This is a genomic window from Sphingomonas sp. GW821-FHT10F11 (genome assembly GCF_058809095.1).
Genome location: NZ_JBXASH010000004.1, coordinates 57672 through 282921, shown reverse-complemented (window position 1 = coordinate 282921; position 225250 = coordinate 57672). Strand labels below are relative to the sequence as shown.

Here is a 225250-nt window from a genome sequence, read left to right as displayed (position 1 = left end):
CTGATCCGTTCGTTCAGGCCGTGAATGCCGTTCAGATCGGCGTCGACGAAGATGCCCGGCGCGCCGTAAACCGGGATGCCGATCGCCTGAAAGAAGATGCCGTCGGTCGCGCCGGTCGACATCAGCGGCAGCATCGGCAGGCCCGGGAAATATGTCGCGGCGACCGCCTTGGCCGGGCCGACGATCTTCGGGTCGAGCGTGGGCGGGATCGCGGTCGGGCGGATCGGCTGGTTGATCGTCACCTTCACCTTCGGGCCGGCCAGTTCCTTCAATTTGGCGAAGGTCGCCTCGACCGTCTCTCCGGGGAAGATGCGGCAATTGATATTGGCGGTGGCGCGCTGCGGCAGGGCATTTTCGGCATGGCCGGCATTGACCAGGGTCGCGACGCAAGTGGTGCGCAGGGTCGAATGCATTGCCTTGTCGCGGCTGATCAGCGTATCGGCTTCCTTGTCCTCCGGATTGGCGAGCAGGCGCTTGATCGCATCGCCCACCGGCCCCGGCATCGCCGCCGCGGTCGCGCCGAAAAAGGCACGGGTGGTGTCGGTGAACTTGACCGGGAATTCATAGGTGCGCACCGCCTGCAGCGCGTCGGCCAGCTCGTAGATCGCGTTGTCGGGCGTCGGCTGCGAGCTGTGGCCGCCGGCATTGACCGTCTCGAACGTGTAGTTCTGCGCCGCCTTCTCGCCGACCTGGATGGCGAGCAGCTGCGGCTTGCCGCTCGGATCGTTGCGGCCGCCGCCGCCCTCGTTCAGCGCGAACTCGGCGGCGATCAGGTCGGGCTTGTTGGCCGCCAGCCACTGCGCGCCGTTGAAGGCGAAGGTCGTCTCCTCGCCGCAGGTCAGCGCAAGCTTGATCGTGCGCTTCGGCCTGTAGCGGCTGGTCTTGAAGCGGATCATGCTGTCCGCCCACACCGCCGCCATCGCCTTGTCGTCGACGGTGCCGCGCGCGTAATAATAGCCGTCTTCCTCGACCAGCTTGAACGGGTCGCGCACCCAGTCCTCGCGCTTGGCCTCGACCACATCCAGATGGCCGAGCAGCAGCATCGGCTTGGCCGTCTTGTCCGATCCGGCCAGCACCGCGACGATGCCGCCGTCCTTGGGGTGTTCCGGCACCGAAAAATAGGTGATGTCGTTATCGGCGAAGCCCGCCGCCTTCAGCCGTGCGCCGATCTGCGCCGCCGCCTGGGTGCAGCTGCCCGACGACAAGGTCGTGTTGGTCTCGATCAGCTCCTTGTAGAGCCCGAAAAAGGCCTGCTGGTCGGGGCGAAGCGTCTGGGCCGAGGCGCTGACGGGCAACACGGCGACCGCGGCTGCCGTGCACATGAATAGCGTTCTACGAATTGCCTTACCCCCCGCTTGGACGATGTGTCGCGAGCTTAGCGGCCAAGCGGTATCGAGTCCAAGGGCGACACGCCCGCCGTCGCGGTGCGGTTGGCGGTGACCATCAGCCGGACTTCGCGATTCGGGAAATCGATCTTCACCTTTTCGAACAGGCGCAGCGAATCCATGCCGAGCAACAGGGCGGGCTCGTCCAGCAGGCCGAAATGGCGGAAGGGTTCAGCGTCGGAAAAGGCGACGGGCAGGTGCGAGAAGGTGATGCCGGCGAAGTCTACCTTGTCGATCTGGGTATAATCGGCCACCATCGCTTCACCGGTCACGCCCCATAGGGAGATTGGCCGCACCAGCTTGCTCGTGCGGGCGACGAGGCGCTGGAGCGCCACATTGCCCATGGTCAGGCCGGATCCCGTATCGAGGATCACCTTGACCTTGCGACCGCGATACTTGGCGTCGGCCACGATCAGCTCGCCATAAAGATCCTTGCCGCGCACCACGACTTCGCCGTGCCTCGGGGCCAGGCTCCGTTTGCGTTTGGTCGAGGGGGTCAGAGTCATCACACTCTTGATGAAATCGATCGTCAGTGCATGTCCCTGCAGCGTGTCCAGCCCGAGCATGCCGGGGGCGCCGAGATTGCGCGACTCGAGCGACGGAGCCTCGACGCTCGAGCCGGCGATCGTGCTGACACTCAGCATCGGGATCACGACGGTACCGACATCCGCCGAACCGGTCATCGCGGTAAGGCGGACATTCTTGCCCGGCACCAGGCCGAGGCGGCTGGCGAGTTCGCGCGAGATCACGGTGCGCTGCGCGCCTGTGTCGACCACGAAATGATAGGGGCCGTTGCTGCCGATCGAAACCGGAACGGTCATCCGATCCTGCATGTTGGCGAAGTCCAGCACCGTCACCTTCTGGGGCGGCGGCGGAGCGTCCGGGTCCTGCGCCACTGACGCGCCCGGCGCGGTGGCGGCCAAGGCGAGCGAGAGGGCGATCAACCGCCGCATGCCGAAGGCGTATCCCTCCTTCCGGAGACCAGCAAGCGGCTCAGAAGCCATTGGAACGGTACCCCTTGGGCAGCGCGAACCGCACCTCGCGGTTCGCGAAATCGACGTCCACCTTCCGGAACAGGCGCAGCGCATCCATGCCGAGCAGCAGGGCGGGCTGATCCGTCAGGCCGAAGCGGCGGAACGGCGCGGCATCGGCAAAGGCGACGGGCAGGTGGTTGAAGGTGACCCCGCCGATGTCGAGCCGGGTTACCTGGGTATAGTCGGCGATCATCGTATCGCCCGTCACGCTGGTCAGCGTGATCGGCAGCGGCGTCTTCATCTCGCTGCGCATCCGCGACCGCAGCGCCGAATTGCCCATGCTGACCGAGGAACCGGTATCGATGATCACGCTGATCCGCCGGCCCTTGTAATAGGCCTGGGTGACGATCAGCTGGCCATAAAGGCTCCTGGCGCGGACGACGATATCGCCGTTGCTGATCACCGGGCGATTGCGCTTGGTCGACTGCCGCACGATCATGCGGTTGGTCTCGAAGTCGATCGACAGCGCATGGCCGCTCAGCGTGTCGATGCCCAGCATGCCGGGCGCGCCGAGATGCGCCGAATAGAGCGCCGGGGCCTCGATCGGCTGGCTGGCGATGCTGCTGACGTTGAGCGACGGGATCACCACCGTGCCGACATTGCTCGTGCCGGTCATCGCCGTTATCCGCACATCGGGGCCGCGCGACAGGCCGAGCGTCGCGGCGAGTTCGCGGGAGATCACCGTCCGCTCGGCGCCGGTATCGATGATGAAGGCATAGGGGCCGGTCGTGCCGATGGTGACCGGCACCGTCATCCGATCGGCCGAATCGTCGAAGGCAAGGCTGGTCTCGGTCGCGGCTGGCGGTACCTCGCCCTGACGCGCAGGCAACGCCCCGGGGGCGGCGGCCGTGATCGCGATGACAAGGGCGGTTATTCCGCGCATGAGACGAAGTTACGCCCGTTGTGGACCTTCAACAAGAGGCTATTCGACCGCAGAAAACGGACGTTCAACCGATCTGGGTCAGTCCAGCCGCATTGCCTCCGCAGCGAGCGACTCGGCCTCGATCAGCAGCGCGTCGTCCGCCAGCCCCATCGCGATCCGCTCTCGCCCGATCAGGGTCAGCACCGGCACGGCGAGCGGCGACACGCGGTCGAGATCGACATGGAGCATCGTCTCGGCGGCGCGGTCGAGCAGGCCGGCCAGGCGCCCGACATCGGTCATCTTGGCGCGCGCATCGGCCCAGGCGGCCTGGAGCAGCAGATGGCTCGGCTCATATTTGCGCAGCACGTCGTAGATCAGGTCGGTCGAGAAGGTGACCTGCCTGCCGGTCTTGCGCTTGCCCGGATGCTGGCGCTCGACCAGCCCGCCGATCACCGCGACTTCGCGAAAGGCGCGCTTGAGCAGCGCCGAGTTCTGCACCCAGTCGACGAACTCGTCCTCCAGGATGTCGGGCGAGAGCAGGGCGGCGGGATCGGTGACCGGATCGAGCGAATAACAGGCGATCGAATAGTCGGAAGCGACGAAGCCGAGCGGCCGGTAACCTTGGGTCTCCATCCGCCGGGTCAGCAGCATGCCGAGCGACTGGTGCGCGTTCCACCCTTCGAAGCTGTAGACGACCATGTAATGCCGCCCCTCGCGCGGGAAGGTCTCGACCAGCAATTGTCCCGGCGTCGGCAGCTTCGAGCGATACGACTGCACCTCGAGCCATTCGCGCACATCCGCCGGAAAGCGCGGCCACTCCTCCGGATTGGCCAGGAAGCCGCGAACCCGGTCGGCGAGGTTGGTCGAGATCGGCATGCGCGCGCCACCATAGGTCGGGATGCGCGCGGGTCGGGAGGTCGCGCGGACGATCAGGTCCTCGGTGTCGATCTTCTCCACCTCGAGGCTCATGCCGGCGAAGAAGAAGGTGTCGCCGTGGCGCATCGAGGCGGCGAAGGCTTCCTCGACCTTGCCCAGCGTCCGGCCGTTGCGGAAGCGTACCGTCAGCATCGTCGCCTCGACGATGATCCCCGCGTTCAACCGGTGCTGCGCGACGAAGCTGGGGTGGCTGACGCGCCAGGTCCCGTCCTTGTCCCGGGTCAGGCGCTTGAACTTCTCATAGGCCTTCAGCGCATAGCCGCCGTCGCGGATGAAGCCGAGCACGCGCTCGAACGTCCCGGTATCGAGCGCCGAATAGGGCAGGGCCGAGCGCACCTCGTCGAGCATCTCCTCCTGGCGGAACGGCGCGGCGCAGGCGCAGGCCATGATGTGCTGTGCCAGCACGTCGAGCGCGCCGGCGCGGAAGATGTCGGGATCGAGCTCGCCCGCCACGACGGCGTCGAGCGCGGCGCGCGCCTCGAGATATTCGAAGCGGTTGCCCGGCACGATCACCGCTTCCGACGCTTCGTCGAGCCGGTGGTTGGACCGGCCGATGCGCTGCAGCAGCCGCGACGATCCCTTGGGCGCCCCCATCTGGATCACGCAATCGACATCGCCCCAGTCGACCCCGAGATCGAGGCTGGCGGTCGCGACCAAAGCGCGCAGCTTGCCCGCCGCCATCGCGCCCTCGACCTTGCGCCGCGCCTCGAGCGAGAGGCTGCCGTGATGGATGCCGATCGGCAGCTGCATCGCGTTGACCTTCCACAAATCCTGGAAGATCAGCTCGGCCAGGCTGCGCGTGTTGCAGAATATGATCGAGGTGCGGTGAGTCTCGATCTCGGCCATCACCTGCTCGGCGGCATAGCGCCCCGAATGACCGGCCCAGGGCACCCGGCCCTCGGGCAGCAGGATGGCGATGTCGGGGTCGGCGCCGGGCTCGCCCTGCACCAGCGTCACCTGGCCGATATCGCCATCGGGCGCGAGCCAGGCGCGATAGCCGTCGGCATCGGCGACCGTGGCCGACAGCGCGACCCGGCGCAGCCCCGGCGCGAGCCGCTGCAGCCGCGCCATGCACAAGGAGAGCAGGTCGCCGCGCTTGCCCGTGGCGAAGGCGTGCACCTCGTCGACCACGATCGTCTTCAGGCCTTCGAACATCAGGAAGCTGTCGGGATAGGACAGGAGCAGGCTGAGCGATTCGGGCGTGGTCAGCAGGATCTGCGGTGGACGCACACGCTGCCGCGCCTTGCGGTCGCTCGAGGTGTCGCCGGTGCGGGTCTCGATGCGGATGTCGAGGCCCATCTCCTCGACCGGGGTCAGCAGGTTGCGCTGCACGTCGACCGCCAGCGCCTTGAGCGGCGAGACATAGAGCGTGTGCAGCCCCTCGGTCGGCGCCTCGATCAGTTCGGCCAGGGTCGGCAGGAAGCCGGCGAGCGTCTTGCCCGCGCCGGTCGTCGCGACGAGCAGGCCGTGCCGGCCCGCGCGGCCGACCTCGAGCATGTCGAGCTGGTGGCTCCGCGGTGCCCAGCCGCGCGTCGCGAACCAGTTGGCGAGCGGTGGAGGAAGCGAGGCGCTCAAGGTGCGGGCGGTGCTCCGGCAGGGCGGCTGACCAGCCCGGGCGCCGCGGCCCCAAGGCTCGACAGGCGCGCGCGTTCGCCCTGCGCGCGATCCTGCAGCGACAGCCAGGCCTCGTCGCCCTTGGTGCCGATCCGCCAGCCTTCCTCATATTTGCCGAGCGGATTGGCGTAGTTCACCGTGAAGCCGGCAAAACCGCTCTGCTCGTTCACGATCATCGACACCGCATCGCCGCCGGGGCGGTCGAGCGCGATCACGCCGCGGCCATTGTCGAGATAGTTGATTGCGCCCCGTTCGGATCCGTTCCTGTCGCTGATGATCAGGCCATAGGCGGCGGCGACGCGAGGATAGGATTTCCCGTCCAGCCTTGGGTTGGGCGCCTCGCCCATCACCACCCGGTCCTGCCCGTCCGGCCCCAGCACCACGATCGACGCGGTCTGTCCGTCCTTGCGCACGCGCCCGTCGCTCGGCGCCGGTGCGCCGATCAGGATACGGGGCTTGCCGGCCGCATCGACGATCCGGATCGCCTTCGCCTCGATCGTGTCGGGCGGCCCCGCCGCAAACCCCGTCAGCAGCGCCGCCGCACCGGCGATACCGGCCGCGACCAGCATCATGCGCTGCTGGCGCACCTGCCGCTCCAGCCGCGCCAGTCTCTCCGTAACGTCGATCATCACTGCTTCCTCTTGCCCGGTGGAACCCAAGACCCTCACCGCTCATATAGGGAGCATGGCGAAACTCGGCGACTGGATCGATCCGCAACCGCACGGCATCTATGTAAGACCCGCCGACGCGTGGATCGATCCCTCACGCCCTTCGCCGAAAGCGCTCGTCACCCATGGCCATGCCGATCATGCGCGTGGCGGCCATAGCGCGGTCTGGGCCACGGCCGAGACGCTCGCGATCATGGAGACGCGCTACGGCCCGCAGGCCGGTCATCCGGTCGGCTATGGCGAGACGATGCGCCTGGGCGATGTCGACATCCGCTTCGTTCCCGCCGGCCATGTGCTCGGCTCGGCGCAGATCGTGCTCCGTCATCGCGGCGAAACCATCGTCGTTTCGGGGGACTACAAGCGCCGCCCCGATCCGACCTGCGCGCCGTTCGAGCCGGTCGCCTGCGACGTGTTCGTCACCGAGGCGACCTTCGGCCTGCCGGTGTTCCGCCACCCCGATACGGGCGACGAGATCGACAAGCTCACCGCCGCGCTTCACGCCAATCCCGATCGCTGCGTGCTGGTCGGCGCCTATGCGCTGGGCAAGGCGCAGCGGGTGATCGCCGAACTGCGCGCGCGGGGCTTCGACGATCCGATCTATCTCCACGGCGCGCTCCAGCGGCTCTGCGATCTCTATGTCGCGCACGGTGTCGATCTCGGCGAGCTGCGCCCGGCGACGGGCGTGCCCAAGGCCGAACTCAATGGCCGGATCGTGATGGCCCCGCCCGGCGCGCTCAACGATCGCTGGTCGCGGCGGCTGCCCGATCCGATCACCGCAATGGCCTCGGGCTGGATGCGCGTCCGCCAGCGCGCGGTGCAGCGCAATGTCGAGCTGCCGCTGATCCTGTCGGACCATGCCGACTGGGACGAACTGACCGACACGCTGACCGAGATCGCGCCCCGGGAAGTCTGGGTGACGCACGGCCGGGAGGAGGCGCTGGTCCATTGGTGCATGACCCGCCAGATCAAGGCACGGGCGCTGGCGCTGCTCGGCTATGAGGACGAGGACGACTGAGCGTCGGGCCGGATCGCCGGCAGGGCAGCCCCGACCCGGACGGCGCGGGTCAGCCCGCGGGACTTGCCTCGTACATCGAGATGCTTTCGCTCGCCGCCGCGAGGCTGCGGACCGCCGCGATGAACTGGACCGAGCCGGGCTGGGCGAAGTGAGTCCTGAGCGCGTCCATGTCGCTCCAGCGCTCGAAGAAGAACAGCCGCATCGGGTCCTCGCAATCGACCTGAACCGAATGGCTGATACAGCCCGGCTCGGTGCGCGAACGATGGACATGATCGAGGCTCGCCTGGCGCAGCGCCTCGAAACTGTCGGGCCGTGCGGTGACGCTTCCCGTGACGATGATCATCAACTTACCCCTTCCAGCGCCTTTTGCCGCCGGCGCTGTACCGAGCTGCCGATGCCCAGCGCCTCGCGGTACTTCGCGACCGTGCGCCGCGCGATGTCGAAGCCCTTCGCATTGAGCAACTCGACCAGCGTGTCGTCGCTGAGGATCGCCTTGGGTTCTTCCGCCGCGATCAGCGCGCGGATCGCGCTCTTCACTGCCTGGGCCGAGACCGCGTCGCCGCCGTCCGAGGACTGGATCGCGCTGGTGAAGAAATATTTGAGTTCATACAGCCCGCGCGCGCAGCTCAGATATTTGTTGCTCGTCACCCGGCTGACGGTCGATTCGTGCATCTCGATCGCGTCGGCGACCTGGCGCAAGGTCATCGGCTTCAGCTGCGACACGCCGTGGACGAAAAAGGCCTCTTGCTGCTTCACGATCTCGGTCGCGACCTTGACGATGGTGCGCTGGCGCTGGTCCAGCGCCTTGACCAGCCAGTTGGCGCTGGCCAGACATTCGGACAGCCAGGCCTTCGACGCCTTGTCCTGCTGCCCGCCCGACAATTCGACATAATAGCCGCGATTGACCAGCAGGCGCGGCAGGGTCGCGGCGTTGATCTCGATCGCCCAGCCGGTTTTGCGCTTTGCCACGAAGATGTCGGGCACGACCGCCTGCATCGCTTCCCCGCCATAACGGCAGCCGGGCTTGGGATCGTAGTTGCGCAGCTCGCGGATCATGTCCGCCAGATCCTCGTCGTCGACGTCGCAGATCCGCTTCAGCCGCGCCATGTCGCCGCGCGCGACCAGCTCCAGATTGTCGATCAGCCGCGCCATGCACGGGTCGTAGCGGTCGGCCTCCTTCGCCTGCAGCGCGAGGCATTCGGACAGCGACCGTGCGCCGACGCCGGTCGGATCGAAGGTCTGGATGATGCCCAGAACCTCTTCCACCCGGGCGAGCGCGACGCCGAGCCGGTTCGCGACTTCGAGCAGCGGCACGGTGAGATATCCGGTCTCGTCGATCTGATCGATCAGGTGCGCGGCGATGAACTTGTCGGCGCCGTCCACCACCGGTCCGGCCTGGGCGAGCAGATGATCCGCAAGGCTCAGCCCGGTATCGGCAAAGCCGTCGAGATCGGGCCCGTCCTCACCCATCGCGCCGCCGCCGGTACCGTTCAGCCCGAGCGATCCGTCCATGCCGCCGCCATCGGCGGGACTGTCATGGTGGAAGCTCTCGGCATTGAAATCGACGTCGAGCGAGGCTTCGCCGGTGCTGTCGCCGCCCATCAGCAATTCGTCGGCACTGGCCGGTTCGTCGCGCGGCTCAGGGGCGGGCTCGCGCTCGACGGTCGGGCCGTCATCGTCGGCCGCGCCCGATTCGAGCAGGGGATTCTTCTCGATCTCCTCGGCGATGAACCCCTCGACCTCGAGGTTCGACAGCGCGAGCAGGCGGATCGCCTGCTGCAACTGCGGCGTCATCACCAGCGATTGCGACTGGCGCAGATCGAGGCGCGGGGCGAGGCTCATCGGGTTTAGAGCGAGAAGCCTTCGCCCAGGTACAGCCGGCGGACATTGGCGTCGGCGACCAGCTCGGCGGGCGAACCGGTGAACAGCACGCGGCCGTCATAGATGATGTAGGCGCGGTCGACGATCTCGAGCGTCTCGCGGACATTGTGATCGGTGATCAGCACGCCGATGCCGCGTTTCTGCAGCTCGCAGATCAGGTCGCGGATATCGGCGATGGACAGCGGGTCGATGCCGGCAAAGGGCTCGTCGAGCAGCATGATCGACGGGTCGGCGGCCAGCGCGCGGGCGATCTCGGCGCGGCGGCGCTCGCCGCCCGACAGCGCCATGGCCGGCGCGTCGCGCAGCCTGGTCAGGCCGAATTCGTCGAGCAGGGTGTCGAGCTTCTTCTGCCGCGCCGCGGGGTCGGGCTCGGACAGCTCGAGCACGGTCAGGATGTTCTTCTCGACCGTCAGGCCGCGAAAGATCGAGGTTTCCTGCGGCAGATAGCCGAGGCCAAGGATCGCGCGGCGATACATGGGCAGGCCGGTGATGTCGTCGCCGTCGAGCATGATCCGGCCCGAATCGGGTTTCACCAGCCCCATCACCGAATAGAAACAGGTCGTCTTGCCCGCGCCGTTCGGCCCGAGCAGGCCAATCACTTCGCCCGGCCCGACCGAGACCGAGACGTCGGAGAGCACGACGCGCTTGTCGTACGACTTGGCGATCGAGACGACCGACAGCCCCTTCATCACCGGCGCTTCGGTGATCGGTTCGACGGCGTCGAGGGTGGTCACATCGGTCATTCTGCGTCCCGTGCTCGCATCATATGGTTAGCAAAAGCTTACTCGAACGGCGTTTGGCAGGCTTTGTGCATGGCTGCGCGCAAAACCCTGCACCAGACGCCCGGGCAAGGGAAGGGGGCGAGCGGCGAGGTCTGCGAAAAACCGGCCGATTTTCGGCGTCTAGTTGCGCTTCGGCACCGAGAAGGTGCCCGTCACCCGCCCGCCGCGACTCGTTGTCGTGCCCGGCGCGGCGCCGGCACCACCGACCGCGGAGCCGTCGATCACGGCGCGCCCGGTGTCGAGATTGATCGTCAGCCGCCCGCCATTGACGGTGTTGCCGCCCTGGAGCAGCGACACGGCGCCGAGCATGGTGATGACGCGCCGATTGAGATCATAGACCGCGTACTGGCTGCGCGCGGTCTGTTGCGGCCGCGTCACGGTGACGCCGCCCGCCGCGTCGAGGCGCGAGACCTGGGGCGATCCGTCGACCACCTGGCCGGTATAGGCGACGGTCATGCGCGCCGAGTTCAAGGTCATCTCGGCCTGGCGGACCGAAACGTTGCCGGTCAGGATCGCGCGGTTCGCCTTGTCCTGCAGCTCGATATGATCGGCGCCGAAGTCGATCGGCGCCGCCGAATTGTGGCTCTGCGCACTCACCCCCGAGGCGAGGAACAGGGCGCCGAGCGCGACGAGGCGGGTCAGATGAGCCATGGCCGCCTATTTCGTCCTTCGCGGCACGATCCGCAAGCGGGCGTTGCCGTCAAGTTTGACGATATGGTTCTCCAGGTCGGCGGTCAGGCGCGACGCGCTGAACGTGCCCTGCGGCACCTTGCCGGTCACCGCGCCGCCGCTCTGCAGCCGCCGCGTCTTCAGGTCGACCGTCGCGTCATGCGTGTCGAGCTGATAGCCGTCGGTCGTGTTGAAGCGCACTGGGCCGTCGACCATGACCTGCTGGCTGTCCATATTGTAGCGGCCGCGATCGGCGACGAGCCGCGCGGGCCCGTCGGTCAGCCCGATCTCGGCCGAGAGCTGGCTGAGCTGGACGATCGGTTCGGCCGAGGTCTTCTGCACGGCAGAGCCGGCATTGATCGCAAAGGCCTGGCCCTTGCCGTCCTCGCCGCGATAGGTCGCCGACTGGAGGCGCAGCCGCTCCTTGGCGACCTCGACCTTGTTCTTGTCGAGCAGGAAGCTGACATCGCCTGAGCCGGCGAGCGGCATCATCACGAGGAAGGCCGAGAGAATACCGATCAACAGCGGCAGCACGATGCGCAACGTGCCGACGACCCGGTCGTGGCTGCTCCCGGGCGCTGCCCAGATCTGGCGCGCCGAGCGGACGCTGACCGCGGCCTCAGACATGCGAGTTCCCGCTGGGAGAGTCGCACCGGAGGCGGATGGCGTCAGATATGCGCAAAAATATCCACCTCGGGCCAGCCGGCGAGATCGAGATCCGCGCGCGAGGGCAGGAAGTCGAAACAGGCCTGAGCGAGCGCGGTCCGGCCCTCGCGCGCCAGGCGGCGGTCGAGTTCCTCGCGGAGCTTGTGGAGATACCGCACGTCGGACGCAGCATAGTCCTTTTGCGCGTCGGACAGAACCGGGCCGCCCCAGTCGGATGATTGCTGCGCCTTGGAAATGTCCTGCGCGAGCAGCTCGCGGACCAGCTCCTTCAGGCCGTGCCGGTCGGTATAGGTGCGCACCAGCCGCGACGCGGTCTTGGTGCAATAGGCGGGCGCCGCATCGACCTTGAGGTAATGCTTGATCGCGGCGAGATCGAACCGCGCGAAATGATAGAGCTTCACGCGATTCCGGTCGGCCAGCAGCGCGCGCAGATTGGGCGCGGCATAGTCGCTGCCGGGGGAGAAGCGCACGAGATGCTCGTCCGGCCCGCCATCGGAAAGCTGGACGACGCACAGCCGGTCGCGCGGCGTGATCAGGCCCATGGTCTCGGTATCGACGGCGATGTCCGTGCCTGGTTCGAACAGGCCGGCGGGAATGTCTTCTTCGTGCAGATGAACGGTCATGACGCTCGCCTAGACGCGAACGGGCTCATGCTCAATGCCCGCCGCCGCCCGCCTTCTTCCGGTCGCGCGCCTTGCGGGACCAGATGTTGAGCGATTCGACCCCGGCCGAGAAGGCCATCGCGCTGTAGATATAGCCCTTGGGCACGTGCACGCCGAAACCGTCGGCGATCAGCACCGCGCCGATCATCAGCAGGAAACCGAGCGCCAGCATCACCACCGTCGGGTTGCGCGCGATGAAATCGGCGAGCGGGTTGGCCGCGAACATCATCACGCCGACCGCGACGACGACGGCGATGATCATCACCGGCAGGTCGTCGGTCATGCCGATCGCGGTCAGGATCGAATCGATCGAGAAGACCATGTCGAGCAGCAGGATCTGGATGATCGCCGACCAGAAGCTCATCACCGCCCGGCCCTTCTTGTCGAGCGTCGCGCCCGATTCGTCGGGGTCCATGCTGTGGTGGATCTCCTTGGTCGCCTTCCACAACAGGAACAGACCGCCGGCGATCAGGATCAGGTCGCGGACCGAAAAGGCGGTCTCGAAGCTCGGTTCGCCGTGCGAATCGAGCCCGCCGGTCAGCCCCAGGTCGAACACCGGCACGGTCATGCTGGCGATCCAGGCGATGGTCGACAGCAGGCCGAGGCGGAGGATCAGCGCCAGGCTGATGCCGACGCGGCGGACCTTGACCCGCTGGCCCTCGGGCAGCTTGTTCGACAGGATCGAGATGAAGATGAGGTTGTCGATGCCGAGCACCACCTCCATCACGATCAGGGTGGCCAGCGCCGCCCAGGTGGCGGGGTCGGAAAAAAGCGTGATGATGGACATGGTGTGGCTCTGCCGTCTCACCTGAGCCGGCGCAAGCGACGATTCCTGCCTTGACGAAGTCGGCGCCGGCCCGCTCCCCCACCCCGCCTCCCATTCAGAATACGCTGTGGGAGGCGGGGTGGGGGAGCGGGCCGGCGCCGTTTCGATCGGCCCTGCCGCATTTCGGACGAATTTATTCGCAGCCTAGGGGGAATTACGCTACACCGACTCGGTGGCGCGATTGGTTTGGCGTCCGAACAACCGCGCTTTTCGTCCAGCGCGGGCGTGTTGATATGGCGATTTGGGCGAGCCGGGAAGACGAACAGGGCATGAGTTTCGATAAAGGACGCCGCGGGGATCGCGGTGGGCGTGGCCGCGACAAGCGCGACGGTTTCGGCGGTGACGATTTCGGCGGCGGCAGCAGCTTTGGCGGTGGTGACCGCTTTGGCGGTGGCGGCGATCGTTTCGGCGGCGGTGGTGACCGCTTCGGCGGCGGCGGCGATCGTTTCGGCGGCGGTGGCGGCGGCGGTTTCCGCAGCGGCGGCGGTGGCGGCTTCGGCGGCGGTGGTGCAGGCGGCGGTGGCCGCGGCATGCCCCCGCAGGTCGTCGGCGAAGGCACCGGCGTGGTCAAATTCTTCAATGGTCAAAAGGGCTTCGGCTTCGTCGTTCGCGACGATGGCGGCGAGGATGTGTTCGTGCACATCTCCGCGGTCGAGCAGGCCGGCCTGACCGGTCTGGCCGAAGGTCAGCCGCTCGGCTTCACCCTGGTCGATCGTGGCGGCCGCATCTCGGCGACCGACCTCAAGATCGAGGGCGAGCCCCTTCCCGTCACCGACCGCGGCCCGCCGCGTGATCGTGACGCGGGCCCGGGTGGTCCGCGCGGCGGCGCCGGCGGTGCCGGCCCGGCGCGTCAGCTGACCGGCGAGAAGGCGACGGGCACCGTCAAGTTCTTCAACGCGATGAAGGGCTTCGGCTTCATTCAGCGCGACGATGGTCAGCCCGATGCGTTCGTGCACATCTCCGCGGTCGAACGCGGCGGCATGACCAGCCTCAACGAGGGCGACCGGCTCGAATTCGAGCTCGAGGTCGATCGTCGCGGCAAATACGCGGCGGTGAACCTCACCTCTATTGCGTAAGGGGATCGCATAAGGGCCGGGGCACACCCCTGTTCCCGAGGCGAGAAGATCAAGACCCGGCATGCTTTAGGGCGTGCCGGGTTTTTCTTTGTTGTTTTCCGGAGCGAGTCGTCGTTAATTCATAGTGAATCGATATGAATTAGAGGACCGGCTCATGCGTGCACCGATTGTCGCCCTGCTTTCCCTGGCGCTGGCCGCCCCCGTCAGCGCCGCCACCGCGCCGCGCGTCGCTGTTGCCAGCTTCGAACAACTCGCCAAGCCCCTGCCGCTTCCTTATGACGAGCAGGCCAATGCGCCGGCGGTCGTCGCCGCCGCCAAGGCGCGGGCCAGGGCGCGCCACAAGCTGCTGCTGATCGATCTGGGCGGCAATTGGTGCCTCGATTGCCGGCTGCTCGCGGGCACGATGGATCTGCCCCAGCTCCGGAAATTCATCGCCGCCAACTATGAAGTCGCGGTCGTCGATGTCGGCCGCTTCAACAAGAATCTCGATATCCCGGCGCATTACGGCATCAAGGATCGTCTGGAAGGTGTGCCGAGCGTGCTGATCGTCGATCCGCGCACCGACCGGCTGATCAACCGGGGCCGCACCGCCGCCCTGGCTGACGCACGCAGCATGACGCCCCAGGCGCTGGCCGACTGGCTGGCCGGGTGGACGAAGTAAACCGGTGCCGCTGTACTTCCACCCATCCGTTCGTGCCGAGTAGAGATCGAGTAGCCGAAGGCGTATCGAGAGTTCGTATCGAGGCACAGGTGAAGTGCGTGAGGCCTGTCCCTCGATACGCCATCTCGACAAGCTCGATGGCTACTCGGGACGAACGGGATGGGTCGGTTGCAGCGCTGTTCGCAGCTCACCCGGTAAGGATCAGCGCGGCACCGCCCAGGATGCCGAACACGCCGATCGCGCGACCGATGGTCGCTCGCTCCTTCAGGAACAGGATCGAGATCAGCAGGGCGGTGACCATGCCGGTCTCGCGCAGCGCCGCGAGCGGCGCGGTCGGGCCGAGCGAGAAGGCGGTGAGCGCGAGGCCGTAGGTGACGATCGACAGGGCGCCGGCGATCGCCCCCGGCCGCCACTGCGCCCGGGCCGCGGCGAACATCGTGCCGCGCGAGAGAATGCCGAACATGGCGACCACCACCGCGCCCATCTGGACGAACACCCAGACGATATAGCTGGCGGGGCTCGGTGCCGCGCGCACCCCGATCGCATCGACCACGGTATAGCCGGCGATGCACAGGCCGGTCAGCAGCGACCAGCCGAGCGCCGCCCGGCCGAGATGCCGCCCCGCGATCATCAGGAACATCGCGGCGCCGATCAGCGCGATCCCGGCGATCTGGCCGGTCGTGGCGTGCTCGCCGAGCAGGCCGATCGTCACGCCGGCGGTGATCAGCGGGGCGGTGCCGCGCAGCACCGGATAGACCGCCGAAAGATCGCCGACCTTGTACGCCCGGACAAGGAAATAGAGGTAGAAGCCGTGGATCACCGCGCTCGCCGCGAGATATTCCCAGGCGCCGTGCGGCAGCGGCACGAACAGGGTGGCGGGCAACAGGATCAGCGCGCTCGTCCCGTCGGTGACGGCGCGGCCTGCGGCCTTGTCGCGCCCGCCCTTCACGATCGCATTGACCACCGCATGGATAGAGCCCGAGGCGATCATCAGCAGGGCGGCAAGCGTGTAGGTCGGCATCAGCGACGCATGGAGTCAGGCGCCCCCGCTGACAAGCTTGCCGTGCCCGATTCAACGGCTGGCCGCATCGGATATCATGCTGCCCCCGTCACGCGGCTTGACGATCTTGGTTTTTGCGTTCTGCAACTACAGGCGAAAGTGAATGAAGCATTACATAAGCGACTCTCACATTACGCAAGAAATTCTGAAATATCGTGACGCGATGTGTTCATGCATGTTTCCCGGATGGTGTGGCACTCTTCGGCAACGCTTGTCTGGTCGTCGCCGACCGTCAAAGTATCTCAATCCGAGAAAATACGTTAACCGACTCTCACATTCGATCGAATATTGCTCGAATTTCCGGGATTCCGCGCAAGCGACTTGCGCCTCAGGTGATCAACCGCCGCAGCGCCGCGACCGTATCGGCTTCGATCGCGGGCTTGTCGGTGCGGATTCGGGCGATACGCGGGAAGCGCATCGCGACGCCCGATTTGTGGCGTTTCGATTCGTGGATCGAATCGAACGCGATCTCCAGCACGAGCGTCTTCTCCACCTCGCGCACCGGGCCGAAGCGGTTGAGGGTGTGGCCGCGCACGAAGCCGTCGAGCATCTTCAGCTCCTCGTCGGTGATGCCCGAATAGGCCTTGCCCACGGGCAGCAGCTCGCCATCGTCGGTCCAGCAGCCAAAGGTATAGTCGGAATAGAAGGAGGAGCGGCGGCCATTGCCGCGCTGGGCGTACATCATCACGCAATCGGCGGTTAGCGGATCGCGCTTCCATTTATACCACAGGCCGACACGGCGCCCGGTGACATAGGGCGAGTCGCGCCGCTTGAGCATCACACCCTCGATCGAGGCGTCGCGCGCACCGGCGCGGATGCCCTCCAGCTCGGTGAAGTCCTTCGCGTCGATCACCTGGCTGACGTCGAAGCGTTCGGGGTCGAGCCGTCCGGCGAAACGCTCCAGCCTCGGCCGCCGCGCCGACCAGGGCAGCTCGCGCAGATCCTCCGCGCCGTCGAACAATATGTCGTAGAGCCGGACAAAGGCTGGATAGTCGGCCAGCATCTTCGCCGAGACGATCTTGCGCCCGAGCCGCTGCTGCAGCGCGTTGAAGCTGGCGGCGCCCCCGCCTTCCTCGAGCCCGCCGCCCTGGAAGGTCCCCTTCACCATCAGCTCGCCGTCGAGCACGCCGGGCGTGGCGAAGTCCCGCGCGACCTCGGGGAAGCTGCCGGTGATGTCGTCGCCGGCGCGGCTGTAGAGCCGGGTCTCGCCGCCGACATGGACGATCTGGACCCGAATGCCATCCCATTTCCACTCCGCCGCATAGTCGTCGAGGCTGACGCGGAGGTCTTCGAGCGGATGGGCGAGCATGAAGGGGCGGAACACCGGCACATCGGCGGCGGTCGGCTGCGCGCCGCGGCCCTCGGCCCAGGCGAACAGCGACGCATAGGGCGGGGCGATGCCGTGCCACACTTCCTCGACCGCCTCGACATCGAGCCCGAAGGCCTGGGCAAGCGCGGTCTTGGCGAGCCGCGCCGAGACACCGATGCGCAGCGCGCCGGTCGCCATCTTGAGCAGGGCGAAACGCTCGTCCGCGTCGAGCCGGTCGAGCATGCCGGCCAGCGCGGCCGGCGCGTCGGAACGCGACAGCGAGCCGAGCCGGTCGACGACCTGCGCGACGGTCAGCGGCGCGCCGTCCTCCAGTGGCGTGTCGGGGGCCGGCCAGAGCAGGGCGACGGTCTCGGCGCTATCGCCGACATAGTCCCGGCTCATCCGGAACAGCACGGGGTCGACGCGCTCCTCGATCAGCGCGCGGATCATCGCCGGCTTGATCGCGGGCAGGTCGAGATCGCCGGTCAGCGCCGCCATCGCCCAGCCGCGATCGGGATCGGGCGCCGCCGCCAGATAATCGGCGATGAGCTTCAGCTTGGCGTTGCGGGACCGGGTGTAGATCAGCCGGTCGAGAAGGTCGGCAAAGGCGCGCATGATCTGGGGAACATGGCGGCGGCGTCAGGGTTCCGCCAGCATCATCGCGCTGGCATCGGGCGCTGGCCGCTTTATGCTCGGGCGGTGCGCCGTTTCCTGAAGCTCCTCGCCGCGCTGATCGTCCTTGCGCTCCTGCTGTTCGGTTGGGGCTTTCTGAACGCGCGGGCCGACCCCGTCGTTCGCCGGGCGAGCCTAGCGCTGCCGGACTGGCCGGCGCGTGCGCCGCCGGTGCGCGTGGTGCTGTTCAGCGACGTGCATATCGCCAGCACGACGATGGATTCCGCCCGGCTGGCGCGCATCGTCGGACAGGTGAACGCGCTGAAGCCCGATCTCGTGCTGATCGCCGGCGATTTCGCCTCGGGCCATGATTCGGCACGCGCCGCCGCGATGGCGCGCGGGCTGTCGCCGCTCGCTGGTCTGCGCGCGCGGCTGGGCGTGATCGCGACCTTCGGCAATCATGACGAATGGACCGATCCCGCCCTGATCCGCCAGGCTCTCGAAGCGGCGGGGGTGACGGTGCTCGACAATCAGGCGGTGCAGCGCGGGCCACTTGCGATCGGCGGTGCGGGGGACGCCTATACGCATCACCAGGACATGCCAGTACTGCTCGAGGCGATGCGCACTCTCGCCGGCGCGCGGATCGTGCTGACTCACTCGCCCGATCTCGCGCCCCAGCTCCCGGCCGATATCAGGTTGCTGCTCGCCGGCCACACGCATTGCGGGCAGATCGTGCTGCCGCTGTACGGGCCGGTGACTCATGTCGCGGCAGCGCGCTATCGCTGCGGCATCATCAACGAAAAAGGCCGCACGGTCGTGGTGACCGGCGGCCTTGGCACGAGCACGGTGCCGCTTCGGTTCGGCGCGCCGCCGGACCTGTGGGTTCTCACCCTCGGCCCGGCGCCGCGACCCTGATCTAGTCGATCGCGTTCTTCACGCCCTTGCCGGCGAGCAGGCCGAGCACGAGCAGGATGACGAACACCGCGATCGCGACGAAGAACAGCAGCTTGGCGATGCCGATGAAGGTGCCGCCCAGCCCGCCAAAGCCGAGCAGCGCGAGAACGACCCCGATGATGAGGAAGATGATGGCCCAGCGAATCATGTCACTCTCCTGAAATGTGGAAGTGAAACGATGCGCCGGGCCGGCTTGTTCCGTGATCAACCCTTCCGGCTTGCCTCGAACAGGAACCAGGCGCGCTCCTCGGCTTCGTCGGTCCAGGTATCGAGAATGCCGCTGGTGGCATTGTCCTTGGCGGTGTCGACGATGTCCTTCGCCTCGCGCAGGCTCTCGACCAGCTTGAGATTGTCCTCGCGCAGTTCGGCCAGCATGTCCTCGGCCGAGACGAAGGGCGCGTCATTGTCCTTGATCGTCTGGTGCCGCGAGACGTCGCCGATCGAGCGCAAGGTGGTGTTGCCGGTCTTGCGCACGCGCTCGGCGATGGCGTCGGTCGTCGCGAAGATCTGCGCGGCCTGGGCATCGAGCATCAGATGGTAATCGTGGAAGTGCGGGCCCGACACGTGCCAGTGGAAATTCTTGGTCTTGAAATAGATCGCGAACGAATCGGCCAGGATGCCGTTCAGCGCCTCGGCCACGGTCTTCGCGGCATTGGTCTTGATGTCGGTGGGGGTCTTCAGCGGGGCGGCTGGATCGGCCATGGTGCGGTTCCTCGGTTCGGGTTCGTTGCGACAACGGTCCGATAGCGGGAACGCTCCATGGCCGCTTCCGGATTTGTACCGATCACCGCAATCGAGGCACTAGATTAGACTCAGCGCCGAGAAGCCGAGGATCGCGCCGACGACCAGGAACAGAAGGCCGATCGCGATGCGGACGCCCATGAGCGGCAGCTTCTTGCGGGCATCCTCGCCGGCAAGGATCGCCGGTATGTTGACGACGAGCGCGCCGATCGTCGCGCCGACCGCGGCAAGGGCCGGCGTTGGGCTGCGCGCGGCAAGCGCCGCGGTGATGAACTGGGTGCGGTCGCCGAACGCCAGGATCGCGACGCCGAGAAAGCTGGTCAGGAAGGCGCCGATGCGCCAGCCGGACAGGCGGTCGGGCGGCTTGATCGGGAACAGGGCCGAGCCGCCCGCGAGGACAAGCGCCATGGCTAGCAGCAAGGTCTGCGCGTTGGGCGTCATGCGCGGGCCGATGATCGCGCCGCCGATCGCGCCGATGGCGTTGATCAGCGCAAGGGCAATTGCGGTGCCGGCGATCACCGCGCCGGGCCGGGCGAATCGGGTGGAGAGGATGGCGGTCAGCCAGGGCGTCCGGTCGCTCGCCTGCGCGAGGATCGCCGCGACAAGGGCGGCCATCAGCGCATCCATCGCCTTAGCTGGAGAGGCGGACGGAGCAGGCGGCGGCGAAGGTCTCGCAGGCGGCACGGTCGTGCCGATCGGAGCCGACCGCATCGCCGAGGATCGACAGCCAGCCCTGGATCAGCGCGCCGCGCTCGCCGCGCGCCAGCGCCGATTCGAGCGCCTGGGTGACGGCGACCGCCGGGAACAGGCCATGGCGATGGGCGATCCGGCGGATCGCGTCGATCTCGGTGGCGATGTCGCCGATGCGCTGCCCGGCCGCGCGCGCGCCGATCATGCCGATTCGCGCCGCGAGTTCGGATTGTACCTGGTCGATCGAGACGTGTGTCATTCTCTTACCTCCCGCCTTGGGAGGAAAGCTGCGCCCCCTATGGTAAACAGGTGGTTAACTGCGGCCTCAGGGTTGACATATCGGCGACTCTCCGCCATCGGGCAGCGCTTGAGAGCGGCGGCTTGTTCGCCGCTTTTGCTTTTTCAGCATACAGGATTTCAGGTCATGGCAAAGCCGACCACCGTCAAGATCAAGCTGCTCAGCTCGGCAGACACTGGCTTCTTCTACGTCACGAAGAAGAACCCGCGCACCAAGACCGAGAAGCTGAGCTTCAAGAAGTACGATCCCGTCGTGCGCAAGCATGTCGAGTTCAAGGAAACCAAGATCAAGTGACCTTGCCGGCGGCGTAAGCCGCCGATCGGTCATCCCGGCGCAGGCCGGGATCCAGAGCCGCGGGCGCAAGCCTCGCGGCTTTTTTGCGTATCTACAGCAGCGCCGCCACGGCATCGACGAAGCGGACCAGCGAAATCGGCTTCGACACATAGGCGTCCGCCCCCGCCGCGCGGATTCGCTCCTCGTCCTCCCGCCCGGCATAAGCCGTGACCGCCATGATCGGGATCGCCTGGAGCGCCGGATCGGCTTTCAGCTGGCCGATCAGCTCGAACCCGCTGACATGCGGCAGCTGGATGTCCATCACGATCAGGTCGGGCATGAACTCCCTTGCGCGCTCCACCGCCTCGCGGCCGTCGCGCACCGGTTCGGCGGCATAGTCGTGCGCGCGGAGCAGGTCGCAGAAAAGCTTGAGGTTGAGTTCGTTGTCCTCGACAACGAGCACCTTCTTTGCCACGTCCACCCGTTCCCCATAGTTCCGGATCGCTGATAGGCAATGCGCGCGCCAGAGACAAATCACGATGCCGCGGCGCTTGCGCTGCAGGCGCTCGTCTGGACCTTGGGCGAACCCGCGCGCGCTGAGCGTCTCCTCGACACGACCGGGCTCGACCCCACCGAACTGCGCGCCCGGGCGACCGATCCGGCGGTGTTGGCCGCGACGCTCATTTTCCTCGAAGCCTATGAGCCCGACCTTGTCGCCTGCGCCGCGGACCTCCAGGTAAAGCCCGAAGCGCTCGTCGCCGCCCGCCGCGCCCTGGAGTCCGAATGAAGCCCTTGCTGATCTGCGATTGCGACGAAGTGCTGCTCCACATGGTCCGCCATTTCGGCGTGTGGCTGGGCGAGACTCACGATATCGAGTTCACTCCGAATGGCGGCGATTTCTCCACGAGCATGAAGCGCCGCGACGGCACCCCCGCGCCGAGCCGCGAGGAGATGTGGGGCATGCTCGACCAGTTCTTCCCGGCCGAGATGGACCGCCAGACGCTGGTGCCGCATGCCCGTGAGGCGCTGGCCAGGCTGTCCGAAACCGCTGACATCGTCATCCTGACCAATCTGGGCGAGCTGTGCCGCCAGCCACGCATCGAGCAGCTGGCGAGGTTCGGCATCGAGCACCGGGTCGAATGCAACCAGGGCGGCAAGGGCGGGCCGGTCGCGCGGCTGGTCGCCGAGCATGGCGATCCGGTCACCGTGTTCGTCGACGATCTGGGCGTGCATCACGATTCGGTCGCAAAGCATGCGCCGCAGGTTCACCGGCTGCACATGATCTCCGAACCCGCGCTGGCGCCGAACGTGCCCATGGCACCCGCCGCTCATGTCAGGATCGACGATTGGCGCGAGGCCGAGGCCTGGATCGCGGCGCGGTTCGCCGCGGGGCTGCCCGCCGGCTGATCTCCGACGCTCCCGGCTTGTGGCGAAGGCGTCTTTCCTGCATCCGCGAGGGCGACACTTCAGCATCGAAGAGGCGCTGCACATGACCGATCGAATCGACCGCAAGCTGGCGGAGCTTGGCCTCACCCTTCCCGCGCCCGCCGCGCCGGTCGCTTCCTATGTGCCCGCGGTCGAATCGGACGGCGTGCTCTATGTGTCCGGGCAGTTGCCGTTCAAGGACGGCGCGCTGATGACCGGCAGGCTCGGCGAGGATGTCGACCTGGCGTTCGGGCAGGAGGCGGCGCAGCGTTGTGCCCTGATGATCGTCGCGCAGATGAAGGCGGCGCTGGGCGGTCTTCACCGGGTCGAGCGGATCCTGAAGCTAGGCGTGTTCGTCAACTCCTCGGCCGGTTTCACCGACCAGGCCAAAGTGGCGAATGGCGCATCGGACCTGCTGTTCGCGCTGTTCGGCGAGCCCGGCCGCCATGCCCGCAGCGCGGTGGGCGTGCCGGTGCTCCCGCTCGGCGTCGCGGTGGAGATCGACGCGATCGTTCAGATCGCTTCTGCTTAGGAGGCACCTTGTATCCAGTCGGCTTCGGTTGATCGCCATGGCGAATGGATGGATCTGGATATGAAGCGGCGTCATGGACAGCCTTGGGCGCCGGCGGAAGACCAGGACCTGGAGGCGGCGTTCAGGCGCGGCGTTTCCAATGAGGATCTGGCCGCGCACCATGAACGGGGCGTCGGTGCCATCAGGGCAAGGCTGGAACGGCTGGGGCTTGCTCGAACGGAAGCCCCGCCATCCGTTTCCGAGCCGGCCCCCATGGAGCAGCGACGGCCGGAAACGCAGCTTTCGATGAGCATTGACCGGCTTGTCGCGGCGCTGCTCGATCTCAGGCAGCAGGCGGAGCTGGGACCGCTCGACCGGCGTAGCGTCGCCGCCGTGGCACGGGACTATGACCGTGTCGATGCGCTCCTGATGGCGACGATTGACGTGCCCAGGGCGCCGGACGATGCGGAGCAGGCCGGAGATCCCCTGCCCGACCGTCTGCGCGAGGCCCTGGCCGGGCTGGTAAGAGCCTGCGTCTCCAATCTTGTGGACAGATTCGTCGCGATCCGGCTGCTCGGGCTGGAAGGAGATGGCGAGCGCGTGACGCTCGCTCAGCTCGGCAGGGAGCTGGATCGAACGCGCGAGCGGATACGGCAACGGCGCAATCGGGCCTTCAGGAGCATCAACGCAGCGCTGCCGCGCCGGATCGCCAGCGCTGCCCGGTTGCGTACCGTCCTGGCCGATCTGTCGGCTGACGCCGACTGGACCGATCCGCCCGAGGCTGCTCGTGCGGTCGTCCGGTTGATCAACAGCAATGTCATGGCAGCCAGGCAGCTGACCTTGATGCTGATGATGGCATCAGGCGCGACCGGCCAGATCAGGTCGCTACGCCGCACGGCCGAACAAGCGGCGATGGACGCGTGCCGGGACCCCGAGCTGCTCGGTCATTGGCGGCTCGATCGTTGGGCGGATGCGGCGGCGAAGGCGACCCTGCGCGGCCCCTTCGCCCGCTTCGACGCGCTTCCCGAAGACATGGTCGGACTGAAACGCTCGCCCGCGGAGGGAAGCAGCGGAGAGGCCATTCCCCTGCGCAGCGACAAGCTGGACCGGATCGTCGCGTGTGAATCGGGCATGGAGCTGCGGGTCTTCACCTGGCTCGAGCGGTCGGAGGAGGTGCGCTGGTATCAGGAGCAGCCGCTCGCCATCCCCTACGCGGCGGGAGGGCGGGACAGGCTCTATTATCCGGATGCCGTGGTCTGGGACCGGGAGGGCAGGCTCGTGGTGGTCGAGGTGAAGCCGGTCTTCAACATGTTCCGCCAGCGGACACTCGAGAAAGGGCTGGCTGCGATCGGGCATCTGCAGCCGCGCGGCATCGGCTATCTCCTGGTCGATTCCTCCGGCCACACGCTCGCCGATCTCGCCAGTCATCCCTATGACCAGGCAGCGGCCGAAGAAGTGGAGGCCTTGTTCGCGGAAGGGGACACGCCCTTCCGTGTCGTCAGGAATATCCTCTCCAGGCGGGCGGGCCGGTTCGATTTTGCCGCCTTCGTCTCGATGGTGGTGAACCGGGATTGGGCCGTCACCGACGTACCGGTCACGATTTCCCGCCTGCCTCCTCCCCAGTCCTTCCGCCCATTGCTGGGGCTCGACTGACTAGGGCGATTCCGGGCGCAACGCACGAGAAAGCGCAATCTCGACTTCCGCGACGGTTCGCGGAAGAAAATGGTGCAGAAGAGTACTCTATAATTGCCGGCATCGATCTGACCCAAAAAGACAAGTCATTCTATGCCGGTAAAATGTACCCTTAAAAATACCCACTACCGCATCCCGCACAGGGGTTCGAGTCCCGATAGCTTACTTCCGCGTATCGTGTCAGATGATAGAACACATAGCCATATTCTCCATCAAGTCCAGCACGATCCCGCATAATCTGGTAGCGTTTACTTGCCGAATCCTCCGCAACTAGCCCGTTGTCCGATCAGCGTCCCGTGGAGATCAGCTTGGTCGCCAATCCGACCGAAACCCCTGGGCCGTAGCTACCTGCCAAAGAGGGGTGATGATCCGGAGATAGCGTTCGACAAAGGCATCCCGGGACAATTCGCGGAGTTCGCTCTCAGCGAGGCCAAACACTGCGACGTAATCCTCAATCTCTGAGGATTGGGGCGGTACCACCGTGACGAGTGCGAAGTGATAATTGGCGACCTCGGACAGGAGCGTTTCGGCGGGAAGGGCCTCACCCTTGCTGCGATTGGTTTTCAGGCTGGTTGGTACGAGATTCCAGAGCAAATCGTGAGCCACGAACGATCGTGGCAGCACATGATCGATTGCGTAGACACGCTTCGACGGGTCGGCGAACGCGGGGACATCATTCGCACGATGCAGCGTGAGCTCGCCGCCCGAAACTTGGCGAGAGATGGCAGCGATCGATCGGTCTTCGTTCCAACCGATGCGCACGCGACGATCGTCGGGCGGGTCGTCGGGCGCGGGCTGGCCGACGAGCATCGCGACCGGCACTACCTGCTCATCGACGGGACCGACGGTCGCGCGCACTATGTCGATATCGGCCGCGGCGATCAGCATGAACCGCTGGCGGAGGGCTCGATCGTGCAGGTCACGGCACGATTGCCGAAGATTCGGGACGTCGATCGGACCGTCGTAGAAGTCGCGGCGGCGAACGGCGCGCGCTACTCGGTCGATCTGCATCTTCGGCAGGACCGCACGGCCAGCGAGGCGTTCGCCGAGACCCATGTCCGCCGGCTCGAGGCAATCCGGCGCGGGGGCGGCGATCTCGATCGTGCGCCCGATGGCACTTGGTCTATCGCAGCGGACCATCTTTCCCAAGTTGCGCGGTACGAGGCCCGGCAGGCGCGTGATCGGCCGGTGCAGGTCGAAACGCTGTCCATGCTGCCGATCGAGCGGCTCGGCCGTTTCGATGGCGCGACCTGGCTGGATCGAGAATTGGCGTCCACGCAGCCGGTTCCGTTGCGTGATAGCGGGTTTGGGCGCGAGGTGCGCGACGCGCTTGGCGTTCGTCGCCAGTGGCTGGTCGAGCAGGATCTTGCGGACGGTACGGGGGATCGCGTGGGGCTTCGCGCGAATACGCTCGCCGTTCTTCAGCGGCGGGAATTGCTGCGGGTGGCGGAGGGGCTTTCAGATGAGTTGCGCAAGTCCTTTGTCGAAGCGCGGCCGGGAGACGCGATCGTAGGCACCCTGCGGCAACGCGTCGACCTGGCGAGCGGACGGTTCGTGTTGGTTGAGAAAAGCCGGGAATTCACGCTCGTCCCGTGGCAGGCCACTCTGGAAAGACAACTCCACAAGCCAGTCGGTGGAGTGATGCGAACGGACGGGATATCTTGGCGCTTCGGGCGCGCGCTGGCTGGGCCGCAGATCGAGTGAGTCCGATGGAGCAAGCCGCCTCTAACATAACGCCGTTCGCTCGCTCGCCGCCTGGGGCGATCGTTGAAGAGGTCGAAGCCTCGGGCACCGCGGATCGATGGCGCGTACGAATCAACTGTGCCGCGCAAGGTGACCTGTAAATGCCGGTAATTTGCATTATGCTCGTTAGATCAGTAGTTTAGATGTGTCTTTGACTCTCTTGCCAGGGACGCTGTTCCCACGATACTCATGGTAAAGAAACTATTGGGGGGAAGGCTCATGACTGACGTGCCGTCTACGCCTGCGAGCCTGCGGAGAAATATCGCAATTCTTGGAGCGGTACTGCTGACGGTGTCGGCCATTACTCCAGCATCATCTGTATTCATTATTATCCCCGGCGTGATCAACCAAGCTGGCACAGGCGTCGTCACCTGCTTGCTTATCGCTGCGTGCATCGGTGTGGTGATTGCGCTCGTCTACGGCGAGTTGGCCTCTAATTACCCAAGTGCCGGCGGCGAATATGTCATCGTAGCGAAGGTGGTAGGGCTGCCACCGGCTTATGTGACATTGGTGCTCAATGCGTCGGTAATGACTTTAATTTCTGCTGTATTGGCTTCGGGAGCGGGAGATTATTTTAAGATAATCCTACCTAATGTCCATCCGACCGTGACCGCGATTACGATAATTGTGTTCGCCACTCTCTTTGGAGTCCTAAATATCAGGCTTAATTCTTGGGTGACCGGACTATTTTTGCTCATTGAGATCGTTTGTATTGGTATCGTTGTGTGGCTTGCAGGGTCCAATCTATCTCAAGACGTCAATGTGCTGCTTAAGCCGGTATTTTTTGATCACATCGGCAGCTCGCTACAAGTGACAAGTATCGTAATGATCATGGTTGCGACCGCGACTGCTGCCTTTGCTTTCAACGGGTACGAGCAGGCAATCTACCTTACGGAAGAGATTCGGGATGTTAAGCGCAGCATCGCGACCATTGTGATTCTATCTCTCTTACTCACTTTGACGTTGGAGATTTTACCTACCGTGTTGCTCCTGCTTTCATCAGGAGATTTGAAAGAGACGCTGGCATCGCCTTCTCCATTTCTAGACATGGTAACGAAGTTTGGAGGTGCTCAAGCCACCAATCTAATCGCCGCAGGCATCGTCATCGCAGTTTTGAATGCGTGCATCGTCAACATTCTGATGACTGGCCGTTTCCTGTTCAGCACCGCTAGAGATGGCTTTTGGGGCCGCTCGATCGGCTTGCGACTTTCCCGGATTAGCGCCTCTCATGGCACTCCTTGGGTTGCTACTGCGATCGTTGGAGCGATGTCCGCTCTTGCGTGCTTGGTGCCATTGAACTTTCTGCTCGTGCTAACGGGAACAGGGTTGATCGCAATCTACCTACTCCTCTGCGTTGTGAACATAATCGCGCGCGTCTCGGGTCGAACTTCTCCGGACGCGTTTCGCGCGCCATTATTCCCTTTGCTGCCGATTGTCGGGGTCATTGCGCTGACGGGGATAATAATCGCGAATTGGCAAGACCCTATCCTGGGTCGACCGAGCTTGGAATGGACGATGGCGGTTATCGCGTTTGGCGCCATATTGTACGTGGTTGTGCGGTTCGTGCGCAGAGATGCCCCACTTGAGATTACCCTGTCATCCGAGTGAGAATCCTGTTCTTAGGAAGATGACATGAGTAATGAAAACAGCATCGCAGAAGCGGAAGTCGCTGACCTTGATATTATTGGCGATTTTCTCATCAATTTTTGGAAGTCTTATAGAGGCGAAGACGAGAGCCTGCCTTTAACTCCGAGTCATGTCGAGGAGGAGCTATCGCGCTTGGTCGAGGCGCGACTTCCTCGCAAAGGGCAGGACACGGCCGCACTTCTGAGAGAGGCGGCTGCCCTGCTCAATGGCCTTGCGGTTAGGACCGCGCATCCGGCTTTTCTGGGCTATGTGACCCCGCCCTCGTCCAATATTGGCGCTCTCGGAGACGCGCTAGCGGCGATCGTAAACCAGAACGTTTCATTTGCGACACTTTCGCCTCTCGGTACCGCGTTGGAAATGGCAGTCGTTTCATGGCTGTCACAGATCCTTGGCTTTAGCCCCGGTACCGGGGGAATTCTCACGAGTGGGGGATCAACGGCCAACTTGATGGCAATAGCCGTTGCGCGGCGATGGAAGCTGGGAGACGCATTCCATCGCGTAGGCTCTGCCTCAAGCGGCACCCGACTTCGGATTTATTGCTCTGTGGAGACCCACCACTCCATCGACAAGGCTGCTATTTTGCTCGGCATTGGGGCCGAAAACGTCGTCCGTCTCCCGGTCGATGACAACCACCGTATCATCTGCGACGACCTCCGGGAGACGATCGAGGAAGACCTGCGACGTAACGATACCGAGCCATTCATGATTGTCGCTAACGCTGGGACACGCATGTGTTGTGCTGTCGATCCCATTCGCGAGATGCGGGACATTGCGAACAGGTATGGAACTTGGCTGCATGTCGACGCTGCTTACGGTGGGTTCTTAAGGCTTGTCCGCCCGAGTAATCGTGACCTGAAAAGCATCCAACTCGCCGACTCTGCTATTATCGATCCGCACAAGCTGCTGTTTACGCCGTTTGGCTGCGGCGCGCTGATAGTGCGCCGCCAAGGTCACCTCGGCGACTGTTTTGGTGGCGCAGACGGTGAATATCTTGAACCAGTATTGGCGGGAGATCTCGTCAACTTTTCGAACTTGGGCATCGAACTCGGCAGGCCCATGCGGGCCCTCAAGGTGTGGTTGATCATCAAAAGGTACGGGATCGAAGCGTTTCGGGTGGAGATCAGGCGCCTCCTTGCCCTGGCACGTCATCTAGAGAAAATGCTCGCCAAACGAGGCACATTTGAACTGTTAGGGCCAGTGGACGGGACCGCGGTCTGTTTTCGCCGTTTGATGCCGAAGCAGGGTTTAGATCGGACGAATGCGTTCAACTCTCGATTGCGAAGTGCGATTGTCCAACAGGGACACGCGTTTCTTGATGAGGTGTCCATTAATGGGCGAGTTGGAATGCGTGTTTGCATGACCAATTTTAGAACTGGTGAGGAACATCTGACTAAATTAGTAGAGCTAATAGAACGAAAAGCTGGGGAGGGGCTATGACGGGGGAGGAAGCAGCGAAGGCGCCGGCCGTTAAGGGCAGCGCCAAGGTCGGGCCGGGCAAGATTGCCTTGAACTTATTGCCGGTTGTTGCCGCCGGCTTGATATTCATAATATTAGTCAACGCGCAGGGATCAGGCCTGTCGCTGATCGACGTCCATACCTGGCCGAGAAAAGACGTTGCCGCCTGCAGTCACTCGTCTCAAGTGGTGTGCCCGGACTTCGCCCCGTTCTATGCGCTTCTCCGGATTGTGACGATGTGTGCAGCTCTCCTGCCACTCTTGAGTTTTGTTGGGTATATTCCTGCCGTAATGAAGGTCGTTAGGTCCGGCAGAGCGGGGAAGAATCACGCCGAGATATTATTATATCTAGCGTACCTGGGCGTGCCGATAAACACCGTCTGGATATTCAATATATACTCCGGGTACAATCATCAGGTCATGGCGTCATCCTTCACGTGGAGCGACGGCTTCATTGTCGTGATGTTCCTGTTGTTTCTGGTCATAGACGTCCTGCTCATGCGGTTGCACGATGCGAATGCGGGTGGGGAGCGAGAGGCGGAGTTTGACTTCTTCTACGGCAACGCGTTTTTCATAGACATTCCCACCCTTGTGGGAGTTGGGTGCACCGTAATTTTCTCGGGGATGATTATCAGAGGCGTTGGAGGCGCTCCGCCCGAGCTAGCGGAAGCGCTTTCCGGTGGCGCCGTTGTGATGCACGTTGTCTTGTCGCAAGTCGTGTTCGCTTTCCTGCAAGTGCAGATGACGCTCAAACGAGGGGCAAGCTCTGCGAAGGCGGCGAGCAGCACCGCGTCCAGCGGCATCGCAGGTGATCAAGGGGTTGCGCTAGGGGCAAATTGATTGAGTGGGGACGCCTTTCGGTAGCGCGCGAAGAGATGTCTCCCAGTGGCGGCGCGTGGCGATGATAGGTTAGTGCCACCCAACCAGCGCACGTGAAATCCTAGCTCAATACCGCGCTCTCCCTTGCGCGGTGGAGAGCAACTTTGACCCCTACCAAGCTCCTCATCGGCCAGATATTGATCGTGTTCGCGATCGTGCTGGGCGGGATCTGGTTCGCGACGCAGTGGGCTGCGGCGGAGCTCGCCTAGCAGCCCGAGCTGGGCACGCCCTGGTTCAACCTCGATGGGTTGCCGGTCTATCGCCCCTGGGCGCTGTTCGGATGGCGGTATTCGTACGACGCCTACGCACCCCATGTCTTCGACAAAGCCGGCGGCATTGCCGGCGCGAGCGGCTTCGTCGCCTGCGCAGCGGCCGTCGCCGGGTCGCTCTGGCGTGCTCGCCAGCAGCGCAATCTCACCACCTACGGCTCCGCGCGCTGGGTATCGCAGCGCGATATAGCACGGGCGGGTCTCCTCGACGATTCTGGCGCGTTCCTTGGAAGCCACGAAGGGCGGTATCTGTGCCACGACGGCCCAGAGCATGTCATGGCCTTCGCACCTACGCGCTCGGGCAAAGGCGTCGGCCTGGTCGTGCCCACACTGCTCGGCTGGACCGGCTCGACGGTCGTCCACGACATCAAGGGGGAGAACTGGCAGCTGACCGCGGGCTGGCGATCACATTTTTCGCATTGCCTGCTGTTCGACCCGACCGACGCCCGATCGGCGCGCTACAACCCGCTGCTCGAGGTGCGGCGCGGCGCGCACGAGGTCCGCGACGTCCAGAATATCGCCGATATTCTGGTCGACCCTGAGGGTGCGCTCGAGCGCCGCAACCATTGGGAAAAGACCAGCCACTCACTGCTGGTCGGCGCCATTCTTCACATCCTCTATGCCGAGGAAGAGAAGACGCTCGCGCGTGTCGCCACCTTCCTCTCCGATCCGCAGCGCGCGTTCACCGCCACGCTCAAGCGGATGATGACCACCAACCATCTCGGCACGCCGGACGCGCCGACGGTGCATCCGGTCGTGGCGTCGGCGGCGCGCGAAGTGCTCAACAAATCGGAAAACGAGCGTTCGGGCGTGCTGTCGACCGCGATGTCGTTCCTTGGCCTCTATCGCGACCCGACCGTTGCAGACGTCACATCGCGGTGCGACTGGCGGATCGCCGACCTAGTCGAGGGTAAGCAGCCGGTTTCGCTCTATCTGGTCGTGCCGCCGTCTGACATTTCGCGGACCAAGCCGCTGATCCGCCTCGTGCTCAACCAGATCGGTCGCCGGCAACCGAGCATCTTCACGCCGAGGGCGCCGGGCATCGCCACAAGCTGCTGATGATGCTCGACGAGTTTCCGGCGCTGGGACGGCTCGACTTCTTCGAGACCAGCCTCGCCTTCATGGCCGGATACGGCGTGCGGGCCTTCCTCATCGCCCAGTCCTTGAACCAGATCGAGAAGGCGTACGGCGACCACAATTCGATCCTCGACAATTGCCACGTCCGCATTTGCTTCGCGACGAACGATGAGCGGACGGCCAAGAGGGTCTCCGATGCGCTCGGCACCGCGACCGAGCAGCGTGCGATGCGCAACTATGCCGGGCATCGGCTCGCGCCTTGGCTCGCGCATGTCACGGCCAACGCATCTTCATCTTCTCCGCCGGGATCGACCACACGTTCCTGTCAAAATCGAATTCGGCCCATTCGGCTCGACGAAGCTCACCCGGACGGACGAACACATGAGGCGTCATCCGGAGCGCAAACTTCGTGATTGCCTGTCCAGAATATTCCTCGATCGCGCGCAGAAGCTCGCCGGCCTCCTTGGGTTTCGTGATCGCGGCATAGTGCTTCGTCTTAGGCACGACGAGCGCACCGCGAAGGTCCGCTGCCACGTCGCGCTGGGCGCGCGCAGTAGCGATACCGTACCGGAAGACCCGGCTGATGACGCTACGCATGCGCCTCGCGCTTTCATATCGGCCGGTCGCCTCGAGCTTGCGAAGTGTGACCAGAACCTCCTGCACGTCGATCTGGTTGAGAGGGCGGTTCCCGATCACCGGGTAGGCCTTTCCGAGCAGCCAGCGAACCTTATCCAGCGTGCGCTCCGCCCGGCCTTCCCGTTCGCACTTGAGTAGCCACTCCTCGGCGATTGCCTTGAAGGTGATGCTGGAATCGACCTGTGAACAGATCCGGGCCAGTTTCTTCTCGGCGAGCGGATCAAGGCCGCTCTTGACCTGCTTCCGCGCGGCGTCGCGCTTCTCGCGGGCCTCGGCGAGCGTAACCTCCGGCCAGACACCCAGTGCGAGGGTCTTCTGCTTGCCGAGATGGCGGTAGTGCATCCGCCAGTATTTGGCCCCGTTGGGCATCACCAGCAGGTGGAGGGCGCGCTCATCGGTGAGCTTGTAGGGCTTGGCCTTCGGCTTGGCATTCGTGACTGCTAGGGCGGTCAGGGACATGATGGTATCTCCGTCCAAAAAACGGGCAGATCGATGACCAAAAAGTACCACAAACCGATGGTACCTGCTGGCGGATCGGCCCGAACCACGTCGGACGAGATAGCAAGAAAAGAGCTTGTTTCCGAGCCACTTGCGGGACGTTGGCGGACGTCCATGGATGGGAAAGTGGTGCCCAGAAGAGGACTCGAACCTCCACGGCCTTGCGACCGCCAGCACCTGAAGCTGGTGCGTCTACCAATTCCGCCATCTGGGCACGGGGTAGGGCGCGGGCCTTAGGGGACGCTTGTGCGGCTTGTCAACACGGGTGTCGCGCGGCATGGGGGCGGCTCACGCATGGCAAGGCACTGAGGCATGAAGAACAGGCTGGTTACGCTGATCGGTGGCGGTGGTTTTCTCGGCCGCTATGTCGCGCAGGAATTGCTCGCGGCCGGCGCACGCCTGCGAATCGCTCAGCGCGATCCGCGCGAGGCGCTGTTCCTGAAGCCGCTGGGCGGCCTCGGCCAGACCCAGTTCGTCGCGGTCGACGTGTGCAAGTCCGACAGCGTGGCGCGGGCGGTGCAGGGCGCAGATGCGGTGGTGAACCTGGCGGGCATACTCAAGGGCAATTTCCAGGCGGTGCATGTCGATGGCGCGCGCGCGGTTGCCGAAGCCGCGGCTGCGGCGGGCGTGCCGGCGCTCGTGCATATCTCAGCGATCGGCGCCGACCCCGAGAGCCCTTCGGCCTATGGCCGCTCCAAGGAAGAGGGCGAGGCGGCGGTGCGCGCGGCTTTCCCGGCAGCGACGATCCTGCGGCCCTCGCTGATGTTCGGGCGCGAGGACCAGTTCGTGAATCGATTCGCCGGCATGATCGCATTGCCGGTGGTGCCGGTGCTGCGCGCGGGCGTGAAGTTCCAGCCGGTCTATGTCGCCGATGTCGCGCAGGCTGTGGCCAAGGCGCTCGGCGATGAGCGCGCGCAGGGCAGGACCTTCGAGCTGGGCGGCCCGGACGTGCTGACGATGGGCGCGCTGATTCGCTGGATCGCGGGCGCGATCGGGCGCGAGCCGTCGATCGTCGAGATTCCGGATTTCGTCGGCGGGCTGATCGCGATGGCTGGTTTCCTGCCCGGCGCGCCAATCACGCGCGACCAGTGGCAGATGCTGCAACGGGACAATGTCGTGGCAACCGGCGCCGACGGCCTCGCCGCGTTCGGCGTGTCGCCGACGCCGATGGACGCGGTCGCGCCGGGCTGGCTCGTACAGTATCGCCGTCATGGACGGTTCGGAACGCGTGCCGCCGCGTGACCTGACTATGGCCGGGTAATCAGTCGCGGCAGGCCGCCGCAAAAGGGGGAATACGCGTGGACCTGATCATCATCATCCTGCTCGGCATCGTCGAGGGGGTGACCGAATTCCTCCCCGTCTCCTCGACCGGGCACCTCATCCTCGCCGGGCGGTTGTTCGGCCTGCCCCAGGCCGATGCGACCTTCGACATCGTGATCCAGCTCGGCGCGATCCTGGCGGTCGTGGTGCTGTTCTGGGGCCGCTTCATGGGCGTGCTGCGCGGCCTGTTGAAGCGCGATCAGGCGGCGATCCATTTCACCCGCAACGTGCTGCTCGGCTTCCTGCCGTCCGCCGTGGTGGGCGCCATCGCCTATGGCGCGATCAAGGCGGTGCTCGAGGCGCCGGTGATCGCGCCGATCGTGGTGTGCATCGCGCTGATCGTCGGCGGCGTGCTGATCCTGGCCATCGAGCGGCTGTCGAAACACGTGACCGCCGAGTCGGTCGAGGCGATGACCTGGCGCACCGCGCTCGGCATCGGCGTCATCCAGTGCGTGTCGATGATCCCCGGGATCAGCCGTTCCGGCGCGACGATCATGGGCGCGCTGCTGCTCGGCGTCGATCGGGAGACGGCCGCCGAATACAGCTTCTTCCTCGCCGTGCCGACCATGCTCGGGGCAACCACGCTCGCGCTCTACAAGGGTCGGCACGACCTGGGCGATGCGCACCTGACCGCGATCGCGATCGGCTTCGTCGTCTCGTTCATCGTCGCCTTGCTGGTGATCCGCTGGTTCGTCGCCTTTGTCGGCAAGCATGGTTTCGCGCCCTTTGCCTGGTACCGAATCATCATTGGCGGCGCGGCACTGGTGTGGCTGCTGGCATAGGACCGTATCGGGACAAATATTGGACAATACGCTTCGTGCGCGGATGAATGCAGCAACAAATACGATTAAATAGGACAGTCAAGCTTACCTATTTAGCGGATTCAGCGTGACATTCGCCACGGGAATCGCTAGCGCCACCTCGATTTCACGAGGCGGGCGACCATGGCTGACGGCAACACATTGAAGTTCGTGGACCGGGCACAGGCCTATCCGGGCAAGCGCCCGGCCAAGCCGCGCGCGGAGGATTTCCGCGAGATCGCCGATCGATATGCCCCGATCGCCGCGGAGGAACAGGCCGGGCGCTGCTCGCAATGCGGTGTGCCCTATTGCTCGGTGCATTGCCCGCTGCACAACCATATCCCGGACTGGCTGCGCCTGACCGCCGAAGGCCGGCTGCGCGAGGCCTATGAACTGAGCAATGCCACTTCGACCATGCCCGAGATCTGCGGCCGCATCTGCCCGCAGGACCGGCTGTGCGAGGGCAATTGCGTGATCGAATTCTCCGGCCACGGCGCGGTGACGATCGGATCGGTCGAGAAGTTCATCACCGACACCGCCTGGGAGGAAGGCTGGGTCGAGCCGCTGGTGCCGGGCGCGCCGCGCGGTCAGTCGGTCGGCGTGATCGGGGCTGGGCCGGCCGGGCTCTCCGCCGCCGAATATTGTCGGACCATGGGGTATGACGTGCATGTCTATGACCGGCACGACCGGGCCGGCGGATTGCTGACTTATGGCATCCCCGGCTTCAAGCTGGAGAAGCATGTCGTCACCCGCCGGGTCGATCGGCTCAAGGCGGGCGGCATCATATTCCACGAAAGCTTCGAGGTCGGCCGCGATGCCACGCTCGACGAGTTGCGCCAGCGCCACGATGCGATCCTGATCGCGACGGGTGTGTACAAGCCCCGCGCGATCAAGGCGCCGGGTGTCGGCAGCGCGGGCGTGGTCGAGGCGCTCGATTATCTCACCGCCTCCAACCGCAAGGGCTTCGGCGATACGGTGCCGGACTTCGACAATGGCAAGCTCGATGCCGCCGGCAAGAATGTCGTGGTGATCGGCGGCGGCGATACCGCCATGGACTGCGTCCGCACCGCGGTGCGCCAGGGCGCGGCCTCGGTTAAGTGTCTGTATCGCCGCGACCGCGCGAACATGCCGGGCTCGCAGCGCGAAGTCGCCAATGCCGAGGAGGAGGGCGTCGAGTTCGTCTGGCTTTCCGCGCCTCAGGCATTCGATGCGCGCGATACGGTGACCGGCGTGCACGCCACGAAGATGCGGCTCGGCGCCCCCGATGCGAGCGGCCGGCGTGCGCCCGAGGCTGAACCCGACAGCGGTTTCACCCTCCCGGCCGACCTGGTGATCAAGGCGCTCGGCTTCGATGCCGAGGAGCTGCCGGCGATGTTCGGCGCGCCGGAGTTGGGCGTGACGCGCTGGGGCACGTTGCTGGTAGACAACAAGACCCTGATGACGTCGCTCGACGGCGTGTTCGCGGCGGGCGACATCGTTCGCGGCGCGAGCTTGGTGGTCTGGGCGATCCGCGACGGCCGCGACGTGGCGACGACGATGCACAACTGGCTGAAGGCAAAGGCCAAGGCGGGGAAGAGGGCGGCATGAAGAAGTATCTTTTCCTCGCGACCGCTGCCGCCTTGTTGCCGACCCCCGTAATGGCTCGGTCGGCAGCGCCGGTCGCAGCGCCCGCCGTCGATCCGACGCGATTGGTCGAAGCGCGCGCGCTGATGAACCAGATCATGCCTCCCGCGACGCGGGAGCAGATGGTGTCCTCGATGATGGCGTCGATCATGCAGACCATGGTGCAGAGCATGAAACAGGCTCCGGGTCTTTCGGCTACGCTGGAAAAGAATCCCGATGTCCGCCCGGTGTTCGACCGTTTTATCGAACGTCAGCAGGCACTCGCGACGGAGCAGCTCAAGGCCGGTTTGCCGAGCATGCTCGAGGCGATGGCGCATGCCTATGCGCGCCGTTTCACTCTGCAGCAGCTACGGGACATGGCGACCTTTTTCGCCACGCCCACGGGCCAGGTATATCTGGCCGAGTCACCGACGATCATGAGTGATCCCGATGTCGCGGCCTGGATGGGCAATCTCATGCAGACATCAGTGGGCCGAACCAATGAAGAGCTCGCCAAGCTGATGTCTGAACTCAAGGCTCTCGACAAGAAGGGCGCTTCCCATGGCGACTGAATCCGAACGCGCCCGCCTCGCCGAGGTCGGCATGTACCGTCCCGAATTCGAATCGGATGCCTGCGGCGTCGGCCTGGTCGCCGCGACCGACGGCACGCCCTCGCGCCGCGTCGTCCAGTCGGCGATCGATGCGCTGAAGGCCGTGTGGCACCGTGGCGCGGTCGATGCCGACGGCAAGACCGGCGACGGTGCCGGTCTGCATGTCGACCTGCCGGTCAAGTTCTTCGACGATGCGATCAGCGCCTCGGGCCACAAGACCATGCCGAACCGGCTCGCGGTCGGCATGATCTTCCTGCCGCGCACCGACCTGGGCGCGCAGGAAGATTGCCGGACGATCGTCGAGAGCGCGATCATCGATGAGGGCTATACCATCTATGGCTGGCGCCAGGTGCCGGTCGACGTCTCGGTGATCGGGCAGAAGGCGCAGTCGACTCGCCCCGAGATCGAGCAGATCATGATCGCCGGGCCGCTGCCCGAGGAGCAGAGCGCCGCCGAGTTCGAGAAGAATCTCTATCTCGTCCGCCGCCGGATCGAGAAGCGCGTGATCGCGGCGCAGATCCAGGGCTTCTACATCTGCTCGCTGTCGTGCCGCTCGATCATCTACAAGGGCCTGTTCCTCGCGGAGAGCCTGTCGGTCTTCTATCCCGATCTGACCGACCAGCGCTTCGAGAGCCGGGTCGCGATCTTCCACCAGCGTTATTCGACCAACACCTTCCCGCAATGGTGGCTGGCCCAGCCGTTCCGCTGCCTCGCCCATAATGGCGAGATCAACACGATCCGTGGCAACAAGAACTGGATGCTCAGCCACGAGATCAAGATGGCGAGCCTGGCGTTCGGCGAATATTCGGAGGACATCAAGCCGGTGATCCCGGCCGGTGCGTCGGACACCGCCGCGCTCGACGCCACCTTCGAGGCGATCTGCCGCTCGGGCCGTGACGCGCCGACGGCGAAGCTGATGCTGGTGCCCGAGGCCTGGGGCCCGAAGGGCGAGATGCCCAGGGCGCATCTCGACATGTACAAATATCTCGCCAGCGTGATGGAGCCGTGGGACGGCCCCGCCGCACTGGCGATGACGGACGGCCGCTGGGCGGTCGCCGGCATGGATCGCAACGCGCTCCGCCCGTTGCGCTATACCCGCACCTCGGACGGCCTGCTGATCGTGGGTTCGGAAAGCGGCATGGTCGTCGTGCCCGAATCGACCATCGTCGAGAAGGGCCGGCTCGGGCCGGGCCAGATGATCGCGGTCGATCTCGACAAGGGCGTTCTGTTCAAGGACCGCGAGATCAAGGATCAGATCGCGGGCGAGGCCGATTACGCGACGATGATCGGCAATTTCCTCGGCGTGAACGATCTGCCGCCCGCGCCGGCCGACGCCACCGTGCGGTTCGAGCGCGCCGAGCTGACTCGCCGCCAGGTCGCGGCCGGGCAGACGCTCGAGGACATGGAGCTGATCCTGTCGCCGATGGTCGAGGGCGCGAAAGAAGCGATCGGCTCGATGGGCGACGATACGCCGCTCGCGGTCATCTCCGACAAGCCCCGGCTGATCAGCCAGTTCTTCCGGCAGAATTTCAGCCAGGTCACCAACCCGCCGATCGATTCCTTACGCGAACGCCATGTGATGTCGCTCAAGACCCGCTTCGGCAATCTCGCCAACATCCTCGATACCGAGGATCGGCGCGACGGCGTGCTGGTGCTCGAATCACCGGTGCTGACGGGTGCCGACTGGGCGCGGCTCAAGGCGTTTTTCGGGTCGAAGGTCGCCGATATCGACTGCACCTTCGAAAGCGGCGGCGGGCCGGAGACGTTGCGCGGTGCGATCGCGCGTATCCGCGCCGAGGCTGAACAGGCCGTACGCGAAGGGAAGAGCGAGATATTCCTGAGCGACATGAACATCGGCCCGGACCGGGTCGGCATCGCCGGCGTGCTCGCGGCGGCGGCGGTGCATACGCATCTCGTCCGGCGCGGCCTGCGTTCCTATGCCAGCATCAACATCCAGACCGCCGAATGCCTCGACACGCATTATTATGCGGTGTTGATCGGCGTCGGCGCGACGACGGTGCATGCCTATCTGTCCGAGGCGTCGATCGTCGACCGACACCAGCGCGGGCTGTTCGGCGACCTGAGCATAGAGAAGTGCCTCGCCAACCATCGCCATGCGGTCGATGAGGGCCTGCTCAAGATCATGTCGAAGATGGGGATCGCGGTGATCTCCAGCTATCGCGGCGGCTATAATTTCGAGGCCGTGGGGCTGTCGCGCAGCCTGGTCAACGATCTGTTCCCCGGCATGCCGGCGAAGATCTCGGGCGAGGGTTATGCCTCGCTTCATCTCAACGCCGCGCTCAGGCACGAGGCAGCGTTTGACGAAGTGGTGGTGAACTTGCCGATTGGCGGCTTCTACCGCCAGCGCCACACGGGCGAGACCCATGCCTATTCGGCGCAGCTGATGCACCTGTTGCAGACGGCGGTCGCGACTGACAGCTATTCGACCTATCTGCAATTCTCGCGCGGGGTCGAGTCGCTGCCCCCGGTCTATTTGCGCGACCTGTTCCAGTTCAATTTCCCGAACGAGGGCGTGGCCATCGACCAGGTCGAGGCGATCACCGAGATCCGCAAGCGCTTCGTGACACCGGGCATGTCACTTGGCGCCTTGAGCCCCGAGGCGCACGAGACGCTGGCGATCGCGATGAACCGCATCGGCGCCAAGGCGGTATCGGGCGAGGGCGGCGAGGACAAGGCGCGCTATGCCCCTTATCCGAACGGCGACAACGCCAATTCGGGCGTGAAGCAGATCGCGTCGGGCCGGTTCGGCGTGACGGCTGAATATCTCAACGCCTGCGATGAGATCGAGATCAAGGTCGCGCAGGGCGCCAAGCCCGGCGAGGGCGGTCAGCTGCCCGGCTTCAAGGTGACCGAGTTCATCGCCAAGCTGCGCCATGCGACGCCCGGTGTGATGCTGATCTCGCCGCCGCCGCACCACGACATCTATTCGATCGAGGATCTGGCGCAGCTCATCTACGACCTGAAGCAGATCAACCCGGTTGCGCGGGTGTGCGTGAAGCTGGTCAGTTCGGCCGGCATCGGCACCGTCGCGGCGGGCGTCGCCAAGGCGCATGCCGATGTGATCCTGGTCTCCGGCCATGTCGGCGGCACCGGCGCGAGCCCGCAGACCAGCATCAAATATGCCGGTACGCCGTGGGAAATGGGCCTGAGCGAGGTCAATCAGACCTTGACGCTCAACGGCCTGCGCGGCCGCATCAAGCTGCGCACCGATGGCGGCCTCAAGACCGGGCGCGATATCGTCATCGCCGCGATCCTCGGCGCCGAGGAATTCGGCATCGGCACCTTGAGCCTGGTGGCGATGGGCTGCATCATGGTGCGGCAATGCCATTCCAACACCTGCCCGGTGGGGGTGTGCGTTCAGGACGAGCGCCTGCGCGCCAAGTTCACCGGTACGCCGGAAAAGGTCATCAACCTGATGACCTTCATCGCCGAGGAAGTGCGCGACATCCTTGCCCGGCTTGGTTTCCGCAGCCTGGACGAGGTGATCGGCCGCACCGAGCTGCTCCGCCAGGTCAGCCGCGGTGCCGAGCATCTCGACGATCTCGATCTCAACCCGATCCTCGCCAAGGTCGATGCGGACGATGCCGATCGGCGCTTCAGCCTGTCGGCTTGGCGCAACGAAGTCCCGGACAGCCTCGATGCGCAGATGATCAAGGATGCGGCGGCGGTGTTCTCGCGCGGCGAGAAGATGCAACTCACCTATTCGGTGCGCAACACGCACCGCGCGGTCGGCACGCGGCTGTCGAGCGAGATCACCCGCAAGTTCGGCATGTCGAAGCTGGCGGACGGGCATGTCCATGTCCGGTTGCGCGGATCGGCCGGCCAGTCGCTCGGCGCTTTCCTGTGCAAGGGCATCACGCTCGAGGTGTTCGGCGACGCCAACGACTATGTCGGCAAAGGCCTGTCGGGCGGGATCATCGCGGTGCGCCCGGTGGTGAGCTCACCGCTTGCCAGCCAGGACAACACGATCATCGGCAACACCGTGCTGTACGGCGCGACCTCGGGCAGCCTGTTCGCGGCGGGCCAGGCGGGCGAGCGCTTCGCCGTGCGCAACTCGGGTGCGAGCGTTGTGGTCGAGGGCTGCGGCGCGAACGGGTGCGAATATATGACCGGCGGCACCGCCGTGGTGCTGGGCCCGGTCGGCGCGAATTTCGGTGCCGGCATGACCGGGGGCATGGCCTTTGTCTACGACTCGGACGGCAGCTTCGAGCGCCGCGCCAACCCCGAGAACATCGTGTGGCAGCGCCTGTCCTCGATGCACTGGGAGGCGGTGCTGCTCAACCTGGTGCGCGCGCACCATGCGGCGACCGACAGCAAATGGTCGGCGGCTTTGCTCGACGATTGGGGCCGGGTGATCGATCGGTTCTGGCAGGTCGTGCCGAAGGAGATGCTGACCCGCCTGGCGCATCCGCTGGACGACCGGTCGGAGATGGTGGCGGCGGAGTAGTCCTCAACCGTCATGCCGGAACAAGTCCGGGGTGACGGTGGGCATTTGAGGCTGCGCTACCCTTTATCGCCGAGAAAGAAGGTCGATCCCGTCCGTGTCGGCGGGATCGTGCCGGTCAGGAAGCAGAACAGCAGCACGATCAGCCCGTTCATCACGGCATTGTCGATCAGCCTCGGCCGCACCGCCTGCGGCCGCTCCGCCACCTCGGCCAGCAGCGTTTGAGCCTCCGCCGCAGCCCAGCCCGGCACGCGGATCAGCACGCCGCCCAGCGCGACCGTCAGGTTCGGCGCGATCTGGCTGTGGCCAAGGCCGACCGGCATCGCCGGGATGCCGTAAAAGGCGAACATCGACAGCATCACGGCCGTCTCGGGCTGGGTGTAGACGATTGCCACCGTCTCGAACGAATCGTCCGCCATCATGCCTTCCCCCGCTCGCCCGCTCGGCCTAACAGAGCCTTATGTGGCAGCTTTATCAATTCCCCCTGTGCCCCTTTTCGCGCAAAGTCCGGCTCCTGCTCGGCGAAAAGGGCGTCGGGTACGACCTCGTCCTGGAGAATCCCTGGGATCGGCGCGACGAGTTTCTCGACATGAATCCGGCCGGCCAGGTGCCGGTCATGGTCGATCCCAAACGCAACATCCTGCTCATGGATTCGATGGCGATCTGCGAATATCTCGAGGAGACGGTCGACAAGGCGGCGATGATCAACGGCACCGCGGTCAACCGTGCCGAGATCCGCCGGCTGGTCGCGTGGTTCGACAACCAGTTCTTCCAGGACGTGACCGCCCCCCTGCTCGGCGAGCGGATGATGAAGCGGATCGTGACCAGGGAGTCGCCCGACGCCAAGGTGCTGCGCGAGGCGATGAAGGCGGCCGAGCGCCATCTCGATTACACCGATTACCTGCTCGACCATCACAACTGGATGGCCGGCGCGACGATGAGCCTCGCCGATCTTGCCGCCGCTGCGCAGATCTCGGTCGCCGACTATCTCGGCGGGGTCGACTGGAAGGGGCATGAGCAGACCGCGCGCTGGTATCGCGGCTTCAAGAGCCGGCCCAGCTTTCGGCCTTTGCTGTCCGAACGGATGACGGGGATCACCCCGCCCAAGGAATATGACGATGTGGATTTCGACTTCTGATGCACAAACTTCCTGATCCGGCGGAAGGCGTGGCCGCGCAGATTGGCTTCGACGATTTCCTCGCGGTCGACATCCGTATCGGCACGATCCTGGACGCGCTGCCTTTTCCCGAGGCGCGCAAGCCGGCCTATAAGCTGACGATCGATTTCGGGCCGGTCATCGGGGTGAAGCGCTCCTCGGCGCAGATCACCGACCATTACAGGCTGGAGGAACTGCCGGGCCGTCAGGTCGCCGCGGTGGTCAATTTCCCGCCGCGCCAGATCGGGCCGATGATGTCGGAAGTGCTGACGTTGGGCTTTCCCGATGCCGAAGGCCGGGTCGTTCTGGTTGGTCCAAGCGTTACCGTCCCCAATGGCGGCAGGCTCTTCTAGGCAACGGATTCGTATCGGAACGGCGGGCTGGTCGCTGTACAAGCCGCCGGCCGGGCGCTTCCCGGACAAGGGCAGCCATCTCGAACGCTATGCCGCGACGTTCGACGCGGTCGAGATCAATTCGAGCTTCTACCGGCCGCACAAGCCCGAGACCTATGCCCGCTGGGCGGCGAGCGTGCCGGCTGGCTTCCGGTTCGCCGTGAAGCTGCCCAGGGCGATCACCCATGAGCACCGGCTGGTCGACTGCGTGAACTTGATCGGGCGCTTCGCCGGAGAGGTTGCAGGCCTTGGGGAAAAACGCGGACCCGTCCTGATCCAGTTGCCGCCCAAGCTCGGCTTCGACGCGCATGTCGCGGATCGGTTCTTCAGCCTCGCGCGTGACCTGCTGGGCGGAACGATGACATGCGAGCCACGCCATGCCGGCTGGTTCACGCCCGAGGCCGATGCGCTGCTCGTTGAGCATCGAGTAGCGCGGGTTGCGGCCGATCCGGCGCCGGTGCCCGGTGCGGCCGAGCCGGGCGGATGGCGCGGCCTCCGCTACACCCGGCTGCATGGCTCGCCGCGCATCTATTGGTCGGACTATGACGCGGCGGCGATCGAACGGCAGGCCGTAATCGCCCGCGTTGCGCACACGGAGAACTGGACGATCTACGACAATACCGCGTCGGGCGCGGCGCTCGGCAATGCGCTGGCGATGCTCGATCTGGTGACGGGTTAGCCGTCCAGGCTGCGCGTCGTCTGCTCGAACATATCCTTCGACAGGCCCGGCGTCGCCACGATCCGCTCCAGTTCCGCGCGCATCAGCGCGCCGCGCGCCTCGTCGAAGCGGCGCCAGCGGCCGAGCGGCGGGATCAGCTTCGCCGCGGTCTGCGGGTTGAGCTTGTCGAGCGCGATGAGCTGGTCGGCGACGAAGCGATAGCCCTCGCCCGAGGCCGTATTGAACGCGCGCTGGTTGACGCTGAACGCCCCGACCAGCGATCGGGCGCGGTTCGGGTTGGCAAGGGTGAAGTCGCGGTGGCGCGCCAGCTCCTTGACGCTCGCCAGGGTGTCGTCACGCGAGGACAGCGCCTGGGTCGAGAACCATTTGTCGAGCACCAGGCCATTGTCCGAATAGCGGTTGTAGAAAATGTCGAGCGCGGCGATCCGCCGGTCTGACGTGCCGTTGACCAAAGTGGTCAGCGCGCCCTGGCGATCGGTCATGTTGTCCGCCGCCTCGAACTGGGCGAAGGCCAGCGCCGCCGCCTCATCGCCGCCATTCGCCGCGATATAGCCGAGCGCGACGGTGCGCAGGCGCCGCATGCCCTTGGCCAGCGGTGAATATTCGAACGTCGTTGCACGGGCGCCCTCATATTCGGCGCGCCACTTCGCCTCGAGCGTGCGGCCGATGTCGCGGCGGAGCGCCTCGCGCGCGACATAGATCGCCTCGGGATCGACGATCTTCATCTGGTCGCCGATGAAGCTCTCCGACGGCAGCAACACTGCCTCGGCCACGAAGGCGCGGTCGAGATGGGGGTCGTCGAGCGTGTTGGCGATGGCGGCGATCACCGGCGCATGATCGGCGCGACCCTGGCTGACCGAGCTGACTAAAGTGTCGAGCATCAGTTGCTGCATCGCCTCATAACGGGCGAAGGGATCGTCGTCATGCGCCGACAGGAAGGCGAGGTCGGCGGCCGTGCGGTCGGTCTCGATGATGACGGGCGCGGTGAAGCCGCGGTTGATCGACAGGACGGGACGTTCGGTGACGGTCTCGAAGCTGATCCGTTCCTCCGCGTCGGTCAGCTGGATCAACTGCTCCGGGCCGATCGGGCGGGCGCTGTCGGCGCCGAACAGCTTCAGCTTGATCGGCAGCACCATCGGCAGCTTGTCGGGCTGGCCCGGCGTCGGAAGAGTCCGCTGCGACAGGGTCAAGGTGGCGCGGCCGCTGCCGGGTTCATGCGCCAGCGACGCGGTGACGCGCGGCGTGCCGGCCTGGCTGTACCAGCGGCGGAACTGGGTGAGGTCGATCTCGCCCCCTTCCTCCATGCACGCGACGAAATCCTCGCAGGTCGCGGCCGTGCCGTCGAAGCGATCGAAATAGAGATCGGTGGCGGTGCGGAAGCGCTGGGGGCCCAGCAGCGTCGCCATCATGCGGATAACTTCCGCGCCCTTGTTGTAGATCGTCGCGGTGTAGAAGTTCGAGATCTCCAGATATTCGTCCGGCCGGATCGGATGGGCGAGCGGGCCGGCATCCTCGGGGAATTGCGCCGCGCGCAGGCCCCGGACATCCTCGATCCGCTTGACCGCGGCCGACCCCTGGTCGGCGGAGAAGCTCTGGTCGCGAAAGACGGTGAAGCCCTCTTTCAGCGAGAGCTGGAACCAGTCGCGGCAGGTGACGCGGTTGCCCGACCAGTTGTGAAAATACTCGTGTGCCACCACAGCCGCGATCGCGTCGAAATCATAGTCGGTCGCGGTGTCGGGGTCGGCCAGGATATAGCGCGAATTGAAGATATTGAGACCCTTGTTCTCCATCGCACCGAAGTTGAAATCGTCGACCGCGACGATGTTGAACACGTCCAGGTCATACTCGCGGCCATAGACCCGCTCGTCCCAGGCCATGGCGGTCTTGAGCGCTTCCAGCGCATGGCCGGTCTTGGCGACATCGGCGGCGCGGACCCAGATGCCGAGCGCGACCTCGCGGCCCGACCCGGTGACGAAGGTGCCGCGATTGGCGACCAGGTCGCCCGCGACCATCGCGAAGAGATAGCAGGGCTTGGGGAAGGGATCGTGCCATTCGGCCCAGTGGCGCCCGTCGCCCAGATCGCCCTCACCGACCGGATCGCCATTGGCGAGCAGCACCGGGAAGCGCGCCTTGTCCGCCGTCATCCGCACCTTGTAGCGGCTGAGCACATCGGGCCGGTCGGGGAAGAAGGTGATGCGGCGGAAGCCTTCCGCCTCGCACTGGGTGCAGAGATTGCCGCCCGAAGCATAGAGCCCCATCAGCTGGGTGTTGCGGTCCGGCGCGATCTCGACCTCGGTCTCGATCGTATGAGCCGAGCCGGAGAGCGGGATGACGAGCGTGTCGTCCTCGATCGTCCAGTCGTTGATCGTCTTGCCGTCGACCTTGACCGAGAACGGGGTCTGGCCGCCGCCGTCGAGGCGGAGCGGTTCGTCATGCGCGCCATTGCGGATGATGTGCAGCACTGCCTGGACGCGCGTCGCCTCGGGCACGAGGTCGAAATCGAGCGCGATCTCCGGGACCAGCCAGTTGGGCGCCTCATAATCGTCGCGGCGCGTGACATGAGGCAGGGCGGTGGCGGTCTGGACGTCGAGCATGTCGCTGGATGTAGGGACGAGATTCCGCTCGTGCCACCGAAATCGCCGCCCGGACTGTCGCACTTGCGCGCGTGAATGGCGGTGCTAGGCCGTCTCCAGTCTCTCGATTGCACAAGGAAAAGGCATGTTTCGTTCGGTTGGCGCGATCGCGCTGATGAGTTTCGCGGGCGCCGCGCTGGCCCAGACAACCCCGGCCCCAGCTCCCACCGCCCCGGCGAAGGATGCGAAGGCCATCAACGATATCGTCAACGCGGTGCTGCCCGACGACCAGGCGGCGATGAAGGCGCATGTCATGTTCCTCGCCTCGGACGCGATGCGCGGGCGCGAGGCGGGCAGCCCGGAATTCGACATCGCGGCCGAATATGTCGCGGCGCAATTCTATGCGGCGGGCCTGCGGCCGGCGGGCGACAATGGCGGCTATCTGCAAAAGGTGCCGCTCGTCACCTATCGCGCCGCCGACAAGGGCGATCTGGTGCTGACCCGCAAGGATGCCGAGCCGCTACGCCTGGTGTTCGGCGACGATTATGTCCCCGGCGCCTATGCTGGCGCGGCCTCTACCACGGTCGACGCGCCGGTGGTGTTTGTCGGCTTCGGTATCGTCGCGCCGCAGTACAAGCGCGACGATTATGCCGGCGTCGATGTGAAGGGCAAGATCGTCGCCTATCTCGGCGGCGCGCCGTCGAGCTTCCAGAGCGAGGAGCGCGCGCATTTCTCGGGCGGCACGACCAAGGCGATCTACGCCCAGTCGCGCGGCGCGATCGGCACGATCCTGATCCAGCCGCGCCCGCTCGGCACGGCGGTGCAGGGCTGGGACCGTCCGCGCGTGACCTGGGGCAAGCCCGACGGCACCGGCGACGCGCCGGGCGCGCCGCAGCTCGCCACGATCAGCGATATCGGTGCGGCCAAGCTGTTCGCCGGCGCGAAGACGCCGTGGGAGAGCGTGTTCAAGCGCGCGACCAACAACGAGGCGAAGTTCAAGGCAGAGCAGCTGCCCGGCAGCCTCGCGATCGCGGTGAAGACTGCCTATCAGCAGGGCATGAGCAGCAACGTCGCGGGCATGATCCCGGGCAGCGACCCCAAGCTCGGCTCGGAGGTGGTCGTTTTGTCGGCCCATCTCGATCATCTCGGCGTGCGGCCCGACATGAAGGGCGACAACATCTTCAACGGGGCGGAGGACAATGCGGTCGGCATCGCCTCGCTGATCGAGGAGGCGAAGCGCTTCAAGGCGCGCGGCAAGCCGCCGCGCCGCAGTGTGATGTTCCTGGCCGTCACCGGCGAGGAGAAGGGGCTGGTCGGCTCCGATTATTTCTCCAAGCACCCGACGGTCGCGATGAACCGCATCGTCGCCGACGTGAATCTCGACATGCCGATCCTGAGCTATCGGTTCGAGGATATGACGGTGTTCGGCGCCGATCGCTCGACGCTCGGGCCGATCGTCAGCAAGGCGGTCTCGGCGCTCGGCGTGACCATGTCGCCCGATCCCGATCCGGCGCAGGGCATCTTCGTCCGCTCGGATCATTATCGCTTCGTCCAGCAGGGCGTGCCCTCGGTCTTCCTGTGGCCAGGCCAGGCCGGGCCGGGCAAGGCGGCGACGGCCGAGTTCTTCGCCAAGCGCTATCACCAGCCGACCGACGATTTGTCGCAGCCGATCGACTGGAGCCAGGGCATCCGCTTCGTCGACGCGAACTATGCGATCGCGCGCGAGATCGCTGACGGCGACCAGCGGCCGCGCTGGAACAAGGGCGATTTCTTCGGCCTGCTCTATAACGGGTACGGCGCGAAATAACCGCTTTGCTCGTCTTCGGCCTGGGCTATTCGGCCCAGGCGCTGGCGGCCCGGTTGGGTGCCAGGGGCTGGCAGGTGACCGGCACCAGCCGTGATGGCCGGCCCGGAACCATCGCGTTCGGCGACGAGGCGGCGGTGACGGCGGCGATCGCCGGGGCGGACTATATCCTGTCCTCGGTGCCGCCCACGGGTGACGAGGATCCGGTGCTGGTTGCTTATGGGCCGGCGCTTGTCGAGGCGGAGGCCTGGCTCGGTTATCTCTCCTCGACCGGCGTCTATGGCGATGCCGGCGGGGCGTGGGTGGATGAGGGCTCGCCGATCGGCACCGGACGGCGCGGGGCGCGGGCGGTAGCGGACAGGGCATGGCTGGCGATGGGCGCTCGCGTCTTTCGCCTGCCCGGCATCTATGGCCCGGGCAGGTCGCCGCTCGACCGGATCGCCGAGGGGCGGGCGCACCGCGTCGACCTGCCGGGACAGGTGTTCAGCCGGATCCATGTCGACGATCTCGTCTCGGGCGTGATTGCCGGGTTCGATGCGCCGGCGGGCGCGTATAATCTCGCCGACGACCTGCCGGCGAGCCAGAATGCGGTGATGGAGCATGCCGCGCGGCTGCTCGGATGCGACCCGCCGCCCTTCGTGCCGCTCGAGGCGCTGTCGCCCCCGGCGCGGGCCTTTTACGGCGAGAACCGCCGGGTCGCGAACGGCAAGGTGAAGCGGGTGCTCGGCTGGCGCCCGCTTTACCCCGATTATTGCGCCGGCCTGCGCGCCCTGAGCGCGATGAGCAGCCCGACGCCCGCCAGCGCGGCGCCGGCTCCTGCGAGCAGCGACCAGCGATAGCCTTCGAATATCGTCGAGAGCAGCATCGCGATCACCGGGATGATCACGCTCGAATAGGCTGCCTTGGCCGGCCCGATGATGCGCAGCACCCCGAAATAGAGGGTGAAGGCGAGCGCCGAGGCGACCACCCCGAGATAGAGCACGCCCATCAGATAGCCGAGGCGCGGCTCGATTACCGGCGGGCCCGTCAGTATCCAGGCGATCGCGGCATCCATCGCCGCGCCGACCAGCATGGCGATGCCGAGGGTCGGCGCCATCGGATAGCGCCGGGCGGTCTCGGTCCCCTGCAGCACGTTCGCGCTCGAGGCCGAGAGCACGGCGAGCAACGTGAGGCCGATTCCGGCCAATGCCGCGCCCGGCCCGTGCGGATCGGAACGCGCCTCATGGACGAACAGCAGCGCCACGCCCGCCATCGCCACCGCCGATCCGACGATCAGCTGCCTGCCCAGTTTCTGGCCGAGGAAGATGCGGCCGAACACCGCATTGGGCACGAGCAGCAGCGCGAACACCACCGCGACCAGGCCGGAGGTGATATAGGTCTCGGCCCGATAGACGAAATTGAAGTTGAGGCAGAACTGGGTGAAGGCCAGAGCCATAACGAACAGCCAGCCGCGCCGGTCGAGGCTGACCGTCTCGCGCTTCCAGGCGGCATAGGCCAGCATGGTCAGCCCGCCGACGGTGAAGCGATAGGTCACCGACCAGTTGAGCGGCACCACGCCGAGCTGATCGGTGATCACGATCCAGGTCGATCCCCAGATCAAGGTGACGATGCCGAACGGGATCAGCACCGCGAGGCGCGTCGATTGCGGGGCGGGCTGGTCGGACATTGCCCCTGCCCTAGCGCCCGCCGGGCGCCGGCGGCACCGGCGATTTCCTTGTCAGATGATAAGCAGACCCTATCAAAGCGCCGCGATCGCGTCGGCGAGGGGCTGGATATCCTCTTCGCGCTGGCTCCACGAAATGACCAGCCGCGCCTCGCCGGGCCCCCAATCATAGAAGTCGAAGCCGAGCGCGCGGAGACTCGCTGCCTCCTCAGGCGACACGCGCAGGAACACCTCGTTCGCCTCGACCGGGACGACCAGCCGGTCGCCGGCGGCGCGGGCGAGCAGCGCCGCGCCGGCATTCGCGGTGCGGGCATTGTCCAGCCACAGATCGCCGTCGAGCAGCGCGAGGATCTGCGCGGCGAGATAGCGGCCCTTGGACAGCAGCAGCCCGGCGCGCTTGCGGCGGTACAGGGTGGCGGCGGCGAGGTCGGGCTTGAAGAAGATCAGCGCCTCGGCGCTCATCCCGCCATTCTTGACGAAGCCAAAGCTGAGCGCGTCGACCCCGGCGCGCCAGGTCACGTCGCCGGGCGAGCAGCCGAGATGCGCGACGGCATTGGCGAAGCGGGCGCCGTCCATATGCAGGCCGAGGCCTTTGGCCTTCGCCAGATCGCCAATCTCCGCGACATCGTCAGGCGAATAGACCAGGCCATATTCGGTCGCGTTGGTGATCGAGATGGCGTGCGGCTGGACTCCGTGGACATCGGTCCGGGTCGTGGCGAGCACTGCCCGCACCGTCTCCGGCGTCATTTTCGCGCCAGGGCCTTCGGCGAGCAGCAGCTTGGCGCCATGCGTATAGAATTCGGGCGCGCCGCATTCGTCATTCTGGATATGCGCGTCGCGGTGGCAGACGATTGCCCCATGCGGCGGGCAGAGCGCGGCGAGCGCGAGGCAGTTCGCGGACGTGCCCGACGGCACCCACAAAGCGCGGACATCGGTTTCGAACAGGTCGGAGAACAACCCGTCGAGCTGCTTGCTCCAGGCGTCGCCGTCATAGGCGGTGTCGAGCACATTGGCCTCGGCCAGCGCGGCGAGCACGGCCGGATGGACGGGGGCGGCGTTGTCGGAGAAGAAGCGCATGCCCAGCGCCTTGCTGCGCGTCGGGCGGCGCGTCAACTCGCCTTATTGCTCCTCGTCCTCCGGGTCGCGCGGCGGGGCGCGGTCGTCGCGGCGGGAGGGAGGATCGCCATTGTCGTCGCGGTTCGATCGGTTGATCTGGATGCTGCCGTCGCGGCCGATATGGAGGTTGAGGCCAAGACCCTGGAGTTCGCCCTCGATCGGTAGCGTGACCGCATCGGGATCGATCGCATTTTCCGCGTCCGGGTCGATTTCCTCGGCTGCCGGTTCCGCCGCATGGGCCGGGCCGACGCCGAGCGCCTGCTGCATGAAGTCGCGCCACACCCGGGCCGGGATGCCGCCGCCCGACAAGCCGGGATTGGGGGTGTTGTCGTCATTGCCGACCCACACCCCGGTGACGAGCCCCCCGGCGAAGCCGAGGAACAGCGCGTCGCGATTGTCCTGGGTGGTGCCGGTCTTGCCGTACGTGTCGACCGACAGCGCCGCCTGGCGCCCGGTGCCCGATTCGGCCGATGCGGAGAGCAGGTCGAGCATGTCGTCGCGGATGCGGCCGGTCAGCGGGCGCGAGCGGGTGGTCAGCGCGGCGTACCAGCTCTGGTCGTGCACCTCTTCCAGCCCGCGGGCGGCGACCGGATAGGATTCGGCGGCGAACGCGGCATAGGCGGAGGTCAGTTCGAGCAGCGACATGCTCGACGTGCCGAGCGCGATCGTCGCTTCGCTGGGGATGGGGGTGGTGATGCCGAGGTCGCGCGCGGCCTTGATGACGTTCGCCACGCCGACCTTCTGGATCAGGCGGGCCGCCGCGACGTTGCTCGATTTGGCGAAGGCCTGGCGCAGGGTGATCGGACCGAGATAGCGGCCGTCGGCATTCTTCGGCGACCAGTCGGCGATGGTGATCGGCGAATCGTCGACCATCGAATCCGGGGTCATGCCGCTGCGCAGCGCCGCCAGATAGACGAACAGCTTGAAGGCCGAGCCGGGCTGGCGCCGAGCCTGGGTCGCGCGGTTGAACGGGCTGTCGGCATAGGATTTGCCGCCGACCATCGCGACGACCCGGCCGTCGGGGCGCATCGCGATCAACGCGATCTGGGCCTGGCGCAGGCCGGCGCGCTTGACCGAGCGTTCCGCCGCCTTTTGCAGGCGGCGGTCGAGCGTCGTCTTCACCGTCGTCTCGGTGACGATCTCGCCGGCGCGGTCGCGCGCCTCGGGCAGGACCCAGTCGGCGAAATAGGTGCCGTCGGGGAGGGGCCTGATCCGGTCGACGGCGAGGCGCGCCGGGCGGACATCCTCGGCGGTCGCCTTGTCGATGAAGCCGGCCGCGGCCATGGCGCCGACCACCAGCTTCTGCCGGTCGCGCGCGCCCTTGAGGTTGACGGTCGGGGCAAGCTTCGATGGCGCCTTGACCAGCCCGGCGAGCATCGCGGCCTGGCCGATCGAGAGTTCGTCCGGGTCGCGGTTGAAATAATGCTTTGCCGCCGCGCTCAGGCCGTAGACGTTGTCGCCGAAATAGACGTTCGAGAGATAGCGTGAAAGGATCTCGTCCTTCGACAGCCACGCCTCGAGCCAGAAGGCGATCATCACCTCGCGCACCTTGCGCGCCGCCGTCCGGTCCGAATCGAGAAAGGCGTTCTTGGCGAGTTGCTGGGTGATGGTGCTGCCGCCCTCGCGCACCCGGCCCCGGCTCATATTATGAACGAAGGCGCGGATGATGCCCTTGGGGTCGATGCCCCAATGCGAGCGGAAGCGCCGGTCCTCGATCGCGAGAAAGGCGTTGGTGACGTTCTTGGGCAGTTTCGCCGCGTCGACCGGCGGGCCGATGATCGCGCCGCGCCGTGCGATCGGCGATCCGTCGTCGGCGAGCAGGGTGATGCTCGGTGGGGTCAGCGGCTTCAGCGACTGCGACAGCGGCGCGGTGATCGCGAGCCAGCCGACCGCCAGCACGAACAACAGGATCAGCACGCCGAGCCCGCGCATGATCCAGCGCCAGTAATTGCGCCGCTGCACCACGGGCAGGTTGGTCGTGTAGGGCTGCTGGGGCGCGTCCGGATAGTCGAAGCGGCCGGAATAGGACGGCGGGGGCAAGCCCTCGGTCAGGTCCAGAGGGGATCTTCCCTGCGACGATACGGGCTCGAATGGATAAGGACGCATGGCTCCTGTCAGTCCGTCCCCGGTTACGCCGCCCGGAGGTGTATTAGCGTGATATGACAGTTGCCGCAAGCGTTTGACATGGACGTCATCCTAGCAGGCGCCGCCCGGCCATGCGAGCGCCGACCATGGGGCATTGAGGCCGTACCATGCAGCGGCTATCTGCATATCGTGCAGCACCGCACCAGCAAGGATGCCGAATGACCGATATCGCCCCCGCCGCTACGCCCCTCGTCGTGGGGATCGGCGGCACGATCGGCGGCATCTCCTCGACCGAGCGGGCGCTGCGCATCGCGCTCGACGCGGCGTGCAAGGAGGGATTCCGCACGCGCATGTTCGGCGGCGCCGACATGGCGCGGCTGCCGCTCTACGACCCGCGCGCGACCGAACGCACCGAGCATGAACGCGAGTTCGTCGACACCGTCCGCCAGGCCTCGGCGCTGATCATCGCCAGCCCCGGCTATCACGGGAGCATCTCGGGCGTGGTGAAGAACGCGCTCGACCTGCTCGAGGAGACGGCGAAGGACGAACGGCCCTATCTGGCGGACATGCCCGTCGGGCTGATCGCGACCGCCTATGGCTGGCAGGCGACGGGCAGCACGATCGCGGCGCTCCGGTCGATCGTCCATGCGCTGCGCGGCTGGCCGACGCCGTTCGCGGCGGCGATCAACACGCAGCTGACCAAGTTCGACGATGACGGCGGGAGCAGCGACCCCGCCGTGCATGAGCAGATTTGCCTGGTGGGCCGTCAGGTCGCGCGCTTCGCGCCGATTTCCCAAAGTGGGTGAGGGGATCCACTGGCCGAAAGGCTTCGCGCCCGACGCGGCGCCGATCCATGTCGTCAACCGCATCGAGACCGGGACTGCGCCGGAGATCGTGTGGCGACGGCTGATCCACGCGGCCGGCTGGCCGGCGATCTATGCCAATGCGAGCGATGTGGCGATCGAGGGCGGTGGTGCAGATCTGTTCGCTGAGGCGCGGTTCAGCTGGAAGACCTTCGGTGTCGCGCTCCGCAGCGAGGTGAAGGAGTTCGAGCCGGAGACGCGCATCGCGTGGGAGGCAGTGGGGATCGGGGTCACCGCCTATCATGCCTGGCTGATCACCCCGACCGGGAAGGGCTGCACCATCCTGACCGAGGAGACTCAATACGGGCTGGTCTCCCGGGTGGGGCGGCTGTTGTTCCCGACGCGGATGGAGCGCTGGCACCAGAAATGGCTGGAGGCGCTGGCCGCCTGATTTCTTCCCTCCCTGAAAGGGAGGGGCTGGGGGTGGGTGCGCGCGTCTGCGCGCCTAAAAAGAAGCGTTCCCCCAAGACCATAGCGTCGACCGGGGCATCGAGCCCCGCTCGCCGCTGCCCCACCCCCTTCCCCTCCCCTGAAGGGGAGGGGTAGAAGAAGGATTCAACGTGTCGGAACGGGCTCGTCCCCCGAATAATCGTAGAAACCCCGGCCGGTCTTGCGGCCGAACCAGCCGGCTTCGACATATTTCACCAGCAGCGGGGCCGGGCGGAACTTGGGGTCGCCGGTACCCTGGAACAGCACCCGGGTGATCTCCAGGCAGGTGTCGAGCCCGATGAAGTCGGCGAGCGTCAGCGGACCCATCGGATGGTTGAGGCCGAGCTGGCAGGCGAGATCGATATCGGGGATGGTCGCGACGCCCTCGCCCAGCGCGAAACAGGCTTCGTTGAGCATCGGCATCAGCACGCGGTTGACGATGAAGCCCGGCGCGTCGTTGGCACGCACCACCTTCTTGCCCAGTGCCTTGGCATAATCCTCGACCAGCGTGACCGTCTCGTCCGACGTGGCGAGGCCGCGGATCAGCTCGATCAGGCCCATCACCGGCACGGGGTTGAAGAAATGCACCCCGACGAAGCGCTTCGGATCGGGCGAGGCCTGGGCCAGGCGCGTGATCGGGATCGACGAGGTGTTGGACGCAAGCACTGCCTGATGGCCGAGCACCTTGCCGACCTCGGCGAAGATCGAGCGCTTGATCTCCTCGCGTTCGGTCGCCGCCTCGATCACCAGGCCGCAGGACGACATGCCGTGCACGCCGTCGATCGGTTCGATCCGCGCCAGCGCCTGGTCGCGCGCGGCGTCGTCGATCTTCTCCTTGGTCACCAGCCGGTCGAGCGCCTTGGCGATACCCGCCTTGCCGGCCTCCGCCCGTTCCTTCGAGACGTCGGTGAGCAGGACGTGGAAGCCCGCCTGCGCCGATACCTGCGCGATGCCCGCGCCCATCTGTCCCGCTCCGATCACGCCAACCGTCTGCATTGCCTTGCTCCGCTGCTCTTCGATGTCGCGCCGCTCCTATCGACTCGAATGCGGCTGGGCTAGGATCGTGACCATGATCCTGCTCCTGTTGGTTGCCGCAGCGGATGCTGCCGTTTCGAAACCCGGTCCGAAACCCGGTGAGGTCAAGGCGTTCGGCGACTGGGCTGTCGGTTGCGACAATGTCCGCCGCTGCGAGATGACCTCATTGATTCCCGAAGAGCAGTCGCCGGACGGCAGCGAGTCGGGCGGTTCCGTCTCGATCGTGCGCGAGCCCGGGCCGAACGGCGGCTTCGCCGTCGAGTTCGACAGCAATGGCGGGGCTGAGGGCGCGACCTCGGTGCGGATCGACGGCCGGATCATTGCCGGCGGGGCGATGCGCAAGGACAGCATGACGCTGACCGGGGCGGATGCGACGAAGATCGTCGCGGCGATGATCCAGGGCAGGAAGATGACCCTGACCGACATCGCCGGAGCGGAGGTTGCCAATGTGTCGCTGGCCGGATCCTCAGCGGCGCTACGCTTCATCGATGCGGGGCAGGGCCGTGCCGGCGGCGTGACAGCGACGGTGGCGAAGGGTCCGAAGCCGGCAAGCGCAGTGCCGCCCGTCGCGGCCTTGCCCAGAGTGCCGTCGATCGCGGCGACGGGCGTCGCAGCCAAGGTGAACCCGGCGCTGATCAGGACCATGCGGATCCTCTCGGGATGCGAGACCGAGGATGTGCAGAGCAGCGATCCGATCACCGGCAATGCGATCGGCGGGGGCAAGACCCTGGTGCTGCTGCCGTGCGGAGCGGGGGCCTATAATTTCTCGACCGTGCCGTTCGTGGTCACTGCGGGCAAGCCGGTCATCGCCCGCTTCGATTCGCCGCCGGGATGGACGGTGGCCGAGGGCACGCCGACTCTGGTCAATGCCGATTGGGACACGAAGCTCGGGCGGCTCGGCAGCTACAACAAGGCGCGGGGCCTCGGCGATTGCGGGTCGAGCGAGACCTATGTCTGGGACGGGGCGATGTTCCGGCTGATCGAGGCGACTCGGATGGGCGAATGCCGCGGGTCGATCAACTGGCTGACGATCTGGCGGGCAACGCCGGTTCGCTGACCTGTTCCACCTGTTTTATCAGGCGGATTTTTTTCTTCACCTGTTATGTTGGATTCGGGACCCGAATTTCCGCTGCTGATTCAATGGACTAACCTGCTTCACCTGTTATCGCCATAACAGGTGAGGAACAGGTCGATAACAGGTGCCGGAACAGGCTCCTTCACACATGCCGACGATGAGAAAGATCCAACGCCGATCGGTGGGGACCGGCCGGCTGGATCAGGATGCTAGCGGATTCTCGGGGCAGTTGAATCGATGCCAGTCCGTCTTGGGCTTTGATCGACGATTATCCGCGAGAGAGTGTCGAAGCGGCAGCTCGTCCCTCGTTGTGCTCCCGCGAAGGCGGGAGCCCAGACTGGGTCCCCGCCTTCGCGGGGACACAAGAATTGAAGTGATAACCGCCGCTACCTTACGGTGCGAATCGCGCCGGTTGCGCTTCGGCGAGGATCACCGCGAACAGGCCGTCCGGGTCGGTCCATTCGGCGATCGGCGTCCAGCCGCCCGCGCGGAGCAGGATGCGGCCGTCGCGCTGGCCGTATTTGTGGCTGTTCTCGGTGTGGATCGTCTCGCCCGCCGCCATGGAGAAGGGACGGCCTTCGATGGTGAAGGCCATGTCCCGGGTCGCTTCGAGATGCATCTCGATCCGGGCGCGATCATCGTTCCAGATCGCGCGGTGGCGGAAGGCCTTGATCGGCAAGGTGCCGCCGACCTCGCGGTTGATCCGCTCGAGCAGGTTCAGGTTGAAGGCGGCGGTCACGCCCTGCGCATCGTCATAGGCCGAGACGAGGACCTGCTCGTCCTTGATCCGGTCCATGCCGATCAGCAGCATCGATCCCGTGCCGAGCGACGCCTTCATCGCGCGGAGCAGATCGACCGAGCTGTGCGGGATCATGTTGCCGATGGTCGATCCGGGAAAGAAGCCGAGCTTGGGCAGGTCGGCGACTGAGGCGGGCAGCGCGATCGGGCGGAGGAAATCAGCCTCGACCGGCAGCACGGGCAGGCCGGGAAAGGCGGCGGCCAGGCCAGCCGAGGATTCGCGCAGGAAATCGCCGGAGATGTCGATTGGCACATAGGCAGCGGGGTTCACGCTGCGCAGCAGGATCGGCGTCTTGGTCGAAGAGCCCGAGCCGAACTCGACCACGGCGCGGCCTTCGCCGGCGAGGGTCGCGACTTCGGTACAGGCGCGGCGCAGGATCTCGGTCTCGGTGCGTGTCGGATAATATTCGGGGAGCTCGGTGATCGCCTCGAACAGCTCCGAGCCGCGCCGGTCGTAGAACCAGCGCGCGGGGATGGCACGGGGCCGAGTCTCGAAGCCGCGCAGCACGTCGGCGCGAAAGGCGGGGTCGGCCAGCGTGAACTCGCCGTCCTCGATTTCCTGTTTCAGCATGTCAGAGATCCTTGGCCAGACGCACGCCGGTGAACTGCCAGCGCTGGTGGGGATAGAAGAAATTGCGGTAGCTCGGGCGCGCATGGCCGCGCGGCGTGGCGCAGGAGCTGCCGCGCAGGACGAACTGCCCGCTCATGAACTTGCCATTATATTCGCCGACGGCACCTTCGGCGGGTTTGAAGCCGGGATAGGGGCGATAAGCGCTGCCGGTCCATTCCCACACATCGCCGAAAAAGGCCGGGCCTTCAGTGGCCGGCCGCGGCTCGACCGGGCCTGCGCTATCGAGCTGGTTGCCGCTGGCTGCATCAAACGTAGCGGCAGCGGCCTCCCATTCGAACTCGGTCGGCAGGCGCGCGCCGGCCCAGCTCGCATAGGCATCCGCCTCGTAGAAGCTGACATGCGTGACCGGCGCGGCGGGGTCGATCGGGCGGCGGCCGTCGAGGCCGAAACGCGTCCAGGCGCCGTCCTGCTGTTCCCAGTAGAGCGGCGCCACGATCTCCTGCGCTTTCACCCAGGCCCAGCCGTCGGACAGCCAGTGGTGCGGATCGGCATAGCCGCCATCGGCGATGAACTGGGCCCATTCGCCATTGGTGACGGTGCGGTCGGCAATGGCGTGCGGGGTGAGCAGGCTTTTATGGCGTGGCCCTTCGCAATCGAAGGAGAAGCCGTCTCCACCATGACCGATCTCGACGATGCCCGCCTTGCCCTCGATCCAGTTGATCGGGCCGGGCATCGCGACCGGGACCTTGCGTTCGGCCGGCCAGATCGCCGGTTCGAGCGGGTTCTGCGCCATGAGGTGGAGCATGTCGGTGACCAGCAGCTCCTGATGCTGCTCCTCGTGATGGCAGCCGAGCATCAGCAGCGCGAGCGCCGCCTCGGGCAGATCGGGCAGCGCGGCGCTGATCGCGGTGTCGACATGGGCGCGATAGGCCAGCACCTCGGCGAGGCTGGGCCGGGTGATCATGCCGCGTCGTGCGCGGCTGTGGCGCTGCCCTTCGGCCTCATAATAGCTGTTGAACAGGAAGGGGAAGCGATCGTCGTGCAGGGTATAGCCGGTCACGAAATCGCGCAGGATGAAGGTTTCGAGGAACCAGCTGGTGTGCGCCAGATGCCATTTGGCGGGCGACGCATCGTCCATCGACTGGACCGTGGCATCGGCGTCGGACAGTGGGGCAACCAGGGCCTCGGTCAGCGCGCGCACCGTTGCGAAGCGCGTCGCGAGCGCATCCGTTCCAGGTCGAGGCTCCGAGTTTGTTCGCATTCTGTTCCCTTTTCCAGAACGCGCCGGCCAAAGTCAAGCCAGGCTACGGCCCCGCCGGATCGCGGGACGCACCCGGAATCCACAGAACGTCGCCACCCGCGTCTTTGTTCACGCGCCTCGCGGCGACGAACAGATAGTCAGACAGGCGGTTGAGATAGGAAAGCGCGCGCGGATTCAAAGGGACGATCTGTGCGGCGGCGACCGCGGTGCGCTCGGCGCGGCGGGTGGTGGCGCGGGCGAGGTGGAGCGCGGCGGCGCCCGCGGTACCGGCGGGCAGGATGAAACTGGTGAGCGGCGCCAGGTCCGCGTTCATCGCATCGATCTCCTCCTCGAGCCGCGTGACCTGTGCGGCGACGATGCGCAGAGTCATGTCGGAGGGGGCGAAATCCTCGCCGGGGGTGGCGAGATCGGCACCGAGATCGAACAGGTCGTTCTGGATTCGCGTCAGCGCACTGGCATATCCGCCCGGCCCGAGTGCCGCGATCGCCACGCCGATCGCGCTGTTCGTCTCGTCGACGTCGCCGATCGCGGCCATGCGCGGGTCGTTCTTGGCCACGCGCGATCCGTCGACCAGGCCGGTGGTGCCATTGTCCCCGGTGCGGGTGTAGATCTTGTTGAGCTTGACCATCGCCAGGCCGACCGGACGGTCAGGTCCTGCCGGCGACGAACAGGATCAGCACGACGATCACGATCGCGATCGCCTGGAAGAAGATGCGGTACTGCATCGCCTTGTTGGACTGGAGCGCAGCCTTGGACGGGCCACCCTCGCCCTTCACTTCATTGCTCGCGTTGAGCAGAAAGACCGCGAGGCCGCGGACCAGCATGGCGACGGTCGCGAGCATCGCCGCGATCAGCAGGATGAAAAGGAAGGTGCTCATCGCGTTTATCTAGGCTTGCGACACCCGAAAGCCAATGGGCAGGCGCCCGGCGCGCAGGTCGTCGGCAAGGCCCCGCCCGTCGATGCCGGCCGCGCGCATCGCCTCGAGCGTCGGCGCCTTGTTGCGCTTGGCGAGGCGCTCGCCGCTGTCGTCGGCGAGCAGGGCGTGGTGATGATAGATCGGCGTCGGCAGGCCGAGCAGCGCCTGGAGCAGCCGGTGGACATGCGTGGCGGCGAACAGGTCACGGCCGCGCACCACATGAGTCACGCCCTGCGCCGCATCGTCCACGGTGACGGCGAGGTGGTAGCTGGCCGGCGTATCCTTGCGGGCGAGGATGATGTCGCCGTGTTTCTCGGGCATGGCGATCACCTCGCCGGCGATCTCGTCATGCCAGATCAGCTTGCCGTCGTGACGGAACTGATCCGGCATTTCCTCTGCTGCCGGGGAGAGCAGGTCGAGCGCGCGCGCCATGTCCAGCCGCCATGCGTGCTGCCCGGCCGCCCGTCGTTGTTCGCGCATATCGTCCGCAAGGTGGCGGCAGGTGCCGGGATAGATCGGCCCGGCATCGCCGTGCGGCGCTGACAGGCTCGCGGCGATTTCGGCGCGGGTGCAGAAACAGGGGTAGAGCAGCCCCAGCGCCTTCAACCGCTCGATCGCCTCGTCATAGAGATCGAGCCGTGCGGACTGGAGCAGCACCGGCCCGTCCCAATCGAGCCCCAGCCAGGCCAGGTCGCGCTCGGTCGCCTTGATGAACTCGGGCCGGCTGCGGGTGCCGTCGATATCCTCGATGCGCAGCAGGAAGCGGCCGCTGGCCTGTTTCGCCCGGTCGTGCGAAAGGATTGCCGACCAGGCGTGGCCGATGTGCAACAGCCCGGTAGGGCTGGGCGCGAATCGGGCGACGATTTCGCTCAAACCGGCTCTTGACCGCGAGTCGCGGGCTGTGCTGTCATCACGGCGTCATCCTGATCGGCGATTGCCGCGCCAGGAAGCAAAGGGGGTTGTTCGCGTGTACCATCCCGATCTGATCCGTCATCCGGACAGTTGCCCTGCGCTTGTGTTGAACGCCGATTATACGCCGCTCAGCTATTATCCGCTCAGCGTATGGCCGTGGCAGACCGCAATCAAGGCGGTGTTCCTCGACCGCGTCGACATCGTCGCCGAATATGAGCGCGAGGTGCGCAGCCCGAACCACAGGATCAAGCTGCCTTCGGTCATCGCGCTGAAATCCTATGTCCGGCCGAGCGCCTTTCCGGCGTTCACCCGGTTCAACCTGTTCCTGCGCGACAAGTTCGAATGCCAATATTGCGGGTCGGGCCATGATCTGACCTTCGACCATGTCGTGCCGCGCGCTCAGGGCGGGCGGACGACCTGGGAGAATGTCGTCACCGCCTGCGCGCCGTGCAATCTGAAGAAGGGCGGGCGGACGCCGAAACAGGCGGGCATGCCGCTGCACATCGGCGCGATCCGGCCGACGAGCTGGCATCTGCAGGAACATGGCCGGCGTTTCCCGCCCAATTATCTGCACGATACCTGGCATGACTGGCTGTACTGGGACGTCGAGCTGGAGGCTTGAGGGCGGTTTCGCTGCCATTTGCTACAAGCGTCACCCCGGACTTGTTCCGGCATCCATCGCTCCGCACATGCTATCGTCGTTGCGTTTGCGGAGCGATGGACCCCGGAACAAGTCCGGGGTGACGGAGGAGGGACCGATGTTTTGGGCATCAAGCGTCGTCTCAGGTTGACCCAGCCGATACCGCAATGCAGCATCACCCCATGGCCGAACTTCCCTCCATCGCGAACAATCCCGACATCCGCTTCCTGGGCAAGCTGCTCGGCGACGTGATCCGCGCCTATGGTGGCGAGACCCTGTTCAAACGCACCGAATATATCCGCGCCGCCTCGGTCGACCGGCATCGCGGCATCACTGCGAAGGATGCGATCGATCTCGGGCTCGACCGGCTGAACCTCGACGAAACGCTCGATTTCGTCCGCGGCTTCATGCTGTTCTCGATGCTCGCCAATCTCGCCGAGGACCGGCAGGGCGTCGCCGCGGAAAAGGGGGCCGATGTCGAATCCGCGCTGAAGCGGCTGGCGGACGAGGGGATCGATCATGACGCCGTGATGGCGTTGCTCGACCATGCGCTGATCGCGCCGGTGCTGACCGCGCACCCGACCGAGGTGCGGCGCAAGAGCATGATCGATCATCGCAACCGCATCTCCGAGCTGATGACGCTCAAGGACGCGGGACTGGCCGAGACGCCCGAGGGCGATGCGGTCGACGAGGCGATCCTGCGCCAGATCGCGCTGCTGTGGCAGACGCGCGTGCTGCGCAAGGAGCGGCTGTTCGTCGCCGATGAGGTGGAGACGGCGCTCAGCTATCTGCGCGACGTGTTCCTGCCCGCGCTGCCGGCGCTCTATCAGCGCTGGGACCGGGCGCTGGGGGCCCGCGCGCCGAGCTTCCTGCGGCCTGGGAGCTGGATCGGCGGGGATCGCGACGGCAATCCCTTCGTCACGGCGGAGTCGCTCAGGATCGCGCTGGCCAGGGCGTGCGAGGCGGTGCTCGGCCATTATCTCGACGCGGTGAATGCGCTGGGCGCCGAGCTGTCGATCTCGACCGGCATCACCGAGGCCGATGAAGGCGTGCAGGCGCTGGCCGAGGCGAGCGGCGACGCCGCGGCGAGCCGGGCTGACGAGCCCTATCGCCGCGCTCTGTCGGGTATCTATGCGCGGCTCGCGGCGACTCATCTGGCGTTGACCGGCAAGCCCGCGCCGCGGCCGGGGCCGCTGCACGGCGAACCCTATCCCGATCCGCAGGCGTTCCGCGCCGATCTGGTCACCATCGCCCGGGCCTTGCGCGGCGGGGGCGGGGCGCTGTCTTCCGGCGGGGCGCTGGGGCGGCTGATCCGGGCGGTCGAGACCTTCGGCTTCCATCTCGCCACGCTCGACCTGCGGCAGAACAGCGCGGTGCTGGAGCGCGTGGTGGCGGAATTGCTCAAGGTATCGGGGGTCGAAGCTGACTATCTCGCGCTCGACGAGTCCCGGCGCGTGTCGCTGCTGCGGCACGAATTGTCCAATGCGCGACCGCTGTCGAGCCCGTTCGCGACCTATTCGGACGAGACGGCGTCGGAGCTGGCGATCGTCCGGGCGGCGGCCGACGCGCATGCCAAATACGGCCCGGCCTGCATCACCCAGCATATCGTCTCGATGGCGCAGTCGGTGTCGGACCTGCTCGAAGTGAATGTGATGCTCAAGGAGGTCGGACTCTACCGGCCGGGCGAGACGCCGAGCGCGGCGATCATGGCGGTGCCTCTGTTCGAGACGATCGGCGATCTGGAGGCGGCGCCGGGCATCATGACCGAGTGGTTCGCCCTGCCCGAGGCAGGGACGATCACGCGCGCGCGGGGCTTCCAGGAAGTGATGATCGGCTATTCGGATTCGAACAAGGACGGGGGGTATATCACCTCGACCTGGTCGCTCTCGAAGGCGTCGACCGCGCTCAAACCCGTATTCGACAAGGCGGGCGTGGGCATGCAGCTGTTCCATGGTCGCGGCGGCGCGGTCGGACGTGGCGGCGGATCGGCCTTCGCGGCGATCCGAGCACAGCCGACCGGCACGGTGCAGGGGCGCATCCGCATCACCGAACAGGGCGAGGTGATCGCGGGCAAATATGGCACGCGCGAGAGCGCGATGACCAATCTCGAGGCGATGGCCTCGGCGACCTTGCTCGCCAGCCTGGAGCCCGATGCCTTGTCGGCGGCCGAGCAGGCTCGGTTCGGCGCGGCGATGGATGCTTTGTCGGGGAGCGCCTTCAAGGCATATCGCGACCTGGTCTATGGCACCGAGGGGTTCCGCACCTTCTTCCGCCAGATGACGCCGATCGCCGAAATCTCCGGCCTCAAGATCGGATCGCGCCCGGCGAGCCGGACCAAGTCGGACCGGATCGAGGATCTGCGCGCGATTCCCTGGGTGTTCAGCTGGGCGCAGGCGCGGGTGATGCTGCCCGGCTGGTACGGGGTCGGTCAGGCCATCGCCGGGTTCGAGGACAAGGGGCTGCTGGCGGAGATGGCCGAGGGCTGGCCGTTTTTCGCCGCGACGCTCGACAATATGGAGCAGGTGATCGCCAAGTCCGACATGGACATTGCCGAGCGCTACGCGGCTCTGGTCGAGGACCGGGCGCTGGCGGACAAGGTGTTCGGCGCGATTCGGGGCGGCTGGCAGCAGACGCATGACGGGTTGCTGGAAGTGACCGGTCAGTCGCGCCTGCTGGAGAAGCATCCGGCACTCGACGCGTCGATCCGGCTGCGGCTGCCCTATATCGAGCCGCTCAACCTGTTGCAGATCGAGCTGATGAAGCGCCACCGTGCGGGCGAGACGGATGAGCGGATTGGCGAAGGGATATTGCTGTCGATCAACGCGATCGCGACGGCGCTGCGGAATTCGGGCTGATAGTTCCTCCCCTTTCCGGGGAGGAATTAAGAAAGGAACGGTGCTGCCAGCTCCGGTCTTACCCTGAGCAACCGGCCCGTCGCCCGGTCGAGCAGCGCCCAGGTCGACACGGCTTCCACCCTCACCTTGCCGTCGGCGCCGGTGAACCGCACATGGCGATCGAAGCGGGCGCCCCTGGGCGGTTCTGGCACCCAGGTTTCGCCCGTCACCGTCTCGCCCGGACCGACATTGCCGCGATAATCGATCTCGTGACGGGTCACGACCCAGATATAGGCGTGCTGCTGTTCGGCCGTCGCGATCGCCGCCCAATGCGCGACCGCGATGTCCTGGATCCACTTCACCCACACCGCATTGTTGACATGGCCGAGCTCGTCGATGTCGGCGTCGGTCGCGGTTTTGGCGAGGACAAAGGTCATAAATCTATCCGTCACTCCGGACTTGTTCCGGAGTCCACCGTGCCGCATTCCAACCGTCCGAGGATCCTGCGGAACAGTGGATGCCGGAACAAGTCCGGCATGACGGCTGGGGCAAAATCACCCCTCGACCCCCATCTGCCACAGCACGAAGGCATGTTCCTCGGCCGCCTCGCGCAGGCTTTCGAACCGGCCCGACTTGCCGCCATGGCCGGCGCCCATATTGGTCTTGAGCAGCAGCACATTGTCGTCGGTCCTGGTCGCGCGGAGCTTGGCCGCCCATTTCGCCGGCTCCCAATAGGTCACGCGCGGATCGTTGAGGCCGCCCGAGATGAACATCGGCGGATAGGCCTGGGGCTTGACCTGGTCGTAGGGCGAATAGGATCGGATCAGCTCGAACGCCGCCTTGTCCTCGATCGGGTTGCCCCATTCGGGCCATTCGCCCGGCGTGAGCGGCAACTCCGCGTCGAGCATGGTGTTGAGCACATCGACAAACGGTACGTCGGCGATCACTGCGCCCCACAGCTCGGGGTCGGAATTGACCACTGCGCCCATCAGCTCGCCGCCCGCCGAGCGGCCCGCGATCGCGATCCTGCCCGCGCCGGTCCAGCCCTGCGCGATCAGGCCCTTCGCCACATCGACGAAGTCGTTGAACGTGTTTCCCCGCTTCTCCAGCTTGCCGTCGAGATACCATTGCTGGCCAAGATCGTCCCCGCCGCGGATATGCGCGATGGCATAGGCAAAGCCGCGATCGAGCAGCGATAGCCGCCCGGTCGAGAAGCCCGGCGGGATGGCATAGCCATAGGCGCCATAGGCGTAGAGGAAGAGCGGGGCCGAGCCGTCCTTCGGGAAGTCCTTCGGATAGACGATCGACACCGGCACCTCGGTGCCGTCACGTGCCACGATCTTGAGGCGTTCGGTGCGGTATTTGTCGGCATCGTAACCCGAGGGAATTTCCTGCACCTTGAGCGTGGTCAAGGTGCCGGTGGCGACGTCGTAATCATATTCGGTGCCGGGCGTGACCATGGATTCATAACCGACCCGCAGCACATCCATCGCATATTCGGGGTTGTTGCCCAGGCCGGCGTCGTAACTTGCCTCGGGGAAGACGATGCGCTGCGGGGCGATCGACGAATCGTAGCGGTGGATCTCGATCTGATCGAGCCCGTCCTCGCGTCCGTCGACGATGAAGAAGTCGCGGAAACAGTCGACGCCGGTCATGTAGAAATGTGTCGACGGCCCGATCAGCTCGCTCCATTCGCCGGGATTGTCGATCGGCGCGGTGCAGAGCCGGAAGTTCGGATCGGTATCGTTGGTGTGGATGAACAGCGTGCCGTCATGCTCGTCGACATCATATTCGCGGCCGACTTTCCGCGGTGAGACGCAGATCGGCGTGGCGAGGACGTTGTCGGCGGGAAGCAGCCAGACTTCGCTCGTCACGTGATCGCCGCTGGCGATGACGATCCACTTGCGCGAGCTGGTCTCGCTGACGCCGACGCGGAAACCCTCGTCCGCTTCCTTGAACAGCTCGATATCGTCCGAGATCGGCGTGCCGAGCTTGTGCAGCCGGGCATTGTCGGTGCGCCATTGCTCGTTGGCGAGACCGTAGAGGAAGCCGCTGTCGTCAGCGGTCCACACGATCTCGGAGAGCATGCCGGGGATGACGTCGGGCAGATGCTCGCCGGTTTCGAGACTCTTCACCCGGACCTCGAACCGCTCGGATCCATTGTCGTCGATCGCATAGGCGAGAAGTTTCGCATCGTTGCTGACGGAGAAAGCGCCGAGGCGGAAATATTCCTTGCCCTCGGCCAGTGCCGGTTCGTCGAGGATCAGCTGGTCGGAGCCGCCGGCGACGGGCTTGCGCCACCATTTGCGATATTGCCCGCCGGTTTCGAACGCGGTCCAGTAGAGCCACTCGCCATCCTTCTGCGGTACCGACGCATCGTCTTCCTTGATGCGGCCCTTCATCTCTTCATAGAGGCGATCGGTCAGCGGTTTGTGCGGCGCCATCACTGCTTCGAACCAGGCATTCTCCGCCTCGAGATAGGCGAGCACCTGCTTGTCGGTGACCTCGGGATAACCCGGGTCCTTCAGCCAGGCATAGGGGTCTTCGATGGTGATGCCGTGCGTGGTGAAGCTGTGCGGGCGGGTCTCGGCGACGGGAGGCTTGGGATCGGTCATGCGTCGCCTATGCCCTGACGGCGCGCGCGGCGAAAGCCGGGGCGCCGTCTATTTGCGCGCGGCGGCGGCGCGGAAGGCGGGGTCGGCGAAAAGATTGGCGACCAGGGTGTTGGACAGCGACGCGTGAGTCCGGAACGCGGCGGGGATCGCGACGGCGCCGATGAAGGACGATGACCATTGGACCTCTGCACGGATCGGCTGCTCGAACAAGGTCATGCCGTTGCGGGTGAGACGGAACGTCGCCACTTCGACCCCGCCGCCGCGCTTGAAATCTTCCGTGGCGCGGTTCTCGGTCAGCACCGCGCTGACCTGAAGCGGTGAGGCTGGATCATAGCGCCCGGCGGTCCGCAGCTCGGCGATCAGCACGTCGCGCAGATAGGTGGAGAATCGCCCGGTCGGCGGCGTCATGGTCGACCCGCGGATGGCGATGCTGCGGTCGAATGCGGCATCCGCCGGTGCGGCGCTGACCGGGCCGACCGAGAGCGGCATCATGTCGAAGGCCGAGGCTGCACGCGCCGCCGCGATGCTGGGCTGCGCGTCCTCCATCTTTTCGTGAACGCAGGCGCCGAGCACCAGCAGCGATGCGATCAGCAGCGGAACCCTCGCCACCGCGCGGGTCCTATTGCGCGGCCGGCGCCGGCGCGGCCATCTTGCCGGCCAGGCAATTGATGCCGTGCGCCATGGTCTGGTCGATGATCATGGTGATGCCGAGATCGGCCTTCTTCACCAGGATGCCGATCGCCGGATCCTCCTTCTTGCCCATGGTCAGGTGAAGGGCATGCTCGACATCGCACGAGATCGGCGTCGTGCCCGGCCCGCGCAACAGCTCGAAATGCACCGCATAGCGATCGGTGACGGCAAGCGCCGCGAGACCGAAGGTCAGGCCGGTCTTGAAGCCTTTGCCCGCCGCGCCTTTTTCCGTGATATTGTTCATCGCGATGGTCAGCACGGTCTGGCCGGGGACCGGCGCGTCCTTAAGCTCGGTGAAGGCGTGGCGCTTGTCGATCGCTGTGATCGCGAGCGGCTTCACATATTTGGTCGCCTTGGCGTTGGGCACGCCGTCGGTCTGGAACTCGAACAGCAGCTGCGCCGGCTGCGGATTGGCGACCGTGACGATCTCTTCCGGCTTCAGGTCGCCCAATTTGGCGTCGACATACCATTTGGCGGCGATCGCGGGGCTGGCGCCCATCGCGAAAAGCATGGTGAAAACGCCAAGGGCGCGAAGGCGCGAACGCCCCGCCCAGCCGGATGCTGCTGCGATCATGTGACAATACCCCCTGTTGGGTCAAACGGTAGATCAAACGGCCGGGGTGCGCCAAATGGAAAATGGATGCTAAGCCTTCCGAAAATACGTCTGACGGGATGAATCGATGTCTACCTACCAGGATCGCCTCGCCGCCCTTCGCGACCAGCTGAAGCGCGACCGGCTCGACGGGTTCGTCGTGCCGCTCACCGACGAGCATATGAGCGAATATGTCGGCGCCTATGCGCAGCGTCTCGCCTGGCTGACCGGTTTCCAGGGGTCGGCCGGGAGCGCGGTGGTGCTGCCCGAGGAAGCGGCGATCTTCACCGACGGGCGCTATACCTTGCAGGTGCGCGAGCAGGTCGACGGCAGGAATTGGGACTATGTCTCGGTGCCCGCGACCAGCATCTCGATGTGGCTCGGTGCGCATGCCGCGGCCGGTGCGCGCGTGGGCTATGACCCGTGGCTGCACACGCGCGGCTGGGTCGAGGAAGCGCGCAAGGCGCTGGCCGAGCGCGGGGCGGAGCTGGTCGCGGTCGACACCAATCCGGTCGATGCGGTGTGGCCCGACCGGCCGCAGCCATCCGACGCCAGGCTGGCGGTGCAGGACGACGACCGCGCCGGCAAATCCTCGGCCGCGAAGCGCGCGGCGATCGCCGACTGGCTGGCCGAGCGCAAGGCGGACGCGGTGGTACTCTCGGCGCTCGATTCGATCGCCTGGACCCTGAACGTGCGCGGGCAGGACGTAGCGCATACGCCGGTCGCGCTCGCCTATGCGATCGTCAATGCCGACGGCACCGCCGATTTGTTCGTCGCGCCCGAGAAAGTGGGCGACGAGGTGCTGCAGCATCTCGGCAATGCGGTGCGCGTGCGGGATCGTGCCGAGTTCGCCCCGGCGCTCGGGGCCTATGCCGGCAAGCGTGTCGCCGCCGATCCGGAGCGCGCGGTGTCGGCGATCTTCTCGCGGCTGGAAGCCGGCGGGGCGACGGTACTGAGCTTCCGCGATCCGGTGGTGCTGGCCAAGGCGATGAAGAACCCGGTCGAGATCGCCGGCCACCGCGCCGCGTCGGTGCGCGACGGCGCGGCGCTGGCGCGGTTCCTGAAATGGGTCGAGGAGGAAGCGCCCAAGGGCGGGCAGACCGAACTCTCCTGCGTGGCGAAGCTTCAGGCCTTTCGCGAGGCGACGGGCGTGCTGCGCGATACATCGTTCGACACGATTTCGGCGACGGGCGCACACGGGGCGAGCCCGCATTATCACTCGACCGCCGAATCGAACGCGGTGCTCGAGCCAGGGCAGCTCTATCTGGTCGATTCGGGCGGCCAATATGCCGACGGCACGACCGATGTGACGCGCGTGCTCCCGATCGGCACGCCGAGCGAGGAGATGCGCGACCGCTTCACGCGCGTGCTCAAGGGGCATATCGGCCTTGCCACCGCGATCTTCCCGCCGGGCACCAATGGCGGGCAGCTCGATTCGTTCGCGCGCCGCCCGCTCTGGGAGGCGGGCCTCGATTTCGCGCATGGCACCGGCCACGGCGTCGGCGCCTATCTGGCGGTGCATGAAGGGCCGCAGCGTATCGCCAAGCCCAATTATCCGGGCGGCGGTCCGTCCGAGCCGCTTCGCGCAGGCATGATCATCTCGAACGAGCCGGGCTATTACAAGGCGGGCGAATACGGCATCCGCATCGAGAACCTCATCCTGGTCGAGGAGCGACTCGTGCCGGGCGGCGACGAGCCGATGCTGGGATTCGAGACTCTGACCTTCTGTCCGATCGAGCGATCGCTGATCGTGGCGGATCTGCTGACAAAGGCCGAGCGCGACTGGCTGGACGCCTATCACGCGAAGGTGCTGGAGATACTGGGACCGGAGATGAAGGATGAACTGGCCTGGCTCCAGGCCAAGTGTGCGCCTATCGGCTAGGATCGCCCTCGGTCGACGCGGGACCGGGCGCGAGCGGCGAATCGCTTGCGCGGGCCTGGGCCTTTCGTTTCCGCAGATTCTCGCGCAGGGCGGCGGCGAGGCGCGCCGCTTTCTCGTCCTTGTCGGCCATGCCGCCTTATCCCGCGCCTGCTTCGCCTTGACAATCCCGCCGCCCTCGTCTCTTAGGCGCGCTCCGCCGATGGCCGTAAGGGCTCCCGGACCGGTAATGCTGCCGTAGCTCAGTGGTAGAGCGCATCCTTGGTAAGGCTGAGGTCGTGAGTTCAATCCTCACCGGCAGCACCATTTTTCCCGTCGATCCGTCGAACGCCCCTCAAGGGCCCCCGCCTCCCGCTCTTGTTGCGAATGAATCGCAGACCGCATAGCGTGGCGGCCGGCACCGGACGGCGGACAGGCATGTTGAACGAACAGAAACCATCACGGCAGAGTTTCGGCGCCTTGCGCGTCGGATGGCTGCTGCTCGGATTCCTGTTCGTCGCGTTGGGCATCATCGGCGCGCTGCTGCCGCTGATGCCGACCACCATCTTCCTGATCCTGGCCGCGGGCTGTTTTGCGCACTCGTCGCCGCGGCTCGAGGCGAAGCTGCTCGACCATCCCCGCTTCGGCCCGGGCCTGCGCGCATGGCGCGCCGAGCGGGCGATACCATGGCGGGGCAAGATCGCGGCATGCATCGGCATGGCGGTGGGGCTCGCGCTGTTCGTGGTCGGCGTGCATCCCGGGCTGGTCGCGCTGAGCCTGGTCTCGGTCGCGCTGTTGCTCTGCGCTGCCTGGATCCTGTCCCGCCCGACGCCGCGACGTTCTTCGTGAAACGGCGATCACACAATGGAGGACCTGTGATGACCCTTCGTTTCCTCTTCGCTTTGCTCGCCGGCGGACTGATCGCCTTGCCTGGCCTGCCGGCGGAGGCCGCGGCGCCCGTTCAGGCCGTGCGGCAGGCCGACGCCGCACGGGCCGAGATCGGCAAGACGATCGGTTCCTATTTCCAGGGGCATGCGACCGGAGACCCCGCGCATTTCCGCAAGGCCTTCCTGCCGACCGCGCATATCGAGGGGATCCGGAACGGCGTCTTCACCTCCTGGACGCTCGACGCCTATTGCGCCCTGTTCAAGGGAAGTCCGGCGAACGACGAAGCGACGCGGAAACGCACCATCGACGTCATCGATGTGTCGGGGAATTCGGCCATGGCCAGGGCCACGCTCGATCACGGCGCGACGATCTTCACCGACTATTTCGTGCTGCTGAAGGTCGATGGCGAGTGGCGGATCGCGAACAAGGTCTATTACGGCCAGCCGAGCGGCACCAAAGGCTGAGGGTCAGTTGCTGACCAGATAATAATGCGATGGCCGGTCGCCCTGATTGACCAGCCTGATCTCGACCCGGCGGGTGAAGACAGGGAGCCAGCTGCACACCCCGCGGGGTGCCGCCACCTCCTGGATGCAGATCGCCTGGCCGGGCGCGGTGACGCGCATCGCGAGGGTGCGGCCTGCCTGGGGCACGACCGACACCATCGCCTTCCTGCCCGCGAGGAAGATCTGCTCGGTCGCGATGGCCCCGCGCGGGGCGAGCACGCCCTGACGATAGGCCGGGCCGAGCGCGCGGCCGCGATAGGTTTCGGGCGCGCCCGGCACGCCGCCCGCCCTGGCCAGGGCGCGCCAGCGGATCGCGGCATCCTCCTCACCCTCCACGGGTTTGGCACCGAGCAGCTCGAGCGAGCGCGCCGCCTCGGCCATGGCTTTCGGGTCGCCCGACTGCTCGGCCAGCGCGCCCTGATGGAGCGCGTCCGCCACGCGCTGGACCGGATCGGCCGGTTCCTGCGCCGAGGCGGCGGCGGATAGCAGCAGGGCCAGAGCGAGCCAGCGGACGATCATTGGCCTCGCCCCTGTGGTGCGAGCACGAATTCGGCACCTGGCTCCGCGTCCTCGCAACGGATCGACAGGCCATGCCGCCCGGCGATGGCGCGGACCAGCGACAGGCCGAGGCCATGTCCATTGCCATGGCCGCCGCCGCGCTGGAATCGTTCGAAAATCCTTTCGCGCATCCCCTCCGGCACCCCCGGGCCATTGTCGCGGACCACGATATAGGGGCCCTGTTCGACGATCATGTCGATCCTGCCACCGCTGCCCACATATTTGAAAGCATTGTCGAGCAGGTTGGAGAGCAGCCGGGTAAGCTGCATCGCATCGCCCATGATCGTCACGCCGGGCGCGATCGCGGTGCGCAGGTCGAGGCCGAATTCCTGCGCGCTGTCGGCGTAGAGATCGGCGACATCCTCGGCGAGCGCCGACAGGTCGATCCGCTCGAAACCGGTACGGTCGCCGATGCGCGCCTCGCTCGCGGCGATGTCGAGCAGCGAATCGAGCAGTTCGGCGATGCCGCGCGTCTCGCGCCGCGCACCGCCCAATGCCTCGACCAGCACCGGATCGACGCTATGGTCGATCAGGCGCAGTAGCCGGCCGTCGAGATGCGCGAGCGGGGTGCGGATCTCGTGCGCGACCTGATCGGTCACCTCGCGCTGCGCCTCGATCAGCGCGGCGAGCCGCGCGACGAGGTGATTGGCATGGTCGGCCAGCTCGCCCAGTTCGTCCGGCCGCTCCGCATCGGGGATGCTCCGGTGCAGTTCGCCCTGCTCGATCGCGCGGAACGCATGGTTCACCGCATCGACCCGGCGGCGAAGGCGGGTGGCGGCGATCCAGGCCAGGCCGATCGCGGCGAGCAGGATCAGGGCGCCCGTTGCGGCAAAGGCGAGCCGGATGCTGGCGATCAGCGCGGTGCGGCTGCCATATTCGCGCGCAGCGACCACGCGCAGACCGGGCGCGAGCTGGGTCGCGCGGGCGAAGACGGGGGTGCCGTCGTCAAGCTCGATGAAGCGCGCCTCGCTATTCTCGGCGGAGAGAGTCGGCCAATGTGCGATGTCGCCGGCGATGCGGTTGCCGCTCGCATCGGCGACGAGATAGCGGGCGCGATCGCCCTCGGTCCGCAGGGCGAGGCGGTCGCCGATCCGAGCGACCAGCTCGCGCCGGCCGCCCGTCGCATGCACATCGGCAAGGGCTGCGATCTCGACATCGACGCTGCGGCGGAGTGCTGCGTCGCTCTCGCTCTCCACCACCCGGATCGTCGCGAGATAGAGCAGCAGGATCGCCGCCAGCGCGAGCGCCGCGACGGCAAGCGCCCAGCGGGTGACGAGCGAGGTGCGGGCGCGCTGGACCGTGCCGATCAAGCCGCCACCAGCCGGTATCCGGTGCCCCAGATCGTCTCCAGCGCGGGCGCGTCGAACCCCTCCTCCAGCTTGCGGCGCAGCCGGCCGACGCTGACGTCGATCACGTTGGTCTGCGGGTCGAAGGACAGGTTCCAGACATGGCGCAGCAGCATCTCGCGCGTCACCACCTCGCCGGCATTTTCCATGAAATAGCGGAAAAGCTTGAATTCCTTGGGGCTGAGCGGAATGTGCCGGCCCTGGCGGTGCGCGGTGCGCGCCTTCACATGGCACTCGAAATCGCCGAACAGGATCACCGCGCTATGCGCCATGCCGGCGGCGCGGCGATGCAGCGCGCGCACGCGGGCGATCAGCTCGGGCGGATCGAACGGCTTGGCCATATAATCGTCGACCCCGGCATCGAGCCCCTCGATCCGGTTCTCGGCGCGGCCGAGCGCGGAGAGCATCAGCACCGGCGCTGCGACCCCGCTGTCACGGAGCCGTGCGACGATCTCGATTCCGCTCAGATCGGGCAGCATGCGATCGAGGATGACCACGTCGAACGGTTCGGCGGCAGCGCGCTTCAGCCCCTCCTCGCCGCTGGCGGTCCAGGACAGGCGATTGCCTTCGGCCGCCATCATCCGGCTCACCTCCTCGGCAAGACGCACATCGTCTTCGACATACAGGATATTGAGACCTGTCATCACACTCGTTCCGCGCAACCCATCCCCCCTTCTAGCCCGGCGTGCCTTTCCTGCGCAGTGACAATGGCTGTTAGGAGTCGTTGTGCGCCGGCCGGCCGGGGAATTGCAATCGCCCGCTCCGGACCTAAACTCGCGGTGGCGGAGGCGGCGGCCTTCCCGGGGGTCGCATCCTGTCAGCCGCCGACGACGGAGGGGGATGATGATTCGTTTCGGATCGGCGCGCGGGGCCGCGCTCGCTCTCGCCATGCTCGCCGCGCCGCTCGCAGCGCAGACCGTGGCGCCCGACAGGATCGCCAGGCTGGAGACGATGAAGAAGGCGGCCGACGCGCTCGACGAGGGCGCCGATCCGGCGGCCTACCGCAAGGCATGGGATGCGGTGGTCGCCTATGCCGCCTCGATCTATCCCGCCGGCCATCCCGAAATCGCGGCGGCCGAGGGCGAGCTCGTCACCGCCGACTATCTCCAGGGCGATATCAAGGGCGCGCTCACCCGCTCGCGGGACCTGATCGTGCGGCTGAAGCTGGGCGGCCCAGCCTATGCGACGCGCGTGACCGATCTCATGAACGGCGAGTTCGTCATCCTGATGACGCTCGGCCGGCATGACGAGGCGCGAATCGCCGGCGCCGAGGTGCTGGAACGGCGCACCGCCCAATATGCGGGCAGGGCGCATGTCGAAGTGGGCGCCGCTTATTCGAACTATGCCAATGCCGAGTTCGAGTTCGGCAATTACGACCGCGCGATCGACCTGTCGCGCCGCGCCGTCGCGGAGGCGAAAAGGCTTCAGCCGATCCCGCCCAACGCCGCCTTGTGGATGTCGAATCTGCCGATCTATCTCGGCGCGGCCGGGCGCATCGAGGAAGCGATCGAGGCGGCGCGGATCACCGCGACCGATATGGAGGCGATCCTGCCGCCGGGCCACCCGTTCCTGTCGGCCGATCTCAACACCCTGGCGCGGCTCCAGCTCCAGCTCGGTCGGGCATCGGAGGCCGAGACGACGGCGCGCCGTGCGGTCGACATGGCGGTCGCCCGTTTCGGCGAGAAGCAGCAGACCGCCAATTACATGAGCACGCTCGCCACGGCCCTGCTCAACCAGGGCAAGGTCGAGGAGGGGCGCACCGTCGCGGAAGCAGCGGTGCGGATCCTGGCAAAGGACCTGGGTGCCGAGGCGGACCGGACCTTGATCGCGCGCGAGACGGTCGCCGCAGCGCAGGCCGCATCGGGCGACCGGGCCGGCGCGCTCGCGATCCAGCGCGAGGTCGCCGAGATCCGCGCGCGGAAATTCCCGCCGCACCACCGCGACCGGATCGGCGGCGGGGACCGGATGGCGGTGCAGGCGCTGAAGCTGGGTTCGATCGCGGATGCGCGCACGGCCCAGGCCGAGGCGCAACGGCTGCGCCATCTGATCCTGCCGCCCGAGGATATCTCAACCCTGGTCGGAGAGGCGCGGCTGGGCGCGATCGAGGTGCGCGGCGGCGACGCGGCGGGCGGCCTGGCCCGGACGCGGGCGGCGGCGCTTGCGGTGGACGGGCGCCTGCGCCAGCTGCTCGCCACCGGCAGCTATCGCACCGGGCAGGACCTTGACGCGCGGTCGGCCTATGGCTGGGCGCTCGATGCGGCGCTTGGCGCGAACGATCCGGACCTCGCCTTTCGCCTTGCCCAGCGCGTCACGATGAACTCGGCCGGGCGCGCGGCGAGCGAGGCGGCAGCGCGGTCCGGCGCGACTGATCCCGCATTCGCCACGCTGTTGCGCGACCGCCAGGACAGCGCGATCGAGCTGGAACGGCTGCTCGACCGGCAGGTCCGCCTCGCCGGACGCGGTACCGACGCGGCAGCGGTCGAGCAGATGGCGGTGGAGCGGCGCACGCTGGCGGCGCGGCTTGAGCAGCGCACCGCTGCGCTCCGGGCGCGGGCGCCCGATTTCGTCGCGAGCGAACTGGCCGATCCCTTGTCGCTTGCGGCGGTGCAGGCCGGGCTCGGCAAGGACGAGGCGCTGTTCGTCGCCGCAGTGGGCGAGCTTCGTACCGGCCTGTTCCTGATAACGCGCGACCGGGTGACCATGGCCTTGGCCGAACAGGGCGGGGAGGCGATCAACCGCGAGGTCGCCAGGCTGCGCGCCAGCCTTGCCCCCGATGCGACCGCGCCGTTCGATTTCGCCTCGTCGGGCAAATTGCACGCGATCCTGTTCCCCAGGGCGATCGGGGCGGCGATGGCCGGCAAGCACCGCGTGCTGATCGCGGCCAATGCCGGGCTCGGGGCGCTGCCTTTCGCGGCGCTCGCCCCGACGCGGCCCGGTCAATCGTCGCGCACCGCGCGCTGGTTGGTCCGCGACCATGCGCTGGTCACGCTGCCCGCGATCGCTTCGGTGACGGCGAAGCGCGAGACGGCACCGCAGGGTCGGCCGGCGCAGTTCGTCGCGATCGGTGCGCCGTTGCTCGCCGCCGCGGCGACGGGCAATATACCGGCCTTCCGGTCGGCCGGCATGGCCCGGGAGGTGCGGGAACTGCCTGCCCTGCCGGCGACCGAGCCGGAGTTGCGCGCGCTCGGTATCGCGCTCGATGCGCGGGAGCAACGCGTCCTGACCGGCGCCGGCGCGACCGAGGCGGCGATCCGTGCGCTTGATTTCGGCCATGCCGGCGTGGTCGCCTTCGCGACTCACGGGCTGGTCGCGGGCGAGCTGGACGGGCTGGAGGAACCGGCTCTGGTGGTCACGCCGGGCGGTGACGATGACGGGCTGCTGACCGCCAGCGAGATCATGAAGCTGCGTATCGACGCTGCCTGGGTGGTGCTCTCCGCCTGCAACACCGCGGCCGGGGGTAGCGCGGACGATGGCGGGCTGACCGGCCTGGCCCGTGCCTTCCTGCATGCCGGCGGGCGAAACTTGCTGGTGTCGCACTGGGCGGTGCGCGACGACGCGGCGGCCTATCTCTCGGTCGAGACGGTCAAGCGTTACGGCGGCGGAACTGACCCGGCCGAGGCGCTGCGCCGGGCAATGCTCGGCATGATCGACGAGAGGCCGGTCGCCGGATCGGACCAACCGGTCAACTGGGCGCCGTTCGTCTTTGTCGGGCGCTGACCCAAAAAGTGGAGCGCCGCCCGATGTTCCGGGCGGCGCTCCCGAACGGGGTCTGCATGGGGTCGCGTCACGCAGATCCCGGCCGAACCGGTGGCGCGACCGGGTTTCCCCTTGCGCCGTTGCAGGGGGAGTATGCCGGGAAGGGGCGGTTCAGCCCAATGACATGACCTGTCGGATGCGTGACAAAGCACGACAGGAATGATGGAAATTTCCTATTCGGCCTTTGCGGGCAATCGCTCGACCCGGAACCAGTCGGCATCGATCCAGCCGCGCGGCGTTCCCGGAACGGCGTGGCTGAAGCTGAACAGCGCCGGGCGCGATCCTTTCCACCAGGAGAAACGCGCAAGCGGGATGGCGTCGCCCATCGAGGTGAACGCCTTGCCGTCGAGGCTGTAGCTGTAGCGGACCGTCTGCTCGATCCCGATCTCGGCGCGCAGCTCGATCATCTTTGCGGTGACGGCCGGACCCGGCGTCTCGTCGCCTTCGGTAGCGAGCGTCACGTGCGCCGCACCTTTGTCGCGCACCACGCCGATCCAGCTCGGCCGGACGCCGAACAGGGCGAGGCCGGCGCGCTGCCCGTCTTTCATGCCGGTTATGTCGAACCGTGTGGTGATACGGCTGGGACCCTGCAGGATCTGGGTCAGCGTGTTGCGCGCGGTGACGAGATGCTCGGCGGGGCCGGCGGTCAGGCGGAGATAGCCGGGGCGTTTCGTGAGGCTCCAGGCGCTGTTGTCGGGATTGTGGTTCCACTCCCATTGCAGGCCGAGCTTCGCGCGCGCGAAGTCGTCCGAATCCTGCAGCCGGTCGTTGGTCGGCGGGCTGCCGGTGTCGGGCATGGTGTGAGAGGCGACCGGCTGGCCGCTGGTCTTGCCGGGGATCGGATCGCCCATCACCGGCCAGTCATCGACCCATTTGACCGGTTCCAAATGCACGATGCGCCCGAACGCGCCGGTCGAGTTGAAATGCGCGAACCAGCCCTGGCCCGACGGGGTCTCGACCCAGCCGCCCTGATGCGGGCCTTCGAGGTTGGTCGATCCCTGTTCGAGCACGACGCGCTGTTCATAGGGCCCGCGAATGGTGCGCGACCGCAAGGCAATCTGAGCGCCTTTCTCGACGCCACCGAACGGCGCGAAGATATAATAATAGCCGTTGCGCTTGTAGAATTTGGGGCCTTCGAGGATCGGCAGGTTGACCTTGTCCTCGACGATCACATGTCCCGCATCGAGCACGCGCGTCCCGTCGGCGCTCATCCGGTGAAGGATCAGCGGCCCGGCGCCATGGCGCGAATGGACCAGCCAGGCCTGACCGTCATCGTCCCAGAAGGGGCAGGGATCCTCGAGCATCTTCTGGTCGATCACCTTGACCGGCGCGCTCCACGGGCCTTCCGCGCGCGTGGCGGTGGCCATGAACACGCCTTCGTCGATCGTCGCCCAATAGACGTAGAATTTGCCGGCATGATGCCGGATCGAGGGCGCCCAGACGCCACCGGCGTAACGCGTGCCGCCGACCGGCTTGGAGATCTTGTCGGTCAGCGTGTGCGGGCCGGGCATGTCGTATTCGGGCGCGAAGGGCAGTTTCGGCAGGACATGGCCGATGATCGTCCAGTGGACGAGATCGCGCGACTTCAGGATCGGGATGCCCGGCGAGAAGTGGAAGCTCGAGGCAATCAGATAATAATCGCGGCCGACCCGGATCATGTCCGGGTCCGAATAGTCGGCGAACAGGATCGGGTTGGTATAGGTAGCCTGGGGTGTCGCCGCGCCAGCCAGCGACGCGAGCAGCCCGGCCGCCGCGAGGGAAAGAACAAGCCTCATAGCGCGAGGCTGTTGCCGTACCCGATGACGACCGTCGCCAGCACCAGCAGCCCGACGCCGCCCCATACCGTCGCCCGGACGCGCGGTGCGGCATCCTTCCACTCGCGAAAGGCAAAGCCCCAGAGCGTGCCGAAGATGATGATCGACGCCATGTGCAAGGTCCAGGACGAGAAGCCGAAGCGGCCCATCTGGCTCTCGCCCATGGTGTAGAAGAAGAACTGGAAATACCACGCCGTGCCCGCGACCGCGCAGAGCAGGAAATTGACCAGCAACGGTGCGCCGACTGCTTCACCAGCCCCGACCCATTGGCCGGCGCTGCGGTTCTTCACGATCAGCCAGGCGCACCAGATGGCGTTGGTGATGAGGCCACCGAACATGACGAGGCAGAGGATCGGCAGGCCGGTCCAGAGCGGGCCGGTGCCGGCTGCCGCCGACAGTGCCTTGATCGGCTCGCCCGCGGCGAGGCCGAAGGCGAAGCAGGAAGACATGATGCCGGAGAAGACCGCGACGGCGATGCCCTTGCGGAAATCGAACTCGGCGACCGCGGCCGCCTTCTGCTCGGGGGAGAGCGCGGCATCCTTGCGCGCGCCTGCCATGGCGACGACGATGATGCCGGCCATGGTGATGATGAGGCCGAGCAGGATGATGTTGCCGCTCGGCGTGTCGAGCAGCTTGGCGGCGAAATCGCCCTGGAACAAAGGCGGGATCAGCGTGCCGAACACGGTGCACAGCCCCAGCACCACCGCCATGCCGAGCGACAGGCCGAGATAGCGCATGGTCAGGCCATAGGTGAGGCCGCCGAATCCCCAGAGCATGCCGAAGATGATCGGCCAGACGATCACAGGAGTCGGCGCGGCGCCGAGCACGCCGATCAGGTCGTTGGTCTGGATCGACGCGAAGAACCACGGCGCGAGCAGCCAGGAGAAGATGCCGCCGGTCAGCCAGTAGATCTCCCACGACCAGCGCTTCACCGCGCGATAGGGGACGTAGAAGCTGGCCGAGGACAGCCCGCCCAGCCAGTGGAAGAAGACGCCGAGCAGCGGATTCGCGTTCATGTGGTTCTCCCGGTGGCCGGCGCGGCCAAGTCTGACATAAGCCCCTCCCCTTCAGGGGAGGGGAAGGGGGTGGGGGCGTGCGTCTGCACGCTCAAAAGGACTCGTTGCATCAAGGCTCGAAGCGTCGATCGGGGCATCGAGCCCCGCTCGGCGCTGCCCCACCCCCAACCCCTCCCCTGAAGGGGAGGGGCTTGAACTTGGCTCACCACCCTAAACATCCAGCCCAAGCCGATAAATCCGGTTGGCATTGCGCGCGAACAGCGCCCGCTGCTCGTCCTCGCTGAAATCCGCGACCGCATCCGCCAGCGCCCCGAGGGTCGTGTCGAAATCGGCAAACAGCCGGTCGGTCGGAAAATTGCTCGCGATCATCGCGCGGTCGGTGCCGAAAATGTCGATCGTCTCGCGCACCCGGTCGCGCACCGCGCCTGCGGTGAAGGGCCGATAGACGAAGCCAAGGCCGGAAATCTTGATCGACACATGCGGCAGCGCCGCGACCGTCTTCATCGCCGCGCGCCAGCTCTTATCGCCATCGACACCCATGCCGGTGTGGTTGACGATCACTGGCGTTTCGGGATGCCGCTCGATCAGTCGGGCAAGGCCGGGAAACTGGTCGGGATAGGCCTGGAGATCGAACGACAGGCCGTATTTCGCCAGCAACGCGAACCCCCGCGCCCAGGCCTCATCGCCGGTCACGTCCCGCGCCGTGTAGGTCCGGTTCGGGTTGCTATGCCAGTTCACGATATGCCTTATGCCGCGCACGTTGTGACGGCGGGCATGGTCCGCCAGCAGTGCCTCGACGCTCGGATCGTCCAGTACGGCGGTGGCGACGATGCCGTTCGGCATGCCGCGCGCATCGGCCATGTCCTGAAGCCAGTCGGTCTCGGCGAGCGGATCGGCCGCGCCGGCATCGAGATGGACCATCCCGACGACGTTCCAGTGCGCCGCCTCCACCAGATAGTCGTCGAGCAACTGGTTGCGCGCGATGCCCTGCGTATTGCCATTGGGCCCGCTGTCGCCAAACGGCGGCGACAGCCAGGCATAGCGATCCCGGGACAGGTCCCAGAGATGCACATGCGGGTCGATGAACGGCAGGTCGCGCACTGTATTCCTCTCCCTTGGCCGCGCCGGCTCTTGCCGGTCGCTGGGCTGGCCGAAAAACGATCAGAAAGTGGTCCGGCCCCCCGAGGTGTCGAAGGTCGACGCCGTGGTGAAGCTGCATTCCTCGGATGCCATGAAGCAGACCATCGCTGCGGTTTCCTGCACTTCGCCGAGCCGGCCCATCGGGATCTTCGACAGCATATACTCGACCTGGCTCTTCGGCAGCTGTTCGAGGATCGGGCTCTCGAAGGTCGCCGGCGTCACCGCATTGGCGATCACGCCGCGCGTTGCCAGCTCCTTGCCGAGCGACTTGGTCAGGCCGATCACCGCGGCCTTGGACGCCGAATAGGCCGAGGCATTGGGATTGCCTTCCTTGCCCGCGACCGAGGAGACGTTGACGATCCGGCCATAGCCGTTGGCCACCATGTGCGGCACGACGGCGCGGCAACAATAGAACAGGCCGTTGAGATTGACGTCGATCACGCTCAGCCAGCTGTCGATCGGATAGGCATCGACCGGCGCGGTCGCGCCGGTAATGCCGGCCGAGTTCACCAGGATGTCGATATGGCCGAGCAGGCTCATGCTCTCTTCGGTCGCGCGCTCCACCGCTGCGTTGTCGGCGACGCTGAAGGCGATGGCGGCGATCGCGCCGACATCCTCCTTCGCTTCGGCCGCCCAGTCGGCATGGAGATCCCACAATATCACGCGACCGCCCTCGGCGACGATGCGGCGCGCGACCTCGCGGCCGAGCCCCGATGCGCCGCCGGTGACGACCGCGGTCCTTCCTTCGAAACGGCTCTGGTACAGCGTCACGCAGCGGCTCCGTTCGGGTTCCACGCCACCACGTCCTGGCGCTGCCGGCCGAGCTTCTCGATGCCGAGCTCGATCACGTCGCCGGCCTTGAGGTACCAGGGGGTCGGCTTCTGGCCCATGCCGACGCCCTTGGGCGTGCCGGTGGTGATGATGTCGCCCGGCTCCAGCGTCAGGAACTCGCTGACATAGGAAACCAGCTTCGCCACGCCGAAGATCATCGTGCTGCTGCTGCCGTCCTGGACTCGCTTGCCGTTGACCTCGAGCCACATGCCGAGCGACTGCACGTCGCCGACTTCGTCCTTGGTCACCAGCCAGGGGCCGACCGGACCGAAGGTGTCGCAGCCCTTGCCCTTGTCCCAGGTGCCGCCGCGTTCGAGCTGGAAGGCGCGCTCCGACACGTCGTTGATCGTGCAATAGCCGGCGACATGGTCGAGCGCCTTGTCTTCGGTGACGTATGATGCGCGGGTGCCGATCACAACGCCCAGCTCGACTTCCCAGTCGGTCTTTTCGGAGCCGCGCGGGATCATCACCGGGTCGTTCGGGCCCTGCAGGCAGGAGATCGCCTTGGTGAAGAAGATCGGCTCGGCCGGCTCGGGCAGGTTGGATTCGGCGGCGTGCTCGGCGAAGTTCAGCCCGATCGCGATGAATTTCCGCGTGCCGGCAATGGGAACGCCGTAGCGGGGTGTTCCGTCGACCAGCGGCAGCGAGGTCGGGTCGATCGCGGCGAGCTTGGCGAGGCCGGCGGGCGACAGCTCGGCGGCGCCGATGTCGGTTACATGGGTGGACAGATCACGGATATGCCCGTCGCTATCGATCAGACCGGGCTTTTCCTGGCCGACGGGGCCGTAACGCAGCAATTTCATGGGGAGGATTCCTCAGTGAGTATAGGGGCGGTGGAGCGGGATATCGCGGTTGAGCTCCACGCCAAAGCCCGGTTTGTCGAGCGCGGACGCGCGGATTCGGCCCTTTTCGGGGATGGGTTCGCCGAGCAGCTGCGGCGCGAACATCGGCACCACTTCGGTCGGTCCGGGGTGCATCATCAGGAACTCGGCGAACGGGCTGTTATGCCGGGTGATGACGAAGTGATAGGAATAGACCGAGGATCCGTGCGGCACGACCATCTTGCCCGCCGCATCGGCCAGCGCCGAGATCTTGAGCAGCTCGGTCACGCCGCCGCACCAGCCGACATCGGGCTGGATGATGTCGCAGCAGTCCATCTCGAGCAGCATGCGGAAACCCCAGCGCGTCGCCTCATGCTCGCCGGTGGTGACCAGCATGCCCTTGGGCACGTTGCGCTTCAGCTCGGCATAGCCCCAATAATCGTCGGGGCTGATCGCTTCCTCGATCCATTTCAGGCCATGTTCGTGGGCGCGGATGGCGAGACGGGTCGCGTAATTGACGTCGAGCGCCATCCAGCAATCGAGCATCAGCCAGAAATCCGGCCCGCATTTCGCGCGCATGTCGGCGAGCGCGGCGATATTCTTGTCGAGCCCTTCCTCGCCCTCGGCCGGGCCGTGGTGGAGGGGCAGCTTGCCGCCGATGAAGCCCATTTCCTTGGCGAGATCGGGCCGGGCGCCGGTGGCGTAGAATTGCAGCTCGTCACGCACCGCGCCGCCGAGCAGGTGATAGACCGGCTCCTGCCGCAGCCGCCCGAGCAGGTCCCACAAAGCGAGGTCGACGCCGGAGATGGCGTTCACCACCAGCCCCTTGCGGCCATAATATTGAGTCGAGAAATACATCTGGTCCCAGATCTTCTCATACTCGGTCGGGCTGCGGCCTTCGAGGAAGCGGGCGAGATGCTTCTCGACGATGAACGCCGCGGGCTCGCCGCCGGTCGTCACCGCAAAGCCGATCGTGCCGTCGTCCGCTTCGATCTCGACCACCAGGGTGCCGAGCACGTTGATGCCGAAACTGCGCCGCGACTGGCGATATTCGGGATAGCGGCTCATCGGCGTGGCGATGTGATCGTCGATCCAGTGGCCGTCGGCCTGGTCGTGATAATCGGCACCGCCGCCGCGCAGCACGAAGGCGCGGACATGCTTGATCCGGGGCAGGGTCATGCGGGCTCCACCGACGAACAAGCGCGCATAGCGTCGAGGATAGCTATAGGCACGGCGTACCAGCATTTGGTACGCAAGCATGCTGCCGAAAGCGGATCAGATTGCACGCCCCTCGCCTTCCTCTCTCGCGTTTTATCGCTTGATAAATTCCAGAATATGGGAAAGAATATTATTAGATGAGAAACGCTCCGTCAAATGCTGATTTGGATGAAAAACCGGCGGATGCGGCCGGCGATGCCAAATCCCAGCCCGGCAGCCAGACGCTGTTGCGCGGCCTGGACGTGATCGACGCGGTCATCGATGGCCCGATCACGCTTGCCGATCTCGCCGCGAAACTCGGGCTCACCCGCTCGACCACGCACCGGCTGGCGACCGCGCTGATCGACCGGCGCTACCTCACTTTCGTGCCGCGGCTCGGGTATCATTTCGGGCCCAAGCTGCTCGAACTCGGCTTCCATGCGCAGCAGCAGACCGATCTCGTCCAGGTCGCCCGGCTGCATCTCGAGGACCTTGCCGCCTCGACCGAGGACACGGTGCATCTCGGCGTGCTCGACAGCGAGCGGGCGCTCTATCTCGACAAGATCCCCGGTCGCCGGCGGGTCGAGATCAGCAGCCGCGTGGGTGATCGCCAGCCGCTCACCTCGACCGGCCTCGGCAAGGCGCTGCTGCTCGATGACGATGCGCGGCACTGGCGCAAGCTGTTCGAGGAGGATCAGGCCGCCGGCTCTCCGCCCGCGGATTATACGGTCTGGGAAGAACGGATGAAGCGCTATGTCGAGGTCGGCCGCGCGTTCGATCTGGAAGAGAATGAGGATCTGATCCGCTGCGTCGCGGCGCCGATCCGCGGCGTCAGTGGCCAGATCGTCGCGGCGATCAGCGTGTCGAGTGCGGCGCAATATATGGCGGACGAGCGCATGCAGGCGCTATCGGACGATGTCCGCGCAACCGCGATGGCGGTCAGCCGGGATCTCGGCTGGTCCGAGGGCGCTGTCCGCCGCACCCCGCCGCGATCGCGTCGATAGGAGAGGTTCGTGCTGCTTCAGGGCAAGACAATGCTCGTCACCGGCGGGTCGGCGGGGATCGGCCGCGCCGCCGCGATCGGCGCCGCGCGGCACGGCGCCGATGTGGCGATCAACTATCTGCACGACGATGACGGCGCGGCGAGCTGCGTCGCCGAGATCGAGGCGCTCGGTCGCCGCGCCTTTGCACTGCACGGCGACGTCGCCGATCCGGAGACCGCGAGCGCTTTCGTCGACGGCGCGGTGGCCGCGCTCGGCAAGGTCGATATCTTCGTCAACAATGCCGGCATCTGCCCGTTCCACGCCTTTCTCGACATGCCGGTCGAGACGTTCGAGCGCACGATGAAGGTCAATCTCCACGGCGCCTATTTCATGGTCCAGGCAGCCGCGAACCGAATGGTCGCGCAAGGCCATGGCGGCTCGATCGTCGCGGTCTCGTCGATCTCGGCCCTGGTCGGCGGCGAGTATCAGACGCACTACACGCCGACCAAGGCGGGCGTGCATTCGCTGATGCAGTCGGCCGCGATCGCGCTCGGCCGGCATGGCATCCGCTGCAATTCGGTGCTGCCCGGCACGATCCTCACGGACATCAACAAGCATGATCTCGCCGATCCGGCCAAGCGCGCCTATATGGAGGGACGTATCCCGCTGGGCCGGCTCGGCCAGCCCGACGATCTTGCCGGACCGATCGTCTTCCTCGCCTCCGATCTCGCAAACTATGTGACCGGGGCGGCTTTGCTGGTCGACGGCGGTGCGTTCGTGAACCTGCAATAAGGCGTGATTGAATGACCCTGTCGCTGTTCCGCATCGATCCCCATGATGGGGTCGCGACCGCGCTCCAGGATCTGGATGCCGGCACCGTCGCGACGGTTGGTGATGTCGAGGTGACGCTGCCGCAGGCGATCGGGCGCGGCCACAAGGTTGCGTTGCGCGCGCTTCATGCCGGCGATCCGGTACTGAAGTTCGGTTTCCCGATCGGCGTCGCTACCGCGGAAATCGCGCCGGGCGAGCATGTCCATGTCCATAATGTCTCGACCGCGCTGGCGACGAGCGGCGACTATGTCTGGCGCCCGCATGTCCATACGGCGGAGACCAGGGTCCCGGCCACGGGCTTTGCCGGCTATCGCCGCGCCGACGGCCGGGTCGGCACCCGCAACGAGATATGGATCATCCCGACGGTCGGCTGTGTCGGTCGCACCGCGCAGAAGATCGCCGAGATTGCCGGGCGCCGTCATGCTGATCGCATCGACGGCGTGCTCGCGCTGGCGCATCCATTCGGCTGTTCGCAGCTCGGCGACGATCTGGATGGCACGCGCTCGATCCTCGCCGCGCTTGCCGCGCATCCCAATGCCGGCGGCGTGCTGCTGGTCGGGCTTGGCTGCGAATCCAACCAGCTCGACCGGCTGCTGAGGGAGATCGATCCCGCGCTGCACGGCAAGATCCGCAGCGTCGCCGCGCAGGTCGCCGGCGACGAGATCGAGGAAGGCCTGGCCCTGGTCGACGAACTGGTCGAGCAAGTGGCGAAGGTCGAGCGGACCCAGGTACCGCTGTCGGATCTGGTGCTCGGCGTGAAATGCGGCGGGTCGGACGGCTTTTCGGGCCTCACCGCCAACCCGCTGGTGGGGCGGATGAGCGACGCGGTGACCCGGGCCGGCGGCACCGCGATCCTGACCGAGATCCCCGAGATCTTCGGCGCCGAGCAATTGCTGATGGACCGGGCCGCGGACGAGCAGGTGTTCGACGGCATCGGCGCGCTGGTCAACGACTTCAAACGCTATTTCACCGAGCATGGCGAGCCCGTCTCGGAGAACCCGTCGCCTGGCAACATCGCCGGCGGCATCTCCACGCTCGAGGAGAAGTCGCTCGGCGCCGTGCAGAAAGCCGGGCATGCGACCGTCACCGACGTCCGCCATTATGGCGAGCAGGTGCGCCGTACTGGCCTGACCCTGCTCGAAGCACCGGGCAACGACGCCGTCTCCTCGACCGCGCTCACTGCGGCGGGCGCGACGATCATCCTGTTCACCACCGGTCGCGGCACGCCGCTCGGTTTCCCCGCGCCGACGATCAAGATCGCCTCGAACACGCCGCTCGCCGAGCGCAAACCGAACTGGATCGATTTCGACGCCGGGCAGGTGCTCGAAAAGGGCATGGACCAGGCCGCCGATGCATTGCTCGACACGATCCGCGCCATCGCCTCGGGCAAGCAGACCGCGTCGGAACGGAACGGCGAACGCGAGATCGCGATCTGGAAGCGGGGCGTCACGCTTTGAAGGGTTTCTGGCTGGCGGCGCTGGCGCTGCTCGCGGGCGCGCCGGCCGCCGCGCAGCCGATCGACCGGCTTGCCTTGGTCAAGCGCCATGACGTGACGCTGACGAAGGTCGATCCGCATGCCCCGCTGATGCTGGGCAATGGCAGCATCGGTTTCACCGCCGACATCACCGGGCTGCAGACCTTCCCGGAGCACTATGCGAAGACCGCCCCGCTGCTGACCATGGCGCAATGGGCGTGGCACAGCTTCCCTAATCCGCATGGCTATAGCGAGAAGGACGGGCTGGTTCAGGTGTTCGTGCCCGGCGGCGGCACCCAGCCCTATTCCTACATGCGCGATTTCGATGCGTTGAAGACCAACCCGTCTTTGGTCTGGCTGCGCGAGAATCCGCACCGCTTCTCGCTCGGCCGCGTCGCGCTGGCGCTGAAGGGCAGGGACGGCAAACCCGCCCGGTTCGAGGCCCTGTCCGCCACCCGCCAGCATCTCGACCTCTGGACCGGCGCGCTCAACAGCAGCTTCCGCTTCGACGGTCAGGCAGTGACGGTGACGACGCGGGTCCATCCCGACCGCGACATGGTGATGGTCGAGATCCGCTCGCCCCTGGTCGCGCGCGGCCGGATCGGCGTCGACGTCCGCTATCCCGGCGTGTCGCATAACCTCAATCCCGATCCGTCGGACTATGGCGACGCGGCGGAGCGCAAGACGGTGATCCTCGCCCGCGGCCCCGGCTCGCTTATGCTGAGCAACGGGATCGACGACACGATCTATTATTCGGCGATCGCCGCGACCGGCGCGACCATCACCCAGGCCGGTCGGCACGAAGTCCATGTCGCCGCCCGGCGCGGCGACCGGCTGGTGGTGTTCGTCAGCTTCGACCAGGTGCGCAAACCCGCGCCCCGCATCGATTACGCCGCCGCCACCGCCGCCGTCTCAAAGCACTGGCGCAATTACTGGTCGAACGGCGGCATGATCGATTTCGCCGGCAGCACCGATCCGCGCGCGCCGGAACTCGAACGCCGCATCGTGCTGTCGCAATATCTCGCGGCGATCAACCAGGCGGGCGATGTGCCGCCGCAGGAGGAGGGGCTGTTCTCCAACAGCTGGAACGGCAAGTTTCATCTCGAGGTCCACCCCTGGCACGCCGGGCATTTCGCGCTCTGGGGCCGGCCGATGCTGCTCGAACGCTCCATGGCCTGGTATCTCGATCGCCTGCCCCAGGCGAAGGCCGAGGCAGCGCGCCACGGGGTGCAGGGCGCCTGGTGGACCAAGATGTCCGGGCCTGAAGGGCGCAACAGCCCGAGCCCGATCAACCCCTTCATCATGTGGCAGCAGCCGCACCCGATCTACATGGCTGAACTGCTCTACCGCGCGCATCCCGATGCCGCGACGCTCGCGCGCTATGGCGAGCTGGTCGACCAGACGGCGCGGCTGCTCGCCACCTGGCCGCGCTGGGACGAAGCGGGCAAGCGCTTCGTGCTCGGCCCGCCGATCATCCCGGTGCAGGAAAATCACGATCCGATGAAGACCGTGAACCCCGCATATGAAGTCGAATATTTCCGCTGGGGGCTGAAGACCGCCCAGGCCTGGCGCGAGCGCCGCGGGCTGAAGCGCGTGGCCGACTGGGACAGAGTGATCGACCTGCTCGGCCCGGTGCCGCAGCGCGACGGCCTGTATCTCCCCGTCGAGAGCGAACCCGATTTCTGGAAGAAGGTCGGGTCACCCGAATGCCGGCGCAATGCGATCGGGCATGATTGCCTCAACCGCGACCATCCGTCCTTCCTGATGGCCTATGGCGCGCTCGGCGGCGACCATGTCGACCGCGAGACGATGCGCCGCACGCTCCGCGCGGTCGAGGCCGACTGGGATCTGCGCCAGACCTGGGGCTGGGACTATCCGATGATCGCGATGACGGCGGCTCGGCTCGGCGAGCCGGAGACCGCGATCGACTGGCTGTTCCGCGACACCGCGAACAACCATTGGGGCGTTAGCGGCATGACCCCGCGCGCCGGCTTCGATCCGGCGGCGAAGGATGGCCCGGACGGCCCGGGCCATATCCGCGTCGCCGACACCTATTTCCCGTCCAATGGCGGCCTGTTGCTGGTGGCGGGCATGATGGCGGCGGGCTGGGACGGCTCAAGCGGTGTTGCGCCGGGCTTTCCGAAGCGCGGATGGCGCGTGCGCGCAGAGGGCATTCGCCCGCTGCCCTGATCCGCAGCACCGCATCTGTGTCTTGCCGGACACGCAATTCCAACTTTTGAACAGGCGTCCCAAAAGGTCGCGAATCGCGATTGACGCCCTACTTCTCATTCTGTAATATGCAGTCCCACAATATGAGAAATGCTGGCGTTCCAAAATGGTAGCGCTACCTTAGGGTTGGCTCCGGAAGGGTCGAAACACTCAGGAACGGCATCGCGGATCGAACGGACGAACAAGACCGGCAATCGGCGAACGACAGGGCCGCGCAAGCGGACGGGATAAACGGAGCGCCTCCTACGGGGAGGCCAAGAGGGGATGGAACTATGAAAGACACCCGGATCATCAGCCGCCGCGCGCGCTTCCTGTGCGGGTCGGCGCTCGTCGCCGCCGGCCTGAGCTTCGCCTCGGTCGCTTCGGCCCAGACCGCGGCACCCGTCATTGACCGGAGCGCGGTGCCCGCCGTTCCGTCGGACGAAGCGACGGTTGGGCAGGAGCAGGAAATCACCGTCACCGGTTCGCGCATCAAGCGCGCCGAGTTCGACGCCTCGACCCCGGTCAGCGTGCTCAGCGCCGAGGATGTGAAGCTCGCCGGCACGGTGAACATCGAAAAGCTGCTGAGCGATTCGCCGCAGTTCGTCGGTTCGCAAAATGGTGGCGCTACCTCGAACACGGTTCCGGGTGGTACGGCCGACGTCAACCTTCGCGGTTTCGGCGCGACGCGTAACCTGGTGCTGGTCAATGGCCGCCGCTTCGCGATCTACGGCCCCGACCAGGTCACCGATCTCAACACCATTCCGACTGCGCTGATCGCGCGGACCGAGGTGGTCACCGGCGGTTCGTCGGCGGTCTATGGTTCGGACGCGATCACCGGCGTCGTCAACTTCATCATGCGCAACGATTTCGAAGGGGTCGAGGCCAGGGCCCAGCTCAACTATGCCGCGCCGACCAGCACGCCGACCTACACTTTCGACGTCACGCTCGGCGGCAATTTCTCCGAAGGCCGCGGCAATCTGGTCGTCTCCGGCAATTATCTGAAGCGCGGCGCGATCACCCGCGGCGAGCGCGGCGACTTCGCCTATGATTCGCTGTCGGACGGCTGCATCGTGCCCGGCACCGGCAATGCCAATCATGCCGGCACGCCGTTCACCGTCCCCGGCGGCCAGACCTGCACCTCGGCCGGCGGCCAGCTCGGCTTCATCGCCGGCGGCAGCGGCGACATCCCCAATGGCCGCTTCTCGGGCCTCCCGACCTTCAGTGCCGCCAGCCCGGCCCTTCAGGCGGCCTATACCGCGGCGGGCCTTGGCGGTCTCGGCTCGCGCGGCTTCACCTTCAACAATGAAGGCACGGCCGCGCGCCCGGCGTTGACGCCGCAGGACGATTTCAACCTCGGCCCCGACAATTACCTGATCATCCCGCAGGAACGCTGGATGATCAACAGCTTCGGCCATTACGATTTCAGCGACAACATCACCGGCTATATGGAGCTGCATTACTCCAACAACCTGGTGAGCGCTCAGCTGGCGCCGAGCAATGTCGGCGTGCCGACCCTGTTCAACACCAACAACCCCTATCTGACGCCGCAGCTACGCGAGGTGTTCCGCCAGCTCGATCTCGCCGAAACCGGCACGACGACGGTGACCAGCGGTTCCGCGACGCGGACCACGACCCCGGGCGACGGGCTCGCGGTGGTGACGGCCGGCCGGCGCTATCTCGAGGTCGGCCGCCGCCAGGCCGATGCCCGCCGCAACACCTTCCGCGGCGCCTGGGGCTTCCGCGGCGATCTGGGCAGCGTGTCGGACAGTTTCCTGACCGATCTGTCGTACGACGTCTATTACACCTATGCCCGCACCGAAGAGACGACGCTGCTGCGCAACGCCATCTCGCGCAGCCGCCTTCAGGCGTCACTGCTCTCGGTCGGCGGTGCGGCCCCGGTCTGCAACATCTTCGGCCAGAACATCACCGCCGCCTGCGCCTCGGCGATCTCGATCAGCGCGACCAACTCGACCACGGCCGAGCTGCAGGTCGCCTCGGCCAACCTGACCGGCAACCTCTTCTCGCTGCCGGCCGGTCCGGTCGGCTTCTCGGCCGGTGTCGAATGGCGTGAATCGAGCGCGAAATTCAACCCTGACTCGTTCCTGTCGTCGGGCGACGTCGCCGGCTTCAACCCGGGCCTCGCGACCAGCGGCAGCGTTTCGGCCAAGGAAGTGTTCGGCGAACTCCGTGTACCGTTGATCCACGACACGCCGTTCATCGAGAAGCTGACCGCCAACGCCGCCTTCCGCTATTCGGATTACAGCCTGCAGGGCATCGGCGGGGTGTGGACCTATCTTGGCGGGCTCGACTGGCGCGTGAACAGGGACATCGCCTTTCGCGGCCAATATCAGCGCGCGATCCGCGCGCCGAACGTCAACGAGCTGTTCGGCGGCACCAGCCGTGTCGTCGGCACGGCGACCGATCCCTGCTCGGATCGCGTGCCGGTCGCGCAGCAGACGGCGGCGGTTCGCGCGGTCTGCATCGCGAACGGCGTGCCCGCGGCGGCGGTGTTCACCGCCGGCGTCCAGCCGAACAGCATCATCCCGGCCGATTTCGGCGGCAACCCGAATGTCGGCGAGGAGAAATCCGACACCTTCACCGCCGGCGTCGTGCTGACCCCGGGCTTCGCGAAGGGCCTCTATATCAGCGTCGACTATTTCAACATCACGCTTGACGGGGCGATCTCGCCGCTCGGCGGCGGCCTCGCCAACACCCTGAACCTCTGCTTCAACGTGATCCAGGATGCGAGCAGCGAATATTGCCAGGCGATCAAGCGCGATCCGAATTCGGGCGCGATCAACGATCCCTATGTCGCGCAGATCCGCAACGCCAATACGGGGTCGCTCAAGACCTCGGGCGTGGATTTCGCGGCGCGCTATCACCTCAATGCCGGGTTCGGCTTTCCGGGTCTGAGCGACACGAGTTCGTTCGATTTCAGCACCAATTTCACCTGGCTCGACGAGTTCACCTCGACTCCGGTCGCGGCGTTCCCCAACATCAAGAATTATTGCGCCGGTGCCTTCGGCACGACCTGCGGCCAGCCGTTGCCGAAATGGCGCGGCACGTCGCGGGTGACCTGGAATCTCGGGGATCTCAGCCTCAGCGTGCGGCATCGCTATATCGGCCCGGTCACGACCGATCGCTATCTGCTGCCGTTGCGCTCCGGCGCGGCGAACGCGCCGGCCCTGAACAGCTTCGCCTATCCGAAGCTCGGGGCGCAGAATTACTTTGACCTCTCCTTCAGCCTGGACGTGATGAAGAGCCTGCAATTCTATGGCGGCGCGAACAATGTGTTCGGCCGGCAGCCTCCGGTCTCGACCCAGGGCCCAAGCGCGAATACCTTCGCCGCGACCTATGACGTGATCGGCACCGAGCTCTTCATCGGCGCCCGCGTGAAGTTCTAAAAGAAGGATCGGGGAAGAGGCGGGGCCGTCGCTTCCCCTTTTCGATTGCAGGGAGGCTCAATGACGCTCGATCGCCGTTCGATGATCCTGGGCGGATCGGCCGCTCTGACCGCGGCGGCGGGCGCCAGCCCGGCGCTGGCCGCCGAACGACAGGGCGGGCCTCTCCCGATCGCCGGCACGGCAGGCTGGGTCGATGTCCGCCGGTTCGGCGCGAAGGGCGACGGCACGACGATCGATTCGATCGCGATCAACAAGGCGATCGATTTTGCCGCGGCGCGGGGCGGCGGCACGGTGTTTTTCCCGGCCGGCACCTATGCCAGTTACACCATCCGCCTCAAGAGCCGGATCACGCTCCATCTCGATCAGGGCGCGACGATCCTCGCGGCGCCCGCGCCGATAACGGGCAGCGGCGGCTACGACCATGCCGAGCCGATCGGCGATCACGGCGCGTACCAGGATTTCGGCCATGGCCATTGGCGCAACAGCCTGATCTGGGGCGAAGGGCTGCACGATATCGCGATCGTCGGATCGGGCCTGATCTGGGGCAAGGGCCTCGGTCGCGGCGACGGCAAGGACAAGTATCTCAGCGACCCGAACGGCCCGGGCACCGGCAACAAGGCGATCGCGCTGAAGCTGTGCCGCAACGTGCTGCTGCGCGATTTCCAGGTGCTCGAAGGCGGCTGGTTCGCATTGCTCGCGACCGCCGTCGACAATCTGACGATCGACAATCTGCTGGTCGACACCAACCGCGACGGCTTCGATATCGATTGTTGCCGCGGCGTGCGCATCACCAATTGCACGATCAATTCGCCCTGGGACGATGCGATCTGCCCCAAGAGCAGCTTCGCGCTCGGCTATCCGCGCGACACCGAGGATCTGATGATCGCCAATTGCCTGGTCACCGGCAATTACGTGATCGGATCGGTGATCGACGGCACCTGGAAGAAGATGCCCGCGTCTTTCGCCAATACGGTGCACGGCCGGATCAAGTTCGGCACGGAATCGAATGGCGGCTTCAAGAAGATCACGATCAGCAATTGCGTGTTCGACGACAGCCAGGGCCTTGCGCTGGAGACGGTCGACGGGGCGAATTTCGAGGATGTGACGGTCACCAACGTCACGATGCGCGGCAGCTTCAGCTCGCCGATCTTCATGCGGCTGGGCCGGCGCATGCGCGGGCCGAAGGGCACGCCGATCGGCACATTGAAGCGCGTGCTGATCACCAATATCGTCAGCTCGGGGGCCGGCTGGCTGCCCTCGATCCTGGCGGGCATTCCCGGCCATCCGATCGAGGATGTGAAGATCAGCGACGTCTTCCTCCACCAGATCGGCGGCGCGCCGGCCACGATGGCGATACTCCGCCCGCCGCTCAACGAGCTGGCCTATCCCGAGCCCAATATGTTCGGCGATGTGCCCGCGACCGGATTCTTTATCCGCGACGTGCGCAATATCGAGATGAGCAATGTCGAGATCGCGGTGGAGAAGGCCGATCCGCGCGCGGCCTTCTATCTCAACGATGTGACGGAGGCGGATTTCTTCCGCCTGCGCGTACCCAGGGGCGAGAGCTTCGTGCTCGACCGGGTGACGAACTTCCGCAGCTTCGGCAGCCGCTGGCTGAAGGACCGGGTGGTCGACGGGCTGGTATCCGATCGATTCTGAGAAGCGAGACGCTCTTCCCAAACTCAACCCCTCCCCTTCAGGGGAGGGGCAAGGGGTGGGGCAGCGGCGGGCAGGGGTCGATCCCCTGCACGACGCTTCGAACTGGGAGAGACGAGTCTCTGTAAGCGCGCAGACGCGCGCCCACCCCCAAACCCCTCCCCCGAAGAGGAGGGGCTGAAGTAGGATCAGGCGGCAACCACTTCCTTGATCGCCTCACGATAACGCGGCGCAACCTCGCGGCTGGACAGTTTCCCGTCCATCGCCAGACGCGCGGCCTCATAAGCCTCCCACTGGCCCTCATCGGCAAGCGGCGGAATGGTGATCGTCTCGCCCTTGTCGAACCCGAGCAGCGCGGCGTCGACCAGATGGTCAGCTTCCATCACCCAATCGGCCGGGAAGCTGTCGACATCCTTGCCCGACCGCGCCCAGATCTCGGTACGCGTCGCGCCGGGCAGCACGGCCTGCACCCGCACGCCCTGCGGCTCGAGCTGCCTGGCCAGCGACTTGCTGAGGTTCAGCACATAGGCCTTGGAGCCGCTATAGACGCCGTCGAACATCTCCGGGAGCAGCGCCAGCACCGAGGCGATGTTGATGATCCCGCCACTCTTGCGCGCGGCGAATGCCTTGCCCGCGGCGGCGGCGAGCAGGGTCGGCGCGGTGATGTTGAGCGCGATCAGCTTCTCGACCTGGGCGACCTCGCTGTCGAGCAGGCCGCCATTGAGCGACATGCCGGCATTGTTGACCAGCAGGGTGATCGTGGCATCCGACGCGAGGCGATCTTCGACCTTCGCCACATCGGCGCGGTCGGTCAGGTCGGCAGGCAGCACATCGATCGTGCGGCCGGTTTCGGCGCCGAGCTTCGCGGCGAGCGCCTCCATGCGTCCGGCATCGCGGGCCACGAGGATCAGGTCATAGCCACGGCGGGCGAGGCGGTCGGCATAGACGGCGCCGAGCCCAGTCGATGCGCCGGTGATGAGGGCAGTGCCCGGAGTCGAAGTCGTCATGATGTGTCTCCTTGCTCGACCCGGCATGCGCGAGAAGATGCGCCGCCGAGTGACTTGCACAATGATAGGAACTTGACTATCATTGTGCAATGGACGCTGAAAAATATTCCAACGGGCCCTGCCCAATCGCGCGGGGCCTCTGCCATGTCGGTGATGCGTGGAGCATGCTGATCCTGCGTGACGCGGGCGGTGGTGCGACTCGTTTCGACCAGTTCCAGAAGAATCTGGGCATTGCGCCCAATATCCTGACGCGCCGGCTGACCGCGCTGGTCGAGGGCGGCCTGCTCGAACGCCGCCGCTACAGCGAGCACCCGCCGCGCGACGAATATCTGTTGACCGATGCGGGTCGCGATTTCCTGCCGGTGCTGTTCGCCTTCGGTGCCTGGGGCGCCCGGCATTTCGGCGATGCCCCGGTCTCGTATCTGGTCGATAATGGCAGCGGGGCGTCGGTCGACGCGGTCGTGGTCGATCGGGCGACTGGCACGCCATTGTCCGATCTCGACCTTCGCGTCGTGCAGCCCGGGGCCTGACGGCGGGCTGGTCAGGCCCGACACGATCCGCCATCAATCGGCGGGATGACGATCGACTCCCTTATCGCCGATTATGGCCTGGCCGCGATCTTCCTCGGCGCCGGGATCGAGGGCGAAACCTGCGTCATTGCCGGCGGCGTGCTGGCGCACCGGCATCTGCTGCCCTTATGGGCGGTGTGGCTCGCGGCGGCATCGGGCTCGTTCGTCGCCGACCAGCTGTTCTTCGCCTCGGGTCGCTATTTCCGCGATCATCCGCGCGTCCGGCGCATGGCCGCGAAGCCCGGCTTCGCCAGGGCGCTGGTCACCTTGGAGCGGCATCCCGTGCTGTTCGTGATGGGCTTCCGCTTCCTCTACGGCCTGCGCACCGTCAGCCCGATCGCGATCGGCACGTCGCATATCCGCACGCGCACCTTCCTGGCACTCAACGCGCTTGCCGCCGCGATCTGGGCGGCCCTGTTCACCGGCATCGGCTATGGGTTCGGCGGCGGCATCGAGCGGTTGTTCGGCGGCGTGCTGTCGGCCGACCGTCTCGTCCCGATCGCCGCGGTCGTGCTCGTCGCGCTGATCGCCATCGCCCAGGTCGTGCGCTGGTCGCACCACCGCTATGCCGACCGGTGCGAACGCACCGCCGGCGCGGCGCGGCAGGTCAGCTGATCAGCATCCCCGCCAGCGCTGCGCTCATCAGGTTCGCCAGGCTGCCCGCGATCAGCGCGCGGACGCCGAGCTTGGCGATCATCGGGCGCTGGTTGGGGGCGAGGCTGCCCGTCACCGCCATCTGGATCGCGATCGACGAGAAATTGGCGAAGCCGCACAAGGCGAAGGTGATCACCGCGATCGTGCGCGGGCTCAAACCCTGCTGCGCGCCGAGCGAGATATAGGCGACGAATTCGTTGAGCACGATCTTCTGCCCGAACAGGCCGCCGGCGATCTGCGCCTCGTCCCATGGCACGTTGAGCAGATACATCACCGGCGCGAAGACATAGCCGAGCAGCCCCTGGAAGCTCAGCGTCGGATAACCGAACCAGGCGCCGATCCCGCCAAGGATGCCGTTGGCCAGCGCGACCAGCGCGACGAACGCCAGCACCATCGCGCCGACGGCGACGGCCAGCTTCACGCCGGTCTGGGCGCCCTGCGCCGCCGCCATGATGATGTTGGCGGGCTTTTCCTCGTCATGGCTCGCCTCGGCGATATGGATCACCTCGGCCTCGGGATCATCGCCGAGCGGAAGCTGGTCGAACGGCGCCTCCTTCACATCGGGCATCATGATCTTGGCCATCAGGATGCCGCCGGGCGCCGCCATGAAGCTCGCCGCGAGCAGATATTCGATGCGGATGCCCATCGAGGCATAGGCGGCGAGGATGGTGCCGGCGACGCCGGCCATGCCGCTGGTCATCACGGTGAACAGCTGGGCCGGGGTCAGGGCGGCGAGATAGGGGCGGATGACCAAAGGGGATTCGCTCTGGCCGACGAAGATGTTCGCTGCCGCGCAGAGCGATTCGACCTTGGACACGCCGATCACCCATTCGATCGCGCCGCCGATCCAGCGCACGACGAGCTGCATGATGCCGAGATAATAAAGGATCGAGACGAGGGCGGCGAAGAAGATGATCACGGGCAGCGCCTGGATCGCGAAATTCTTGCCGAGCGGATCGGCGGCGAGGCTGCCGAACAGGAAGCTGGTGCCGGCATTGGCATAGCCGAGCAGATTGGCGACGCCGGTCGACATGAATTCCAGCGTGCGCACGCCCGCCGGCACCTTGAGCACCAGGATGGCGATGCCGGCCTGGAGCAGGAACGCCGCGCCGACCACGCGCAGGCGGATCGCGCGGCGGTTGCTCGACAGCACAAAGGCGATGCCGAGGATGACCGCGATGCCCGCGATGCCGATGAGGAAATGGTTCATAAGTGGCGCCCCGCCCTGCCAAAACTGGTAACACTGCCCGATAGGCATGCGGGGATGCACCATACAGGGCGGAAGCGATTGGGCTAGTGGCGGTTTGACGTGCGCGTAAAAGGCGGTAGCGTCATGGCGATGAACCAGACCGCCCCCGCGATCCCGCGCTCGCTCTTCGTCTATTCGATCTTCTATGGCGGCATGGTCTGCATCGCGGGTGTGCTCGGGGTGAAGCAGGTCGCGCTCGGGCCGCTCGCGGTCGAAGCGGGGATCTTCGGCTTCCTGCTGCTGGTGGTGATGGGCAGCGCGGTGACCGAACTTCACGGCCGCAAGGCGGGCGACATGCTGGTCCGTTTCGGCTTCGTGCCGCTGATCGTCTCGGCCTTGCTGATCCAGCTCGTGCTGGCATTGCCGACCGACCCGGGCATGTATCCGCCAGCGGTCGATGCCTTCCCGATCGTCGTCGGGCAGAGCGCGCGGATGATGATCGCCGGGCTGATCTCCTACGGCACGTCGCAGACGCTCAACATCTTCATCTTCTCGAAGCTCAGGCGCGACACCGGCAAGCTGCTCTGGCTGCGCGGCATGATCGCCAGCATCGTCAGCCAGGTGGTCGACACCGTGCTGTTCATCTCGATCTCCTTCTACGGAGAGCGCCCGATCCTCGGGCTGATGGGCGGCCAGATGCTCGCCAAAATCGTGCTGTCGATCGTGCTGGTGCCGTTCCTGATCACCTTCTTCGTGTGGCTGGGGCGTAGGCTGGATGCGCGCCAAACCCCTCTCGCGTAGCGGCTACCGGATTCACCCATCGAGTGTGGGGGCCAGGATATGGGCGGATCCCATGGCTGCCCGGATGACGATGGGGCCTGGCCCTATTTGAGGGAATTGACATAAAGCCGGAGCGCTTCCAGCTTCTCGGCGTCGATCACCTTGGGCGAATAGGGCGGCATCTCTTCAGCGGGATGACGAAGCTGACGCCGGAACGCCTCGTCGCTATAGGTCTTGCCGGCCAGGCGGGCCCCGGAATTGCCCCCTTGGCCGACATAGCCGTGGCAGGCTGCGCATCCGGTTGCCTCGAAAATCACCTGACCCTGCGAGCGCGCCGGAAGTGCGACGCCGGCAGAAGGCAGCAGGGCGGCACTCGCAGGCAGAACGAGAATGAGATACCCGGGAAATTGCTTTGCCATCCTCACCAAATCCTCATCGTGGCTGGGTCAGAACGTCGATCAGTGCCGGCGCGCCGCCCTTCACGACCTCGATCGCGCGTCGTAGCGCGCCCGCCAGTTTGCCGGGCGAGTCGATCGGCCCCATGGACCATACGCCCATTGCCTGGGCCAACTTGGCGAAGTTCACCGCGGGATCGTCGATCAGCGTGCCGATGCCGGCCCGGTCGATGCCGCGTTCCCGCCGATCCGCCATGCGCTGAACGTGCATCACCTCCTGGTGATAAGCCCGATTATTGTGCACGATCGTCAACAAGGGGATCTTGTGGTGCGCCGCGGTCCAGAGCGCCCCCGGGGCGTACAGCAAATCTCCGTCGCCCTGGATGTTGACGACGAGCCGGCCGGAACCCCGGTGCCCGAGTGCCACGCCCGTGGCGATGCCGATCCCCGATCCGACGCCGGCCGCACCAAGTGAGCCCGTATAGTGATGCGGCTTGTTGATGTCCCACAGTCGGTGCGGCCAGCCGGAAACGGAATTGGCGTGGCTGGCCAATACCCAATCCTCGTCCTTGATGGCGTTCCAGATTTCACCGCACAACCGTGCCGTGCTGACAGGCTGGGCATCCCATCCGAAACGCGCTTCGACGCGACTGCGCTCGCGCAACGCTTCGAAGGTAGACTTCAGCCCCTCGCCGCGCTCGGTCATCGCTGCCTTGCGTCCCGGGGTGATCCGCCGCCTTATGGCGTCGATCAGCGAGGGAAGCGTAGCCTCCGCATCGCCTTCCACCGCGAGCGTCACACCGACATAGCGCTGAAAATTCTGGTAGTTCGCCTTGATGGCGGTAGTGCCGGTGCCGATGGAATAGATGTGCACGCCCGGTTGCGTCGCGGGCTTCCACGGGCTGCCTTGCTGGTCGCTAAGACGGTTGACCGCGCCCCACAGGTCTATGGGTTCGAGCGCAAGTATCACGTCGGCCTTGGCGACTAGAGCGCGCAGCCGCTGGCTGTGATTGAACGGGTGATCGGAAGGAAAGTTGTTGCGCTCGGCCGAGTCCGCCACGGGCGCCTGCAGCAACTCCGCGAGTTCCACCAAAAGCGGCATTCCGGCATCCGTTCGCGCATAGCGATGCGCCAGGATGACGGGGTTTTCTGCCTGGACCAGGGCCTCGGCCAGCGTCTCGACAGCCTTGGCGGCGCCAACCGGGAGCGATGCGGTGGCAAGCGGGGGAATGGCGAACCGCCCTTCGGGCTTGAACTTGTTTTCCTGCAGATCCTCGTCGACCATGATGAGGACGGGGCCCATCGGAACATCGGTTGCGATCTTGTATCCGCGCACGGTCGATTCCGCGAAATGCTGCATCGAAATGGGCTGATCGTCCCATTTGGTGAAGTCCCGCACCGTCACGGCATTGTCCTGCGCGGAATGGAGCCACTCCAGATTGGGCCGGCGTGACGCCGCGTCCAGGGAAGCGCCCGCGAACATCATCACCGGCATGCAGTCGACAAAGGCGTTGTAGATCGGCATCGCGGCATGCTGCAGACCGACGGTCGCATGCACCATGACGGCCATCGGCTTGCCGGTCGCGCGCGCAAAGCCGGTCGCCATGGCGACCGACGTCTCCTCATGAAGGCAGGTCAGAAGCTCGGGCGCTTCGTTCCTGCCATAGTTGACGATCGATTCGTGCAGGCCGCGGAACGAAGATCCGGGGTTCGCGGCGATGTATTTGATGCCGAGCGATTTGATGACATCGACCATCACGTCCGATCCGGGATCCGTGACGAAGAGATCGGGGCGCTCCTCGGGCGGAATGAATTCGCGCGAGCCGGGTATCGGCGGGACCATGGGTGGCGGTGCCGTCTGCTGGGCGAGAAGTGGTGCCTCGGGCGCAAACGCGGCGAGGACGCTCCCGGTCAACGCCGTCTTGAGGATCTGCCGCCGTCCCGGCAGGGTTTCCCGCGGGCTGGTTTCGCTCCTTTTCGAGCCCATCAGCGCGCACCTTCCTTCACCACGATCGCCGCGCCATTGGCTGGCGAAAGCGTTTCTCCCACAGGCCATTGTCCATTTTCGGAAAGGAGGAACGCCACCATGTCGAGGCTCTGCGCATTGGTGAGCGATCCGGGATCGGCGACCGGCATGTTCAGCCGGATCCAGTTCGCGAGGTCGGTCGCCGTTGTCGGCTTGCCGGGTTTTTTCGAGGAGGTGAGCTTGAGGGGCCGCAGCGCCGGAGCAACACCGCCCTGCAGCTGCGCGCCGTGACAATCGGCACAGCGGACGCGATAGCTTTCCTCCCCTCGCGCCGCTTGGCTTGAGGGAGGGGCGGCGGTCACCATGGTAGCGGTGACGACACCAATCAGGCCCATTCCCGAAAGCCATGCCAATGGTCTTGGGCAGTCAAGCATAGACGAGTTCCTCAAAGGGCGGTCACACGCATTTACAATTTGTAGCTGAGCTCCAGCCCATAGGTTCTCGGCTCGTTGCCGAAGCTGATGTTCGACGTGACGCCCGTGCGGCCGCCAGCACTCAGAAAGCCGCCGTTCGAAACGGGTGTCTGACTGGTATAATAGAAGGTGTTCGTCAGGTTCTTCGCAAAGAACGAGGCTCGCCACCGGCCATCATGCTCTTCAAAGCCCAGGCGCGCGTTGACGATCGCAAATCGCTTTTGCAGCGAGACCGGGTCAAGCAACGCATAGGTATATTGCGACGTGGTGTATCCGACATCGCCGCGCAGGAAGAAATTCACATCGCTCGTGACGGGCTGTGTGAATTCTCCACCGATCGATCCACGGAATTTGGGGCTGAAGGCAGGTGTCCGTCCGTTGAGATTGCACGTGCCGGGTCGGGTTCCATTCGGAACGGCTCCCGTGTAACAGGGCGCCGCCGAATAATTTCGGTATTCCGACGAAAGATATGCGCCCGTGAGGTTGATCAGCAATTGCGGGATCGGCCGTGCCTGGATGTCGGCCTCGAGACCCTTTGAATGAATGTCGCCCGCATTGCCGACGATGAAGCCGCTACCGGTGACGGGGTTCAGGGTCGAGTCCTGGAATCCGCTCACTTCAAGCTTGTACAGCGACAGATTCACCAGCAACCTTCGGTCGAGAAACGTCGATTTCAGGCCGAGTTCGTAATTCCTGGCATTTTCGGCATCAAAGACCAGCGGTACGGTGCCCGACGCGATGCGGCCGTTGAAGCCGCCCGATTTCCAGCCCGTCGATGCGGTGGCGTACACCATCACCGTCGGCGCCACGTCATATTGCAGACTGCCGAGCCAGGTTATCTTGGACTCCCTGAACCGAAGCCGAGGTGCGCTGTATGACGGGAAGGCGGCGTTGAAATTCGGATAGGTCGCCGGCGTGACTGTGTTCACGGCACTGCCGCGCTTCCGATCCATGCTGTACCGGCCGCCACCGGTCAGACGCAGCGCGTCGGTTATCTTCCACGTCGCCTGGCCATAGCCGGATGCCGAGAAAGTGTTCTGGTGGAAGTGGAAGTTGTCGGTGATCCCGCTGGGTAGCGTGGTGCCATCCGGGAAGACGCGATTTGGCGTGATCGTAACGCGCTCTTCCCGGTAATCCAGCGACTCGCTGAACAGATATGTGCCAAGCTGGAAGCTGATGGTGCTGTTGGCATCGTTGCTCAGCCTGAATTCCTGGCTGAAATCGTCTATCGGGTAGTTGTTGCTGTTTCGAACGGCCTGGATCGGCTGCCCCTGCGTGCCGTTCCGGGGAGCGACGATGCGGGTGCCCGAATAGGCCGTGATTGAGTTGAGCGAGAGCGTCCCGCCGAGATCTATCTCACCGGTCACCGAGGCGCCGAAAGTCTTGACGGTTTCGAGCGGGTTCTCGATCGAATCGACGATGCGATCCCGGCCGGTCAGATTGACATAGGGACGGCCGGTGACGGCCTGGGTGGCCGCGATAAAGCCCGGCGTGGCGATGCCGCGCGGGCCGGTCGGGTCGACATTGTCCGGAATGCAGCAATTGGCCCGGACGTGATTGTAATAAAGGATGATATCGCCCTTGAAGCTTTCGCTGGGTGTCCACCGCGCTCGAAGGCGCGCACCGAATTGATCGGTGCCATTCACTTGCTCGTTGGTGGCAAGATTCCGTGAGCCGCCGCTATATTGGCTGCCATAGACGGAAAGGCGAGCCGCCAGATTGGTAGCGACGCCACCGCCGACATAGCCCTGGAGATATCTGATCCCCAGATTTCCGATGCCGGCCTGGGCCGCCGCTTCAAACGCAGCCGTAGGCGCCCGCGAGCGAACGATCACGGCGCCGACCGGCGTATTGCGCCCGTAAAGCGTGCCCTGAGGCCCGCGGAGAACCTCGATCGTTTCCAGGTCCAGCAGGCTGGACGAGAGGGCCGCTCCCGCCTGCTTCTGGTACACGCCGTCGAAATATACCCCCACATCGGGCTCGATTCCGGGGTTGAGGCCGCCCGAGCCCACCCCGCGGATTTGCAGGATCGCACCCCGGTTCGTGTTCTGGCCGATCAGCGCAAGGCTCGGCACCACCGTTGCCAGCTCGCGCACGTTGACGATGCCCCGACGTTCGAGCGCCGCGCCGCCAATTGCCGAAACCGAGAGCGGAACGTCCTGGACGTCCTCGCTCCGCTTGCGCGCCGTCACGATGATTTCATCGATGCCATTCGATTGGCTGGGGGCGGCATGGTTTGCGGCGATCCCGGACGGTGCCGATGGTTGATCCGCGGTTGATTGGGCCATCGCCTGCCAAGGCGCAGCAAGCGCCATCGTGGTCGCTGCCCGATAACAGGTCTGCATGAGCCTTTTTGTCATTTCGCTCTCCCCCATCTTCTTTTTTCAGCCGATTTGCCGCTGCCCAACGCGACTGCCGGCCGGTGCGACTCTGGTCGCAGCACGGGGAGTTCCGCTTTCAGCTTCAAAGGAGCGTCAAATCGCGATCGTGGTCACCGCTTGATGACGCCGTCGCACATTCGGAAATCCGAGTTGCCGGGCAAGAGGGACGTGCGCTGTAACAGAGGCTTGTGACTTGATCGCTTCGCTGCGCGGGCCGACCACTCGGCTCTTATGATTGCGATTCAAGGATCGGCGCATGCAGAAACGGCCTTATTCCGAGGCGCCGAACGACACGCGGCCCAGTGCTCTGAGCGGCTATGTCACGGCCGGATTGGGCTTCCTGATCGTTTTGATCGACGGCTTTGACACGCAGTCGGTTGCTTTTGCGGGTCCATTCCTCAAGCGCGAATTTGCGGGCGGCGGCGGGGCCCTGGGGATGATCTTCGGTTTCGGAATGACCGGCGGACTGATTGGTGCCTTTTTTCTCGGGCTGCTTGGCGACAGGGTCGGGCGCCGTCCCCTCATCATTGTTTCTCTGCTGCTCATGGCGATCGGATCGGCGTTGAGCGCCCGTGCCGACAGCGTCCTGCAGCTCGCCGCCTTCCGTCTGTTGGCGGGATTGGGGTTTGGCGGAGCGGTTCCGACCGTGCTTGCGCTTGTTGCCGAACTCGCCGCTCCCAAGTGGCGATCGATGACGCTCGCAATCGTCTTCAACGGCTTCCCCCTGGGCGGAATGATCGGTTCGATCGTCGGCGCGCATTTCCTGCCCGTCTTCGGATGGCGAGCATTCTTCACGCTGGGCGCGATCCTGCCCGCGGCGCTCGTGGTAGTCGTGATATTTTTCCTGCCCGAGTCGCCTGAGATCAGCGCGCGCGCGAAAGCGCTGCGCCGTATCAGCTCGAGCAGGATGAATGAACCAGAGGGGCTCTCGGCGCCTGAGCACCCGGGAACGGTTGCGACCAGGCCCGGCTTCTTGCGGTTGCTGAGGCAGATATTCGCCGGCGACCTTCGACGTGTGACCACGCTCCTTTGGATTGCGACGTTCCTGAGCGTGCTCAGCCTGTACTGTACGGTCAATTTCCTGCCTGCGCTCATGTCGGACGCGGGGAGGCCATTGCGGACCGCTATCCTCTCGATCGCGGCGTTGAACGTCGGTAGTATAGTGGGGAGTGTCGTCCTCGCCCGCTTCGCGGATCGTGCGTCGCCTTATCTGCCGACAGCGGCGTTCTACCTGCTCGGTGGCATAGTGCTCGCGCTGATCGCGGCACCGCTATATTCCTCGGCAGCGATACTGGCCCTGGCTTTTGTCGCGGGGCTGCTCGCTTTCGGAGCGCAGCTTTCGCTGACGGCGATCACAGCGAGGCTCTATCCCGTCGCGATAAAATCCACCGGCATCGGCTTCGCACATGGGGTGGGCCGGATCGGTGGAGCCGTGGGGCCGTTCGTAGCCGGCTTCCTTCTCGATCAGGGCGCGAGTTTCGGACTTTTCATGGGTGTGATAGCCGGGGCGTTCGCGCTCACAGGAGGGGTCGTGCTCCTGCTGAGGTTTACCGTCCCGGCATCGCGCGACATCATGGCCGTCTGAACACGGACAATTCCAGGCGCCGATCATCAAATCGGCCCAGCGTCTGATTCATCGTCCGCCTCTTTCAGCCACCAGGAATCAGAGCCCCAAGCTTTCACCGCGCCGACTTCATGGCTATGGGGCGCCTCATGACCGATCACTTCCCCGAACCCGCCCTGCTCGCCAAGGCCGAGACGCTCGTCGAGGCGCTGCCTTATATGCAGCGCTATGCCGGGGCGACCTTCGTCGTGAAATATGGCGGCCACGCCATGGGCGATCCCGAGGCGGCGCGCGATTTCGCCGAGGATGTGGTGCTGATGAAGGCGGTCGGCATCAACCCGGTCGTCGTCCATGGCGGCGGCCCGCAGATCGGCGCGATGCTGAAGCGGCTCGGAGTCGAATCGCGCTTCGTCGACGGCCTGCGCGTCACCGATGCCGAGACGGCGCAGATCGCCGAAATGGTCCTGGCCGGCTCGATCAACAAGGAGATCGTCGGTTGGATCGGCCAGGCCGGCGGCCGCGCGGTCGGCATTTCGGGCAAGGATGGCGGCTTCGTCACTGCCGAGAAGGTCGGCCGCAACACGCCGGACCGGCTCCAGGGCATCGAACGCCATGTCGATCTCGGTTTCGTCGGCGAGCCGGTCGGGGTCGACCGGCGGATCATCGATACGCTGTCGGCCGCCGGGATCATCCCGGTCGTCGCGCCGATCGCGCAAGGGGTCGATGGCCAGACCTACAATATCAACGCCGATACCATGGCCGGCGCGATCGCCGCCGCGCTCGGCGCGCAACGCCTGTTCATGCTCACCGACGTGGTCGGCGTGCTCGACAAGCAGGGCGAGCTGCTGACCGATCTCGATCCGGCCGCGATCGCCGATCTGCGCGCCGACGGCACGATCAGCGGCGGCATGATCCCCAAGCTCGAAACCTGCGTCGCCGCGGTCGAGGGCGGGGTCGACGCCGCGGTCATTCTCGACGGCCGGGTGCCGCATGCGATGCTGCTGGAAATCTTCACCCGGCGCGGCGCGGGTACGCTCGTCCGGCGCTGAACGGGTCTGTTCGAAACCGACGCGTTTCGCTACGCTCGCCTTCCACTCGACCCCGGAGACCCCCCTTGGCCTTTTTGCTGGTCCTTCTTCAGATCGTTCAGGTGCTTCTCAGTGTCGCCACCTGGATCATCCTGATCCAGGCGATCCTGTCGTGGCTGATCGCGTTCAACGTGATCAACACCCATAACGACACGGTCCATATGATCTGGGAAGCCCTGAGGAGAATCACCGAGCCATTCTATCGCCCGATCCGGCGCGTCCTGCCCGATTTCGGCGCGCTCGATCTGTCGCCGCTGGTGGTGCTGCTCATCCTCTACATCCTGTCCAACATCATCGTCCCGGCGATCGCGCTCCAGCTTCAGGCCGCCCCGACAATCTGAACCATGCCCGCCTGGGCATTCAGGCCGGACGGGATCGCGATCGCGGTTCGTGTCACGCCCAGATCCTCTCGCGACATCTTCGCGGCGGGAACGGACGATCATTTCGCCGCGCGACTGGCCGCGCCGCCGGTCGAGGGCGCGGCCAATGATGCGTTGATCGCTCTCGTCGCCCGGGCATTCGGCGTGCCGAAACGCGATGTGACGCTGGTCGCCGGAGAGACCGCGCGACTGAAGCGGCTGCAGATATCGGGCGATGCCGCGCTGCTGGCGAAAATCGCCGCCAGTCTTTATGAGGCGCGCCATGAGCGCTGACATCATCGACGGAAAAGCCTTTGCCCTGGCCCTGCGCGGCCGCATCGCCGAGCAGGTGGCGGCCTTCGCCGCCGCCGCCGGCCGCCCGCCCGGGCTGGCCGTGGTGCTGGTCGGCGAGGATCCCGCCTCCGCCGTCTATGTCCGCTCCAAGGGCAAGGCAGTGAAGGCCGCCGGCATGGAGGGGTTCGAATATCGCCTTCCCGCCGAGGTGTCGCAGGACGAGCTGCTCGCGCTGGTCGACCGGCTCAACGCTGACGTGAATGTCGATGGCATCCTCGTCCAGCTGCCCCTGCCGGCGCATATCGACGAGCGGGTCGTCACCACCCGGATCGATCCCGACAAGGATGTCGACGGTTTCCATCCGGTCAATGCGGGCCGGCTCGCGACCGGGCTCAACGGCTTCGTGCCCTGCACCCCGCTCGGCTGCGTGATGCTGCTCAAGGACCGGCTGGGCGATCTGGCCGGGCTCGACGCGGTGGTGATCGGTCGTTCCAACATCGTCGGCAAGCCGATGGCGCAGCTGCTGATCAGGGAAAGCTGCACCGTCACGATCGCCCATTCGAAGACGAAGGACCTGTCGAGCGTGGTGCGCCGCGCCGATATCGTCGTGGCGGCGGTCGGCCGGCCCGAGATGATCCGCGGCGAATGGATCAAGCCGGGCGCGACGGTGATCGATGTCGGCATCAACCGCACCGAGGACGGGCTGGTCGGCGACGTCGATTTCGCCGGCGCCGCCAGCGTCGCGGGCGCGATCACCCCGGTGCCCGGCGGCGTCGGGCCGATGACCATCGCGGTGCTGCTGCGCAACACCCTGGTTTCGGCGCATCGCCGCATGAAGGTGCCGTACGACAAGGAGGCGCTGTGATCGTCCTGCTCCTCGCCGCCGCCGTGCCCCAGACCGCTGCCCAGGCCGAAAAGGCCTTTGCCAGCGCTGCCCAGACGGACGGGCAATGGACGTCGTTCCGCCGCTTCGCGACCGAGGATGCGGTGATGTTCGCGCCCCAGCCGGTCAGGACGCAGGATTTCCTCAAGGACCGGAAGGACCCGCCGGCCGCGCTGATGTGGTGGGCGGCCGACAGCTATGTCTCGTGCGACGGCGCGCTGGCGGTCAATACCGGCCCGTGGATCAGGCCCAAGGGCGATGCGTTCGGCTATTTCTCGACGGTGTGGCAGCGCCAGTCCGATGGCGGCTGGAAATGGACGATGGACGGCGGCGACGGCCTCGCCACGCCGCGCCCGGCCGGCGATGCACCGAAAATCCGCCGCGGCTCGTGCAAGGGCAGCCCTTCCACCGTCGCCGCGGTGCGCTACCGCGACGGCGAGACGGCGGAGGGCCAGTCGGAGGACCGCACGCTCGCCTGGCGCTGGCATGTCGCGCCCGACGGCGCGCGGAGCTTCGACGTCTGGCTGTGGGACGGGCGCACGATGAAACCGGTCATGGCCGACCGGATCGCCGCCCAATGATCGCCGCCCCATGAGCACGCCCGGCCTGATCGCGCTCTATGTCTCCTCATTGATCACCTTCTTCGTGGTGATCGATCCGCCCGGCTGCGCGCCGATCTATGCCGGCCTGACCAAGGGCGCATCGCCGGCGCACCGCCGCGCGATGGCGGTCCGCTCGGTGCTGGTCGCCTCGGCCATCCTGTTCGTCTTCGCGCTGTTCGGCGAGGACCTGCTCCGCGCGCTAGGCATCAGCCTGGCGAGCTTCCGCATCGCCGGCGGCATCATGCTGTTCCTGATCGCGCTCGAGATGGTGTTCGAAAAACGCACCCAGCGGCGCGAGGACCGCGCGGCCAAGGTCGCGGAGACGCCGGAGGTCGAGGATGTCTCGATCTTCCCCATGGCGATGCCGATGATCGCGGGCCCCGGCTCGATCGCCTCGGTCATGCTGCTGATGAGCCGCAACGACGGGCTCGAACGCTCGCTCGTCGTGCTCGCCGCGCTGGCGACGATCCTTGCGCTGACCCTGCTCGCCCTGCTCGCCGCGGGGCCGATCATGCGCGTGCTCGGGGTGAAGATCGAGGCGGTGATCACCCGCCTGCTCGGCGTGCTCCTCGCCGCGCTCGCCGTGCAGTTCGTGATCGACGGGGTGCGGATCAGCCTGCTGTAGAACCGCTACGCTCAGACGCTCCAACCCTTCACCGTTCGTTTCGAGCGAAGTCGAGAAACCCGACGTGCGGTGCCGCCAGCGCCTGTGTCTCGACTTCGCTCGACACGAACGGAAATGAGTTAGTCGCGGCGTTCAGCTCCATCCTCATAATGGATCTTCCACAGCCGCAGCGGCGATTTCTTCGGCAGCGGGACTGGCTCGAGCCAGGCCGGTACCTTGTTGTGCGCCAGCTCGTCATAAAAGCCGCCCGGCGCCCGCGCGCGATAGATCGTCGATTCCGCCATGTTCGGGCAGATCAGCAACAAGGTCGCGCCGTGGCGCTTCGCGATCGCGCGGAAATTCTCCGGCGTGCCCTTGAAGGCGTGCTGCACGTCGAGGATCGCGTCGCCATTGCGGTGATAGGGGCCGGCAATGGCGTTGTGGTGCGTCACGGTGATCAGCCGAGGGCCGAGATCGACGAAGGTGAAGATAGTCTGCGCCGGCAGTCTGTCGAGCGGGGCGAGCGCCGGGATGGTCGGGCAGCGGCCGCTGGCATTGTTGACGATCTGCACCCGGTTGCTCGGCGGATCGATCTTGAAATATTTGATCGCGATCCCGGAAAACAGGCCGGACACCGCCATGAAGGCCACCACCGTGCCGAGCACCCGCACGAAGATCGAGCGGTGGCCCAGGCACCAGGGCAGGACGATGCAGGCGAGCGCGGTCGCGCCGGGCACCGCCAGCAACTGCGCCGCCGGCGCGGCCCGCGCCTGCCACAACAGCATCGCGGCGGCGAAGCCGCAGAACAGCAGCACCGGCATCCAGCCGTTGAATTTCGGGGTGCCGCGCGCGCGCCATGTCGCGATGCACGCGCCGATGATGCCGATCACCGGCAGGGTCACGATCGGGAAGGCGGTGCGGAAGGGGTGCTTGTAGATCGGCCGCGCCTCGCGGACATTGTCGAGCCAGTCGCGTGCAAGCTCGGGCGAAACCTGCTCGGGCCGCCCCAGGCATTGCGGGAAGACCAGCGCGAAGCCGATGGCGATGACCAGGCCGGCCACCACCGCCAGCCCCAGCCGGACCGCCCGCTGCTCCGGATTGACGCGGCCGAGGATGAACAGGAACGCCCCTGCCGCGACCATCACGCTCAGCCACACCGGGGTCAGCGCGTCGCAGCGCAGCACCTGGTTGGCGTTCGAGGCGAACAGCGCATAGCCGAGCGCCGATCCGCCGCCGAGGGTCAGCGCATAGACGCTCATGCGCGGCGCATCGTCGCGGTCCCAGATCCAGCGCAGCGCGATGATCGCCCCGGCCATCGCCGCATAGGGCAGCAGCTCCAGCCCGATCGAGAGCGAGACGGTGCTGGCGATACCCACCATCGCGCCCCCGCGCGCGCCCTTGCGGTCGGCCAGGCCGGCTACCGTCAGGCTCAGCATGGCGAGCTGCCAGCCATGATGATCGATCCGGTCGGGCATGAACATCAGGATGGTCGAGGTGCAGCCCGCGACCAGGAAGATCAGCGCGAGCGGCCAGGCCAGCCCGCCGACCAGCCGCCGCACCGTCGCGGCGATGCCGATCATCGCGATGGAGAGCGGAAGGATCGGCGCGATGCCGCACGCCAGCCGCTCGGCCTGGGCCGTGCCGACGAACGGCTGGAGCAACAGGATCAGGCCCGCGATCGGCAGGTCGACGATTCGGCTCCAATGGATATCGAATCCGCCCGGCGGATTGAGCTTGTACTGGCGCAGATCATACCAGCCCTGCCCGTTCAGCAGCGCCCGCACCTGGGCAAGCCGCATATTGTCGTCGGTATCGCCGAGCGACAGCCACTGGATCGCGTTCCACCGGTCGAACAGGAACCAGATGCCGACCGCCAGCCAGGCAAGCAGGGTCAGCCGCAGCCAGTATTTGTCCAGCTCGCGGGCAAGGGAGATATCGGCTACGTTTTTCAAAGGGCTTCCCTCGCGTCTCCCCGCGCTCTACTGCCACCGCCACAAAGGGCAAGGTGCGCGTGACGGCGATATTCAGACAATTCGAGACCTGGCGGACAAGCGGCATGCTCGGCCAGTTGATCCGCTTCGGCATTGCCGGCGGGATTTCGACGGTCATCTATTCCGCGGTCTATCTGCCGTTGACGACCTGGGTCTTCCCGGCGCAGCGGGCGGTCTATGCCGTGCCCTTCGCTTTCGCCGTCGCGGTGACGGCGGGCTTCTTCCTGCACAGCGCCTGGAGCTTCAAGGGCCACGGCACGCGCGATTCGAGCGGGGTCCAGCATGCGAAGTTCGTCGCGGTACAGGGTTTCGGCCTGGTATTGAACGCGCTGCTCACCTGGCTGATCACGGGGTTGCTGCACCAGCCGGTCTGGGTGCCGCTGATCCCGGTGATCTTCCTGATCCCGCTCGTGACCTTCGCGCTCAATCGCTGGTGGGTGTTCGGCTGATATGGACAGAATCGTCTACGACCGGATGGCGGCGCATGATTCCACCCATTGGTGGTATCGCGCGCGGCGCGACATCCTCGCCGATTACCTCGTGCGCGAGGGCAATCTGCCCGCCAATGCCCGTATCCTGGAGATTGGCTGCGGCACCGGGCACAACCTCCCGATGCTCGCCGCCTTCGGCACCGTCGAGGCGATCGAGATCGATCCCGCCGCGCGCGAGATCGCGAGCGCGCGGCTCGGCCGCGCGGTCGGCGCGGCGCCCCTCCCGGCGCTGACCGGCGTCGAGCGCGGCGCCTATGACCTGATCGCGGTGCTCGACGTGGTCGAGCATATCGAGGACGATGTCGCCGCGCTGAAGGCGATGGCCGAATGCCTGAAGCCTGGCGGCAAGATCCTGATCACCGTGCCCGCGCATCAATGGATGTGGAGCGCACACGACGTGGTGAACCACCATCATCGCCGCTATTCCAAGGCCGGGCTGGTCAAGGTCATCCGCGCGGCGGGACTCGAGCCGAACAAGCTTGGCTATTTCAATTCGCTGCTGTTCCCGCTGGCCGCCGCCTCGCGCCTGGTCGGCCGGCTGACCGGCAAGGACGACAGCGACGATTCACCGCCGCCGAAGATCGTCAACACCTTGTTCGAGAAGATCTTCCGCTTCGAACGCCATCTGGTCGGTCGCGTGCCGCTGTCGCCCGGCGTCTCGATCATCACCCTGGCATCGCCCGCGCGATAGGCCGGGACGACCGTCCCTCCACCGTCACCCCGGACTTGTTCCGGGGTCCATCGCGCCGCGCACCGCCGGTCGCGGCTCTTGCGGGGCGCGTTTCGAACCCGGACTTACTCGCCCTTCGGCGCGCCTTCGGCCGGAACGGGCGTGATCGACATCCCTTCGACGAAATCGGGCCGTCCGGCCGGCGCAGCCACCTCCGCCCGATACCCAAGCGTCGCGCGCCCCTGCACCGGCCCGGCGATATCCGCGACGAGGTACAGCGGCCGCCGCTTCGATTCGACATAGAGCCGGCCGAGATACTCCCCGATCATGCCGAGCACGAACATCTGCACCGCGCCGAGCAGCACCACGACCAGCATGGTCGATGTCCAGCCCTGTACCGCGCTCCCGGTCAGGAAGCCGATCGCGATATAGACGAACAGCAGCAGCGAGGCGCCGGTCAGGGCCAGCCCGACATGGCTGGCGAAGCGCAAGGGCGCGGTCGAGAATCCGGTCACCGCGTCGAGCGCGAAACGGACCATCTTGCCCAGCGGATATTTGGTCTCGCCGGCAAGCCGCTCGGCCCGATCATAGACGAACGGCACCTGGCGGAAGCCGATCCACGCGACCATGCCGCGGATGAAGCGCGCCTGTTCGGGCAGCGACAGGAAGGCGTCGAGCGCACGCCGGCTCATCAGCCGGAAATCGCCGGTGTCGAGCGGGATCGGCGTATCGGTGATCCGGTCGAGCATCCGGTAGAAGATCGCGGCGGTCGCTTTCTTGAAGATGCTCTCGCCCTCGCGCTTGCGCCGCACGGCATAGACCACGTCCGCCTGCTGCTCGGCCATCGCCTTGCGCATGTCGGTCAGCAGCTCGGGCGGATCCTGCAGGTCGGCATCGATGATCAGGATCTGCTCGCCCGCGCAGAGATCGAGCCCGGCGGTCAGCGCGAGCTGATGGCCATGGTTGCGCGACAGGTTGATCGCGACGAGATGCGAGTCGGCGGCGGCGATGCGCTGCATTGCCGGCCAGCTCTCGTCGCGCGATCCGTCATTGACGAACAATATCTCGAAATCCTCGCCCACCGCCGCGCGCGCCGCCGCGGAGACGCGGGCATGCAGGATGTCGAGACAGGCTGCCTCATTGTAGCAGGGAACGACGATGGAGAGTGCGGGACGGTGCATGGGCGCGCTGTTTAGCGGCAAGTCATGCCCCCGTCATCGGAAGATTGCGCTGGATCAAGGGCGGCCCCTCAGGATCGGGGTTGTTGGCGATCAGGTTTAACCGTCATGCCGGACTTGTTCCGGCATCCACTGTGCCGCACATCCATGGGCGCCTCAAATTCGGGGACAAATTCGGGGACGCTATACTAATTTCTACCCCGCCCCTTCTTCCCCAGCGAAAAGCCTCAGGGAAAGGTCACCCTCCGGAAACCGGCCATACCCGCCCGCCCAGCAGCGCGGAGACATAATTGATCGGCGCATGGTCGGCGAGCGCCCGCCAGGGAACATTGCCGGTCCGCCACATCAGCGCCGCATAGGCCAGGTGCGCCGCCCGCTGGTCCTTCGCCACGGAGATCGCCGGCGTATCGCCGACATGGATCGCCCCGTCCCGGTCGATATAATGCAGCCCGCGCGCATGGCTGTAGATCAGCGGCGGCGGCAACAGCGCCACCGTATCGGTACAGTTCACATACCGCCGCACCGCCACCGGCGAGAGCGAGGCGACCAGCGCCTCGTCCCCGACCCGCGGCGACCCGAAGGTGACGAGCTCGATCGGCCGCCCGCCATCCGAAAGCCGCGCGGCGAGCAGGGTCGCCAGCGCGGCGCCAAGGCTATGCCCCGTCAGCAGCAGGCGCTCCGGCTTCGTGTCGTGCAGCCAGTCCAGGATCGGCTCCAGGACCGGGGAGAGCGACGCCGAGAAGCCGCTATGGACGCGCCCCGGCCTGTCCCAATTCTCCAGGAAGAAGCTCGCATCGGTCATCACGTCGCGAAACGAATCCGCCTGCGTGCCACGAAACGCGATGATCGCCCGGCCATCGTCATGGAGTGCGGCAAATCCCGTCGCGCTGAATTTCGCCGTGCCGGTCGCTTCCCGGAACCAGCCGGGCTTGCGATAGCCGACGGCGCCGATCGCCTCGGCGATCAGGCCCTTGTCGGCGTCATCCTGCTCGAACCGTCGATAGGCCAGCCGGGAGAATTCGGCGGCGACGGCGTCGATGCACCAGTCATTCCCCATCGTCAGCGGTGGCTGTGCCTCGGGGCGATACAGCGCCTGGTTGGACGGGTCATAGGGGATTGGTGTCGGCATGGCTGGTGCGCCCGCTTAGCGGGGTGCGACGATGCTTGCGAATCCCTAGGCTGCAGCGCGATCGAGCCATCGTTGCAAATGGCCGTGGAATGCGTAGCGGTATTGGCGAGGGCTCAGGGCTCGCCGCGATGCTTCGGCGGTTCCCACTCGAGCGGGCGGTCGCGCTTGAAGAGAATCCCGAATGCGTTCGCCGTGCACGCACTAAGCTGCGCACCGGTGGCGCCATGGTCGAGGTCGTCACCCGCATGACCACGATCCCAGTCGAAAAGAACTCTAAAGAATACGACCTTACGTTTACACGGGACGCGATTTCCGTCGATGACAGAGTGACGATCGTTGTCACCGATCCGCTATTCGACCCGCACCTCGCGGAGGATCTTGGCGGTGCCGGAGCGTTCGACCTCGTGACCGTCTGGCTGATGGGCTCGCATGAGGCGCGTGAGAATTCGCGAGACCTGATGGCCCTCGGTCACATGACTGCTGCCCTTTACCGATTGCTCGTACAGAACGAAATTTATGAGCTTGCCGATAAGGTGCTTGCCGCCGGGGGCTGGCTGCAGATCGTCGATCGCATGCCGCCCCAAGATATTGATTTAGCACGCGCTGAGTTGGTGGCTTCCCATACCGACCAGGCCCAACCGACGGCCCTCGAGGTCACTGACATCGCCTTCTGCGAATATCAGGAGGTGGGGGGTAGAGGTGTGACGATGCTGCTAAAGGACGACGGGCAGGGAACCCCGATGGGAAGTAGCAGGGCGACACTGCTCGCCTCGGTCTTGTCGGTGAAACGATAGGTTCACGATGTTCGACTTTAGTAACTACCGAAGGCCTATCTGGCCCCCGCACCTCAAGCCTGAAGGGGAGGGAACGGTGCATAAGGAGGACTTTGCCCTCTGGTGGCAGCGGCATGGCGAGGAGTTGGCCTGTCTGCATCCGCAGATTGCCGAGCAATGGGTTCATCGCCATTGGAGTGGCACCGAGTTTGCCTTTCTGCCGCTCGACACGCTGATTTGGAAGCTTGTCGTCATGGATGGGGAGGAGATCCTAAAATCGGTCCGCCGCGAGATCGCGCGCGAACTCGACCCCGAGTTCGACTACGAGCAGCTTCACGGGCTGCTGGCCTTCGAAAAATCACAGACAGCCATCGAGCTGGAGGGAGGCACTTGGCGCTTGCCGATCATTGTCTTATCGACCCCATCGGGCTGGCGTTCCCGCCGCGCTGAGCTGCCGGACGAACGTCTCATGCTTGTGGAGGGCCATCAGCGCCACCGCTATCTCAACGCACTCCACGCGAAGGGAAGCCCTCCCAAGGGCCCGCACCAAGTATTCGTCATCGGTTCGCCGCTCGTCACGTAGCTGAGCCTGCCTGCGCGAGCCGGGTGTGTGGAGAGCAGCGCATTAGAGCACTGTGGAGCGTTGAGCCTCGTTATGGAGGGCCGCTATCCAGTTCTGCCCGCCTGAAAGCTGCCAGTCGGCTAACGGCCCACTTCAAGCCGTCGGTCGGCGACCCGCCCATTTTCCGTCGTTGAGCGACTCGATAGCCAAGTCCGGAAGCAGCCGTCTGTTCATGCCGTACCGGAGCGCGGTTGGAACGACCAACATTGGGATTTACCCGCTACTCCCGATGATTGCGCCGAATGGCCGCTTCTGGCCAGAGCGGACGTTTGCACATTTAAGCCCGCCACGTCAGCGCGAGAACCGACCCGATCATCAGAAGCGGTTTTCTGTCGGCGCGGCTTCGCCATCGCGCTCGCGCCGTCTATGAGGGCGACCATGGGGCATATCATCATGGTGACGGAGGCGTTCGCGGCGGGGCTCAGCGAAGATGCCGGCGAGCGGTCGGGCCTGGCACTCGACCGCGACCAACTGCTCGAACATCTGCCGGCCACCAATCCCCTCCACGCTATGCTCCAGGGCGAACAGCGCCTGCTGCGGGTCCAGTCCGAGGATTATGCCGACGCGGTCGGCGACCTGCTCTTCGCATTGGGTGCTGCCGACGAGCCAGGCATGCCGACGATCGGCTCGCGCTTGATTAAGCGCCTTGGGCCTGACTGGCGGTCTGTCATCGATATTGAGCCACTGCTCCTGGTCGAAGCGATCGCCCGTCACTTCGTCCAGGAGCGAGCGCGCACTGGACGCTTCGATCGCGCGGCCATGGAAGCCGACCTCGTCGAGCATGCCGGTGACGTCTATCGGCGCATTCTCGACGATCTTTTGGTGGTTCTCCCGATCTATCTCGCCCATTGCCCTTACTTGGTCCGCGAGGTCGGCGCACGCGATGCCGTCGCCCTTACCGATCTCTTCGTGAGCGAAAAGCTACCGATCGATGGAGGCTTCTTTGATCAGCGCTTCGTCAATTATCTAGCGGCACGCGCCGAATTGCTTCCGAGCATCCACTGGCGTCAGTTCGAGATGCTTGCTGCCGAGTGGCTCGACCGCCAAGGATATGAGGTCGAACTCGGTCCAGGTCGCGACGATGGCGGGGTCGACGTCCGCGCGTGGCGGCGCGATGTTGTGCCGGGCATCCCGCCGGCGATTATCGTGCAGTGCAAGCGGCAGCGGAACAAGGTCGACAAGCAAGTGGTAAAGGCGCTGTGGGCCGACCTGTCCGATGAGGGGGGCGAGGCCGGGCTGATCGTCACGACCAGCGATCTCAGTCCGGGCGCCGCCGAGGTGGTTGCGGCGCGCGCCTATCCGGTGACGGTGGCCAATGGCGACCAAGTCAAGAGCTGGGTGGCGGCGATGCGCCATCCTGCAGCGGGGCTCATCCTTTAGATGCGCACGATGTCGATAAGTTGTATTACGGTGCCAGGTGCAACAACCCCCATTCCCGTCGCTCGATTCAATCTTCCGTTCCGCCATGTCACGCACGCGCTATGGACCATCCTGCCCCCTCCAGATCCGATCCTGGCGCAAATTTGAATCGAACAGCGCCAATTTCGGCGCGGATTTGCTGCCAACAGCGGAAAGTTTTGCCGCACATTGGCACGGTTTTCCGCTGTTATGGCATAACAGGGAAAACGGGAATCATGTCGTTGGAATCGCCTGCTGATTTCCGGGCGGAAATCCAACATAACAGCGGAAGAAAAAAGGAACGTCGCAAAAATCGGGGCGTCGTTATGCCGTCACCGTCCGCGGCCGGCCCGATTCGAACCGCTTGGCGACGCGCCGGTTCCGTCGCCGTCGCACCAGCGCGCCAAACCCGTTTCAGGCGTGGGGCGTCAGACCCGCTCCACCATGTTCACCGCGTCCGCCGCGCGCAACGCCGCGATCAGGCGCGTCAAATGAAGCAGGTCGTGCACTTCCACATCGATCGTGTTGGTGTGGAATCCGGTGTCGCGGTTGTCGAGCCGCATGTTGACGATATTGGCCTTTTGCGCGCCGATGATCGTCGCGATCACGCCCAGCGCGCCGGGCTCGTTCTTGACCTCGACCGAGATGCGCGCGGTGGCGCCCTCGGTCTTGTCGCCCCAGGCGAGATCGACCCAGTCGGCATCGTCGCTCTCGGCCAGCCGTGGGCAGTTGATCGTATGCACCTCGATCCCCTCGTTCGGCCGGCGCAGCCCGACGATGCGGTCGCCCGGCACCGGATGGCAGCATTCGGCCAGGTCGAAGGCGACGCCCGGGGTCAGCCCCTTGATCGAGATCGCGCTGGTCTGGATCGGCGCCGCGCGCGCCGTGGCGGTGCCGCCCGATCCCGGCATCAGCGCCTCCATCACCTCGGAATCGGTAATGCGCCGCCGCGCGATCGCCTCCATCAGCGCGGTTTCGTCGGTCAGTTTCAGCCGCTTGAGCGCGGCACCGATCGCGCCGGCGGCGAGCGGCGCGGGCAGGTGCGACAGGATCTCGTCATAGATCTTGCGCCCCAGCGCCTGCGTTTCCTCGCGCTCCTTGTGGCGCAGATGCCGGCGGATCGCCGCGCGCGCCTTGCCGGTGATCGCGAAGCTCAGCCAGTTGGCCTGCGGCTCCTGCGCCTTGGAGCGCAATATCTGCACCTGGTCGCCATTCTCGATGCTGGTCTTCAGCGGCACCACGCGCCCGTTGATCTTCGCGCCGACCGCCTGGTCGCCCAGGTCGGTATGCACGGCATAGGCGAAGTCGATCGGCGTCGCGCCCTTGGGCAGCTGGTGCAGCTCGCCCTTGGGGGTGAAGGCGAAGATCCGGTCCTGGTACATCGCCATGCGCGTATGCTCGAGCAGCTCTTCCGGGCTTTCGGCATTGTCGAGGATCTCGACCAGGTCGCGGATCCAGCTCACCTGGGTCTCGGGGCGCACCTTGTCCTGCTTGTACGCCCAGTGCGCGGCGAGGCCGAGCTCGGCCTCCTCATGCATTTCCTCGGTGCGGATCTGCACTTCGACGCGCGTATTGTCGGCATGGATGACCGAGGTGTGGAGCGACCGGTATCCGTTGCGCTTGGGGGTGGAGATGTAATCCTTGAATCGCCCCGGCACCATCGGCCAGCGCCGGTGGATCACGCCCAGCGCCTGGTAGCACGCCTCTTCGCTCGGCACGATCGCGCGGAACGCCATGATGTCGGACAGCTGCTCGAAGCTGATGTGCCGCTCGGCCATCTTCTTCCAGATCGAATAGGGGTGCTTCTCGCGCCCCGAGATATCGGCGTCGATGCCGTGGCGCGAGAGCAGCAGCTTCAGGCCGGAGCCGATCTTGGCGATCCGGTCCCCGCCGCCTTCCTTCAGCTGCGTCAGGCGCTTGTCGATCGAGGCATAGGCCTCGGGCTCGAGCTCCTTGAAGGCGAGCGTCTGCATCTCCTTCATGAACTCGTACATGCCGATCCGCTCGGCGAGCGGGGCGTAGATGTCCATCGTCTCGCGCGCGATGCGGCGGCGCTTGTCGGGATTGGGGATGTAATGGAGCGTCCGCATATTGTGCAGCCGGTCGGCGAGCTTGACCAGCAGCACGCGGATATCGTCCGACATGGCGAGCAGGAATTTGCGCAGGTTCTCCGCGGCGCGCTCGTTCTCGGTCTGCGCTTCGATCTTGGACAGCTTGGTCACGCCGTCGACCAGGCGCGCGACCGCGGGGCCGAACAGCTTCTCGATCTCCTCGATCGTGGCGACGGTGTCTTCCACCGTGTCGTGCAGGATCGCGGTGGCGATCGTCTCGTCGTCGAGATGCAGCTCGGTCAGGATGCCCGCCACCTCGATCGGATGGCTGAAATAGGGGTCGCCCGAGGCGCGTTTCTGCGTGCCGTGCGCGTTGACCGAGAAGACATAGGCGCGGTTGAGCAGCGCCTCATCGGCTTGCGGGTCGTAATCGAGGACCCGGTCTACAAGTTCATATTGGCGCAGCACGCCTTAAGATGGGGCCGCGATGTGTTGCTTTGCAACATATTCTTCGAGAAGACGGCGCCGGCCCGCTCCCCCACCCGGCCTCCCATTCAGTATATTCTGTGGGAGGCCGGGTGGGGGAGCGGGCCGGCGCCGCGACAAAAAAAGCTGGCCGCGGTGTCGAAACCGCGGCCAGTCAGGGGATCTTATTTCGCGCGGGCGTTGCACTTGGCGAGCGCGTCGGCGTCGAAGGCGGTGCCGCCGGCGGTGAATTCGCTCAGCGTACCGGCGCGCTGCACGATCATCTGGCACACGATGGTGTCGCGCGAGTTCGTCTTGTTGGCGGTGAACGCCGTGTCGCGCCACTTCCACATCAGGTTGCTGGTGATGAAGCTGGTCTTGGTCGGCTGCGCGACCGGGGTCGCGGTGTAATAGCCGCCCGGGCCCTGCGCATGGCTGCCCACGGGGGACAGCAGCATGATGGAACCGGCGAGCGCGGCAGCGATTGAAAGAATGCGGGTCATTGTTAGTCCTCCTTGAAACCAGTTGCGAATCACTACCTAGTGGATTAAGTGGTAAGTTGCAACTGAAAACTTATATGTCATTTCCATGACGAGCGATTTGGGATAGGCTCCATGGGTCGAGAGGAACGAGATGGGCGGTAAAATCCGTGAAGTGCTGAGCGAGTGCAGCCTGCCTGCGGCGCTCGAGGCCATGGGCGAGCGCTGGAGCTTCATGATCCTGCGGGCGGCTTTCAACGGCCTCCATCATTTCGAGGAGTTCCAGTCGGAACTCGGCATCGCGCGCAACATCCTGGCCAACCGGCTCGCCCGGCTGGTCGAGCACGGCATCCTGACGCGCGAGGCGATGCCCGAGGATCGCCGCAAGATCGAATATCGCCTGACCGAAAAAGGCGCGGCCCTGCTGCCGACGATGATCGCGCTCAGGCAATGGGGTGAACGCTGGGAAACCGGCATGCCCGCGACCCCGGTGCTGGTCGACGCGCGCGACATGCGCCCGATCGGCCCGATCGAGGTCCGCGCCTGGGACGGCCGCGTGCTGACCAAGCACGACCTGCTCTGGGCGCTCGCCGAGGACGTCGTGCACGAACCCGAGATGCGGGCGGCGGAATAGAGCCACACAACCACCCGTTCGGGCTGAGCTTGTCGGGCCGAAGGCGGCCGCAGGCCAACCCCTGTTCTTCTCTTCCGCGAAGGAAGGGCAGCCCTTCGACAAGCTCAGGGCGAACGGTGGAGAGGGTACCCCTCAGTTCGTCGGCAGCGTCTCGAGAAACGCCCGGATCGGCGCCTCGATCGGGATCGGTTTGCCGGTCGGCAGATGGACGTTGACGATCACCATGTCGATCACGGTGTGCAGATCGCCCGTCACCGCATGGCACAGCTCGAAGCGCTGGGTCATGCTCGAAGTGCCGATCCGCTCGATCCGCACAAAGGCGTCCAGCGTGTCGCCGAACACGAACGGCTTCAGATAATCGATCTCGGTGCGGCGGACATGGAACTCGGTCTCGGTCCAGGCCGCGCCCAGCGCCTCGCCGATCCCGGTCCACTCCCAGAACTCGGTCGCCGCGACATCGGCATATTCCAGGTAGCGCGAGTTGAAGACCACCTTCTGCCCGTCGATCTCGGCATAGCGGACCTTGAGGCTGGTGGAGAAGGCGAAGCCGGGGCGGATCATGCGGCGGCGATGGCCTGCGGCGTCCGCCCCGTCAATGCGGCGCTCAGGCGGCGACCTCGATCCGGTTGCGCCCGCCCGCCTTGGCGGCATAGAGCGCGGTGTCGGCGGCGCGGAAGGCCTCGTCGATGCTGGCCCCGGGAGACAGCGCTTCGAGTCCCATGCTCGCGGTGATGCACAGCCGGGGCTCGACGCCCGGCACCGGCCGTTCGGCGAGCGTCCGGCGGAGGCGCTCGCACACGGCGCCCGCCTCGGTCACGGCCAGCCCGGCGAGCAGGATGGCGAACTCCTCGCCGCCGATCCGTCCGATGGAGTCGCCGGGGCGAAGATTCTCGCGCAGCAGATCGGCCAGCATCAGCAAGGCCGCGTCGCCTGCGGCATGGCCGTGATTGTCGTTGACCGCCTTGAAATGGTCGAGGTCGAGCAGCGCCAGCGTCGACGGGCGCTCCGGCCGCAGATGGTTCATCGCGTCCTTCACCTGACGGCGGAACGCGCCGCGGTTGAGCAGGCCGGTCAACGGATCGGTATTGGCGGCGCGCAGCAGCTCGTCCTCGCGCATCTTGCGCCCGTCGAGATCGCGGATCACGCTGAACACCGCGGTGATCCGCCCCGATCCGTCGCGGACCGACCGCATGTTGGATTCGAACCAGGCGACCTGGCCGTCGGCCTTGGTCGCGCGATATTCCACCGTGAACACCCGCTCGGGCGCGCCGAGCGCCTCGACATGCACCGCGCTGACCTTCTCGCGGTCCTCGGGATGGACCAGGATCGCGGCGTTCAGCCCGATGATCTCCTCCGGCTCGAAATAGCCCAGCTCGCGCACCGCGGGCGAGATGAAGCGGATCGTGCCGTCGGGCTCGAGCGTCATCATGATGTCGGTGGCATTCTCCGCCATCAGCCGATAGCGGGCCTCGTTCTCGCTGAGCGCGGCAAGCAGCTTGTCGCGCTGCACCAGGGTGGCGGCGACGGGCAGGGCCGTGACGAACAGCACGACCATGTAGAATTGGAAGAATTGCAGCCGCCCGGCCTGGTCGGCATCCATCAGCGCCATCGGCCCATGGCCGCTCGTGGTCAGCACGCCGCCGATCACCCCGACGATCAGGATGCCGACGGCCGCGCCGAACCGCTGAAAGGCGAAGGTGCCGATCAGCAGCGGCACGATCGGCAGGAACAGCAGCGGCAGGCCTTTCTGGTAAAAGACCAGGAGGCACACCGCGACAAGCAGCGCGACCGCGCCGATCGCCTTGATCGTCCCGCGCTGCGCATGGAACAGTGGCCAGTCGATATCCCGGCGCGTCATCTGCATCGCCAGCGGCGCGGCGATCATGCTGCCGATGCCGTGCCCGACGATCCAGTCGAACAGGGCCGGCAGGAATCCGATCGGAAGCAACAGGCTCGCCATCCACGCGCCGATCAGGCCGCTGGCCGTCGGCGCGACGATCGCCACCGCGAGTGCGAACAGGGCGATCGAGCGGGAATCCTCCAACTGGCTCCGGTCGACGCGCCAGCGCCTGAGCAGCAGCGCCCCCAGCGCGCCCTCGCCGACATTGACGAGAGCAAAGGGCAGCGCGACGACCGGGATCGGCGAGAAGCACAAGGAGGCGCTCCACGTGCCGATGATCGCGGCGGTGAGGACCGGGGCCCAGCGCCGCACCGGCGTGGCGCACAGCGCGGCGATCAGCGGCGCGTTGGCCAGCCACAGCAAGGCGATCCCGCCATTCAGGCGCGTGAGCAGGATCGCGCCCGACGCGAGCGCGAAATAGCTCAGCCCTACGCCGACGATCATGGCCGGCGAGGGGGTATTGGAGGAGGCGCGGCCCATCCTCTCGCAATAGGATCAAAGCCTTAAGCGCAGGTTTAACGCTTGTTAGGGTAGTTCCCGAGCCCGGGCCGCCGGCTCTCCCGCAAGGGTGGTCAGCCGGTGCGCGCCGGCGTGTTGACGCCCATGCTCTGGAGATAGCGCTTCACGTTGCGCGCTGCCTGGCGCAGCCTTTGCTCGTTCTCGACCATCGCGATGCGCACGAACCCTTCGCCATTCTCGCCGTAACCGACCCCCGGCGCGACCGCGACCTTGGCATGGGTCAGCAGCTGCTTGGAGAATTCGAGGCTGCCGAGATGCGCGAGCGCCGGCGGCAGCGGCGCCCAGGCGAACATCGACGCACGGGGCGGCGGAATGTCCCAGCCCGCGCGGCCGAAGCTCTCGATCAGCACGTCGCGGCGGCGCTGATAGAGCTGGCGGTTCTGCTCGACGATGTCCTGCGGCCCGTTGATCGCTGCGACCGCGGCTGCCTGGATCGGGGTGAAGGCGCCGTAATCGAGATAGGACTTCACCCGCGTCAGCGCCGAGATGAGCTGCGGATTGCCCACCGCGAAGCCGATCCGCCAGCCCGCCATCGAATAGGTCTTGGACAGCGAGGTGAACTCGACCGCGACATCCTTCGCGCCCGGCACCTGCAGGATCGAGGGGGTAGGATTGCCGTCATAATAAAGCTCGGAATAAGCGAGGTCGGAGAGCACCCAGAGCTTGTGCTCCTTCGCGAACGCCACGACCCGCTCGTAAAAGGCGAGGTCGACCACCTCGGCGGTCGGGTTGGATGGATAGCCCATCACCAGCACGCTCGGGCGCGGCACGGTGAAGGCCATGGCCCGCTCCAACGCCTCCCAATAATGCTCGTCGGGCGTGGTCGGCACGCTGCGGATCGTCGCGCCGGCGATGATGAAGCCGAACGTATGGATCGGGTAGCTCGGGTTCGGCGCGAGCACCACGTCGCCCGGCGCGGTGATCGCCTGGGCGAGATTGGCCAGGCCTTCCTTCGAGCCGAGCGTCACCACCACTTCGGTATCGGGGTTCAGGTCGACCCCGAAACGGCGCTTGTAATAGCCGGCCTGGGCCTTGCGCAGCCCGGGAATGCCCTTCGACGCCGAATAGCCGTGCGCGTCGGGCTTGCGCGCCACTTCGCAGAGCTTGTCGATGACGTGCGGCGGCGGCGGCAGGTCCGGATTGCCCATGCCGAGATCGATGATGTCCTCGCCGCCCGCACGCGCTTCCGCTCGCATCGCGTTCACTTCGGCGATGACATAGGGAGGCAGGCGCTTGATGCGGTAGAAATCGTCGGACATGGCTTCTTCCGGTTGGAGGAGCGTCGACCCTTAGTTTATTTGCGGCCGCTCGGGAATGACGGACATGGCCTCGTGCGTTAGAGTGACATGAAAATCCGTTACCGAGGTTGCCATGGCCGAGTCCGACGCCCCCGAACTGCCCAGCCTCGAAGAACTCCAGCACTGGACCTGGGTGATGGGCCGGGCTCAGCAGATGATGCTGGAAAGCGGCCTGTCCACCGCGGCGGCCGAGCAGCGCGATCTCGGCGTGCCGGTGATCCCCGGCCTCAACGATCCGGCGACGCTCGGGCGCGCGGAAGCCTTCTGGACCGACAGCCTCAATCTCTGGCAGCGCTTCCTCGACCCCAAGGCCGCGCCCGCCGATGACGGCAGGCATGCCCGCGACAAGCGCTTCGCGGCGCCGCAATGGCGCGACAACCCGCTGTTCGACTGGATCCGCCAGAGCTATTTCCTGATCTCCGATCATATGCTCGCGAACATCGACGCGCTGGCGGGTGTGGACGATCGGCAGAAGGAGCAGCTCCGCTTCGCCGCCAAGGGTTTCCTCGAAGCGATGAGCCCGAGCAATTTCCCCGCGACCAACCCGGTGGTGCTCGAAAAGACGATCGAGACGGGTGGCGAGAATCTGCTGAAAGGCCTGCAGAACATGCTGGCCGATCTCGCCAAGGGCCAGCTCACCCACACCGATCCGACCGCGTTCGAGGTCGGCCGCAACCTGGCGACCACACCGGGCAAGGTGGTCAAGCGTACGCCGCTCTACGAGTTGATTCAATATTCGCCGACGACCGATAAGGTGCTCGGCGTGCCGCTGGTCATCTTCCCGCCCTGGATCAACCGTTTCTACATCCTGGATCTGACGCCGGAGAAGAGCTTCATCCGCTGGGCGGTGGACCAGGGCATCACCGTCTTCATGGTCTCCTGGAAATCGGCCGACGCCAGCATGAGCGAGGTGGTGTGGGACGATTATGTCGCGGCGCAGATCGACGCGATCGACACGGTGCGCGAGGGGCTGAAGGTCGATGCGGTCCACACCATCGGCTATTGCGTGGCGGGCACCACGCTCGCCGCGACGCTCGCCGTGCTGGCGGCGCGGGGGCAGGCCGAAAAGGTGAAGAGCGCGACCTTCTTCACCGCCCAGGTCGATTTCGCCCGCGCCGGCGAGTTGCTCAACTTCGTCGACGACGATCAACTGGCGATGATCCGCAACATGGCGCCCGAAGGGTTCGTCGACGGCCGCTACATGGCGCTGACCTTCAACCTGCTGCGCGGGCGGGACCTGATCTGGAATTACGTCACCAACAATTATCTGCTCGGCCAGGATTATGTCCCGTTCGATCTGCTCCACTGGAACGGCGACACCACCAACCTGCCGGCCAAATGGCATATGAGCTATCTGACCGATCTCTACCGCGACAATCTGCTGGTGAAGCCGGGGGTGCTGTCGGTCGGCGGCACGCCGGTCGATCTGACCAGGGTGAAGACCCCCTCCTATATCCAGGCCGGGCGCGAGGATCATATCGCCCCGGCCGAGAGCGTGTGGAACATCACCCGCATCTTCACCGGCCCGGTGAAGTTCGTGCTGGCGGGCTCGGGGCATATCGCCGGGGTGGTGAACCCGCCGTCGCTCGGCAAATATCAATATTGGCTCAACCCGAAACCGGCCGGCTCGCTTGCCGAGTTCGTCGCGGGCGCGACCGAGACCAAGGGCAGCTGGTGGCCCGACTGGATCGGCTGGCTGCACGATCAGGACGACTCGGTCGTGCCGGCCAAGGGTGCGCGCAAGCCGGGCAAAGGGCCGCTCGGGGCGATCGAGGACGCGCCCGGGAGCTATGTCAGGTCGCGCTAAACACCTGTAATAACTGGTCTATATCTGCAGCATGACGTTTATGTTGCGGTGCAACAAAAACTCTTGCGAAACCTGCAGCACGCGATTATATTGCGGTGCAGCAAGTAGCATGAGGAGGCCTTTCATGGCCAGCAATGGGCGCAAGCCCTCTACCCCGGTAAAGGCATCGCCCGCGAAGCCCAAGCCCGCTGCAAAGACGCCGGCCAAGGCTGCGGCTGCCCCCAAGGCCGTCGTGGCGAAGCCTGTCGCCAAGCCCGCCGTCGCACCGGTCGCCGTCAAGGCGCCCGTCGCACCGGCCCCCGTCGCGGCAAAGCCGGTTCCGCCGGTCGCCGCCAAGATCGAGCTGCCCGCGCCTGTCGTCGCCGTCGAAGAGACGGTCGAGCAGGTGGTCGAGAAAGTAGCCGACACCGCAGTGAAGACTATCGAACCCGTCGTTGAAGCAATTGAAGCCATCACGCCCCCGCCGGCCATCGTCGAAGCGCCGGTCGCCATCATCCAGAAGGAAGTGAAGACCATGGAAGCCAATCTGAAGAATGCCGCCGAGAAGGCGCAGACCCTGTTCGCCGAAGCCAATGAGCGCGCCAAGGCCGCCGTCGAGAAGGGCACCAAGCTGTTCGAGGAAGCCAACGAGTTCTCGAAGGGCAACATCGAAGCGATCGTCGAGTCCGGCAAGATTGCCGCCAAGGGCTTCGAGACGCTCGGCCAGGACGCTGCCGAATATGGCCGCAAGCAGTTCGAAGGCGCGACCGCGGCGCTGAAGAGCCTGTCGACCGTCAAGACCCCGACCGACTTCTTCAAGCTGCACAGCGACTATGTCCGCTCGTCGTTCGACTCGATCGTCGCACAGACCTCGAAGAACACCGAAGCGGTGCTGAAGCTCGCCGGCGAGGTCGCCCAGCCGATCTCGAACCGCGTCGCGCTCGCCGCCGAGAAGGCGAAGATCGCCGCGTAATCTCGCGCACGATCGTCGATACGAGGAAAGGGCGGTCCTTCGGGGCCGCCCTTTTCGTTTGTTTGAACCACAAACAAGGTTGATGTCGTGCACCCCCTTGCCCTTGGGCCGCGGCTTGCCATATTTTCGCTTCTCATGATCGATCAGCTTACCATTACGGCCATGGCCGAGCGCCGCGACGGCGAAGGTGGCGATGACGACGGCACCGGCCTCGGCATCGCGACCCGCACCCGCACGCGGACCAAGCAGCCGACGCCATACCGGGTGCTGCTGCTCAACGACGATTACACGCCGATGGAATTCGTCGTGCTGGTGCTCCAGCGCTTCTTCCGCATGGACATGGAGGCGGCGACGCGGGTGATGCTCCACGTCCATCAGAAGGGCGTGGGGGTGTGCGGTGTGTTCAGCTACGAAGTGGCGGAAACCAAGGTCGCCCAGGTGATCGAGTTCGCCCGGCAGAACCAGCACCCCCTGCAGTGCACGCTGGAAAAGGCGTGATCTCCTAATTCCTCCCCCAGGAACTGGGGGAGGGGGACCAGCGAAGCTGGTGGAGGGGCTTGGAGCGCAGGGCAGATGTTCCGCGCTCCAAGCCCCTCCACCACCCGCTGAAGAAGCGGGCGGTCCCCCTCCCCGTGCCGGGGAGGACCTAGGAGTAAGCTCACCTAGCCGCCGGCAGCCACCCCAGGTCCAGCCCGGCATAACGATCCACGAAATTCGCCGCCCGCTGCAACGCCCGCTCGTCGGTCAAGGTCACCCGGCCGCCTTCGCGGGCGATGATGCCTTCCTCTTCCAGCTGCCGCAGCATCCGGTTGACATGCACCGCTGTCAGCCCGGTCGCGTCGCCGATCTCCTCCTGGGTCAGGCCGAGCGTGAAGCTTGTGTCGGTCGCCTTGTCGAGCATGCGCATCCGGTTGCGCATCTCGAGCAGGATCCCCGCCACCCGCGCCTTGGCCGAGGTCCGGCCAAGCGCCGCCAGCCGGTCGGTCAGCGCCGCGCGCTCGATCTGGTTATAGACCATGATCAGCGCGGCGAGCCGGGGATGGTCGCCGATCAGCTTGCTCATCGCGGTGCGCTCGAACGGGCAGACCATAGCGTCGGTCAGCGCGGTGATCGTCTCCGGCGCCTCGCTATAGACCAGCGACGAAACCCCCATCATGTCGCCGGGGAACAGGAAGCGCAGGATCTGGCGGCTGCCGTCGTCGAGCAGCACCGAGCTCATCATCGTGCCCTTGCGCAGGATGAACAGCTCGCTGCAGCGATCATTCTCGCGTTGCAGGGTGGCGCCGCGGCGCAGGCTGCGCTCGCGTTCCTCCAGCCGTTCCAGCGCGCGGTGTTCGCCGGGAGTCAGCGCGACCATGTCGCTCAATCGTTCAGCGAAACAACTACCCGGCACGCCAACATTCCCCCCAACCCCGACACGCCAGAGCATCGCAGGAGAATCAGTGCATTAAAGTCGATCAAGCGCTGTCACCGGGACGCAACATCTTCCGCTTACGCAAAGGGCTACTTGCGTGGGCACGCGCACACGATAGAAGCCGCCAATGGACCGTATCCTCATCCGCGGCGGCAACCGTCTTTCGGGCCGCCTCCCCATCTCCGGCGCCAAGAACGCAGCGCTCACCCTCATGCCCTGCGCGCTCCTTACCGAGGAGCCGGTGACGCTGAGGAACCTGCCGCGCCTCGCGGATGTGGACAGCTTCGGGCATCTCCTCAACCAGCTCGGCTGCTCGACCCAGATCGAGGGGGCGCGGCCCGAGGATTTCGGCCGGGTGATGACGATTCGCGCCGGCAAGCTGACCGCGACCGAGGCGCCCTATGATATCGTGCGCAAGATGCGCGCCTCGATCCTGGTGCTCGGCCCGCTGATCGGGCGCGCCGGCGAGGCGACGGTGTCGCTGCCGGGCGGCTGCGCCATCGGCAACCGGCCGATCGACCTTCATCTGAAGGCGATGGAAGCGCTCGGCGCCGAGATCGAGCTGGCCGCGGGTTATGTGAAGGCGACCGCGCCGGGCGGCCGCCTGGCCGGCGGTCGCGTGACTTTCCCGATCGTATCGGTCGGCGCCACCGAGAATGCGGTGATGGCGGCGGCGACGGCGAAGGGCGGCTCGATCATCGAGAATGCCGCGCGCGAGCCGGAGATCGTCGATCTGTGCAACCTGCTCGTGGCGATGGGCGCCTCGATCTCGGGCATCGGCACCGAAACGCTCGAGATCGAAGGGCGCGACCGGCTTCACGGCGCGACCTATCGCGTCATGCCTGACCGGATCGAGGCGGGCAGCTATGCCTGCGCCGCCGCGATCACCGGGGGCGCGCTCGAACTGGCCGGCGTCTCGATGGAGGATATGCGCGCGACCGTCGCCGCTTTGGTCGAGGCGGGCGTCACCGTCGAGGAACGTGGCAGCAGCCTGTTCGTCGAGGCGACCGGCCGGCTTGGTCCGCTGACTCTCTCGACCGCACCTTTCCCGGGCTTCGCCACCGACATGCAGGCGCAGTTCATGGCGATGCTGGCGCTGGCCGATGGCGCCAGCGTGCTGACCGAGACGATCTTCGAGAATCGCTACATGCACGTGCCCGAACTGGCGCGCATGGGTGCCGACATCCAGGTGCGCGGCCGCACCGCCGTGGTGCGCGGCGTCGACAGACTGATCGCCGCGCCGGTGATGGCGACCGATCTGCGCGCCTCGATGAGCCTGATCCTCGCCGGCCTCGCCGCCGAGGGCGAGACTCAGGTCCAGCGCGTCTATCACCTCGATCGCGGTTACGAGCGGCTCGAGGAGAAGCTGAGCGCGGTGGGAGCCGATATCGAGCGCGTCAGCGACGGCTGACTCAGTCCTGGCCGCCAAAGTCGAACCGGCCCGTATGCGGGTCGAGCGTGCCGGATTGCGTGGAGTTATACGTCAGGAACACCGTGGCACTTTCCCCGGCCTGGCATGCGCCCGAACCTGGCTGCGGCGATGACCCAAGGCGAGAGATGGTCGGCCTGAAGAACCGGTAGGGCTTCAGATGAGCCCGTTTGAACGGGTCGGCCCGCCACAGGCGCCGGCCCGATCCATTCTTTGCCGATACGGTCCTGCCGTCGGCGTCGACATGGATCACGATGTCGGAGCACGGAACCGGAAAGTCGAACGCCTCGTAATCCCGCATCGAGGGACCATCGGACAGAAACTCGGTGTTCAGCGCGTCGATGAACCGCAGCTTGGCTTTTCTCAGGTCCAGCTTGCAGGCGAGATTGCGGCGCGCACTGGCCAGTCCGTTGCCGCCGCACCGGGTCGGCCTGATGGCGCCGTCGCCGCGCACGTCCACCACCAGCAGGTCGCCAGCACTATAGGTGAAAACATAAAAGTGATCGGTCGCGCGATGCGGGAAATCCGCCATTTCCGATGCGGTGGCGAGGCGTATCGCGAAGATCTTGCCCGCACGGCCCGCGTCGGCGTTGAACAGGGGATCGAAGACGCCGGCATAGACACCAGCGCCTTTGGTCGCGACGAGGGTCCTGCGGTCGTCCCGGGTCTGGATGGTGAGGTTCAGGTCAGCGTCGACGAAAAACGGGCGAGGAGCCTCGACTTTGTCCGCTCCGATGGCTGATGCTTGCCCGGGCGCGATGATCAGAATGGATAGAGCGAGAAGGCGGCGCAGTCGCATGGCTGCTTGTCTCACCGACGGCAGCGCACCGCAACCGGTGCCGAGGTCAGGCCCACCAGCCATCGGTGCGCGGCGTCCACCATGGCGCGGCGGCCACGATACGGTCGCCATAATCTGGCCAGTCCGGGCAAACCAATGGCACACCGGTGCCCTCGACCAGCCGTGCGATGCCATCCCGATCGAGCCCCTCCGGCACGCCGCCCGCCTCCCGGCAGGCAAGCCGCCACAGCTCCATCTCCTGCCCCCAGAAATAAAAGCTCGCCGCACCGATATTCTCCTGCATGCGGCGGACATCGGCCCATTTCTGCGGCTCGACGAACTTCGCCCAGATATCCGCCTGAACGCTGTCGACCGGCGCGTCGGGGCGCCATTCGAGCGCGTCGGCCTGCACGATGCGGATCTTCGCCCGGGCCTCCTCGGGCAATTGGCCGACAATGCCCAGCGCCTCGATCAGCGCGATCACCTCCGGATCGCGCTCCACCACCGTTACCCGGTCGACCGCCGGATTCAGCGCCACATTCGCCGCACACCAGCCCATACCGAGTCCCAGCACCACGGTATGCCCCCGCGCCGCGGCGATGCCGATCTCCTGGCTCTCGACCTCCATCGGCACGATCGACATCCAGCTCGCCTCGCCATCCTCTACCGGGCCGAGCAGGATCACGGTGCCCATCATGCGATAGAGCTGGCCCCAATAGCCGCGCGCCGAGGGCATCGCGATGATGCGCACTGACCAGGGGCCCCAGACACCCTGGGCATAATGCGGGAACCACAGGGTGCTGGCGAACTCGCCGAGCAACGGACGCGGATCCACGCCTTGCTGGTCAAGCGATGTCATATGGCCCCCCGTCGTTCGCCGATAGGCGTGATCGACTTTCCGGCCAAGTTCAAGGGCGGGCAGCCCATGCCAAATCTTCCTCGCCTGCCGGTCACCTCCTGCTATCGTTCCGGTTCGGCCAGTCATGCGGGGATGAGTTTTGACCGAGCGCAAGATCCAGATCGTGATTGTCGGGGGCGGGGCCGGCGGGCTTGAGCTCGCGCGGCGGCTCGGCGCGAAATATGGCCGCAAGCGTCACGACATCATCCTGGTCGAGCGCAACCGCACCCATATCTGGAAGCCGCTGCTGCACGAGGTCGCGGCCGGGTCGCTCGACGCCAATCTCGACGAGGTGGGGTATCGCAGCCATTGCCATCGCTGGGGCTATCGCTTCTTCCTCGGCACGCTGGAGAGCATCGACCGGGACAAGCGCGAGGTATGGATCGCGCCGCTGCTCGACGAGGACGGCAGCGAGCTGATCGCGCGCCACCCGATCCGCTATGATTGCCTGGTGCTGGCGGTGGGGTCGGTCACCAATGATTTCGGCACGCCGGGCGTGCGCGAGAACTGCATGGTGCTTGACGATCGCGCCCAGGCCGACCGCTTCCGCAACCGCCTGCTTAACCATTGCCTGCGCGTGTCGCGCGCGATGAGTGTCGATCCGGCGTCCGACGAGCATGTCCGCGTCGCGGTGGTCGGCGGCGGCGCGACGGGCGTCGAGCTGACCGCCGAATTGTTCAACTCGGCGGCGGCGCTGCGCTTCTACGGGCTGGAGACGTTCGACGAGAAGCGGCTCGAAGTGACGCTGATCGAGGCCGGCCCGCGCATCCTGCCCGCGCTCCCTGAAAAGCTGGCGGCGGCGGCACAGTCCGAACTGGAGACGCTTGGCGTGCGCGTGCTGACCAATACGCGCGTGACCGAGGTGACGGACGAAGCGATCGTCACCGCGAGTGGCGAGCGGGTGGTCAGCGAGCTGCGCGTCTGGGCGGCCGGCGTGAAGGGCGCAGCGACGCTCGATCATATCGGCGGGCTCGAGACCAATCCCAACAACCAGCTGCTGGTGAAGCCGACGCTGCAGACCACGCTCGACGACCGCATCTTCGCGCTCGGCGATTGCTGCTCCTGCATTGATCCCGCGACCGGCCGGCCGGTGCCGCCGCGCGCCCAGGCGGCGCACCAGATGGCGACCAGCGTCTTCCACAATCTCGTGCGGCTGATGAACAGCCGGCCGCTCAAGCCCTTCGTCTATCACGACCATGGCTCGCTGGTGTCGATCAGCCGCTTCTCGACCGTCGGCAGCCTGATGGGCAATCTCGTCGGCGGGCGCATGGCGATCGAGGGACGGCTGGCGCGTTTCGTCTATGTCTCGCTCTACCGCATGCACCTGATCGCGATCCATGGCTGGCTGCGCGGGATCGGGCTGATCGTGATCGGCCGGGTCAACACGATCATCCGGCCGCGGCTCAAGCTGCATTGACGCGCGGCTCGAGCGTTTTCGAGCTGGCTGGAACAGCCAGCGGCTCGGAAAACGCGGCAAAAAACCTAGAGCGATTCGACTTTAGTCGCACGCGCTCTAGGGGGCGATCTTTATCGCCTTCGAGGCCTTCAGCATCTCCGCATAGACCATCCTGGTCGGCGTCGCCTTGATCAGCATTGCCTTGGTGTTGGCGTCGGTCGGGGGCGTGCCGTACAGCGCCAGCCACGCCCGGCCCGCCACGGCCGCCAGTTCGCCCGCGCCCTTCCCGGTATAAAGCCAGGTCCGTTCGGCCTCGACGATCTCGCGGAAATGCTCGTTCTTCGGGCCCCAGAATTGCGCGTCGCCGGCATAGGGCGCGCGGCCCTCCGCCCGCAGATAGGCGCGCTCGATCATTGCCGTGCGCGCCGCGGGCGAGGCGTTCAGCGCGGCGCTCTCCTTCACCACGATCGAGGCGAACCAGGCCTTGCCGGCCTTGACCTGGGCGTCCCAGCTCGCCTGCTCGACCGGGCTGGAGGCACGGCCATGGACTTCCTGAAAGGCGTTGTCGATCGCTTCGGCCCGCACGCCCGCGCCGACCGGTTTGGCGATCAGCAGCTTCAGGAACTTCGCGGCGTCGAGAAAGGTGATGCCCTTCGACACCTGCTCGGACATGCCATATTCGGGGCTGGCCATCATGGTGAGCCACTGCGACGGCTCGGATGACTTCGGGTCGCGGCCGAGCACCAGCACGCTTCCCGCTGCGAAGGCTGTATTGGTATTCTGGATGCTCTCGATCGCCTTGAACCGGTTATCGATGATCTGCGCGGCGGCGCCGACCGGCAACAGGGCGAGCATGGCCGTGGCGCATGCAGTTCGAACAAGGATCGTCATCGCGTTTCCCCCGGGTTGAAGCCTGTCATGCGGCCTTGTTCCTGTACGGCGCACCCAACGGCCTGGATGCGGCCGTACAAGAATAAGTCCGACTTGGCCCCAAATCCCGGGAGAAGCGAGTCAGATCGAATCCAGCGCCTGCTTGAAATCAGCGATCAGATCGTCCGCATCCTCCACGCCGATCGAGATGCGCACCAGATTGTCGGTGATGCCCAGCGCCTGCTTGCGCGCATCGGGTACCGACAAATGAGTCATCGCGGCCGGATGGCTCGCCAGCGTCTCGGTGCCGCCCAGGCTGACCGCCAGCTTGGCGATCTTCAGCGCGTCGAGGAACGCAAAGGCCTCCTTCTCGCCGCCCTTCACGATCAGCGAGAAGGTCGATCCGGCACCGGTGCAGTGGCGGCGATAGATATCGGCCTGGCGCTCCATGCCCGGCGTGCCTTCGAGGAAGCCGAGATAGCCGACCCGCTCGACCTTGGGGTGGCTGCGCAGGAATTCGCAGACCTTCACCGCATTCTCGCCGGCGCGGCTCATGCGCAGTTCCAGCGTCTCCAGGCTGCGCATCAGCATCCAGGCGGTGTGCGGATCGCAGATCGTGCCGATCGTGTTGCGCATCAGCCGGATCGTGTTGATGTGCTCCTTCGATCCGAGCACGCCGCCCGCGACCAGGTCGCTGTGCCCGCCGGCATATTTGGTCAGCGAATAGACCACGATGTCCGCGCCGTGTTCCAGCGGCTTGAGCCAGAGCGGGCCGAGAAAGGTGTTGTCGATCGCGATCGGCGGCTTTTCCGCGGCGTTCTTGAAGATCGCGTCGCGGCTCGCGGCAACCGCCTGGATATCGACCAGCGCATTGGTCGGATTGGCCGGGCTTTCGAGATAGATCAACGCGACTCGACCGGAAGCGGCCTTGCTCAGCACCGCGTCGATCTCCTCGCGGGTCGCGCCCGCCGGGAAGTCGAGCCAGTGCACCCCGAAACGGCCGAGGATGCGCGCGATCAGCGTCTCGGTTGCGGCATAGAGCGGGCCGGAATGGACGATTGTGTCGCCCGGCCGCACCATCGACAGGAACAGGGTGGCGATCGCCGACATGCCCGAGGAGAAGGCAAGCGCGTCCTCGGCGTCTTCCCAGATGCCGAGCCGGTCCTCGAGGATCTCCTGGTTCGGCCCGTTGAAGCGCGAATAGACCAGGCCTTCGGCACCGCCAGGGCGCTTGCCCGTCACCCCCTCGAAATGGCGCTTGCCCGCGGCGGCATTGGGGAAAACGAAGGTCGAGGTGAGGAAGATCGGCGGCTTCAGCGATCCTTCCGACAGCATCGGATCATAGCCATGGCCCATCATCAGGGTGGAGGGCTTCAGCTTGCGGTCGCCGATCTTCTCGACCGACGGCTTGGGTTTGGTGCGGGGTGCGACGCCGGTCAGGTCGGCTTCGTCTTCATTCTTGATCGCCATGAATGCGTCCTGGGTAAGAGAGAATGCGCCGTCCTAGCGCGAGATAGTCACATTTGATACCTTGCTGCGCGGCCGGCAAGGCAACGTCGCGGATAGCCCGTCGTTCCGGTAACGGATCGATACGTCGCGCGTTCCGTCGGCACCGGCGAGAATTTCGCCGATTCAAGATAGGCGGCAATCGCGGCATCAGGGCGTCGGACGGCGCCTTCCAGCGCCCTCCTGCTCTTTCCCATCGTGATCAGAATGTTGGACGGTTTTCGCCGTCGATCAGGGGAAAATTGCGCCGTGGAACAGCGGTAAGGCGCGAATTTTTTCCGCTGTTATGCGTAACAGGGAAAGTGGCCAATAACGCACTGAACTATCGTGGGAAAATGGCCCCGAAAATCCAACATAACAGCGGAAGAAAAAAACACTGTCGGAAAAGGGCTTCCGTGTTGGGCAAAATGCGGGGTCAGCCGGCGATCCCGATGATCGAGATCTGCCGTCCATATCCCGGCTCGCCGCGATGCGTGGCGCGGCGGAAGCTGAAGAAACGGTCCTCATCGGCATAGGTGTCGAGGCCCAGCATCTCGATCCGGGCGAGCCCGGCTTTGGCGAGGCGATGAGCGACATAGGCTTCGAGGTCGAACTGGTGATGGCCGGGCTTGCCGGGCGCGAAGAAGCGTTCGTTGGCGGGATCGTCGGCCTCGAAGCGTCGGGCGAAACCGTCGTCGACCTCATAGCTCGACCGGGCGATGCACGGGCCGACCGCGGCGGCGATGCGGTCGCGCCGCGCGCCGAGCTTTTCCATCGCGGCGATCGCCGCGTCGGTGACGCCGCCGATCGCGCCCTTCCATCCCGCATGCGCCGCACCGACCACGCCGGCCTCGCGGTCGGCGAGCAGCACCGGGGCACAGTCGGCGGTGAGGATGCCGAGCGCAAGCCCGGGCCGGTCGGTGACCAGCGCATCACCCGGCGGGCGGTCGTCGAACGCGGTCAGCGCCCGCACGACATCGGCTGAATGAGTCTGGAAGAGCGTGACCAGCCGCGCGCCCGGCAGCACCGCCTCGGTCGCGCGCCGGCGATTGTCCGCCACGGCTTCGGCATCGTCGTCTGATCCGATGCCGACATTGAGCCCGGCATGGAGCCCGGCCGAAACCCCGCCGCGCCGGCCGAGAAAGCCGTGCGACACGCCGTCGAGCGCCTTTGCCCGGATGATCTCCACGCCGCTCACAATATCTTACGCCAGATGCGGTCGTCATGGACCTGCGGCCCGGTGACGAAATCGCAGCGCCCGACCTCCACAAAGCCGTGCCGCGCATAGAATCGCTTGGCGCGCTGGTTATGGTCGAACACCGCGAGGTAGATTTCGGGGGCGCCGCGCGAGCGGGCCGTAGCGATCAGCCATTCGGTCAGCGCATCGGCCACGCCCTGGCCCTTGCAGGCCTCGACGACATAGAGCTGGCGCAGTTCCATGGCGCGGGGGTCGGCCATCTCGAAGTCCAGGGTCATCGCCGAGAGCTTGATATAGCCGGCCGGCACCCCGTCCAGATAGGCGGCGCGCCAGTCGATCGCCGGGTCGCCCAGATCGCGCTGCATCTGGCCGGCGGGGCCGTAAGCCTGTTCGAGATAGACCGCGAGCGGTTCGGGATCGATCACCCCGGCGAAGCTGTCGACAAATGCCTGCCGCGCCATGGCCGACAATGCCGGGCCGTCGGCGGCGTCGGGGGTGCGATAGGTGACGGTCACAGCACCAGCCGCATGATCCGGTCGTCGTCGATCGTCTCGCCGACCCGGAAGGCGTAGCGCCCGATCTCCTGAAAGCCATAGCGTTCGTAAAAGCGCCGGGCGCGGTGATTGTCGACATAGACGCTGAGGATGATCTCCTTCGCGCCGTGATCGCGCGAATGCTGGAGCGCCCAGTCCATCAGCGCCGGCGCGACGCCCTGGCCCTGCCACGGGCCGAGCACATAGAATTGGTAGAGCTCGATCGCGTCGGGACGCCATTCGCCGGGGAAAGTGACCGGGCCCATCTTGGCGAAGCCGATGATCTCCCCCTCGTCGAGCGCGAGGCGGACGGTGAAGTCGGGGTCGGACAATTGCGAGGGCAGGCCGTTCGCGCCGAACGCCTCGTCGAGAAAGGCGGCGAGATCGGACTGGCGATAGAGATTGCCGAAGGTCTCGGTGAAGGACCGCCGCGCCATGGCGGAGAGCGCCGGGCCGTCGATCGTGCGGGCGTCGCGATAGCTGATCATGAGAAGCCTGCCGGTGTCGGCCAGCCCGGCGCGGTGATGGCCAGTGCCTTGAACAAGGTCCCCATCGCGACGGTCAGCCGCTCGCGATCGGCGGCGATCGAGTCGGCGCGGTCGGGCGCCGCGTTGGCGAGCGCGGCGGCGCGGGCATCGACGCCGAGCGCGGTCAGCAGCGCGCCCTGGCCGATCGGGCCATAAGCGAACACGCCCTCCATCCGGGCGGCGGCGGCAAGCGTCGCAAAGTCGACATGGGCGGTCAGGTCCTGTTCTCCCGGCTGGTCGAAGGGGTTGGCGAAGCGGTGACCGCGCACCGCCTGGAGCGTGTCGCCGATCGCCGGCCCCTCATAGCCATAGTCGATCGCGAGTACAGCGCCGCCCTGTCGCGCGATCGTGGCGGCGAGCGCCCGCATCACCGCGACGCTGGCCGGCGAGGTCTCGATCACGGAACCGGGCGGCACGTCGCGCAGCGCCTCGGGGATGATCTCGGACGGCACCTGCTTGCCCGCGATCGGGAGGAACAGCACGTCCTGGCAGGCGACGAAGCGCTCGTGCCAGACGTCGAGCGCGCGGACGAGCTGGCGGATCGGCAGCGCGTCGAAAAACTCGTTGGCGAGGATGATCAGTGGGCGATCGTCCGGCAGAGTCGAGACGTCGTCGTGCCAGGCTGCCGCCGGCACCCTCTCCGCCTGGGCAGCGCGGAGCGTCGGGCTCGTCTCGACGAAATGCACTGGCGGGGTCAGGCCGGCCTTCGCCATCGCGCGCAGCGCATCGGCCGCGAGCGTGCCGCGACCGGGGCCCAGCTCGACCCAGGCGATGTCGGGGCGCCCGGCACGGTCCCACAGGTCGGCGCACCACAGGCCGATCAGCTCGCCGAACATCTGGCTGATCTCGGGTGCGGTGGTGAAGTCGCCCGCCGCCCCGAGCGGATCGCGCGTCGCATAATAATGCGCATTGGCGGCCGACATGAATTGGGCGATCGAGATCGGCCCCGCCAGCGTTATCGCGCGGGCGAGGCGGTCGGCGAGCGGCGCTTCAATCCCCCTCCCGCTTGCGGGAGGGGTTAGGGGAGGGCTTGTGGGTTCCATCGGTTCGGTGGCGACATGCCCTCCTCCGGCCCCTCCCGCAAGCGGGAGGGGAGGAAGATCAGGCGACGCTCTCGCTCCCGGCGATGGGCTCCACGCGCTCGCGGCGCTTCTTCGAGGTCGCGATCAGATAGACGCCGCCGGCGATCATCGGCACGGTCAGCCATTGGCCCATGTGCAGGCCGGTCGCCTGGGCGAACGCGACGAGCTGCGAATCGGGCTCGCGGAAGAATTCGACCGTGAAGCGGGCCAGGCCGTAGAAGAACAGGAACAGGCCGACCAGCTTGCCCGGATCGTAACGTGCCTTGGTGCGCCAGAAGGCGAACCACAGGATCGCGAACAGCACGATGCCTTCCAGCCCGGCCTCGTAGAGCTGGCTGGGGTGGCGCGCCGGATCAAGGCCGCCGGCCACGGTGCGCGGGAAGACGATCGCCCAGGCGACGTCGGTCGGCTTGCCCCAGAGTTCGCCGTTCACGAAATTGGCGAGCCGGCCGAAGAACAGGCCGAAGGGCACGCAGCAGGCGAGATAATCATGGATGCGCAGCCAGTCGAGCTGTTGCCGCCGTGCGAACAGGATGATGCCGAGCGAGGTGCCGATCATCCCGCCATGGAAGGACATGCCGCCGTCCCACAGCTTCAGGATCTGCAGCGGATTGAGGAACATGCCGGGCGCGTAGAAGATCGCATAGCCGATCCGCCCGCCCAGGATGATGCCGAGCGTCGCATAGAACACCAGGTCGTCGGCATGGCGCCGCGCCATCGGGCTGCCGGGCTGGGCGATCAGCTTGAGCAGATACCACCAGCCGAGCAGGATGCCCGAGATATAGGCGAGCGAATACCATTTGATGTCGAAGAAGCCGAGCGACACCGCCACCGGATGGAGGTGGAGGCTCTCGAAATGGATATGGTTCTGCGCGCTGGCGAGCATGGTCAGGATCAAGGCTTTTCCCCAAGGGTTCGCGCCTCCATAAAGGCCGGTAACGACAAACCCAAGGGGAGAGAGCATGCGCACCGAGCTTGACCGCCGAATGGACGAAGGGCTGGCCGGGCTGACGGGGGAAGGCGCGCCGCTGGCGCTTGGCTCGATCGCGCTGAACGGAGTCGATTTGCCGTTGATCGCGACCGTCCCGCCCGCGCTGCCGCACTATTTCGCGCATTATGCCGCCGAGCATAAGGACAAGGTCTTCCTCGTCGCCGGCGAGGAACGGCTGACCTTCGCCGAAGTCTATGCCGAGGCGGAGAAGGTCGCGCGGACCCTGGTCGGCGAGGGGCTGCAGGCGGGCGAGCGGGTCGGGATCGCGATGCGCAACTCACCGTCCTGGATCACGCTCTATATGGGCATCACCATGGCGGGCGGGGTCGCGACCCTGCTCAACGGCTGGTGGCAATCGGCCGAGCTGGCCGAGGCGATCGCCGATGTCGATTGCACCCTGGTGTTCGCCGATCCGCCGCGCGCGAAACGGCTCGCGGCGATCGAGGGGCCGGCCGTGCCGGTGGTCGAGATCGACGACTCGCTGCCGCTGGCCAGGGCGATGCACGTGATCACGCATAGCTGGCCCAGGGTCCCGCTGCCCGCGCTCACCGGGGACGACAATGCGACGATCCTGTTCACCTCGGGGTCGACCGGCCAGTCCAAGGGCGCGCTCAGCGATCACCGCGCGGTGCTGCAGGCGGTGTTCAACTATCTCGCCCAGGCGCTGGTGATGCTCGGCATCGCGACCCAGGACGGCAATCCGCCGGAGGGCCAGCCCGCCACCCTGCTCAACGTGCCACTGTTCCATGTGACCGCGGAAGTGCCGGTGTTCCTCCAGAGCTTCGCCATGGGCCGCAAGCTGGTGCTGATGCCGAAATGGGATGCCGAGGAAGCGATGCGGCTGATCGAGAAGGAAGCGATCACCTATTTCGTCGGCGTGCCGCTGATGAGCTTCGAGATCCTCACCCATCCCAACCGGCCGAACTACAACCTCTCCACCGTCACCGATTTCGCCGCGGGCGGCGCGCCGCGCCCGGTCGAGCATGTCAGGCGGATCAAGGAGGAGATGGGCGGCGGCGCGCCGTTGCTCGGTTACGGTCTGACCGAAACCAACGGCATCGGCTGCGGCAACTGGCGCGACAATTATCTCGCCAAGCCCAATTCGACCGGCCGCGCCTCGGCGCCTCTGGTCGATCTTGCCATCCTCGACGCGATGGGCCGGCCCGTCGCGCCGGGCGCGCGAGGCGAAGTCGCGATCCGCTCGGTCGCCAACTTCAAGGAATATTGGAACCGGCCCGAGGCGACCGCGGCCGCCTTCACCGCCGACCGCTATTTCCTCAGCGGCGACATCGGCTATCTCGACGAGGACGGCTATCTCTTCATCGTCGACCGCAAGAAGGACATCATCATCCGCGGCGGCGAGAACATCTCCTGCCAGGAAGTCGAAGCCGCGATCTACGAACATCCCGCCGTGGCCGAGGCAGCGGTGTTCGGCCTGCCCGACGAACGGTTCGGTGAAGTGCCGGGTGCGGTGGTGAAGTATCGCGACGGCGAGGACCTGACCCCCGAACAGCTCTGCGCCTATCTCTACGCGCATATCGCGGCGTTCAAGGTGCCGCAGCGCATCTGGACCTCGGCGGAACCGCTGCCCCGGCTGGGGACCGAGAAGATCGACAAGGTCGGCCTGCGCGCGAAATATCAGGCCATCGCGGCGGCTGAGGCTGGCTGATCCCGAGTCCGCGTCAATCCGGCTTGAATCGTCACCCCGGACTTGTTCCGGGGTCCACCGCGCCGCTTACCAACAGGTTTCGGCTCTTGTGGGCCGGTGGATGCCGGAACAAGTCCGGCATGACGGACTTGAAAGCCCCTGCCCTTTCCCCGCCCCCTTCGCCACGATAGAGCAGCATGATGGCGGTCCCTGACGCACTCCCGAACCTCGACCGGCGTAAGCTGCTGATCGGCGGTGGCGTCGGGCTGGGCCTGTTCGTCGCCTGGGGCGTCTGGCCGCGCAACTATGCGCCCAACCTCACCGCCGCGAAGGGCGAGACGATCTTCGGTGCCTGGCTGAAGATCGGCACCGACGGGCATGTCACCGTGGCGGTGCCGCAGGCCGAGCATGGCCAGGGCGTCTATACCACCCTGCCGCAGATCCTGGCCGACGAGCTTGGCGCGGACTGGCGCACCGTCGCGGTGCAGCCGGCGCCGCTCAACCCGCTCTACGCCAACCCGATGGCGGCCGACGTGCTGTTCGAGGGCGTGTTCGACACGCTGCCGGCACCGCTCCGCTCGGGCCATGCGTCGCGTACCGCACTGGTGCTGACCGGCGGGTCGACCTCGGTGCGCGCGTTCGAGGGCGATCTGCGCAATGCGGGCGCGGCGGCGCGGGTATTGCTGTGCAAGGCTGCGGCGAAGCGCTGGAAGGTCGATTGGCAGGCCTGCGGCACGGCGGGCGGTTTCGTCATCCACGGCACCGACCGGCTGCGCTTCGGCGAACTCGCGGCCGCCGCTGTCGGCGGATCGCTGCCCAACCCGCTGCCGCTGCGCAGCGGCGACACCAACCGCCTGCTCGGCCAGTCGCTGCCCCGGCTCGACGTGCCGTCCAAGGTCGACGGCTCGGCCAATTTCGCCGGCGATGTCCGCCTGCCCGATATGGTCTTCGCCGCGATCCGCCAGGGGCCGGTGGGCGACTCGAAGCTGATCAGCGTCGATCGCGCCGCCGCCGACCGGATCCGCGGCGTGCTGTCGGTCGCGACCAACGACAAATGGGTTGCGGCGATCGGCAGCAACTGGTGGGCGGCGAACCAGGCGCTCGCGGCGATGCGCCCGCGCTTCGAGACGCGGGGCGCGATCATCAGTTCGAGCGGTATCGAGGACGCGCTGACCGCGGCGCTCGACGGGCCCGGCGAGCGCATGGCGGCGGAGGGCGACCTCTCCGCCGCGTTCAAGGGCGCCCGGCTGGTCACCGCCGAATATCGCGCCGGCCTCGCGGTCCATGCCGCGGTCGAGACGATGACCGCCACCGCGCATTATGCCGATGGCCGGCTCCAGCTCTGGCTGCCGACCCAGGCGCCGGGGCTCGCCCGGGCCGCGGCGGCGGGGGTGCTCGGCCTCTCGGAGGACAATGTCGTGGTCCATCCGATGCTGATCGGTGGGTCGTTCGGCGCCAATCTCGAACATCTTGCCGCCGAGCAGGCGGCAATCCTTGCCGAGAAGCTCAAGCGCCCGGTCCAGCTCGTCTGGTCGCGCAGCGAGGACATGATGCACGACCGCTACCGCCCGCCGGCCGCCGCGCGCATGTCGGCGCGGCTCGGGCCCAACGGGCAGATCCTCGGCTGGCTCGCCAAGATCGCCGCCCCGACCACCGGGCGAGAGCTTGCCGGGCGGCTGATGGGGGCCGACAAGGCAGCGCAGGCAGCGCTCGCGCTGCCGGGGGTGGGGGACGGCTATGCGGTGGCGGGGGCCAAGCCCTTCTACCGCATCCCCTCTTACGCCATCGATCACCATCCGGCCGAGATCGGCGTGCCGACCGGCCATTGGCGCTCCGGCGCGCACAGCTACACCAGCTTCTTCACCGAATGTTTCCTCGACGAGCTGGCGCATGTCGCCGGGACCGAGCCCCTGTCGTTCCGCATCGGCATGCTCGGTGGCGATGCGCGGCTGGCGCGTTGCCTGTCGACCGCCGCGTCGCTCGGCGGCTGGGAGGGCGGCATCCAGGGCAGCGGTCAGGGCATCGCCTGTCACAGCTTTCGCGGCAGCCATATCGCGGTGCTGGCCGAGGCGCATATCGACGAAGGCCAGCGGGCGGTGGTCGACCGGATCGTCGCGGCGGTCGATTGCGGGCGCCAGGTCAATCCCGATGTGGTCCGCCAGCAGATCGAGGGTGGGCTGATCTTCGGCATGGGGGCGGCTTTGGGCGGCGCGACGACCTTTACCGAGAATGTCGCCGATGCGCGCACCTTCGGCGATATCGGCCTGCCGCGCCTGGCCGATACGCCCGATATCACGATCGAGATGATCCGCAGCGAGGCCGATCCCGGCGGCGTCGGCGAGCTGGGCGTACCGCCGATCGCCCCCGCCATCGCCAATGCGCTTCAGGCCTCCACGGGTTTCCGCATGCGCACCCTTCCGCTGACCCCCGGCGAGGCATGATCCTCCCGGCGGGCCATCCGGCCATCCCTTCGCCCAAAGTGGGAGTGCTGCTGATCAATCTCGGCACGCCCGATGCGCCCGATGCCGGGTCGGTGAAGCGCTATCTGGCCGAATTTCTGTCCGACCGCCGCGTGGTCGAGATACCACCGATCCTGTGGCAACCGATATTGCGCGGTATCATCTTGAAGACGCGTCCAAAAAAGTCGGCGCATGCCTATGGCCTGGTGTGGCGCGAGGACGGATCGCCGCTTGCCGCGATCACCCGGGCTCAGGCGACGGCGCTTCAGGGCGCGTTCGGACCCGACGTGATGGTCGATTGGGCGATGCGCTACGGCAACCCGGCGATCGGCGCCAGGCTGGCGGCGATGAAACAGGCGGGGTGCGAGCGAATCCTGCTCGCACCGCTCTATCCGCAATATTGCGCAGCGACGACCGCGACGGCGAACGACAAGGCGTTCGAGGCGCTGGCCGGCATGCGCTGGCAGCCGGCAGTACGCACCTTGCCATCCTATCATGACGAGCCGATGTATATCGCCGCCTTGAAGGCCTCGGTGGAGGCGTCGCTCGCCACGCTCGACTTCGAGCCCCAGGCGATCGTCGCCAGCTTCCACGGCATGCCGCAGCGGACGCTCGAGCTGGGCGATCCCTATCATTGCCATTGCCGGAAGACGGCGCGGCTGCTCGGCGAAGCGTTGGGGCGGGAGCTGATCGTCGCCTTCCAGTCGCGCTTCGGGCGGGCGAAATGGCTCGAACCCGCCACCGACAGGACGCTCGAAGGGCTGCCGGGCAAGGGCGTGACGAAGGTCGCGATCGTCTCGCCCGGCTTCTCCGCCGACTGCCTGGAGACGCTGGAGGAGTTGAACATCCGGGGGCGGGAGAGCTTCCTCGCGGCGGGTGGGACGGATTTCGCCTATCTGCCCTGTCTCAACGACAGTCCGACGGGCATGGAAATGTTGCGCACATTGCTGCAACGAGAGCTTGAAGGCTGGAACCGGCCCGCCTAGCCTGATCCCCGGGCAATGATTCCAGGAGAGAGATATGGCACGCGTCGCGATCGTCACCGGCGGCACCCGCGGAATCGGCGAGGCGATCAGCCTCGCGCTCAAGGACATGGGGATGACCGTCGCGGCCAATTATGCCGGCAATGACGAGCGCGCCCGCGAGTTCACCGATCGCACCGGCATCGCCGCGTATAAATGGGACGTGGGCGACTACGACGCCTGCCAGGCCGGCTGCGGGACGGTCGCCGAGGAACTCGGCCCGGTCGATGTGGTGGTCAACAATGCTGGCATCACCCGCGACGGCACGATCCTGAAGATGACCTACCAGATGTGGAAGGAGGTCATGGACACCAATCTCGGCGGTTGCTTCAACATGGCCAAGGCCGTGTTCCCCGGCATGCGCGAGCGGAAATGGGGGCGGATCGTCAATATCGGGTCGATCAACGGCCAGGCCGGCCAGTACGGCCAGGTCAATTATGCCGCCGCGAAATCGGGCATCCACGGCTTCACCAAGGCGCTGGCGCAGGAAGGCGCGCGGGCCGGAGTGACGGTCAACGCGATCGCGCCAGGCTATATCGATACCGACATGGTCGCGGCGGTGCCGGCCGACGTGCTGGAGAAGATCGTGGCGAAGATCCCGGTCGGGCGGCTCGGCCAGGCGCATGAGATTGCGCGCGGCGTTGCGTTCCTGTGCTCGGAAGAGGGCGGGTTCGTGACCGGGTCGACTTTGTCGATCAATGGCGGGCAGCATATGTACTGACGGTTGCAGGCGGCACTGCGTGCCGCCGGTGCGCATAGCGCAGCAACCGGCACGGCCGGCGGGTGGGCTTGCCCAACCCGACCGACGACGGCTTTGCCGCCGGCGCGCCGATTGGGTGACTTGGAAGGACTCCACAAAGGTTGAGGGCCGGCACCTCGCGGCACCGGCCCTCGCCCTCGTTACACCACGCGAGGGTTTTCATTAGCGGCGGCAGTAGCGCGGATCGTCCGAGCGATCGATCGCGCGGCCGGCCAGCGCGCCGGCACCGGCGCCGAGCACCGTGCCCAGCAGGCGGTCGCCACGGCCCGCAACGGTGTTGCCCAGCAGGCCGCCGGCGATCGCGCCGACCACCGTGCCGGTGTCGTTGTTGCAACGCGCACGGTAGCTGCGGTTATAGCCGCGATAGTTCCGGCGGCTGTCATAGCCGCGATCGTCGCGATAGCCGCGGTCATAGTCGCGATAGCCCCCGTCGTAACGGCTGTCGTAACGGTCGCCGCGATAATGGCGGTCGTAATTCTGCGCGGCGGCGGGCGTCGCGGGGATCAGGGCGGTGGCACTCATCGCGAGGGCCGCACCGGCCAGGGACAGTTTCTTGAACATGGCGAGTCTCCTCTGAATGCCGTGTCGTTGGAGCCCTTATGGGTGAGTCGGTTTGAGCCCGTCCTGAATGGAGTCGTTAGGCGGCGTTCATGATGCGGAAGGCGGTTGCGCCCGCGCCGCAGGTCGATCAGGGCGATGGCAATGCGCATCCTCGCCTCAGTCCTGCTGCTCCTTTTCCTGACGCCGCCATGGATGGGGGAGAAGAGGCTGGCGCTGCTTGGGCCGGATCCTGTGTTCGACGCGAAGCGGATCCCGCTCGACGAAGCGGACCCGGCGCTGAAGCGTGTGGGGCAACTGACCTGGCTCGGCGGGGTGGAGTTGACGAGCCGGGACTCCGCCTTTGGCGGTTTCTCGGCGCTTGCCGTTTCGGGCGACCGCTTCACCCTGCTCAGCGACGGCGGCAATATCGTGCGCTTCCGGATGGATTCGCACGGGCGCCTGAGCGAGCGAGGTTTTGCCGAACTGCCCGCCGGGCCCGGCACGGGCTGGCTCAAGCAGGACCGCGACAGCGAATCGCTGGCCATCGACCCGAAGACCGGCCGGCTCTGGGTCGGATTCGAGCGGGCGAATGCGATCTGGCGCTTCTCGCCCGGTTTCGCGCGCGGCGCGGCACATGCAGCGCCGCCCGCCATGGCGGATTGGCCGACCAATACCGGGGCGGAGGCGATGGCGCGCCTGCCCGACGGCGGATTCATCGTGATCGGGGAACGGGAGCCCTGGCCGGGCCGCAAGGGCAGGGCAGCGATTCGTTTTGCGGGCGATCCGGCGGAGCGGCCGAACAAGGGCTTCCGCTTCAGCTATGTGCCGCCGGCGCATTATGATCCGAGCGACATGGCGGTGCTGCCCGATGGCAGGCTGCTGGTGCTCAACCGGCGATTCGCCCTGCCGTTCAATTTCTCGGCGAAGCTGACGGTGATCGATCCGCGCGCGATTCGCCCGGGCGCGGTGGTGCGCGGGCGCGAGATCGCGACCCTGGCCAAGCCGCTGCTCCATGACAATTTCGAAGGTGTGGCGGTGACGCGGGAGGGCAAGGCGACCATCGTCTGGATCGTGTCCGACGACAATCAGCTGTTCCTGCAGCGCAGCCTGTTACTGAAATTCAGGCTTGAGCCCGATCCGCCGGCCCCAATTCGCCAGCAGGGGCGGCGCTGACACGCAAAATGGCCCGCTTCCCACGGGAAGCAGGCCATTTGTTTTTTCGAACCGAATCGAAAAGGTTAGGCGGCCACCGCGACGGTGCCGAGCTTCTTGCGGACGTCGCGCTTCAGGCGGCGTGCACGAAGCGACAGCTTGTCGTCCGAGGTCTTGACCAGCCAGTTGTCGAGGCCGCCGACATGCTCGACCGAACGCAGGCCGTGCGTCGAGACGCGCAGCTTGACGCTGGTACCCAGCGCTTCGGACATCAGCGTGACGTTCTGCAGATTCGGCAGAAAGGTACGCTTGGTCTTGTTGTTGGCGTGGGAGACGTTGTTTCCCACCAGCCGGCCCTTGCCGGTCAGCTCGCAAATGCGCGACATGAGTCGTATTCCTGAGTTTCGGCCAGACCGAGCTGGCTGGTCCCGTAAAGGCGGCGCGGATAGCCGTAACGGGACAGTGCGTCAACCGATTCAGGCTTTACCCATGCAACCTAGTGCGGCGATGTAGGTTAATTACGGTAACGATTCGATTACCTCGATTTGGAGAATGCCCATGCGCGCCCTGCTAGCCCTGGTTGGAATCGCCGCCGTCGTCGTCGCCGTGATGCTGTCGCTCGGCCTGTTGACCCTCAAGACCACGCCTGGCTCGCTGCCCAGCATCAGCGTCAATGGCGGCGCCGCGCCGTCGGTCGATGCCAATATCGCCACGGTGAGCGTCGGCACGACGAACAAGACGATCGAGGTCCCGACCGTCACCACCACCGAGAAGACGATCACCGTGCCGACGGTGACGATGAACAAGCCCGCCGACGCGGCGAGCAACACCGCCCAATAAGGTCCTGCGCGCCGCCCGGACTGGTCCGGGCGGCGCTGCTGGGGCAAGAGGCGGCGTGTTCCCGATTCCCGCCCCGATGCGCGCTGCGCTCGACGCAGCCGCCCAGGCCGCTGCCGCGGGGGAAGTGCCTGTCGGCGCGGCTGTCGTCCTCGACGGCAGGATTCTGGCGGTCGCCGCCAATGCGCCGCGCGCGCTGCACGATCCGACCGCCCATGCCGAGATGCTGGCGATTCGCGCCGCGGCCGAGGCGATCGGCGGCGACCGGCTGTCCGATTGCGACCTGTGGGTGACCTTGGAGCCGTGCGCGATGTGCGCGGGGGCGATCGCCCATGCCCGGATCGCACGGCTCTATTACGGCGCCAGCGACCCCAAGGGCGGCGCGGTCGAGCATGGCCCGCGGCTGTTCGCCCAGCCGACGGTGCATCACCGGCCCGAGGTCTATCCGGGGATCGGCGAGGCTGAGGCGGGCGCGCTGTTGAGAGATTTCTTCGCGGCGCGGCGCTAAACGCCCTCTCCCGTCGGGGAGAGGGCCGAGCTGCGCAGCAGCGAGGGGGAGAAGGCTCGGTCGGAACGGTTCGCATGAGTCCCACCGCCCGTTCCGACCGAGCCCTCTCCTTCCCGAACCTTCGGTTCTCTGCCTCTCCCCGACGGGAGAGGCACTTTGTCACCGCACGTCACTCTCCGGGATCGGCACGATCTTGATCTCGACCCGGCGATTCGCCGCGCGGCCCGGTTCGGTGTCGTTCGCCGCGATCGGCTGCAGCTCGCCAAAGCCGCGGATGCCGATTCGCGCCGGCTGCACGCCGCGCGTCTCGAGATAGTCGGCGACCGAACCCGCGCGTCGTTCCGACAGGTCCTGGTTGTACGCCTCGCTGCCGGTCGAATCGGTATGGCCGTAGATGTCGATATAGGTGCGGTCATATTGGCCGAGCACCTGCCCGACCTGATCGAGCGTTCGCCGGAACTGCGGCTCGACCGCCGCGCTGTTATAGGCGAAGTTGATGCCCGATGGGATGTTGAGGATCAGGTCGTCGCCCTGGCGGATCACCTGCACGTCGGTGCCCGCGGTGCGTGCGCGCAGCTCGCGTTCCTGCTTGTCCATATAGGCGCCGATCCCGGCACCGGCGATGCCGCCGATGCCCGCGCCGACGATCTTCGCGGTGCGGTCATTCCGGCCGCCGACGATGTCGCCGAGCAGATAGCCGCCCAGCGCGCCGCCGATCCCGCCGATCGCCGTCTTGGAGATGCGCCGTTCGCCCGTGACGGGATCGGTGGTGCAGGCGCTCGTCATGATCAGCGCGGCAAGGGCCGCGGCGGCGAGCAGGTGGTTCGACGGCTTCATCTTTCTCTCCCCTTTTACGGCGCGTGTAAGCGCCGCCCAATCCCGGTTCAACACGCCTTGCCGCCCGCTTGTTCCGCATCCGATTCGATCTTCGGCGGCACGGGCGGTTGTGCAGGCGCGAGAAACCCGCCAAAGACTTGCCGAGCGCCATGGCACCGCTTCCCCCCTTCCCCTGGATCGACGTCGCGATCATCCTTGCGCTGATCGTGCTGAACGGCGTTTTCGCGATGTCGGAGCTGGCGATCGTCTCGTCGCGCAAGGCCCGGCTCGAGGCGATGGCGCGCGCGAAGAAGCGCGGCGCGCGCACCGCGCTGGCGCTCGCGGCCGACCCCGGCAAGATCCTGTCGACCACCCAGATCGGCATCACGCTGATCGGCATCATGGCGGGCGCCTATTCGGGCGCGAGCCTGGGCGGGCCGGTCGCGGCCCGGCTGATGTTCCTCGGCCTGTCGCCCGAGGCGACCCAGACGATCGGCTTCGGCATCGTCATCGCCCTCACCACCTATGCCTCGCTCGTCGTCGGCGAGCTGGTGCCCAAGCAGATCGCACTGCGGGCGCCCGAGCCGATCGCCGCGATGATGGCGGGCCCGGTCAGCATCCTCGCCTGGTGCACCGCCCCGGTGGTCTGGCTGCTCGATTCGTCGAGCGGCGCGCTGTTCCGCCTGATGGGCCTGAAGCGCGAGACCGAGGATCATGTGACGGCGGAGGAGCTCCACCTGATCGTCGCCGAGGCAAGCAAATCCGGCGTGATCGAGGAGCATGAACGCTCGATCATTTCCGGCGTGGTCCGCCTGGCCGACCGGCCGGTGCGCGAAGTGATGACGCCGCGCACCGATGTCGAATGGATCGACGTGACGCTCGACGATGCCGGCATCCGCGCCGCGCTGATGGCGGCATCGCACAGCCGCATGCCGGTCGCCGACGGCTCGGTCGATTCGGTGATCGGCGTGGTCCAGGCGCGTGACATTGCGGTGGCTTTGTTCAAGGGCGAGCCGCTCGACCTGCGCGTGCTGATGCGCCAGGCACCGGTGGTGATCGACCAGATCGACGCGATGGACGCGCTCGATGCGCTGCGCCAGGCCGAGGTGCCGATGGCGCTGATCCATGACGAGTACGGCCATTTCGAAGGCATCGTGACGCCGGCCGATCTGCTCGCGGCGATCGCGGGCGAATTCGCATCGGATACCGATCCGGACGATGCGCCTTCGGTGGTCGAGCGCGACGACGGGTCGCTGCTCGTCGCGGGGCAGATGGCGGTCGACGCGCTGGCCGAACGGCTCGGCATCGATCTGCCCGAGGACCGCGACTATGCGACGGTCGCGGGCCTTGCGCTCGCGGTATTCCGCCATTTGCCGGGCGAGGGCGAAAGCTTCATCGAGCAGGGCTGGAAGTTCGAGGTGGTCGATCTCGACGGACGGCGGATCGACAAGCTGCTGGTGAGCGAGGCGAAGAGGAAGCGCTAGGATGGAGCCCGCCTTCGCCGCTTATGTCTCCCGTTGGCGGATCGGCCTGCTGGTGATCGGTGCCCTGGGGTTCGTGGCAGGCGGGATGTTCATGCTTCGCGCGAATGACCTGTTTACCGTGGCGATCGGCTGGGCGGGGATCCTGTTCTTCGGCCTGTGCGCGATCGTCGGTACGCGCCAGCTCTTCCGCTTCGGGCCGGTCATGGAGGTAGACGCGCGCGGAGTCCTCTGGCGACGCTGGTCGAATGAACCGATCCCGTGGAGCGCGATTTCGTGGATCGAGGTCCAGGGGGCGGGGCTGGGCAGTTTCGTGTGCCTGTGGCTGCACGAACCCGAGCTTTATCGTTCCCGCCATCTGACGGGCTGGCTGGCCGGCGCCAACAAGGCGATGGGGTTCGGCGACATCCCGCTCAACATGATGGGCACCGATCGCCGCTTCGACGACCTGGTCGAGGCGTTCGACCGCTTCGCGCCCAGGCGACGGGGGCGTGGCAGAGGCCGCCCGACGCGACCGGCCTGAGGCTTCCCGGTTTAGCCCAGCTTCCCGAATTCCGCCTCATAGGCGACACGGTCGCCCGCGGCGAGCAGGCGGGCCTGCTCGATCCAGCGGTCGCGCGCCAGCCGGCCGCGGAAACTGCCGAGGCGGGCGTCGAGATCCTGCGCCTGGTCAGGTGTCAGCGCGGCGATCTGGTCGATCCGCGTGATGCCGAGTTCTGCCAGGGTGGCGACCAGCTTGGGGCCGAGGCCCTTTAGCTGAGTCAGGTCCGCGGCGGCAGGCGCGGGCGTGGGAACCGGCGCTGGAGCCGGGGCAGGCTCGGCTATGGGCTCGGGTTCCGGCTCGGCCATCTCGACGGCGATCGAGGCGGGCGTCGCGTCGAACGCGGCGGCAGCGACGATCGGCTCGTCGGCGAGCGGGGGCGGGCTGGGCGCGACCGGAGGAGCCACGGTCGATCCGGGCGCGCCCTGTTCGGCTGCGGTGCGGTTCGCGGTGACGATATGGTCGGCGGCGCTGCGGTCTCGCCTGAGCTTGATGCCCCAGAGGATGCCGGCGATCACGACGATCGCGAGCAGTGCGATCAGGATCAGGGGGGCGGTCGTTTCCATGTTCTGGCTCCGTGGGTTGCCGGCCATCCCTATCGCAGGACGGGCCGGCAGCGCCACCGGCTCGTCAGTCGCCCGCGCGCCTTTTGTCGGCGAGGCGGGTCAGCCTGACGAATTCCTGTCGCCAGATGCCCTGCTGGTTGCCCGCCAGCGCGCGGGCATCGGCAAGGCTGAAGCTGCCGAGAAATGTGTCGCCGCGCAGTCTCTGGCCGAACGCGGCGACCGCCGCGACAAAGGCCATGTCGCCGCTCGGTGCCGTTGCGCTCGTCATGAGGCTGGCGGGCACCGGCCGCGTGATCAGCCGAGATTGCTGCCCGTCCGGCAGCTTGTAGCGAAGCTTGACGAAGCCAAGCTCGGTGCCGCCTCCACGGGGTGAGGTCGGCCTGGCGGCATAGCGCCGCTCCTCGGCCCAGCCCTTCGCATAGGCCGGCATCACCTCATAGAGCGCGGTGACCTGATGCCCGGCGCCGATATCGCCGGCGTCGACCGAATCATTGTTGAAATCCTCCTCGGCCAAAGCGCGGTTCTCATAGCCGATCAGGCGATATTGCTTCACCTCGGCGGGGTTGAACTCGACCTGGACCTTCACGTCCTTCGCGACCGTGACCAGGGTCGCCGACAATTGCTCGTCGAGCACTTTCCCCGCCTCCATCGCGCTGTCGATATAGGCGTAGTTGCCGTTCCCCAGGTCGGCGATGTGCTCCATCATCGCCTCATTGTAATTGCCCTCGCCGAAGCCGAGCGTGGTCAGGGTGATGCCGTCGTCGCGGTTCGACGTGACGAGCGCTTCGAGCGCCTTGGTGTCGCTGATCCCGACGTTGAAATCGCCGTCGGTCGCCAGGAAGATGCGGTTGACGCCGCCCTTCATGAAGACCGACCGGGCAGTATCATAAGCGAGCTGGATGCCCTCGCCCCCGGCGGTCGATCCGCCCGCCTTTAGGCGGGCGAGCGCTGCCTTCACCGCCTCCTTGTCCGCGGTCGGCTTCAGCACCATACCCGCATTGTCGGCATAGACGACGATCGACACGCGGTCGTCGGGGCGGAGCTGGTCGGCCAGGCGCGTCAGCGCTGCCTTGACCAAAGGCAGCTTGTCGGGATCGTCCATCGACCCCGAGACATCGACCAGGAAGACGAGGTTGGCGCGGGGTCGCGCGGCGGTCGTCACGTCATAGGCGCGCAGGCCGATGCGGAGCAGGCGCGATTCCGGATTCCACGGTGTCGTCGAAACACTGGTCGTCACGCTGAACGGCTGGGAGCGATCGGTCGGGCGCGGATAATCGTAACGGAAATAATTGATCATTTCCTCGGTGCGCACGGCCTCGGACGGCGGCGTCTCGCCATGGTTCAGCAAGCGCCGGACATTGGCATAGGAACCGGTGTCGACATCGACCGAGAAGGTGGAGACGGGATTGGTCGCGACCCACTGGATCGGGGCGACCGGTCGGCCGTCATAACGTTCGGTGTTTTCGGGCGCGCCATAGGGCGCGCTCGAGTATTCCGCGAGGGCGGGCGATGACGGCGCCATGGCAGGCGACGGGGGCTCCATCACATCCATCAGACGCAGAGACTCGGATACTGGCGCATATGGCGGTCGCGGCGCCGAGCTGACCAGCAAGGCGATCAGCCCCGACGTGAGCAACAGGCTGATCGATCCGGAAGCGACTGCAGGACGGAACCTCATCGACTCTCTCCCTATATTCTCTCCATTGATGTAATGGTATAACATAATATCAACATTGCCAAGTCAGACGAGAGGGCCAAGTCAGACGAGAGGATTGTGCGGCGCGTCGATTCAACGTCGCTGCGGATCATGGCAGGGTGGAATCGGACGACGCCTTTGTCAGGCACGCCCCGCTCTTTCTCAGCTTGAAGATTACAGGAGAGTCGCTCGCACCAATTGCCGGCCACGGCACCTGTTATCGACCTGTTATCGACCTGTTATTCACCTGTTCCTGACCTGTTATCCGATAACAGGTGGCTGGGCGGTAACAGTCTGAAACATCGCTATTAAAGCGGGATCGGAATCCAACATAACAGGTGAGAAAAAAATTTCGCTCAAATAACAGGTGGAACAGGTGGAACAGGTGGAACAGGCGGTGCTTCTCCACCGAATCAACGGGTTCGGGCGACCTCGCGCCAGCCGATGTCGCGGCGGCAGAAGCCGGTGGGAAAGTCGATCGCGGCGACCGCGCGATAGGCGTCGGTCTGGGCCGAGGCGATATCGGGGCCGGTCGCGGTGACCGCCAGAACACGTCCGCCGGATGCGACCAGCTTGCCGTCATCCAGGCGCGTGCCCGCCTGGAAGACGCGCGCGCCGAGCGCCTCGGCGGCATCGATCCCGGCGATGGCGCCGCCGGTCTCGGGCGTACCGGGATAGCCCTTCGCGGCCATCACCACGGTCAGCGCGGTATCGGGCGAAAAGCGTAAAGGTGCCCGGTCGGCCAGCCGCCCTTCGGCGGTATCCAGCATGACCTCGAGCAGGTCGTCCTCCAGCCGCGTCATCAGCACCTGGCATTCGGGGTCGCCGAAACGGGCATTATATTCGATCAGTTTGGGGCCATCGGCGGTGAGCATCAGGCCCGCGAACAGGACACCCGAAAAGGGCGTGCCCGCCGCCTTCATCGCGGCCACGGTAGGCAGGACGATCTCATCGATCGCCTGCTGCTCGAGGTCGGGCGTCAGCACGCGCGCCGGGCTGTACGCGCCCATGCCGCCGGTATTGGGGCCGGTATCGCCGTCGCCGACGCGCTTATGGTCCTGGGCCGAGCCGAAAAGCAGGATCGCCTCGCCGTCAGTGAGTACGAACAGGCTGGCTTCCTCGCCGTCGAGGAATTCCTCGATCACTGCCTCGGCGCCGCGCACCGCGAACAGATCGTCCAGCGCCGCTTCGGCTTCTTCGCGCGTCATCGCGACCGTCACGCCCTTGCCCGCGGCAAGCCCGTCCGCCTTCACCACCACGGGTAGGCCGAAGTCGCCGAGCGCGGCTTGGGCGCCATCGCGCGAGGTGACGCGGGCATAGCCGGCGGTCGGGATGTGGGCGCGCGCGCACAGATCCTTGGTGAAGCCCTTCGATCCTTCGAGTTGGGCCGCCGCCTTGTTCGGCCCGAACACCGGAATGCCCATCATCCGGATATTGTCGGCAAGCCCGTCGACCAGCGGCGCCTCCGGACCGATCACGACCAGGCCGATCGAATGGCGGTGGCAGAAATCGATCACCGCGCGGTGATCGGCAGGGTCCAGCTCGGCCAGTTCGGCATGGTCGGCGATGCCCGGATTGCCGGGCGCCGCAAACAGCTTGCCGAGGCGCGGCGATTGCGCGAGGCGCCACGCGAGCGCATGTTCGCGGCCACCGGAGCCGATCAGCAGGACATTCATGACCGACCCCTTTAACGACGATATCGACGACAAGACCGGGCGGCTCGTAGCCGAGCAGATGCCGGGCGACAACGCCGCGCCGCTCGGCGTGGGCGAACTGGCGCTGAAGCTCAAGCGCCTCGTCGAGGGCGAGTTCGGCCATGTCCGGCTGCGCGGCGAGATTTCCGGCTACAAGCGCGTCGCCTCGGGCCATGCCTATCTCAGCCTCAAGGACGACAGCGCGGTGATCGACGGCGTGATCTGGAAGGGCCAGGTCGCGCTGATCCCGTTCCAGCCACAGGACGGGATCGAAGTGATCGTGACCGGCAAGGTCACCACCTATCCCGGCCGCTCGAAATATCAGATCGTGATCGAACGCATGGAGCTGGCGGGCGAGGGCGCGCTGATGGCCTTGCTCGAAAAGCTCAAGGCCGGGCTCGCCGCGGAAGGGCTATTCGACAACGCGCGCAAGAAGAACCTGCCTTATCTGCCGCAAGTGATCGGGGTGATCACCTCGCCGACCGGCGCGGTGATCCGCGACATCCTCCACCGGCTGGAGGATCGCTGCCCGACCCATGTGCTGGTCTGGCCGGTCAAGGTCCAGGGTGAGGGCGCCGCCGCCGAGGTCGCGGCCGCGCTGCGCGGGTTCGACGCGATCCAGCCGGGCGGCCCGGTGCCGCGCCCGGACCTGGTCATCGTCGCGCGGGGCGGCGGGTCGATCGAGGATCTCTGGGCCTTCAACGAGGAAGTGGTGGTCCGCGCCATCGCCGCCTGCTCGATCCCGATCATCTCCGCCGTCGGGCACGAGACCGACACGACGCTTGCCGATTTCGCTGCCGACCTGCGCGCGCCGACGCCGACTGCCGCGGCCGAGATGGCCGTGCCGGTGCTCGCCGACCTGCGCCTGACCCTGGAGGCGATGGGTCAGCGGACCGAGCGGTGCGCGCGGCGCTATCATGAGCGCGCGCGGGAACGGCTCGACGCGCTGGTCCGGGTGATCCCGAAGCGCGACGCCCTGCTCGGGCCGCAGCGCCAGCGCGCCGACGATCTCGGCGTGCGGCTCGATCGGGGGCTGGAACGGCGCGTGACCCTGGCGCGGGGCGTGCTCGACCGCTCGGCCGGGGCGCTCCGCCTGTCGGTGCTCGACCGGCGGCTGGAGGATGCGCGGACCCGGCTCGACCGGACCTGGCGGTTGGCCGAATCGCTCAATCCCGACAAATTGCTCGAACGCGGCTATGTCCGCGTCTCGGCGCGGCCCTCGGGCGCGGTCGTCACCACCAGCGCCGCCGCGCGCACCGCCGGCGCCATCACGCTCCACTTCCGGGACGGTCCCGTCGACGCGCGGGTTGAGCGCGCGGGCGGCAAGGCATATGACAAGACCAGCCCGGAACAGCCGAGCCTCTTGTGAGCAGAAATACGATGTTGATGTCGAACAGCGATCGCCCGGCGCGGCTTCATTACATGGCCAATGGTTTCCGCGTGCTCGCGACGGGCGACCATGTCGTCTGCGCGATCTCCGGCGAACGGATCGCGCTCGAGGATCTGCGCTACTGGAGCGTCGCGCGGCAGGAGCCCTATGCCACGCCGCAATTCGCGATGCAGGCGATGGCGCCGCAATGAAGCGACTTCGGCGCTGGGTGGTGGGGGTCACCGCGCTGATGATCGCCGGAAGCTGCACCACCCCGTCGGTATCGCGGCCGACGGTCCAGCGGACCCCGCCCAGCCAGCGCGCGGCGCCGCAGACCGTCCAGCCGCAGCGCGCGCCGATGCGCGTGAGCTTCAGCTATTCGGGCAGCATGATCCAGGGCGGCCTTGTGATCGGCATCGCGCCGGCGGGCACGAGCATGCTCTCCTTCGACGGCGCGGCGATCCCGGTCGCGCCCGACGGCCGCTTCCTGATCGCGTTCGACCGCGATGCGAAGCCGACCGCGACCCTGGTCGCGACGCTTGGCGACGGGCGCGACGTGCGCGACACGCTGACGGTCGCGCCGCGCGCCTGGGACATCTCGAAGCTCGATACCGTACCCAAATATCCGGTGCCCCAGCCGGAATTCGAGAAGCTGCGCCCGGCCGAGCTCGCCCAGATCAACGCCGCGCGCCGCATCGTGACCGACGCGAACGGCTGGCGGGAACCGTTCATGTGGCCGGTGCTGGGCCGCATCTCCACGCTGTTCGGTTCGCAGCGCATCTACAAGAATGGCGAGGCGGGCAGCTATCATTCGGGCCTCGACATCGCCCGGCCGACCGGCACGACCGTGCTCGCGCCCGCCGACGGCGTGGTCATCCTCGCCGCCGATCATCCCTTCACGCTGGAGGGCAATCTGCTGATGATCGACCATGGCATGGGCCTCAACACCGCCTTCCTGCATCTGTCGAAGATCAATGTGCGGGTCGGTGAGCGGGTGCGGCGCGGCCAGCCCGTCGGGCTGGTCGGGATGACGGGGCGTGCGTCCGGGCCGCATCTCCACTGGGGGATGAAGTGGCGCGATTCCCGCATCGATCCGCTGCTTGTCGCTGGCCCGATGCCGGTCACGCAATAATCGCCGCTTCGCAGCTGCAATAAAGTTACGCAAAACTAGGCGGCTACCTGCCTAACATGTCGGTCGTGTGTCATTTTGGATACACGCCCGACGAAAGCTGCGCGCCGAATATGAATGCCACCTTTACAGCCGCTGGCCGCTTGTCCCATCACACCGCCATGTCTCTTGGGGCCGTATTGCGTGCGGCCGATGGGGGCTTGGCAATCACCTTGCCGGACCGCGCAAAGCGGCCGGAGGGGTCAAGCGAGGGAAAATATTCGTGATCAATCCAGACAATCTGGCGCGTAAGGCGCGCCTGCTCGCCACCGCTGCGCCGTTCGCGCTGGTGCTGGCAGCCAGCCCTGCGTTCGCGCAGACGGCCCCGGCTCCGGCTGCGACCGTTCAGGACGGCCAGACCGCCGCCGCTGACGAGGGCACCGACATCGTCGTGACCGGCACCCTGTTCCGCCGCACCGACACCGAGACGGTGTCGCCGGTCACCGTCGTGACCACCGAGGCGATGGACGCCCGCGGCATCAACACCGTCCAGGATGCAATCCAGCAGCTGTCGTCGAACAACGGCCCGGCGCTCGGCAACTCCTTCACCGCCAACGGCGCGTTCGCCGGCGGTGCGTCGTCGGTTTCGCTGCGCGGCCTCTCGACCAACTCGACCCTGGTCCTGTTCGACGGCCTGCGCGCCGCTTACTACCCGCTGGCCGATGACGGCTCGCGCAACTTCGTCGATCTCAACACCATCCCCGACGACATCGTCGAGCGGATCGAAGTGCTGCGCGACGGTGCGTCGTCGTCCTACGGCGCAGACGCGATCGCGGGCGTGGTCAACATCATCACCAAGCGTTCGGTCACGGGCGTTTCGGGTCGTGCGGAAGCCGGCGTCGCCGAGGGCGGCTTCGGCGGCAACCAGCGCCTGTCGCTGACCGCCGGCATCGGCGATCTCGATGAGAAGGGCTTCAACGCCTATATCAGCGGCTTCTACTATCGTGCCGAGGAAGTCGAAAACCGCGATCTGGGGTCTCCGTTCAACAGCTCCGATCAGACCGGTATCTGCTTCGAGGGCGTGTGCGGCCATAACGGCCAGGCCTATGGTCTCGAGAACGGCGTGCTGCCCAATAACGGCATTCTGACCGCGCAGGCGGACGGCAACTTCAACCTGTCGAACATCTATGTTCGCCCCGCGGATCAGACCAACACTGCTATCGCCGGAACGCGGTATCAGCTGCTGAACCCCGGCGTCTGCAACGGCGGCGTCGCCTATAACCCGACCGCTGCGGATCGCGTACCGGCGCTCAACGTCAACCTGCCCAACACCGTCTGCCGTGAAGACGGTATCAACAAATACGGCACGGTCGCACCGCACATCGAGCGCTTCGGTGCCTCGTTCAAGGTCACCGCGATGCTCGGCGACAACACGGAAGGCTATTTCCAGGGCAACTTCCAGCAGGCGAGCACGTCCTATGACGGCGGCCCGCCGACCATCCGTGGCAACGCCCCGACCGGCATCTTCTATCCGCAGTTCTCGACCTCGAGCGCCGCGGCGATCCGTGCACCCGGCTCGTTCGTCCTGTCGCTGCCGACCTATGTCTGCCCGCGCGGCACGATCGCGGCCTGCACCGCGGTGAACGGCACGCTCAACCCGAACAACCCGTTCGCGGCCGCAGGCCAGCGTGCGCTGGTCATCGGCAGCATCCCGACCACAACCGGCGGTTCGACGCGTAGCCGCGTGTATCGCGCTGCCGCGGGTGTGTCCGGCGACGTGTTCGACGGCATCAGCTACAAGGTCGACTTCACGGCGATGCACACCGACCTGAAGCGGACCTCCACGGGCTTCGTGTACATCCAGCACCTGCTCGACGTGATCAACGACGGCTCGTACAATTTCGTCAATCCCTATGCGAACAGCCAGGCCGCGCAGGATTACCTGACGCCTGACAACGTCACGAACTCGTCGTCGGATCTTTTCCAGGCGCAGATCAGCCTGGGCAAGGAACTGACGCAGCTTCCGGGCGGTCCTCTGCAGCTCGGCGTCGGCGGATCGGTCTATTACGAAGCGGTGGACGCGCCCAGCGCGAACTCCGACGTCAATGGCCCGACCCAGCGTTACTTCACGCTCAACGCGTTCGGCACCAAGGGTAACCGTACCGTTTCCTCGGCATTCTACGAACTCAACGCGCCGATCATCGACCAGGTCGAGCTGAACGCTTCGGGCCGTTACGATCACTATTCGTCGGGCCAGAGCGCTTTTTCGCCGAAGTTCGGCGTGAAGCTGAAGCCGATCCGCCAGATCATGCTCCGCGGCACCTATTCGAAGGGCTATCGTATCCCGTCCTTCGGCGAGGCGAACGCCCTGCCGACGACCGGTTACGTGTCGCAGGTTGCGGCGAATATCCCCGCGAGCTTCCGCGCGCTGTACGGTGCGGCCTGCGGTACGAACGCCGCCAACTGCCCGGCTTATCTCACCAACTACTCGATCGGCCTGACGACTCTCGCCTCGCCGAACCTGAAGCCTGAGAAGTCGCGCAGCTTCACCGCCGGCATCCTGGTCGAGCCGATGCGGAACGTGTCGTTCACGGTCGATTACTACAATATCAAGAAGACCGGCGCGATCACCTCGCCGTCCTCGGCACCGGCCATTGCTGCCTATTATGCTGGGCTGCCGATCCCGGCCGGCTACAACGTGATTGCGGACGCGCCGGACATCAACAACCCGCTCGCTCGTCCGCGTATCGCCTTCGTTCAGTCCGCCCTGATCAATGCCAACACGATCAAGTCGGAAGGCATCGATTTCGGCGCCAATGCGAAGTTCGATCTGGGTGCGATCAAGTGGACGTCGAACCTCGACGCCAGCCTGATCCTGGAGCTCAGCACGACCTTCCCGGATGGCACCAAGGAGACGTATGTCGACACGCTCGGCAACTTCAACCTGACCGCCGGTTCGGGCACCTTCCGCTGGCGCGGCAACTGGCGGAACACGGTGGAGTACAACCAGTTCGCTCTGACCGGTACCGTGAACTACACTTCGGGCTATGACCTTTCGGCCATGGATCAGGGCACGGGTTATGGCGATTGCGGCCTGTCGCCGGGTTACACGGACTGCCGCGTCAAGAGCTACATCACCGTCGATGCCAACTTGTCGGTTAAGGTCAACGACCAGTTCACCTTCTACGCGAACGTGATCAACCTGTTCGACCGCGCACCCGACATCGATCCGGTCACCTATGGTGCGTATCTCTACAACCCGGTCCAGGCCGGCTACAACGTGTTCGGCCGTCAGTTCCGCGCTGGCGCGAAGTTCAACTTCTAAGCCACGCAGAACGAAAAAATCGGGGCGGATCCTTCGGGATCCGCCCCTTTTTTGTCCAACGATACGGGGTCGGCCAGTCCGCCAGCCGGTCGACGTCACTCCACGGCGAGTTCCAGCTTCCCGTCGCCTTCGTCGACCTTCACCGTCGATCCGTCCTTCACGTCGCCGCGCAGGATCAGGTCGGCCAGCGGATCCTGCAGATAGCGCTGCACCGCGCGCTTGAGCGGACGGGCGCCATAGACCGGATCATAGCCGACCCGTCCGAGCCAGGCCCGGGCGCCATCGGTCAGCTCGAGCACCACCTTGCGATCGGCCAGCAGCTTCTGCACCCGCGACACCTGGATATCGACGATCGGCGCCATCTCGCTCTGCCCGAGCCGGTGGAACAGGATGATCTCGTCCAGCCGGTTGAGGAATTCGGGGCGGAAATGACCGCGCACGATCTCCATCACCTGCGGCTCGACCGAGGACACGTCCGCGCCATCGGCGAGGCTTGACAGATACTGGCTGCCCAGGTTCGATGTCAGGATGATCAGCGTATTGGAGAAATCGACCGTGCGGCCCTGGCCGTCGGTCAGCCGCCCGTCGTCGAGCACCTGGAGCAGGACATTGAACACGTCGCCATGCGCCTTCTCCACCTCGTCGAACAACACGACCTGATAGGGCCTGCGCCGCACCGCCTCGGTCAGCACACCGCCTTCCTCGTAACCGACATAGCCGGGAGGAGCGCCGATCAGCCGGGCGACCGCGTGCTTCTCCATGAACTCGCTCATGTCGATACGCACCATCGCCGACGGATCGTCGAACAGGAATTCGGCCAGCGCCTTGGTCAGCTCGGTCTTGCCGACGCCGGTCGGGCCGAGGAACAGGAAGGAGCCGAGCGGCCGGTTGGGCTCCTGCAGCCCGGCACGGGCGCGGCGCACCGCGGTCGAGACGGCGCGGACCGCCTGGCTCTGGCCGATCACGCGCTTGCCCAGCGCCTCTTCCATGCCGAGCAGTTTGGCGCGCTCGCCCTCCAGCATCCGGTCGACCGGGATGCCGGTCCAGCGGCTGACCACCGCGGCGATATCGTCGGCGGTCACCTCCTCGCGCAGCATCGCGCCCTTGGTGGTCGCTTGCGCCTCGTCGAGCTGGCGGGTGAGTTGCGGGATCGTGCCGTAGGAAAGCTCACCGGCCCTGGCGAGATCGCCCGCGCGCTGCGCCTGCTCTAGCTCGAGCCGCGCGGCGTCGAGCTGTTCCTTGAGCTTCGCCTCGGCGTTGATCTTGTCCTTCTCGCCCTGCCAGCGCGTGGTCAGCTCGGCCGATTGCTGTTCGAGATTGGCGAGTTCGGCCTCGAGCGTGACGAGGCGGTCGCGCGAGGCCGCATCGGTCTCTTTCTTCAGCGCCTCGCGCTCGATCTTGAGCTGGATGATCCGCCGGTCGAGCGTCTCGATCTCTTCGGGTTTGGATTCGACTTCCATGCGGATACGGCTGGCGGCCTCGTCCATCAGGTCGATCGCCTTGTCGGGCAGGAATCGGTCGGTGATGTAGCGGTTCGACAGGGTCGAGGCGGCGACGATCGCGGCATCGGTGATGCGCACGCCGTGGTGCAGCTCATATTTCTCCTTCAGCCCGCGCAGGATCGAGATGGTGTCCTCGACCGTCGGCTCGCCGACGAACACAGGCTGGAAGCGCCGCTGCAGCGCTGCGTCCTTCTCGACATATTTGCGATATTCGTCGAGCGTGGTGGCACCGACGCAGTGCAGCTCGCCGCGCGCCAGCGCCGGCTTGATCATGTTGGACGCGTCCATCGCGCCGTCGGTCTTGCCGGCGCCGATCAGCGTATGCATTTCGTCGATGAACAGGATGATGTCGCCTTCGCCGGCGCGCACTTCGTCGAGCACGCCTTTCAGCCGCTCCTCGAATTCGCCGCGATATTTGGCGCCGGCGATCATGCTGCCGATGTCGAGCGACATCAGCTTCCGGTCCTTCAAGGTATCGGGCACATCGCCGTTGGCGATGCGCAGCGCCAGGCCCTCGGCAATCGCCGTCTTGCCGACGCCGGGTTCGCCGATCAGCACCGGATTGTTCTTGGTGCGTCGGGCGAGGATCTGGATGGTGCGGCGGATCTCCTCGTCACGGCCGATCACTGGATCGAGCTTGCCGTCGCGCGCCGCCTGGGTGAGGTCGCGGGCGAATTTGTTGAGCGCGTCGAACCGGTCCTCGGCGCCCGCACTATCGGCGGTGCGGCCCGCGCGGACCTTGTTGATCGCTGCGTTGAGGCCGTCGGCCGTTACGCCGGCGGCGGAGAGCGCCTTGCCGGCAGCGGTCGTGGTGGACAGCGCCAGCGCGAGAAGCAGCCGCTCGACCGTGACGAAACTGTCGCCCGCCTTGGTCGCGACCTGCTCGGCCTGGTCGAGCACGCGCACCGCGTCATTGTCGAGGCCGGGCGTCTGCTGCGCGCCGCCGCCCGAGACGGCGGGGATCTTCGCGAGCGCCGCGTCGGTTTCGCTCACCGCGCGCTTCGCGTCGCCGCCCGCGGCCGCGATCAGCCCGGCGGCCATGCCCTGCTCGTCCTCGAGCAGCGCCTTCAGGATATGCTCGGGCGCGATGCGCTGATGGCTCATCCGGATCGCGACGGTCTGCGCCGATTGCAGAAAGCCCTTTGCGCGGTCGGTGAATTTTTCCAGGTTCATTGATGTCCCTCCAGATCCGGTCGCGATATGGTGTTGTATATATGCAACACAAGTCTCTCCTGCCGGACTTTTTCACCGTCGCTGTCGAGGGATAGATAGGTGTCACGAACCTGTCTCACCAGTCACACGGGAACGACATGTTCTTCCCATAATTGTGCAACGCACAACGCCTAGGCGGCTCTGGGGCGCCGGGAATGGGGCACCCGCGACATTCACGCCCAAGGGGACTATCGACATGCGCCATCTTCACGCCTGGTTGCTGGCCGGCACCGCCCTGTGCTCGCCTTTCGCCGCGACCGCTGCCGTCGCCGAGGACAAGCCCGCCGCCGCGACCGATACGATGACGGCTGACCCGGTTGACGCCGCGGCGGCCGACGACGCCCCGACCGCCGACATCATCGTGGTCGGGCGCGGCGAGACGCGTCAGGTCCAGCGCATCAGCCAGGTCGATATCGAGCGGCTGCCGGCCGGCACCAGCCCCTTGAAGGCGATCGAGAAGCTGCCCAGCGTGAACTTCCAGGCGGCCGATGCCTTCGGTGCGTACGAATGGTCGGAGCGCGTCTCGATCCGCAGCTTCAACCAGAACCAGATCGGCTTCACGCTCGACGGCATTCCGCTCGGCGACGGCAGCTATGGCAATACCAACGGCCTGCATATCAGCCGCGCGATCTCGTCGGAGAATATCGGCCAGACGATCGTGTCGCAGGGCGCCGGCTCGATCGGGACCCAGGCGACCAACAATCTCGGCGGCACGATCGAGTTCTTCTCGAGCGATCCCAAGCCGGTCTTCGGCATGACCTTGAACGGCACCTATGGCAGCGAGAACACGGTGCGCGCCTTTGGTCGGCTGGACACCGGCGTGCTCGGCGACAACGGGCCCAGCGCCTATGTCTCCTACGGCTTCCTCGACACCGACAAGTGGAAAGGCTTCGGCTCGCAGCGCCAGCATCAGGTCAATGCGAAGTTCGTCGCGCCGGTCGGCACCGTCCGCCTGGTCGGCACCTTCGATTTCTCGGACCGGCGCGAGAACGACTATCAGGATCTGTCGCTCGACATGATCCGCCGCCTTGGCCTGAACAACGACAATATCTCGAACAACTATCCGCTCGCCGTCGTGATCGCCGACACGCTCGCCTATAACAGCGCGCACCCGCTCGCGCCGATCCCCTATCCCGCGCCCTACACCACCGCCGACGACGTCTATTTCGACGCGGCGGGCCTGCGCGTAGACTATCTCGCCTCGCTCGGCGTGGAGACGGCGAAGGACGCGCCGGTCCACGGCATGCTCAAGGCCTATTATCATTCGAACCATGGCCAGGGCATCTGGTACACGCCCTATACCGCCACCCCCGGCGGCGCGCCGCTCTCGGTGCGCACCACCGAATACGATATCCGCCGCAAGGGTGTGTTCGGGTCGATCGGCGGCAAGCTGGCCTTCAACGACATCACGGTCGGCGGCTGGTACGAGAAGAATGATTTCCGCCAGGCGCGGCGCTTCTACGGCCTCACCAGCCGCAATGTCCCGACGCGTGACTCGCTCGAATTCCAGGCCAATCCCTTCTTCACGCAGTGGGATTTCAACTACGATACCGAGACGCTGCAATATTATGTGCAGGACAAGATCGCGCTCGGCGACCTGACGGTCGATTTCGGCTGGAAGGGCTTCGACGTCCGCAACTCGGCGGCGCCGATCGTCTCGGGCGGCCTCGCTTCAGGCAAGATCAAGGTCACCGACTGGTTCCAGCCGCATGCCGGCTTCAACTACAAGCTGAACGACAGCGCCGAGCTGTTCGGCGATTTCACCCAGGTGAAGCGCGCCTTCGTCTCGTCCGCGACAACCGGGCCGTTCGCGACGACCCAGCCGGGCTTCAACGCGCTGCTGACCACCAATAAGCTGAAGCCCGAGGAATCGGACACCTATGAGTTTGGCGGCCGTTACAAGAACCGGTGGTTCAACGGCCTGATCGCCGCTTATTATGTCGATTTCCGCAACCGCCTGCTCGGCGTGACGACGGGTGCCGGGATCGTCGGCAATCCGGTGATCCTGCAGAATGTCGGCTCGGTCCGCGCCTATGGTTTCGAGGCGGCGGGCGAAGTGAAGCTGCCTTACGGCTTCGGCGTCTTCGCGTCCTACAGCTATAACGACTCGACCTATCGCGACAATGTCAGCGCCACCGTGCTGACCAAGGGCAAGACCACGGTCGACAGCCCGAAGCACCTCGCCAAGGGCGAGATCACCTATGACAAGGGCATGTTCTTCGGCCGGTTGGGCGCGAATTACATGAGCCGGCGCTATTTCACCTACACCAACGACCAGTCGGTGCCGGGCCAGGTGCTGTTCGACGCGACTCTCGGCGCCCGAGTCACCCTGCCGGGTGAGCGCAAGGTCGAGGTGCAGCTCAATGCGACCAATCTGTTCGACAAGAAATATGTCTCGACCATCGGGTCGAACGGCTTCGGCAACAGCGGCGACAACCAGACGCTGCTCGCGGGCGCGCCGCAGCAGTTCTTCATGACGGTGAAGACCGCCTTCTGACCGATCGTTTCGCCGCCGTTCCCCGCTTCGGGCAGGAACGGCGGCGATGACCCTCGCCGGGACCCTCCGGCATCGCTACACCAGCCGCAAATTAAGGCGGGTGAGAGTGGATGCGGCGATTTTTGGTGCGGGGGGCGACCGGGCTGGTCGCCTTGTTGATCGTCGTCGCTATCGGGCTTGCGGTGTGGGAGCCGCTGATCTCGACTGCGCCCGACGCCCCACCGGCGCGCGCCTATGACGTGAAAATCGCGCGCGATACGTTCGGCGTGCCGCATATCTTCGGCAAGACCGATGCCGATGTCGCCTACGGCATCGCTTATGCCCATGCCGAGGATGATTTCTCGACCCTGCAGGAAGTGCTCGCGATGACGCGCGGGCGGCTCGGCGCGATGACCGGCGGGGACGGCGCGAAGACCGACTATGTCCTTCACCTGCTCGGCGCGCGCGAGACGGTGGCGCGCGATTATATGAAGCAGCCGGCCGATGTGCGCGCTTTGCTCGACGGCTACGCCTCGGGCCTCAACCGTTATGCCGAAAAGCATCCGGGCGAGGTGCGGCTGGCGAAGCTCTTCCCGGTCGACGGCCGGGATGTCGCGACGGGCTTCGTGCTGCGTTCGCCTTTCTTCTTCGGGCTGGATTCAGTGCTCGGCGCGCTCGCCGGCGACACGCCGCTGCCGAAGGAGAATGCCGGATCAGTCCCGGACGCGCCGGACATCACGCCGATCGGCCCGAACGGCAACGAGAATGGCTCCAATGCCTTTGTCGTCGCGCCGAAGCGGTCCGCGGACGGCTTCACCCGGCTGGTCTCCAACTCGCACCAACCCTGGCGCGGGGGTGTCGCCTGGTACGAACTGGTCGTCCATTCGCAGGCCGGCTGGAACTTCGCCGGCGCGACCTTCCCCGGGGCGCCCTATCCGTTGCTCGGCCACAATCCCACGCTCGGCTGGACCAATACGGTCAACCGGCCCGATCTGATCGATGTCCACAAGCTCGTGCTCAACCCGGCGGGCGACGCCTATCGCTTCGACGGGAAATGGCGGCCGCTCGAAAAGACCCGGGTGTGGCTTCACGTGAAGCTCTGGGGCCCGTTCGTGTTGCCGGTGCCCAAGACAGTGCTGCGGGCGGTGCAGGGGCCAGTGGTCGAGAATGCCAAAGGCGCCTTCGCGCTGCGTTATGGCGGGGCCGACCAGCTCAGGATGGTCGAGGAATATTACCGGCTGAACCGCGCGCGCGATTTCGCCGAATGGCAGAAGGCGCTGGCGATCCAGGGCGTGCCGGCGACCAATTTCCTTTATGGCGATGCGGCCGGGAACATCGCCTATTTCTATAATGCGAGCTTCCTCAACCGGAAGCCAGGCTATGATTATGCCCAGGTCCTGCCCGGCGACACCTCGCGCGATCTGGCGGTGGGCACGGTACCCTGGGCGCAGGTGCCCCGCAACGTGAACCCGGCCTCGGGCTTCCTGATCAACGCCAACAACACGCCTTTCCAGGCGGCGGGAACCGGCTCGGAAATCAAGCCGGCGGACTATTCCCCGCTGCTCGGCATCGAGACCGACACGACCAACCGCGCGACCCGGGCGCTCGAGTTGATGGGGGCCGATCCGTCGATCACCGATGCTGATCTCCACCGCATCAAGTTCGATACTGGCGTCAGCCGGGTAAGCTGGGCCGCGAAATGGTTCGCCGATCTCGCTGCGGTCGACCCGAAGGGCGACAAGTCGCTGATCGCCGCTCAAGCACTGCTGGCGAAATGGGACTGGAACTATGATGGCAGGGGTCCGGCCGACGCGATCGCCGCACTGCTGCTCCGCGCCGGCAACAAATGGCATTATCAGCGCCGGCCCGAGGCCGATCCAAGCGAAGAACTCGCCACTGCTACGGCCTATCTGATGAAGCATTTCGGCCGGCTCGATCCGCCGCTCGGCACGGTGCTCCGCGTGCGGCAGGGCAAGGTCGATCTGCCGATGGACGGCGGCCCCGACGTGCTCCGCGCGGCGGCGCTGTGGGACGAGGCGCCCGACGGCCGGCTCGCGGTGCGGCATGGCGACAGCTTCATCATGTTCGTCGCCTGGGATCGGCAGGGCCGGGTCAGCTCGCAATCAATCCAGCCCTTCGGCGCCGCGACGACCCGGCCCGAGTCGCCGCATTATGCCGACCAGGCACCGCTGTTCGTGCGGCACGAGCTGAAGCCGGTCTGGTTCGATCCGGCCCGGCTCAAGGGTCATGTCGAGCGAGTCTATCGGCCCTGATCAGCCCCGATTGCGCCGCGCAACGGCTGCGTTATACCTGCGCAATATAGTTTCATATTCGAGGACATATCTTCCATGACCATCAAGATGTTCGCGCTTGCGGGCGTGGCGCTCGGCGCGCTTGCGACTCCGGTCGTGGCGGCACCGCCCCAGGCGGCGACCAGGCCGGCTGCTGTCAAGCCTGCGCCAGTCTCCGTTCTCGCGAAAAGCGTCGACATCCCCTATCAGGAATTCACCCTCGCCAATGGCCTGCGCGTGCTGGTCCATACCGATCGCAAGGCGCCGATCGTCGCGGTCTCCGTCTGGTATAATGTCGGCTCGAAGTTCGAGCCTGCCGGCAAGACCGGCTTCGCTCATCTCTTCGAACACCTGATGTTCAACGGGAGCGAAAATGCGCCGGGCGACTATTTCGGCCCGATGAAGGAAGTCGGCGCAACCGACCTGAACGGCACGACCTGGTTCGACCGCACCAATTATTACGAGACGGTGCCGACACCCGCGCTCGACCGTGCGCTGTTCCTCGAGAGCGACCGTATGGGCTATCTCACCGGCGCTGTGACGCAAGGTGTGCTCGACGAGCAGCGTGGCGTCGTCCAGAACGAGAAGCGCCAGGGCGACAACCAGCCCTTCGGTTTGGTCGAATACAGCCAGCTCGACGCGCTGTTCCCGGAAGGCCATCCCTATCGCCATTCGACGATCGGCTCGATGGCAGATCTCGACGCCGCCAGCCTCGCCACGGTGAAGGACTGGTTCCATGACCATTATGCGCCGAACAATGCGATCCTGTCGCTCGCCGGCGATATCGATGTCGCGACGGCGAAGCCGCTGGTCGAGAAATATTTCGGTGCGATCAAGCGCGGCCCGGTGAGCGTGGTGCCCAAGGCCGATGTCCCGACGCTCGCCGCCGCCAAGGCCGAGGTGATGAAGGATCGCGTCTCGACCACCCGCATCTACCGCATGTGGGCCGTGCCCGGCGTCAACGACAAGGATTCGGTCCTGCTCGATGTGACGGCGGGCGTGCTCGGCGGCCTGTCCAGCTCGCGTCTCGACAATGCGCTGGTGCGCAAGGAGAAGATCGCGGTGCGCGTCTCGGCGAGCAACCAGACCTTCGCGCAGATCGGCCTGTTCGAGGTCTATGCCGATGTGAAGCAGGGCGTCGACCCGGCGCTGGTCGCGAAGCGCCTCGATGAGGTGATGGCCGATCTGCTCGCCAAGGGGCCGACCGCCGACGAGGTGCAACGAGTCGCTACCGGCAGCGTGACCAGCACGATCCAGGGCCTGGAATCGGTCGGCGGCGGCAACGGCAAGGCAGCGACCCTCGCCGAGGGTGCGCTCTATTCGAACGATCCCGCCTTCTACAAGAAGCGGCTTGCCACCATGGCCGGCGCGACGCCGGCGACCGTCAAGGCGGCGACCGCCAAATGGCTGAGCCGTCCGGTCTATGCGCTCACCGTCGAGCCGGGCGCTCGCGCCGCCTATACCGAGGCGGCGCCGGTCGAGCCCAAGCCGGCGACCGACACGCCGGTCAAGGGCACGCGCGGCGAGATGCCGGGTGTGGCCAACATCTCCGACATCGATTTCCCACCGGCGGTGCACACCAGCCTCAAGAACGGCATCGAGCTGATCTATGCGCAGCGCGGCGCGGTGCCGATCACCCAGGCGGTGATCAGCTTCGATGCTGGCGTCGCCGCCGATCCGGCGGCCAGGCTCGGCACGCAACAGCTGACGCTCGGCATGATGGACGAAGGCACGACCTCGCTCGATTCGATCGGCATCGCCGAGGCGAAGGAGCGGCTCGGCGCCGCCATCGGATCGGGCGCGAGTTCCGACCGCACCAGCCTGACCCTGTCGGCGCCAAGCCCGAACCTGGTGCCGGCGCTCGACCTGTTCGCCGATATCGTGCGCAACCCGGCCTTCGCGCCGGCCGAGGTCGATCGGGTCAAGAACCAGCAGCTCGCGCAGATCCAGGCCGAGCTGACCAGCCCGAGCGGCCTCGCCTCGCGCGTGATGCCGCGGCTCGTCTATGGTCCGGCCTCGCCCTATGCCAAGTCGTTCGGCAGCGGCGATCCCAAGGCCGTGGCGGCGCTGACCCGCGACGATCTGATCGCGTTCCAGCACGCGTGGATCCGGCCGGACAAGGCGCGGATCTTCGTGGTCAGCGATCGCCCGCTCGCCGAAGTGAAGGCGGCGCTCGACGCCGAATTCGGCGACTGGACCCCGACTGGTCCTGCCGGCGTGAAGGACTTCTCCGCGCCCTCGACGCCGTCGGCGCCGAAGATCGTGCTGATCGACCGGCCGGATTCGCCGCAGTCGCTGATCTATGCCGCGACCCCGACCAGCCTGAAGGGCACCGACGATTTCGTGCCGTTGCTCGCGGCCAACGACACGCTCGGCGGCGGCTTCCTGTCGCGGATCAACATGGATCTGCGCGAGGACAAGCACTGGTCCTACGGCGCGGGCGGCGGCTTCCAGCGCGCAGAGTTCGCCGCGCCCTATGTGATTCAGGCACCCGTCCAGGCGGACAAGACCGGCGCGTCGATCGCGGCGGTGCGCACCGACGTGCAGGATTTCCTGACGACCAAGGGCATCACACCGCTCGAGTTCGACCGGACGATCACGGGCACGATTCGGTCGCTGCCCGGAAACTTCGAAACGGCGGGCGCCGTGCTGTCCGGCATGCAGTCGAACAGCCTCTACAAGCGGCCTGACGATTATTATGCGAAACTTCCTCAGGTCTATCGCGGGCTGAAGGTCGCGCAGCTTGACGCTGCGGCACGCGCGGTAATCGACCCGTCGAAGCTGATCTGGGTGGTCGTCGGCGACGCCAAGACGGTTCGACCTCAGCTTGACAGCCTCGGACTGCCGGTTGAGGTGGTGCCCGCGTCGTCCGTCGCGGATGTGCGCTAGGGATTCAGGAGAGACGGATATGGCTGGAATCGACGGCACCTGGGATGCGACGGTCAAGTCGCCGCTCGGCGATCAGAAGATGACGCTGACGGTGAAGACCGATGGCGGCACCTTCACCGGTACCAACAGCGGCGCGATGGGCTCGACCGACATCAACGGCACCGTGGACGGTGATACCATCCACTGGACCATGAACATCACCGTGCCGATGCCGATGACGCTCGATTGCACCGCGACTGCAGACGGCGACACGCTGACCGGATCGGTCGGCGCCGGCGCGTTCGGCAGCTTCCCGCTGACGGGCACGCGCACCGGCTGATCTACCGGTCTTGGTCACATGAAGAGGCCCGCTTTCCGCAAGGAAGGCGGGCTTTTCTATCAGCGCGCCAGCCGGGTCACATGGCCCATCTTGCGGCCCGGGCGCACTGTCTTGCCATACAGGTGCAGATGCGCGCCCGGCTCGGCGAGGATCTCTGCCCAGCGGTTGGCGTCCCCGCCGATCAGATTCTCCATCTCGACGCGCGGAGCCATCAGGCCGGTGTCGCCGAGCGGCAAGCCGCAGATCGCGCGGATATGGTTCTCGAACTGCGAGGTGACCGCACCCTCGATCGTCCAATGGCCCGAATTATGGACGCGCGGCGCCATCTCGTTGAACACCGGACCTTCATCGGTCGCGAAGAACTCGAGCGTCAGTACGCCGACATAACCAAGCGTGTCGGCCACACGCCCGGCAAGCGCTGCCGCCTCGGCCCAGTGCCGGGCGATCTCGGTCGGCGCGGGCAGCGAGGATCGGTCGAGGATGCCGTCGACATGCTGGTTCCAGGGCGGCGGATAGCTGACCATCGCGCCGTCCGCGCCGCGCGCCAGGATGATCGAGAATTCGTGGCCGAACGTGACGAAGCCTTCCAGGATCGCAGGGCGCTCGCCGATCTCGGCCCAGGCGCTTTCCGCGTCGTCCACCGTTTGGAGGCGGACCTGGCCCTTGCCGTCATAGCCGAGCCGCAACGTCTTCAGGATCGCCGGCGCGCCGATCCCGGCCAGCGCCTGTTTCAGCTCGTCGAGCGTCGTGACCTTGCGCCACGGTGCTGTGCGGCCGCCCAATCCGTCGACGAAGCTTTTCTCGGTCGCGCGATCCTGCGCGACTTCGAGTGCGGCGGGGGCGGGGTGCACCGGCAGTTTCGTCGCGAGATACTGGATCGGCTCGATCGCGATATTCTCGAACTCATAGGTCACGACATCGGCCGAGGCGGCGAGCTCGTCGAGGACGATTCGGCTGTGATAATCGGCGCGGGTGAAGCTGGAGGCGGTCTGCGCGGCGACGCTTTCCGCATCGGGCGCAAGGACCTGGGTGCGATAGCCGAGCTGTGCCGCTGCGGACGCCAGCATCCGGCCGAGCTGGCCGCCGCCGAGGATTCCGATCGTCGAGCCGGGCGGGAGCGCACTCATTCGGGATCGGTCGCGACGCTGTCCGTCTGTGCCGCGCGCCATTTCTTCAGCCGCTCGGCGAGCAGGGCGTCGCTGGTGGCGAGGATCGCGGCGGCGAGCAGGCCGGCATTCTTCGCGCCGGCCTTGCCGATCGCGAGCGTGCCGACCGGGATTCCGCCGGGCATCTGGACGATCGACAGCAGGCTATCCATGCCCTTCATCGCCTTGGATTCGACCGGCACGCCGAGCACCGGGAGATGCGTCATCGCGGCGGCCATGCCGGGCAGATGCGCCGCGCCGCCCGCGCCGGCGATGATCACCTTCAGCCCGCGATGCTCGGCCTGGGCGGCATAATCGTAGAGCCGCTGCGGGGTGCGATGCGCGGACACGACCTTGGTCTCGTGCGGCACGCCGAGTGCCGCGAGCGCATCCGCGGCATGGCGCATCGTGTCCCAATCGGACGCGCTGCCCATGATGATGCCGACAAGGGGATGATCCGACATGAGGTACCCCGGTGAAAGGAGCGGTTTCCTAACCGTGGGACGCGGTCAGGGCAACTTACTTACGTTTCGAGTCAGCGCTCGCTCAGATAATAGCGGTCGGTCGCGTTCAGCGCGTCGTCCAGCTCGTATACGATCGGCTGGCCGGTCGGAATCTCCAGGCTGGTGATCTCGTCGTCCGGAATGTTCGACAGATGCTTGACCAGCGCGCGCAGCGAATTGCCGTGCGCGGAGATCAGCACGCGCTGACCGGCCTTGAGCGCGGGGGCGATGCGGCCCTCCCAATAAGGCAGCACGCGGGCGATCGTGTCCTTCAGGCTCTCGGTGTCGGGAATGGCGATCCCGGCATAGCGACGGTCCTGCGACAGGTCGAACGGCCCGCCCGCTTCCATCGGCGGGGGCGGAATGTCGAAGCTGCGGCGCCAGATATGCACCTGCTCGTCGCCATGCTTGGCCGCGGTCTCGGCCTTGTCGAGGCCGGTCAGGCCGCCATAATGCCGCTCGTTGAGATGCCAGTCCTTCTCGACCGGCAGCCATAGCCGTCCCATTTCCTCCAGCGCGAGGTTGAGCGTCTTGATCGCGCGGGTCTGCAGGCTGGTGAAGGTCTGGTCGAAGTCCAGGCCTTTCTCCGCCATCAGCCGGCCTGCGGCGCGCGCTTCCTCGGCGCCCTTTTCGGTCACATCGACATCCCACCAGCCGGTGAAGCGGTTCTCGAGGTTCCAGGCCGACTGGCCGTGGCGGATCAGGACGAGGGTCGGCATGGTTTCTCCGGATCGGTCGATGTCGCGCCCGTCTCTAGCGATTGATCCACGCGAGGCAACTTGCGGCGTGCTCTCCCGGCGTGGCATCTGGCCGGCAAAGGAGAAGTACCATGGCGATCGTACGGCAGACACTGGTGTATAACGGGCCAGGCGGGCCGTTCGAGGGCGTGATCGCCTATGAGGACGAGATCACCACCATGCGGCCGGGCGTGCTGGTCGTGCCGAACATCCGCGGGCAGAAAGAGGCGGACAATCTCAAGGCCGAGGCGCTGGCGCAGCTCGGCTATGTCGGGTTCGCCTGCGACGTGTTCGGCCAGGGCAAGCGCACCACGCATGAGTCGCCCGACATGGCGGTCTATATGAACGCGCTGAACGCCGATCGTCCGTTGCTGCGCGACCGGTTACAGGCATCGCTCGATGCGCTGAAGGGGTTCGACCGGGTCGATCCGGCAAAGACCGCCGCGATCGGCTTCTGCTTCGGCGGCAAATGCGTGCTCGACATGGCGCGAGCGGGGCTCGACACGCTTGGCTGTGTCAGCTTCCACGGCGTCTACGACCGGCCCGACTATGCCAGCACGACCCCGATCAAGCCGAAGCTGCTGGTCTGCCATGGCTGGGACGATCCGCTGGCGCCGCCCGAGGCGATGGTCGCGCTCGGCCGCGAGCTGACCGAGGGCGGGGCCGACTGGCAGATCCATGCTTACGGCAATGCCGGCCATGCCTTTACCGACCAATCGGCGAAGGGCTCGACCCGCCCGGGCGTCGCCTATGAGGAACGCGCGGACCGGCGGAGCTGGGAGGCGATGAAGGATTTCCTGGCGGAGCTCTTCTGACGCCTCAGATCGTATCGATCACCTCTGCCAGCACTTCGAGGCAGCTATGCCCGAGCTGCTTGCTGCGTTCGGGCGACCAACCGAACTCGGGGTCGGGGTTCGGATCATGGTCCTTGAACGGCATCTCCAGCGTCATCGCCACCGCACCGAAGCGCTCAGCGAGCTGGTTGGTCGACATGGTGAGGTTGGCCTTGCCCGGGCCTGACTTCTCATAGCCCTTCTCGATCTGGAAATCCGGGGTGTGGTCGGAAAGGCGGCGGGCATAGTCGTAGAATTTCTCGCCGAGGTCGTCGGTCCAGCTCGGGATGCCTTCGAAGCCGGCGAGGAAATTGGCCGGGATCGCCTCGTCGCCATGCACGTCCATCGCGAAGGCCACGCCGGTTTCGTCCATCGCGTTGCGCACGCACAGCACTTCGGGGCTCTTCTCCGCGGTCGGTTCGTGCCATTCGCGGTTGAGGTTCACGCCGGCGGCATTGGTGCGCAGATGGCCGCGGAACGACCCGTCGGGGTTCATGTTCGGCACGACATGGAAGGTCGCCTTGGCGAGCAGCGCCGCCGTCACGGCATCCTCGGCATCGGTCAGCCGTTCCAGCGCGCCCTCCATCCACCATTCGGCCATGGATTCGCCGGGATGCTGGCGGGCATAGAGCCAGACCTGCTTCGGCCCGCCGCCGATGCGGAAATAGTCGATCGCGCGGCCGTCGAGCGACTGGCCGAGCTGGCGGTGCGTGACGCCGGGCTGGAGCGCGGTCGCGGCGACCAAAGCGTCGTGGCGTTCCATCGTATAGGGTGCGAAATAGGCGAACCAGACCAGGTCGCTGTCACCCTCCCAGTCGAATTCGAGCACGCCGTCGGCATAACGCGTCTCGGCCATGCGCCAGTCGATCCGGTCGGTCGAGACGCGTGTCCGGTAGCCGGGCCAGCCGAACGGATAGGCCGACGACCCCGCATTGACGATGCGATAGGTCAGCTTACGCCCCTTGGCCCCCGCCACGCGGAAATAGAACCACTGGAAAAAGTCCGACTGGTGATCGTGGACGATCTCCAGGTCGATTCGGTCTCCGGCGATGGCGACCAGGCGGATATTGCCGCCATCGAAGGCGGCGTTGATCTGAATGCTCATTTGACCGTGATAGAACGGCCCGATTCACCGGGGAACCCCAGGAACAGCGCATGGGCCAATTTGCCTGCCGCCGCGTTCGCCTGAGCCTCGGGTGCCTTGTCGTCGGCCTGGGTCTGGGCACGGCCTTCCCAGATGACGGTGCCGTCGCTGCGCCGGCGGATCTGCACCGACAGCTCGGTCGCGACGACATAGCGCGACTTGCTCTTGCCGATCGGGATGGAGACGCCGCCGCCGATCCCGACGCCGCCGCCACGGCCGCCGCTATAGGAGCCGCCGCCAAGGCCGATGCTGAACGGCGGCGGCTTGGGCGGTCCTTCGAGCGTGGTGCGGGTGAAGCCGACTACGGCGAGATACTGGCCGCGCACATCGGCGGGCGCTGCGGTATAGCCGGATCGGACCAGCTCGGCCTCGACCGCCGAGGCATAAGTCGAGAACTCCAGGCTCGCCGGCCCGCCGCCGGGCATCGGTTCGACCGTGACGGTGCCGCGCTCGAGCGGCGCGCCGAGATGGAAACGCGTCACTTGCACCGGGCCACTGACAGTGGTGGCGCATCCCGCGAGCCCTCCCGCCAGACCGGTTGCCGCGAGTGCGATGAGCAAAGTCCGTGCCGCCGTCATCCTGCCTTTTCCTCCGAACCGATCGTTGCGTCAGTGTAACGCTGTAAGCCGATAACGCACGATAGACGCATCCGGGTTCCGTGTCGCGCGGGTTGACTTGGGACCCTCTCGTCCATATGCGGGCGCCTCTTTCCAAAACCCGAGAATCAAAGAAGCGAATCGATCATGAAGATCCGCAATTCCCTGAAGTCGCTCAAGGGCCGTCACCGCGACAACCGCGTGATCCGCCGCCGTGGCCGCACCTATGTCATCAACAAGACGAACCGCCGCTTCAAGGCCCGCCAGGGTTAAGTGAGCCGGCCGGCTGCCGTCGTCTTCGACGTCGGCAACGTCCTGTATGACTGGAACCCCAGGTTCCTTTACGAGCGCCTGATCGAGGACGATCGGGCGCTCGATGCGTTCCTGCGCGACGTCGCGACCAGGGAATGGCATTTCCAGCACGACGAGGGCCGCCCCTTCGCCGAGACGTCGGCTGAGCTGAGCGCCGAATATCCCGAGCATGCCGAGATGATCGCGCTCTGGGGCCCACGCTTCAGCGAGACGATCCCAGGCATGATCCCGGGCATGGCCGATCTGGTCGCCGAGATCGATTCGGCCGGCGTGCCGCTCTATGCCATCACCAATTTCTCGGGCGAGTTCTGGAAGCCGTTCCGCGACCGGGAGGCCGCGATCTTCGACCGGTTCCGCGACGTGGTCGTCTCGGGCGACGAGCGGCTGGTGAAGCCCGATCCCGCCATCTACCACCTCGCGCTCGACCGCTTCGGCCTTGAGCCGGGCGAGGCGGTGTTCGTCGACGACCGCGAGGACAATGTCGCCGCGGCCAACGGGGTCGGCATGCGCGGCCTGCACTTCGTCGACGCGCCGACCCTGCGGAGTCAGCTGACCGCGCTGGGATTGCTCCGCGCCTGATTCGTCCAACAGCGACTCGGTTTTTTCGCTGTTATGCCGCTCCCCTTTTTTCTTCCGCTGTTATGTTGGAATTTCGGGCCGATTTAGGCGAGCGATTCCAGCGGGTTGAGGTGGCTTTTCCCTGTTACGGCATAACAGCGGAAAAAATGCCGAAAAAGTATCGAAAACGGCGCGATTTTTCCGCGTAACAGGGGCGTGGCACCGCGCCGTTATCGTCCAACATCATCCAGTCATGTCAAAGAGCGCACCCGGGTTGCGGGCCGCGTCACGCTCTCATGATCGGCGCCTGCGTTGAATCGAGGCTGCTTGTCCGCACGTGCCTATTTGTGTACACAGGGTACACATATTGGAGGCTGCGATGGAAATGTCGGTTCGAGAGGCGCGTGCGCAGTTTGCGCGGGCTCTCGCCGCGGTTGAACGCGGTGAACGCGTGACAATTACCAAACATGGCGTTGCGGTGGCGGAACTCGGTCCAGCTCCGGCAAGGAAGACCCTGAACTGGAGTGCGCTTGAACGCTTTCGACAGGATCGTGGCTGGGACGCGCTTACGGCGGAAGAAATGTGGCCTGCGGATTTCAACGATCCGGAATATAGCCGCAAGTCTCTGATGCTTGACGAGAATCCCGACATCGAACCGCAATGACACTGCTGCTCGATACGCATATCGCGCTCTGGCTTGTGCGCGATCCGAGTGTGTTGCGGCCGGCGGAATTGGCGGCGATCGAAGGAAACGATCCCCTCGTGTCGGCGGTTTCGCTCTGGGAGTTGCGCCTCAAATGGGAGCGCGTGAGGGCCTCGGGTGTGAGAAAAGGGCCGGCTGATCCCATGGAGATTCGAGCCGGGCTTGATATCCTGGGGATCGGCATCGTGGCCTTGACACCCGACCAGGCCGCCGCATCGCTAGAGCATCCGACGCCGCACCGGGACCCGTTCGACGAAATTCTGCTGATTCAGGCACAGGAACTGGGCGTCAGACTCCTTACCCGTGACCGGTTGTTGATTGGCCACCCCCTGGCTCTCGTGCCCTAGGCCTCAGCCGCCATAGCCCTTCAGCTCGTCGCCGGTCACCCGCACGACGTGCAGCACATTGGTTGATCCGGGGGTGCGGAACGGCACGCCGGCGATGAGGATCACCCGGTCGCCGGCGTTGGCGATATTGTGGCGCAGCGCCATGCGCTTGGCCTTGGCGACCATATCCTCGAAGGATTCGACGTCGCGGGTGTGCACCGCATGCGTGCCCCAGAGCAGGCCGAGCCGCCGCGCGGTCTCGATCTTCGGGGTCAGCACCAGTAGCGGCACCGAAGGGCGCTCGCGCGCGACGCGGCGGGCGGTCGAGCCCGAGGAGGTGAAGCAGATGATCGCCGCCGCCGTCACGGTCGCGGCGATGTTCTTCGCTGCCTCGGCCAGGGCGTCGGCGGTGGTCGGATCGGGGCGCGTTACGGTGAAATGGATGCGGTCGCCGTGCATCGGGTCGCGTTCGACCGCCTCGCCGATCGAATTCATCATCGCGACCGATTCGATCGGCCAGGCGCCTGCCGCGCTCTCCGCGGAAAGCATGATCGCGTCGGCGCCGTCATAGACCGCGGTCGCCACGTCGGAGACTTCGGCGCGGGTCGGGGTCGGCGCGGTGATCATCGATTCGAGCATCTGAGTCGCCACGATCACCGGCCGGCCGAGCCGGCGCGCCGTCTCGACGATGCGCTTCTGCAGCGGCGGCACCGATTCGGGCGGCAGCTCGACGCCGAGATCGCCGCGCGCGACCATCACGCCGTCGCATTGCTCGACGATCTCCTCCAGCCGGTCGATCGCCGAAGGCTTTTCGATCTTGGCCATCAAGGCTGCCTTGCCCTGGATGAGTTTGCGCGCCTCGGCGAGATCCTCCGGGCGCTGGACGAAGCTGAGCGCGATCCAGTCGACCCCCTGGTCGATCGCGAAGGCCAGGTCGCTGCGGTCCTTCTCGGTCAGCGCCGCCATCGGCACGACCACGTCGGGCACGTTCAGCCCCTTGTTGTTGGACAGGGCACCGCCGACCACCACGGTGGTGACGATCTTCTTCGGCTCATGGCTCTCGACGCGCAGCACCAGCTTGCCGTCGTCGAGCAGCAGGCGCGCGCCGGGCTCGATCGCCTCGAAGATCTCGCGGTGGGGCAGCTCGACCCGGGTGGCGTCGCCGGGCGTCTTGTCGCGGTCGAGGATGAAGGTCGATCCGGTGACCAGTTCGGTCCGCCCGCCCTCGAACTTGCCGACGCGCAGCTTGGGGCCCTGGAGGTCGGCGAGGATCGTGGTGGGGCGGCCATATTTCTTTTCGAGGCTGCGGATCGCCTGGATCACCGCGACCTTCGACGCCTGGTCGCCATGGCTCATGTTTACGCGGAACGCGTCGGCGCCTGCCTCGAACAGCTTGCCGATCATCTCGGGCGTGCTGCTGGCAGGCCCCAGCGTCGCGAGCACGCGCACCTTTCGCGATCGGGGGCTGATGGCCTTCGTCATGACAGCGCTTTCCTCGGCTTGTGCGGTGTCGGCTCTAACCCCTATCTCCGCCCGATCAACCATGGAGCGCGTAAAATGGCCGAATTGGAGACGATCGACGATTCAGTGGCGGCGGCGGCGTTCCGTCGGCTCGTCCTGCATTTGCGCCATCGCAGCGATGCGCAGAATGTCGATCTGATGGGGCTGGCCGGATTCTGCCGCAACTGCCTGTCGGACTGGGTGCAGGAGGCGTCGGATGGCGCCCTCGACAAGGAGGCCGCGCGGGAAGCGATCTACGGCATGCCCTATGCACGGTGGAAGGCGGATCATCAGGGCGAGGCGACACCGGCACAGCTCCAGCGCATGGCGGAGAGCGTCGCGAAGAATGCGTGACGGAGCCGCCGCGCTGTCCTAAAGCCCGCCACCTTTCCAACGAATCAACTCCGGGGACTATTTCATGAGCGACGTGATCGCCGCCGACCAGCTTCGCCTTTTCATCGAGCGCATCGAACGGCTCGAGGAAGAGAAAAAGGGCATCGCGGACGACATCAAGGACGTCTATGCCGAATGCAAATCGAACGGCTTCGACACCAAGACGATCCGCACCATCGTCAAGCTGCGCAAGATGGAAAAGCATCACCGCGACGAGGCCGAGATGCTGCTCGACACCTACAAGGCGGCGCTCGGACTGGATTGAGGGACCGGTTCGGCCGGCCCAAGCTTGTCGAACCGCCCCATTATCTTCTAACGCGGCCCGACGACATCAGGGCGGCATCGAGAGACCCATGGCAGGCCATTCCAAATACAAGAACATCATGTACCGCAAGGGCGCGCAGGACAAGAAACGGTCCGCCGCCTTCTCCAAGCTCAGCCGCGAAATCACCGTCGCGGCGAAGATGGGCACGCCCGATCCGGACATGAACCCGCGGCTTCGCGCGGCGGTCAATGCCGCGAAGGCGCAGTCGATGCCCAAGGACAATATCCAGCGCGCGATCGACAAGGCCGAGCGGGGCGACGGGGAAAATTACGAAGAGGTCCGTTATGAGGGCTTCGGCCCCGGCGGCGTCTCGCTGATCATCGAGGCGCTGACCGACAACCGCAACCGCACCGCGACCAATGTCCGCACCGCCGTTTCCAAGAATGGCGGCAATCTGGGCGCGAGCGGATCGGTGAGCCACGGCTTCGACCGGATGGGCCTGATCTCCTATCCGGCAAGCGCGGGCGATGCCGACAAGGTCTTCGAAGCAGCGCTCGACGCCGGTGCCGAGGATGTCGAATCGGGTGACGACGGCCATGAGATCTGGACCTCGAACGAGGCGCTGCATGAGGTGGTGAAGGCGCTGACCCCGGTTCTCGGCGAGCCCGAAGGCGCGAAGCTTGCCTGGAAACCGCAGACCATGGTCGAGGTCGGCGAGGACGATGCCGGGCTGCTGTTCAAGCTGATCGATGTCCTCGACGAGGATGACGACGTGCAGCAGGTGTGGGGCAATTACGACGTGTCCGACGCCGTGCTGGAGAAATTAGGGTGAATACTCCCCTCCCGCTTGCGGGAGGGGTCGGGGGAGGGCGTGTCCATCGCGCTCTGCCGCTTGAGATTACAGGCCCTCCCCTAACCCCTCCCGCTTGCGGGAGGGGGACTTGATCATCCTCGGCCTCGACCCTGGCCTCGGCACGACCGGCTGGGGGTTGATCCGGGCCGAAGGCAACCGGCTGTCGCATCTCGCCAATGGCCGGCTGAAGACCGACAGCGCCGCTGCCCTGCCGCGTCGGCTGGCGCATCTCGATGCGATGCTGGGGGCGCTGATCGTCGACCATGCGCCGGATAGCGCCGCGGTCGAGGAGGTCTTCGTCAACGCCAATCCGCAATCGACCCTGAAGCTCGGCCAGGCGCGTGGTGTGGTGCTGTGCGCGGTGGCGCGTGCGGGCATCGATGTGGGCGAATATGCCGCGCGGCTGGTCAAGAAGGCCGTCGTCGGCACCGGCGCGGCGGAAAAGGCGCAGGTCCATGCGATGGTCGGGCGCCTGCTGCCGGGCGTGAAGATCGACGGCCCCGACGCCGCCGACGCGCTCGCGGTGGCGATCTGCCACGCGCATCATCTGGCGTCCGCGCGGCGCTTGCCCAATCCCTGACCGTCACCCCGGACTTGTTCCGGGGTCCACCGTGCCGCATACGAACGGCGCGCGGCGCTTGCGGCCCGGTAGATGCCGGAACAAGTCCGGCATGACGGGACAGAGCCAGACCATTCCATGATCGCCCATCTCAAAGGCCGCCTCGACTCGCTCGGCATCGACCATGCGGTGATCGATGTCGGCGGCGTCGGCTATCTCGTCGGCGCCTCGTCCCGGACCCTGGCCGCGATCGGCCCGGTCGGCGAGGCGGCGATGCTCCATACCGAGATGCTGGTGGCGGAGGATTTCATTCGCCTGGTGGGTTTCGCCACCGCCGGCGAGCGCGACTGGTTCCGGTTGCTCACCGGCGTTCAGGGCGTGGGCGCCCGCGTCGCACTGGCGATCCTGTCGGCGCTCGACCCGTCCGACCTCAGCCGCGCCATCGCCGCGCAGGACAAGGCGATGGTCGCGCGCGCCAACGGCGTCGGGCCGAAGCTTGCCGAGCGCATCGTGCGCGAGCTGAAGGACAAGATCGGCGCGGTCGCTATCGGCGGTGCAACCCCGGTCGCGACGAGCGGCGCGGGGGCGGATGCGGTGTCGGCCCTGCTCAACCTCGGTTTCCGGCCGGCCGAAGCGAGCGCGGCGGTCGCTGCGGCAGAAGAAGAACTAGGTTCGGGCGCTACCCTCGACGCACTGGTGCGGCTGGCGTTGCGCAAGGCATCCAGGGCCTGAGGATCGCTTGCGCGGTCCGGGAAAAGCGATAGCCTGACGCCATGATCGATAGGGGACGGACGATGAGCAACGTCGCGGTGATTCAGGGCATCTACGACGCGTTCAGGACCGGCGACCTGCCCGGCATCTTCGGCGCGATGCATCCGGACATCGAGTGGAACGAGGCGGAGAATTATCCCTACGCCGTCACCAACCCCCATGTCGGGCCTGATGCGATCCTGGCAGGGGTGTTCGGGCCGATCGCCGGCGACTGGGACGAGTTCGCGGCAAAGCCCGAGCAGATCCTCGATGCCGGCGATCATGTCGTGGCGCTTGGTCGCTACAGCGGCGTGGCAAAGGCCACCGGCACCGCGATGGACGCGCAGTTCGCCCATGTCTGGCGGCTGGTCGACGGCAAGGTCGCCAGTTTCCAGCAATATGCCGACACCCTCCAGACGGCGCGCGCGCTCGGCCGATGATCGCGCGGCTGTGGCATGGGGCTGTGCCGGCGGCCAAGGCCGAGGTCTATCTCGCGCGGATGCGCGAAGTGGCCATTCCGGATTACACATCGACGCCGGGCAATCTCGGCGCGTGGTGCCTGCACCGGGCCGAGGGTGATGTCGTGCATTTTCAGATGCTGAGCTTCTGGCCCGATATCGCGGCGATCAAGCGTTTCGCCGGGGAGGATCATGAGGTCGCCAAATATTACGACTTCGACCGGGATTTCCTGATCGAGCTCGAGCCGAACGTCACGCATTACGAGGTGCATGACGGGTAGAATTCCGCTTCTCGGAGCCTTCCCCGGCGGAGGCCGGGGTCCAGTTGGGGGACGCCGACAATCTGACGTGTCGCGCTGTCGCTGGAGCCTTTCCAACTGGGTCCCGGCCCTTCGCCGGGGAAGGACAGATGGTGGCTACACGATCGGCGTGAGCAGCGGCTCTCCGGCGAAATGCGCGTCGAGATTGGCCACCACCAACGCCGCCATTTCCGTTCGGCTTTCGACCGTGGCGCTGCCCTGGTGCGGGATCAGCACGACCTGGTCCATTTCCCTGAGCGCCTCGGGCACGTGCGGTTCGTCGGCGAACACGTCGAGGCCGGCGCCGGCGATGGTGCCGTCGGCCAGCGCCGCGATCAGCGCGGGTTCGTCGACCAGGCTGCCGCGCGCGACGTTGATCAGCACGCCGTTCTTGCCGAGCTTCGCCAGCACCTCCGCGTCGACGATATTGCGCGTTGCGTCGCCGCCCGGCGCGATCAGGATCAGCGTGTCGCAGGCTTCCGCCAGTGCGCCGATGTCGGAGACGAAGCGATAGCCCGACTCCGGCCGCTCGTGCCGCGCCGTGTAGAGCACCGCGCTGGCGAACACCGCGGCGCGCCTGGCGATCGCCTGGCCGATCGTGCCGAAGCCGAAAATGCCGATCCGCCGCCCGCTTGAGCGCCGACCGAGCGGCACGTTCCAGCCGCCGGCGCGGACCGTGCGATCGTTGAAGGCGATCCGCCGGTTGACCGCCAGCATCAGGCCGATGGCGAGATCGGCGACGTCGTCGGTCAATATGTCGAGCGTGGTCGTCACCCGCACACCGCGCGCCCGGACCGCGTCGAGATCGACCCGCTCATAGCCGACGCCGTTGATCGAAACGATCTCGAGCGCGGGAAGCCGATCAAGCAGCGCCTGGTCGACCACCACTGAGCCTCCGCCGACGATAGCGCGCGTCGTGGGCGGCGGATTGTCGCGGTGCACGACGAAGCGCTTCGCCAGCTCGTCCATCAGCGGGCCGGCCATCGCGGCGGGGAGATACAGGTCGGGAAGGTCGCTCATCATCTTCCTATAGGATGTGCGTGCGATGCCGCCCAGAGCCTGTGCCCGGAGCCTGTGCCCGGAGCCTGTGAACGCGCCGGAAACCCTGCGAAACGGTGGGAAAACATGCTTGTAGGGCTATCCGGGCAGGCCTAGGCTCGGCACGGGTTCTGGCGAGCGGCTTGTCGCTCGGTTTCCCGTGTTCGCGGGGTTTTCCCAACGGCGCCCGGAGGTTGCGTCGAGCTGAAATCGTTCGAACCCGAGTCCTTGGTGTTGGGGAGAGACGAATGAAACGGCTTCTCTTGGTCACGACCAGCCTCCTGCTGATCCTGCCCGATCTCGCATTGGCTCAACAGGGCGCACCGCCCGGACGCGACCGGCCCGGGCGGGAGCGCCCGAACCAGAATGGCCCGCATGTCAGGCCGTCGCGCCCCGGCGGACCGCAAGTCCAGCCACTCCGACCGGGCGGGCCCCAGATCCAGCCGCCGCGTCCAGGCAGGCCTGAGGTACGGCCTCCGCGTCCCGGCGGCGACCATGGGAGGCCGCGTCCGCAGCCGCCACGTCCAGGCATTGGCGGGCCGGGCCAGCATCGGCCGGGCGCCGGCCGGCCGCCGCATTTCCGGCCCGTTCACGGGCCGTCATTCCGCTATCCGCGCGGCTATGGCTATCGTCGCTGGTCGATCGGCGCGCTGTTGCCGGCGCTCTTCCTGTCCACGGCCTATTATTATGATTCCTGGGACAGGCTCGGCGTCGGCGCTCCGCCGCCGGGATATCGCTGGGTCCGCTACGGCCCCGATCTGCTGCTGGTACAGCGGCGTACCGGGCGCGTCGTGGACGTGATCTACGGGGCGTTCTACTGACCCATCCGATGGCCGGGCCGCGGGCTCCCCCCGGGGGCGCCGGTCCGGCTTGACGATCCGGCGATGCCGGTGGCGCCACCCGGCGGGAAAGCGTGCCTTGCCCAGTTCGGCATCGGCGGGCTATCGCCGATATCGTGACCGACAGCGACCGCATCCTGACGCCCGCGCGCAAGCCCGAGGATATCGACGCGGCGTTGCGCCCGAAAACGCTCGACGAGTTTGTCGGACAGAAGGCCGCGCGCGAGAATCTGCGGGTCTTCATCGCGGCGGCGAAATCGCGGGGCGATGCGCTCGACCATGTGCTGTTCTTCGGCCCGCCCGGCCTCGGCAAGACCACGCTCGCCCAGATCATCGCGCGCGAAATGGGCGTGGGCTTCCGCGCCACCTCTGGGCCGGTCATCGCCAAGTCGGGCGATCTGGCCGCGCTGCTGACCAATCTCGAGGACGGCGACGTGCTGTTCATCGACGAGATCCACCGCCTCGCGCCCGCGGTCGAGGAAGTGCTGTATCCCGCGATGGAGGACCGTGCGCTCGACCTGATGATCGGCGAAGGACCCTCGGCGCGCTCGGTCAGGATCGATCTGCCGCGCTTCACCCTGGTCGGCGCGACGACGCGTCAGGGGCTGTTGACTACGCCGCTCCGCGACCGGTTCGGCATTCCGGTGCGGCTCCATTTCTACACCGTCGACGAGCTGGAAAAAGTGGTCACGCGGGCGGCGGCGCTGCTCGACCTGCATGTCTCGCCCGATGGCGCGCACGAGATCGCGCGCCGCTCGCGGGGGACGCCGCGCATCGCCGGGCGGCTGCTGCGGCGGGTGCGCGATTTCGCCAATGTCGCGGGCCGCGAGACGGTCGATGCGGTGGCGGCGGATGCGGCGCTCAACCGGCTCGAGGTCGACAAGCTCGGGCTCGACGCGATGGATCGGCGCTATCTGATGATGATCGCCGACGTCTATCGCGGCGGGCCGGTCGGGGTGGAGACGCTCGCCGCTGGCCTGAGCGAACCACGCGACACGGTCGAGGAAGTGATCGAGCCCTATCTGATCCAACTCGGCCTGATCGCGCGCACCGCGCGCGGCCGGATGCTCAATGCCGGCGGCTGGAAGCATCTCGGGCTCAACCCGCCGGCCAGTTCGCAGGATGGGCTATTCGACTAGCTTCGTCCTGGCAGTACGAGGTTCGCTCTCGATATGTAGCGCCCATGATTTCGATGTCTTACAAGCAAGATATTGAAATAGAAGGAAATTACTACACCCTCTTTAAGGCTTCGTGCGGAGGGATATGGGACATGCTGGTGTCCCATATCTCCCGCCGGGGCGTATCGGAGCGGCAGCGATCGCCTGCCCGATTCAACTCAGCCGGGGCTCCCGCTAGTCGCGCTGCCAGCCTTCTTCCCGGAACAGCAATCATGTTGCGCAGCATTGTGGCCCAGCCCCTCACAATCTGATAGCGCCAAGCCATGCCAAGCGCCGTTGCCTCTGCCCGTGAGATCCTCGTCCGCCTCCACGACGTGATGGCGTCGCGTACCGCGGCGCAGGCGAAGCTCAATTCGGTGGTCCAGATCGTCGGCGAGGCGATGTCGAGTGAGGTTTGCTCGATCTACCTGCTGCGCGACGGCGTGCTCGAACTCTACGCCACGCGCGGGCTGGCGCAGGAGGCGGTTCACGTCACCAAGCTCGCCCTGGGCGAGGGGTTGGTCGGCACGATCGCCCAGGAAGTCGAGACGTTGAACCTCGACGAGGCCGCCTCGCATCCCGATTTCGCCTACAAGCCCGAAACCGGCGAGGAGAAATTCCACAGCTTCGCCGGCGTTCCGATCATCCGACGCGAACGTGCGGTGGGCGTGCTGTGCGTCCAGCATGCCGATCCCCATAAATATGACGATGTCGAGATCGAAGCCCTGCAGACCGTCGCCATGGTGCTGAGCGAACTGATCGCCAATGCCGACCTGGCCGATGCGAGCGGGGCTGCCTCGGCGCGTCCGCAATCGACCGCCGCGATGCGCGTGCCCGGGCTGAAGCTCGTCGACGGCATGGCATCGGGCTATGCGGTCTATCACCAGCCGCGCATCACCATCGAGCATACGGTGGCCGAAGACGTTGAGGCGGAGCGCCACCGCGTCTATGCCGCGTTCGACAAGATGCGCGAGCAGATCGAGCGCATCTCCGCCCAGGCCGAGTTCGGCGTCGGCGGCGAGCATGAGGAGGTGCTCGAGACCTACAAGATGTTCGCCTATGACGAGGGGTGGAGCCGCCGGATCAACGAGGCGATCGATTCGGGGCTCACCGCCGAGGCGGCGATCGAGCGCGTCCAGCAACGCACCCGCATGCGCATGCGCCAGATCGACGATCCTTTGCTCGCCGACCGGATGCACGACCTGGAGGACCTGTCCAACCGGCTGCTCCGCATCGTTTCGGGCCAGATGGGCACCGCGGCGCAGATGGGCCTGCGCCAGGACACGATCCTGATCGCACGCAACCTCGGGCCTGCCGAGCTGCTCGAATATGACCGTCGCCGGCTGAAGGGCGTGGTGCTCGAGGAAGGATCGCTCACCGCCCATGTCACCATCGTCGCGCGGGCGATGGGCGTGCCGGTGCTGGGCCGGGTGAAGAGCGTGCGGCGGCTGATCGGCGAGGGCGATCTGCTGCTGCTCGACGTGACCGAGGGCAATGTCTTCGCGCGGCCCTCCGCCGCGATGGAGGAGGCGTTCGAGACCAAGCTGCAGCTACGCCAGAAGCGCCGTGCGGCCTTTGCCGCGCTCAAGACCGAGGCGCCGATCACCAAGGACGATCACCGGGTGACGGTGATGGTCAATGCGGGTCTCCGCGACGATGTCGCCGCGCTCGACGTGACGGGGGCGGACGGCATCGGGCTGTTCCGCACCGAATTCCAGTTCCTGATCTCGGCGACCCTGCCCGCGCGCGAGCGCCAGCAGCGGCTCTACCGCGACGTGCTGGAGGCGGCGGGCGACCGGCCGGTGATCTTCCGCACCGTCGATATCGGCGGCGACAAGGCGCTGCCCTATCTCAACAAGGAAGATGCCGACGAGGAGAATCCGGCGATGGGCTGGCGCGCGCTCCGGCTCGCGCTGGGTCGCGGGGGCCTGATGAAGGTGCAGGCCCGCGCGCTGCTCGACGCGGCGTCGGGGCGGACGTTGAACGTGATGTTCCCGATGGTCTCCGAACCATGGGAATTCGACGAAGCCCGCGCCTTGTTCGAAACCCAGCGCGAATGGATGAACGCGCGGGGCCGCAAGCTGCCGGCCGAGATCCGCTACGGCGCGATGCTCGAGGTGCCGGCGCTGGCCGAGCAGCTCGACCTGCTGCTGCCCAATGTGGACTTCCTGTCGGTCGGCACCAACGACCTGACCCAGTTCCTGTTCGCCGCCGATCGCGCCAATCCGCGGCTCGCCGAGCGTTACGACTGGCTGAGCCCCGCGATCCTGCGCTTCCTGCGCCGGCTGGTCGGGCCGACCCGTGAGGCGGGCGTGCAGCTTGCCGTCTGCGGCGAGATGGGCGGACGGCCGCTTGAGGCGATGGCGCTGATCGGGCTCGGCATCGACCGGCTGTCGATCACCCCGGCGGCGGTCGGGCCGATCAAGGCGATGGTGCGCTCGCTCGATCGCGGCGCGCTGATGGAGCATATGTCGTCCCTGCTGGCCGCCCCGCCGCGCGACATGCGCGGGGCACTGACCGCCTGGGCGGCAAAAAGCGGCGTCGAACTGGCGTGATAGTGTGACGGGCGGACCAGCAGGCCGTTGACTCAGCGCGGTCCCTTTGTGAGACACACGGCGGCGCGGGAAAATCATATAGGGCGCAACCTGCCTCGCCGGAGACAAGCATGACCGACACCGATCCCGGCGAAGAAGCGACCTTGTTCCCCAAGACCGCGGGCGAACGCCTGCGCGAGGCGCGTGAGGCGCAGGGCCTGTCGCTGGCCGAGATCGCGGCGCGCACCCGGATCCCGATCCGCCAGCTCGAGGCGATCGAGACCAGCAATTTCGCGGCGTTGCCGTCGATCACCTATTCGGTCGGCTTCGCCAAGGCCTATGCCCGGGCGGTCGGCGCCGACGAGGTCGCGATCGCGCGCGACGTGCGCGCCCAGAACGACCAGGGCACGCGGCGCACCGACTATGAAGCCTATGAGATCACCGAGGCGTCGAAGGTGCCGACGGGCGGTATCGCGCTGATCACGGGCGCCCTCGCGGTGTTGCTGCTGATCGGCGCGGGCCTGTGGTACGGCACCACCTTGTTCCGCACCGAGGAAGTGATCGCCCCGGCGCCGATCGAGAATGTCGAGGAACCCGCGCCCATAGCGACGCCGACTCCAGTGACGGGAGGCCAGGTGACGCTGACCGCGACCGACGATGTGTGGATGCGGGTCTATGACGCGACCGGCACGACGCTGTATGAAAACACGCTGAAGCCGGGCGACCGCTACGACGTGCCCGCCAACGCCAATAACCCGATGATCAATATCGGCCGGCCGGACAAGCTGCAGGTGATGCTCAACGGATCGCTGGTGGCGCCGCTCGGCGACGGCAAGGTCGCGATCAAGGACGTGCCGATCGGTGCTGCGGCGTTGCAGGCCCGCGCGAACGGCACCCCGCTCCCGACCGCTTCGGGGACGCCTGCTGCCCCGACCGGCACGTCTGCAACGACCACCCGGGTGCCCGCGGCGCGGTCGACCCCGCGCGCGCCGCGCCCGCCGGCAGCGACCGCGCCAAGCCCGACGCCGACCGCGCCGGCGGTGCCGCCGGCCTTCGCGCCGGCGCCTGCCCCAACCACGGCACCTTAAGGGTGGCGACAGGATGATGGTGTCAGCTATACCCGGACGTTCACCGCACCGGGGGGTGTATATGCGTAAGTTAGTGATGACGACGATGACGGCGATGATGGTGGCGGGCTTCGGCCTGGTGCCGGTCGCCGCGCAGGCGCAAAGCGCGATCGAGGGCCGGGTCGGCCGGCTCGAAAGCGAGATGCGCGCGGTGCAGCGCAAGGTGTTCCCGGGCGGGCGCGACCAATATGTCCAGCCCGATATCACCGCGCCCCAGCAGAATCCGGACATTCCCGGCAGCCCCTCGGGCAGCCCGGTCGCCGATCTGGACGCTCGCGTCAGCTCGCTCGAATCGCAGATCACCAGCCTGACCGGCCAGATCGAGACCAACCAGCACAAGATCCGGCAGATCGAGGATGCCTTCAACACCTACAAGCGCACGATCGATGCGCGATTGCGGGTGCTGGAAGAGAATGCGTCGTCGACCGGCGGAAGCCTGACACCCGGTGCCGGCCCGATCGCGGCGCCGGTTGGCGGCACGACCGCGCCGGTAACGGCGACACCCAGGCCGCCCGTCACGACACCGGTCAAGCCGACGACGCCGCCGCCCGCGACCGGCGCCAAGGACCCGGCGCGCACGCAGAAGCTGGCCGCAGTCGAGAAGCCGGTCAGCGACGATCCGGCCGAGGACGCCTATCTCTATGGCTACCGCCTGTGGCAGGGCCAGTTCTACCCCGAGGCCGAGGTGCAGCTGAAAAAGGTCGTCACGACCTATCCCAAGCACAAGCGCGCCAGCTATGCGCAGAACCTGCTCGGCCGCTCCTATCTCGACGAGGGCAAGCCCTCGCTCGCTTCGATCGCCTTCTACGACAATTACAAGAAGATGCCCGATGGCGAGCGGGCGCCGGACAGCCTTTATTACCTGGCGCAGGCGCTGATGAAGCTCGGCAAGCCGGCCGATGCCTGCAAGGTCTATGGCGAGCTGAGCGACGTCTATGAGGCGAAGATCAGCGCGACGATGAAGGCGGACATAGTCCGCGGCCGTACCGAGGCGAAGTGCAAGTGACCCGCACCAGCGGGTCATCCCGGCGCAGGCCGGGATCCAGCTAAGCAATGTGCGCGTGAGCGCGCCGGACACTGCTTCGGTCGCGCGCTTCCAGCGCGATTTCGAGCAGCTGGGGGAAGGGGCGCCGGGGCCGGGCCGCAAGCTGGGCGTGGCGGTGTCGGGCGGTGCCGACAGTCTCGCGCTGCTGTTGCTCGCCGTCGCGGCGTATCCCGGATCGGTCGAGGCAGCGACCGTCGATCACGGTCTCAGGCCCGAGGCGGCCGATGAGGCCGCGTTCGTCGCGGATATCTGCCGCGGGCTCGGCGTGCCGCACGCGGTGCTGACGGCGCCAGCCCATCTGATCGTCGGCGGCAATCTGCAGGATCAGGCACGCGGCGCGCGTTACGGCCTGCTCGGGCTCTGGGCCGGATCCGGCACGGTGCGCGGCGAGCGCCCCTGGCGCGTCGAGTTCTTCGCCACCGCGCACCACCGCGACGATGTCGCCGAGGGTTTCCTGATGCGTGCGCGCCGGGGCGCCGGTGTGGGCGGGCTGGCCGCAATGGCGGCGGCCCAGGCTTTCCCGGGCGGCTTTCCCGGCCCGCGCCTGCTCCGGCCGCTGCTCGGCTGGTCGCATGGCGAGCTTGCCGAGATCGTCGCCGCGGCGGGCATCGTCCCGGTCGCCGATCCGTCCAACGTGCATCCGCGCTTCGACCGCAGCCGAATCCGCCAGCTGATCGCCACGTCGCGCGATCTGCCGCCGGAACGGCTGGCGATGGCCGCGCAGAATCTGCGCCATGCCGAGGACGCGCTCGAATGGGTCGCCGCGCGCGAATGGCGTGCGCGTGCCGACATCGACCATCACGAGACCGTCTGGCTCGACGTCGAGGGGCTGCCCTATGAGCTGCGCCGCCGCCTCGCGCTCAGGGCGATCGACTATATCCGATTCGAATTCGACCTTCAGGGCGACTGGAGCGGCACGGGACTCGACCGGCTGGTGGCCGGGCTCGATGCGGGCGAGCATGGCACCCTGGCCGGCGTCGCCGCGCGCGCGGGCCAGCGCTGGCGTTTCGAACTGGCCCCGCCGCGCCGATCACACTGATCAACGAAAGCGTTGCGTTGTTCCATTGCCATTAACCTCGCACGGCTTATCTTGTAGCGTGAAAGGTACCGGATACCCATGAACGACAATGACAAGCAGCAGACCCCGGACAACGGGGGCGGCAACCCCTGGATGAAGAGCCTGTTGATCTGGGTCGGCATCCTCGTCGCGCTTGCGCTGTTCGTGACGCTGATCGACGGCCGCACCCAGCCGGCGGCGAGCAGCACGATTCCCTATTCGACCTTCCTCGACAAGGTCGAGAGCGGCACCGTCCAGGACGTCAATGTCGCGGGCGAGGTAATCACCGGCACGCTGAAGGATTCGTCCAAGTTCCGCACCTATGCGCCGTCCGATCCGAAGCTGACCGATCGTCTGCGCGACAAGAATGTGACGATCACCGCGCGGCCCGAGGAAGGTCCGCCGATCTGGCAGTATCTGCTGGTCCAATCGCTGCCCTTCCTTCTGTTCCTCGGCATCGCCTTTTTCGTGCTGCGCCAGATGCAGAAGAATTCGGGCTCCGGCGCGATGGGCTTCGGCAAGAGCCGCGCGAAGATGCTGACTCAGCGCGAGGGCAAGGTGACCTTCGACGATGTCGCCGGCATCGACGAGGCGCGCGAGGAGCTGCAGGAGATCGTCGAGTTCCTGAAGGACCCGACCAAGTTCGCCCGTCTCGGCGGCAAGATCCCCAAGGGTGCTTTGCTCGTCGGCTCGCCCGGTACCGGCAAGACCCTGCTCGCCCGCGCCATCGCGGGTGAGGCGGGCGTGCCCTTCTTCACCATCTCGGGCTCCGACTTCGTCGAAATGTTCGTCGGCGTCGGCGCGAGCCGCGTGCGCGACATGTTCGAACAGGCCAAGAAGTCCGCGCCGTGCATCGTCTTCATCGACGAAATCGACGCGGTCGGGCGCCATCGCGGCGCCGGCCTGGGCAATGGCAATGACGAGCGCGAGCAGACGTTGAACCAGCTGCTGGTCGAGATGGACGGCTTCGAGGCGAACGAAGGCATCATCATCATCGCCGCGACCAACCGTCCCGACGTGCTCGATCCCGCGCTGCTGCGTCCGGGCCGCTTCGACCGTCAGGTCGTGGTGCCGCGCCCGGACATCGAGGGCCGGGTGAAGATCCTGCAGGTCCATATGAAGAAGGTGCCGCTGGCGCCCGACGTCGATCCGCGCGTGATCGCGCGCGGCACGCCGGGCTTTTCGGGCGCCGATCTTGCCAACCTCGTCAACGAGGCGGCGCTGACCGCGGCACGCAAGGGCAAGCGGCTGGTCGCCATGGCCGAGTTCGAGGAAGCCAAGGACAAGGTCATGATGGGCGCCGAGCGGCGGTCCATGGTGATGACCGAGGACGAGAAACGCATGACCGCCTATCATGAGGCCGGTCACGCCATCGTCGCGCTGCACGAGCCGGCGTCGGACCCGATCCACAAGGCGACGATCATCCCGCGTGGCCGTGCTCTCGGCATGGTCATGCGGCTGCCGGAACGCGATTCGTACAGCTATCACCGCGACAAGATGTACGCGAACCTGGCCGTCTCGATGGGCGGGCGCGTCGCCGAGGAAGTGATCTTCGGCTACGACAAGGTCTCGTCGGGCGCGTCGAGCGACATCCAGTACGCCACGGGCCTGGCCCGTGACATGGTCACGCGCTGGGGCATGTCCGACAAGCTCGGCCCGCTCGAATATGCCGAGCCGGAGGGCGAGAGCTTCCTGGGTTATTCGTCGAGCCGTCCGATGCGCATGTCGAACCAGACCGCGCAGCTGATCGACGACGAGATCAAGACGATCGTCGAAGGCGGCCTCAATCGCGCCAAGGAACTGCTCGCCAAGCATATCGACCAGCTCCATCTGCTGGCCGGCGCGCTGCTCGAGTACGAGACGCTGTCGGGCGACGAGATCAAGAAGCTGATCGCCGGCGAGGAAATCGGCCGGATCGACAGCGGCCCCAAGGGGCCTCCGGTCCCGGCCGGCGGTACCTCGATCCCGCGCACGCGGCGCCCCAAGGGCCCGTTCGGAACCCCGGCACCGCAAGGGGCCTGAACCGCCGGGCACCTCGCCCGGACAACCAGTATCAAGCCGGCGGCTGCACCTTGCGGCCGCCGGTTTTTTCTTGGGGCCGCACCGGCTTCGCGTCCCGCGCGCGGCGGAATTCCGCGCGCAAGGTCGCCGCGATATCGTCCGTCCGCTCACTGTCGAGCAGCGCCTGGGTCAGCGCGATCTTCGCGTCGCAGGTGAGGGCGTCGCCGCGCTTTCCGTCCAGCCGGTCGATCAACGCCTGCTGGTCGATGCGCAGCGCGGTCGAGGCCCTGCGGACGAGCACGCCGCCGCCGATCACCCGGCCCTCGGCCAATTCCTCCGCTGTCGCGGACGGGCTGGAGACGATGTCATAGGTCTGCGCGCTGGCGCGTCGACGGATCCGCTCGGGCACTGCTGCATCGTCCATCGCGGTCCTGTCGGACGCACACAGGGCCGGGCTGGCCTTCCGTAGCGCCCCGAGTCGGTCCATCCGGATGCGCAGCCATTCGACAAGCGGACCGGTCTGCGCCTCGGGCAGCCTCTGGCGCAGCTCCGCCGTAACGAGCGTCGCGATCTGCACATTGGCCTGATCGCGCGTGATCTCGTTGTTGCGATATCGGACCATCACGGCGCGGATGGCGGCGTAGAGTTCGGGATTGCCCTGCCGGACCTGGGAGAAGCCGGTGACGTTGGCCTCCATTCCCATCATGTCTGTATCAGCCGTTCCCAACCCTCCATTCACGACGACAGGCACGCCGTTCGAGCGGCTGGAGTGTTTGGACGGCGGCACCGAAACCGCGAATGCCCAGAAAAAGGCCAGGATCAGCAGGATGCGCGCGATCCAGCGCGGTGGCCCGCCGAAACCGCGATCCGGCGCGCCGACCAGAGGCACCAGCGCGATGGCGGCCAGTGCCACCGGGTAGAAGGGGACGACCGGCTGCCACAGGCCACGCAGCCACCAGATGCCGGCCGCCGTGCCGATCCCGGCGGCGACGCTGCCGAGGATGATCCATTCGCGGTGCCGCCAGAAAAGATTCTCCAGCACGATCCGCACGGCGGGCCAAGCCGCGATCCGGAGATAGACCAGCAACGCCGCCATCGTACCGATCGCGAAGGCCTCGGCGGGCGCGAGCTGGTCGAACATCATCAGGCTGAAGAATGCGGCTATGGCAAAGGTCGCTGTACCGCCGCCGATCCGCAACGGGCCGGGCTCGGTGCGCTGGGCCGCGACATAGGTCCAGCCCGCCACGATCATGGCTGGGAGTGGGATCAGCGCCGGCCACCAGGGACGCGGCAGCGCCGAGGCGACGGCACCGAGCAGCACATAGGCGGCGAGCCAGCCCTCGCGTTGCCAGCGCGGGTGGTCGTCCGCCGTGCGCCAACGTTTGCGCCACGGCGCCAGGGTGAACAGGATGGCGGCCGGGGTCGCGAAGCCGATCGCCGCGACGCCGCCGATCAGCCAGGCTTCGCTCACCACGCCGGTTCCGGCCACGACATAGCTGAACCACAAGGTCGCAAGGAACGCGATCGGCATCATCGCGAGGATGCCGAGGGTCAGGCGCGGTTTGGCGAGGAAGGTTCGCCAGCGTTCGACCGACTCGCTCTTGAACGAATAATGCAGGCCCGGCGAAACCTCGCCATGCTCGCCGAGCAGCGTTTCCACCCCGTCGATCATGCCGGGCCGGAACGCGTCGAGCCGCCACGACCACCAGGCCCCGGGCGCCCGCGTCAGTGATCGCCAGGCGGCGTGATAGGCATGGCTGTGATGGTTGAGCCCCTCGATGATCCGCCATTCGTCGAGCCGGCCGAGTACGGTCGAGATCGACCAGCTCGTGCCGCGCAGATGATGGTCGTCGCTGCCCCAGCCGAACGCCTGGATCGATTGCATCAGCACGGCGTCGCTGTGCGGGATGGTCGAGGCGAGCAGGTCGGCGAGCCAGGGCTCGACATCGTCGCGGATGCGGATCTCGCCCATGGCAGGCGAGGCGAGGATCGTCTTCAGCCGCTCGTCGAGCACCGCGTCGCCGGGACGCCAGGGGCCGCGCAGCCCGGCCTCGAGATCGGCCATCGCGGCGCGCAGGGCAGCCAGCTCTTCCTCACGCTCGGCGAGCATCGCGTCGAGCTCGGGTGTCGCGGCGACAGGGGCCGGTGCATGGGGGTCCGCCGGCCGGGCCGGCGCGCTCCAGTCGAGGGGTGCTGGCTCGGCGGAGTCGCTGTCGATCTCTTCGTCCGAATCCTCTTCATCATCGGCCCAGCGCACGGCATAGTCATGCTGCTCCAGCGCTGCCTCATAGGCTTCGCGAAGCTGCTTGAAGCCCTCGGGATCGTCCTCCGGATGGGTGACGCGCAGCTTCTTCGCATAAGCGCGGCGGATGGAGTCGCGGTCGCTGCCCCGGGGGACTTCCAGGACGTCCCAGACAGTTTTCATGGCCAAACGCTTTTCACAGGAAACGCTCGCCCTCGATCCGATCCAGCGCCTCATGGAATTCCTGCCGGGCATGCTCCACGGCGCGCGGATCCTGCCCGTCGAGCACGAGCTGGAATTGCGTGATCAGATAGTCGATCGCCGAGCGTTCCTCGCCGAGGAAATTCTCGAAGCATTTCTCGCCGCGCGCCAGTGCCGCCCGGTTGAACTCGTCTTCGCGCGGATGAGTCTTGAGGGCGGCGAGCGCGGCGCGCCGCTCGGCGATCGCCTTCTCGTCGCCGCTCGGATCGTCATTGATCAGCAATTGCGTGCGCAGTCCTGATTTCTCGACCAGGATGTCGACCTCCAGCAGTCCGCTGACGTCGTAGGAGAAGCGCACATCGATCCGCTCCCCGGCGGGGCCGCGGGGTACCTTCACCCTGGTCTCGCCGATCTTGACGTTGTCGCGGACCAGCCGGCCTTCGCCCTGATAGATGCCGAACACCACATCGGTCTGGTTCGCCTGCAGCGTCGAGAAGCTGTGGATCCGGCTCGCCGGGATGACGGTGTTGCGCTCAAGGATCGGCGCGAACAGGCCGTGCTCATAGCCGCCGCCCGGAAGCTGGCGGCTGACCTCGACGCCGAGCGAATAGGGGCAGACGTCGGTGACGACGACTTCCTTCAGCGCCGAATCGCGTGCCTTCAGTCCGGCCTGGACCGCGGCGCCGAGCGCCACCGCCTCGTCGGGATTGACCGTCGCATTGGGGAAGCGGCCGAACATGCGCGCGACGGCGCGGCGCACCACCGGCATGCGCGTCGCGCCGCCGATCAGGATGATGTCGGACAGCGCCTCGGGCCGGAGGTTGCTGTCGCGCAGCGCGCGCAGCACCGGCTCGCGCAGCCGATCGATCAGCGCGGCCGCCTGAGTCTCGAACTCGGCTGTCTCGACCTCCAGCTCATAGGGAATGTCCTGCCAGACCAGCCGCATCGTCGCGGAGGAGGCCGACGACATGTCGCGGCGCGCGCGCTCGGCCGTTTCGCGCAATTTCTGGTAGAGCGCGTCGTCGCGTTCGAAGCGCTGCCAGCTTTCCGCGAACTTCGCCCGCATCAGGCCGATCAGTATCTCGTTGAAATCCTCGCCGCCGAGCTGGTTGTCGCCGGTCGAGGCGCGGACCTCGATGATGCCTTCGAAGATCTCGACGATCGACACGTCGAAGGTGCCGCCGCCCAGGTCGAACACGAAGAAGCGCGCCTCGCGGTCGAGATTATGAATGCCGTAGGCAAGCGCGGCCGCGGTCGGTTCGTTGATCAGCCGCTCGACGCGCAGCCCCGCGATTTCGCCCGCACGGTGAGTCGCCTTGCGCTGCTGGTCGTTGAAATAAGCGGGCACGGTGATCACCGCCTCGGTGACCGGCTCGCCCAGATACGCCTCGGCATCCTCCTTCAGGCTGCGCAGCACCAGCGCGGAGAGTTCCTCGGCGCTATAGTCGCGCTCGCCCAGCCGGGTGGTGCGCTTGGTGCCCATATAGCGCTTGAAGGCGGTGGCGGTGGCTTTGGGGTGGCTCGCCTGGCGGTCGCGCGCGGCAAGGCCGACCATCACATTGCCCTTGTCGTCGATGCTGACCGCCGAGGGCGTCAGCGTCTGGCCAAGGCGATTGGGAATCAGCGTCGCCGCGCCGTCCTTCCACACCGCCGCGGCACTGTTGGTCGTGCCGAGATCGATTCCGATGATCATCTTGCCTGTAGTCCCCGCCCGTATTTCAACCGCATAACCGCACGGCTCGCGGCGGTGAAGCACCGGATTGTCCGAACGTCCTGTTTCAGTTCATTTTCGGTTCACGGCGCGAACGCGCATCAAGGCGCGGCATGCGGATGGAGGGGATGGGGATGCGTCGATTGATGGTGGCTGGCGCGCTGGCGCTATTGATGTTGCCGGTAGCGGCGCAGGCGATGACGGTGGACGAGTTCCTGGCCAAGGCGGCGGCGCTCAAGGCCAAGGGCATGGCGGCGGCGCTGTCACCCGATCTCGGTCTGCTGCGCGGCGAGATCAAGACCGCCGCCGACGCCTATCGCACCGATATCGACGCGGACAAGGTTGCGGGCAGGAAGCCGAGAAGCTGCCCGCCGCCCAAGGGCCAGGCGAAGATCGATTCGAATACCTTGATCGGATCGTTCCAGACGATTCCCGAGGGCAAGCGCGGGATGAGCGTGAAGACCGCTTTCTACAGCTTCATGGACAAGCGCTATCCCTGTGGCTGATTGTTTGCAGCTTCGCCGACTTTGCCGACGCAAAGCCCCTGATCACTCCATCAGGCCCATCACCAGCAAGAGGATTACGAAGGTGGTGAGCGCCATGAAAGCGAACCAGGTCAGCGCGATCGTGCGCCACAGGGCCGATCGCTTGCGCAGCGAATAGGCGCCGCGCAACTGAGCGAACATGTGCACCGGCGGAATGACGAAGACCGCGAGGGTGATCCACCCGGCCGAGACGCCGATCATGCCTGCCAGCGTCAGCGCCACGACGAACAGCATCATGAAGGCGAGCGAATAGGTCACGAAGATCGCATGGTCGTAGAGCTGGAAGCGGCGGCGCCACAGGAACATCAGTGCCACGAACGGCACCGAGATCGGGATCAGCGCCCAGGAGAATTTATACGCGCTCGACTGCAGCTTGTAGAGCGCAAGCCCGGGATTGGCGTTCGCCTTGGCGATGCCCTTGTCGAGCGCGTGCCAGCCGGTCTTCACATCGGTCAGTTGAGAACGGACGTTCACGCCCTTCCCGCTGGCAAGCGAGGTGCGCGCCGCGTTCAGCGAGCTTGCCACCGCTTCGGCGGCGATCAGCTCGCCATCGGGGATATTCTGGTCGCGCTTTGCGTGGTTCGCTCTCGCTTCCTTCAGATTCGCGTTGGCCTCGACGAGCTGCTTGTCGATCTCCGCGATGCGTTCGGGGCGGCTCTGGTTGCTGGTCTCGACCGATTCGAGCTCGCCGTCGAACGTATGGATCGTCGCGAACAGCAGGAAGACCGAGAACAGGAACAGCGCGAGCGGCGAGACGAAGCGCGCGCGTTCGCCCGCGATGTAGCGCCGGGTCAGCGCCCCCGGGTGAGTCACCAGCATCGGCAGGGTGCGCCAGATCTTGCCCTCGAAATGGAACACGCCGTGGAGCAGATCATGTCCGATCGACGAGAGCGAGCGATGGACATGCCCGGCCTGGCCGCAGGCGTGGCAGAAATCGCCGATCAGCGCGGTGCCGCAATTGAGGCACATGCCATGTTCGGCATCGTGCGCATGGCCGGCATGGGCATGGCCCTCGCCGGCATGCGGCTCGACCGCGCGCCCGATCAGGGCCCCTGTGGCGATGTCGCCGGCTGCTTCGATTCCCCCACTCATGCAGCGGCGAATATCATCTTGGCGCCGCAAAAGGCGATAGCACTTTCGCGTCTCTTGCCGGTCGTGGTAGCGACTCCGTCATGGCCGATGCCGAAACCGATTCCACGGCGCTGATCGCCGCTATGGGCCGCCGGGCCCGCGCCGCCGCCCGGGTGCTGGGCGGCCTGTCCAGCGCGGTGAAGGCGCGCGCACTCGATTCGGCCGCCGAGGCGATTCGCGAGGCCGCTCCGGCGATCGCCGCCGCCAATGACGAGGATATGGCGCGCGCCAGGGCCGCCGGCCTGTCGAGCGCGATGCTCGACAGGCTGAGGCTCGATGCCGGGCGGATCGAGTCGACGGCGGCGGGCGTCGCCGCGGTCGCCGGGCTGCGTGATCCGGTCGGCCAGATCATCGACGAGAGCCGCCGGCCCAACGGCATGATCCTGCGCCGGGTGCGCGTGCCGATCGGGGTGATCGGCATCATCTATGAGAGCCGGCCCAATGTGACGGCGGATGCGGCGGCGCTCTGCATCAAGTCGGGCAATGCGGTGATCCTGCGTGGCGGGTCCGAGGCGATCGACAGCAACCGGGCGATCCATGCGGCCCTGGTGGCGGGGCTCGAGCGCGAGGGCGTGCCGGGCGATGCGGCGCAGCTGGTGCCCACCACCGATCGCGCGGCGGTCGGCGCGATGCTCGGCGCCGAGGGCATGATCGACCTCGTCGTGCCGCGCGGCGGCAAAAGCCTGGTCGCGCGCGTCCAGGCCGAGGCGCGCGTGCCGGTGCTCGCGCATCTCGACGGGATCAATCACGTCTATGTCGACGCCTCGGCCGATCGGTCGATGGCGGAGGCGATCACGGTCAACGCCAAGATGCGCCGCACCGGCGTGTGCGGGGCGATGGAGACCTTGCTGATCGACCGCGCCTATCCGCACACCGCCGCGTTGGTGAAGGTGCTGGGCGACACCGGCTGCGAGGTGCGCGGCGATGCGGCGGTCCGCGCCTTGGTGCCCACCGCCAAGCTGGCCGATGCGGCCGATTGGGATACCGAATATCTCGAGGCGATCGCCTCGGTCGCGATCGTCGACGGGGTCGATGGCGCGATGGCGCACATCGCTGCGCACGGATCGCATCATACCGACGCGGTAGTGGCCGAGAATGAAGGTGTGGCGGAACGCTTCCTCGCCGGTGTCGACAGCGCGATCGTGCTGTGGAACGCCTCCACCCAGTTCGCCGATGGCGGCGAGTTCGGCCTGGGCGCCGAGATCGGCATCGCCACCGGCCGGCTGCACGCGCGCGGGCCGGTCGCGCTTGAGGGGCTGACGACGTACAAGTGGATCGTGCGCGGGACGGGGCAGACGCGGCCTTAAGAGGCGCTTCCTCCTTCCTTCGCCGAGGCCCCAAGGTTATTCCAACAAACCCATTGTCGCGCTCCGGCCCGATACGCATATCCGCGTCGCCGACGGGAGTGGCATCGACGAAGGGACCTCAGCATGCGTTACAATCCGCTCGGCCGCACCGGCCTGTTCGTGTCCGAACTGTGCCTGGGGACCATGACCTTCGGCGGCGAGGGTTTCTTCGCCTATATGGGCCAGGTGAAGCAGGACGAGGCCGACGCGCTGCTCAAGGCCTCGGTCGATGCCGGCGTGAACTTCATCGACACCGCGAACGTCTATTCGCAAGGGTTGTCGGAGCAGATCACCGGCCAGGCGATCAAGAATCTAGGACTGAAACGCGAGGACGTCATCCTCGCCACCAAGGTGATGGGGCCGATGGGCGAGGGGCTCAACAGCCGCGGCGCGTCGCGCGGTCATATCATGGACCAGGTCAAGGCAAGTCTGACCCGGCTCGGCACAGACCATATCGATCTCTACCAGATCCACGGTTTCGACCCCGCGACGCCGATCGAGGAGACAGTGCGGGCGCTCGACGATCTCGTGCGGCAGGGCCATGTCCGCTATATCGGCGTGTCGAACTGGGCGGCGTGGCAGATCACCAAGGCGCTCGGCATCTCGGAGCGGCTGAACGCGGCCAAGTTCCAGAGCGTACAATCCTATTACACCATCGTCGGCCGCGATCTCGAGCGCGAGGTTGTACCGATGCTTCAGTCGGAAGGGCTCGGCCTGATGGTGTGGAGCCCGCTCGCCGCCGGTTATCTGTCGGGCAAGTATCGCGACGGCGACAGCGAAGGCCGCCGGGCCACGCGCGCCTTCCCGCCGGTCGACGAGGTGCGGGGCGAGAAGGTGCTCGACGCGCTCGAACCGATCGCCAAGGCGCACGGCGTGTCGGTCGCGCAGATCGCGATCGCCTGGCTGCTCCACCAGCCGCACGTCACCAGCGTGATCGTCGGGGCGAAGCGGCAGGACCAGCTCGACGACAATCTCGCCGCGACCAAAGTGGTGCTGAGCGCCGACGAATTGGCGACGCTCGATGCGGTCTCGAAGCTGCCGGCGGAATATCCCGGCTGGATGACCGCACTGCAGGGCACCTATCGCGACAACGTCCTGAAACAGCCGCCGCGCGGGGGTTGAGGGATCACGTAAAAGTTGATTGTGTGTAATCGAATGTATACATTCGATACATGAGCAAAACCGCCGTCATTACCGCGCGCCTCGACGAAGAGACGCTTCAGTCCCTGGACGCACTGGCAGAGAGCCAGGAGCGGACACGTGCATGGCTCGTCGCCAAGGCGGTCAAACGCTATGTCAAGGAAGAGACCGAGTTCCGCGCCTTCGTCAAACAGGGTGAGGATTCGATCGATCGCGGCGATTATTTCACCCAGGAGCAGATGGAAGATTGGGTCGAATCGCTCGGCAGGAATGCTGACGCTGCATGAAGCAGCTTCGATGGTCGCGTGATGCGCGATCGGACATGTCAGCGATCGACGCCTATTACCGACCCCGGAGCGCTCCGTTCGCGCAACGCGTCCTTGCTCAGGCGGTTGCCGCTGGGCGGATGCTTCAACAGCATCCGCAGGCAGGTCAGATGGTTGATGACGATGGCCTGCGGAAATGGCGCGTGGCCCGCACGCCGTATATCCTGCTGTACCGCGATACCGGGACCATCCTTCGTATCGTCCGCGTCATGCACGCCGCACAGGATTGGCAGAGCGAGTTGCCATGACCCGAATCGGCATCCTCGGCGGTTCGTTCAACCCAGCGCATGGCGGCCACCGCGCGATCAGCCTGGCTGCGATCCGCGTGTTGGGGCTCGACGAAGTGTGGTGGCTGGTTTCGCCCGGCAACCCGCTCAAGGAGAAGGCGGGCGACATGGCGCCCTTTGCGATCCGCTTCGCCTCGGCGCGGCGGATGGCGCGGCATGCACCGATCCGGCCGAGCGCGATCGAGCTGGACCTGCGCACCCGCTACACCATCGACACGGTCCGCGCGCTCAAGCGGCGCTACCCCAACAAGCGCTTCATCTGGCTGATGGGATCGGACAATCTCGCCCAGTTCGACCGGTGGAAGGACTGGCGCGGCATAGCGCGCGAGGTTCCGATTGCGGTGGTCGCCCGTCCGGGCTATGATGGCGCTGCCCACGCGGCCCCCGCGATGGGTTGGTTGCGGCGCTTCACGCGGCCCGTGGACCAGGCAAAGAGCTGGACGAAGTGGAGAATGCCGGCACTCGTGCTGTTGCGATTCCGCCCCGACCCGACTTCAGCGACCCGGCTTCGTTTGGCCGATCCCGCCTGGCAGCGCCGTTTCGCGCGACCAGTGCTCCTCACACCCTCAACATAGGAATCGTCTTGGCCTCATCTTCCCCTGCGTATCGTGCGTCCGAACCCGATGAGGTGGAGGCGCTGCACAAGCTCGTCCTGGCGTCGCTCGACGACGATCAGGCCGTCGATACCATCTCGATCCCGCTGGCGGGCAAGAGCAGCATCGCCGATCACATGGTGATCGCGAGCGGCCGTTCGACGCGGCAGGTCGCCTCGATGGCATCCAAGCTCGCCGAAAAGATCAAGGGCGAGCTCGGTCGGTCCACCCGGATCGAAGGCCTGCCGACCGCCGATTGGGTGCTGATCGATGCGGGCGACGTGATCGTCCATCTGTTCCGCCCGGAAGTGCGCAGCTTCTACAATCTCGAGCGGATGTGGGCGTTCGGCGATGTGCCGCCGCCCACCCCGGACTCGGCTCCAGTGGCGCCGACGCCCAACGCGTAACCCGCGTTGCTGCTCCATATCGTCGCGCGCGGCCGGATCGGGCGCGGGCCCGAGGCCGAGCTGGTCGATCGCTATGTGAAGCGGCTCGCCTGGCCGGTGAAGCTGACCGAATTGCCCGATACCGGCGGCAAGATGCCTGGGGTAGAGCCCGGTACGCGTCTCGTCATGCTCGACGAGACCGGCGAGGTGCTGCCCTCGCGCGTCTTTGCCGATCGGCTCGAGAAATGGCGCGATGGGGGCGTGCGCGAGGCGCGCTTTTTGATCGGCGCGGCCGACGGGTTCGACGATGCGCAGCGCGCAAGCGCCGATCTGCTCCTGTCCTTCGGCCGCGCGACCTGGCCGCATCTGCTCGCCCGCGCGATGCTCGCCGAGCAATTGTGGCGCGCAACGAGCATCCTTGCCAACCATCCCTATCACCGCGAAGGGTAGGTCATGCGCCCCGCCTGGACAGCATCGATCGCCATGGCGGCCATTCTGGCCGGCATCGGCGTCGCATCCCCCTCCTCTCAGACCGCTGCCCAGACGCCCGCTGCCGAGCAGCAGCAGCGCCTGATCGAGGCCAAGCGGCAATCCGCCGCCGCCGCCGCACGGTCCGCCCGGCTCGAACAGGAAGCGGCGCGCGAACAGAACGAGGCGCGCCAGGCACGCGCGCAGGAGGCGGCGGTCGCCGCGCGCATCCAGCAGGCCGAGGCGGATATCGCCGCTGGCCAGGCGCGGATCGCGATCATCAACCGCCTGCTCGTGGCGCAACGCGCGCGGCTCGCGACGCGGCAGGGGCCGGTCGCGCGGCTGATGGCGGCGCTCCAGTCGCTTGCCCGGCGCCCGGCCTTGATCAGCATCGTCCAGCCTGGCTCGGTCGCCGACATCGTCCATGTCCGGGCGGTGCTGGCGAGCACCCTGCCGGTCGTCCGCGCGCGCACCGCCGATGTCCGCGCCGATCTCGCCCGTACGCGCCAGCTCCAGGCGGGCGCCTCGCTCGCGACTCAGCGCCTGGCCGAAAGCCGGACAAGGCTGGAGGAGCAGCGCCTCGCGCTGACCCGGCTGGAGGCGGAACACCGGCTGCGCTCGCGCGCGCTGGGGCGCGACGCGCTGTTCGAATCGGACCGGGCGATCGCGCTCGGCGAACGCGCCCGCGACATCGTCGATCTGATGGACCAGCTCGGCAACCAGGCCGCGACTCGCGAGGAACTTCAATCGCTGCCCGGTCCGCTGCCGCGCCCGCCGCGCCCCGGCGAGGTCGCCTCGCCGGTCGAAACCATATCCTGGTCGGCCAGCGCGCCACCCTACAAGCTTCCCGTTGTGGGACGGGTGGTGACCGGGCTGGGCGAGCTTTCCGATGCCGGGGTGCGCTCGCGCGGGCTGACCATCGCCAGCGCGGCCGAGGCGACGGTGATCGCGCCGGCGGCCGGGCGGATCGCCTATGCCGGACCGTTCCGCGGATACGGCACGATCGTGATCATCGATCACGGCGGCGGCTGGACCTCGCTGATCGCCGGGCTCGGCCGGGTTTCCACCCGGGTCGGCGAGACGGTGGCGCAGGGATCGCCGATCGGCCGCGCTGGCGCTGGCGACGATCCCCGCATCACCATCGAGCTGCGCCGCCGCGACCGGCCGGTCGACATGACGCCGCTGCTGGGGTGACGCCCATGACGCTCACCGTGCATTCAGGCGCGCCGCGCTTTGATCGCGCGCCAAATGCCGCTACGATGCCCGCAAACCGGTTTCCTGGGTAAAAAGCTTATGTCACGTGCACTTCTTCAGGCCACTGCGATCGCTGCGGTCCTTGCGATCATCCCCATCGGCACCAGTGCGATGGCCACGGTCGACAGCAATACCTATCGCGAGATCGACCAGTTCATGGACGTCTTCAACCGGGTGAAGGTCGATTATGTCGACAAGGTCGACGACAAGACGCTGATCAAGGGCGCCATTTCCGGCATGCTCGCCGCGCTCGATCCGCACAGCGCCTATGAGACCGGGCTCGATTACGACAATCTGCGCATCCAGACGCTCGGCAGCTATGGTGGCCTCGGCCTGACCGTCACGATGGAAGACGGCGCGGTCAAGGTGATCTCGCCGCAGGAGGATACGCCGGGCTGGCGCGCGGGCGTCAAATCGGGCGATTACATCACCCATATCAATGGCAAGCTGATCTATGGCGAGACGCTCGACGAGGCGATCACCGAGATGCGCGGGCCTCCCGGCAGCAAGATCCAGCTGACCCTGATCCGCCCTGGCCGCGACAAGCCGATCGAGGTGTCGATGGTGCGCGAGAAGATCGTGCAGAAGCCGGTGAAATGGGAAGTGAAGAACGGCATCGGCGTCATCAACATCAACAGCTTCTCGGAGAATACCGGCGAGGCGACCAAGGCCGCGATCCTGGGTATCGAGAAGTCGCTCGGTCATGCGCCGCTGGGTTATATCGTCGACTTGCGCGACAATGGCGGCGGCCTGCGCGACGAGGCGGTGAACGTCGCGGACAATTTCCTCAATTACGGCGAAATCGTCTCCGAACGCGGCCGCGAGAAGAACGACATCCAGCGCTTCTATGCGCATAATGGCGATTATGCCCGCGGCCTGCCGGTGATCGTGCTGACCAATGCCGGCACCGCTTCGGCCTCGGAGATCGTCGCCGGCGCGCTGCAGGACCATCACCGCGCGCTTGTCATGGGCGAGCGTTCGTTCGGCAAGGGATCGGTGCAGACCGTGCTCGACCTGGGCAATTCGACCGCGCTGCGCCTGACCACCTCGCGCTACTACACGCCGTCGGGCCGCTCGGTGCAGGAAGGCGGAATCGAGCCCGACATCAAGGTGCCGCAGATCTCCGATGCCGACTACAAGTCGCGGCCTGTGTTCCGCGAGGCCGATCTGCGCCGCCACCTGATCAACGAGGTGAAAGCCGACAATTCGGTGCTCGAGGAAGACACCAAGACCGATCCGCGCTTCGCCGCGACGCCGGAGCAGCTCAAGGCCAAGGGTATCGAGGATTTCCAGCTCGACTATGCGCTGAAGACGATCGGCCGGCTCGGCACGACGCCCGCGCCTCAGGTGGCGGCGGTCGCGAAGAAGTGAACCGTTTCCCCAATCGTCAAGGCGACGGAGTGTCTGAATGACCCAGGACCGCTTCACCACTGCACGCTGGGTCGCGCTGTTGTTGCCCGCCGTGCTGATGGCCGGCGCGCTGGGGTCGCAATATATCGGCGGGCTGTTCCCGTGCGAGATGTGCCACTGGCAGCGCTGGCCGCATTACACCGCGATCGTGCTCGCCGCCGCCGCCTTCGTGGTACCCGGCGCCGCGAGCAAGCGCGCGCTGGTCGCGCTCGCGGCGATCGCGATTCTGGTCAGCGGCGGGATCGGGGTGTTCCATGCCGGCGTCGAATATCATTGGTGGCAGGGCATCACTGCCTGCAGCACCACGATGCACGGCACCGGCGGATCGGTCGAGGACATGCTCAAGCGGATCATGGATGCGCCGGTCGTGCGCTGCGACGTGGCGCAATGGTCGCTGTTCGGCGTCTCGCTCGCCGGCTTCAACGCGATCATTTCGCTTGTTGGCGGTCTGTCGGTCCTGTGGCTGCTGCGCCGCCGCACGATATCGGCCTTCGCCAGATGAGCGGCTGGCGGCCCGGCGACGCGAAACGCGCGACTCACTCGATGATCCGGGTCGATCAGGCGGGCGAATATGGCGCGACGCGAATCTATGCGGGGCAACTCGCGGTGATGGGCGATCGCACCCCTGCCGCGCGCAAGATCGCCGGCATGGCCGGTCAGGAGGAGCGCCACCGCGCCTTTTTCGATGCGATGACGGCGCGGCGCGGCGTGCGGCCGACTCTGCTCCAGCCCTTCTGGGACGTGGCCGGTTTCGCGCTGGGCGCGGTGACGGCGGCAATCGGGCCGGAAGCGGCGATGGCGTGCACCGCCGCGGTCGAGACCGAGATCGACAAGCATTATTCGGAACAGCTCGCCGCGCTTGGCGAGAGCGACCCGGAACTATCCGGGGCGATCGCGGATTTTCAGGCTGAAGAGGTCGAGCATCGCGATACCGCGCTCGCCTCCGGTGCGGAGCGTGCCTTTGGCTATCCCCTGCTGAGCGGACTGATCCGTCTCGGCTGCAAGGCGGCGATCGCGACCGCCAAGCGGATCTAGAAACGGGAGAGTATGATGATTGTCAGGATCATGGCGTCCGCCCTGGCGCTGACTGTGGCCGCCCCGGCCGCCGCTCAGGTCGCCGGACCGGCGCTGCCCGGGCCCCGCGTCGTGGTGCCGCAAGGCCCTGCCGAGGTATCGCGCAGTGCGCCGGTCAACGGCGTCATCACCCTGTTCGGCAACGAACGCTGCCCGACCAATGCCGATGGCGCCGAGGTGGTGGTGTGCGTGCGCGGCAACCCCAGCGAGCAGTACCGCATCCCCAAGGACGTGCGCGAGCTGCAGATCACGCCCGAGAATCAGAGCTGGGCAGTGAAGGCGCAAGGCCTGGTCAACGACCCGACCGTCGCGGGGGGCGTGGGCAGCTGCTCCACAGTCGGGGCGGGCGGGCAGAGCGGTTGCTTCCTCCAGCAGGCGCAACAGGCCAAGCGCGAGAACCAGCAGAAAAAAGCCGATCAGAAGCAGCTCGAGGATTCCCTCCCCTGATGCTTTGACCTTATGTTGCCGCTTCGGTTAGGGAATTCTCCTTTCCGCCGAGGGGCAGGGCAATGGCGACGGTGACGGCCGGAACGGCGCGGGCAAAATCGCTCGCCGCCGACGGATATGAGAAATTCCTGGCCGTTGCTGCGATCGCCCTGCTGGCGACGGTGCTGGTCGCACTGGCCCGAGGCTATCCGCATTGGGGCATGGTTCCGCCGCTGGTCTGGGCGCATCTCGCCACGATCCTGCCCGCGCTTGCGCTGACCCCGGTGATGTTGCTGCGCCCGCGCGGCGATTCGCTCCACCGGCTGCTCGGCAAAATCTGGGTTACGGCGATGTTGCTGACCGCCATCGTCTCCTTCGGGGTGCGCGAGAGCCGGCATGGCGGCCTCAGCCTCATCCACATCATCTCGGCCTATGTGATCCTGGTCGCGCCGCTGATCTGGTGGTCCGCGCGCAACCACAAGATCGTGCGCCACCGCAGGCTGGTGCGCGGCATGGTGACGGGCGCGCTGCTCGTCGCCGGCTTCTTCACCTTCCCCTTCGGACGCATGCTCGGCGCCTGGCTATTCGGCTGACATCATGACCCTGACCTCTCCCACACCGGTCCGCGGGCCGCACAAGCTCGCGCTCGGGCTGTTCATCCTGGTGTGGCTCTCGATCAGCTGGTTCGGCTCGTCGCCCTATAATGCCAACAACTCGACCCGGATGTTCGCCGCGATCTCGCTGGTCGAACAGCACGACGCGACGATCGACGAGTTCCGCGACCTGACGATCGACAAGGCGGCATTCGGCAAGCACACCTATCTCGACAAGGCGCCGGGCATGACGATCATGGCGATGCCCGCCGTGTGGCTCGGCGACGTGCTGACCGGCACGACCGCGACGCCGATGCCCAAGGAGATCGGGAACAAGGATTTCTGGGATTATATGCGGCTGCGGCTGCGCCTCGCGGTGGCGATGGCGGTCGCGCTGCTCACCGCCTTTGCCACCGTGCTGCTGCTCGATCTCGCGACCGGCATCACCGGCAGCGCGCGCGCCGGGTTCGTCACCGCGCTTGCCTATGCCCTGGCGACGCCGGTGTGGGGCTGGTCGACCACCCTGTTCGGCCATGCGCCGGTCGGCGCGCTGCTGCTGATCGCGACCTGGGCGGTCTGGCGCGGCACCTCGGGCGAGCGCGAGATCAGGCGGTGGCGCTATCCGGTCATGGCGGGGCTGGCGCTCGGCTGGGCGCTGGTCGTCGAGTTTCCGGCGGTCATCCCCGCCTTTCCGATCGGTGTCTGGGTGCTCTGGCGGACGCGCGCCGTCGCCTGGCCGGTCAGGGCGCGGCTGTTCGGCATCGCGGTGGCGGCCGGCCTCGTCGCGCTGCTGCCGCTGCTGGCCTATAACACGATCGCCTTCGGCACGCCGTTCAAGGTGGGCTATCAGGGCGTGGTCGGCTTCAACGGCATGCAACAGGGGTTTTTCGGCCTTACCTATCCCAAGGCCGAGGTGCTGTGGCAGATCCTCTTCGGCACCGAGCGCGGGCTGATCTGGTTGGCGCCGGTGCTGGTGCTCGCGCCGATCGGGCTGGCCCGGTTGATCCGCACGCCCGAGACGCGCGACCTGGGGTGGCTCTGCACCACGATCGTGGCCGCGGTGCTGCTGTACAATGCCGCCTATGTCTATTGGGACGGCGGTCACTCCACCGGACCGCGCCATTCGGTGCCGATGATCGGCTTCCTCTGCCTCGGGATCGCACCGCTCTGGCAGGGCTGGGGTTCGACCGGCAAGGGCTGGATCGCCGGGCTGATCGCCTCGGGCATCTTCATCAACTTCGCCGTCGCCGCCTGTGAGATCGCCGCGCCCCACGGCTATCGCTTCCCGCTGGTCGCCCCGGTCATGACCGATCTCTTCAATGGCCAGGTCAACAATATCGCCGGCGAATATTGGGGCTGGCGGCCCGCGCTCGGACTGATCCCCTGGCTCGTTATCGCGGTGCCGCTACTGGCATGGCTGATCCGGCAGGCGAGCTTGTCGGCCGCCGAGCACAGGGATATCAAGGCGGCTCTCGCGTGACTGGCGAATCGTGGAGCACCACGGGGAAGCGCGGGACCTGAAAGCGCCGCTCGCCTGGGCAGACCTCTGGACCAAGGAGAGCCCCATGCCCGAATTCCCGCCGATCCGCGTCGCCTTCCTGCTCTTCCCGAACGTCACCCAGCTCGACCTGACCGGCCCGGCGCAAGTGCTGTCGCGGCTGGGCAATGTCACGATCGATCTCGTCGCGCGCGATCTGGCGCCGGTGCCGACCGATGCCGGTTTTGCGCTGCTGCCGACCGCGACGTTCGAAGACGCGGTGCAGCCCGACATAATCTGCATCCCTGGCGGCTTCGGGGTGAACGACGCGATGGAGGATGCGGCAACGCTTGCCTGGGTCAAGCGGTCGGCGGCCGGCGCTACCTGGGTGACCAGCGTGTGCACCGGCGCGCTGCTGCTTGGCGCGGCGGGGCTGCTCAAGGGCTATCGGGCGACGACGCACTGGGCGTCGCACCATCACCTCGCGGCGTTCGGCGCGATCGCGGTCAAGGAACGCGTGGTGATCGACCGCAACCGCGCGACCGGCGGCGGGGTGACGGCCGGCATCGATTTCGGCCTGGCGCTGACCGCCACGATCCGCGGCGAGGCGCATGCCCGGCTGGTCCAGCTCAGCCTGGAATATGATCCCTCGCCCCCGTTCGATTCGGGATCGCCCGAGCGCGCGGATGCGGAGACGCTGGCGCGCTATCAGGCGCTGGCGGCGAAATCGGCGCCGGGGCGCGATGCGCGGACTGAGGCTGCGGCGGAGCGGATGAACGCTTCATCTCAAGCGTAACCTTCCCCGGCGAAGGCTAAAGGAGAGGGGAGAGGGGCGGTCTCACCGCGGATTCAACAAAAACACCACATACCCCCGGAAACGCGGATTCGCCTCCAGCCCCGCGGGTGCCCGCCACTCCCCGCCCTGCAACAGCCCGACCCGAAACGGTATTTTCATCCGGTCCAGCCGCGCCAGATAGCCGGCGTAACCCGGGATCACCCGCCGACCCTGATAGATCTGCAACACCACCTCATCGACCGCCCCGGCCAGCGCATCCAGGCCCCGAGGGTCGCCATTGCTGCTCCAGTCGAGCAGGCCGGTGATGCCCAGCTTGCAGTCGGCGGGCAGGCGGCGGCGCAGGTCTTTCAGGAAACCCGCATAGTTTTCGAGGTGCCGGGTCCGCGCATCGAAATCGATCTGCACGCCGACCACCTGGTTCCCCGCCGCGCGCCATTTCGCGAGTTGCGCGAGGACCTGCGCATAGACCGGCGGCGGCCATTCGATGGTCTCGACTCGCACCACCATCCAGACCTCCGGTCCGCGCACCCGCGGCACTGCGGGCCGCTGCGCCGCAAGCCGCACCGGCTCGCGCACCGACACCTGGCCCTGGAGCAGGTACAGCGTCTTTGCCTTCGCAAGCGCGGACTGCGGCTTGACCCCGGCCCAGAGCCAGAAGGTATCGTAACGGGCGGCGTCGACCCGCTCGTCGGGCAGAGCGGCGCCCGATAGGGCGAGCGCCGGCGTCAGGGCAGCGAAGAGGCGGACCAGCCTACCAGTAATAGCGCAGCTCCTGCGCCCAGCGCGATGTCGGATACTCCTTCTTCAGCCGCGTGAACCACGCCTTGCGCTGCGCGATCACGACTTCGGTGCCGCCGCAACTGTTGTTGCCCGAAGTCGCATAGCAATTGATCGCCCGGAACAGCGCATAGGCCTTGTCGGGCGCGGGCGTTTTCGGGTCGGCGATGATCGCCTTGTAGATCTCCAGCCGTGAGAAAGCCGCGCCGGGGAAGAGCGACGCGGTACCGCCCAGCTCGTCGGCGGGCAGCTTGTTGTCGAGCGGATAACCGTCGAATCCCGTCACCCGCATGAAATCGCCCAGACACAGCCGCGCCTTGGCCGCATATGGATCGGCGGCGAGCTGGCGGGCGATCTCCTTCAGCGCCGGGCAGTCATAATCGCCGACGCCTTTGGCCTGGTCGAAGATGCCGATCGGCACCTGCTCTCCGCCGCGCAGATCGTAGAGATTGCCATCGGCCGGCGCCCCCGCCGGCACCAGCGCCTGGTCGGCCAGGAAGTCGCGATAGGCGCCGCGAGTCAGATCCTTGTAGAGCAAGGTGAACAGCGCGACGTCGCGCTCATGCTTCGGCGCCTGCGCATCCTTCGCCTGACGCCGCAGCAGCGCCGGGCCGGCGACATTGGTCAGCAATATCTCGCGCAGGTCAGGCGTGCGGACCGGCGAGCCCGGCGCGAACAGCCCGTCGAGCGCGCCGGCGCGTTCGTCATGCAGGGCCAAAGCGAGCTCGATCGCTGGCCGCTGGAACGGCCGTTTCGTCCCCGGCAGCATCTCCATCCAGAACCCGCGCGCATTGCGGTCCTTCACGGCATCGAGCGCCGCGCCGCGCAGCATCTGGCGGCTGAACTGGAGATAGCTGAAATCCGCGTGCCGCGCCGCGTCCGGGATCAGCTTCAGCACGGCCTCCGGCCTGTCCTGGACAAAGAATGCATGCGCCGCGAGCAGATAGGTGAACAGCCCCGGATTGCTCGCGAAGCGCGGGCGCTGCGCCTCCAGCTCGGCAAGGGCGATCGGCGGTTCGTCCGAAGAAGCGAGGATATTGCCGCGGTTGTCGCGCATCCGGGCGAGGTCGAGCACCGCGAGCAGGATCGGATCGGTCGTGTCGGCGATCTTCAGCCGGGGCAGCAGCTTGTTGTCGATCTCGTCGGCAAGCTCCCCGCCGTCCACGCCCCCCTGTGCGAACAGCGCTGCATATTCGGTGACCAGCTTGTCGTCCCGGCCGCCGAGCCAATAGACCCGGCGCAACAGCCCGCGTGCCGAGGCGGCGTAGAGCCCCTTGGGATAATCGCGCAGATAGGCGCGCAGCGCCGCCTCGCCCGCCGCGATGACCTTCGCATCGATCTGGGCGGCATCCCTGGGGGAGCCATATTCGTCGAAGGCGCTGACCTGTGCGCGGTTCACCTCGACCCGGCCGAGCATGTAATCGGCGGTCTCGCGCAGCCAGGGCTGGTCGGTGCCGCGGAGCGTGGCGAAGCGCGCGGCGGCGGTGTCGTAGTCGCCGCCGTAAAAGGCGGCGGCGCCCTGGAGGTAGCTGGCAAAGGCCTTGCCGGTCGCCGATTTGACGGGAACATCGGTGGTCGCGGTGGGGCCGGTACAATTGGGCTGGAGCGCCCGCCGCGCCGCGATCAGCGCCGCGCGCTCGGCCTCCGGCACCTGCCGCGCCGCGCCCAGCGCCGCCGCGAAGGCCGCGGTGCCGCTGTCGTTGCTCCGGCAGCGCGATCCTTCGCCCTCGGCATAGCTGGTGTCGGTCGATGGGTCGGGCCCGGGGAAATATGTTTTCCGGAAGGTCATCCAGTCGAACAGGGCCAGCGGAGGCGCAGGCTGGTCGCTGCCCGGCCTGGCGGGGCGCATGTCGAGCAGCAACAGGCTGAGATTGACCCGGGTGTCGTTTGCCGGACCGAGCATCGCCATGTCGGCGCACCCGGTCATCGCCCTGTGCTTGAGCTTCCATTCCTGCGTGCAGCCGAAATCGCCACTCGCCCGCGCGGGGGCCTGCCACGCGAACGACAGCAGCACCGCAATCAACAGCGCGCTAATCCGGTACATCGCTCACTCCCCTGATTCCCCAATCTTCCTCGAATGGGACGCGCCTCCTTTGCACCGGGACTGCACGCCGGGTCGAGAGCGATGCGACGGGAAGCGGGACCGGGCCCTCTCTTCCTCTCCAGTGGGAGTTTTGGCTGCAGGCAGGTCGAAATGCCCCCCGGGCATTTCTCAATCATGCCGGGGGCATGATTGACCTGTCTGCAGTCAAAACTGATACGAAGCCTTATGACCCCGGACTTGTTCCGGGGGAATTAGGCGAAGTTGGAGAGGGGCTCCGGGAGCCATCGAGAGCTCCCGGAGCCCCTCTCCAAGCTACGCTAGACAGCAAGCTGTCAAGCTTCGCTATCCTCTCCCACTGGAGAGGAAGAGTGGTCGCCACTGCCCCTTCAATCTCAAGGCTTCGCGGGCCCCGCCCGCTCTCGCGCAATGCGCGTATCCAGCAGGCCTTCATACTTCGCCGCATAGGCGCGGCACGCGCCCGGATCGACGAACGGGTTGGGCTCCTTGCGCTGGCGGAATTTTGCCAGCTTCACATCACCGCCCGATGCGTCCGGGTGAGATGTGACCAGGATATCGCAGGGGAGTCCGGCAACCACGCCGAAGGTCTTGCGGAATGCCGCGACGGTCGCGGCATGTTTCGGGTCCGAAAAGCCCCAGCGCTCGGTCGAGATGGGATTTAGGCTCGCGCCGAACACCATGTTCCGGCACGTGCCGCCGGCGCAGCTGGACCAGGTCCAGCTCATGCTGCCCGCCGTGTGGCCCGGCGTGGCGCGCGCGGTGATGACCGTATCGCCGAGCCGCAGCTTCTCGCCATCCTCCAGCGTGAGCACGCCCGCGATCGCCGGAAAGGGCGCGAGCTGCCCGAATTGCGGATCGTCCGCCAGGCTGTGCCCCAGGCCGAGTATCTGCGCACCCGCCCGGCTGGCGACGACCTTCGCGCCGCTGTCGCGCGCCAGCGCGGCGATGCCGCCGGCATGATCGTAATGCGGCTCGGTGCTGAGGATGAACTTCACGTCCTTCACCTTGAACCCGAGCTGGCGGATATGATCCTCGATCCCAGCCACCCCCTGCGGCACCCCGCCGTCGATCAGGATCAGCCCGGCGCTGGTGCGGATCAGCCCGACATTCAGCCCGCCATACCCGACCAGGTAGAAATTGCCGTGCACCCTGACCGGCGCCTGCGGCGTCAGCCAGCGCGCGGCATAGTCGGGTTCGATCGGCCGGGTCAGCGGGTCGTCCGCCTGTGCCGAGGCCATCGCCGCTACCGACGCCAAAGCCACGCCCCCGAAAACCATCCACTTCATCGCTCGCTCTCCCGATTGCTCCCGCGACGATGTCGCGACGGCGCCCGCACGACAAAACATCTTATCTCGACGCAGACCCCAATTGGATTTGGGGCTTAGGCGGTGCGAGAGGCGGCCGATACGAACCAGGCGCCGAACGTCGGCGTCGGGCGGCCGACTGCAAATGGCGGGCCGTTTGCTGGCTTGCCGTGCGCAAGGCTAAGCGTCGGATTGCGAGTCTGCGCGAGACGAAAGCGAAAGCCGACTATTGACCGACGCTGACTGAAATCACTCGGCCGGTCTTCTTTTCGACGGTGATCCACGCATCACCCCCCGTTCCCGCATCTGGGTCCCAGAAATATACCCACCAATTTGGCCCTTGGGCTTCGACCCTGTGCTGAAGCCGGCTCCGCTTTTCGGCAGGAAAATACTTGCCGTATCGGTCGATGAGAGCGGTTTTGGCCCGCTGAGTTGCCTGCGCGCTGTCCACCGGGCCATCGACGGAACATGCTGCGAGCAACAATGCCAAGGCTGCCGTGGATCGGATCATTTCCGAAACATGTGCCCTTTCAGGCCGAAACGCCACAGCTCGTTTTCTAGTCGGGGCCGATCACGACTGGCCGCTGATTCACTTTACCGACTGGCCGTTGCATCATCGCGGCAACGGGCATTCGCGGCATCTTTTCCGCCCGCCCGGATGATCAGGAAAGAAGCGGCAATGATCTCGCCATACCATTCTCATAATTTGGCGAGTAAAGCGCCCGTAAAGCTTATGAAGCCGAAGCGCCTCATCATGAAAGCTGTCGACACACATCGAGTGTCGTGTGGCCCGTTGACAGAAAAACTGCCGCTCGTATTCCTGCCTACCTCGAAAAATCGGGGTCGACGTTGGCTGACAAAAATCGCCGAATACCTGGCTGGAATCGACCGGGGCATAGCACCGTTACTGGAAAAGCCGTCTCCGATACTTGCCGGATCAGGTCCGGTTCTATTCCTTCGGCCTGGCCTTCAGCCCGCGCACCCGGTGCCAGATATAGAAAGCCACCAGCGCAACCAGCACCACGCCGATCAGCGCATCGGCGCTGTGGAACGCCGCCTTCATCCGCGGGTCGCTGTTCCATTTCTCGCCCAGCACCATGCCGAGCCAGGCCAGGCCGAAGCACCACGGCCAGGATCCGATGAAGGTATAGATATGGAACGGCACCAGCTTCATTCGCGCGACGCCTGCCGGAAAGGCGATGAACGACCGGATCACCGGCAACAGCCGGCCGATCAGCACGGCATGGTTGCCCCAGCGGTCGAAGAAGCGATCCGCCATGTCGAGCTCGCCCGGACCGATCAGCACATAGCGGCCCCAGCGCTCGGCCAGCGGACGGCCGCCGCGCTTGCCGACTTCGTACGCGACGATCGAGCCGAGATTGCAGCCGATCGCCCCGGCGGTCGCCGCCAGATACAGGTCGAACCGCCCGACCGAGACGAGATAGCCGGCAAACGGCATGATGATCTCGGACGGCAGCGGGATGCAGGCCGATTCGATCGCCATCAGCAGGACGATGCCGAGATACCCCCCCTTGGAGATGACGGCGATGGTGAAGGTCGCGAGTATCGCGAGGATTTTCTCGATCATGGGTTCCCCCTTTCGGCGAAGAGGGCGCGCGTCGCCAGTGGAAAATCTGTCGGGGCGGCGTGCAGGCTGCTAGGATGGCCGCTCATCCCGACAAAGGCCGCCCATGACCGATGACGACAAACGCGCCGCCGCCCTTGCCGCGGTGGAGGAGGTCCGTCCGGGCATGCTGGTCGGCCTCGGCACCGGCTCGACCGCTGCCTTCGCGATCGGGCGATTGGGGGAGCTGGTGCGCGGCGGCCTCGATATCCGCGCGGTCGCGACGTCGCTGCGCACCGAATCCATGGCGCGCATGGCCGGCATCACGCTGGTGGATTTCGCGGGCGTCGACTCGGTCGACCTGACCATCGACGGCGCCGACGAGATCGACGACCGTCTGTTCGCGATCAAGGGGGCGGGCGGCGCGATGCTCCGCGAGAAGATCGTCGCGGCCGCCTCGCGCCGGATGATCGTCATCGCCGATGACTCGAAGCGGGTCACACGCATCGGCAAGGCCAAGCTGCCGGTCGAGATCCTGCCGTTCGCCCGCGCGTTCGCCGCGACTCGGCTGGCCGGTCTGGGCGCGAAGACGGCCGTGCGCGCCGAGCGCTCCGATCAGGGCAATATCATCATCGACGCTTTTTTCGCTGAAATGCCCGATCCTTGCGCCCTGGCCATGGGCCTTTCCGCGATCCCCGGCGTTCTCGGGCATGGCCTTTTCCTTGACGAGGTGGATTGCGCCTATATCGGCGGGGGCGGCCGCGTGATCCGGCTCGACAGACAGGCAACCACCAGCGACGGGCAGCGTTCGACTGTTCGATAGAAAGCGAGTTTCTTCCATGTCAGATGCCGCAACGGCCACTGCTCCCGTCAAAGGCCTCCATGAGGACGGCTCGCCCGAACGCCTGGCGATCGACACGATCCGCACGCTCTCGATGGACGCGGTGCAAAAGGCCAATTCGGGCCATCCCGGCACGCCGATGGCGCTCGCGCCCGTCGGCCACACGCTCTGGTCGCAATTCCTGCGCACCGATCCGGACAAGCCCGACTGGCCCAATCGCGACCGCTTCGTGCTCTCCGTCGGCCATGCCTCGATGCTGCTCTACGCGCTGCTGCACCTGGCCGGCATCAAGGAGATCGATCGCGACGGCAAGCCGACCGGCAATCTCGCGGTCAGCCTGAACGACATCGAGCAATTCCGCCAGCTCGGCTCGAAGACCCCGGGTCATCCCGAATATCGCCACACCACCGGCGTGGAGACCACGACCGGCCCGCTCGGCGCAGGCTGCGGCAATTCGGTCGGCATGGCGATCGCCGAGCGCTGGCTCGCCGCGCGCTACAACAAGCCTGGCTTCGACCTGTTCGACCATGACGTCTATACGCTGTGCGGCGACGGCGACATGATGGAGGGCGTCTCGGCCGAGGCGGCATCGCTCGCCGGCCATCTCAAGCTCTCCAACCTGTGCTGGATCTACGACAGCAACCATATCAGCATCGAAGGCGACACCAATCTCGCGTTCGACGAAGATGTCGGCATGCGCTTCCAGGCCTATGGCTGGAACGTCATCCATGTCGACGACGCGAATGATTGCGGCGCGCTGGCCGATGCGTTCGCCAGCTTCAAGGCGACGAACGATCGCCCGACCTTCATCGTCGTCCATTCGATCATCGGCTGGGGCAGCCCCCGCGCCGGCAGCGAAAAGGCGCATGGCGAGCCGCTCGGTGCCGACAATATCAAGGCGACCAAGCTGGCCTATGGCTGGCCCGAGGACGCGCAGTTCCTGGTGCCGGACGGCGTCGCCGAGGCCTTCGAAAAGTCGATCGCCGATCGCGGCCGGCCGCTGCGCGAAGCATGGGAGGCGAATTTCGCCGAGTATCGCAAGGCCAATGGTGATCTCGCCGCGGAGCTCGACCTGCTGCTCAAGGGCGACCTGCCCAAGGGCTGGGACGCTGACATTCCGGTGTTCGATGCCGACGAAAAGGGCATCGCCTCGCGGGACGCCGGCGGCAAGGTGCTCAACGCCATCGCCAACCGCGTGCCGTTCCTGATCGGCGGCTCGGCCGATCTCGCGCCCTCGACCAAGACCGACGTGAAGGGCAAGCCCTCGTTCGAGGCCGATAATTATGGCGGCTCCAACTTCCATTTCGGCGTGCGCGAACATGGCATGGGCGCGGTGGTGAACGGCATGGCGCTGTCGCACCTGCGCTCCTACGGCTCCACCTTCATGGTCTTTGCCGATTATATGCGCCCGCCGATCCGGCTCGCCGCGATCATGGAGCTGCCCTCGATCTTCGTCTTCACGCATGATTCGATCGGCGTGGGCGAAGACGGCCCGACGCATCAGCCGATCGAGCATCTCGCCACCTTGCGCGCCATTCCCGGCCTCGACACGATCCGCCCCGGCGACGCCAACGAGACCGCCTGGGCCTGGCGCGCCGCGCTCGAACACAAGCATCGTCCGACCAGCCTGGTCCTGTCGCGTCAGGCGCTGCCGACGCTCGACCGGTCGAAATACGCCTCGGCCGAAGGGCTGATGAAGGGCGCCTATATCCTCGCCGGCGATGCTGACCCCGAGGTCATCCTGATCGCTACCGGCAGCGAGGTTTCGCTCGCGGTCGCGGCGCATGAGGCGCTGACCGCGCAGGGCGTGCGCTCGCGCGTTGTCTCGATGCCGAGCTGGTATCGTTACGAACTGCAGGATCAGGCCTATAAGGACTCGGTCCTGCCCAAGGGCGTCACCGCCCGCATCGCGATCGAGATGGGCGGCGAGATCGGCTGGGATCGGTACGTCGGGCTTGAGGGGCGCACGGTCACCATGTCGACCTTCGGTGCGTCCGCCCCGATCGCGAAGCTGCAGGACAAGTTCGGGTTCACCGTCGACAATGTCGTCAAGGTCGCCCGCGCATTGCTCGGAAAGGATTGATCATGAGCCGCCTCAACGATCTCGCCGCACTGGGCCAGGCCGTCTGGCTTGATTTCGTCGACCGCAAGTTCCTCGCCGAGGGCGGGCTGCAGAAGCTGGTCGACGAGGACGGGCTGACCGGCGTCACCTCCAACCCCTCGATCTTCGAAAAGGCGATGGGCCATGGCACCGCCTATGACGAGGCCCTGGCCGAGTTCGACCAGTCGCATCCCGGTGCCCCGGCGATGCAGCGCTACGAGCATCTCGCGATCCAGGACATCCAGGCCGCGGCGGACACGCTCCGCCCGGTCTATGACCGGCTTGGCGGCAAGGACGGCTATGTCAGCCTCGAGGTCTCGCCTTATCTCGCCAACGACACCGACGGTACCATCGCCGAGGCGAAGAAGCTCTGGGCGGCGGTCGACCGGCCCGACCTGATGATCAAGATCCCCGGCACGCCAGCCGGCGTGCCCGCCATCGCCGCGACGATCGCGGCCGGGATCAACGTCAACGTGACGCTGCTCTTCTCGATCGAGGCATACAAGGCGGTCGCGCTGGCCTATGTCGCCGGTCTCGAGCAGCGCGCCGGAAAGGGCGAGGCGATCGACAGGATCGCCAGCGTGGCCAGCTTCTTCGTCAGCCGTATCGACACCAGGATCGACGATGTGATCGACGCCCGCGTGAAGGGCGGCGATGCCGAGTCGGACGCGCTCAAGGCGGTGCGCGGCAAGGTCGCCATCGCCAACGCCAAGCTGGCCTATGCCTGGTATGAGGCGTTCATCGCGTCGGATCGCTGGCAGGCGCTGGCCGCCAAGGGCGCGATGCCGCAGCGGCTGCTCTGGGCGTCGACCGGCACCAAGAACCCGGATTATCCCGATACGCTCTATCTCGACACCTTGATCGGCAAGGACACGGTCAACACCGTGCCGCCCAAGACGCTCGACGCGTTCCGCGATCACGGCACCGCCGCCGAGACGCTGACGGCCGATGTCGACGGCGCCCGCCACACCCTCGCCGAAGCCGAGCGGCTTGGCCTCGACCTGAACGGTGTGACCGATACTTTGGTGGAGGAAGGGGTCCATAGCTTCGCTCAGGCGTTCGACACCCTGCTCGGCGCGATTGCGGCGAAGCATCCCGAAACGGCGAACTGAACTGCGTCAACTCATCCGGAGATTGCCAATGCGTATCGGACTGATCGGCCTCGGCCGGATGGGTGGCAACATTGCGCGGCGGCTGATGCGCGCGGGACATGAGACGGTCGCCTATGACCGTTCGCCCGAGGCCATCGCTGAGCTGGTTCAGGACGGCGCGGTCGGCGCCGGCTCGCTCGAGGATATGCACGCCAAGCTCGCCAGCCCGGCGATCTTCTGGGTGATGCTGCCCGCCGGCGCGCCGACCGAGGACACGATCGCCGCCATCGCCGGTTTCGCCAGGCCGGGCGACATCGTCATCGACGGCGGCAACAGCTTCTACAAGGACGATATCCGGCGGGCCAAGGCATTGGCGGAGAAGGGCATCCGCTATGTCGATGTCGGCACCTCGGGCGGCGTCTGGGGGCTGGAACGCGGCTATTGCATGATGGTCGGCGGCGAGAAGGAAGCGGTCGACCTGCTCGATCCGATCCTCGCCGCGCTGGCGCCGGGCCTCGGCACCATCCCGCGCACGCCCAATCGCGGCGACAAGAGCGAGGATCCGCGCGCCGAGCAGGGTTATATCCATGCCGGCCCTCCCGGCTCGGGCCATTTCGTGAAGATGGTGCATAACGGCATCGAATATGGCCTGATGCAGGCCTATGCCGAGGGCTTCGACATATTGAAGGGCAAGTCCTCGGACAAGCTGCCCGAGGACGAGCGCTTCGACCTCAACCTGACCGACATCGCCGAGGTCTGGCGGCGCGGCAGCGTGATCTCGTCCTGGCTGCTCGACCTCTCCGCCTCGGCGCTGGCCGACGATCAGCAGCTCGACAAATATTCCGGCAAGGTCGCCGATTCGGGCGAAGGCCATTGGACGATCGAGGCAGCGATGGAAGAGGCAGTGCCGGTCAACGTGCTCAGCGCCGCCCTGTTCGCCCGCTATCGCAGCCGGGTCGACCATACCTTCGGCGACAAATTGCTCTCGGCGATGCGCTTCGGCTTCGGCGGCCATGTCGAGATGCCGCAGTGAGTGAAGCCGTGAGGCTCGTCGTCTCCGATCTCGACGGCACCCTGGTCGACAAGCAGAAGAAGCTGACCCCCGGCACGATCGCCGCGGTCGGCCGGCTGCGCGCGGCGGGCCTGGGCTTCACCATCATCAGCGCGCGGCCGCGATCGGGCATGATGCCGATCGCCGATGCGCTGGCGATCGACGATGTGATGGGCGCCTTCAACGGCGGCACCATCTTCCGCCGCGATGGCACGGTGATCGAGCAGCACCGCATCGACCCCGACGTGGTGCGCGGCGTGTTTGATCTGATCGGTGACGCGCCGGTCGATATCTGGGTGTTCGCCGACGACCTTTGGTACGCCAGCACCGACCAGGGCCATCATGTCGATTCGGAGCGGGTGTCGTCGAACCAGGCGCCAGTGATCGTGTCCGATTTCACCGCCTTGTTCGACCGCGCCGACAAGCTCACCTTCGTCAGCGACGATCCGGCGTTGCTCGGTAGTTTGACCGATCGGGCAGCGGCGGCGTTCGGCACGCGGGCGACCGTGGTGCAATCCCAGACCTATTATCTCGACGTGACCGCGCTTGCCGCCAACAAGGGCGACGGCGTCACGTTGCTGGCAGACGCGCTGGGCACGCCGCTCGCGCAGACGGCGGTGATCGGCGACCAGGGCAATGACGTCGCGATGTTCGCCCGCGCCGGCCTGTCGATCGCGATGGGGCAGGGCCCGGTCGAGGTCCGGGCCAAGGCGGATTTCGTCACCGGCGCGAACGACGCTGACGGCGTGGCGCAAGCGATCGATTCAATCATCCTGCCGCGCTGTTAAGGGTACGGGATCGTCCGCATAACGCCGCGCGATCACCGCGCAGGCGATCAGCTGGAGCTGGTGGAACAGCATCAACGGCAGGATGACGAGGCCGACCTGCGCCGGCGCGAACAGCACGCCCGCCATCGGTACGCCTGAGACGAGGCTCTTCTTTGACCCGCAGAACACCAGCACGATCGCGTCCTCGCGGCTGAGGCCCATCAGTCTGCCCGCGCCCCAGGTAGCGAGCAGGACCAGAGCCAGCAGCACCGCGCAGACCGCCAGGATCACCGCCAGTTCCGCCGCCGACAGCCGGTGCCAGATGCCGTCGACCACCGCCGCGCCGAAGGCGGTATAGACGACCAGCAGGATCGACCCGCGATCGACCACGGTCAGCATCTTTTTCTGGCGCGTCACGAACGCGCCGATCCATGGCCGCAGCAGGTGCCCCGCGACGAAGGGCAGCAAGAGCTGGACGACGATCGATTCGACCGACGAGAGCGACACGCCGGCGCTGCCGCTCGAATGGATCAGCACCGCGGTCAGCGCCGGGGTCAGCACGATGCCGAGGATGTTGGAGATCGACGCGCTGCACACCGCCGCCGCGACATTGCCGCGCGCGATCGCGGTGAAGGCGATCGACGACTGCACGGTCGATGGCAGCAAGGTCAGGAACAACATCCCCATCGCGACCGGCGGCGTGAGGAAGGGCAGGGCCGCGACGCCCAGGCCCAGCACTGGAAACAGAATGTACGTCGCGGCAAACACCGCGAGGTGGAGCCGCCAGTTGCTCATCCCCGCCAGCACTGCCTCGCGCGACAGCTTGGCGCCGTGGAGGAAGAACAGCAGCACGATGGCGATATCGGCGATGGCGCCGAACAGCGGCACCCCGGCCCCGCGTGGCGGCAGGATCGAGGCGAGAACGACCGTGCCGATCAGCATCAGGATGAACGGCTCGAAGATGACGAGGAAACGCTTCAGCATCAGCCCGTTTCGCGCGATCGGTCGCGGGCTGCAATGGGGTTTGCGCCCCTCCGTCAAAGCCGCATATCGTCCGATGGAGATTGGCCGTAAGCTGGGGCGATGGAAGACACTCCACTGACTGACACGGCGATTGTCGAGATGGCGCGCGCGATGCTCGATCTCGACATCCCGCCCGGATGCCTGCCCGGCGTCCGGACGAACCTCGAGGTCCTGGTCGGGCACGCGAAGCTGGTCGAACAGCCCGATGACTGAGAGCATCCGCGCTATCGCGGCGGCGGTGCGCACCGGCCGCCGGTCGGCCGT

At 66.3% G+C, this 225250-nt stretch carries 210 protein-coding genes, 2 tRNA genes, 2 pseudogenes and 1 riboswitch (2 of these 215 only partly in view); of the genes and pseudogenes, 121 read left to right on the top strand and 93 right to left on the bottom strand.

Translation table 11 applies throughout. The annotated features are described in order from the left end of the window. The 5 genes from AC1RT8_RS14595 to AC1RT8_RS14575 all read right to left on the bottom strand — a co-directional run. On the bottom strand, positions 1–1322 hold the 5' portion of the coding sequence (locus AC1RT8_RS14595) for a M20/M25/M40 family metallo-hydrolase (RefSeq protein ID WP_493076377.1). Its footprint begins 64 nt before the window's first position; 1322 of the gene's 1386 nt are visible here — the first part of the coding sequence; it begins with the start codon at positions 1320–1322; its stop codon lies off the left edge, out of view. A gap of 53 nt (positions 1323–1375) precedes the next feature. Then, a complete protein-coding gene (locus AC1RT8_RS14590; RefSeq protein ID WP_493076376.1) occupies positions 1376–2338 on the bottom strand; it encodes an aspartyl protease family protein in 963 nt (320 codons plus the stop codon). Between the two features lie 40 nt (positions 2339–2378). After that, a complete protein-coding gene (locus AC1RT8_RS14585) occupies positions 2379–3302 on the bottom strand; it encodes a retroviral-like aspartic protease family protein (protein ID WP_493076375.1) in 924 nt (307 codons plus the stop codon). Between the two features lie 78 nt (positions 3303–3380). Continuing rightward, a complete protein-coding gene (locus AC1RT8_RS14580; protein WP_493076374.1) occupies positions 3381–5792 on the bottom strand; it encodes a ligase-associated DNA damage response DEXH box helicase in 2412 nt (803 codons plus the stop codon). Next, complete coding sequence (locus AC1RT8_RS14575; protein ID WP_493076373.1) at positions 5789–6460, bottom strand: hypothetical protein; 672 nt, start codon at positions 6458–6460, stop codon at positions 5789–5791. Before AC1RT8_RS14575 ends, AC1RT8_RS14580 begins: the two co-directional genes overlap by 4 nt. A 55-nt stretch (positions 6461–6515) precedes the next feature. Here AC1RT8_RS14575 and AC1RT8_RS14570 point away from each other — a divergent pair, with 55 nt between their 5' ends. After that, on the top strand, positions 6516–7514 hold the full coding sequence (locus tag AC1RT8_RS14570) for a ligase-associated DNA damage response exonuclease (RefSeq protein ID WP_493076372.1): 999 nt from the start codon (positions 6516–6518) through the stop codon (positions 7512–7514). A 49-nt stretch (positions 7515–7563) separates the two neighbouring features. On the opposite strand, the gene AC1RT8_RS14565 is transcribed toward AC1RT8_RS14570, so the two are convergent. The 7 genes from AC1RT8_RS14565 to AC1RT8_RS14535 all read right to left on the bottom strand — a co-directional run bounded on the left by AC1RT8_RS14565 (position 7564) and on the right by AC1RT8_RS14535 (position 12961). Continuing rightward, entirely contained in the window at positions 7564–7857 is a 294-nt protein-coding gene (locus AC1RT8_RS14565) for a putative quinol monooxygenase (protein WP_493076371.1), read from the bottom strand. After that, a complete protein-coding gene (gene rpoN / locus AC1RT8_RS14560; protein WP_493076370.1) occupies positions 7857–9356 on the bottom strand; it encodes an RNA polymerase factor sigma-54 in 1500 nt (499 codons plus the stop codon). The genes AC1RT8_RS14565 and rpoN overlap by 1 nt, the downstream gene beginning before the upstream one ends. Before the next feature lie 5 nt (positions 9357–9361). After that, positions 9362–10138: an LPS export ABC transporter ATP-binding protein gene (lptB, locus tag AC1RT8_RS14555; protein ID WP_372856251.1), complete on the bottom strand. Its 777-nt coding sequence runs from the start codon at positions 10136–10138 to the stop codon at positions 9362–9364. A gap of 159 nt (positions 10139–10297) precedes the next feature. Then, positions 10298–10828, bottom strand: a complete 531-nt coding sequence (locus tag AC1RT8_RS14550; RefSeq protein WP_493076369.1) for an LptA/OstA family protein — start codon at positions 10826–10828, stop codon at positions 10298–10300. Positions 10829–10834: 6 nt separating this feature from the next. After that, positions 10835–11473 (bottom strand): LPS export ABC transporter periplasmic protein LptC, encoded by a 639-nt coding sequence (lptC, locus tag AC1RT8_RS14545; RefSeq protein WP_493076368.1) that lies wholly within the window; start codon positions 11471–11473, stop codon positions 10835–10837. Positions 11474–11514: 41 nt separating this feature from the next. Further along, entirely contained in the window at positions 11515–12135 is a 621-nt protein-coding gene (locus AC1RT8_RS14540; RefSeq protein WP_493076367.1) for a ribonuclease D, read from the bottom strand. Between the two features lie 31 nt (positions 12136–12166). Further along, a complete protein-coding gene (locus AC1RT8_RS14535) occupies positions 12167–12961 on the bottom strand; it encodes a TerC family protein (protein WP_493076366.1) in 795 nt (264 codons plus the stop codon). Positions 12962–13269: 308 nt separating this feature from the next. Between AC1RT8_RS14535 and AC1RT8_RS14530 the strand changes: the two genes are divergently transcribed. After that, a complete protein-coding gene (locus AC1RT8_RS14530; protein WP_493076365.1) occupies positions 13270–14076 on the top strand; it encodes a cold-shock protein in 807 nt (268 codons plus the stop codon). Positions 14077–14230: 154 nt separating this feature from the next. Continuing rightward, complete coding sequence (locus AC1RT8_RS14525; protein WP_493076364.1) at positions 14231–14737, top strand: thioredoxin family protein; 507 nt, start codon at positions 14231–14233, stop codon at positions 14735–14737. A gap of 187 nt (positions 14738–14924) precedes the next feature. Here the strand turns inward: AC1RT8_RS14525 and AC1RT8_RS14520 are convergent, their stop codons facing one another. Together AC1RT8_RS14520 and AC1RT8_RS14515 are read right to left on the bottom strand one after the other, a co-directional pair. Beyond that, positions 14925–15758: an EamA family transporter gene (locus AC1RT8_RS14520; RefSeq protein WP_493076363.1), complete on the bottom strand. Its 834-nt coding sequence runs from the start codon at positions 15756–15758 to the stop codon at positions 14925–14927. A 367-nt stretch (positions 15759–16125) separates the two neighbouring features. Beyond that, positions 16126–17721 carry a cisplatin damage response ATP-dependent DNA ligase gene (locus AC1RT8_RS14515; RefSeq protein ID WP_493076362.1) on the bottom strand — a complete coding sequence of 532 codons (1596 nt, stop codon included), beginning with the start codon at positions 17719–17721 and terminating at the stop codon, positions 16126–16128. 12 nt (positions 17722–17733) lie between these two features. On the opposite strand from AC1RT8_RS14515, the gene AC1RT8_RS14510 reads away from it, so the two are divergent. Further along, positions 17734–18633 (top strand): metallophosphoesterase, encoded by a 900-nt coding sequence (locus AC1RT8_RS14510; RefSeq protein ID WP_493076361.1) that lies wholly within the window; start codon positions 17734–17736, stop codon positions 18631–18633. Position 18634: 1 nt separating this feature from the next. On the opposite strand, the gene AC1RT8_RS14505 is transcribed toward AC1RT8_RS14510, so the two are convergent. From AC1RT8_RS14505 to AC1RT8_RS14490, 4 genes are all read right to left on the bottom strand, one after another. Continuing rightward, positions 18635–18820 (bottom strand): DUF1328 domain-containing protein, encoded by a 186-nt coding sequence (locus tag AC1RT8_RS14505; protein WP_493076360.1) that lies wholly within the window; start codon positions 18818–18820, stop codon positions 18635–18637. A 56-nt stretch (positions 18821–18876) separates the two neighbouring features. Further along, positions 18877–19374, bottom strand: coding sequence for a Dps family protein (locus AC1RT8_RS14500; RefSeq protein ID WP_493076359.1), 498 nt, complete (start codon positions 19372–19374; stop codon positions 18877–18879). 99 nt (positions 19375–19473) lie between these two features. Beyond that, positions 19474–20028 carry a TMEM165/GDT1 family protein gene (locus AC1RT8_RS14495; protein WP_493076358.1) on the bottom strand — a complete coding sequence of 185 codons (555 nt, stop codon included), beginning with the start codon at positions 20026–20028 and terminating at the stop codon, positions 19474–19476. A 16-nt stretch (positions 20029–20044) separates the two neighbouring features. Further along, positions 20045–20362: a hypothetical protein gene (locus AC1RT8_RS14490; protein WP_493076357.1), complete on the bottom strand. Its 318-nt coding sequence runs from the start codon at positions 20360–20362 to the stop codon at positions 20045–20047. Between the two features lie 165 nt (positions 20363–20527). On the opposite strand from AC1RT8_RS14490, the gene rpmG reads away from it, so the two are divergent. Continuing rightward, positions 20528–20695 (top strand): 50S ribosomal protein L33, encoded by a 168-nt coding sequence (gene rpmG, locus AC1RT8_RS14485; protein ID WP_034157855.1) that lies wholly within the window; start codon positions 20528–20530, stop codon positions 20693–20695. Between the two features lie 91 nt (positions 20696–20786). Here the strand turns inward: rpmG and AC1RT8_RS14480 are convergent, their stop codons facing one another. Next, positions 20787–21149, bottom strand: a complete 363-nt coding sequence (locus AC1RT8_RS14480) for a response regulator (RefSeq protein WP_372856225.1) — start codon at positions 21147–21149, stop codon at positions 20787–20789. 39 nt (positions 21150–21188) lie between these two features. Between AC1RT8_RS14480 and AC1RT8_RS14475 the strand changes: the two genes are divergently transcribed. From AC1RT8_RS14475 to AC1RT8_RS14460, 4 genes are all read left to right on the top strand, one after another. Beyond that, entirely contained in the window at positions 21189–21461 is a 273-nt protein-coding gene (locus AC1RT8_RS14475) for a DUF3572 family protein (protein ID WP_493076356.1), read from the top strand. Beyond that, complete coding sequence (locus AC1RT8_RS14470) at positions 21458–22081, top strand: HAD family hydrolase (RefSeq protein ID WP_493076355.1); 624 nt, start codon at positions 21458–21460, stop codon at positions 22079–22081. The genes AC1RT8_RS14475 and AC1RT8_RS14470 overlap by 4 nt, the downstream gene beginning before the upstream one ends. A gap of 82 nt (positions 22082–22163) precedes the next feature. Then, a complete protein-coding gene (locus AC1RT8_RS14465) occupies positions 22164–22631 on the top strand; it encodes a RidA family protein (RefSeq protein ID WP_493076354.1) in 468 nt (155 codons plus the stop codon). Between the two features lie 48 nt (positions 22632–22679). Beyond that, the gene (locus AC1RT8_RS14460; protein WP_493076353.1) at positions 22680–24263 is read left to right on the top strand and encodes a Tn7 transposase TnsA N-terminal domain-containing protein; all 1584 of its coding nucleotides are present in this window, start codon (positions 22680–22682) and stop codon (positions 24261–24263) included. A gap of 342 nt (positions 24264–24605) precedes the next feature. Here the strand turns inward: AC1RT8_RS14460 and AC1RT8_RS14455 are convergent, their stop codons facing one another. Beyond that, on the bottom strand, positions 24606–24908 hold the full coding sequence (locus AC1RT8_RS14455; RefSeq protein ID WP_493076352.1) for a hypothetical protein: 303 nt from the start codon (positions 24906–24908) through the stop codon (positions 24606–24608). Between AC1RT8_RS14455 and AC1RT8_RS14450 the strand changes: the two genes are divergently transcribed. From AC1RT8_RS14450 to traG, 5 genes and pseudogenes are all read left to right on the top strand, one after another. Beyond that, positions 24798–26006 carry a DUF3363 domain-containing protein gene (locus AC1RT8_RS14450; protein WP_493076351.1) on the top strand — a complete coding sequence of 403 codons (1209 nt, stop codon included), beginning with the start codon at positions 24798–24800 and terminating at the stop codon, positions 26004–26006. The two genes, AC1RT8_RS14455 and AC1RT8_RS14450, sit on opposite strands and share 111 nt — an antisense overlap. A 258-nt stretch (positions 26007–26264) precedes the next feature. Next, entirely contained in the window at positions 26265–27653 is a 1389-nt protein-coding gene (locus AC1RT8_RS14445; RefSeq protein ID WP_493076350.1) for an APC family permease, read from the top strand. 24 nt (positions 27654–27677) lie between these two features. Beyond that, positions 27678–29129, top strand: coding sequence for a pyridoxal phosphate-dependent decarboxylase family protein (locus AC1RT8_RS14440; protein ID WP_493076349.1), 1452 nt, complete (start codon positions 27678–27680; stop codon positions 29127–29129). Then, positions 29126–29986 carry a hypothetical protein gene (locus tag AC1RT8_RS14435; protein WP_493076348.1) on the top strand — a complete coding sequence of 287 codons (861 nt, stop codon included), beginning with the start codon at positions 29126–29128 and terminating at the stop codon, positions 29984–29986. Before AC1RT8_RS14440 ends, AC1RT8_RS14435 begins: the two co-directional genes overlap by 4 nt. A gap of 143 nt (positions 29987–30129) precedes the next feature. Beyond that, positions 30130–31670: pseudogene (gene traG / locus AC1RT8_RS14430) on the top strand (IncP-type conjugal transfer protein TraG); the annotation flags it as partial. Here traG and AC1RT8_RS14425 read toward each other — a convergent pair. Together AC1RT8_RS14425 and AC1RT8_RS14420 are read right to left on the bottom strand one after the other, a co-directional pair. Next, on the bottom strand, positions 31645–32466 hold the full coding sequence (locus AC1RT8_RS14425; protein WP_493076347.1) for a tyrosine-type recombinase/integrase: 822 nt from the start codon (positions 32464–32466) through the stop codon (positions 31645–31647). The pseudogene traG and the gene AC1RT8_RS14425 sit on opposite strands and share 26 nt — an antisense overlap. A gap of 166 nt (positions 32467–32632) precedes the next feature. Beyond that, positions 32633–32719: transfer RNA gene (locus AC1RT8_RS14420), tRNA-Leu, on the bottom strand. A 98-nt stretch (positions 32720–32817) separates the two neighbouring features. Between AC1RT8_RS14420 and AC1RT8_RS14415 the strand changes: the two genes are divergently transcribed. From AC1RT8_RS14415 to gltB, 5 genes are all read left to right on the top strand, one after another. Then, positions 32818–33747: a complex I NDUFA9 subunit family protein gene (locus AC1RT8_RS14415; RefSeq protein ID WP_493076346.1), complete on the top strand. Its 930-nt coding sequence runs from the start codon at positions 32818–32820 to the stop codon at positions 33745–33747. A gap of 50 nt (positions 33748–33797) precedes the next feature. After that, positions 33798–34607: an undecaprenyl-diphosphate phosphatase gene (locus AC1RT8_RS14410; RefSeq protein ID WP_493076531.1), complete on the top strand. Its 810-nt coding sequence runs from the start codon at positions 33798–33800 to the stop codon at positions 34605–34607. Between the two features lie 162 nt (positions 34608–34769). After that, complete coding sequence (locus AC1RT8_RS14405; RefSeq protein ID WP_493076345.1) at positions 34770–36212, top strand: NAD(P)-dependent oxidoreductase; 1443 nt, start codon at positions 34770–34772, stop codon at positions 36210–36212. Next, a complete protein-coding gene (locus AC1RT8_RS14400; protein ID WP_493076344.1) occupies positions 36209–36799 on the top strand; it encodes a DUF2059 domain-containing protein in 591 nt (196 codons plus the stop codon). The genes AC1RT8_RS14405 and AC1RT8_RS14400 overlap by 4 nt, the downstream gene beginning before the upstream one ends. Continuing rightward, positions 36789–41306, top strand: a complete 4518-nt coding sequence (gene gltB, locus AC1RT8_RS14395) for a glutamate synthase large subunit (RefSeq protein ID WP_493076343.1) — start codon at positions 36789–36791, stop codon at positions 41304–41306. The genes AC1RT8_RS14400 and gltB overlap by 11 nt, the downstream gene beginning before the upstream one ends. A 56-nt stretch (positions 41307–41362) precedes the next feature. Here the strand turns inward: gltB and AC1RT8_RS14390 are convergent, their stop codons facing one another. After that, on the bottom strand, positions 41363–41722 hold the full coding sequence (locus AC1RT8_RS14390; protein ID WP_493076342.1) for a hypothetical protein: 360 nt from the start codon (positions 41720–41722) through the stop codon (positions 41363–41365). Between the two features lie 41 nt (positions 41723–41763). Here AC1RT8_RS14390 and AC1RT8_RS14385 point away from each other — a divergent pair. From AC1RT8_RS14385 to AC1RT8_RS14375, 3 genes and pseudogenes are all read left to right on the top strand, one after another. After that, positions 41764–42300, top strand: a pseudogene (locus AC1RT8_RS14385) (glutathione S-transferase family protein); the annotation flags it as partial. Positions 42301–42440: 140 nt separating this feature from the next. Then, the gene (locus AC1RT8_RS14380; RefSeq protein WP_493076341.1) at positions 42441–42812 is read left to right on the top strand and encodes a tRNA-binding protein; all 372 of its coding nucleotides are present in this window, start codon (positions 42441–42443) and stop codon (positions 42810–42812) included. After that, positions 42793–43530: a DUF72 domain-containing protein gene (locus AC1RT8_RS14375; protein WP_493076340.1), complete on the top strand. Its 738-nt coding sequence runs from the start codon at positions 42793–42795 to the stop codon at positions 43528–43530. The genes AC1RT8_RS14380 and AC1RT8_RS14375 overlap by 20 nt, the downstream gene beginning before the upstream one ends. On the opposite strand, the gene pepN is transcribed toward AC1RT8_RS14375, so the two are convergent. Next, complete coding sequence (gene pepN, locus AC1RT8_RS14370; protein WP_493076339.1) at positions 43527–46124, bottom strand: aminopeptidase N; 2598 nt, start codon at positions 46122–46124, stop codon at positions 43527–43529. The two genes, AC1RT8_RS14375 and pepN, sit on opposite strands and share 4 nt — an antisense overlap. Before the next feature lie 124 nt (positions 46125–46248). Here pepN and AC1RT8_RS14365 point away from each other — a divergent pair, with 124 nt between their 5' ends. Continuing rightward, a complete protein-coding gene (locus AC1RT8_RS14365) occupies positions 46249–47910 on the top strand; it encodes a M28 family metallopeptidase (RefSeq protein WP_493076338.1) in 1662 nt (553 codons plus the stop codon). 5 nt (positions 47911–47915) lie between these two features. Beyond that, a complete protein-coding gene (locus tag AC1RT8_RS14360) occupies positions 47916–48746 on the top strand; it encodes a Rossmann-fold NAD(P)-binding domain-containing protein (RefSeq protein WP_493076337.1) in 831 nt (276 codons plus the stop codon). Here the strand turns inward: AC1RT8_RS14360 and AC1RT8_RS14355 are convergent. The 3 genes from AC1RT8_RS14355 to AC1RT8_RS14345 form a co-directional block, all read right to left on the bottom strand. Further along, positions 48656–49573 carry a DMT family transporter gene (locus AC1RT8_RS14355; protein WP_493076336.1) on the bottom strand — a complete coding sequence of 306 codons (918 nt, stop codon included), beginning with the start codon at positions 49571–49573 and terminating at the stop codon, positions 48656–48658. The two genes, AC1RT8_RS14360 and AC1RT8_RS14355, sit on opposite strands and share 91 nt — an antisense overlap. Before the next feature lie 72 nt (positions 49574–49645). Then, positions 49646–50647, bottom strand: a complete 1002-nt coding sequence (locus AC1RT8_RS14350) for a threonine aldolase family protein (RefSeq protein ID WP_493076530.1) — start codon at positions 50645–50647, stop codon at positions 49646–49648. Positions 50648–50689: 42 nt separating this feature from the next. After that, positions 50690–52792 (bottom strand): transglycosylase domain-containing protein, encoded by a 2103-nt coding sequence (locus AC1RT8_RS14345; protein WP_493076335.1) that lies wholly within the window; start codon positions 52790–52792, stop codon positions 50690–50692. Between the two features lie 78 nt (positions 52793–52870). On the opposite strand from AC1RT8_RS14345, the gene AC1RT8_RS14340 reads away from it, so the two are divergent. From AC1RT8_RS14340 to AC1RT8_RS14330, 3 genes are read left to right on the top strand one after another with little or no spacing between them, the layout of a single operon-like run. Next, positions 52871–52993: a hypothetical protein gene (locus AC1RT8_RS14340; protein WP_493076334.1), complete on the top strand. Its 123-nt coding sequence runs from the start codon at positions 52871–52873 to the stop codon at positions 52991–52993. Further along, a complete protein-coding gene (locus AC1RT8_RS14335) occupies positions 52990–53577 on the top strand; it encodes an NADPH-dependent FMN reductase (RefSeq protein ID WP_493076333.1) in 588 nt (195 codons plus the stop codon). Before AC1RT8_RS14340 ends, AC1RT8_RS14335 begins: the two co-directional genes overlap by 4 nt. Next, positions 53570–54025 carry an SRPBCC family protein gene (locus AC1RT8_RS14330; RefSeq protein ID WP_493076332.1) on the top strand — a complete coding sequence of 152 codons (456 nt, stop codon included), beginning with the start codon at positions 53570–53572 and terminating at the stop codon, positions 54023–54025. Before AC1RT8_RS14335 ends, AC1RT8_RS14330 begins: the two co-directional genes overlap by 8 nt. Before the next feature lie 164 nt (positions 54026–54189). Here AC1RT8_RS14330 and AC1RT8_RS14325 read toward each other — a convergent pair whose 3' ends face one another. Further along, positions 54190–55059 (bottom strand): 3-hydroxybutyryl-CoA dehydrogenase, encoded by an 870-nt coding sequence (locus AC1RT8_RS14325; protein WP_493076331.1) that lies wholly within the window; start codon positions 55057–55059, stop codon positions 54190–54192. Between the two features lie 73 nt (positions 55060–55132). Between AC1RT8_RS14325 and AC1RT8_RS14320 the strand changes: the two genes are divergently transcribed. Further along, positions 55133–56155: a DUF1176 domain-containing protein gene (locus AC1RT8_RS14320; RefSeq protein ID WP_493076330.1), complete on the top strand. Its 1023-nt coding sequence runs from the start codon at positions 55133–55135 to the stop codon at positions 56153–56155. Positions 56156–56564: 409 nt separating this feature from the next. On the opposite strand, the gene egtD is transcribed toward AC1RT8_RS14320, so the two are convergent. From egtD to gluQRS, 5 genes are read right to left on the bottom strand one after another with little or no spacing between them, the layout of a single operon-like run. Further along, positions 56565–57542: an L-histidine N(alpha)-methyltransferase gene (gene egtD, locus AC1RT8_RS14315; RefSeq protein WP_493076329.1), complete on the bottom strand. Its 978-nt coding sequence runs from the start codon at positions 57540–57542 to the stop codon at positions 56565–56567. A 1-nt stretch (position 57543) separates the two neighbouring features. Next, a complete protein-coding gene (gene egtB, locus AC1RT8_RS14310) occupies positions 57544–58803 on the bottom strand; it encodes an ergothioneine biosynthesis protein EgtB (protein WP_493076328.1) in 1260 nt (419 codons plus the stop codon). Between the two features lie 43 nt (positions 58804–58846). Further along, positions 58847–59431 carry a cob(I)yrinic acid a,c-diamide adenosyltransferase gene (locus AC1RT8_RS14305; RefSeq protein ID WP_493076327.1) on the bottom strand — a complete coding sequence of 195 codons (585 nt, stop codon included), beginning with the start codon at positions 59429–59431 and terminating at the stop codon, positions 58847–58849. 19 nt (positions 59432–59450) lie between these two features. Continuing rightward, entirely contained in the window at positions 59451–59681 is a 231-nt protein-coding gene (locus AC1RT8_RS14300; protein ID WP_493076326.1) for a twin transmembrane helix small protein, read from the bottom strand. 9 nt (positions 59682–59690) lie between these two features. Beyond that, positions 59691–60593, bottom strand: a complete 903-nt coding sequence (gene gluQRS, locus AC1RT8_RS14295; RefSeq protein WP_493076325.1) for a tRNA glutamyl-Q(34) synthetase GluQRS — start codon at positions 60591–60593, stop codon at positions 59691–59693. Between the two features lie 94 nt (positions 60594–60687). On the opposite strand from gluQRS, the gene AC1RT8_RS14290 reads away from it, so the two are divergent. Then, positions 60688–61254, top strand: coding sequence for an HNH endonuclease (locus AC1RT8_RS14290; RefSeq protein ID WP_493076324.1), 567 nt, complete (start codon positions 60688–60690; stop codon positions 61252–61254). A 200-nt stretch (positions 61255–61454) separates the two neighbouring features. Further along, positions 61455–64127, top strand: a complete 2673-nt coding sequence (ppc, locus tag AC1RT8_RS14285) for a phosphoenolpyruvate carboxylase (RefSeq protein WP_493076323.1) — start codon at positions 61455–61457, stop codon at positions 64125–64127. A 26-nt stretch (positions 64128–64153) separates the two neighbouring features. On the opposite strand, the gene AC1RT8_RS14280 is transcribed toward ppc, so the two are convergent. The 4 genes from AC1RT8_RS14280 to AC1RT8_RS14265 form a co-directional block, all read right to left on the bottom strand. Beyond that, complete coding sequence (locus AC1RT8_RS14280; RefSeq protein WP_493076322.1) at positions 64154–64543, bottom strand: acyl-CoA thioesterase; 390 nt, start codon at positions 64541–64543, stop codon at positions 64154–64156. Between the two features lie 117 nt (positions 64544–64660). After that, complete coding sequence (locus AC1RT8_RS14275; protein ID WP_493076321.1) at positions 64661–66721, bottom strand: S9 family peptidase; 2061 nt, start codon at positions 66719–66721, stop codon at positions 64661–64663. A 48-nt stretch (positions 66722–66769) separates the two neighbouring features. Next, positions 66770–67330 carry a hypothetical protein gene (locus tag AC1RT8_RS14270; RefSeq protein ID WP_493076320.1) on the bottom strand — a complete coding sequence of 187 codons (561 nt, stop codon included), beginning with the start codon at positions 67328–67330 and terminating at the stop codon, positions 66770–66772. A 10-nt stretch (positions 67331–67340) separates the two neighbouring features. After that, the gene (locus AC1RT8_RS14265) at positions 67341–67985 is read right to left on the bottom strand and encodes a hypothetical protein (RefSeq protein ID WP_493076319.1); all 645 of its coding nucleotides are present in this window, start codon (positions 67983–67985) and stop codon (positions 67341–67343) included. A gap of 106 nt (positions 67986–68091) precedes the next feature. On the opposite strand from AC1RT8_RS14265, the gene AC1RT8_RS14260 reads away from it, so the two are divergent. Beyond that, positions 68092–69885 carry an aminopeptidase P family protein gene (locus AC1RT8_RS14260; protein ID WP_493076318.1) on the top strand — a complete coding sequence of 598 codons (1794 nt, stop codon included), beginning with the start codon at positions 68092–68094 and terminating at the stop codon, positions 69883–69885. Here the strand turns inward: AC1RT8_RS14260 and AC1RT8_RS14255 are convergent. Continuing rightward, positions 69875–70015 carry a hypothetical protein gene (locus AC1RT8_RS14255; protein WP_493076317.1) on the bottom strand — a complete coding sequence of 47 codons (141 nt, stop codon included), beginning with the start codon at positions 70013–70015 and terminating at the stop codon, positions 69875–69877. The two genes, AC1RT8_RS14260 and AC1RT8_RS14255, sit on opposite strands and share 11 nt — an antisense overlap. Before the next feature lie 98 nt (positions 70016–70113). On the opposite strand from AC1RT8_RS14255, the gene AC1RT8_RS14250 reads away from it, so the two are divergent. The 3 genes from AC1RT8_RS14250 (at position 70114) to AC1RT8_RS14240 (ending at position 71213) form a co-directional block, all read left to right on the top strand. Further along, positions 70114–70188 (top strand) — tRNA-Thr (locus tag AC1RT8_RS14250). Positions 70189–70299: 111 nt separating this feature from the next. Then, positions 70300–70710, top strand: coding sequence for a YbaN family protein (locus AC1RT8_RS14245; protein WP_493076316.1), 411 nt, complete (start codon positions 70300–70302; stop codon positions 70708–70710). Positions 70711–70739: 29 nt separating this feature from the next. Continuing rightward, positions 70740–71213 (top strand): nuclear transport factor 2 family protein, encoded by a 474-nt coding sequence (locus AC1RT8_RS14240; RefSeq protein ID WP_493076315.1) that lies wholly within the window; start codon positions 70740–70742, stop codon positions 71211–71213. Positions 71214–71216: 3 nt separating this feature from the next. Here AC1RT8_RS14240 and AC1RT8_RS14235 read toward each other — a convergent pair whose 3' ends face one another. Genes AC1RT8_RS14235 through AC1RT8_RS14225 form a run of 3 tightly spaced genes read right to left on the bottom strand, consistent with a single transcriptional unit; the run spans position 71217 to position 73800 of the window. Further along, positions 71217–71771, bottom strand: a complete 555-nt coding sequence (locus AC1RT8_RS14235) for a hypothetical protein (RefSeq protein WP_493076314.1) — start codon at positions 71769–71771, stop codon at positions 71217–71219. Continuing rightward, entirely contained in the window at positions 71768–73120 is a 1353-nt protein-coding gene (locus AC1RT8_RS14230; protein WP_493076313.1) for a sensor histidine kinase, read from the bottom strand. Before AC1RT8_RS14230 ends, AC1RT8_RS14235 begins: the two co-directional genes overlap by 4 nt. Further along, positions 73117–73800, bottom strand: coding sequence for a response regulator transcription factor (locus tag AC1RT8_RS14225; RefSeq protein ID WP_493076312.1), 684 nt, complete (start codon positions 73798–73800; stop codon positions 73117–73119). Before AC1RT8_RS14225 ends, AC1RT8_RS14230 begins: the two co-directional genes overlap by 4 nt. A gap of 199 nt (positions 73801–73999) precedes the next feature. Between AC1RT8_RS14225 and AC1RT8_RS14220 the strand changes: the two genes are divergently transcribed. After that, complete coding sequence (locus tag AC1RT8_RS14220) at positions 74000–76873, top strand: CHAT domain-containing protein (protein ID WP_493076311.1); 2874 nt, start codon at positions 74000–74002, stop codon at positions 76871–76873. Positions 76874–77085: 212 nt separating this feature from the next. Here AC1RT8_RS14220 and AC1RT8_RS14215 read toward each other — a convergent pair whose 3' ends face one another. The 6 genes from AC1RT8_RS14215 to rhmD form a co-directional block, all read right to left on the bottom strand. Continuing rightward, on the bottom strand, positions 77086–78687 hold the full coding sequence (locus AC1RT8_RS14215) for a glycoside hydrolase family 43 protein (RefSeq protein ID WP_493076310.1): 1602 nt from the start codon (positions 78685–78687) through the stop codon (positions 77086–77088). Further along, the gene (gene rhaT / locus AC1RT8_RS14210) at positions 78684–79742 is read right to left on the bottom strand and encodes an L-rhamnose/proton symporter RhaT (protein ID WP_493076309.1); all 1059 of its coding nucleotides are present in this window, start codon (positions 79740–79742) and stop codon (positions 78684–78686) included. The genes AC1RT8_RS14215 and rhaT overlap by 4 nt, the downstream gene beginning before the upstream one ends. 210 nt (positions 79743–79952) lie before the next feature. Next, complete coding sequence (locus AC1RT8_RS14205) at positions 79953–80843, bottom strand: amidohydrolase family protein (RefSeq protein WP_493076308.1); 891 nt, start codon at positions 80841–80843, stop codon at positions 79953–79955. Positions 80844–80903: 60 nt separating this feature from the next. Next, positions 80904–81653, bottom strand: a complete 750-nt coding sequence (locus tag AC1RT8_RS14200; protein WP_493076307.1) for an SDR family NAD(P)-dependent oxidoreductase — start codon at positions 81651–81653, stop codon at positions 80904–80906. Beyond that, on the bottom strand, positions 81650–82516 hold the full coding sequence (locus AC1RT8_RS14195; RefSeq protein WP_493076306.1) for a fumarylacetoacetate hydrolase family protein: 867 nt from the start codon (positions 82514–82516) through the stop codon (positions 81650–81652). Before AC1RT8_RS14195 ends, AC1RT8_RS14200 begins: the two co-directional genes overlap by 4 nt. A gap of 12 nt (positions 82517–82528) precedes the next feature. Further along, on the bottom strand, positions 82529–83713 hold the full coding sequence (rhmD, locus tag AC1RT8_RS14190) for an L-rhamnonate dehydratase (RefSeq protein ID WP_493076529.1): 1185 nt from the start codon (positions 83711–83713) through the stop codon (positions 82529–82531). Positions 83714–83889: 176 nt separating this feature from the next. Between rhmD and AC1RT8_RS14185 the strand changes: the two genes are divergently transcribed. The 6 genes from AC1RT8_RS14185 to AC1RT8_RS14160 all read left to right on the top strand — a co-directional run bounded on the left by AC1RT8_RS14185 (position 83890) and on the right by AC1RT8_RS14160 (position 94293). After that, positions 83890–84735, top strand: a complete 846-nt coding sequence (locus tag AC1RT8_RS14185; RefSeq protein ID WP_493076305.1) for an IclR family transcriptional regulator — start codon at positions 83890–83892, stop codon at positions 84733–84735. Positions 84736–84744: 9 nt separating this feature from the next. Continuing rightward, on the top strand, positions 84745–85506 hold the full coding sequence (gene lra1, locus AC1RT8_RS14180; protein ID WP_493076304.1) for an L-rhamnose 1-dehydrogenase Lra1: 762 nt from the start codon (positions 84745–84747) through the stop codon (positions 85504–85506). An 11-nt stretch (positions 85507–85517) separates the two neighbouring features. Then, positions 85518–87002 (top strand): UxaA family hydrolase, encoded by a 1485-nt coding sequence (locus AC1RT8_RS14175; protein WP_493076303.1) that lies wholly within the window; start codon positions 85518–85520, stop codon positions 87000–87002. Continuing rightward, positions 86999–89209, top strand: coding sequence for a hypothetical protein (locus tag AC1RT8_RS14170; RefSeq protein WP_493076302.1), 2211 nt, complete (start codon positions 86999–87001; stop codon positions 89207–89209). Before AC1RT8_RS14175 ends, AC1RT8_RS14170 begins: the two co-directional genes overlap by 4 nt. 311 nt (positions 89210–89520) lie before the next feature. After that, positions 89521–92634, top strand: a complete 3114-nt coding sequence (locus tag AC1RT8_RS14165; protein WP_493076301.1) for a TonB-dependent receptor domain-containing protein — start codon at positions 89521–89523, stop codon at positions 92632–92634. A 60-nt stretch (positions 92635–92694) separates the two neighbouring features. After that, on the top strand, positions 92695–94293 hold the full coding sequence (locus tag AC1RT8_RS14160; RefSeq protein ID WP_493076300.1) for a rhamnogalacturonidase: 1599 nt from the start codon (positions 92695–92697) through the stop codon (positions 94291–94293). A 185-nt stretch (positions 94294–94478) separates the two neighbouring features. Here AC1RT8_RS14160 and AC1RT8_RS14155 read toward each other — a convergent pair whose 3' ends face one another. Next, the gene (locus AC1RT8_RS14155; RefSeq protein ID WP_493076299.1) at positions 94479–95297 is read right to left on the bottom strand and encodes an SDR family NAD(P)-dependent oxidoreductase; all 819 of its coding nucleotides are present in this window, start codon (positions 95295–95297) and stop codon (positions 94479–94481) included. An 89-nt stretch (positions 95298–95386) separates the two neighbouring features. Here AC1RT8_RS14155 and AC1RT8_RS14150 point away from each other — a divergent pair, with 89 nt between their 5' ends. Then, complete coding sequence (locus AC1RT8_RS14150) at positions 95387–95827, top strand: winged helix-turn-helix transcriptional regulator (protein ID WP_493076298.1); 441 nt, start codon at positions 95387–95389, stop codon at positions 95825–95827. Between the two features lie 45 nt (positions 95828–95872). Next, on the top strand, positions 95873–96481 hold the full coding sequence (locus AC1RT8_RS14145) for a DedA family protein (protein WP_493076297.1): 609 nt from the start codon (positions 95873–95875) through the stop codon (positions 96479–96481). Here AC1RT8_RS14145 and AC1RT8_RS14140 read toward each other — a convergent pair. Beyond that, on the bottom strand, positions 96474–97730 hold the full coding sequence (locus AC1RT8_RS14140) for a NupC/NupG family nucleoside CNT transporter (RefSeq protein ID WP_493076296.1): 1257 nt from the start codon (positions 97728–97730) through the stop codon (positions 96474–96476). The genes AC1RT8_RS14145 and AC1RT8_RS14140 overlap by 8 nt on opposite strands. Positions 97731–97859: 129 nt before the next feature. Between AC1RT8_RS14140 and AC1RT8_RS14135 the strand changes: the two genes are divergently transcribed. Next, complete coding sequence (locus AC1RT8_RS14135) at positions 97860–98510, top strand: queuosine precursor transporter (protein WP_493076295.1); 651 nt, start codon at positions 97860–97862, stop codon at positions 98508–98510. 83 nt (positions 98511–98593) lie between these two features. On the opposite strand, the gene AC1RT8_RS14130 is transcribed toward AC1RT8_RS14135, so the two are convergent. The 4 genes from AC1RT8_RS14130 to AC1RT8_RS14115 all read right to left on the bottom strand — a co-directional run bounded on the left by AC1RT8_RS14130 (position 98594) and on the right by AC1RT8_RS14115 (position 103683). Beyond that, positions 98594–98908, bottom strand: coding sequence for a c-type cytochrome (locus AC1RT8_RS14130; RefSeq protein WP_493076528.1), 315 nt, complete (start codon positions 98906–98908; stop codon positions 98594–98596). Between the two features lie 13 nt (positions 98909–98921). Continuing rightward, positions 98922–100640 carry a thiamine pyrophosphate-binding protein gene (locus AC1RT8_RS14125; protein WP_493076527.1) on the bottom strand — a complete coding sequence of 573 codons (1719 nt, stop codon included), beginning with the start codon at positions 100638–100640 and terminating at the stop codon, positions 98922–98924. A 230-nt stretch (positions 100641–100870) separates the two neighbouring features. Further along, positions 100871–101215 (bottom strand): c-type cytochrome, encoded by a 345-nt coding sequence (locus AC1RT8_RS14120; protein WP_493076294.1) that lies wholly within the window; start codon positions 101213–101215, stop codon positions 100871–100873. A 101-nt stretch (positions 101216–101316) separates the two neighbouring features. Continuing rightward, positions 101317–103683, bottom strand: coding sequence for a TonB-dependent receptor (locus AC1RT8_RS14115; protein ID WP_493076293.1), 2367 nt, complete (start codon positions 103681–103683; stop codon positions 101317–101319). A gap of 277 nt (positions 103684–103960) precedes the next feature. Between AC1RT8_RS14115 and AC1RT8_RS14110 the strand changes: the two genes are divergently transcribed. From AC1RT8_RS14110 to AC1RT8_RS14080, 7 genes are all read left to right on the top strand, one after another. Next, positions 103961–105289, top strand: a complete 1329-nt coding sequence (locus AC1RT8_RS14110) for an MFS transporter (RefSeq protein WP_493076292.1) — start codon at positions 103961–103963, stop codon at positions 105287–105289. A 128-nt stretch (positions 105290–105417) separates the two neighbouring features. After that, positions 105418–106317: an acetylglutamate kinase gene (gene argB, locus AC1RT8_RS14105; RefSeq protein ID WP_493076291.1), complete on the top strand. Its 900-nt coding sequence runs from the start codon at positions 105418–105420 to the stop codon at positions 106315–106317. Between the two features lie 74 nt (positions 106318–106391). Further along, positions 106392–106697 carry a YggT family protein gene (locus AC1RT8_RS14100; RefSeq protein ID WP_493076526.1) on the top strand — a complete coding sequence of 102 codons (306 nt, stop codon included), beginning with the start codon at positions 106392–106394 and terminating at the stop codon, positions 106695–106697. A 3-nt stretch (positions 106698–106700) separates the two neighbouring features. Beyond that, positions 106701–107009, top strand: a complete 309-nt coding sequence (locus AC1RT8_RS14095) for a DUF167 domain-containing protein (protein WP_493076290.1) — start codon at positions 106701–106703, stop codon at positions 107007–107009. After that, positions 106999–107874 (top strand): bifunctional methylenetetrahydrofolate dehydrogenase/methenyltetrahydrofolate cyclohydrolase FolD, encoded by an 876-nt coding sequence (folD, locus tag AC1RT8_RS14090; protein WP_493076289.1) that lies wholly within the window; start codon positions 106999–107001, stop codon positions 107872–107874. Before AC1RT8_RS14095 ends, folD begins: the two co-directional genes overlap by 11 nt. Then, positions 107871–108473, top strand: coding sequence for a Cif family virulence factor (locus AC1RT8_RS14085; RefSeq protein WP_493076288.1), 603 nt, complete (start codon positions 107871–107873; stop codon positions 108471–108473). Before folD ends, AC1RT8_RS14085 begins: the two co-directional genes overlap by 4 nt. 25 nt (positions 108474–108498) lie before the next feature. Then, the gene (locus AC1RT8_RS14080; RefSeq protein ID WP_493076525.1) at positions 108499–109119 is read left to right on the top strand and encodes a MarC family protein; all 621 of its coding nucleotides are present in this window, start codon (positions 108499–108501) and stop codon (positions 109117–109119) included. Between the two features lie 119 nt (positions 109120–109238). On the opposite strand, the gene AC1RT8_RS14075 is transcribed toward AC1RT8_RS14080, so the two are convergent. Then, positions 109239–111050, bottom strand: coding sequence for an AcrB/AcrD/AcrF family protein (locus AC1RT8_RS14075; protein ID WP_493076287.1), 1812 nt, complete (start codon positions 111048–111050; stop codon positions 109239–109241). A 104-nt stretch (positions 111051–111154) separates the two neighbouring features. Between AC1RT8_RS14075 and AC1RT8_RS14070 the strand changes: the two genes are divergently transcribed. Together AC1RT8_RS14070 and AC1RT8_RS14065 are read left to right on the top strand one after the other, a co-directional pair. Beyond that, the gene (locus tag AC1RT8_RS14070; RefSeq protein ID WP_493076524.1) at positions 111155–111538 is read left to right on the top strand and encodes a GtrA family protein; all 384 of its coding nucleotides are present in this window, start codon (positions 111155–111157) and stop codon (positions 111536–111538) included. 1 nt (position 111539) lies between these two features. After that, positions 111540–112271, top strand: coding sequence for a class I SAM-dependent methyltransferase (locus AC1RT8_RS14065; protein WP_493076286.1), 732 nt, complete (start codon positions 111540–111542; stop codon positions 112269–112271). 104 nt (positions 112272–112375) lie between these two features. On the opposite strand, the gene AC1RT8_RS14060 is transcribed toward AC1RT8_RS14065, so the two are convergent. Continuing rightward, a complete protein-coding gene (locus AC1RT8_RS14060) occupies positions 112376–113431 on the bottom strand; it encodes a glycosyltransferase family 2 protein (RefSeq protein ID WP_493076285.1) in 1056 nt (351 codons plus the stop codon). A 235-nt stretch (positions 113432–113666) separates the two neighbouring features. Next, entirely contained in the window at positions 113667–114557 is an 891-nt protein-coding gene (locus AC1RT8_RS14055; RefSeq protein ID WP_493076284.1) for a lipase family protein, read from the bottom strand. A gap of 89 nt (positions 114558–114646) precedes the next feature. On the opposite strand from AC1RT8_RS14055, the gene AC1RT8_RS14050 reads away from it, so the two are divergent. The 3 genes from AC1RT8_RS14050 (at position 114647) to AC1RT8_RS14040 (ending at position 117332) form a co-directional block, all read left to right on the top strand. Then, a complete protein-coding gene (locus AC1RT8_RS14050) occupies positions 114647–115351 on the top strand; it encodes a hypothetical protein (RefSeq protein ID WP_493076283.1) in 705 nt (234 codons plus the stop codon). 76 nt (positions 115352–115427) lie between these two features. After that, positions 115428–115913 carry a hypothetical protein gene (locus AC1RT8_RS14045; RefSeq protein ID WP_493076282.1) on the top strand — a complete coding sequence of 162 codons (486 nt, stop codon included), beginning with the start codon at positions 115428–115430 and terminating at the stop codon, positions 115911–115913. Positions 115914–116330: 417 nt separating this feature from the next. Next, positions 116331–117332 (top strand): restriction endonuclease, encoded by a 1002-nt coding sequence (locus AC1RT8_RS14040; protein WP_493076281.1) that lies wholly within the window; start codon positions 116331–116333, stop codon positions 117330–117332. A 446-nt stretch (positions 117333–117778) separates the two neighbouring features. On the opposite strand, the gene AC1RT8_RS14035 is transcribed toward AC1RT8_RS14040, so the two are convergent. After that, positions 117779–119869: a RelA/SpoT family protein gene (locus tag AC1RT8_RS14035; protein WP_493076280.1), complete on the bottom strand. Its 2091-nt coding sequence runs from the start codon at positions 119867–119869 to the stop codon at positions 117779–117781. A 182-nt stretch (positions 119870–120051) separates the two neighbouring features. Continuing rightward, on the bottom strand, positions 120052–120369 hold the full coding sequence (locus AC1RT8_RS14030; protein ID WP_493076279.1) for a CC_3452 family protein: 318 nt from the start codon (positions 120367–120369) through the stop codon (positions 120052–120054). Between the two features lie 130 nt (positions 120370–120499). Here AC1RT8_RS14030 and AC1RT8_RS14025 point away from each other — a divergent pair, with 130 nt between their 5' ends. Next, the gene (locus AC1RT8_RS14025; RefSeq protein WP_493076278.1) at positions 120500–120979 is read left to right on the top strand and encodes a winged helix-turn-helix transcriptional regulator; all 480 of its coding nucleotides are present in this window, start codon (positions 120500–120502) and stop codon (positions 120977–120979) included. A 132-nt stretch (positions 120980–121111) separates the two neighbouring features. Here the strand turns inward: AC1RT8_RS14025 and AC1RT8_RS14020 are convergent, their stop codons facing one another. The 3 genes from AC1RT8_RS14020 to AC1RT8_RS14010 all read right to left on the bottom strand — a co-directional run bounded on the left by AC1RT8_RS14020 (position 121112) and on the right by AC1RT8_RS14010 (position 124657). Next, on the bottom strand, positions 121112–121540 hold the full coding sequence (locus tag AC1RT8_RS14020; protein ID WP_493076277.1) for an acyl-CoA thioesterase: 429 nt from the start codon (positions 121538–121540) through the stop codon (positions 121112–121114). Between the two features lie 43 nt (positions 121541–121583). Then, a complete protein-coding gene (locus AC1RT8_RS14015; protein ID WP_493076276.1) occupies positions 121584–123323 on the bottom strand; it encodes a sensor domain-containing diguanylate cyclase in 1740 nt (579 codons plus the stop codon). A 128-nt stretch (positions 123324–123451) separates the two neighbouring features. Then, positions 123452–124657: an LL-diaminopimelate aminotransferase gene (locus tag AC1RT8_RS14010; RefSeq protein ID WP_493076275.1), complete on the bottom strand. Its 1206-nt coding sequence runs from the start codon at positions 124655–124657 to the stop codon at positions 123452–123454. 112 nt (positions 124658–124769) lie between these two features. Between AC1RT8_RS14010 and AC1RT8_RS14005 the strand changes: the two genes are divergently transcribed. From AC1RT8_RS14005 to clpS, 3 genes are all read left to right on the top strand, one after another. Further along, positions 124770–126503, top strand: a complete 1734-nt coding sequence (locus AC1RT8_RS14005; RefSeq protein ID WP_493076274.1) for a PHA/PHB synthase family protein — start codon at positions 124770–124772, stop codon at positions 126501–126503. Between the two features lie 124 nt (positions 126504–126627). Next, a complete protein-coding gene (locus AC1RT8_RS14000; RefSeq protein ID WP_493076273.1) occupies positions 126628–127455 on the top strand; it encodes a phasin family protein in 828 nt (275 codons plus the stop codon). A gap of 162 nt (positions 127456–127617) precedes the next feature. After that, entirely contained in the window at positions 127618–127953 is a 336-nt protein-coding gene (gene clpS / locus AC1RT8_RS13995; RefSeq protein ID WP_465174030.1) for an ATP-dependent Clp protease adapter ClpS, read from the top strand. Positions 127954–128113: 160 nt separating this feature from the next. Here clpS and AC1RT8_RS13990 read toward each other — a convergent pair whose 3' ends face one another. Then, complete coding sequence (locus AC1RT8_RS13990; RefSeq protein ID WP_493076272.1) at positions 128114–128812, bottom strand: Crp/Fnr family transcriptional regulator; 699 nt, start codon at positions 128810–128812, stop codon at positions 128114–128116. A gap of 184 nt (positions 128813–128996) precedes the next feature. On the opposite strand from AC1RT8_RS13990, the gene murA reads away from it, so the two are divergent. Then, the gene (murA, locus tag AC1RT8_RS13985) at positions 128997–130280 is read left to right on the top strand and encodes a UDP-N-acetylglucosamine 1-carboxyvinyltransferase (RefSeq protein ID WP_493076271.1); all 1284 of its coding nucleotides are present in this window, start codon (positions 128997–128999) and stop codon (positions 130278–130280) included. A 1-nt stretch (position 130281) separates the two neighbouring features. Here the strand turns inward: murA and AC1RT8_RS13980 are convergent, their stop codons facing one another. Further along, a complete protein-coding gene (locus AC1RT8_RS13980) occupies positions 130282–131097 on the bottom strand; it encodes a hypothetical protein (RefSeq protein ID WP_493076270.1) in 816 nt (271 codons plus the stop codon). A 46-nt stretch (positions 131098–131143) separates the two neighbouring features. Next, positions 131144–131935 (bottom strand): hypothetical protein, encoded by a 792-nt coding sequence (locus AC1RT8_RS13975; protein WP_493076269.1) that lies wholly within the window; start codon positions 131933–131935, stop codon positions 131144–131146. A 139-nt stretch (positions 131936–132074) separates the two neighbouring features. On the opposite strand from AC1RT8_RS13975, the gene AC1RT8_RS13970 reads away from it, so the two are divergent. Continuing rightward, positions 132075–133391, top strand: coding sequence for an NAD(P)/FAD-dependent oxidoreductase (locus tag AC1RT8_RS13970; protein ID WP_493076268.1), 1317 nt, complete (start codon positions 132075–132077; stop codon positions 133389–133391). Positions 133392–133487: 96 nt separating this feature from the next. On the opposite strand, the gene AC1RT8_RS13965 is transcribed toward AC1RT8_RS13970, so the two are convergent. From AC1RT8_RS13965 to lgt, 7 genes are all read right to left on the bottom strand, one after another. Further along, positions 133488–134261 carry a hypothetical protein gene (locus AC1RT8_RS13965; RefSeq protein ID WP_493076267.1) on the bottom strand — a complete coding sequence of 258 codons (774 nt, stop codon included), beginning with the start codon at positions 134259–134261 and terminating at the stop codon, positions 133488–133490. A gap of 120 nt (positions 134262–134381) precedes the next feature. After that, entirely contained in the window at positions 134382–135710 is a 1329-nt protein-coding gene (locus tag AC1RT8_RS13960; RefSeq protein WP_493076266.1) for a cystathionine gamma-synthase family protein, read from the bottom strand. Positions 135711–136161: 451 nt separating this feature from the next. Beyond that, positions 136162–136923: a peptidoglycan editing factor PgeF gene (gene pgeF, locus AC1RT8_RS13955; protein WP_493076265.1), complete on the bottom strand. Its 762-nt coding sequence runs from the start codon at positions 136921–136923 to the stop codon at positions 136162–136164. Beyond that, positions 136920–137438 carry a GNAT family N-acetyltransferase gene (locus AC1RT8_RS13950; RefSeq protein WP_493076264.1) on the bottom strand — a complete coding sequence of 173 codons (519 nt, stop codon included), beginning with the start codon at positions 137436–137438 and terminating at the stop codon, positions 136920–136922. The genes pgeF and AC1RT8_RS13950 overlap by 4 nt, the downstream gene beginning before the upstream one ends. Next, entirely contained in the window at positions 137435–137944 is a 510-nt protein-coding gene (locus tag AC1RT8_RS13945; protein ID WP_493076263.1) for a GNAT family N-acetyltransferase, read from the bottom strand. Before AC1RT8_RS13945 ends, AC1RT8_RS13950 begins: the two co-directional genes overlap by 4 nt. Further along, a complete protein-coding gene (locus AC1RT8_RS13940) occupies positions 137941–139026 on the bottom strand; it encodes a class I SAM-dependent methyltransferase (RefSeq protein WP_493076262.1) in 1086 nt (361 codons plus the stop codon). The genes AC1RT8_RS13945 and AC1RT8_RS13940 overlap by 4 nt, the downstream gene beginning before the upstream one ends. 58 nt (positions 139027–139084) lie before the next feature. Then, positions 139085–139951 carry a prolipoprotein diacylglyceryl transferase gene (gene lgt / locus AC1RT8_RS13935; RefSeq protein ID WP_493076523.1) on the bottom strand — a complete coding sequence of 289 codons (867 nt, stop codon included), beginning with the start codon at positions 139949–139951 and terminating at the stop codon, positions 139085–139087. A 76-nt stretch (positions 139952–140027) separates the two neighbouring features. Between lgt and AC1RT8_RS13930 the strand changes: the two genes are divergently transcribed. From AC1RT8_RS13930 to phbB, 4 genes are all read left to right on the top strand, one after another. Next, the gene (locus AC1RT8_RS13930) at positions 140028–141725 is read left to right on the top strand and encodes a class I adenylate-forming enzyme family protein (protein ID WP_493076261.1); all 1698 of its coding nucleotides are present in this window, start codon (positions 140028–140030) and stop codon (positions 141723–141725) included. A 179-nt stretch (positions 141726–141904) separates the two neighbouring features. Then, entirely contained in the window at positions 141905–144145 is a 2241-nt protein-coding gene (locus AC1RT8_RS13925; RefSeq protein WP_493076260.1) for a xanthine dehydrogenase family protein molybdopterin-binding subunit, read from the top strand. Continuing rightward, a complete protein-coding gene (hemH, locus tag AC1RT8_RS13920; protein ID WP_493076259.1) occupies positions 144142–145149 on the top strand; it encodes a ferrochelatase in 1008 nt (335 codons plus the stop codon). The genes AC1RT8_RS13925 and hemH overlap by 4 nt, the downstream gene beginning before the upstream one ends. Positions 145150–145183: 34 nt before the next feature. Beyond that, positions 145184–145906, top strand: coding sequence for an acetoacetyl-CoA reductase (gene phbB, locus AC1RT8_RS13915; protein WP_493076258.1), 723 nt, complete (start codon positions 145184–145186; stop codon positions 145904–145906). 201 nt (positions 145907–146107) lie between these two features. On the opposite strand, the gene AC1RT8_RS13910 is transcribed toward phbB, so the two are convergent. After that, positions 146108–146506, bottom strand: a complete 399-nt coding sequence (locus AC1RT8_RS13910; RefSeq protein WP_493076257.1) for a glycine zipper 2TM domain-containing protein — start codon at positions 146504–146506, stop codon at positions 146108–146110. Positions 146507–146647: 141 nt separating this feature from the next. Between AC1RT8_RS13910 and AC1RT8_RS13905 the strand changes: the two genes are divergently transcribed. Continuing rightward, positions 146648–147658 carry an esterase-like activity of phytase family protein gene (locus tag AC1RT8_RS13905; RefSeq protein ID WP_493076256.1) on the top strand — a complete coding sequence of 337 codons (1011 nt, stop codon included), beginning with the start codon at positions 146648–146650 and terminating at the stop codon, positions 147656–147658. Positions 147659–147723: 65 nt separating this feature from the next. Here the strand turns inward: AC1RT8_RS13905 and rpmB are convergent, their stop codons facing one another. Then, the gene (gene rpmB, locus AC1RT8_RS13900; protein WP_272624386.1) at positions 147724–148023 is read right to left on the bottom strand and encodes a 50S ribosomal protein L28; all 300 of its coding nucleotides are present in this window, start codon (positions 148021–148023) and stop codon (positions 147724–147726) included. Positions 148024–148195: 172 nt separating this feature from the next. On the opposite strand from rpmB, the gene AC1RT8_RS13895 reads away from it, so the two are divergent. Both AC1RT8_RS13895 and AC1RT8_RS13890 read left to right on the top strand, forming a co-directional pair. Next, positions 148196–148477, top strand: a complete 282-nt coding sequence (locus tag AC1RT8_RS13895) for a hypothetical protein (RefSeq protein ID WP_493076255.1) — start codon at positions 148196–148198, stop codon at positions 148475–148477. A gap of 76 nt (positions 148478–148553) precedes the next feature. Further along, entirely contained in the window at positions 148554–148982 is a 429-nt protein-coding gene (locus AC1RT8_RS13890; protein ID WP_493076254.1) for a nucleoside deaminase, read from the top strand. A 159-nt stretch (positions 148983–149141) separates the two neighbouring features. Here AC1RT8_RS13890 and AC1RT8_RS13885 read toward each other — a convergent pair whose 3' ends face one another. Continuing rightward, complete coding sequence (locus AC1RT8_RS13885; RefSeq protein WP_493076253.1) at positions 149142–149819, bottom strand: YiaD family glycine zipper/OmpA-like lipoprotein; 678 nt, start codon at positions 149817–149819, stop codon at positions 149142–149144. 149 nt (positions 149820–149968) lie between these two features. Here AC1RT8_RS13885 and AC1RT8_RS13880 point away from each other — a divergent pair, with 149 nt between their 5' ends. Both AC1RT8_RS13880 and AC1RT8_RS13875 read left to right on the top strand, forming a co-directional pair. Then, positions 149969–151282, top strand: coding sequence for a hemolysin family protein (locus AC1RT8_RS13880; protein WP_493076252.1), 1314 nt, complete (start codon positions 149969–149971; stop codon positions 151280–151282). Position 151283: 1 nt separating this feature from the next. After that, positions 151284–151802, top strand: a complete 519-nt coding sequence (locus AC1RT8_RS13875; RefSeq protein WP_493076251.1) for an STM3941 family protein — start codon at positions 151284–151286, stop codon at positions 151800–151802. 11 nt (positions 151803–151813) lie between these two features. Here the strand turns inward: AC1RT8_RS13875 and AC1RT8_RS13870 are convergent, their stop codons facing one another. The 3 genes from AC1RT8_RS13870 to purD all read right to left on the bottom strand — a co-directional run bounded on the left by AC1RT8_RS13870 (position 151814) and on the right by purD (position 155758). Beyond that, positions 151814–152386, bottom strand: a complete 573-nt coding sequence (locus AC1RT8_RS13870; RefSeq protein WP_493076250.1) for a helix-hairpin-helix domain-containing protein — start codon at positions 152384–152386, stop codon at positions 151814–151816. Positions 152387–152450: 64 nt separating this feature from the next. Next, positions 152451–154064 carry a vWA domain-containing protein gene (locus tag AC1RT8_RS13865; RefSeq protein WP_493076249.1) on the bottom strand — a complete coding sequence of 538 codons (1614 nt, stop codon included), beginning with the start codon at positions 154062–154064 and terminating at the stop codon, positions 152451–152453. A gap of 431 nt (positions 154065–154495) precedes the next feature. After that, a complete protein-coding gene (gene purD, locus AC1RT8_RS13860) occupies positions 154496–155758 on the bottom strand; it encodes a phosphoribosylamine--glycine ligase (protein ID WP_493076248.1) in 1263 nt (420 codons plus the stop codon). On the opposite strand from purD, the gene xseA reads away from it, so the two are divergent. The 4 genes from xseA (at position 155757) to AC1RT8_RS13840 (ending at position 161578) form a co-directional block, all read left to right on the top strand. Further along, the gene (xseA, locus tag AC1RT8_RS13855) at positions 155757–157145 is read left to right on the top strand and encodes an exodeoxyribonuclease VII large subunit (RefSeq protein WP_493076247.1); all 1389 of its coding nucleotides are present in this window, start codon (positions 155757–155759) and stop codon (positions 157143–157145) included. The two genes, purD and xseA, sit on opposite strands and share 2 nt — an antisense overlap. A gap of 11 nt (positions 157146–157156) precedes the next feature. Then, positions 157157–157357, top strand: a complete 201-nt coding sequence (locus AC1RT8_RS13850) for a DUF2093 domain-containing protein (protein WP_372855956.1) — start codon at positions 157157–157159, stop codon at positions 157355–157357. After that, the gene (locus tag AC1RT8_RS13845; RefSeq protein WP_493076246.1) at positions 157354–158277 is read left to right on the top strand and encodes a M23 family metallopeptidase; all 924 of its coding nucleotides are present in this window, start codon (positions 157354–157356) and stop codon (positions 158275–158277) included. The genes AC1RT8_RS13850 and AC1RT8_RS13845 overlap by 4 nt, the downstream gene beginning before the upstream one ends. Positions 158278–158536: 259 nt before the next feature. After that, positions 158537–161578, top strand: coding sequence for a TonB-dependent receptor domain-containing protein (locus tag AC1RT8_RS13840; protein ID WP_493076245.1), 3042 nt, complete (start codon positions 158537–158539; stop codon positions 161576–161578). A gap of 95 nt (positions 161579–161673) precedes the next feature. Here the strand turns inward: AC1RT8_RS13840 and clpB are convergent, their stop codons facing one another. Beyond that, positions 161674–164253, bottom strand: a complete 2580-nt coding sequence (clpB, locus tag AC1RT8_RS13835; RefSeq protein WP_493076244.1) for an ATP-dependent chaperone ClpB — start codon at positions 164251–164253, stop codon at positions 161674–161676. A gap of 235 nt (positions 164254–164488) precedes the next feature. On the opposite strand from clpB, the gene AC1RT8_RS13830 reads away from it, so the two are divergent. From AC1RT8_RS13830 to AC1RT8_RS13815, 4 genes are all read left to right on the top strand, one after another. Further along, complete coding sequence (locus AC1RT8_RS13830; RefSeq protein ID WP_493076243.1) at positions 164489–166789, top strand: TonB-dependent receptor; 2301 nt, start codon at positions 164489–164491, stop codon at positions 166787–166789. A gap of 110 nt (positions 166790–166899) precedes the next feature. Then, positions 166900–169041, top strand: coding sequence for a penicillin acylase family protein (locus tag AC1RT8_RS13825; RefSeq protein WP_493076242.1), 2142 nt, complete (start codon positions 166900–166902; stop codon positions 169039–169041). A gap of 75 nt (positions 169042–169116) precedes the next feature. Then, positions 169117–171948 carry a M16 family metallopeptidase gene (locus tag AC1RT8_RS13820; protein ID WP_493076241.1) on the top strand — a complete coding sequence of 944 codons (2832 nt, stop codon included), beginning with the start codon at positions 169117–169119 and terminating at the stop codon, positions 171946–171948. A gap of 19 nt (positions 171949–171967) precedes the next feature. After that, positions 171968–172267 (top strand): hypothetical protein, encoded by a 300-nt coding sequence (locus AC1RT8_RS13815; RefSeq protein WP_493076240.1) that lies wholly within the window; start codon positions 171968–171970, stop codon positions 172265–172267. 59 nt (positions 172268–172326) lie between these two features. On the opposite strand, the gene AC1RT8_RS13810 is transcribed toward AC1RT8_RS13815, so the two are convergent. From AC1RT8_RS13810 to gpmA, 3 genes are all read right to left on the bottom strand, one after another. Continuing rightward, positions 172327–173394 (bottom strand): 5-(carboxyamino)imidazole ribonucleotide synthase, encoded by a 1068-nt coding sequence (locus AC1RT8_RS13810; protein WP_493076239.1) that lies wholly within the window; start codon positions 173392–173394, stop codon positions 172327–172329. Continuing rightward, positions 173391–173876 (bottom strand): 5-(carboxyamino)imidazole ribonucleotide mutase, encoded by a 486-nt coding sequence (purE, locus tag AC1RT8_RS13805; protein WP_493076238.1) that lies wholly within the window; start codon positions 173874–173876, stop codon positions 173391–173393. The genes AC1RT8_RS13810 and purE overlap by 4 nt, the downstream gene beginning before the upstream one ends. 71 nt (positions 173877–173947) lie before the next feature. Next, a complete protein-coding gene (gene gpmA, locus AC1RT8_RS13800) occupies positions 173948–174634 on the bottom strand; it encodes a 2,3-diphosphoglycerate-dependent phosphoglycerate mutase (RefSeq protein ID WP_493076237.1) in 687 nt (228 codons plus the stop codon). Positions 174635–174744: 110 nt separating this feature from the next. On the opposite strand from gpmA, the gene AC1RT8_RS13795 reads away from it, so the two are divergent. Beyond that, on the top strand, positions 174745–175467 hold the full coding sequence (locus AC1RT8_RS13795; RefSeq protein ID WP_493076236.1) for a dienelactone hydrolase family protein: 723 nt from the start codon (positions 174745–174747) through the stop codon (positions 175465–175467). A 4-nt stretch (positions 175468–175471) separates the two neighbouring features. On the opposite strand, the gene AC1RT8_RS13790 is transcribed toward AC1RT8_RS13795, so the two are convergent. Next, the gene (locus AC1RT8_RS13790; protein WP_493076235.1) at positions 175472–176590 is read right to left on the bottom strand and encodes a M14 family metallopeptidase; all 1119 of its coding nucleotides are present in this window, start codon (positions 176588–176590) and stop codon (positions 175472–175474) included. Then, the gene (locus AC1RT8_RS13785) at positions 176587–177207 is read right to left on the bottom strand and encodes a DUF4136 domain-containing protein (RefSeq protein WP_493076234.1); all 621 of its coding nucleotides are present in this window, start codon (positions 177205–177207) and stop codon (positions 176587–176589) included. Before AC1RT8_RS13785 ends, AC1RT8_RS13790 begins: the two co-directional genes overlap by 4 nt. 165 nt (positions 177208–177372) lie before the next feature. On the opposite strand from AC1RT8_RS13785, the gene ykgO reads away from it, so the two are divergent. The 4 genes from ykgO to AC1RT8_RS13765 all read left to right on the top strand — a co-directional run bounded on the left by ykgO (position 177373) and on the right by AC1RT8_RS13765 (position 179145). Next, the gene (ykgO, locus tag AC1RT8_RS13780; RefSeq protein WP_004210176.1) at positions 177373–177498 is read left to right on the top strand and encodes a type B 50S ribosomal protein L36; all 126 of its coding nucleotides are present in this window, start codon (positions 177373–177375) and stop codon (positions 177496–177498) included. Then, positions 177499–178116 (top strand): HAD family hydrolase, encoded by a 618-nt coding sequence (locus tag AC1RT8_RS13775; RefSeq protein ID WP_493076233.1) that lies wholly within the window; start codon positions 177499–177501, stop codon positions 178114–178116. Positions 178117–178474: 358 nt separating this feature from the next. Beyond that, the gene (locus AC1RT8_RS13770; RefSeq protein WP_493076232.1) at positions 178475–178759 is read left to right on the top strand and encodes a type II toxin-antitoxin system Phd/YefM family antitoxin; all 285 of its coding nucleotides are present in this window, start codon (positions 178475–178477) and stop codon (positions 178757–178759) included. Continuing rightward, positions 178756–179145 (top strand): type II toxin-antitoxin system VapC family toxin, encoded by a 390-nt coding sequence (locus AC1RT8_RS13765; protein ID WP_493076231.1) that lies wholly within the window; start codon positions 178756–178758, stop codon positions 179143–179145. The genes AC1RT8_RS13770 and AC1RT8_RS13765 overlap by 4 nt, the downstream gene beginning before the upstream one ends. A 3-nt stretch (positions 179146–179148) precedes the next feature. Here the strand turns inward: AC1RT8_RS13765 and pyk are convergent, their stop codons facing one another. After that, positions 179149–180606 carry a pyruvate kinase gene (gene pyk, locus AC1RT8_RS13760; protein WP_493076230.1) on the bottom strand — a complete coding sequence of 486 codons (1458 nt, stop codon included), beginning with the start codon at positions 180604–180606 and terminating at the stop codon, positions 179149–179151. Positions 180607–180681: 75 nt separating this feature from the next. On the opposite strand from pyk, the gene AC1RT8_RS13755 reads away from it, so the two are divergent. The 7 genes from AC1RT8_RS13755 (at position 180682) to AC1RT8_RS13725 (ending at position 184183) form a co-directional block, all read left to right on the top strand. Then, a complete protein-coding gene (locus tag AC1RT8_RS13755) occupies positions 180682–180978 on the top strand; it encodes a DUF1244 domain-containing protein (RefSeq protein WP_493076229.1) in 297 nt (98 codons plus the stop codon). A gap of 64 nt (positions 180979–181042) precedes the next feature. Beyond that, positions 181043–181282, top strand: a complete 240-nt coding sequence (locus tag AC1RT8_RS13750; protein WP_372855917.1) for a DUF2312 domain-containing protein — start codon at positions 181043–181045, stop codon at positions 181280–181282. Between the two features lie 88 nt (positions 181283–181370). Further along, positions 181371–182114 carry a YebC/PmpR family DNA-binding transcriptional regulator gene (locus AC1RT8_RS13745; RefSeq protein WP_493076228.1) on the top strand — a complete coding sequence of 248 codons (744 nt, stop codon included), beginning with the start codon at positions 181371–181373 and terminating at the stop codon, positions 182112–182114. Positions 182115–182223: 109 nt separating this feature from the next. Then, a complete protein-coding gene (gene ruvC, locus AC1RT8_RS13740) occupies positions 182224–182715 on the top strand; it encodes a crossover junction endodeoxyribonuclease RuvC (RefSeq protein WP_493076227.1) in 492 nt (163 codons plus the stop codon). 117 nt (positions 182716–182832) lie between these two features. Then, positions 182833–183426: a Holliday junction branch migration protein RuvA gene (ruvA, locus tag AC1RT8_RS13735; protein ID WP_493076226.1), complete on the top strand. Its 594-nt coding sequence runs from the start codon at positions 182833–182835 to the stop codon at positions 183424–183426. 41 nt (positions 183427–183467) lie between these two features. Next, the gene (locus AC1RT8_RS13730; RefSeq protein ID WP_493076225.1) at positions 183468–183884 is read left to right on the top strand and encodes a nuclear transport factor 2 family protein; all 417 of its coding nucleotides are present in this window, start codon (positions 183468–183470) and stop codon (positions 183882–183884) included. After that, positions 183881–184183 carry an antibiotic biosynthesis monooxygenase family protein gene (locus AC1RT8_RS13725; protein ID WP_493076224.1) on the top strand — a complete coding sequence of 101 codons (303 nt, stop codon included), beginning with the start codon at positions 183881–183883 and terminating at the stop codon, positions 184181–184183. Before AC1RT8_RS13730 ends, AC1RT8_RS13725 begins: the two co-directional genes overlap by 4 nt. 135 nt (positions 184184–184318) lie before the next feature. Here AC1RT8_RS13725 and AC1RT8_RS13720 read toward each other — a convergent pair whose 3' ends face one another. Further along, on the bottom strand, positions 184319–185221 hold the full coding sequence (locus tag AC1RT8_RS13720) for a 2-hydroxyacid dehydrogenase (protein WP_493076223.1): 903 nt from the start codon (positions 185219–185221) through the stop codon (positions 184319–184321). A gap of 266 nt (positions 185222–185487) precedes the next feature. Between AC1RT8_RS13720 and AC1RT8_RS13715 the strand changes: the two genes are divergently transcribed. From AC1RT8_RS13715 to ftsH, 7 genes are all read left to right on the top strand, one after another. Continuing rightward, on the top strand, positions 185488–186060 hold the full coding sequence (locus AC1RT8_RS13715) for an RcnB family protein (protein WP_493076221.1): 573 nt from the start codon (positions 185488–185490) through the stop codon (positions 186058–186060). A 134-nt stretch (positions 186061–186194) separates the two neighbouring features. Continuing rightward, a complete protein-coding gene (ruvB, locus tag AC1RT8_RS13710; RefSeq protein ID WP_493076220.1) occupies positions 186195–187217 on the top strand; it encodes a Holliday junction branch migration DNA helicase RuvB in 1023 nt (340 codons plus the stop codon). A 302-nt stretch (positions 187218–187519) separates the two neighbouring features. After that, positions 187520–189790 (top strand): phosphoenolpyruvate--protein phosphotransferase, encoded by a 2271-nt coding sequence (gene ptsP, locus AC1RT8_RS13705; protein WP_493076218.1) that lies wholly within the window; start codon positions 187520–187522, stop codon positions 189788–189790. A gap of 110 nt (positions 189791–189900) precedes the next feature. Beyond that, positions 189901–190857, top strand: coding sequence for a helix-turn-helix domain-containing protein (locus AC1RT8_RS13700; protein WP_493076216.1), 957 nt, complete (start codon positions 189901–189903; stop codon positions 190855–190857). Positions 190858–190918: 61 nt separating this feature from the next. Further along, positions 190919–191902, top strand: coding sequence for a hypothetical protein (locus AC1RT8_RS13695; protein ID WP_493076215.1), 984 nt, complete (start codon positions 190919–190921; stop codon positions 191900–191902). A gap of 55 nt (positions 191903–191957) precedes the next feature. Then, the gene (tilS, locus tag AC1RT8_RS13690; protein ID WP_493076213.1) at positions 191958–192980 is read left to right on the top strand and encodes a tRNA lysidine(34) synthetase TilS; all 1023 of its coding nucleotides are present in this window, start codon (positions 191958–191960) and stop codon (positions 192978–192980) included. A gap of 78 nt (positions 192981–193058) precedes the next feature. After that, complete coding sequence (gene ftsH / locus AC1RT8_RS13685) at positions 193059–195020, top strand: ATP-dependent zinc metalloprotease FtsH (RefSeq protein WP_493076212.1); 1962 nt, start codon at positions 193059–193061, stop codon at positions 195018–195020. Positions 195021–195051: 31 nt separating this feature from the next. Here ftsH and AC1RT8_RS13680 read toward each other — a convergent pair whose 3' ends face one another. Both AC1RT8_RS13680 and AC1RT8_RS13675 read right to left on the bottom strand, forming a co-directional pair. Next, positions 195052–197424: a J domain-containing protein gene (locus AC1RT8_RS13680; RefSeq protein WP_493076211.1), complete on the bottom strand. Its 2373-nt coding sequence runs from the start codon at positions 197422–197424 to the stop codon at positions 195052–195054. A gap of 13 nt (positions 197425–197437) precedes the next feature. Continuing rightward, positions 197438–199135, bottom strand: a complete 1698-nt coding sequence (locus AC1RT8_RS13675; protein ID WP_493076210.1) for an Hsp70 family protein — start codon at positions 199133–199135, stop codon at positions 197438–197440. Positions 199136–199287: 152 nt separating this feature from the next. Between AC1RT8_RS13675 and AC1RT8_RS13670 the strand changes: the two genes are divergently transcribed. Next, on the top strand, positions 199288–199659 hold the full coding sequence (locus tag AC1RT8_RS13670; RefSeq protein WP_493076209.1) for a hypothetical protein: 372 nt from the start codon (positions 199288–199290) through the stop codon (positions 199657–199659). A gap of 42 nt (positions 199660–199701) precedes the next feature. Here the strand turns inward: AC1RT8_RS13670 and AC1RT8_RS13665 are convergent, their stop codons facing one another. Beyond that, a complete protein-coding gene (locus AC1RT8_RS13665) occupies positions 199702–200790 on the bottom strand; it encodes a DUF3667 domain-containing protein (protein ID WP_493076208.1) in 1089 nt (362 codons plus the stop codon). 80 nt (positions 200791–200870) lie between these two features. On the opposite strand from AC1RT8_RS13665, the gene AC1RT8_RS13660 reads away from it, so the two are divergent. From AC1RT8_RS13660 to AC1RT8_RS13590, 15 genes are all read left to right on the top strand, one after another. Beyond that, complete coding sequence (locus tag AC1RT8_RS13660; RefSeq protein WP_493076207.1) at positions 200871–202136, top strand: glutamate-5-semialdehyde dehydrogenase; 1266 nt, start codon at positions 200871–200873, stop codon at positions 202134–202136. Positions 202137–202259: 123 nt separating this feature from the next. Next, the gene (locus AC1RT8_RS13655; protein ID WP_493076206.1) at positions 202260–203297 is read left to right on the top strand and encodes an aldo/keto reductase; all 1038 of its coding nucleotides are present in this window, start codon (positions 202260–202262) and stop codon (positions 203295–203297) included. A 50-nt stretch (positions 203298–203347) separates the two neighbouring features. Then, entirely contained in the window at positions 203348–203602 is a 255-nt protein-coding gene (locus tag AC1RT8_RS13650) for a CopG family ribbon-helix-helix protein (RefSeq protein WP_493076205.1), read from the top strand. After that, complete coding sequence (locus AC1RT8_RS13645) at positions 203599–203889, top strand: type II toxin-antitoxin system RelE/ParE family toxin (protein WP_493076204.1); 291 nt, start codon at positions 203599–203601, stop codon at positions 203887–203889. Before AC1RT8_RS13650 ends, AC1RT8_RS13645 begins: the two co-directional genes overlap by 4 nt. Then, the gene (locus tag AC1RT8_RS13640; protein WP_493076203.1) at positions 203886–204503 is read left to right on the top strand and encodes a nicotinate-nucleotide adenylyltransferase; all 618 of its coding nucleotides are present in this window, start codon (positions 203886–203888) and stop codon (positions 204501–204503) included. Before AC1RT8_RS13645 ends, AC1RT8_RS13640 begins: the two co-directional genes overlap by 4 nt. An 8-nt stretch (positions 204504–204511) precedes the next feature. Next, positions 204512–204928 carry a ribosome silencing factor gene (gene rsfS, locus AC1RT8_RS13635; protein WP_493076202.1) on the top strand — a complete coding sequence of 139 codons (417 nt, stop codon included), beginning with the start codon at positions 204512–204514 and terminating at the stop codon, positions 204926–204928. A gap of 6 nt (positions 204929–204934) precedes the next feature. Further along, on the top strand, positions 204935–205357 hold the full coding sequence (locus AC1RT8_RS13630) for a 23S rRNA (pseudouridine(1915)-N(3))-methyltransferase RlmH (RefSeq protein ID WP_493076201.1): 423 nt from the start codon (positions 204935–204937) through the stop codon (positions 205355–205357). 3 nt (positions 205358–205360) lie between these two features. Continuing rightward, the gene (locus AC1RT8_RS13625; RefSeq protein WP_493076200.1) at positions 205361–206569 is read left to right on the top strand and encodes a murein hydrolase activator EnvC family protein; all 1209 of its coding nucleotides are present in this window, start codon (positions 205361–205363) and stop codon (positions 206567–206569) included. 99 nt (positions 206570–206668) lie between these two features. Continuing rightward, a complete protein-coding gene (locus AC1RT8_RS13620; protein ID WP_493076199.1) occupies positions 206669–208000 on the top strand; it encodes a S41 family peptidase in 1332 nt (443 codons plus the stop codon). 37 nt (positions 208001–208037) lie between these two features. Beyond that, positions 208038–208541, top strand: a complete 504-nt coding sequence (locus tag AC1RT8_RS13615) for a disulfide bond formation protein B (RefSeq protein ID WP_493076198.1) — start codon at positions 208038–208040, stop codon at positions 208539–208541. Beyond that, positions 208538–209074, top strand: a complete 537-nt coding sequence (locus AC1RT8_RS13610) for a demethoxyubiquinone hydroxylase family protein (protein WP_493076197.1) — start codon at positions 208538–208540, stop codon at positions 209072–209074. The genes AC1RT8_RS13615 and AC1RT8_RS13610 overlap by 4 nt, the downstream gene beginning before the upstream one ends. A gap of 15 nt (positions 209075–209089) precedes the next feature. Next, entirely contained in the window at positions 209090–209560 is a 471-nt protein-coding gene (locus AC1RT8_RS13605; RefSeq protein WP_493076196.1) for a hypothetical protein, read from the top strand. A gap of 62 nt (positions 209561–209622) precedes the next feature. Then, the gene (locus AC1RT8_RS13600; protein WP_493076195.1) at positions 209623–210132 is read left to right on the top strand and encodes a DUF2306 domain-containing protein; all 510 of its coding nucleotides are present in this window, start codon (positions 209623–209625) and stop codon (positions 210130–210132) included. 4 nt (positions 210133–210136) lie between these two features. Beyond that, entirely contained in the window at positions 210137–211612 is a 1476-nt protein-coding gene (locus AC1RT8_RS13595) for a glycosyltransferase family protein (protein ID WP_493076194.1), read from the top strand. Further along, a riboswitch (ZMP/ZTP riboswitch) is annotated at positions 211599–211679 on the top strand. It overlaps the preceding gene by 14 nt. An 18-nt stretch (positions 211680–211697) precedes the next feature. Next, the gene (locus AC1RT8_RS13590; RefSeq protein WP_493076193.1) at positions 211698–212405 is read left to right on the top strand and encodes a DJ-1/PfpI family protein; all 708 of its coding nucleotides are present in this window, start codon (positions 211698–211700) and stop codon (positions 212403–212405) included. Positions 212406–212447: 42 nt separating this feature from the next. On the opposite strand, the gene AC1RT8_RS13585 is transcribed toward AC1RT8_RS13590, so the two are convergent. The 4 genes from AC1RT8_RS13585 to AC1RT8_RS13570 all read right to left on the bottom strand — a co-directional run bounded on the left by AC1RT8_RS13585 (position 212448) and on the right by AC1RT8_RS13570 (position 218136). After that, complete coding sequence (locus AC1RT8_RS13585; RefSeq protein WP_493076192.1) at positions 212448–212987, bottom strand: DUF3142 domain-containing protein; 540 nt, start codon at positions 212985–212987, stop codon at positions 212448–212450. 169 nt (positions 212988–213156) lie between these two features. After that, complete coding sequence (locus tag AC1RT8_RS13580) at positions 213157–215226, bottom strand: PA5441 family protein (protein WP_493076191.1); 2070 nt, start codon at positions 215224–215226, stop codon at positions 213157–213159. A gap of 392 nt (positions 215227–215618) precedes the next feature. Next, a complete protein-coding gene (gene bla / locus AC1RT8_RS13575; RefSeq protein WP_493076190.1) occupies positions 215619–216530 on the bottom strand; it encodes a subclass B3 metallo-beta-lactamase in 912 nt (303 codons plus the stop codon). Between the two features lie 967 nt (positions 216531–217497). After that, on the bottom strand, positions 217498–218136 hold the full coding sequence (locus AC1RT8_RS13570; RefSeq protein WP_493076189.1) for a DedA family protein: 639 nt from the start codon (positions 218134–218136) through the stop codon (positions 217498–217500). Positions 218137–218239: 103 nt separating this feature from the next. On the opposite strand from AC1RT8_RS13570, the gene rpiA reads away from it, so the two are divergent. From rpiA to AC1RT8_RS13545, 5 genes are read left to right on the top strand one after another with little or no spacing between them, the layout of a single operon-like run. Next, a complete protein-coding gene (gene rpiA / locus AC1RT8_RS13565; protein ID WP_493076188.1) occupies positions 218240–218935 on the top strand; it encodes a ribose-5-phosphate isomerase RpiA in 696 nt (231 codons plus the stop codon). 16 nt (positions 218936–218951) lie between these two features. Then, a complete protein-coding gene (tkt, locus tag AC1RT8_RS13560; RefSeq protein WP_493076187.1) occupies positions 218952–221036 on the top strand; it encodes a transketolase in 2085 nt (694 codons plus the stop codon). A gap of 2 nt (positions 221037–221038) precedes the next feature. Beyond that, the gene (gene tal / locus AC1RT8_RS13555) at positions 221039–222166 is read left to right on the top strand and encodes a transaldolase (protein ID WP_493076186.1); all 1128 of its coding nucleotides are present in this window, start codon (positions 221039–221041) and stop codon (positions 222164–222166) included. Positions 222167–222194: 28 nt separating this feature from the next. Beyond that, a complete protein-coding gene (gnd, locus tag AC1RT8_RS13550) occupies positions 222195–223178 on the top strand; it encodes a phosphogluconate dehydrogenase (NAD(+)-dependent, decarboxylating) (RefSeq protein WP_493076185.1) in 984 nt (327 codons plus the stop codon). Positions 223179–223186: 8 nt separating this feature from the next. Beyond that, complete coding sequence (locus AC1RT8_RS13545) at positions 223187–223984, top strand: Cof-type HAD-IIB family hydrolase (RefSeq protein ID WP_493076184.1); 798 nt, start codon at positions 223187–223189, stop codon at positions 223982–223984. On the opposite strand, the gene AC1RT8_RS13540 is transcribed toward AC1RT8_RS13545, so the two are convergent. After that, positions 223961–224947, bottom strand: a complete 987-nt coding sequence (locus AC1RT8_RS13540; protein WP_493076183.1) for a bile acid:sodium symporter family protein — start codon at positions 224945–224947, stop codon at positions 223961–223963. The genes AC1RT8_RS13545 and AC1RT8_RS13540 overlap by 24 nt on opposite strands. Positions 224948–225046: 99 nt before the next feature. Here AC1RT8_RS13540 and AC1RT8_RS13535 point away from each other — a divergent pair, with 99 nt between their 5' ends. Together AC1RT8_RS13535 and AC1RT8_RS13530 are read left to right on the top strand one after the other, a co-directional pair. Continuing rightward, positions 225047–225199 carry a hypothetical protein gene (locus AC1RT8_RS13535; RefSeq protein ID WP_493076182.1) on the top strand — a complete coding sequence of 51 codons (153 nt, stop codon included), beginning with the start codon at positions 225047–225049 and terminating at the stop codon, positions 225197–225199. After that, a protein-coding gene (locus AC1RT8_RS13530) for an AtzE family amidohydrolase (protein WP_493076181.1) crosses the window boundary here: on the top strand, positions 225192–225250 show its start. Its footprint extends 1261 nt past the window's final position; 59 of the gene's 1320 nt are visible here — the first part of the coding sequence; the start codon lies at positions 225192–225194; its stop codon lies beyond the right edge, outside the window. The genes AC1RT8_RS13535 and AC1RT8_RS13530 overlap by 8 nt, the downstream gene beginning before the upstream one ends.

Excerpts from the sequence above, each read along its gene's own strand:
- AC1RT8_RS14590 (WP_493076376.1), bottom strand. The coding sequence starts at position 2,338 with ATGCGGCGGTTGATCGCCCTCTCGCTCGCCTTGGCCGCCACCGCGCCG.
- AC1RT8_RS14585 (WP_493076375.1), bottom strand. The coding sequence starts at position 3,302 with ATGCGCGGAATAACCGCCCTTGTCATCGCGATCACGGCCGCCGCCCCC.
- AC1RT8_RS14575 (WP_493076373.1), bottom strand. The coding sequence starts at position 6,460 with ATGATCGACGTTACGGAGAGACTGGCGCGGCTGGAGCGGCAGGTGCGC.
- AC1RT8_RS14570 (WP_493076372.1), top strand. The coding sequence starts at position 6,516 with ATGGCGAAACTCGGCGACTGGATCGATCCGCAACCGCACGGCATCTAT.
- AC1RT8_RS14565 (WP_493076371.1), bottom strand. The coding sequence starts at position 7,857 with ATGATCATCGTCACGGGAAGCGTCACCGCACGGCCCGACAGTTTCGAG.
- rpoN (WP_493076370.1), bottom strand. The coding sequence starts at position 9,356 with ATGAGCCTCGCCCCGCGCCTCGATCTGCGCCAGTCGCAATCGCTGGTG.
- lptB (WP_372856251.1), bottom strand. The coding sequence starts at position 10,138 with ATGACCGATGTGACCACCCTCGACGCCGTCGAACCGATCACCGAAGCG.
- AC1RT8_RS14550 (WP_493076369.1), bottom strand. The coding sequence starts at position 10,828 with ATGGCTCATCTGACCCGCCTCGTCGCGCTCGGCGCCCTGTTCCTCGCC.
- lptC (WP_493076368.1), bottom strand. The coding sequence starts at position 11,473 with ATGTCTGAGGCCGCGGTCAGCGTCCGCTCGGCGCGCCAGATCTGGGCA.
- AC1RT8_RS14540 (WP_493076367.1), bottom strand. The coding sequence starts at position 12,135 with ATGACCGTTCATCTGCACGAAGAAGACATTCCCGCCGGCCTGTTCGAA.
- AC1RT8_RS14535 (WP_493076366.1), bottom strand. The coding sequence starts at position 12,961 with ATGTCCATCATCACGCTTTTTTCCGACCCCGCCACCTGGGCGGCGCTG.
- AC1RT8_RS14530 (WP_493076365.1), top strand. The coding sequence starts at position 13,270 with ATGAGTTTCGATAAAGGACGCCGCGGGGATCGCGGTGGGCGTGGCCGC.
- AC1RT8_RS14525 (WP_493076364.1), top strand. The coding sequence starts at position 14,231 with ATGCGTGCACCGATTGTCGCCCTGCTTTCCCTGGCGCTGGCCGCCCCC.
- AC1RT8_RS14520 (WP_493076363.1), bottom strand. The coding sequence starts at position 15,758 with ATGCCGACCTACACGCTTGCCGCCCTGCTGATGATCGCCTCGGGCTCT.
- AC1RT8_RS14515 (WP_493076362.1), bottom strand. The coding sequence starts at position 17,721 with ATGCGCGCCTTTGCCGACCTTCTCGACCGGCTGATCTACACCCGGTCC.
- AC1RT8_RS14510 (WP_493076361.1), top strand. The coding sequence starts at position 17,734 with ATGGCGGCGGCGTCAGGGTTCCGCCAGCATCATCGCGCTGGCATCGGG.
- AC1RT8_RS14505 (WP_493076360.1), bottom strand. The coding sequence starts at position 18,820 with ATGATTCGCTGGGCCATCATCTTCCTCATCATCGGGGTCGTTCTCGCG.
- AC1RT8_RS14500 (WP_493076359.1), bottom strand. The coding sequence starts at position 19,374 with ATGGCCGATCCAGCCGCCCCGCTGAAGACCCCCACCGACATCAAGACC.
- AC1RT8_RS14495 (WP_493076358.1), bottom strand. The coding sequence starts at position 20,028 with ATGGCCGCCCTTGTCGCGGCGATCCTCGCGCAGGCGAGCGACCGGACG.
- AC1RT8_RS14490 (WP_493076357.1), bottom strand. The coding sequence starts at position 20,362 with ATGACACACGTCTCGATCGACCAGGTACAATCCGAACTCGCGGCGCGA.
- rpmG (WP_034157855.1), top strand. The coding sequence starts at position 20,528 with ATGGCAAAGCCGACCACCGTCAAGATCAAGCTGCTCAGCTCGGCAGAC.
- AC1RT8_RS14475 (WP_493076356.1), top strand. The coding sequence starts at position 21,189 with ATGCGCGCGCCAGAGACAAATCACGATGCCGCGGCGCTTGCGCTGCAG.
- AC1RT8_RS14470 (WP_493076355.1), top strand. The coding sequence starts at position 21,458 with ATGAAGCCCTTGCTGATCTGCGATTGCGACGAAGTGCTGCTCCACATG.
- AC1RT8_RS14465 (WP_493076354.1), top strand. The coding sequence starts at position 22,164 with ATGACCGATCGAATCGACCGCAAGCTGGCGGAGCTTGGCCTCACCCTT.
- AC1RT8_RS14460 (WP_493076353.1), top strand. The coding sequence starts at position 22,680 with ATGGATCTGGATATGAAGCGGCGTCATGGACAGCCTTGGGCGCCGGCG.
- AC1RT8_RS14445 (WP_493076350.1), top strand. The coding sequence starts at position 26,265 with ATGACTGACGTGCCGTCTACGCCTGCGAGCCTGCGGAGAAATATCGCA.
- AC1RT8_RS14440 (WP_493076349.1), top strand. The coding sequence starts at position 27,678 with ATGAGTAATGAAAACAGCATCGCAGAAGCGGAAGTCGCTGACCTTGAT.
- AC1RT8_RS14435 (WP_493076348.1), top strand. The coding sequence starts at position 29,126 with ATGACGGGGGAGGAAGCAGCGAAGGCGCCGGCCGTTAAGGGCAGCGCC.
- AC1RT8_RS14425 (WP_493076347.1), bottom strand. The coding sequence starts at position 32,466 with ATGTCCCTGACCGCCCTAGCAGTCACGAATGCCAAGCCGAAGGCCAAG.
- AC1RT8_RS14415 (WP_493076346.1), top strand. The coding sequence starts at position 32,818 with ATGAAGAACAGGCTGGTTACGCTGATCGGTGGCGGTGGTTTTCTCGGC.
- AC1RT8_RS14405 (WP_493076345.1), top strand. The coding sequence starts at position 34,770 with ATGGCTGACGGCAACACATTGAAGTTCGTGGACCGGGCACAGGCCTAT.
- AC1RT8_RS14400 (WP_493076344.1), top strand. The coding sequence starts at position 36,209 with ATGAAGAAGTATCTTTTCCTCGCGACCGCTGCCGCCTTGTTGCCGACC.
- gltB (WP_493076343.1), top strand. The coding sequence starts at position 36,789 with ATGGCGACTGAATCCGAACGCGCCCGCCTCGCCGAGGTCGGCATGTAC.
- AC1RT8_RS14390 (WP_493076342.1), bottom strand. The coding sequence starts at position 41,722 with ATGGCGGACGATTCGTTCGAGACGGTGGCAATCGTCTACACCCAGCCC.
- AC1RT8_RS14380 (WP_493076341.1), top strand. The coding sequence starts at position 42,441 with ATGCACAAACTTCCTGATCCGGCGGAAGGCGTGGCCGCGCAGATTGGC.
- AC1RT8_RS14375 (WP_493076340.1), top strand. The coding sequence starts at position 42,793 with ATGGCGGCAGGCTCTTCTAGGCAACGGATTCGTATCGGAACGGCGGGC.
- pepN (WP_493076339.1), bottom strand. The coding sequence starts at position 46,124 with ATGCTCGACGTCCAGACCGCCACCGCCCTGCCTCATGTCACGCGCCGC.
- AC1RT8_RS14365 (WP_493076338.1), top strand. The coding sequence starts at position 46,249 with ATGTTTCGTTCGGTTGGCGCGATCGCGCTGATGAGTTTCGCGGGCGCC.
- AC1RT8_RS14355 (WP_493076336.1), bottom strand. The coding sequence starts at position 49,573 with ATGTCCGACCAGCCCGCCCCGCAATCGACGCGCCTCGCGGTGCTGATC.
- AC1RT8_RS14350 (WP_493076530.1), bottom strand. The coding sequence starts at position 50,647 with ATGCGCTTCTTCTCCGACAACGCCGCCCCCGTCCATCCGGCCGTGCTC.
- AC1RT8_RS14345 (WP_493076335.1), bottom strand. The coding sequence starts at position 52,792 with ATGCGTCCTTATCCATTCGAGCCCGTATCGTCGCAGGGAAGATCCCCT.
- AC1RT8_RS14340 (WP_493076334.1), top strand. The coding sequence starts at position 52,871 with ATGGACGTCATCCTAGCAGGCGCCGCCCGGCCATGCGAGCGCCGACCA.
- AC1RT8_RS14335 (WP_493076333.1), top strand. The coding sequence starts at position 52,990 with ATGACCGATATCGCCCCCGCCGCTACGCCCCTCGTCGTGGGGATCGGC.
- AC1RT8_RS14325 (WP_493076331.1), bottom strand. The coding sequence starts at position 55,059 with ATGCAGACGGTTGGCGTGATCGGAGCGGGACAGATGGGCGCGGGCATC.
- AC1RT8_RS14320 (WP_493076330.1), top strand. The coding sequence starts at position 55,133 with ATGATCCTGCTCCTGTTGGTTGCCGCAGCGGATGCTGCCGTTTCGAAA.
- egtD (WP_493076329.1), bottom strand. The coding sequence starts at position 57,542 with ATGCTGAAACAGGAAATCGAGGACGGCGAGTTCACGCTGGCCGACCCC.
- egtB (WP_493076328.1), bottom strand. The coding sequence starts at position 58,803 with ATGCGAACAAACTCGGAGCCTCGACCTGGAACGGATGCGCTCGCGACG.
- AC1RT8_RS14305 (WP_493076327.1), bottom strand. The coding sequence starts at position 59,431 with ATGGTCAAGCTCAACAAGATCTACACCCGCACCGGGGACAATGGCACC.
- AC1RT8_RS14300 (WP_493076326.1), bottom strand. The coding sequence starts at position 59,681 with ATGAGCACCTTCCTTTTCATCCTGCTGATCGCGGCGATGCTCGCGACC.
- ppc (WP_493076323.1), top strand. The coding sequence starts at position 61,455 with ATGGCCGAACTTCCCTCCATCGCGAACAATCCCGACATCCGCTTCCTG.
- AC1RT8_RS14280 (WP_493076322.1), bottom strand. The coding sequence starts at position 64,543 with ATGACCTTTGTCCTCGCCAAAACCGCGACCGACGCCGACATCGACGAG.
- AC1RT8_RS14275 (WP_493076321.1), bottom strand. The coding sequence starts at position 66,721 with ATGACCGATCCCAAGCCTCCCGTCGCCGAGACCCGCCCGCACAGCTTC.
- AC1RT8_RS14265 (WP_493076319.1), bottom strand. The coding sequence starts at position 67,985 with ATGATCGCAGCAGCATCCGGCTGGGCGGGGCGTTCGCGCCTTCGCGCC.
- AC1RT8_RS14260 (WP_493076318.1), top strand. The coding sequence starts at position 68,092 with ATGTCTACCTACCAGGATCGCCTCGCCGCCCTTCGCGACCAGCTGAAG.
- AC1RT8_RS14255 (WP_493076317.1), bottom strand. The coding sequence starts at position 70,015 with ATGGCCGACAAGGACGAGAAAGCGGCGCGCCTCGCCGCCGCCCTGCGC.
- AC1RT8_RS14245 (WP_493076316.1), top strand. The coding sequence starts at position 70,300 with ATGTTGAACGAACAGAAACCATCACGGCAGAGTTTCGGCGCCTTGCGC.
- AC1RT8_RS14240 (WP_493076315.1), top strand. The coding sequence starts at position 70,740 with ATGACCCTTCGTTTCCTCTTCGCTTTGCTCGCCGGCGGACTGATCGCC.
- AC1RT8_RS14235 (WP_493076314.1), bottom strand. The coding sequence starts at position 71,771 with ATGATCGTCCGCTGGCTCGCTCTGGCCCTGCTGCTATCCGCCGCCGCC.
- AC1RT8_RS14225 (WP_493076312.1), bottom strand. The coding sequence starts at position 73,800 with ATGACAGGTCTCAATATCCTGTATGTCGAAGACGATGTGCGTCTTGCC.
- AC1RT8_RS14220 (WP_493076311.1), top strand. The coding sequence starts at position 74,000 with ATGATTCGTTTCGGATCGGCGCGCGGGGCCGCGCTCGCTCTCGCCATG.
- AC1RT8_RS14215 (WP_493076310.1), bottom strand. The coding sequence starts at position 78,687 with ATGAGGCTTGTTCTTTCCCTCGCGGCGGCCGGGCTGCTCGCGTCGCTG.
- rhaT (WP_493076309.1), bottom strand. The coding sequence starts at position 79,742 with ATGAACGCGAATCCGCTGCTCGGCGTCTTCTTCCACTGGCTGGGCGGG.
- AC1RT8_RS14195 (WP_493076306.1), bottom strand. The coding sequence starts at position 82,516 with ATGAAATTGCTGCGTTACGGCCCCGTCGGCCAGGAAAAGCCCGGTCTG.
- rhmD (WP_493076529.1), bottom strand. The coding sequence starts at position 83,713 with ATGACCCTGCCCCGGATCAAGCATGTCCGCGCCTTCGTGCTGCGCGGC.
- AC1RT8_RS14185 (WP_493076305.1), top strand. The coding sequence starts at position 83,890 with ATGAGAAACGCTCCGTCAAATGCTGATTTGGATGAAAAACCGGCGGAT.
- AC1RT8_RS14175 (WP_493076303.1), top strand. The coding sequence starts at position 85,518 with ATGACCCTGTCGCTGTTCCGCATCGATCCCCATGATGGGGTCGCGACC.
- AC1RT8_RS14165 (WP_493076301.1), top strand. The coding sequence starts at position 89,521 with ATGAAAGACACCCGGATCATCAGCCGCCGCGCGCGCTTCCTGTGCGGG.
- AC1RT8_RS14160 (WP_493076300.1), top strand. The coding sequence starts at position 92,695 with ATGACGCTCGATCGCCGTTCGATGATCCTGGGCGGATCGGCCGCTCTG.
- AC1RT8_RS14155 (WP_493076299.1), bottom strand. The coding sequence starts at position 95,297 with ATGACGACTTCGACTCCGGGCACTGCCCTCATCACCGGCGCATCGACT.
- AC1RT8_RS14150 (WP_493076298.1), top strand. The coding sequence starts at position 95,387 with ATGGACGCTGAAAAATATTCCAACGGGCCCTGCCCAATCGCGCGGGGC.
- AC1RT8_RS14145 (WP_493076297.1), top strand. The coding sequence starts at position 95,873 with ATGACGATCGACTCCCTTATCGCCGATTATGGCCTGGCCGCGATCTTC.
- AC1RT8_RS14140 (WP_493076296.1), bottom strand. The coding sequence starts at position 97,730 with ATGAACCATTTCCTCATCGGCATCGCGGGCATCGCGGTCATCCTCGGC.
- AC1RT8_RS14135 (WP_493076295.1), top strand. The coding sequence starts at position 97,860 with ATGAACCAGACCGCCCCCGCGATCCCGCGCTCGCTCTTCGTCTATTCG.
- AC1RT8_RS14130 (WP_493076528.1), bottom strand. The coding sequence starts at position 98,908 with ATGGCAAAGCAATTTCCCGGGTATCTCATTCTCGTTCTGCCTGCGAGT.
- AC1RT8_RS14125 (WP_493076527.1), bottom strand. The coding sequence starts at position 100,640 with ATGGTCGATGTCATCAAATCGCTCGGCATCAAATACATCGCCGCGAAC.
- AC1RT8_RS14120 (WP_493076294.1), bottom strand. The coding sequence starts at position 101,215 with ATGGTGACCGCCGCCCCTCCCTCAAGCCAAGCGGCGCGAGGGGAGGAA.
- AC1RT8_RS14115 (WP_493076293.1), bottom strand. The coding sequence starts at position 103,683 with ATGACAAAAAGGCTCATGCAGACCTGTTATCGGGCAGCGACCACGATG.
- AC1RT8_RS14110 (WP_493076292.1), top strand. The coding sequence starts at position 103,961 with ATGCAGAAACGGCCTTATTCCGAGGCGCCGAACGACACGCGGCCCAGT.
- argB (WP_493076291.1), top strand. The coding sequence starts at position 105,418 with ATGACCGATCACTTCCCCGAACCCGCCCTGCTCGCCAAGGCCGAGACG.
- AC1RT8_RS14095 (WP_493076290.1), top strand. The coding sequence starts at position 106,701 with ATGCCCGCCTGGGCATTCAGGCCGGACGGGATCGCGATCGCGGTTCGT.
- folD (WP_493076289.1), top strand. The coding sequence starts at position 106,999 with ATGAGCGCTGACATCATCGACGGAAAAGCCTTTGCCCTGGCCCTGCGC.
- AC1RT8_RS14070 (WP_493076524.1), top strand. The coding sequence starts at position 111,155 with ATGCTCGGCCAGTTGATCCGCTTCGGCATTGCCGGCGGGATTTCGACG.
- AC1RT8_RS14065 (WP_493076286.1), top strand. The coding sequence starts at position 111,540 with ATGGACAGAATCGTCTACGACCGGATGGCGGCGCATGATTCCACCCAT.
- AC1RT8_RS14060 (WP_493076285.1), bottom strand. The coding sequence starts at position 113,431 with ATGCACCGTCCCGCACTCTCCATCGTCGTTCCCTGCTACAATGAGGCA.
- AC1RT8_RS14055 (WP_493076284.1), bottom strand. The coding sequence starts at position 114,557 with ATGCCGACACCAATCCCCTATGACCCGTCCAACCAGGCGCTGTATCGC.
- AC1RT8_RS14050 (WP_493076283.1), top strand. The coding sequence starts at position 114,647 with ATGCGTAGCGGTATTGGCGAGGGCTCAGGGCTCGCCGCGATGCTTCGG.
- AC1RT8_RS14040 (WP_493076281.1), top strand. The coding sequence starts at position 116,331 with ATGGGGCATATCATCATGGTGACGGAGGCGTTCGCGGCGGGGCTCAGC.
- AC1RT8_RS14030 (WP_493076279.1), bottom strand. The coding sequence starts at position 120,369 with ATGACCCGCATTCTTTCAATCGCTGCCGCGCTCGCCGGTTCCATCATG.
- AC1RT8_RS14025 (WP_493076278.1), top strand. The coding sequence starts at position 120,500 with ATGGGCGGTAAAATCCGTGAAGTGCTGAGCGAGTGCAGCCTGCCTGCG.
- AC1RT8_RS14020 (WP_493076277.1), bottom strand. The coding sequence starts at position 121,540 with ATGATCCGCCCCGGCTTCGCCTTCTCCACCAGCCTCAAGGTCCGCTAT.
- AC1RT8_RS14015 (WP_493076276.1), bottom strand. The coding sequence starts at position 123,323 with ATGATCGTCGGCGTAGGGCTGAGCTATTTCGCGCTCGCGTCGGGCGCG.
- AC1RT8_RS14010 (WP_493076275.1), bottom strand. The coding sequence starts at position 124,657 with ATGTCCGACGATTTCTACCGCATCAAGCGCCTGCCTCCCTATGTCATC.
- AC1RT8_RS14005 (WP_493076274.1), top strand. The coding sequence starts at position 124,770 with ATGGCCGAGTCCGACGCCCCCGAACTGCCCAGCCTCGAAGAACTCCAG.
- AC1RT8_RS14000 (WP_493076273.1), top strand. The coding sequence starts at position 126,628 with ATGGCCAGCAATGGGCGCAAGCCCTCTACCCCGGTAAAGGCATCGCCC.
- clpS (WP_465174030.1), top strand. The coding sequence starts at position 127,618 with ATGGCCGAGCGCCGCGACGGCGAAGGTGGCGATGACGACGGCACCGGC.
- AC1RT8_RS13990 (WP_493076272.1), bottom strand. The coding sequence starts at position 128,812 with ATGGTCGCGCTGACTCCCGGCGAACACCGCGCGCTGGAACGGCTGGAG.
- murA (WP_493076271.1), top strand. The coding sequence starts at position 128,997 with ATGGACCGTATCCTCATCCGCGGCGGCAACCGTCTTTCGGGCCGCCTC.
- AC1RT8_RS13980 (WP_493076270.1), bottom strand. The coding sequence starts at position 131,097 with ATGCGACTGCGCCGCCTTCTCGCTCTATCCATTCTGATCATCGCGCCC.
- AC1RT8_RS13975 (WP_493076269.1), bottom strand. The coding sequence starts at position 131,935 with ATGACATCGCTTGACCAGCAAGGCGTGGATCCGCGTCCGTTGCTCGGC.
- AC1RT8_RS13965 (WP_493076267.1), bottom strand. The coding sequence starts at position 134,261 with ATGACGATCCTTGTTCGAACTGCATGCGCCACGGCCATGCTCGCCCTG.
- AC1RT8_RS13960 (WP_493076266.1), bottom strand. The coding sequence starts at position 135,710 with ATGGCGATCAAGAATGAAGACGAAGCCGACCTGACCGGCGTCGCACCC.
- AC1RT8_RS13945 (WP_493076263.1), bottom strand. The coding sequence starts at position 137,944 with ATGATCAGCTATCGCGACGCCCGCACGATCGACGGCCCGGCGCTCTCC.
- AC1RT8_RS13940 (WP_493076262.1), bottom strand. The coding sequence starts at position 139,026 with ATGGAACCCACAAGCCCTCCCCTAACCCCTCCCGCAAGCGGGAGGGGG.
- lgt (WP_493076523.1), bottom strand. The coding sequence starts at position 139,951 with ATGCTCGCCAGCGCGCAGAACCATATCCATTTCGAGAGCCTCCACCTC.
- AC1RT8_RS13930 (WP_493076261.1), top strand. The coding sequence starts at position 140,028 with ATGCGCACCGAGCTTGACCGCCGAATGGACGAAGGGCTGGCCGGGCTG.
- AC1RT8_RS13925 (WP_493076260.1), top strand. The coding sequence starts at position 141,905 with ATGGCGGTCCCTGACGCACTCCCGAACCTCGACCGGCGTAAGCTGCTG.
- hemH (WP_493076259.1), top strand. The coding sequence starts at position 144,142 with ATGATCCTCCCGGCGGGCCATCCGGCCATCCCTTCGCCCAAAGTGGGA.
- phbB (WP_493076258.1), top strand. The coding sequence starts at position 145,184 with ATGGCACGCGTCGCGATCGTCACCGGCGGCACCCGCGGAATCGGCGAG.
- AC1RT8_RS13910 (WP_493076257.1), bottom strand. The coding sequence starts at position 146,506 with ATGTTCAAGAAACTGTCCCTGGCCGGTGCGGCCCTCGCGATGAGTGCC.
- AC1RT8_RS13905 (WP_493076256.1), top strand. The coding sequence starts at position 146,648 with ATGCGCATCCTCGCCTCAGTCCTGCTGCTCCTTTTCCTGACGCCGCCA.
- rpmB (WP_272624386.1), bottom strand. The coding sequence starts at position 148,023 with ATGTCGCGCATTTGCGAGCTGACCGGCAAGGGCCGGCTGGTGGGAAAC.
- AC1RT8_RS13895 (WP_493076255.1), top strand. The coding sequence starts at position 148,196 with ATGCGCGCCCTGCTAGCCCTGGTTGGAATCGCCGCCGTCGTCGTCGCC.
- AC1RT8_RS13890 (WP_493076254.1), top strand. The coding sequence starts at position 148,554 with ATGCGCGCTGCGCTCGACGCAGCCGCCCAGGCCGCTGCCGCGGGGGAA.
- AC1RT8_RS13885 (WP_493076253.1), bottom strand. The coding sequence starts at position 149,819 with ATGAAGCCGTCGAACCACCTGCTCGCCGCCGCGGCCCTTGCCGCGCTG.
- AC1RT8_RS13880 (WP_493076252.1), top strand. The coding sequence starts at position 149,969 with ATGGCACCGCTTCCCCCCTTCCCCTGGATCGACGTCGCGATCATCCTT.
- AC1RT8_RS13875 (WP_493076251.1), top strand. The coding sequence starts at position 151,284 with ATGGAGCCCGCCTTCGCCGCTTATGTCTCCCGTTGGCGGATCGGCCTG.
- AC1RT8_RS13870 (WP_493076250.1), bottom strand. The coding sequence starts at position 152,386 with ATGGAAACGACCGCCCCCCTGATCCTGATCGCACTGCTCGCGATCGTC.
- AC1RT8_RS13865 (WP_493076249.1), bottom strand. The coding sequence starts at position 154,064 with ATGAGGTTCCGTCCTGCAGTCGCTTCCGGATCGATCAGCCTGTTGCTC.
- xseA (WP_493076247.1), top strand. The coding sequence starts at position 155,757 with ATGACCGACCCCTTTAACGACGATATCGACGACAAGACCGGGCGGCTC.
- purD (WP_493076248.1), bottom strand. The coding sequence starts at position 155,758 with ATGAATGTCCTGCTGATCGGCTCCGGTGGCCGCGAACATGCGCTCGCG.
- AC1RT8_RS13850 (WP_372855956.1), top strand. The coding sequence starts at position 157,157 with ATGTTGATGTCGAACAGCGATCGCCCGGCGCGGCTTCATTACATGGCC.
- AC1RT8_RS13845 (WP_493076246.1), top strand. The coding sequence starts at position 157,354 with ATGAAGCGACTTCGGCGCTGGGTGGTGGGGGTCACCGCGCTGATGATC.
- clpB (WP_493076244.1), bottom strand. The coding sequence starts at position 164,253 with ATGAACCTGGAAAAATTCACCGACCGCGCAAAGGGCTTTCTGCAATCG.
- AC1RT8_RS13830 (WP_493076243.1), top strand. The coding sequence starts at position 164,489 with ATGCGCCATCTTCACGCCTGGTTGCTGGCCGGCACCGCCCTGTGCTCG.
- AC1RT8_RS13825 (WP_493076242.1), top strand. The coding sequence starts at position 166,900 with ATGCGGCGATTTTTGGTGCGGGGGGCGACCGGGCTGGTCGCCTTGTTG.
- AC1RT8_RS13820 (WP_493076241.1), top strand. The coding sequence starts at position 169,117 with ATGACCATCAAGATGTTCGCGCTTGCGGGCGTGGCGCTCGGCGCGCTT.
- AC1RT8_RS13815 (WP_493076240.1), top strand. The coding sequence starts at position 171,968 with ATGGCTGGAATCGACGGCACCTGGGATGCGACGGTCAAGTCGCCGCTC.
- AC1RT8_RS13810 (WP_493076239.1), bottom strand. The coding sequence starts at position 173,394 with ATGAGTGCGCTCCCGCCCGGCTCGACGATCGGAATCCTCGGCGGCGGC.
- purE (WP_493076238.1), bottom strand. The coding sequence starts at position 173,876 with ATGTCGGATCATCCCCTTGTCGGCATCATCATGGGCAGCGCGTCCGAT.
- gpmA (WP_493076237.1), bottom strand. The coding sequence starts at position 174,634 with ATGCCGACCCTCGTCCTGATCCGCCACGGCCAGTCGGCCTGGAACCTC.
- AC1RT8_RS13795 (WP_493076236.1), top strand. The coding sequence starts at position 174,745 with ATGGCGATCGTACGGCAGACACTGGTGTATAACGGGCCAGGCGGGCCG.
- AC1RT8_RS13790 (WP_493076235.1), bottom strand. The coding sequence starts at position 176,590 with ATGAGCATTCAGATCAACGCCGCCTTCGATGGCGGCAATATCCGCCTG.
- AC1RT8_RS13785 (WP_493076234.1), bottom strand. The coding sequence starts at position 177,207 with ATGACGGCGGCACGGACTTTGCTCATCGCACTCGCGGCAACCGGTCTG.
- ykgO (WP_004210176.1), top strand. The coding sequence starts at position 177,373 with ATGAAGATCCGCAATTCCCTGAAGTCGCTCAAGGGCCGTCACCGCGAC.
- AC1RT8_RS13770 (WP_493076232.1), top strand. The coding sequence starts at position 178,475 with ATGGAAATGTCGGTTCGAGAGGCGCGTGCGCAGTTTGCGCGGGCTCTC.
- AC1RT8_RS13765 (WP_493076231.1), top strand. The coding sequence starts at position 178,756 with ATGACACTGCTGCTCGATACGCATATCGCGCTCTGGCTTGTGCGCGAT.
- pyk (WP_493076230.1), bottom strand. The coding sequence starts at position 180,606 with ATGACGAAGGCCATCAGCCCCCGATCGCGAAAGGTGCGCGTGCTCGCG.
- AC1RT8_RS13755 (WP_493076229.1), top strand. The coding sequence starts at position 180,682 with ATGGCCGAATTGGAGACGATCGACGATTCAGTGGCGGCGGCGGCGTTC.
- AC1RT8_RS13750 (WP_372855917.1), top strand. The coding sequence starts at position 181,043 with ATGAGCGACGTGATCGCCGCCGACCAGCTTCGCCTTTTCATCGAGCGC.
- AC1RT8_RS13745 (WP_493076228.1), top strand. The coding sequence starts at position 181,371 with ATGGCAGGCCATTCCAAATACAAGAACATCATGTACCGCAAGGGCGCG.
- ruvA (WP_493076226.1), top strand. The coding sequence starts at position 182,833 with ATGATCGCCCATCTCAAAGGCCGCCTCGACTCGCTCGGCATCGACCAT.
- AC1RT8_RS13730 (WP_493076225.1), top strand. The coding sequence starts at position 183,468 with ATGATCGATAGGGGACGGACGATGAGCAACGTCGCGGTGATTCAGGGC.
- AC1RT8_RS13725 (WP_493076224.1), top strand. The coding sequence starts at position 183,881 with ATGATCGCGCGGCTGTGGCATGGGGCTGTGCCGGCGGCCAAGGCCGAG.
- AC1RT8_RS13720 (WP_493076223.1), bottom strand. The coding sequence starts at position 185,221 with ATGAGCGACCTTCCCGACCTGTATCTCCCCGCCGCGATGGCCGGCCCG.
- AC1RT8_RS13715 (WP_493076221.1), top strand. The coding sequence starts at position 185,488 with ATGAAACGGCTTCTCTTGGTCACGACCAGCCTCCTGCTGATCCTGCCC.
- ptsP (WP_493076218.1), top strand. The coding sequence starts at position 187,520 with ATGCCAAGCGCCGTTGCCTCTGCCCGTGAGATCCTCGTCCGCCTCCAC.
- AC1RT8_RS13700 (WP_493076216.1), top strand. The coding sequence starts at position 189,901 with ATGACCGACACCGATCCCGGCGAAGAAGCGACCTTGTTCCCCAAGACC.
- AC1RT8_RS13695 (WP_493076215.1), top strand. The coding sequence starts at position 190,919 with ATGCGTAAGTTAGTGATGACGACGATGACGGCGATGATGGTGGCGGGC.
- ftsH (WP_493076212.1), top strand. The coding sequence starts at position 193,059 with ATGAACGACAATGACAAGCAGCAGACCCCGGACAACGGGGGCGGCAAC.
- AC1RT8_RS13680 (WP_493076211.1), bottom strand. The coding sequence starts at position 197,424 with ATGAAAACTGTCTGGGACGTCCTGGAAGTCCCCCGGGGCAGCGACCGC.
- AC1RT8_RS13675 (WP_493076210.1), bottom strand. The coding sequence starts at position 199,135 with ATGATCATCGGAATCGATCTCGGCACGACCAACAGTGCCGCGGCGGTG.
- AC1RT8_RS13670 (WP_493076209.1), top strand. The coding sequence starts at position 199,288 with ATGCGTCGATTGATGGTGGCTGGCGCGCTGGCGCTATTGATGTTGCCG.
- AC1RT8_RS13665 (WP_493076208.1), bottom strand. The coding sequence starts at position 200,790 with ATGAGTGGGGGAATCGAAGCAGCCGGCGACATCGCCACAGGGGCCCTG.
- AC1RT8_RS13660 (WP_493076207.1), top strand. The coding sequence starts at position 200,871 with ATGGCCGATGCCGAAACCGATTCCACGGCGCTGATCGCCGCTATGGGC.
- AC1RT8_RS13655 (WP_493076206.1), top strand. The coding sequence starts at position 202,260 with ATGCGTTACAATCCGCTCGGCCGCACCGGCCTGTTCGTGTCCGAACTG.
- AC1RT8_RS13650 (WP_493076205.1), top strand. The coding sequence starts at position 203,348 with ATGAGCAAAACCGCCGTCATTACCGCGCGCCTCGACGAAGAGACGCTT.
- AC1RT8_RS13645 (WP_493076204.1), top strand. The coding sequence starts at position 203,599 with ATGAAGCAGCTTCGATGGTCGCGTGATGCGCGATCGGACATGTCAGCG.
- AC1RT8_RS13640 (WP_493076203.1), top strand. The coding sequence starts at position 203,886 with ATGACCCGAATCGGCATCCTCGGCGGTTCGTTCAACCCAGCGCATGGC.
- AC1RT8_RS13625 (WP_493076200.1), top strand. The coding sequence starts at position 205,361 with ATGCGCCCCGCCTGGACAGCATCGATCGCCATGGCGGCCATTCTGGCC.
- AC1RT8_RS13620 (WP_493076199.1), top strand. The coding sequence starts at position 206,669 with ATGTCACGTGCACTTCTTCAGGCCACTGCGATCGCTGCGGTCCTTGCG.
- AC1RT8_RS13615 (WP_493076198.1), top strand. The coding sequence starts at position 208,038 with ATGACCCAGGACCGCTTCACCACTGCACGCTGGGTCGCGCTGTTGTTG.
- AC1RT8_RS13610 (WP_493076197.1), top strand. The coding sequence starts at position 208,538 with ATGAGCGGCTGGCGGCCCGGCGACGCGAAACGCGCGACTCACTCGATG.
- AC1RT8_RS13605 (WP_493076196.1), top strand. The coding sequence starts at position 209,090 with ATGATTGTCAGGATCATGGCGTCCGCCCTGGCGCTGACTGTGGCCGCC.
- AC1RT8_RS13600 (WP_493076195.1), top strand. The coding sequence starts at position 209,623 with ATGGCGACGGTGACGGCCGGAACGGCGCGGGCAAAATCGCTCGCCGCC.
- AC1RT8_RS13595 (WP_493076194.1), top strand. The coding sequence starts at position 210,137 with ATGACCCTGACCTCTCCCACACCGGTCCGCGGGCCGCACAAGCTCGCG.
- AC1RT8_RS13590 (WP_493076193.1), top strand. The coding sequence starts at position 211,698 with ATGCCCGAATTCCCGCCGATCCGCGTCGCCTTCCTGCTCTTCCCGAAC.
- AC1RT8_RS13580 (WP_493076191.1), bottom strand. The coding sequence starts at position 215,226 with ATGTACCGGATTAGCGCGCTGTTGATTGCGGTGCTGCTGTCGTTCGCG.
- bla (WP_493076190.1), bottom strand. The coding sequence starts at position 216,530 with ATGAAGTGGATGGTTTTCGGGGGCGTGGCTTTGGCGTCGGTAGCGGCG.
- AC1RT8_RS13570 (WP_493076189.1), bottom strand. The coding sequence starts at position 218,136 with ATGATCGAGAAAATCCTCGCGATACTCGCGACCTTCACCATCGCCGTC.
- rpiA (WP_493076188.1), top strand. The coding sequence starts at position 218,240 with ATGACCGATGACGACAAACGCGCCGCCGCCCTTGCCGCGGTGGAGGAG.
- tkt (WP_493076187.1), top strand. The coding sequence starts at position 218,952 with ATGTCAGATGCCGCAACGGCCACTGCTCCCGTCAAAGGCCTCCATGAG.
- tal (WP_493076186.1), top strand. The coding sequence starts at position 221,039 with ATGAGCCGCCTCAACGATCTCGCCGCACTGGGCCAGGCCGTCTGGCTT.
- gnd (WP_493076185.1), top strand. The coding sequence starts at position 222,195 with ATGCGTATCGGACTGATCGGCCTCGGCCGGATGGGTGGCAACATTGCG.
- AC1RT8_RS13540 (WP_493076183.1), bottom strand. The coding sequence starts at position 224,947 with ATGCTGAAGCGTTTCCTCGTCATCTTCGAGCCGTTCATCCTGATGCTG.
- AC1RT8_RS13535 (WP_493076182.1), top strand. The coding sequence starts at position 225,047 with ATGGAAGACACTCCACTGACTGACACGGCGATTGTCGAGATGGCGCGC.